Below are 230,686 nucleotides of genomic sequence, written 5' to 3'. Positions count from 1 at the left end.
GGCGTTTCCACGCGGCTCCGACAGAGCGCAACTGGTCATGCAGGGCGGAAAATCCGGTCCTGGCTTCCTGATGATGAAAAATTTCTTCACCATCAAGAAGTACAACGCTTCCAACAGCTACGCGCTTGCTATCGGTCTTCTGGCAGATGAAATTGCCGGTTATGGCGGCATGCAGCAGCGTTGGCCACGCCCCGATGGCACACTCGACATTCGTGAGAAATTCGAGCTGCAAAGCCGCATGAAGGAACTCGGCTATTATGATGGAGAAATCGACGGCAACTTCGGTTCCGGCTCAAAAGCAGCCATCAGCGCCATCCAGCAACGTCTGGGCATGACAAATGACGGCGAACCATCGCAGCGACTTCTGCGTGCACTGAGGAACTGACAACCCTGAAGCAGGCTTCCGGTTATAGGCAAGCCTGTGATATGGTATGTCATACGAGGATGCATCATGAATAAGCAGGCAAAGATCAAGAAGCCAGCCCGGCTTCGCGCAGGCGCGAGTGCTCTGTGTGTGCTTGTTGTCCTGCCTCTTTTTCCCTCACCTGTGTTCGCACAGGAACGTGAGCGACCACGTACTCTCATGGATATGCTGTTTGGCGGGCGCCAGCGCGAAATGCGTGACGGCCGCCAGTTGCGGGAGGAGGAACCGCGCGTAAGGCGTCCCCCTCCCCGCGAACGCTCCGTTTCGCGCCCGCAGACACCGCGCACAACACCATCCGTCACACAGATGCGCACCACAGCCCCGGCCGCACCGGTTACCAAACTTGAAAATGCCCGCCGCGTCCTGGTGGTCGGTGATTTTCTGGCCAGCGGCATGGGTGACGAGTTGACCAAAACCTTTGCTTCATCACCGGCAATTGCCGTTGATGTCAGAGCAAATGGTTCGTCCGGCCTTGTCCGTGCAGACTATTATGACTGGCTGTCCAACCTTCCGAATTTCATTCAAGAGGTCAAACCTGCCGCCGTCGTTATCATGCTCGGTTCCAATGACCGACAGCTGATGATGATTGGTGACCTCAGGGAAAAATACGGCACCGATCTGTGGTTCAAGGAGTATGAGCGGCGCATCGATGCGCTGGCAACGATTGTCTCGCGGCAGAAGATACCACTTTTGTGGGTCGGCCTGCCCGCCTTCCAGTCCCCATCGCTCACCACAGATTTTGTCGGCTTCAACCGCCTGTATCGCAACCATACCGAAAAACACGGTGGCGAATTCGTGGATGTCTGGGACGGGTTTGTCGATGAAGGTGGCAAGTTCATCATCACCGGTTACGACGTCAACGGACAGCAGGCCCGCCTGCGTGAGGCGGACGGCATTGGCATGACACAGGCCGGCAAACGCAAGCTCGCCTTCTATGTCGAGAAGTTCCTGCGCCGCCACGTCGATACCGCCGCCCCAGAACAGGATTTGAACGCAAGCAATCTGCCCGCTCTCACTTCCCTGCCTGCGCTTGGCATTGATGCCGGTCAAGTTAGAACGCAGCCGATCAGCTTGACCGACCCGGAATTGGACGGTGGCAATGCATTGCTGGGAGACAGACCGGCACCCGCCACCATTCGCGAAACGCCACGCGAACTGTTGATCAAGCGCGGTGAAATAGCCGATGCGCCGTTGGGCCGCGTCGACGATTATCGTATGCCAACGCCCGATACCGAGACTGAGGAATAATATCCGGCCGCAAAAAGAAGGCCTGCAATCCATCACATAATATTAAAACAGGAACGTTCCTGTAACGCCTTGGTTAAGCTTGGGGCAGAGCAATATTGCTTTGCCTCAATGATGGATATGAGGAGTAAACATCATGGCCCACCAAGGTGGCACGCAAGACCAGCACAGCAAAGCTGGCCAGAAATCCGGAAAAGGCGGCAGCGATAAAACCCGCAGCGCATCATCCGGGACAGCAACAGAAAACAAGACCGGAATGAAAGACAGCACCCGCGACCAGTCGATGAAGGGCGGTCAGCAGGATCATAAAAACAAACACTGATCCTGGATTTGTCATGATCCCCGTGTTGATTCGGGGATCATTTCCTCAAACAAAAGGCGACCGCATGGCCGCCTTTTTTAATGTTGTTTAGCGCGGCAGAACCGTCGATCCCATCAACGCTTCGTCAATCGCATGTGCTGCCTGACGACCTTCACGGATCGCCCATACAACCAGTGACTGGCCACGGCGTACGTCACCGGCCGCCCACAGCTTGTCGACCGAGGTCTTGTAGTCGGTTTCATTGGCAACAACGTTGGTCGAACCACGGCGGTCCGTGTTGAGCGTCAGCTTGCCGTCCATTTCCTTCAGAACGCTGTCGGTGAACGGACCGGAGAAACCGATGGCGATGAATGCCAGATCGGCCTTGATGATGAATTCGGTGCCCGCAATCGGCTTGCGCTTGTCATCAACCTGGCAGCATTTCACGCCCGTCAGAACACCGTCTTCGTCACCGACGAATTCCAGGGTCGCAACCTGGAATTCACGCACCGCACCTTCAGCCTGCGAAGACGATGTGCGCATCTTTGTTGCCCAGTATGGCCAAACAGCGAGCTTGTCTTCCTTTTCAGGCGGCATCGGACGAATGTCGAGCTGCGTTACCTTCACAGCACCCTGACGGAATGCAGTGCCAACGCAGTCAGACGCCGTATCACCACCACCAACAACAACGACATGCTTGCCGCCAGCCAGGATCGGGTCGGAAGGCCAGCCCACGCTGTCGATGTTTTCACGGCCGACACGACGGTTCTGCTGCACCAGATAAGGCATGGCATCATGAACGCCATGGAAATCCGTACCGCCAATACCGGCAGGGCGTGGGGTTTCGGAGCCACCGCAATACAGAACCGCGTCATGATCAGCGATCAGCTTTTCAACGGTCAGATCAACACCGATATTGACGCCGTAATGGAAGGTCACGCCCTCACCCTTGATCTGCTCAACGCGACGATCGATGAAGTTCTTCTCCATCTTAAAGTCAGGAATACCGTAGCGCAGCAGACCACCAGCCTTGGATTCACGCTCGTAAACGTGAACTTCGTGACCGGCGCGGCCGAGCTGCTGGGCAGCTGCCAGACCGGATGGGCCGGAACCGATAATCGCAACTTTCTTGCCGGTGTGAACGGTCGCAGGCTTTGGCACGATGAAGCCAAGCTCATAGGCCTTGTCGGCAATCGCCTGTTCAACGGTCTTGATCGCAACCGGTGTATCTTCAAGGTTCAGTGTGCACGCCTCCTCACAAGGCGCGGGACAGACGCGACCGGTAAATTCCGGGAAGTTGTTGGTGGAGTGCAGGTTGCGAATCGCCTGTTCCCAACCGCCATTATAGACCAAATCGTTCCAGTCTGGGATCTGGTTGTGTACGGGGCAGCCCGTCGGGCCATGACAGTAGGGAATACCACAGTCCATGCAGCGTGCCGCCTGCTTCTGCACTTCGGCATCCGACATTGGAATGGTGAATTCACGGAAATGGCGAATACGATCCGACGCAGGCTGATACTTGCCCACCTGACGGTCGATTTCCAGAAAGCCTGTAACCTTACCCACTTTATATCCTCACATCAAAGCAGGGCACCTGTCGGGCCCCAATACCAGTAAGCGAAACCAATGACCGCCCCCAGTATGATAAACTCAAATCTGACTTCGCCACTTGCAAGATAGGTTGCCGCGGGTGCGGCAACTGCAACGATTAGCGAAGCCAGTCGGTGTAATGTCTTCACGCGGCGGATTACTCCGCCGCCACGCCTAGCCGCATCCGTTCCATGTCCTCAAGCGCACGACGGTATTCAACCGGCATGACCTTGCGGAACTTCGGACGGAACTCGGTCCAGCGATCAAGAATGTCCTTGGCACGAGCCGAGTTGGTGTAGTGGAAGTGGTTCGAGATCAGCTGGTAAAGACGCTCCTCGTCGTGACGTGTCATGTCCTCGGAAACGTCTACACGTCCCTTGTGCATGAGGTCGCCGCCGTGGTGGTGCAGCTTTTCCAGCATGTCGTCTTCTTCCGGAACAGGCTCCAGCTCAACCATCGCCATGTTGCAGCGGGTTGCAAAGTCACCGGTCTCATCCAGCACGTAAGCGACACCGCCCGACATGCCAGCTGCAAAGTTGCGGCCGGTTTCACCGAGCACAACAACGATACCACCGGTCATGTATTCGCAGCCATGGTCACCCACGCCCTCGACAACGGCGACCGCACCGGAGTTTCGAACAGCGAAACGCTCACCGGCTACACCGCGGAAATAACACTCGCCGGTGATCGCACCATAGAGAACGGTGTTACCGACGATGATCGAGTTTTCCGCAACGATACGGGCATTTTCCGGCGGACGAACGATGATGCGTCCACCCGACAGGCCCTTGCCGACATAGTCGTTACCATCACCCACCAGATCAAAAGTGATGCCGCGTGCAAGGAAGGCACCGAAGGACTGGCCAGCCGTACCCTTGAGGGTGACGTGGATGGTATCGTCCTTGAGACCCTTGTGACCCCAACGCTTGGCAAGCGCACCCGACAGCATGGCGCCGGCAGAACGGTCAACGTTCTTGATCGGCACTTCGAAGACAACCGGCTCGCGGTTTTCCAGCGACGGGGCAGACTTCTCAATCAGCTTGCGGTCGAGAATGTCGTCAATCGGGTGGTGCTGGCGTGCCGTCCAGAATGTCTCAGCTTTCGGTGCATCGACCTTGTGGAAGATACGGCTGAAATCGAGACCCTTGGCCTTCCAGTGGGCCAGCATCTCATCCTTTTCGAGCATTTCGGAAGCACCGATGATCTCATCCAGCTTGGCAACGCCAAGCGAAGCGAGAATTTCGCGCACTTCTTCAGCTACGAAGAAGAAGTAGTTGATGACGTGTTCCGGCGAACCCTTGAAGCGCTTGCGCAGAACAGGATCCTGCGTTGCAACGCCGACCGGGCAGGTGTTGAGATGGCACTTGCGCATCATGATGCAGCCGGCCGCAATCAGCGGCGCCGTTGCAAAACCGAACTCGTCTGCACCCAGCAGCGCGCCGATGATGACGTCGCGGCCGGTCTTAAGACCACCATCCACCTGCAGGGCGATACGCGAACGAAGGCCGTTCAGCACCAGCGTCTGCTGGGTTTCGGCAAGACCGATTTCCCATGGCGAACCAGCATGCTTGAGCGAGGTCAGCGGCGATGCACCGGTACCACCGTCAAAGCCAGAAACAGTGATATGGTCGGCACGGGCCTTGGCGACACCGGCAGCAACCGTACCAACCCCCACTTCCGACACCAGCTTCACGGAAACATCGGCTTGCGGATTGACGTTCTTCAGGTCGTAGATCAGCTGTGCCAGATCTTCGATCGAATAGATGTCATGGTGCGGCGGCGGCGAAATCAGACCAACGCCCGGTGTGGAGTGACGGGTCTTGGCGACCGTTGCGTCTACCTTGTGACCTGGCAACTGACCGCCTTCGCCGGGCTTTGCGCCCTGTGCGACCTTGATCTGCAGCATGTCAGCATTGACGAGATATTCCGTCGTCACGCCAAAACGACCTGATGCGATCTGCTTGATGGCAGAACGTTCCGGGTTCGGCTGGCCGTTGAGCAGCGGCGTGTAACGATCCGCCTCTTCACCACCCTCACCGGTGTTCGACTTGCCGCCGATCTTGTTCATGGCAATGGCAAGCGTGGTATGTGCTTCACGGCTGATCGAACCGAAGGACATCGCACCTGTCGAAAAACGCTTGACGATTTCGACGGCAGGCTCAACCTCGTCAACCGAGATCGGCTTGCGGCCCAAAGCCTCGGCAGTCTTGACCTTGAACAGACCACGAATGGTGTTCATGCGCAGCGCCGTGTCATTTACCATCTCGGCAAATTCGCGGTAACGATCCTGGCTGTTGCCACGAACCGCATGCTGCAGGGTCGCAACCGCGTCCGGGCTCCAGGCATGGCTTTCACCACGCATACGGAAGGCATATTCGCCACCGATATCGAGCGTGTTGGCAAGGATCGGGTCCTTGCCGAACGCCGCTGCGTGGCGCGAAACGGTTTCCTGCGCAATTTCCGTCAGGCCAACACCTTCGATGGTCGTGGCCGTGCCGAAGAAATATTGCTCGATGAACTCGGACGACAGGCCGATGGCATCGAAAATCTGCGCGCCGCAATAGGACTGATAGGTGGAAATGCCCATCTTGGACATGACCTTGAGAATGCCCTTACCAACAGCCTTGATGTAGCGGTAAACCACTTCATCATCAGACACTTCCTTCGGGAACGCGCCGTGCTTGTGCATGTCCAGCAGCGTATCGAAGGCGAGGTACGGGTTGATGGCTTCCGCGCCGTAACCGGCCAGAAGGCAGAAGTGGTGGATTTCGCGCGGCTCGCCGGTTTCGACCACAAGGCCAACCGAGGTGCGCAGACCCTTGCGGATCAGGTGATGGTGAACGGCCGCGGTAGCCAGCAGCGCCGGAATGGCAACACGGTCCGGTCCAAGCTGACGGTCGGATAGAACGATAATGTTGTAACCGCCACGCACGGCAGATTCTGCACGTTCGCACAGACGGTCAAGCATGTCCGGCATGCCTTCGGCACCACGCTCCACATCATAGGTGAAGTCGAGTGTCTTGGTGTCGAAACGGTCTTCCGTGTGGCCAATCGAGCGAATCTTTTCCAGATCGCCATTGGTCAGGATCGGCTGGCGTACTTCCAGACGCTTGGCGCGTGCAGCCCCGGCATGGTCAAGAATGTTCGGGCGTGGACCAATGAAGGACACAAGGCTCATCACCAGCTCTTCGCGGATCGGGTCGATCGGCGGGTTGGTAACCTGCGCAAAGTTCTGCTTGAAATAGGTGTAAAGCAGCTTGGACTTTTCCGACATCGCAGAAATCGGTGTGTCCGTTCCCATCGAGCCGACAGCTTCCTGGCCTGTCGTTGCCATTGGCGACATCAACAGCTTGGTGTCTTCAATGGTGTAACCAAAGGCCTGCTGGCGATCGAGCAGCGACACGTCGCGACGCAGCGCACGTGGCTCCACCGGCTTCAAATCTTCAAGGATCAGCTGGGTACGATCCAACCATGTGCGGTAAGGATGTTTTGCAGCAAGCTCGTGCTTCACTTCCTCGTCGGAAATGATGCGGCCCTTCTCCATATCGATCAGCAGCATCTTGCCAGGCTGCAAACGCCACTTCTTAACGATACGCTCTTCCGGAACCGGCAGCGTTCCGGCTTCCGATGCCATGATAATACGGTCATCATCAGTAACCAGATAACGGGCTGGACGCAGACCATTGCGGTCAAGCGTTGCACCGATCTGCTTGCCATCGGTAAAGGCAACGGCAGCCGGGCCATCCCATGGCTCCATCAGGGCAGCGTGATATTCGTAAAATGCCTTACGCTCAGGTGACATCGACTGGTTACCAGCCCAAGCCTCCGGGATCAGCATCATCACGGCATGCGCCATGGAATAACCGCCGCGCACCAGGAATTCCAGCGCGTTGTCGAAGCACGCAGTATCCGACTGGCCTTCATAGGAAATAGGCCACAGCTTGGAAATGTGCTCGCCAAACAGTTCGGACGAAACCGAAGCCTGACGTGCAGCCATCCAGTTGACGTTGCCACGCAGCGTGTTGATTTCGCCGTTATGCGCCACCATTCGGTACGGGTGCGCCAGCTTCCAGGACGGGAAGGTGTTGGTCGAGAAACGCTGGTGAACAAGCGCCACGGCCGATTCAAAGCGCGGATCCGACAGGTCCTTGTAATAGGCACCAACCTGGTAGGCGAGGAACATGCCCTTGTAGACGATGGTCGAGGACGACAGCGATACAGGATAGAAGTCCTGCGCTTCCTTGCCGCCACGCTCGTCATAGATGCGGTTGGAAATGACCTTGCGGATCAGGAAAAGCTGGCGCTCGAACTCGGCATTGGTCGCGGCGTCGCGCCCTGCACCAATGAACACCTGCACGTGATGCGGTTCGGTCGCCGCAATATCCGCGGCCTTGGACAACGAAGCATTGTCGACCGGCACGTCACGGAAACCGAGGAACTGCTGGCCCTCTTCACCGATGACGTCGATGATGACCTTCTTGTAGTGTTCGATACGCTCGGCATCGGTCGGCATGAAGATGTGGCCAACCGCATATTCGCCAGCCTTCGGCAACGTAATGCCCTGCTTTGCCATTTCCTCACGGAAAAAGCGGTCCGGAATCTGCACCAGAATGCCAGCGCCATCGCCCATCAGCGGGTCTGCACCAACCGCACCGCGGTGGGTCAGGTTTTCAAGAATGAACAGGCCATCCTTGACGATCTGGTGAGACTTCTGGCCCTTCATATGCGCGACGAAACCGACGCCGCAGGCATCATGCTCATTGCGTGGATCGTAAAGACCCTGACGCTCGGGAATACCACGTGCAAAGCTCTTCTGAGCGACGACAGACGCGGCCTTGGCCGCGGTGGGACAGTCAGTCGTCATGCTTGCGGCAGCAAATTCGCTTTCCGGCTTGTTGGTCATTTTGGTCCCTCCTGCAAAACATTGCATAAAACGGCAGTAAAAGCCGGATTGACGAAGCCTTTTTTCAAGGAACCTCACAAACCGGCTTATTCAATTTAGGACAGCAAGACTGTCTCAATTCTCGGTAATTTTGACAGAAAGCCCCGCCTTTCGCAAGTGCGTGCTAACAAAATATAAACATGAGTTTCGCAGTGAAATTACGACAACATGCGAAAGCGAGAAATTTTGTTACGCCATACAGCGCTTGTGCGTTGCTTTCATTGCCCGATTTGCCAACATCGCCCCAACACCATAAAAGATTCACACAGATCATTTCTTCTGGCTGCAATCCGCATCATCTCATCTGAAAGCGTAGATACATGTTTTTTGCTTCCGATAACTGGGCTGGCGCTCACCCCGCCATTAACGAACGGCTCATGAAAGAATCGACCCGCTTTGCGGCCGCTTACGGCACCAGCGAGCTCGACAAATCCATTGAGCAAAAGTTCAACGAAATATTTGAGCGGGAAGTTGCCGTATTTTTTGTCGGCACCGGAACGGCCGCCAATTCCCTGGCACTGGCCAGCGTTGCCCGCCCCGGTGGCATCGCCTTCTGTCACTCTGAAGCTCACGTAATCGAAGACGAATGTGGTGCGCCGGTCTATTTCTCCAATGCATCGCGACTGATGCCGGTTGCCGGTCCGACTGGCAAAATGCTGCCAGACAATCTGAGCGCCGCCATTCGCCGCTTCCCACCCGGCTCCATCCATCAGGGCCAGCCAATGGCTGTGACCGTCACCCAAGCAACCGAGGTTGGAACGGTTTATTCGCTGGATGAAATCGATGCTATTTCAGCGATTGCCAAGCAGCATAACCTGCCGCTGCATATGGATGGCGCACGTTTTGCCAATGCACTGATGACGCTCGGCACCAACCCGGCAGAAATGACCTGGAAACGCGGCGTTGACATCCTGTCGTTCGGTGCCACCAAAAACGGCTGCTGGTGCGCGGAAGCCATCGTTTATATGGATCCGAAAATGGCAAAAGACCTGCCGTTCATGCGCAAGCGCTCGGCACAGCTGTTCTCGAAAACTCGCTTCATCGCCGCACAATTCGACGCATATTTTAAGGACGGCCTTTGGCTGGCACTGGCCGGTCACGCCAATGCCATGGCGAACCGCTTGCGCACAGGCATCGAAGCCTCCAACAGCGCCCGCCTTGCATGGTCTACACAGTCGAATGAGCTATTTGTGGTCCTGCAAAAGGAAACCGCTCTTGCCGCGAAACAACAAGGCGCGCATTTTTATGACTGGGTTGTCCCGCATGACATGGCCGAGCCAGTACAGGAAAATGAAACGCTGATCCGTCTCGTCACCAGCTTTGCAACCAGCGAAACCGATGTCGACAGCTTCCTGGCGATTTGCGGCGCTGCCTGATTATCCCAGGCCTCGATAAACATCACCCCATGCGCTTAGGGCGTATGGGGTGCAATCGCCACCTTGGCAACAACACGTACAGCCAGCGCCTCGACCAACTCCGGGTTGGCTCCCTTTCGCGGCACCAGCACAAACTCCACATCTTCCAGCGCGGGCAGACTACCTTGAGTGATTTCACGTAAGGCCGCAGGTGTCATGCTGCGTGGCTGCACCAGCACACCCATGCCTGCCTGGGCCGCCGCGACCAACCCACTCAAACTGCCGCAGGTACAGACAATCCGCCAGGCAATGCCTTTGCGATCCAGTGCTTCCTGCGCCACCTTGCGCGTTATGCTCGGCTGCGGAAAGGCAATAAGCGGCACAACACCGTCATGGGCTTTGAGAATTGCCGGATCACGTGCCAGCCACACCAGCGGTTCGCGATAGAGGAAACGTCCGAGTCGATCGCCCAGCCGGCGCTTGGCCAACACGACATCCAGATCACCATTATCCTGCATCTGGTAGAGCACACCACTCAAGGCAACCGTCAACTCAAGGTCGACCAGCGGGTAAAGTCGGATGAAGTCTTCCAGAATAACCGTCAGGCGGTTGGCAACAAAATCCTCGGAAACACCAAGTCGCAACCGCCCCCGCAGCCGATTTGCGGTAAAAAGCGACGACACCTTGCCATTGATATCCAGCATGGAGCGTGCATAACCGAGCAGCGCTTCCCCTTCTGCCGTTAACCTCACTTGATGGGTACTACGCTCAATGAGCCGTTGGCCAAGAAAGGTCTCAAGCCGTTGAATATGCTGACTAACAGTTGATTGACCGATACCAAGTTGTTCGCCGGCAAGCGTGAAACTTCCGGTCTGCTCCAGCGTTACAAAACTGGCGAGATGATGAAGATTGAGCATCGTTATCACAAATCACAATAACTGTTAGTCTTTGCATCCTGCTTCACGATAAGCAATATGTAAATTAAATTCCCTAAGAGACAAAGACCATGAGCCGATTTCTGCCCGACCGCTTCACCCTGATGCTGATCTGTACCGTCATTCTGGCCAGCCTTTTGCCGATCAGCGGTGAGCCCGCTGAATATTTCGGCCTGGCGACCAAGCTGGCAATTGCGCTGTTGTTTTTCCTGCACGGGGCGCGATTGGCACGCGATGTGGTGATTGCCGGTATTTTACATTGGCGCCTGCATCTCGCCATTCTTCTGGTGACCTTCGGTCTTTTCCCACTGATCGGCGTAGCGCTTGGCTATATCCCTGAAAGCATCCTGCCGGCGCCGCTTTATATGGGCGTACTGTTTCTCTGCGTTCTGCCGTCTACCGTGCAGTCTTCCATTGCGTTTACATCCATGGCAGGCGGCAATGTTCCCGCAGCAATCTGTTCGGCATCAGCATCCAACATTTTCGGTATGTTTCTGACACCACTCCTCGTTGGCCTACTGTTTACGGTCGGTGGTCATGGTGGCGGCTTTTCGCTTGATGCATTCGGGCAAATCTTCCTTCAGCTGCTTTTGCCTTTCATAGCAGGCCAAGCACTGCAGCCGTGGATCGGCGACTGGATCCGGTCGCGCAAAAAGCTGCTTGCGCCTGTTGATCGCGGCTCAATTCTGATGGTGGTTTATCTCGCCTTCAGTGAAGCGGTAATCGAAGGCATCTGGCAACAGTTCACATTGCGCGATATCGGCGTCGTCGTTGCCATCAACATTGTCCTGCTGGCGGTCATATTGTGCGTCACCATGTTTGGTAGCCGCCTGCTGGGCTTCAACAAACAGGACGAAATCACCATCACTTTCTGCGGATCGAAAAAGAGCCTGGCAAGCGGTGTGCCGATGGCAGGCGCGATCTTTGCTGGCCAAAGCATTGGCGCCATCGTTCTGCCAATCATGCTGTTTCACCAGATCCAGCTGATGGCCTGCGCAGTGATTGCGCAGCGTTATGCAAGAGCGGCAAAGGCTGCACAAGCTGAGCCAGCAAACGCAAAAACGGCCCTCACTTGAGGGCCGTCCTGAATATTATACCTGCATGATTAAGCTTAGTTGACCTGGGTTGGCGTAATCTGCGCCTCGATGGTCTTTGCACCTTCAGCAGCATCCGAAACGATCGCGATCCGACGCGGTTTCATTGTTTCTGGAAGGTTACGCAGAAGGTCAATGTGGAGCAGACCGTTCTTCAACGAAGCAGATTGCACTTCCACATAATCGGCCAACTGGAAGCGACGCTCAAAGGCGCGCTTGGCAATGCCACGATACAGGAACTCGCCTTCATTCGCCTTGTCCTGCTCCGACTTCTCAGCCTTGACGGTCAGCACATGGGCACGCGCCTCAATGCTCAGCTCGTTTTCATCAAAGCCGGCAACAGCCATCGTTATACGATAGGTGTTATCGCCAGTGCGTTCGATGTTGTAAGGCGGATAGCTCTGCGCCTGTTCCGGCTGCCCAACATTATCAAGCAGATTGAAGAGGCGGTCAAAACCGACGGTGGAGCGGTAGAGTGGCGAAAAATCCAAATGACGCATGGTGTCCTCCTTGAGAAGCGACTGTTTGCGGTTAAGGCTTTCATCCCGTATTGGCGATGAGGAAGCCGGGTTACGGCCCCGTTCTGGCGACCGTGACAAACAGATGGGAACAGTTTTGCCGCACTTCAAGAGGCAGTAAAAAAGCGGGAGTTGTCGCTTGATCCTCTATCGTGGAATCCTCCTTCACCACGCAGTACGCAAGCAGCGAAAATATCACGTTTTCGCGATTGTCGGCGCCACAGAACGATGCCCTGCAACCGGCTTTGAAACTGAACTTCAAATGAACAGCCAGTTCCAAATCGGTTCATCTTTCAGGCTTTAGAAAACAGCCATCGGGGGCAACTCCGCTGACTGAAGAGTACAACGTCCCTTCTTCTTCAGTCCTGTTGGCCGGGACCGTGACTGCGCACAACCGACGGTTCCGGCATTTTTTCTTTGACGAGATAAGCCACTCGACCTATCCCATTATTATCCACCAGGGAATCGGCCGGAAAAGGTAATGGACGACGTTATTTTACACGCCACACCCGGCAATCCACTGCCCGAGAATTACACGGCCGGATATTTCACCGGACACCGTAACAAAAAACTGCGCTACGCGGTTTTTCGCTGCCAACAATCGGTTGCCAAGGGTACCATCGTTCTGCTGCATGGCAGAAACGAGTGCATCGAAAAATATTACGAGACCATCATCAACCTGACGACGATGGGCTTCTGGGTTGCGACGTTTGACATGCGCGGTCAGGGCGGATCGGATCGACTGATCAAAAATCCCGACGCCGGTCACGTCCATCGGTTCCGGGATTATGAGCAGGATGTCTCGCTGTTCATGGAACAGATCGTACTGCCCGACACGCGCCTGCCATTTTATATGGTTGCACATTCCACCGGCGCGCTGATCGCCCTGTCCATGGCACCCAACCTGTCCAACCGCATCGAGCGCATGGCCTTGTGTTCGCCGTTCATTCAGCTGTCAGGGCAATCCATGCCAAGCCCTGCCGTTTTTACAATCGCAGCGACGTTGAGCCTGATTGGCCTGGGACGAATGAGACTAGGCAAGGACCAACGTGAGCGCAACTTCATTGGCAATCCGCTGACATCAGATGAACTGCGTTTTGCCCGCAATCTGACCCTGATGCAGAAAATGCCGGAATTGTTTGTTGGTTCGCCAACCGCTCGCTGGGTTTATGAGACCATGAAAGCGGCAAGTCGCGTCACAAAGCAGGAACACCTGACTCATATTCACGTGCCAACCTTGCTGCTGGCGCCGGTTCTGGACCCGATCACGCCCTATGGTGCGCAGGAAGAACTGTCACGCAATTTCCGTGCAGCGCAACTCATCCCTGTGACCGGCGCCCGGCACGAATTGCTGCACGAGCGCGATATCTTCAGAAGTCAGGCGCTTGCGGCCATAGAGGCATTCTTCTCACCGGAAGAGTAACCCTATCGGCACAATCGGCCCTTCAAAGGCCGGACAAGATCTCCAATGCCTGCGCATGAACAGCTTTGCTGCCTGCCGCGATGATCCGACCCGCCGCTTCTGGTCTGCCGCCATCCCAGGTCGTTATCACGCCACCAGCCTGCTCGATGATTGGAATAAGCGCGCCGACATCATAGGGCTTGAGCGAGCTTTCAATCACCAGATCGATATGGCCGGCTGCGAGCAACGCATAGGCGTAACAATCGACACCGTAGCGGAACAGACGCACCTTATCCTGCACCCTGTTGTAACGTGGTGCTTCCTCGGCATCGAAAATATGCGGTGATGTCGTGAACAATGTCGCGGCGGAAATGTCTTTGCAATCACGGGTCTTGATCTGACGGGTACCATCAGGGCCGCTGTACCAGGAGGCTTTGCCATCGGCGAAATAACGTTCGCCGGTAAAAGGCTGATCCATAACACCCATGACAGAGCGACCGTTGCTCTGCAGACCAATCAAGGTACCCCAGACCGGAACGCCGGAAATGAAGGCGCGCGTACCGTCAATCGGATCAATCACCCAGACATGCTCACGGTCCAGACCGACGCTGCCATGTTCTTCGCCGAGAATACCGTGGTCCGGATAGGTCTTGCCGATAAGCGCTCGGATCGCCTGTTCGGCTGCCTGATCACCCTCAGTGACCGGATCATAACCGCCGTCCTGCTTGTTGGTGACATCGATGCCAGTACGAAAGCGCGGCAAAGTCTCTGCTTTGGCAGCATCCGCGAGAGAAAAGAAAAAATCCCGATCCGGCAGCATGACATCTCCACTTGGCAAAACAATAGCTTCAGCCTTGTAAAGCACTGCCGGAAAAGAGGAACAGCTTTTGTAATTTTTTCGGAAAAATCATTTTGGTGAGCACTTAGCGACCCCTCCACCAAAAGAGCCCTGCAATGCAAAACCAGCACACCACAGGTACAAATTGCATCATTTTACATCTTAAAGCCGCATCTTCTGCCTAGGGTCAAGCAAATGGCACATTTATTAAGCAAAAATAAAAATGATTGACAATTGTGCATTATGACGTATCTTTTCCATACAGTCTTTGACTGTAAATACCCTCCTTGGGTGTTTCCTCCCTAGACTCAGCCGCGCCACGAGCGCGGTTTTTTTTGCCCGGAACAAAGCAAAAATTTACCAAGCAATAGAAAGTAAAGAGAATTATTCGGCAGCCAAGGCCGAGTCGCCGCAGAATTCGGTGACGAAATCACCCATCTGGCGCATAAACACTGCAAGCACCGCAGAAAGTGCCGCAAAATCACTTCGTTTGAGAAGCGTCTTTTCATCCACGTATAGTGCGCGGTTTATTTCAATCTGCAAGGCATGCAGAGAGCGCACGGGCCGCCCGTAATGTTCGGTGATAAAGCCGCCAGCATATGGCTTGTTGCATACGGCAACAAAACCGAGCTCTTCCAGGAAGTGCAGTGCGGCACGTGATATTTCGGGAGAAGCGCTGGTGCCATAGCGATCACCAATAATCACATCAGGTCGAACATTGGACCCTGCAACCCGGATGTTACCGGGCATCGAATGGCAATCGATCAGTACCGCCATGCCGAATTGGGAATGCGTGCGCGAAATCAGCCGGCGTAGGCAGGTGTGATAGGGCTTGTAAATGCCCTCCACCCGCAGCAAACCCTCTTCGACGGGTATACGGTGGTTATAGATTTCCATGTTTTCCGCAACGATGCGCGGCACAGTGCCCAGCCCACCGGAGACCCGCATGGAGCCGATATTCGCATAGGGCGGCAACGCCCCCTCGAACATGCGCGGATCCAGTTCATATGGCTCGCGGTTCACATCCAGATAGGCGCGCGGAAAATTTGCAATCAGGAACGGCGCACCCAGTTCAGGCGCCGCAGAAAACAGTTCATCAACGAAATGGTCTTCAGATCGCCTGATTTCTGACGAATCAAGGCGAGACGATTCGAGAAATGAAACAGGGTAGCAACGTCCACTATGAGGTGAATTATAGACGAACGGGATTCTGTGCGTATCCGGCTCGCGGACTTCGAACAGCTCATATTCACCCGTTATCCAGTCCATTCGATGATATTTACCATGTCACAAATATGCCAATAAACATATGTTGCCAGTTGCATGGCCACAAGTCCATACTGGCGCAACCATAACCGGATTCCTCAAACGCCATTCACGGGATATTTACCCAGAGCAGGCTACAATTGGGATACGGTATTCTCAATTTTACAGGCAGTTACGGTCACCTACATGAGTCAGAAAATTCTTCTCGCAGAAGACGACAACGATATGCGCCGCTTTCTGGTAAAAGCGCTTGAGAAAGCCGGTTACCAGGTATCTTCTTTTGACAACGGCGCAAGCGCATATGATCGGCTTCGTGAAGAGCCCTTCTCTCTGCTGCTGACCGACATTGTCATGCCGGAAATGGATGGCATCGAACTGGCGCGCCGCGCCACCGAGCTGGATCCAGACCTCAAGGTTATGTTCATCACCGGTTTTGCAGCGGTCGCGCTCAACGCCGATTCGAAGGCTCCGAAGGATGCAAAGGTGCTTTCCAAGCCTTTCCACCTGCGTGACCTTGTGGATGAAGTCAACAAACTCCTTGTGGCATAAGGCTTTCAAAAAACCTTTCACAAAACCGCAAAAAAGCAGTTGACGCGTCAATCGGTTTTGTGATCTATGCGCCACATCGGATGGGCGTGTAGCTCAGCGGGAGAGCACTACGTTGACATCGTAGGGGTCACAGGTTCAATCCCTGTCACGCCCACCATCCAAATTCCTTAAGTATCAAGGCCTTGCAGAACACTGCGAGGCCTTTTTACATTGTGCTCTTTAGGTTCGATGGACCTGTCGAGACACCACTTTCCGGCCCCCCCACACAGCGTCATTTCGAAGCCCATGCACCCGCCACAAAATGCAGCGGGCACCGGTTCGGTTTGCTGTCACAATTCGATCAGGCTAATGCTTCAGTCGGGCGCGATGGCACCGGACGCGGATTACCATCGTCATCGACAGATACCATCACAAAAACCGCTTCGGTGACCTTCTCACGTGAATCCTGGTAGTGCCTGCGTGTCCAGGCCTCGATCTTGAGTGTGATCGATGTACGGCCAACTTTCACGATGTCAGTATAGACACACAGCGTATCGCCAATTTTTACCGGCTTCTTGAAAACAATCTCGTGCACGGCAACTGTTACGGTACGCCCGCCTGCCACATCATTGGCACGAACAAAGGCCGCAAGGTCCATTTGCGACATGACCCAGCCACCGAAAATATCACCGGCCGGATTGGCATCCGCCGGCATGGCGAGTGTGCGCAGTGTCATTTCCATTTTGTCAGGAGGATTACCGTCCATCTTATGCATACCTTCATTCAAGAGCATCCCACCCCTTGCTTAACAAAAGCAAGGGACGGCCGCCAAGAGCAAGCTGCCCCACAGTGCTGCAACCCTGTTATGCAAGGGTGCTGCGTCAGACACATTTGGTGAATTTCCATAGGTTTCATAATGCGACATAGACGGATCATTAACCATGATCGGCCAGTATCACTTCATATATGAGGTGCTAAATGGCGTACGACTGGACTGGCAATAACGTCATGCAGAAGCGTGACGACAGGTTTCTTGCAGCATGCATCATTTCTGCTTTGTTTTTGACTGCGGTCACGATTGGCGCGCTTTTGCGAGAGCCAATCCCTGCACGACAGGACAATCCTTATCTTCTGACAACAGACAAATGGCAGCTGCGGCTGTAATCCGCTTTACCTCAGTGGCCATTTCCGTTGGTCGGCAGTGCCTCAAGATGCACGACCGTCGGAGCAAACTTGTTGAGGAATGTTTCAGAGCGCCCGAAATAGATCACCGCACTGTCTTTCAGCGTTAACAACGCGTCGGCAAGCAGGTTCTGTGTATTGGGCTCCAGCCCTTCCAAAATATCATCGAGAATGAGCCAGCGCGGCTGCAAGAGAATGGCATTCGCCACCCGCAGGCACAACTGGGCATCCGTATCTAGCTTCTTGTCCCAACGGGCATTTTCGTCAAGACGCGGCACCAGTTCATCGAGCCCACAGAGGGTCAAGACCTCGGAGCACTCCTCGTCGTTGAAGACTGCCGGAGAATGTGGGTAGGACAGAATTTCCCGCAGTGGGGCGACCGGAATGTAACCGCGTTGCGGCATCAGCAGCGCGTCTTCAAGCGGGGGCACTGAAATGCGTCCCTGCCCCCACAGCCACAGCCCGCCCATGGCAGCAAACAACAGACGCCGGTTCACGCCCTGATCGCCATTGACCAGCAAATGCTCGCCAGCTTGCAACTCGACAAACTCTTCCTTTAGACGAAAACCGCGCACCACCTGTTTCGCACCGGCTTCGCCGCAAATCATCACATTGGATAGAATAATCGACTTGGCGGCGGGATCGACTTCGAAATTGATCGTCGCGCCTTGCTTTTCCACGGCGTCCATTTGCAAAAGCGCATTACGGAATGCCGAGACACGCAGCAGTGTCGCCTTCCAGCTGGCAATGGCACCAAAATTATCGATGTACCAGCGCAGCGCATTGTTGACCTGATTGAAGGCACCAACCGCCATCATCAATCCGCCAAAGGTCAGATTGCCGGAGAAATACACCGGAGCGGCAATCAGGATTGGCGCGACAATCGCCAGCCAACCGTACCCCGAGGACACCCAGGTCAGATGCGTTAGTGCCATCGCTAGACCACGGATCACGGAAAGTACGGAATTGATGTCAACACCAAGCCTAGCCCGTTCGTTTCGCTCCCCACGCGCCAGTGTAATTGCGGTCATGTTTTCATTGGCGCGCATCAGCGAAAACCGCAGCTCCGCCTCTTTCGAGTAACGTTCCGCATTCAGCCCGACCAGACGATGACCGACAAGATTGCTCAGCAGCGAGGCAGAACCGGCATAGAACATCGCTGCCCAGACCATGTAACCCGGTATTGCCACCTGCGATCCACCGATGGTCAGATAGAAACCGCTGGATAGACCCCACAAAACACCGATGAAGCTAACCAACAATATGGTGGAATTGACCAGACCAATGGCAAGTGACGTACTGCTTTCCGCCAGGTTTCGTGAATCCTCATGCAGGCGCTGATCGGGATTAACAGCAATACTGCCAAAACCAGCCAGCTTGGCAGCCCGCCCCGGCTTGAGCCACTGGTGAACCATGTCCTTGCTCAGACCTTCGCGCATATAGAGCGCGGTCATCTGATTAAGCCAGGTTTGAAACACGTTCAGCAACAATAAAGTGCCGGCTATAATGGTGAAAATCTTTAACTGGTGGATGAACCCGTCCATATCTCGCCGCTCAAGCGAGTTATAAAACGGCGCGTACCACTCATTCAATCGAACCTGCCCGTAAGCAGTCACCAAGATGATGAACAGAAGCGCGAAGATAAGAGCGAGAAGCCTGTTTCGGACCGGCGAAATCCAGAACGCATTACCCATCATTCTCAACTGGTCCATAAAACCAAGTTCAAAATTCAATGGAGCTGCTGGATCAGGTTTCAAGTCAACCTGGCGGGTATTTTCCATGCGTATCGTCCAAACAATAAGGCACAGCAGACGGCCAAATCATCGAGACTCAGCAACGCAAGCCGCCAGACCTATTTACCGTAAGCCCAAAAGATAAGGAACTGCTTACTCTTCGCTGCCCCGTAAAAACCATGACAAAGCCTGTATAATCCGCCTTGCTTTATTTGCGTGCATTGCACAAAATCCTGATAACAACAGAGGGGGCGGCTAAGTCCGCAATAACCGGCTTGGCCGGAAAAAGGATAATATGTCTATTAAGGCAAGTATTTATCATCTCACCCATTACATCTATGACAAACCGGTCAGGCTCGGGCCTCAGATCATCAGGTTAAAACCGGCAGTTCATTCCCGCACCCGGGTTATCAGCCATGCACTGAAGGTCACACCTGCAAATCACTTCGTGAATTTGCAGCAGGACCCCTACGGCAATTACCTCGCACGTTTTGTGTTTCCCGAACCGGTTACGGAGTTTAAAATAGAGGTCGATCTGGTGGCAGATATGACTGTCTATAACCCGTTCGACTTCTTTGTTGAGGAAGAGGCCCAAAAATGGCCTTTCGATTATCCCGAGACACTGCGCGAAGACCTGTCGATCTACATGAAGCCGGAACCCACCGGCCCTTACCTCTCCGCCTACATGCAGACTATCGATCGGTCTCCTGGCCAGCCAACGGTGGATATGGTTGTCGGCCTCAATGCGCGCCTGCAGCAAGAAACCGGTTACGTCATTCGCATGGAGCCAGGCGTTCAAACGCCGGAAGAAACTCTGCAGACCAAAATGGGCTCATGCCGCGACAGCAGTTGGCTTCTGGTGCAGATATTACGGCACTTGGGTTTTGCGGCCCGATTCGTATCTGGCTACCTCATTCAGTTGGCGCCTGATTTGAAGGCACTCGACGGCCCCTCCGGCACCGAAGTTGATTTCACTGACCTGCACGCATGGGCAGAAGTCTATCTGCCTGGTGCTGGCTGGGTTGGACTGGACCCGACATCCGGCCTTTTGACGGGTGAAAGCCATATTCCGCTGGCAGCCACACCGCATTACCGAAACGCCGCACCAATTTCCGGCGGTTATTACGGACAGGCCAACACCGAATTTGCCTTTGATATGCAAGTACGTCGTGTGGCGGAACATCCCCGCATTACCAAGCCGTTTTCCGACGAAAGCTGGGACAGGCTGAATGCTGTTGGCGAGGAGGTCGATACCCTCTTAAAAGAGCAGGACGTTCGCCTGACGATGGGCGGCGAACCGACCTTCGTTTCAATCGATGACTTTGAAGCGGAAGAATGGAACACCGGCGCTGTTGGCCCGACCAAACGGGAAAAGGCCGATATCCTTATCCGCAAACTCCGCGAACGTTTCGCCCCCGGCGGGTTCCTGCATTACGGCCAGGGTAAATGGTATCCCGGTGAAAGCCTGCCGCGCTGGACATTTTCGCTTTATTGGCGAAAGGACGGCAAACCGATCTGGCAGAACCCGGCACTGGTGGCACAGGAAGGCGCAGAAACCGGCGTGACGGCGACCGACGCGGAAAATCTCCTGAACACGATTGCGACAAATCTCGGCATTGCCAATGACATGGTTTTGCCAGCCTACGAGGATCCGGCAGAGTGGATCGTCAAGGAAGGCAATCTGCCCGAAAACGTCGATCCGTCGAACTCAAAACTGAAGGATCCGGAAGAGCGAAGCCGCATTGCACGGGTTTTCGAGCGCGGACTGACCACCCCAACCGGCTACATCCTGCCGGTGCAGGCCTGGAATGCCAAGGCATCGACACAACGGTGGATCAGTGAAAAATGGAAAACAAGGCGCGGCCGGGTTTTCCTCGTTCCCGGCGACAGCCCGGTCGGATATCGTCTGCCGCTTGGCACACTGCCTTACGTCCCCCCTGCCGCCTATCCTTACATTCACGAGGCAGACCCATCCGTTCCAAGAGGGCCATTGCCTGAGGTTACGGAACCAACCGGCCGCGTCATGCCGGAAGCATCATTTCATGCGGATGAGACGGTATCGCAGGACCGCATCGAACAGTCGATCGGTGAGCTTGGCGGCGCAGTGCGCACCGCAATGTCTGTAGAGCCGCGCGACGGCCGTCTTTGTGTATTCATGCCGCCGGTCGAGCGTATTGAAGACTATCTGGAACTGATTGCCGCGGCAGAAAGTGCGGCCAGCACGCTTGGCCTGCCCGTCCATATCGAAGGCTATGCACCACCCCATGACGAGCGGATAAATGTTATTCGCGTGGCACCCGATCCAGGCGTCATCGAGGTTAACATTCACCCGGCATCAAGCTGGCAAGAATGCGTCGATATCACCTCAGCCATCTATTACGATGCCCGCCAGTCGCGTCTGGGTGCCGACAAGTTCATGATCGACGGTCGTCACACTGGCACCGGCGGTGGAAACCATGTGGTCGTTGGTGGTGCAAACCCCAATGACAGCCCGTTTCTGCGTCGCCCGGATCTGTTGAAAAGTCTGATCCTCCACTGGCAGCGCCACCCGTCGTTATCCTACCTGTTTTCGGGCCTTTTCATTGGCCCCACAAGTCAGGCCCCACGTATAGATGAAGCGCGGCACGACAGCCTTTACGAGCTGGAGATTGCTATGGCGCAAGTGCCAGCCCCCGGCGAAGGCGTACCTCCCCTGCCTTGGCTTGTCGACCGCCTGTTCCGCAACCTGCTGACCGACGTAACCGGTAATACGCACCGAGCCGAGATCTGCATCGATAAGCTGTTTTCGCCTGATGGTCCGACAGGCCGTCTGGGACTTGTCGAGTTTCGTGGTTTTGAAATGCCGCCAAATGCCCGCATGTCGCTGGCACAACAGCTTCTGGTGCGTGCACTGATTGCCCGCTTCTGGAAAAATCCAGCAAGTGGCAAGTTCGTCCGTTGGGGTACTGCGCTCGCGGATCGTTTCATGCTGCCACACTTCATCTGGCAAGACTTCATGGATGTGCTGGCCGATCTGAAGGCCAGCGGTTTTGATATCCAGCCTGAATGGTTCAAGGCACAGCTGGAATTCCGTTTCCCGTTCTTCGGTGAAGTGGAATATGAAGGCGCGAAATTGGAACTGCGTCAGGCGCTGGAACCCTGGCACGTGATGGGTGAGCAGGGGGCAATTGGCGGCACTGTGCGTTATGTCGATTCCTCCGTCGAACGTCTGCAAGTCCGTCTGGAAACAGCAAATCCGGAGCGTTACACAGTTGCCTGCAACGGTCGGGCTGTGCCGTTGAAGCAGACAGAGGAATCAGGTGTTGCCGTTGCCGGTGTCCGCTTCAAGGCCTGGCAGCCATCGTCAGGTCTTCACCCGGTATTGCCCGTCAACGCGCCATTGACCTTTGACATTTATGATACATGGTCAGGTAGATCGATTGGTGGCTGCATCTATCATGTTGCCCATCCCGGTGGCCGAAACTATGACACGTTCCCGGTTAATGGTAACGAGGCGGAGGCACGCAGACTTGCGCGTTTCGAACCTTGGGGCCATACCGCAGGAAATTATCCCTTGAGACCGGAAACGGTATCACCGGAATTTCCACTGACACTCGATTTACGTCGCCCTCTGGGAGTTTGAATTGGCAAGAACGCCGGCATCGCAGCGCAAAAAGCAGACAGACAAACATTCATTGTTTGCCTATAGCGCCTTGCCGGGCATTGCTGATGAAATGCTGGATACCAACGGCAATATTCGCCCGGTCTGGCAGCACATGGTGTCGGCACTGTCGCGCATGCCCGAAAGGGAACTGCACGACCGCTTTGCCAGAACCGACCGTTATCTGCGCGATGCTGGCGTCTTTTACCGTGACTACGGATCTGGCGCCAATATCGAACGCAGTTGGCCGATTTCACATATTCCGGTCCTCATCGATGGCAAGGAATGGGAAAGCGTTTCACGCGGTCTCATTCAGCGCGCCAACCTGCTGGAAGCGGTCGTTGCTGACATCTACGGTGAAAACCGCCTGGTTCAGGAAGGTTATATTCCACCTGCCCTGATTGCTTCCAATCCGGAATTCTTGCGCCCCCTCGTCGGCACAAAACCGGAAGGTGGCCATTATCTGCACTTCTGTTCCTTCGAAATCGGCCGGGGTCCGGATGGCAACTGGTGGGTGCTGGCGGATCGCACACAGGCTCCATCAGGAGCCGGTTTTGCATTGGAAAACCGCGTGGCAACAACCCGCGCCTTCTCCGATATCTACGCAGAAACCCATGTCCACCGGCTGGCCTCTTTCTTCGGTGCTTTCCGCGACACCTTGCAGGCACACCGCAAACACCCGGAAGAACGCATTGCGGTTTTGACCCCCGGCCCTGCCAACGAAACCTATTTCGAACACGCCTACATTGCCCGTTACCTCGGTTTTATGCTGCTGGAAGGTGAAGATCTGACGGTGGTCAACGGCCGGGTGATGGTGCGCACAGTTGCCGGCCTGAAGCCGATTGGCGTGTTGTGGCGGCGCCTCGACGCCTCTTATTCAGATCCACTAGAACTGGACCAGAATTCGCGCATCGGCACACCGGGTCTGGTGCAGGCACTGCGTGATGGCTCTGTGACCATCGTCAACGCACTGGGTTCGGGCATTCTCGAAACACGTGCCCTGCTGTCGTTCCTGCCGACCATCAGCCGCCATATGCTCGGTGAAGACCTGCTATTGCCCTCTATTGCTACGTGGTGGTGCGGCCAGAAACAGGAGCGTGAACACGTCGCCCGTAACATCGAAAAAATGGTGATCGGGCCAGCCTATTCCCGCATGCCGTTCTTTGATGACAACGGCCAGTCGGTGCTGGGTGCCACCCTGCGTGACACGGCAAAGGACTCCATCGGTGAATGGCTTGCCACCGACGGCAACAAGCTGGTCGGTCAGGAAGTTGTAACGCTGTCCACCACCCCGGCCTTTGTTGACGGCAAGCTGGTACCGCGGCCGATGAGCCTGCGTGTTTTTGCTGCCCGCACACAAAATGGCTGGCAGATCATGCCGGGTGGCTTTGCCCGTATCGGCAGCAGCCCTGACGTGACAGCCATTGCCATGCAAAATGGTGGCACGGCAGCGGACGTGTGGATCGTCAGCGACAAGCCTGTTGAGCGCACGACACTGCTGCCCGCCGAGGAAACATTCAGCCGCAACATGCCAGGCAGCCTGCCAAGCCGTGCGGCAGACAATTTGTTCTGGCTTGGTCGTTACATCGAACGGGCTGAAGGGGCTTTGCGTATCCTGCGCGCCTGGAATGCGCGCTACGCAGAATCTGCCGATCCGCGCCAACCGCTGCTGGCCCATGTCACGAAATATCTCGCCACCACCGATATCGAAATGAGCGAGGCGGTGCCCGCCAGCCTGATTGCCAATATCAACAGCGCCATCTATTCGGCCAGCAACATCCGTGACCGTTTTTCACCGGATGGCTGGCTGGCGCTGAACGATCTTGCCAAGACAGCGCGTCGCTTCCACGACAATATTGGCCATGGCGATGACGCCACCCATGCCATGACCATTTTGCTGCGTAAACTCGCAGGCTTTGCCGGTCTGGTGCATGAGAACATGTATCGTTTCACCGGCTGGCGTTTCCTGACCATCGGTCGTTATCTTGAACGTGGTCTGCACATGACCCGCCTGCTGGGCCACATGACAGGTCCGGATGCACCGGATGGTAGTTTCGACATGCTGCTGGAAATCGGCGACAGCGTCATGACCCACCGCCGCCGTTATAACGTCAATACCGCCGGCCTGACGGTGACCGACCTTCTGGCGCTTGATCCGCTCAATCCGCGTTCGATCCTGTTCCAACTGAACGAAATCCGCACCGAAGTAGAGCAGCTGCCCAACGCTCTGGTCAACAGCCAGATGTCGCCCTTCTACCGCGAAGCCATGCGCATTCATTCCGGTCTTGCCGTCATGACGGCGGAGAAACTCGACGTGGCGCTTTACCGTCAGTTGGAAAAAGACCTCGAACGCCTGTCCGATCTTCTTGCCCAAACCTACCTTGGTTGATGCGTCATGCTTTATGATCTTTCCATGCACATGGGCTATGTCTACGACGCCCCGGCAAGCGGCGCCCGCCACATCATTCGTGTCATGCCTTTGTCGCTGCCAAACCGCCAGCGGCTAATCGCCGGCTCACTGGCCGTAAGCCCGACACCCGATGAAAGAACGTCTTTCTCGGATTTTTTCCAGCAGACGGCAACATCTGTCTATCTGCGCGCCGCCCATGAAAAATTCGACATTCGCATGCAGGCCCGCGTGCAGGTGGAAACACAGCCGCAGCAAGCCGATCTGTCACCGCTACTGGAACGTCTGCCGGATGACATTTTCAACCATTGGTCACTGGATGCATCATCCCCGCATCATCTGATTGGCACCAGTCCGCGCATTCCGCAGGATGAGGCCATCCATGCCTATGCGCTCGAGACTGTCACACCTGGCATGACGGTGCAGGAAATTGCCAAGGTGCTGTGCAAGCGCATCCACACAGACTTTACCTATGACCCCAAGGCAACGACAGTCGACACTACACCGAGCGAGGCCTTCAAGCTGAAGCATGGTGTGTGTCAGGATTTTTCGCATGTGCTGATCATGGCGCTACGCAGCCTTGGCATTCCCGCAGGATATGTCAGCGGATTCCTCAGAACCATTCCTCCCCCCGGCAAGGAGCGGCTGGAAGGCGCAGACGCCATGCATGCCTGGGTGCGGATCTGGTGTGGCACGGTCACCGGCTACATCGAACTTGATCCTACCAACAATATTTATGCCGGCCATGACCACATCGTGGTTGGTTACGGACGCGATTACTCTGATGTATCGCCAGTTATTGGTGTTCTAAAAAGCTACGGCAATCAACAAACTGTACAGGCTGTTGACGTTATTCCGATCGCGGCCGTTTAAGTGTGTTTTTACAGGTCACGCCTGCATTATTTCATGCCAACAACAGATTGTTTTTGCACCAAAATGAGTATCGCTAAAATTTAACCTAACAACTTAAGCCTTCACGAAGACAGCTCGGATTATTTATGCCTCACTAATTAAGGGGCTGAACCATGACTGTGTTCTCGAAAACAATGCCAGTGCTCAATAAGCTGATTGCCAACAAAGATGGTAACTTCGGCATCCTGACTGCCATTCTCATTCCGGTGACGATTGCCACCGCGGGTGTCGCCCTCGAAATGACCAATGCCATGCAGACGAAGGCGGGCTTGCAGAGCGCTGTAGACGCCGCAACCCTGGCAGCAGCCACCGCTTTCATGCACGAAAACGAAAACCTCTCGCCAGAGCAGGCCTCCAAGAAGGCACAGGAATTCATTACCGACGAAGTATCAAAACTTCTCGCACCTGACGCCACTGACGAACAGAAAAAGAAGCAAAAAGAGGAGCTGATGAAGAGCTCCAGCGTCACCGCAAAGGTGGACGAAAGTGTTTCCGGCAAAAACTTCCAGATCACTGCAAACATGAGCTACGGCATGCAGCTCAACCCGCTGATCTCACTGATTTCATCCAAGACCGTCACCATCGGCGTTACCAGCACCGCAGTCAGCAGCATCAACAAGGGTTCGCCTTTGTCGATGTATCTGGTTCTCGACCGTTCGGGTTCAATGTCGTTCAAGACGGATACCATCGACAAATCCAAGTCGTCCTGCGCCAACTATACCGAAAGCAACTGGGGACAGAGCGAATCCAAGGTAACGTCCAGCCCTTGCTACATCAACAAGATCGCGTCGCTGAAAACCGCCGTCAGCTATCTCGTCGATACGCTCAACAAGGCTGACTACAGCTATGTCAAGAATGGCTCGCCTGAATCGAAGCTCGTTCGCACCGGCGCCATCGGCTACAGCGACACGACCTATTCAGCACAGGCCGTGAACTGGGGCACGACGAAAGCAAATGATTACGTCAAGGCCATCCCAGCCTATCCAACAGGCGGCACAAACGCATACACCGCACTGAATAATGCCTATACAGCGTTGAGAAAATCGACTGCGACTGAAGCAACAGCTCACAAGGGCAATGGCAGCACGTCGTTTGAACGTTACATTGTGTTTATGACCGACGGCGAGATGTCGAGCACAACCATCGACACCAACGTGCGCACCATGTGCCAGACGATCAAAAACGACGGCATCAAGATCTTCTCGGTTGCCTTCATGGCCCCCACCAAAGGTAAGTCTTTGCTGCAGACATGTGCTTCAAGCGCAGAAAATTACTACGCACCTGAAAACATGGAAGAAATTGTTGAGGCATTCGGCGAAATCGCTCGCAAGATGAACGACGAGACAAGCCGTCTCACCAACTAATACCACAAAAAGCACGAACCACCTTACGGCAGCGGCATCTCCGCTGCCGTTTTCGTTTTGATCATTTATCAAAACGCAAATTGCGGGCTCGTGCTGATGAGCAGTTATACTTTTGACATAATAAAATAATCATCGCGAACTGCATTCTTCGCAAAAACGATTATTGCAACGGTTCCGTATCGGTGCATAAATTGCTTCGACTAAGTGTAAGCCAGATCGACAGAATCAGACCCTCCCTCCCTCTCAAGGTGCTGACCAAATAATGATCAATAACCTCTCGCCGGCCGATCTTCCTCTCCCCACTCCGCGCAGTTCCGATCCGGAAATTCTTGCTTCGGAAATCATTGAACGCCTGACATACAGAATCGGCAAAGACGTCAAGGTTGCCAAGCCGCATGACTGGCTGACCGCAACCATTCTCGTTGTCCGTGACCGTGTAATCGACAGGTGGATGGAGTCCACCCGCAAGGTTTACAAAACTGGCAACAAGCGCGTTTATTACCTTTCGCTTGAGTTCTTGATTGGCCGCTTAATGCGCGATGCAATTTCGAACCTTGGTCTGATGCAGGAAATTCGTGATGCCCTGACATCTCTTGGTGTCGACATGGACGTCATCGCGGGGCTCGAGCCGGACGCAGCGCTTGGCAATGGCGGTCTTGGACGCCTTGCTGCCTGTTTCATGGAATCCATGGCAACAGTGGAAATCCCGGCCTATGGTTACGGCATCCGTTACGTTCATGGCCTGTTCCGCCAGCAGATGGCGGATGGCTGGCAGGTCGAACTGCCGGAAACATGGCTCGCCCACGGCAATCCGTGGGAGTTTGAACGGCGCGAAAGTTCCTATGAAATCGGCTTCGGTGGCGCTGTCGAAACCATTGGCGGTTATGACGACGCCCAACGTTTTGTCTGGAAACCGGCCGAGCGTGTTATCGCCATGGCCTACGATACCCCTGTCGTTGGCTGGCGCGGCAAGCGCGTCAACACGCTGCGCCTATGGTCGGCCCAGCCGATCGACCCTATTCTTCTCGATGCGTTCAACGCTGGTGATCACATTGGCGCCCTGCGTGAGAGCAACAAAGCTGAAAGCCTGACACGCGTTCTCTATCCGGCAGATGCCAATCCGGCCGGTCAGGAACTGCGTCTGCGGCAGGAATTTTTCTTCTCGTCTGCATCCCTGCAGGACATTCTGCGCCGTCATCTCCAGCAGTACCCGGATTTTACCAGCCTGCCGGATAAGGTTTCTATCCAGCTCAACGACACCCACCCGGCAATTTCGATTGCCGAAATGATGCGTCTGCTGACCGACATCCACGGCCTGGACTTCGATGATGCCTGGGAACTGACCCGCAACACATTCTCATACACCAACCACACCCTGCTGCCGGAAGCGCTGGAAAGCTGGCCTGTGCCGTTGCTGGAGCGCCTGTTGCCGCGCCATATGCAGATCATTTATGCAATCAACGCCAAGATCCTGTTCACCGCGCGCAAGGAAAAGAAGGTCGAAGATCAGCAAATCCGCTCGATCTCTTTGATCGATGAGAATGGCGAACGGCGCGTGCGCATGGGCAATCTTGCCTTCATCGGCTCACATTCCGTCAACGGTGTTTCGGCATTGCACACGGAGTTGATGAAGGAAACGGTATTTGCCGATCTGCATCGGCTCTACCCAGATCGTATCAACAACAAGACCAACGGCATCACCCCGCGGCGCTGGTTGATGCAGTGTAACCCGGGCCTGACTGGGTTGGTGCGTGAAGCTATTGGCGACGACTTCCTTGATGATGCCGAGAAACTGAAGCCACTGGAAGGGTTCGCTCAGGACAATGCATTCCGCGACAAATTTGCCGAGGTCAAGCGCCTGAACAAGGTGCGTCTCGCGAATCTGGTTGCACAGCGCATGGGCATTCGTGTCGACCCTTCTGCGATGTTCGACATCCAAATCAAGCGTATCCACGAATACAAACGCCAGCTTCTCAACCTCATCGAGGCGGTGGCACTGTATGACCAGATCCGCTCCCATCCTGAGTTGGATTGGGCGCCACGCGTCAAATTCTTCGCGGGCAAGGCAGCACCGAGCTACCACAATGCCAAGCTTATCATCAAACTCGCTAACGACATTGCCCGTGTCATCAACAATGATCCGTCCGTGCGCGGGCTGCTGAAAGTTGTTTTCATTCCCAATTACAACGTGTCGCTGGCAGAAATCATGGTCCCCGCTGCGGATCTGTCGGAGCAGATTTCGACTGCTGGCATGGAAGCATCCGGTACCGGCAACATGAAGTTTGCACTCAACGGCGCGCTCACCATCGGCACGCTTGACGGTGCAAATGTCGAAATGCTGGAACATGTAGGCGACGAAAACATTGTTATCTTCGGAAAGACAGCTGAAGAAGTCGCTCAGGCCCGCGCGGATGGTCACAACCCACGCGCCATCATCGAAAGTTCGCGTGAATTGTCACAAGCCCTCTCGGCAATCGCCTCCGGTGTGTTCTCTCCGGATGACCGTTCACGGTTCGCAGGTCTGATGGATGGCATTTACAACAATGACTGGTTCATGGTTGCTGCGGATTTCGATTCTTACGCCAAGGCCCAGCGTGATGTTGACGCCATCTGGAGCGACCCGGCTTCCTGGTACTCCAAAACCATCTACAATACCGCGCGTATGGGCTGGTTCTCTTCCGACAGAACAATACGGCAATATGCCTCAGAAATCTGGAGAGCTTGATGAAAAAACCGCTCGATACGCCTGATCCAAAACAGAAGAGTGAAATATCTCAAGCAGAAATCGAGGCGATAACGGGCGGTCTGCATTCCAACCCCTTTGCAATTCTCGGCGTGCATCAAGTTGCAGACGGCTTCGTTGCGCGCTGTTTTATTCCTGGCGCGGAAGCGGTAACGGCTCTGACGATTGACGGCAACGTTGTGGGTGAATTGACCTGCCGCGATCCGGCCGGTTTCTTCGAAGGTCCGGTCAGCCTGACGTCGAGGAAAGCCCTGAGATACCGTGCGCTGCGTGGCGATGCAGAGTGGGCAGTCACCGACCCCTACAGCTTCGGTCCTGTGCTTGGCCCGATGGATGATTATCTGGTCCGTGAAGGATCGCATCTGCGCTTGTTCGATAAGATGGGTGCACACCCGCTCAAGTTCGAAGGGGTCGAAGGATTTCATTTCGCCGTCTGGGCACCAAATGCCAAGCGGGTGTCGGTGGTCGGCGATTTCAACAATTGGGATGGCCGACGCCATGTCATGCGCAACCGCGCCGATACCGGCATTTGGGAAATTTTTGCACCGGACGTTTATGCCGGCTGCATCTACAAATTCGAGATTATTGGCGCCGATGGCACCCGCCTTCCATTGAAGGCAGACCCTTATGCCCGCCGGGCAGAACTGCGCCCTAAAAACGGCTCGATGACAACACCTGAACTGGTCCAGAAATGGGAAGATCAGGAGCATATGGAGCACTGGGCCAAGGTTGATCAGCGCCGTCAGCCGATCAGCATTTACGAAGTGCATGCCGGGTCGTGGCGCAGGCACAAAGACGGTGGCATGCTGAGCTGGGATGAAATGGCCGCAGAGCTCATCCCCTACTGTGTCGACATGGGTTTTACCCATATCGAGTTCATGCCCATTACCGAACACCCCTATGACCCGTCCTGGGGGTACCAGACCACCGGTCTTTTTGCGCCATCGGCGCGGTTTGGAGAACCGGAAGGATTTGCCCGTTTTGTGAATGGTGCGCACAAGGTTGGCCTTGGCGTTATCCTCGACTGGGTTCCGGCCCACTTCCCGACCGACGAACATGGTCTGCGCCAGTTTGACGGCACCGCACTTTACGAGCATGCCGACCCGCGTCAGGGTATGCACCCCGACTGGAACACCGCGATATATAACTTTGGACGCGTTGAGGTGATGTCATACCTCATCAACAACGCTCTTTACTGGGCGGAAAAGTTCCATCTGGATGGCCTTCGTGTCGATGCCGTGGCCTCGATGCTTTACCTCGACTACTCTCGCAAAGAAGGCGAGTGGATCCCCAATGAATATGGCGGGCGCGAAAACCTGGATTCGGTACGCTTCCTGCAAAAGATGAACGAGCTGGCCTATGGTGCCAATCCGGGCATCATGACCATTGCCGAAGAATCCACTTCTTGGCCCAAGGTCTCGCATCCGGTGCATGAGGGTGGCCTCGGCTTTGGCTTCAAGTGGAACATGGGTTTCATGCATGACACGCTGAGCTACTTTGCACGCGAGCCGGTGCACCGCAAATTCCACCATCAGGAACTGACATTCGGCCTTCTCTACGCTTTCACCGAAAATTTCGTGCTTCCTCTGTCTCACGACGAGGTGGTGCATGGCAAAGGGTCGCTGATTGCCAAGATGTCAGGCGATGACTGGCAGAAATTTGCCAATCTGCGCGCCTATTACGGCTTCATGTGGGGTTACCCCGGCAAGAAGCTGTTGTTCATGGGACAGGAATTCGCCCAGTGGAGCGAGTGGAGTGAAAGCAAGTCACTCGACTGGAATCTGCTGCAATATCACATGCATGAAGGCATCCGTCGTCTGGTCCGCGACCTTAACCTGACCTACCGGTCGAAAGCGGCACTACATGCCCGTGACTGTGAGCCGGAGGGCTTCAACTGGCTGGTGGTCGACGATCAGGAAAACTCTGTTTTTGCCTGGCTTCGTTCGGCACCGGGTGAAAAGCCGGTTGCGGTGATTTGCAATCTTACCCCGGTCTACCGTGAAAATTATTATGTGCCGCTGCCAACGGCTGGCCGCTGGCGCGAAATATTGAATACCGATGCCGAGATTTACGGCGGCAGCGGCAAAGGAAACGGCGGCAAGGTACAAGCCGTTGATGCGGGAGGGGCCATTGGTGCGGTGCTGACATTGCCGCCGTTGGCCACAATCATGCTGGAACCAGAAAACTGACAGCACACACATGAAGGCCCATGAGGGAGGACGAACATGAGCGAAAAAAGAATACAGCCTCTGGCACGCGATGCTATGGCCTATGTGCTTGCCGGTGGGCGTGGAAGCCGTTTGAAGGAACTCACCGACCGACGCGCCAAGCCTGCGGTTTATTTTGGCGGCAAAGCCCGCATTATTGATTTTGCACTGTCCAATGCCTTGAACTCAGGTATCCGCCGCATTGGCGTGGCCACGCAATACAAGGCCCATTCGCTTATTCGCCACCTGCAACGCGGCTGGGACTTTCTGCGTCCGGAACGAAACGAAAGTTTTGATATTCTGCCGGCCAGCCAGCGCGTGTCGGAAACGCAGTGGTACGAGGGTACCGCCGATGCCGTTTTCCAGAACATCGACATCATAGAGCCCTATGCGCCTGAATATATGGTCATTCTGGCTGGCGATCACATTTACAAGATGGATTATGAATTGATGCTGCAGCAGCACGTCGATTCAGGCGCGGATGTCACCATTGGCTGCATGGAAGTACCGCGCATGGAAGCAACCGGCTTCGGTGTCATGCATGTCAACGACAAGGACGAAATCAGCGCATTCATCGAAAAACCGGCCGATCCGCCTGGCATTCCCGGCAACGAGGATTTCGCGCTGGCCTCGATGGGCATTTACGTCTTCCATACGAAATTCCTGATGGAATGCCTGCGTCGCGATGCCGACGATCCCAATTCCAGCCGCGATTTCGGTAAGGATATGATTCCCTATATCGTGGAAAACGGTAAGGCCGTGGCGCATCGTTTTGCGCAATCCTGCGTCCGTTCCGATTTTGAACGTGCTCCTTACTGGCGCGATGTTGGCACAATCGATGCCTACTGGCAGGCCAATATCGACCTGACCGATATTCTGCCGGAACTGGATATCTACGACAAATCATGGCCGATCTGGACCTATGCGGAGATTAACCCGCCAGCCAAATTTGTGCATGACGACGAAGGTCGTCGTGGGTCGGCCATTTCCTCGCTGGTGTCAGGCGATTGTATCATCTCCGGTTCGTCGCTTTACCGCAGCTTGCTGTTCACAGGTGTTCGCGCCAACTCCTACTCGCGTCTTGAAGGTGCGATCATTCTTCCGAAGGTTACCATTGGCCGGCATGCGCGTTTGACCAATGTGGTCATTGACCATGGCGTGACCATTCCAGAAGGTCTGATCGTTGGCGAAGACCCGGAAATGGATGCAAAACGCTTCCGCCGTTCCGAGAACGGCATATGCCTCATCACCCAATCCATGATCGACAAGCTGGACGTGTAACACCTATGAAAGTTCTTTCGGTTTCATCCGAAGTCTACCCGCTCATCAAAACCGGCGGCCTTGCGGATGTTGCAGGCGCCCTGCCCCTTGCGATCAAGTCGCTGGGGGTGGAAACCAAGACCCTTATTCCGGGCTATCCGCCGGTCATGTCGGCGATCAAGGATGCTCGCAAGATTGCGACCTTCGATAATCTGCTGGGTGAAACCGGCGACATTCTCGAAGTTACGCATGAGGGTCTGGACCTGCTGGTGCTGGACGCACCCAGCCTGTTTGCGCGCTCGGGCGGGCCGTATCTTGATGCGACCGGCAAGGACTATAAGGATAACTGGAAACGTTTCGCCGCACTGTCGCTGGCGGCGGCACAAATCGCCACCGGAAAACTGCCCGGCTGGCAACCGGACATTCTGCACGCCCATGATTGGCAAGGTGCCATGGCACCGGTCTATATGCGATATGGTGAGGCACCGGAAATTCCAAGCCTGCTGACCATTCATAATATCGCCTTCCAGGGCCAGTTCGACGCCACTATTTTCAGTCAGTTGGGTCTGCCAGCCCATGCCTTCATGGAAGCTGTCGAATATTACGGTTCCGTCAGTTTCCTGAAAGGTGGTCTGCAAACCGCGACTGCGCTGAGCACTGTCAGCCCATCCTATGCCGAGGAAATCCTCACACCAGAATTTGGCATGGGCCTTGAAGGAGTTATTGCCAGCCGGGCGGATGCCCTGTTCGGTATCGTCAATGGCATCGACACGCAGGTCTGGAACCCGGCCACCGATACTTTGATCGCGGACAACTTCAGCCAGGCAAACATCAAGGCGCGCAAAGCCAACAAAGCCGCCGTCGCGTCGCACTTCCGCATCGATGAAGACGACACGCCACTATTATGCATCATTTCCCGCCTGACCTGGCAAAAAGGCATCGACCTGATGGCCGAAGTCGCCGATGAAATCGTCGATATGGGTGCACGGCTTGTGGTGCTGGGTGCTGGCGATATCGCTCTGGAAGGTGCTCTGCTTGCGGCATCTTCCCGCCACAATGGCCGCCTAGGCGTCGCTATAGGCTACAATGAACCACTTTCACATCTCATGCAGGCAGGTTGCGACAGTATTATCATCCCCTCCCGTTTTGAGCCTTGTGGCCTGACCCAGCTTTATGCCCTTCGTTACGGTTGCGTGCCCGTTGTCGCCCGTACCGGTGGTCTGAATGACACGGTTATCGATGCTAACCCGGCTGCCCTTGCCGCCAAGGCAGCGACCGGCATTCAGTTCTCGCCCGTGTCGGCCAACGGTCTTCGCCAGGCATTGCGCAAGACATTGCGCTTCTACAGTGAACCGAAACTATGGACGCAAATCCAGAAACAGGGCATGAAATCAGACGTATCGTGGGAAAAAAGTGCAGGCCTTTATGCCGACCTTTATTCCCGTCTTGCTTCGAAAGGCAATTGAACAATGATCAAGACCGTCGCAACGACGCCATTTCAGGATCAGAAACCCGGCACGTCCGGACTGCGCAAGAAGGTGAAAGTCTTCGCGCAACCAAATTACGCAGAAAACTTTATTCAATCCATTTTTGACTCACTTGAAAACTTCAATGGCAAGACACTGGTTATTGGCGGCGATGGCCGTTATTACAACCGCGAAGTCATCCAGAAGGCCATCAAAATGGCTGCAGCAGCTGGGTTCGGCAAGCTTCTGGTCGGCAAGGGTGGCATTCTCTCCACGCCGGCCGCCTCTAACATCATTCGCAAATATGGCGCCTTCGGTGGCATCGTACTATCCGCAAGCCACAATCCCGGCGGCCCCGATGAAGACTTTGGCATCAAGTACAATGTCGACAATGGCGGCCCTGCACCGGAAAAAATTACCGATGCGATCTTCGCTCGCACCAAGGTTATCGACAGCTACAAGATCGCCGATATTTCCGACATAGATCTGGATGTCATCGGCTCGGTCGATGCTGGCGGCATGACCGTCGAGGTCATTGACTCCGTTGCCGATTATGCCGAACTGATGGAAAGCCTGTTTGATTTTGGCGCCATCAAGACATTGATTGCTGGCGGCTTTGGCGTGATCATCGACAGCATGAGCGCCGTCACCGGCCCTTATGCGGTCGAAATCCTCGAAAAGCGCCTGGGTGCACCAAAGGGTTCGGTGCGCAACGCCGTTCCTCTGCCGGACTTTGGTGGTCACCATCCTGACCCGAACCTGGTGCACGCCAAAGAACTTTACGACGACGTAATGAGCGCAGAAGGTCCCGATTTCGGCGCTGCGTCGGACGGCGATGGCGACCGCAATATGGTGGTCGGCAAGGGCATGTTCGTGACACCATCCGACAGCCTCGCCATCATTGCCGCGAATGCCAAACTGGCACCCGGTTACGCTGGCGGCATTTCCGGTATTGCCCGCTCCATGCCAACCAGCGCCGCAGCAGACCGTGTTGCCGAAAAACTGGGCCTTGGCATGTACGAAACCCCGACCGGCTGGAAGTTCTTCGGCAACCTGCTGGATGCCGGCAAGGTGACGGTATGCGGTGAGGAAAGCTTCGGCACCGGCTCCAACCACGTACGTGAAAAAGATGGTCTCTGGGCCGTGCTGTTCTGGCTCAACATCGTCGCCGTCCGCAAGGAAAGCGTCAAAGACATCGTGACAAAACACTGGGCCGAATATGGTCGCAACTACTATTCGCGTCACGACTATGAAGAGGTTGATGCCACCGCCGCCAACACGCTTGTTGCAACGCTGCGCGAGAAACTAGCAACCCTTCCTGGCACCACTTACGGCAACCTCAAGGTCGCCTCGGCCGATGATTTTGCCTATCACGATCCGATCGATCACTCCGTCAGCAAAAATCAGGGTATCCGTATTCTGTTTGAAGGCGGTTCGCGCATCGTGCTGCGCTTGTCCGGCACCGGCACCGCCGGTGCAACGCTGCGCCTTTATGTCGAACGTTACGAGGCTGATCCGGCCCGTCACGCCATTGACACGCAGGAAGCTCTGGCCGACCTGATTTCCGTGGCAGATACCATTGCAGGCATCAAGTCCCATACCGGCCGTTCCGAGCCAACCGTTATCACCTGATAACAGCAGGCACTGCACAGTAAAATGTGCGGTGCCGCACCCATGCGCGCCGGTCGAAACCTTCCTGTCAAAACCATGCAGGAAAAGCTCGGGAAATATCTTCCAATGGCAGATGACACCGCTTTCACCAACACCGGCAGTGCTTTGCATGGGGGAACCCAGCTTTTCCAGGATAGCGTCGAATTCGCGGTCCGCTCTCAATATGCATCGAAACTTGAACTGTGCCTGTTTGACGAAACCGGCAACAAGGAAATTGCCCGCTTGGCGATGGAACGCGGCGATGACGATGTTCACCGCCTGTTTGTTGATGGCGTAAAACCCGGCGCACGGTATGGCTACAGGGCACACGGTGTTTACGCGCCCGATCACGGCCTGTGGTTCGACCCGACAAAACTGCTGGTCGATCCGTACGCGACCGTGCTCGATCGTCCCTTTTCCAATCATTCAAGCCTGTTCACCTTTGGCCTGGAAACAGCCTTCGTCACACCAAAATCGGTTGTGACACGGCACAAGCCCGTCACACTGGACAAACCGCGCTTCAATAAGGGCGGTTTCATTTATGAGATTGCCGTCAAACCTTTCACCATGCTGCATCCTGATGTGCCTGAACATCAGCGTGGTACGATTGCAGCTCTCGCCCATCCGTCGGTCATAGCCTACCTCAAACATATCGGTGTTGATGCCATCGAACTGATGCCGATCACCGCTTGGATTGACGAACGCCATCTGCCGCCTCTCGGCCTGACCAATGGCTGGGGTTACAACCCCGTTGCCTTCATGGCACTTGATCCGCGTCTGGCGCCCGGTGGCGTGAACGAGCTGCGCGACACCGTCGCCGCACTCCATGCACAGGATATCGGCGTCATCCTCGATTTGGTGTTCAACCACACCGGCGAAAGTGATCGTCACGGAACAACGCTGTCACTGCGCGGGCTCGACAATCTCAATTATTATCGCCACGCAGCAGACAATCCCGGTGTACTGGTCAATGATACCGGCACCGGCAACACAGTTGCCTGCGACAGCGAGCCGGTGCGTCGGCTTATTGTCGATAGTCTGCGCCATTTCGTTCAGCATGCGGGCATAGATGGTTTCCGCTTTGATCTGGCGCCGGTGCTGGGTCGCTCGGCAACCGGTTTCGAACGGCAATCACCGACACTGGCCGCCATTCACAACGACCCTCTGCTGAAAGATCGCATCCTGATTGCCGAACCCTGGGACATCGGACCGGATGGATATCAGCTTGGCAATTTTCCGGATTCCTATCTGGAATGGAATGACCGAGCCCGGGATGATCTGCGTCGTTACTGGCGTGGCGACCAGTGGACAACAGGTGCCTTGGCCGATGCGCTGGCCGGCTCGTCAGGCATTTTTTCACGCCACAGCGGAACGGAAACCCGCAGCGTCAATTTTCTCGCCGCCCATGATGGTTTCACCCTGATGGACATCGTCTCCTATGCCGGCAAACACAATGAGCGAAACGGCGAAGAAAACCGTGATGGACATAATGAAAACCATTCGTGGAACAATGGTGCAGAAGGTAACACCGACGATCTGGAAATACTTGCAAGACGTGTCGCTGACGTAAAAGCCATGTTGTCCACACTCTTTGTCACTCATGGGACAATCATGCTGACGGCAGGTGACGAAGGTGGACGCTCACAGCAGGGCAATAACAATGCCTATGCGCAGGACAATGAGCTTACCTGGCTCGACTGGAGAGGCCTGAACAGCGAACTGGTTGCCCACACCGCGTTCCTGTCGTCTTTGCGCAAACGCTTCGCTGTCTTTTCCTCGACGGAATTTTTCACCGGAAGCGAGCAGGATGTCGAATGGTTGAACCCTGAAGGCGTGGCTATGAGCGTCGCAGATTGGGAAAGAGCCGATGGCACACCCTTTGCCATGCTGTTAAAAACCAAAGACCTGAAAACCATCAAATCGACGCGTCTTGCCGTGCTGTTCAACCGCACATTCGAACCTCAGAACTTTATCCTTCCCAGCAGCGGCTGGAAGTCTGTTGGCGGTGATGCCGAGAAGGAGAGCGCTACCGTGCCTGCCCGCAGCGTCGGCTTCTATCATCACTCCTGACATATCTTGTTATTGCCACACCAAGTGAACATTTATGATGTAGCAGCGCGCCTCCCAAAACTGCACACCACTGTTGGGAGATGGGCAACAAACATAGACTGAGGCATTGCAGCGCTTCACCTCACCATTTCTGGTAAAATCTTATGACCCGCGAAATTTCATTAAAAGACGTAAAAGACCTGGTAGGCAGCGAGATCGGCGTATCGGACTGGATCCTCGTCGATCAGCCGATGATTGACGCCTTTGCCAAGGCCACTCTGGACGAACAGTTCATTCACACAGACCCGGAACGCGCCAAGGCTGAAAGCCCGTTTGGCGGCACCATTGCCCATGGTTTCCTGACACTGTCGCTGCTGTCTGCCATCAATTACAGCGCGCTGCCAAAGATCCGCGAACAGACCATGGGTATCAACTATGGATTTGAAAATATTCGCTTTGTCAGCCCGGTTAAAAGCGGTGCTCGTATCCGTGGGCATTTCACACTGGTTGAAGCACGCCTGCGCGGCGCGGCCATGATGATGACCAGCTACGATGTCTCGGTAGAAATCGAAAACGAAAAGAAACCTGCCTTGACCGCGCGATGGACAACCATCGTTCAGTTTGACCCGAAAGACAGACCGACCGAAGATTGAAAAAGTGAAATCGGTCACGCCGATTTTTCATCTTCCCTCGGCAGATGGCTGCTCGGAAGAATGGTTTGGCTGGCCCGGTCTTTGACCGGAACAGCCCGTCGCGCCTTACACGTCAACTCTCAGAATATGACTTCGGATGCCGCCTCACGCAGCAACCCGCCGACATATTCCGCAAATGAGCGCCAGCATTCCAGCCGGAACGTATCCTCGGTCACACGGAAGATAACCACTTCGGCCTTGCCAAACAGCGTGCGCGAAACCGCACCCACCGGGAAGGCCGCAAGCGACAGGTCCTGCGGGCAGCCTGCGTTCAGCACATCGGCCGCATCCTCACCTGACACAATAAAGGCCGTGTTGCGGTGAGAAATATCAGCAGACGAATGTATGGCATCGACAGTGGCACAAGCCGCCATCAGATCTCCGCCTGATTGGTCGATCACCAGCCACTCATCCGGCCCGAGCCACAATGCTGAACGCAGTCCTGACACGCTGGATGTTTTGGGTCTGGTTGGCAGCACAAGACCAAGTGCCGTGGACAGAGGACCAACCGCATCTTCCTTGGCACGCAGCGAGATGCGTGATGCGAATGCCGCCTGTTCGATGGAAACGCTGCCCTGAACACGCCGGAAGCTGGCATTCGGCTGTGTTCTTGTTGCTTCAATCGTATCAGCCATGGATGCGGCCTCCTTCCTTGTCAAAGAACACCATATCGGTGACTTCAACGGCAATCGTTCTGTCTACGAGTGGGATATAAAGCGTCTCGCCCACCCGCTTATGGCCATCCACCACCAGGCCGAACGCGATGGAACGACCGAGATTTTCCGACCAGTAGGCAGAGGTGACATGACCGAGCATGGTCATCGGTTTGGGCTGGTTGGGATCGGCAACAATCTGACCGCCCTCTTCCGGTACGATTGTGGGTTCCTTGCTCATAAGCCCGACCAATTGCTTGCGTCCGGACCGTACGAGATCAGGTCGTTTCAACCCGCGAATGCCAACAAAGTCCGTCTTCTTTTTGGAAACCGCCCAGGACAGACCCGCATCGTCAGGTGTCACTGTGCCGTCAGTATCCTGACCGACGATGATGTACCCCTTTTCGGCGCGCAGAACATGCATGGTTTCCGTACCGTACAGGCAACCACCCACCGCTTCTGCCCGTTTGCGAACGGCCTGCCAGACTGCCGGTCCGAAGTCCGCGGGAACGTTGATTTCGAAACCAAGTTCGCCGGTAAACGACACACGGAACAACCGGGTTGGCACACCGCAGAACTTGCCTTCCGCAACACTCATATGCGGGAAGGCTTCGTTGGAAATATCAATGCCCTCAACAAACGGCTCAATCACCTCCCTCGCCTTTGGTCCCTGCACGGCGATGACCGCCCATTGTTCGGTGGTCGATGTCAGCCAGACATTCAGATGCGGGAATTCAGTTTGCAGATAATCTTCCATATGGTGCAACACGCGTGGCGCTCCACCTGTTGTCGTCGTCACATGGAAACGGTCTTCCGCAATGCGCCCGACAACACCATCATCGTACACAAAGCCATCTTCGCGGGTCATAATGCCGTAACGGCATTTGCCCGGTTTCAGCGTGTCCCAGGCATTGGTATACATCAGATTGAGGAACTTTGCGGCATCCGGCCCAACAACCTCGATCTTGCCGAGCGTTGAAGCGTCAAACACGCCGACCGTGTCACGGGCGGTCTTGCATTCGCGGTTGACCGCTTCGTGCATGTTTTCACCGGCTCGCGGGAAAAACCACGCACGTTTCCAGTTGCCGACATCTTCAAACACCGCACCGGCAGCCTCTTCAAGCGCATGCATCGGTGTCTTGCGCGTCGGATCAAACAGATGGCCACGCGAGTGGTTGACCAGCGTGCCGAAGGTCACCGGCGTATAGGGCGCACGGAAGGTGGTCAGTCCCACTTTCGGCAGGTCGCGACCCAGCGCTTCCGCAGCAATGGCGAGACCATGCATGTTGGAGAGCTTGCCCTGATCAGAAGCCATGCCGTTCGTCGTGAAGCGCTTAATATGTTCGATGGAGTGCATGCCTTCACGCACCGCAAGGCGAATATCCTTGGCGCAGACATCGTGCTGGAAGTCGATAAAGGCTTTGACGCCGCTATCTTCCCCTGCACCTTCCGCCGCCCCGATCATGCCACCGGTCCAGTTGCGCGAGTTGCTACCGGTGAAGTAGACATCGGCATCCTCGGCGGCACCGGCCGCTTTTGCGGCATTTTCACCGGCCGTAAGCGCCTCGGCAATCAGTGCTTCCAAGTCATCCGTGCCATTGCAGGTACCAACGGAAATACAGTCCTGCACATGGACATCAGGTAGGAAACGATCATTCTGCGCATCGAACCGCAGCTTGCCGCGTGATTGCGAGAACAGATGTACTGAAGGCGTCCAGCCCGCCGAAACCAGCAGAGCATCAACGGAAATCTTGCGCTTGGACGCACCGCCGTTGCGACCGACGGTTATCGACGACACCCGCAAACGTCCCGATGTGTTGAAAACACTATGACCAGTCAGGACTGTGATGCCGAGCGAACGTGCCTCGGCCAACAGGCTTTCCGCCGGGTTATCGCGGCAGTCGACAATAGCGGCAATCTCGACGCCAGCCTTTTTCAGATCAAAGGCCGTTTCATAGGCAGAATCATGGGCGGTATAGACGCCCACCTTGTGACCGACCGCCACACCATAATGGTTGAGATAGGTGCGCCCTGCCGATGCCAGCATGATGCCGGGTCGGTCATTATTGGCAAACACCATATGACGCTCGATGGAGCCTGTCGCCAGAACAACCTGCTTGGCGCGAACCTGCCACAGACGCTCACGCGGCTGCGCCTTTTCCGGCAACACCAAATGATCGCTCAATCGTTCCGCAAGCCCAAGGAAGTTGTGATTGTAATATCCAAAGACGGTGGTGCGCGGCAAGATCCGCACATTTGGCATGGCTCTCAACTTGGCGATGGTCGCCTGCGCCCAGTCATAACCTTCCATGCCATCGATAATAGCACCCTTGTCGAAATGCAGGGCGCCACCGGCCTCCGGTTGCTCATCCGCAAGGATCACATTGGCACCGGTTCGGGCAGCGGCAAGTGCCGCCGTCAGACCCGCGGCACCACCGCCCGCCACCAGCACATCACAATGCGCGTAGCGGGTTGCGTAGTGATCGGCATCCGCCTCATCTGGTACCACGCCAAGCCCGGCAGCCCGGCGAATGACCGGCTCGTAAATCTTGTGCCAGAAGCTCTTCGGCCACATGAAGGTCTTGTAGTAAAAACCGGCGGCAAAAAACGGTGAAAACAGATCGTTGATCGCGCCTACGTCAAAAGACAGGGTTGGGAAGCGGTTTTGCGAACGGATGATGGCGCCGTCGAACACCTCCTGCACAGTGGCGCGCACATTTGGCTGGCGACGGCCAGCATCGCGCGACACATCAATCAAGGCATTGGGCTCTTCAGGACCTGCCGAAAGAAAACCGCGTGGCCGGTGATATTTGAACGAACGACCAATAAGGTGAACACCATTGGCCAGCAATGCTGCGGCCACCGTGTCACCTTCAAGCGCCGTGTAAATCTTCCCGTCAAAGGTAAAACGGGCAGTGCGTGCAGGCGTCAGACGCCCCACCCCGGCAATACGATATGCGCCGCTCATTTCGACGCTCCTTTATCACTGGCAATTTCAAGACCGGCAGCGGCATCAGGCTTCGGTTCACCTGCCTTGTAAGTCAGATAAATCCGGTCACTGACCGTGTGCCGGGCTGCATTGAAAAAACGCCCGCAGCCATGAATGTGGCGCCAGCGCTCAAAAATCAGCCCCTTGGTATTGTCACGCATGAAAAAGAACTCCGAAAAAGCCTCATCGGAAATCTCGGCAATGTTTTCAGGGCGCGCAATATGCGCCTCACCCGCCCAGCGAAACTCCAATTCGGAACGGTCATCTTCGCAATAAGGGCAACGAATAATCAGCATGGTTTAGTCCTCAAGCCTTAGTGCGCAACTGCCGCAGCGGCGGCTTCATCGATCAGTCGGCCGGTGCGGAAACGGTCGAGCGTCAACCCGGCGGCCAGCCGGTGCGGCTCACCCCGTGCAATCAGATGCGCAAACAGATGCGCTGAACCCGGCGTCGCCTTAAAGCCGCCGGTACCCCAGCCGCAATTGACAAAGAGGTTTGGCACCGGCGTCACGCTCTGGATGGCGGAGCGATCAGGTGTGTTGTCGGTAATGCCACCCCACTGGCGCATCATCTTGACGCGCCGCAGAACCGGGAAAAGCTCACAAATGGCATCCAGTGTGTGGGTGATGATCTGCAAACCACCGGTCTGCGAATAGGATGTGTACTGGTCCGTTCCAGCACCGATTACCAACTCTCCCTTATCGGATTGGGAAATATAGGCATGCACCGTATTGGACATGATCACGCATGGAATGATGGGCTTAAGCGGTTCGGACACCAGCGCCTGTAGCGGCTGGCTTTCCAGCGGCACCCGCACATCAGCCATCGACATGACGACAGACGAATGCCCGGCCGCCGATACGCCAATCTTTTTCGCACCTATAAATCCACGGTTCGTCTCAACTCCGATCACCGCACCGTCAGGCCCGCGCCGGATGGCGGTCACTTCGCAGTTCTGAATGATATGGACACCCCGATCGGAGGCGGCACGCGCATAACCCCAATTGACCGCATCATGACGGGCCGTGCCGCCACGGCGCTGCAAGGCAGCACCATTGATCGCGTAACGGGCTGTGCCGGAGATATCGAGCGGCGGGCAATAGGCCTTGGCCTGTTCCGGCGTCAGCCACTCATTATCAATGCCATAAAGACGATTGGCATTGATGTGGCGTTTGAACGACTGCATGTCATGGATGTTATGCGATAACATCATCACGCCGCGTGGCGAATACATGACGTTGTAGTTCAATTCCTGGCTCAAGCCTTCCCACAGTTTCAACGAATGCTCGAAAATGTCCATGCTCTCTTCGTAGAGATAGTTGGAGCGGATGATGGTGGTGTTACGTCCACTGTTGCCCCCACCCAGCCAGCCTTTTTCCAGAACGGCAACATTGGTAATGCCATGCTCCTTGGCCAGATAATAAGCTGCCCCAAGACCATGCCCGCCGCCGCCGATGATAATGACGTCGTATTCACTGCGAGGTTCGGGCGACACCCACTGGGCGTCCCAGCCCTTGTGACCGCGTAATGCCTCGCGGGCCACGGCAAAAACCGAATATTTCCGCATGTGATTTCAGACTCCCTTGGAAGGATCGGTAGAGTTTTTAGCGCACCATACATGACAAATCGCGACATGCTGTATCGTCCACTTTGCGACGCATGACACACGATGTTTTGACATGAAGCAACATATTCGTTGTATTAAGGCAGCGCTGTTGATTTGCCCGATGTCGGCGCAGCCGGGCTTTTTGACGCGCCGTCTAGGTTAACGGCTGGACTTTCTGCAGATCATCTGATATTGCACCACACCAATCGCGTGGCCGGCTGGCCAACGAACGATATTTTGTTTGCCTGAGGATGCCATTCGTCTTCGGCTCTAAGAACCAAACAAAGGAACGGGATACACGTGCAGGTACTAGTCCGCGACAATAATGTCGATCAGGCGCTACGCGTTCTGAAGAAGAAATTGCAGCGCGAAGGCGTCTTCCGCGAAATGAAGATGCGCGACCATTTCGAGAAGCCATCCGAGAAGCGTGTTCGCGAAAAGGCTGAAGCAATTAGCCGCGTTCGCAAGCTCGCACGCAAGCGTGCACAGCGCGAAGGCCTGGTTGCTGGCGCCCGTGCGGCTCGCTAAGCGGTCGTCTTTTCGACGTTTTTGAATGCTTGTTGGGCGGGGGCGAATTTTCGCCGCCGCTTTTTCAGTTTACGGCCTCAAGCATATTTGAGTGCCAGGCCTTTAAGGGAAAAGACACCAGATGATCGCCGACATGAATTGTGCAACCGCTCGTTCCAACACTCTGCGGCGCAACGTGGTTGATAAGCACAAGACATCGGCACTGTTCCCGATCATGGCCTGTTTGCTGGTTGCCGGCCTATCCGGTTGCGCCACAACCACTCAGCCATCCGACGCCATTCGTCTGGATCGTGCTCAGGGCTCCAGTGAAAACATCGCCTCCCTGTCGTCGGTTATCAGTTCGAACCCGCAGGATCCGGAAGGCTACAATGTACGTGGCTCCGCTTACGGCCGCGCTGGTGATTTCCGCCGTGCGCTGGCCGACTTCGACCGCGCCATCCAGTTGAACCCACGCTTTTACCAGGCTTACGCCAACCGCGCGCTGGTCAACCGCAACATGGGGCAGCAGGCGCAGGCACTTGCCGATTACAACGCCGCCCTGCAGATCAACGCATCCTATGACGTGGCCTATATCGGCAGAGGTAACCTCTACCGCCAGACAGGCCGCACCAATGAGGCCTTCAACGATTTCAGCCGGGCGATCCAGCTTGAAACCACGGATGGTCGCGCCTGGCATAACCGTGGTCTGATCTATCAGCTCCGCAACCAGCATGCGCAGGCAATCGAAGATTTCTCAAAGGCCATCTCGCTGTCGCCAAGCTCGCCAGAGCCATATAACGGCCGCGGCATCTCCTACATCGCCCTCAACGACGATGAAAATGCATTTGCCGACTTCAACACGGCCATTGCGCTGGACGACAAGATCGCTGAATCCTGGGCAAACCAGGCTTTGGTCTATGAGCGTCGCAATGAGACTGCAAAGGCGGCAAAGTCCTATTCGCACGCAGCGCGTCTTGATCCCAAATATAAACCAGCACTTGACGGCGTTGCCCGTACTCGCGGCGGCGCATAAAGCTTGAGCCGAACATAATCATGATCGAAAGCCGGAAGGGAAACCTTCCGGCTTTTTGTATTCCAAACCATCACGAACTCTGGACGACGCAAGACAAAACAAAGGGCGCGTGCACTGCTGCACGCACCCTTCAAAACAATCCCAAGCCGATGATTAGTGGTTCATGGCCTTGACGATTTCTTCCGTCACCTTCTTGGCGTCGCCAAGCAACATCATCGTACCGTCCTTGTAGAACAACGTGTTGTCGATACCGGCATAACCGGAACCAAGCGAACGCTTCACGAAAAGGCAGGTCTTGGCCTTGTCGACATCAAGGATCGGCATGCCGTAAATCGGCGAGGTTTTGTCGTCACGCGCAGCCGGGTTGGTCACATCATTCGCGCCAATCACATAGGCCACGTCGGCCTGTGCGAATTCAGAGTTGATGTCTTCCAGCTCGAACACTTCATCGTAAGGCACATTGGCCTCGGCCAGCAGCACGTTCATGTGGCCAGGCATACGACCGGCAACAGGGTGAATTGCGTATTTCACTTCAACGCCGTTCTTTTTCAGCGTATCGGCCATTTCACGCAGCGCATGCTGTGCCTGTGCAACCGCCATGCCGTAACCCGGCACGATGATAACCTTGGAGGCATTGGCCATCAGGTAAGCCGCATCGTCGGCAGAACCCTGCTTGACGGTGCGTTGAACGCCATCGTCAGCGGTGGCAGCAGCTGCTTCACCGCCGAAGCCACCCAGAATAACCGAGATGAACGAGCGGTTCATACCCTTACACATGATGTAGGACAGGATCGCACCCGAAGAACCAACCAGTGCACCGGTGATGATCAGCGCCAGATTGCCGAGTGTAAAGCCGATACCGGCTGCAGCCCAGCCCGAATAGGAGTTCAGCATCGACACAACCACAGGCATATCAGCGCCACCGATCGGGATGATCAGCAGAACACCGAAGACCAGCGACAGGGCAACGATCAGCCAGAAGACAAAGTGGCTTTCGGTAGCAACCAGAATGCCGATCAGCACGACAATGGCAGCGAAGATCGATGCGTTGATGACATGGCGCATCGGCAGCATGATCGGCTTGCCCGACATGCGACCATCAAGTTTCAAATAGGCAATGATCGAGCCGGTAAAGGTGATGGCACCAATTGCCACGCCGAGCGACATTTCAATCAGCGCCTGCGCATGAATCGAACCGAGCTCGCCAATGCCAAAGGATGACGGTGTGTAGATGGCAGCAGCTGCCACCAGCACAGCAGCAAGACCAACCAGCGAGTGAAAACCGGCAACCAGCTGCGGCATCGACGTCATCGGGATTGTGCGGGCAATATAGGCACCGGCACCACCACCAATAGCAAGACCGAGGATGATCAGCACCAAACCGCCGAAGGACGGCGTTGCCAGAAGCAGCGTCGTGCCGATGGCGATTGCCATACCGACCATGCCGTACAGGTTACCCTTGCGGCTGGTGGCAGGATGCGAAAGGCCGCGCAGCGCCATGATGAACAGCACGCCGGAAACGAGGTAGAGGAAGGCAGCAAAATTTTGGGACATTCAGGCAGCCCTCACTTGTCTTTTTTCTTGTACATGGCGAGCATGCGGCTGGTGACGAGGAAGCCACCAAAAATGTTGACCGATACGAGGACCAGCGCCACGAAACCAAAACCGGTCGCAAGACCGGAAGTGGAAATGCCAACGGCAAGCAATGCACCGACCACGATCACAGAAGAGATCGCGTTGGTAACGGCCATCAGCGGTGTGTGCAGTGCAGGCGTTACCGACCACACGACGTAATAACCGACGAAGATCGACAGCACGAAAATAGCCAGACGGAATACGAAGGGATCGATTGCGCCGCCGGATACACCGTGCGCCGCCAAACCGACAGCGTCAACAACATCAGGCGTTTGCGCCGCTGCAGCCTTGACCGCTTCGACAGCCTGATCCAGCCCATCAAGAGCCTTGTTCAAAACTTCATTCGCCATCATGCGGCTCCTTCATTCTTGACGCCACCGAAATTCGGATGAACGACGGCGCCACCATGCGTCAGCATGGTTGCCTTGACCAGTTCATCTTCCGTGTTCAGGGCAAGTTGCTTGGTTTCCTTTGAGATCATCGTCTCCAGGAATGTCAGCAGGTTCTTTGCGTAAAGCAGCGACGCCGATGCCGCCACTCGGCCCGCGACGTTGCTGTAACCAATGACCTTGACGCCCTCGACATAAACAACCTTTCCGGCCTCGACACCTTCCACGTTGCCACCACGCTCGACAGCTAGATCAACGGCAATCGAACCGGAACGCATGGAGGCCAGCATCGCGCGCGAAACAAGCTTCGGTGCCGGACGGCCCGGAATAAGTGCTGTCGTGATGACGATATCCTGCTTGGCAATATGTTCGGCAACCAGAGCGGCCTGCTTGGCCTGATATTCAGCCGACATCTGCTTGGCGTAACCGCCAGCGGTCTCGGCGGCCTTGAACTCGTCGTCTTCAACGGCGATGAACTTGGCACCGAGAGAAGCAACCTGTTCTTTGGCAGCCGGGCGGACGTCGGTGGCCGAAACCACAGCACCCAGACGGCGTGCCGTCGCGATGGCCTGAAGACCGGCAACACCGGCACCCATCACGAACACCTTGGCAGCTGGCACGGTACCGGCAGCGGTCATCATCATCGGCATTGCGCGGTCGTATTCGCCAGCCGCATCAATAACCGCCTGGTAACCGGCCAGGTTGGCCTGCGACGACAGAACGTCCATCGACTGGGCACGGGTGATACGCGGCATCAGTTCCATGGCGAATGTCGTGGCGCCAGCTTTTGCCAGAGTAGCCAGCGCTTCTTCGTTGCCGTAGGGGTCCATGATGGCAATGACGATAGCGCCCTGCTTGATGGACTTGATTTCCTTGTCCAACGGGCGACGAACTTTCAAAATGACATCGGCGGTTTTGGCGTCGGTTGCCTTGCCGATTTTCGCTCCGGCTTTTTCGTAGTCCGCATCGGGAATACGTGACAGCAGACCCGCCCCGGCTTCGACAACAACCTCAAGTCCGAGGCCGATCATCTTTTTGACGGTTTCCGCCGAAGCGGCAACACGCGGTTCGTCCGGCGAGGTTTCCTTCGCCACAAATACCACACTGCTCAACGCAGACTCTCCTTAGATCACTGGAAAATCCGGAGATGCGCCCGGCATGTTCCATCCATTAAATTTCACGGCAATACAGCCCGGTGGAGACGTTGATCTCCAGCAGGATGGCTCCGACCAATCAGATTGCTGACGAAATATCAGCGCAGGATAATTGTGCCCGCTACAAGCAGAACGACGAACACAATAAATCCGCCGAAAAAGCCGGCAGTGGTGAAGAACCCTGCGGCCATGGCGATCATCAATGCGCAAAGCGCAATGGTACCCAGTTTGGTCGCGCTTAGAAAAAGATTGTAGGTTTTTTCGTGCTCTGCATAGTTCATCGGCGCGCCGACTTCGACAGGTCCGGTATGATGTTCGCTCATGGTAATTTCCCTTCCAAAAATCCGTAAAGGAACAGACGCTTTTTGAAGCGCGATACGCAATAAAACGCCGGAATACGTGACCTTTACGGCTCTCTCTCCACGCCGAGACCTAACACAAAGCAACTAAACTGCGCAATGGACGTGATGCCGCATCAAATCGATATAAATGCGCACAGCACTACTATTGACGCATGTCAGGACCGTTGCATTTCAACAATACAACACATACAGAAATTTGAATGGCTTTTTCGCTGCCCGCTTAAGGGCAGGATACAATGCGTGGCAAAATCAATAAATATAGCCTTGGAGTCGGATCAGGGACGAAAAGACGACAAGAGGGGGAGAATAATGACAGCTCTATTGAAGCTGAGCACGGTGATCGATGCGATCAGTGAGTTTCTTGGCAAGGTTTCAGGTTACCTCGTTCTGATATGCTGCCTCGTCAGTGCCATCAACGCCCTTGTGCGTTACATCTTCAACTACAGCTCCAACGGCTGGCTTGAAATCCAGTGGTACATGTTCGGGTTCATCGTGTTGATCGGCGCGTCCTATACACTACGCATGAACGAGCACGTCCGTGTCGACATCATCTATGGTTCGATTTCATCGCGTGCCCGTATCTGGGTCGATATTATCGGCATTACACTTTTCCTCCTTCCCGCCTGCTTCTACCTGATGTGGCTCAGTTGGCCGATGTTTGCCCTGTCCTTCCATCAGGGTGAAATGTCCTCGAATGCCGGTGGTCTTATCCGCTGGCCGGTCAAACTCATTATCGTTGCAGGTTTTGCGCTGCTGTTCCTTCAGGGTCTGTCGGAACTGATCAAGCGTTTCGGCGCTCTTGCCGGTTTGGTGGCACTCGACACCAAATACGAAAAACCACTTCAATAACGGCGTCGGGAACGGGGACTTAAAACATGTTCGAATACGGTATTCTGCCGCCACTCATGTTCGTCAGCATGGTCATTTTCATGCTGTACGGTTTTCCTGTGGCCTTTTCGCTCGCAACCGTCGGTCTGATGTTTGGCGTCATCGGTATTTTTACCGAGCATTTTTCGCCAGCGTTTCTGCAGGCTCTGCCGCTGCGTATCTTCGGCATCGTCTCGAACGATCTACTGCTGGCTATTCCGTTCTTCACCTTCATGGGGGCAATTCTCGAACGATGCGGTCTGGCGGAGGATTTGCTGGAAGGCACCGGTAAACTGTTCGGCGCCGTTCCCGGCGGTCTAGCCTACGCGGTTATCGTCGTCGGTGCCATTCTCGGCGCCATCACCGGTACGGTTGCTGCGTCGGTTATCACCATGGGCGTTATTTCACTGCCGATCATGCTGAAATACGGTTACAGCCCACGCCTTGCGACGGGTGTTATTGCCGCCTCCGGCACCATCACCCAGGTTATCCCGCCATCGCTCGTGCTGATCGTTCTGGCTGATCAGCTCGGCAAGTCGGTTGGCGACATGTATCTGGGTGCTATCGGACCATCCTTCCTTCAGGTCGGTATCTTCCTGCTGTTCATCTTCATCCTGTCGCTCGTTCGCCCGAAGGATGTGCCAGCCCTGCCGCCGGAAGCGCGTGGCGAGTTGAACCGCGCCCTCGTCCTCAAGGTGCTCGGCGGTATGATCCCGTCCATCGTGCTGATCTTCCTGGTTCTGGGAACGCTGTTCCTCGGCCTTGCCACACCGACAGAAGCCGGTGCGCTGGGTGTTGTCGGTGCACTGGCACTGGCTGCAGGCCATCGCCGCCTGACCTGGGATCTCGTCAAGCAGGGCATGCACTCCACCATGCACATCACATCGATGGTGGTGTTCATTCTGGTGGGCGCGACCTGCTTCAGCCTGGTGTTTCAGGGCATGGATGGTTCGTTGTGGATAGAACACCTGTTGTCAGGCATTCCAGGCGGCCCGATCGGCTTCCTGATCTTCGTCAACATCTTCATCTTCTTCCTCGCCTTCTTTCTCGATTTCTTCGAGATCGCCTTCATCGTTATCCCGATGCTGGCACCGGTTGCACAGTCGCTCGGTATCGACCTGATCTGGTTCGGCGTCCTGATCTGCATCAACATGCAGACCAGCTTCATGCACCCGCCCTTCGGGTTTGCGTTGTTTTACCTTCGCAGTATCGCACCGAGATCGGTCAAGACGTCAGATATTTACATGGGGGCGATACCATGGCTCGGCATGCAGTTGATCCTCGTCGCCATCGTGATCTTCTGGCCCGAATCCGTGACCTATTGGCTGGACAAAGCACCTGAAGTCGACCTGAATTCGATCAAGATCGAGGTGCCCGCCTTCGGCAATCAGGGGGGCAACACCATGCCAAACTTCGGCTTGCCGCCAATGGATGGTGCGCCAGCTCAACCGGGTGGTGGCCAGGGTGGCGGACTGCCCGGCATGCCAAATCTTAGCGAACCACCAAAGATCCAATAACTATCAAAAACCCCGCCAGATCGCTCTGGCGGGGTTTTTACTTAGAACTGGCTACGCTCAAGAATAGTCTGCGACGATCCTACAGCTTGCCGCTGCGTTGCTGGATCATCATGAACGTATCGAAGGTATATTCGGACAGCTGCATCCAGAGATAACCTTCCCGCTTGAACGCCGCCTGATCTTCATAGATTTTCTTGAAGTCAGCATTGGTAGCGGAAATCTCGCTGTAAACTTCCATCGACGCCTTGTAGCAGGCCTCTAACACTTCTTGGCTGAACGGCCGCAGCACCGCGCCTTCAGCGACCAACTGCTTGATGGCTGTCGGGTTCTTGGTGTCGTATTTCGCCATCATATGGGTATTTGCATAAGCGCAGGCGTCTTGCAGTGCTGCTTGGTAATGCTTTGGCAAATTGTTCCACTGGTCAAGATTAACAAAGGCGTGAATGGCGAGTCCGCCTTCCCAGAAGGCCGGATAGTAATAATATTTCGCCACCTTCTGGAAACCGAGCTTGTGGTCATCATATGGTCCGATCCACTCCGCCGCATCGATGGTGCCTTTTTCAAGCGCCGGATAGATGTCGCCGCCAGCCACCTGCTGCGGCACGACACCAAGTTTCTCCACCACCTTGCCAGCGAGACCGGCAATACGCATCTTGACGCCCTTTAAGTCATCAACAGTGTTGATCTCCTTGCGGAACCAGCCACCCATCTGCGCACCGGTATTGCCGGCGACGATGCCGTAAATCTTATGCTTGGCATAAAACTCGTTCATCAGCGTGTTGCCATTGCCTTCATAGAACCACGCATTGGTCAGGCGGGCATTAAGACCGAACGGAATGGCCGAACCAATCGCAAAGGTCGGATCCTTGCCAACATAATAATAGGAGCAGGTATGCGCCATCTCCACTGTGCCTGACGACACGGCATCAGCAGCTTGCAGGCCGGGCACAATTTCACCGGCGGCAAATGTCTGGATCGTGAAGTTGCCATCGGTTGCCGCAGCAACATGTTTGGCGATGTCTTCTGCCCCACCAAAAATTGTATCCAGCGATTTGGGGAAGGATGACGTCAGACGCCACGTGATCTTGGTCTTTTCCTGCGCAATTGCCGGTGCGGCCAACGACACAGCTGCGGCACCTGCACCCGCACCTGTCACTGCACTGTTCTTCAAGAATGAGCGGCGATCCATATTATCCTCCCAGATAATCGCGACAAAGCTTGACCGTTCTCCCCACGGCTACGCCTGGTTGAAAGTAAACATGAGCACTTTGGCGCTGGCAAGATCAGCCACGATTTTCAGACACGCCAGAACCGGCCTGTTAGCCGCATTTACCGGCAAAAACGGGCGAAAATCCGCCTGCAGCACATAGCCTTAGACTAAAGAATGAGCTGCATTCAGCAATCACTTCGTGGGTTTAGCGGACGCTTGACTTCCATCACGAACAGGCATTTTTACAAGGCTTGAAAATTTCAAGTTCAGCCGGAGACATCATGCCAAGACCAGTCATTGCCATCCCAGCCGATATCAGGGAGTTCGACGGCACAACATGGCATGCGGCACAGACACAATATATCAATGCAGCGCTCAAGGCCGCTGACGTCATGGCCTTCATTATCCCGGCACTTGTCGAAGGTAATGACATCGATGAAATCCTCGACCGGGTCGATGGCGTCTTGGTGTCCGGCTCCGCCACCAATGTGCATCCCTCACTCTACGGTATGGAAGCCAAGGAGAGCGACGGACCTTTCGATCCCGCGCGTGATGCGACCACCCTGCCATTGATCCGTCGTGCACTGGAACGCGGCATTCCAATGTTTGCCATCTGCCGTGGCATTCAGGAACTGAACGTGGCACTGGGCGGCACGCTGGCCAGTGAAATTCAGGAGCAGCCGGGAGTGTGGGATCATCGCAAACCCACCGATGTTGATCGGCACGAGGCTTATGCCATTCGCCAGCCAGTGATCATCCGCGGAGGTTCCTGCATCGCCCAGCATCTGGGTCTCGCAGGCGAAATCCAGATCAACTCTCTGCATCGTCAGGCGATTGCCGAAACAGCGCCGCGTCTGCAGGTGGAGGCGACTGCACAGGATGGCACGATTGAAGCCGTGTCGGTTATCGATGCAAAGGGATTTGCCGTCGGTGTGCAATGGCACCCGGAATATTGGGCTGAGACGGATGCACCGTCTCGTGCCCTTTTTGAAGCTTTCGGTAAGTCTATCAGGGAATATCAGGCCAGCAAGGCCTGATACCGGCGCATTAATCTCTCCCGCAGAGGGAGAGATCAGATTTCAGCATGCTGTTGCGCCCATCAACCCTTGACAGGAGTTTCTGGCACCGGCGTCAGTACTGTCTTGTCCTTGAACCAGCCAAGAAGATTGTCGGCCACCAGATCTGCCATCGCATTTCGCGTCGGAACGGACGCCGAAGCGACATGCGGCAATATCGAAACGTTGTCGAGGCTCAGAAACGCATCCGGCACTTGCGGCTCATTGTAGAACACATCAAGTCCGGCAGCACCGATCACCTTGTCCTGGAGCGCTTTAATCAGAGCATCCTCGTCAACGCTTGAACCACGGCCGACATTGATGAACACGCCCTGCGGCCCCAATGCCTTGAAGATATTCGTATCGATAATCTTGTGGGTCGCCGCCGTTCCAGGCACGATGCTGATCAAGGTATCGACCTTTTCAGCCATTTCCTTCAACGAACCATAATAGGTGTAGGCCACGTCATCCCGCTTTGTGCGGGTGTGGTAGCCAAGATTGACCTTGAAAGGTTCAAGACGCTTGGCAATCTCTAGGCCGATACGACCGAGGCCCAAAATACCGATGGTACGACCCTTGAGCGAAAATGGCGAAAGGCCAAACGCGCCTTCCTTGGCCCAACGTCCTTCACGCAAATAGTTCTCCGCCTGCGGCAGACGGCGCAGCGTATTGATCAGCAGCGCAATGGTGGTGTCAGCCACCTCATCGTTCAGAACATCCGGTGTATTGGTCACGACAACGCCACGCGATGCCGCATGTTTGGCATCCACACCATCATAACCGACGCCAAAATTGGCAATGATTTCAAGCTTCGGCAGGGCATTCATCCAAGCCGCAGAAACAACGCCGGACACGGCAATACCACGTACGCGTTCAGCTACGCCCTCAGGCAGAACAAGCTCGCCACCGGCCGGAACGGTAATGATTTCAACATTGCCCTGCAGACGTTCGGTAACACGCGGATTGATCTTGCCAGGAACGAGAACGGTCGCTTTGGTATCAGACATGCACTTCCTCCATAGGGTCAGGACCCAGTAATTCATCCATTCTGCGAGGAAATTTGCGGTCTGAAGGGCAAAATGAGCCGTGCAAATGTAAAATTCATTTCAAGCTCAGCTTGTCTATCCATACGTCAAACAGCCCCGCGATGAAGGCTTTGAAGCCCTTGATCGCCTGTTGCAGGCAATGCATGACGGGATAAATATCTCCCCACATGCCCTTGTCTGCCGCCATACAATTCGAGACTTTAAAACAGAATAGTATGACTTTGAAAGGCCACGATGCCGATATCCGTTACTGTCTTGGGCGGACAGGGCCAGTTGATTGGCGAATACGCATTTCCGGCTTGATCAGATGGATACCATCCGGTTCGTGGCTGCCCTCAAGGCGGTCAAGCAGCGCACGCGCTGCCATCCGGCCAACCTCGGCCTGACCGTTGGACACGGTGGTCAAAGCCGGCGTTGCAATTGCCGCTTCCTCAAGGTCGTCATATCCGGTAACAGAAATATCGACACCAGGCACAAAACCGGCGCGTGAAATACCGTTCATCAGACCGATGGCGACCAGATCGTTCCAACACACCGCCGCTGTCGGTTTTTGTGGCAGAGACAAGAAGTGAACCGCCGCCTCAAAGCCGCCCTGTTTGGAGCGTGGGCCAGGAATACGCAGGTTCGGATCAACTTCTATATTCGCCTTGCGCAGCGCATTGACGTAACCCTGATAACGGTCACGACCGGTCGAGGTCTGGTCAGTACCGCCCACCATGGCGATGGTACGATGACCAAGACTGATCAGATGGTTGGTGGCCAGCGAGATGCCATAGCTGTCGTCACCGCGATAGGTCGGCATATCAACGCCGTCCATCGAGCGGGCAACCAGAATGGCCGGCATGCCGTTTTCTTCTGCCAGCTTCAGGTCTTCGGTCGGCGTGCCAATCGCAGGCGACATAATGATGCCATCACTGCCCAACTGCAGCAACGTCTCGATGAAATTGCGTTGTTTTTCAACGGAATCGTAGTGGTTCGACAGAATGAAAGTCTGGCGACTACGGTCGAGTTCACTCTCGATGGCCTTGAGGATTTCTCCGTAAAACGGGTTCATCACATCATGGAAAACCACGCCGACGATGCCGGATCTGGAGGTTCTGAGACTGGCGGCACGGCGGTTATAAATATAACCCAGCGTGCGGGCCTGTTCCTTGATTTTCTCGCGCGTATCGGCAGCAACCAGCGGGCTGTCGCGCAACGCCAAAGAAATGGTTGCCGTTGATAATCCGAGACTTTCCGCAATAGTCGAAAGTTTAATTTTTTGAGCCAAAGGCTCCCCTCCACATCGGGCTTGATCAGGCCCTGCTATTCCCCATTTAAAATTATCTAAAGAATTTAAATAGATTTCGCAATCTGTTTAATCACGAAAATCTGATAAACCGGGAAATCCGCAATGGAGAGAAATCAGGATGGCTTATTCTGCGCTGCCATTGGCCTGCAAATTGGCATCAATCACCCGCAGCAACTTGACCACCGTTTTGACTTCCTTGTTGGAAAGTCCGTCAATGGCGCGTGCCGCGCACACCGAAAGCGAAGCATTGATGTGATCGACGCTGCGCAGACCGGCATCGGTCAACTTGACCCGGGTCATGCGACCATCACCGTCATCTTCACTGCGCTCGACAAAGCCCTGCGCCTCCATGCGCCCGATTGTGCGGGTCATCGTCGGTGCCTTTACCCCCAGCTTCTGGGCAATCTGGCCGGGGGTCATGCTGCCCTCATTGGCAAGGGCCAGTACAACACCGTCTTGGCCAGCATAAAGGCCGCTGGTTGCAAGACTGTGGCTAAGCGCTGTGCGCATGGACCGGGCGGCCTGGGCAATGGACTGCGCCAGAACTTCAGGGTTCAGCACCTCGTCCTTTTTCTTGCCGTCCTTGACCTTCTTTTCGCTCTTGTCTTTTTTGCCCATCGCCTTTGAACCTTTTACCGGATAGCGGATCGGATATAAGCTGTACGATATCCAATACAGAAAGCCGGATCGCACTGCCAGATGCCGAACACATACACGCAGTTTTACGAAGATAATGTAACAGCATCAGGGGATAACCCGGCGAGGCGTATTATTGTGCTGCCTTTGGGCGCCCATGAGCAGCACGGCCCGCACCTGCCGTTTGAAACGGACACATTGATTGCGACTGGAATTGTCAGTCGCTTGCAACGGGCGCTTCCTCCATCCCTCCCCGTCAGCTTTCTGCCAGTAGAGCCGGTCGGGTATTCAATCGAACATATCGACGTGCCGGGAACAAGAACCCTGCGTTACGACGAAGCCGTGGAACGCTGGCTCGGCATTGCCGAAGAAGTAGCGTCTAGGGGCATCAAAAAGTTCGTGATGCTGAATGCGCATGGCGGCAATTCGCCGCTTATGACCATCGTTGCAACTGAAGCCCGTGTAAGGTTCGGAATGCTAGCGGTTGCCACAAGCTGGACTCGCTTTGGCGTACCAACCGGTCTGATTACGCCGGAAGAAAAGGCACTCGACATCCACGGTGGCGATATCGAAACCTCGGTAATGCTGGCGATGTATCCCGATCTGGTGGAGATGGACAAGGCAGGCAACTTCTCCTCAAAGCAGCAAGACTTCTCCAGGAATTACAAGCATTTGCGCGCCTATGGCCCGCATGCTTTCGGCTGGAAAATGAGTGACCTCAATCCGCTTGGTGTGGCGGGAAATGCCAGTGCTGCCACGGCTGAAAAAGGAGAGGCACTGATAGACCACTCCATCGCCGGACTGGTCGAACTGCTTGAAGACATCAATTCCTTTGATATGGCGCAGCTTGCCAACAGATAATGGCGGGCCAGCAGCATGGATCAAAAAAACTGAAGGCAGATTCTCTTTGAACTGCCCGCACACGCAGCCTATATGAACAGCAGATTTTATTTGGCGTTCCGACGCGTCTTTCTTATTCGAGGTTTCCCATGACCGAAACAGCCCCAATCAAGCCAATTCCCGTGACCGTTCTGACCGGCTATCTCGGTGCTGGTAAAACGACACTGCTCAACCGCATTCTCTCTGAGAACCACGGCAAGAAATATGCAGTTATCGTCAACGAGTTCGGTGAAATCGGCATCGACAACGATCTGATCGTTGAGTCTGATGAAGAAATCTACGAAATGAACAACGGCTGCGTTTGCTGCACCGTTCGTGGCGACCTTATTCGCGTTGTCGAAGGCCTGATGCGCCGTCCCGGCCGCTTTGATGGCATCATCGTCGAAACCACAGGTCTCGCAGACCCTGTTCCTGTTGCCCAGACCTTCTTCATGGACGACGATGTTCGCGCCAAGACCGAACTCGACGCCGTTGTTGCGCTGGTTGATGCCAAGCACCTGCCTCTGCGCCTGAAAGATAGCCGCGAAGCTGAAGACCAGATCGCCTTTGCCGACGTTGTCGTCATCAACAAGACTGACCTCGTCAGCCCGGAAGAACTGGCCCGCATCGAAGATGTCGTGCATGCCATCAACCCATCCGCGCGCGTTTACAAGACCACCCGCTCCGGCGTTGATCTTGCCCGCGTTCTTGATCAGGGTGCATTCAACCTTGAGCGTGCTCTGGAAAACGATCCGCATTTCCTTGAGCACGGCCATGAAGACCATGTCTGCGGCCCGGATTGCGGCCATGACCATCATGATCACGGACATCATCATCACGACCATGATGGCCACGATCATCACCACCACGATCACGGTCATGACCACCATCACCATCATGGCGATGTCTCGGCCATTCACGATGTCACGGTAAAGTCTGTCTCGCTGCGCGGCGGCGAAATGAACCCCGACCGCTTCTTCCCATGGATCCAGAAAGTTACCCAGACGGACGGCCCGAATATCCTGCGCCTCAAGGGCATCATCGCATTCAAGGGCGATGCCGAACGTTACGTCGTTCAGGGCGTTCACATGATCATCGAAGGTGATCACCAGCGTCCATGGAAAGACGGTGAAAAGCGTGAATCCCGCCTCGTTTTCATCGGCCGCGATCTTGATCGTGAAAAGCTGGAAAAGAGCTTCCACGCCTGCGAAGCAACGGCGTGATGCATGACATGTGCTTGAAGACCCGTTTTTCAGGCATGTCAGCATAACCTCCAGACGTCCTCGGGCTTGACCTGGGGCTCCAGTCTCGAAATGTTGTCGATGGTCGGGCCAAACCCGACCATTACCATGATGGGGTAGCGTGAAAACGTCCCTGCAGGACCCAGAATACCAAACACAGAAAGACCGTTATTCAATGCCCACCGTTGCTCCATTTGATCTGGAAGGCCATGTCGTTTCCACGCATTTCCTTGGCGATATTCCTTTTTTCGCAACAGCGGCCGGCACAATTCACCGGCTTGATGGCGGTGAAAAAGTAACCGAGGCCCATCAGGGGCTGCTGACTTGCATTCGCGATCCTTACAGCGCCACACTGTTGACCGGCGGTGAAGATGGCAAGGTTCTGCGCGTGCTGCATGACGGCTCGTTCAACGAACTGGCCAATGTGCCCCGAAAGTGGATTTCAGTCGTCGCTGGCGGTCCGCAGAACAGCATCGCCTACGGTGTTGGAAAATCCACCTTCGTGCGCCTCGGTGATGGCAGCGTGAAGGAATTTACCGAAACCCGCACCGTCGAAGGCGTGGCCTTTGCGCCCAAGGGCATGCGCATTGCCGTTGCCCGTTACAATGGCGTTTCCCTACATTGGGTTGGCATGGCTGGCGAGCCTGTCGATCTGGAATGGAAGGGTGCGCATACTGGCGTCACCTTCTCTCACGACGGCAAGTTTCTCGTCACCACCATGCAGGAAAACGCGCTGCATGGCTGGAAGATGGAAGCAACAAAGGGTGGTATGGAAGCGCGCCACATGCGCATGACCGGCTATCCGGCCAAGGTCAAATCGCTGTCCTGGTCCGCCAAGGGCAAGTGGCTAGCATCTTCAGGTGCGCCTGCTGCCATTGTCTGGCCCTTTGCTGGCAAGGATGGCCCAATGGGCAAAGCCCCGCAGGAACTGGGCACACGCGCCAATATCATGGCGACCTGCGTCAGCTTCCACCCGGCGGAAGATGTACTGGCCATTGGCTTTATCGACGGCATGGTGCTGGGTGTCAGACTTGCCGACGGCAAAGAAGCGCTGCTGCGCCGCCCCGGCAAAGGTGCCATCACCTCGATGTCATGGAGCAGCACCGGCAAGCTGCTGGCTTTTGCTTCGGAAGCCGGAGACTGCGGCGTTATCGATATTTCCGGCTGACAGTCAGCGACTTAAAAGACCAGACGAAAAAAGGGGGCTTTGCGGCCCCCTTTGAGTTTTCGGTGCATTTTGTTGCTCTTATAAAGGTACGGCATAAAGAGCATCACCGTTGATGCAGTTCCAATGGTAGCCGCGCGTGCCTATTATGCAAGCATATGCTAATGTTATAATAAAAAGTTAAGCTTAACGTTTACAATCTTAACGAATACCGGAAGCATAATAACGAAAATGCCCGGCCTCAACAAAGAGACCGGGCATCTTGCAAATCGATAATTAAAGCGCCTTAGAACTTGTAGCCAACGCCGACATTGACCTGATGCTCTCTGACTTTGAGGCTGTAGCTGTCAGCACCGTCGGTGTAGGTGTTCTTGCCGAAGTCATTGTAACGATATTCAGCGCGAGCGAAGATGTTATCTGTTACGGCGTAGTCAACACCAACGCCAACCGTCCAGCCATGGAACGTGTCGCTGTCGCTGTAGCCAGGAACAGAAATCTTACCCTTGGTTACGGCATAACCACCGGCAGCGTAGATCAGGGCCTTGTCGAAGGCATAACCAACACGTGCACGTGCAGAACCGTTCAGACCAGCTTCGATCTTAACGTCTTCAAACGTCTTGTCGCCCCAGTTATAAGCGAGTTCACCTTCAGCACCGAGAATGATCGAAGGTGCGATTTCGGCGTTGTAGCCAGCAAAACCACCGAAGCGTGCGCCATTGAAGGTGGTCGAACCGGAATCGATGCCGTCGTCCAGCTTTACCTTGTCCCAAGCGTAACCACCGGTCACACCGCCGTAGAAGCCGCCCCACGAAAATGCAGGTGCAGCGTAGTCGGCGACAGGTGCAGCAGGCACCTCGTTCACAGCGTCAGCAGCATGGGCAACGCCCGACAAAGCAGATGCAGCAACTGCGGCGAGGATAAGATTTTTCAACATTAGTACATTCCTTGATATGATTGGCTCTCGCTACAACCTCTTCCTATGGTTGTCTATAACAAATATGTCACACTCGAAAATCCCCAGATGACTTTCGCGTTTAGGTTTATAAACGGTTACAAGAAGGGGACTTTATTCACACTTGAGTAGCGTTTGTCGCGTCAGCGTTTATCAAAAGCAGGAACGCAGGTGCTCAGGAAGCCCTGCGACCTTGCCATAAATTGCACCCAAAGCGCCCGAATGCGAATCAGATTACAAAACAAAGTATTAGGGCAGGCGTTTACAGGCTTGCTAACCACCCCTGCCCCAAGTTTCCTGAGCTTTTAATCTGGCTACCAGACCAGTTCCACCTGCGGCCGGCCATTCGATGTCTTCTCGGTCGTCCGGCCAGTGCCGTCAACGTTGCAATGCACGCGTTGCCTGAAAGCAGAGAAGCTCTCAAACGTCACGACATCGACAGGTTGATCAAAATGCAACGTTAACCTGTACCGCTCCGGACTGCCGCCAAGCGACTGCACGCCCAAAACCTCGGCCTCGAAAGCCTGTCCGAGATAAAAGCCACGCACCCTCGACCCCAACAGATAGGGATTGAATGGCGGACGGTTGCCGACGCACGCATGTAAGGTATTCCAGTCCCGAAACCCCATTTGTGCGGCAATCAGTTCCAGTGATTTTGAATGAGACATCTCCTGCCCCTCGGCATGGAGCCGTGCGCGAAGACGTTTTGCCTGATCTTTCAAACTCTCAAGCGATGGCAGCGCCTGAGACACATGTGATTGTGAAGCCGTATGAGCCACGACAGTTCTCCAACAAAAGCATGCTATTCAGAAGGGGCCCGCGTTGCCATCGGGTTGCATGCAAAAATGCGGAAAACCGTGGTTTGACTAAGAGAGACTTCACCATGGCATATGCCTGCGGACGGCCGGGGCTCTCACCCGTGCCGCCCTTATACGAGATAAGGCCCGTCTTCGTCAAACGGGCCTCGCTGAAAGCGGCATTAAACGGAACTGCAGCGGATATGTTCATGGAACAAACCCACTCCGCTTGGCAGCTAGCGCCTTAGAAGCGGTAAGTGATACCGGCACCGATCAGCCAAGGGTCAATCTTTGCTTTGCCGCTGACAGGACCAAGCAGGTCATGTGTTGCAGTCCACTTGGTGTCGAGGAAGATCTTCTTCACGTCGAAGTTCACACCCCAGTTTTTGTTGATCATGTAGTCGGCGCCAACCTGCAGCGCGTAACCAAAATCATTCTTCACATCGAGATTGGAGAAACCGGGCTTTTCAGACTGGTTGTAGAACAGCGAGTAGTTCACACCGGCGCCAACGTAAGGCTTGAAGTTGCCAAAATTGGTGAAGTGGTACTGCAGTGTCAGTGTCGGTGGCAGCAGCCAGGATTTGCCAACCGGTACACCGTCAAGACCACCTGTGCCATCGATCTTGGCATAGGTTGTGCCGAGGATGAGTTCTGCAGCGATATTGTCGGTGAAGAAATAGCTGATGTCGAGTTCGGGAATAACCGTATCGGAATAAGAGAGACCTGCGCCGGACAGTTGATCAACAGAACCGCTGTCATGTGTGATAACGCCAACGCCACGAACACGGATCATCCACGGGCTTGCGGCCTCGATGGCTTCTTCAACGGTTGGCGCTGGCGCTGGTGGCGCGAGATCTGCTGCCATAGCGTTGGCACCCATCAATGCTACCCCAGCCATCAACATGACCCGCATTGCGTTCTTCGTGTTCATTTCATCTCTCCTTGTACCAATTGAGCACCGAAACCTGCTTTGCTCCATCAGCGGCAGGGTTGGCACGACAACATCGCCTGCGGTTTTGGAATAGGTTTTCCTGTCAGCAGGGTTGTTGGGAGAGACTATGAGACCCGAAACAGCAACGGTGGTTTGAGCCAGATCAAACACAAGGGTTTAACACCGCGTTTTAAAACGCGGAAAATCGATTCGCGACAAAAATGTCACACAAATAATAGTTGCCCGATATGACAATGGCCCCGAAAGGGGCCACCGCACGGAATGTCAGGGAATCAAATTCAGTAGGAGAGCTTGCGGCCGCTGGCCACCAGCATGCCGGCAGCGCCATCCAGCCAACCGTCTTTCAATTCCAGCGCCAGAAAACGGTGACGCTCAAATGGACCTGGCATCACCAGATGCTGTGTTTTGGCTGCAAAGAAACCGAAACGTTCGTAATAAGGCGCATCGCCAACCAACAGAACCGCACCATGGCCACGGTTGGCCGCTTCGGAAATCGCCGCACGCATTAAAGCTGCGCCAATACCCTTGCCCTCATGTAAGGAATCAACTGCAAGCGGTCCTAGCAGAAGTGCAGGCAGCGGACGGCCTTCCGGCGTAACACCAGCTTCAACATTCCACAGGCGCACCGTGCCGATCACGTGACCATCATTGTCACGGGCAACAAGTGCCAAACCATCGGCCGGAATTCGGCCCTTGCGCAGCTTCTCGGAAGACTTGCGGCGACGGCCCGGGCCCATGGCACGGTCAAGCAGGTTTTCGCGCGCAACAACATCGCCCGGATTTTCAGCTTCGATATGGAATGTCTGCGGCGTGAAAAACGCCCGGACTGAATTGAGAACAGCGGCCATCACGGCCTCCCGTTACATAACCGCGCACAAGCGGCCCCAAAACAATATTGTGAATAAGCCGTTCCGGCCCCTCGTCCGCTCATCCTCACTGGAGGAGGTGCAGCAAGCAGGGGTTGCGCAAAGCGTGGCGCGAGGCCGGAACGGAAAGATCCGGGTTAATTGGCCGGAGCACTGACAGCCCGGCCAAAGAACACTCAGATCACATAGGCTTTGAGCGGCTCGAAACCGTTGAACGCCACCGCCGAATACGTGGTGGTGTATGCACCGGTACCTTCGATCAGAACTTCATCGCCGATCGTCAGGGAGACGGGCAGCGGATACATGTTCTTTTCGTACAGCACGTCGGCGCTGTCGCAGGTCGGGCCAGCCAGAACGCAAGGCTGCATTTCGTCCTGGTCACGCTCGGTGCGGATCGGGTAACGAATTGCTTCGTCCATGGTTTCAGCCAGACCACCGAACTTGCCGATGTCGAGGTAAACCCAACGATGGTTGTCATTGTCGGACTTGCGCGAAACCAGCACGACTTCTGCCTTGATGACACCGGCGTTGCCGACCATGCCACGACCTGGCTCGATGATCGTCTGTGGGATCTGGTTGCCGAAGTGCGTACGAAGCGCAGCATCGATTGCCTGACCGTAAGCTTCTGCCGATGGAATATCGCGCAGATACTTGGTCGGGAAACCACCGCCCATGTTGACCATCTTCAGGTGGATGCCCTGCTTGGCAAGCGAGGAGAAAACCCGCTTTGCGTCGGAAAGAGCAGCGTCCCATGCGTCAAGGTTCAACATCTGCGAACCGACGTGGAAGGACACACCGTGGGATTCAAGGCCAAGCTGGTGTGCGTAAACCAGAACATCGACAGCCATCTGCGGTACGCAGCCAAACTTGCGCGAAAGCGGCCATTCGGCACCTTCACCGTCAGTCAGGACGCGGCAGAACACACGCGAGCCAGGGGCTGCACGGGCAATCTTTTCAACTTCTTCGTGGCTGTCGACCGCAAACAGGCCAACGCCCAGTTCGAAAGCGCGGGAAATGTCCCGCTCCTTCTTGATGGTGTTGCCGTAAGAAATACGGTCAGCTGTCGCACCGGCGTCAAGCGCCATCTGGATTTCGGCAACCGAAGCGCAGTCGAAGTTCGAGCCGAGGGAGGCGAGCAGCGACAGGATTTCAGGAGCCGGGTTTGCCTTCACGGCATAATAGATCGAGCTGTTCGGCAGCGCGTGCTCGAAAGCATGGTAGTTGTCGCGCACGACCTCGAGGTCAACCACGAGGCATGGGCCTTCAGGACGGCGGGTCTTGATGAAGTCAAGGATGCGTGCAGTCGTCATCGTTATAATCCCTGTATAATCCGGCTCCGGAAATTCCGGAGGACAAAGAACGCTCGAGATATGCTTACCGATCAGCCGGTGGAGGCGCAGATCAGTTGCATACGCTCAAGGCGCAAATATGGACAAAACCCTGCCACGGGAATTATCCGGCTTTGTCTGCCATAGATTGGAGGGATTGGACCCAACCGCACTTCCGGCAATGATGGTGTGCCTCTTTAGTACCCCGGCTGATGGAAAGCCGGCAGAGAACCAGAAAGGCCCGCACCGTCGTTGCTTCAGATGTCCTCGCATTTTCCGGTTGGCCGGAATAGCGACTGGAGGGGTTAGTTCCAGGTACCTTACCGAACTCCTCACCACATCGAGGGACGGCGGACACCCATGGGCACGTGCGACTTTGGGCAAAACGGGAAATAAGAATATTCGCCGTCATAATCAAGAGGATTTTTTCATCGAATTGAGGTTTTTTTCACCATGTATTTTTTCATTGAACAGCTGCGCCTGAACGTTCAATTATATGGAACAAACAGGAGAAAACGGCCATGGATACCCTCACCCGCATCCGCGCATTTATTGACGTTGTCGAAGCGGAAGGTTTCTCAGCTGCGGCCCGCAAAACCGGGCGTTCCAAAGCATTGCTTTCGAAATATGTGCGCGAGCTGGAAGACGATCTCGGCGCCCTGTTGCTGAACCGCACGACAAGGCAGTTTTCGCTGACCGAAGCGGGCCATACCTATTACCGCACCGCCTCTGATATTCTGAAGGAAATCGACAACCTCGCCGACCTGGTGCGTGAGAACAATGCGGACCTGAAAGGCAAGTTGCGCATCTCGGTACCACGCACGTTCATCGACGCCGAAATCGGCCAGAGCCTGATCGACTTCGCCAAGGAAAATCCGGAGCTTCAGCTGGAGATTTTGGCAGAAGACCGTTTCGTTGACCTGATCGAGGAGGGTTTTGACCTTGCGGTGCGCATTACCAAGCTGGAAGATTCCGGCCTCATTGCCCGCAAGCTCTCCGATTTTCGCGTCTACGCCGTCGCCACGGCGGACTTTGTCGCTCAGTACGGTCCACTGAATGAGCCGCAAGACATGTCCCGCGTGCCGTTCATTGTCGATACCAACTCACGCTTCCACAACAACATCCGTTATTTCGAACCGAATGGCGCCAATGCCTCGGTGGCTGTCAGCGGCCCGATTGAAGTCAATTCGCCGCAGGCGACCTTGCGCGCCGCTCGTGCCGGACTGGGTGTTGCCATGGTACCGGACTTCATTGCCAAGCCCTATATTCAGTCCGGTGAACTGGTAACACTGTTCGACGACTACATCGCCAGAGACCGCGGCATCTATGCCGTTTATCCCCATCGCCGTTATCTGCCCGCCAAAGTGCGCAGCTTTGTCGACTTCCTGTCGAACTGGTTTCGCAAGAACGGATAAGTCGCCGATAAATTGATCGTGAGCTGAGTCGAAATTCGGTCCCATTTTCCGCTAAAACTGGCTGACAGATTCGCGAAGGGCACATGGGTTGATGAAAAAGACAAGAACTGCAATCGCGGCTGGGCTGTTGCTCGCCCCTGCCCCAGCCTTTGCCCATCCGCATATCTTTGCAGAAGCACGTCTCGAGGTCATTGCCGGTTCAGACGGCAACATCAGCGAACTGCGCAACATCTGGCGTTTTGACGAAATGTTCTCTGCCAGTGTGATGCTGGATTTCGACAAGAACAGCGATTTGAAGCTCGACAAGGATGAGTTGGCCGAAGTGGGCAAGGTGGTACATGAATCGCTTGCCGACTTCGACTATTATACCTTCGTGACCGAAGACGGGAAAAAGACCGACCTTGCCAAACCGGACGCCATCCATGTCGATTACGACAACGGCCAGATCTTGATGTTCTTTTCGATCAAGCCCGCTAAGCCCATGCCAATGAAAGGCAAGATGAGCTTTGGTGTGTGGGATCCGACAATGTATACCGCGATCGATTTCGCAAATGATACAGATCTGGCCACCAAGGGAGACGGTTTTAACGCCTGTAAACGTGCGGTCATCCGCCCGGACGCCGATGAGGTTCTGGCGCAGAACCAGTCTACCTTAACGGACGCGTTTTTTAACGACCCGACCGGAACAGACATGTCGAAACTGTTTTCGACAAGGCTTGAGGTAACCTGCCCATGACAAGCAGACTGAACCGCATGGTGCCGCTTCTTGTGATCAGCGGCATCTTTCTGGCAACGGCTGCCCATGCGCAATCTCCGCTTGGCATTGGCTCTGCGGAGCCATCCTTCTCCGTATCAGGTCCATTCGGCTCATTTTTCGCCTGGATCAACATGCACCAGCAAAGCTTCTATCGCGCACTGACCGGTGCATTGAAGGCGATGCGCGAAGATCCTTGGGCCCTGACCTCGCTGATCGGCCTTTCCTTCGCATATGGTGTGTTCCATGCCGCCGGTCCCGGCCACGGCAAGGCAGTAATCTCATCCTACATGATTGCCAATGAGACGGAGCTGCGTCGCGGTGTGCTCATCTCGTTCATTTCAGCGGTGCTGCAGGGCATCGTCGCCATCCTGCTGGTCGGCGCGGCCTATCTGGTCCTGCGCGGCACGTCGATCACCATGACCAAGGCCACACAAGCCATGGAGATTGCCAGCTTTGCGATGATCGCCCTGTTTGGCGCATGGCTGCTGGTACGCAAATTACGCAGCATCATGGTGCGAGAACCGGCCGCTGCCCCTGTTGTTGTTGAAAATGCTGGCGCAAGCGCCCTTGGCACCAAGGGCATGGGAACAGGTCTCAAATTTAAGGGGCAGCAGGTTTTCCCCGATCATCAGCACAGTGGCGCCGGCAATGTCTGCTCGACATGCGGTCATGCCCACGCACCGGACCCATCCATGTTGCGTTCTCGTGATTTCAGCCTGCATGAAGCATGGTCTGCCATCATTGCCGTGGGCCTGCGCCCCTGTTCAGGCGCGATCATCGTCATGAGCTTTTCGCTGTTGAACAGCCTCTATCTCGGCGGTGTCCTGTCTGTATTGGCTATGTCGATCGGCACGGCGATCACCGTTTCCATCCTCGCCACCCTGGCTGTCATGGCCAAGGACGTGGCTGTTCGGTACGCAGGTTCCGGCACCACGAAAGCCATGCGCGTCGCCACCGTCATTGAGATTGCCGGTGCGCTGTTTGTGTTGTTGATGGGCCTCGCCTTGCTCGGTGCTTCCCTGCAGTCGTGATGCGCCACGCAGTCAGGTGTCAGACTGGTCCTTGCGACGCTGGTACCGCCCGCGCAACCAGAACAGAAGAAAGAATGACAGCACTGCGACTGCGCCAAATGCCGCGGCCAGCCAGGGTGAATAATCCGCCAGCCACAGCATGATGTTTGGCATCACAAAAAACAGCAGGGCAACGCCAACAAAAATCACGGCAGCAGCAAATATCGGCGAACGCTCTTTTGGATCAGCACTGGTCATGCGGACATCCCCGCACGAATATCTTCCAGTTTGCGTTTTTGTGAGCCATCGGAGTTAAAATTGTCGGGCTCAAGCCATGCCTCAAAAGCATCACGGATCACAGGCCATTCGCTGTCGATGATCGAAAACCATGCGGTATCACGGTTCGCACCCTTTGACACCATGTGCTGACGGAACACACCTTCAAAGGTAAAGCCGTAACGTCTCGCCGTGACCTTGCTTGGCTCGTTTTCATTATGGCATTTCCACTCGTAGCGGCGATAACCAAGATCCTCGAACACATGTCTGGCCATCAGGTAATGAACTTCGGTGGAAAGCGGTGAACGCTTCATCGCTGCGCCATGCGCCACGGAACCAACCTCGATCACCCCGTTGGCAGGATCTGGCCGCATATAGCTTGCCATACCAACAACGGTACCGCCGGCATTTTCGGTAAATACCAAAGTGACCCAGCCGAGTTTCTGCCGCGCGCCTTCGATCCAGTCACCAAACGCATCGGCATTCGGGAAGGCTTGCTGCGGGAAATATTTCAAAAGGGCATTGGTTTCCAAACCGCCGAGAGCATCCCACAGTTTCTGCAGATGTGCGGTGCGATCAAATGGCTGTGCGGTGACATACCGTCCGTTAAGCGTCACCGGTTTTGGAGCCGGACATCCCTTGAAATCAGCAAGATCGCGCATTCTTTTCCTCACCATTTTGTTGAGAAAAGATGTAGGCTAGTCATTGCTCAAAAACAACAGCATATCCGGCAGCAGGGTTGCCACCTAACGCGCAACCCCACCGAAATCTTGTCAGGCCTTTGCTGCAGAAACCGTGGCTTCGATGTGGTCGACCAGCGCATCCGGCAAGCCAAGTCGGCCGGCCAACAGGTCAAGATAACCGCGTTCTGCGCGTGTATCTGGATCAATAGTCAAGCGCGACGCCGTATAAAGCTCCACCTTCTGCTCTTCGGTCTTGGCAGCGGCCACCAGTGCATCGAGATCGAGCGGTTCAGCCAACTCTTTTTCAATGAACCGTTCAGCTTCGGTATCTAGGCCGGAAATCTGTACCTTTTCCATGATACGCACGCGTTCACCGGCATCAATGTGACCGTCAGCCTTGGCGGCAGCAATCATCGCCTGCACCAGCGTCAGGGCAAAGTCATTGGACAGTGTTGCCGCCTGAGGGTGGAAGGGCGAATCTGCCGGTGGCGGCAGAAGTTCGGTTGTCGGCTCAGGCTGCGGTGCGTTCTGCGGCGCCTGTCCGGATTTGTAATTCTGATATGCGAGATAACCAAGACCGGCAATGGCAGCGATACCACCCACGGTTGCAGCGTTGCCCGCCAGCTTGCGGCCGGTCTTTGTGCCAAGAATAGCTGCGGCAAGTGCGCCGGTTTTCAGCGGGTTGTTCTTGGCGATATCGGCAGCCTGACCTGCTCTGTCACGAACAGTCCCTGAAAGTCCCGGCACCTGGGAACCAAGGAATTGTTCAAGAAGCTTCTTGGCGTCGAACATCAAAATCTCCTGTATCGATCAAACTCGTTACTGGAGATAGGAACGGCAATAGCCAAATACAAATAACAAAAAAAGCAGCGTGACGGGTATCACACTGCTTTGCGAAAATTCTGGTCTTGCTATCTGATTAGACGGCGAGAGCCGCTGCTTCTGCTGCAAGCTTGGTAATGCCAGCCCAGTCGCCAGTTGCCACCAGTTCACGCGGTGCAACCCAGGAACCGCCAACGCAAACAACGTTTGGCAATGACAGATAGTCATTGGCGTTCTTCAGCGAAATGCTACCGGTCGGGCAGAAGAAGGTGCCCGCCAGCGGCGAAGACAGTGCCTTGAGGTAAGGTGCGCCACCAGCTTGCTCGGCCGGGAAGAACTTCAAGACCTTGTAACCTTCATCGCGCAGCGCCATGACTTCGCTGGCGGTTGCAGCACCTGGCAGCAACGGAACCTTGGAATTTTTGGCAGCATCCAGAACGCTTCTGTTAACGCCTGGGCTGACGATAAATGTCGAACCAGCTTCAACAGCCGCGTCGAAATCCCGAGCATTGAGAATGGTGCCGGCGCCGACATGCGCGCCTTCAACTTCTGCGGCAACGGCCCGCACGGCATCAAGCGCCGCAGGTGTGCGCATGGTGATTTCGATGGCCTTCAAACCACCGGCAACCAGTGCACGGGCCAGCGGGACGGCAGAGGCAACGCTGTCAACAATCAGAACAGGCACAACCGGCTGAAGTTTCAGGATGGAAAGAAGTTTTTCAGAGTCCTGCGCCATTATGGTGCCTCCCAGATATGAAACGATTGAATTACAGGTGATGAATTATCGCGTCGTGATTGTCCTGTCGAGACTAAAGCAAATATTTCAGGCAAATTGCTTTTTCCAAATGAAACCATGAGATAGTGTGCCACAAAATTGGACATGGGCTTGCATGGCAAAAGAAATAGAACGCAAATTTCTCGTTTCGGGCGATGGATGGAAAACCGACGTGTCCTCCAGCATGACCTTCCGTCAAGGATATGTCGTTTCAACAGAAAACCGCTCAGTCCGCGTACGCATCGTCAACGATGAAGACGCCACACTAACGATCAAGATTGGCGCCAGCAGTCTTGTACGCGACGAATATGAATATTCGATAGCGCTTGGCGATGCGCAGGAGATGATCGGAACCGCCATTGGCAATGTCATCCAGAAAACCCGCCACCTTGTCGAGCACAACAACTTCACCTGGGAAGTTGATGTCTTCGAAGGTGTATATGGCGGTCTGGTCGTTGCCGAAGTGGAACTGACATCGGTCGACGACAATCCCGACCTGCCAACATGGCTGGGCCGTGAAGTGACCGGCGACAAACGGTACTCGAACCAATATCTGGCCACGGAAAACCTGCTCGGGGAACTGCCGGATGTCGTATCGTCTTGATCCTGCAAAACCATTTGCGGAAGAGGTGCGCAAACTTGGCAGTGCGCTGCTGGCAGACGCCATTGCCATTTTGTCCGAGACGACTGGCGATCGCCACGAAGCCATTCATGAGGCACGCAAGAAGTTCAAGCGTCTGCGTGGCCTCTACCGGCTGATCAGGCCGCTGGCCCCTGGTTTCTTCAAAACGGAAAATGCCCGCTTGCGTGACGTTGCCCGCTCGCTTTCCGGTGCACGCGATGCCGCCGCTCTGGTTGAAAACATCAATTACCTTCACCAGCACGCTCGTTCCGCCGCAGAAGCCGAAGCACTTGATATGGCACGCGCCGCGCTGACGCAAAGACGTGATCGCATTTACAACGAAGAAGGTGATCTCTCTGGCGTCATAAACGCTGCCATAGCCGAGTGCGAAAAAGCGCTGATCGCCGTGCAGGGCCTGTCCTTGCCTGACAGCAGGCGCAGCATCGCCAAAGGCATTGCCAGGGCCTGGCTGACAAATGGCAAAAAAGCCGCCCTTGCCCAGCAAGAATGCCGCAAGGGAGAGAAAGCGGAAGCTTTCCACGACCTGCGCAAATGTTGCCAGACCTACCGCATGTATCTCGCCTTGCTGCGAAAAATCTGGCCCTCCGCAATGCTGGCCAAGGAAAAGAACGCCACCACTCTCGCCGAACTGCTGGGTCACCAGAATGACCTTTCGGTGCTGGCCGCCTGTGCAGATCGCGAACCCGATATTTTCGGCAATGGCGATACACTGGCCCGGTTGCTGGACGCCATCATCAACCAGCAGCAGAAGCTGGAACAGACATCTCTGGAGCTGTCCGAGCTCGTTTTCCGCGATCGCCCAGACGCCGAAAGCAAGACCATCAAGTCACTCTGGAACCGGGCATGCGCTGCGTGAGAATGCCTGTACACCAAGGGATTTGACAAAATTCAAAATCACCTGAACCCTGTAAAAATCGTCGAATCCGCATTGCGTAGCGTGCCGTCTGGCTGTATTTCAGCGCCATGACCGACACAACAATTCTTCCACGCCCGGAAGCCACTGGCGAATTTCTCGTGGCTGCCCTTTATCATTTCGCAAGCTTTCCGCAGTTTGAAAGCTTCCGCGAAACGCTGTTCCGCGCCTGCCAGGAAAATGGCATCAAGGGCACGCTGCTGCTGGCCCATGAAGGTATCAACGGCACGATTGCCGGGACGGACGAGGGCATTGCCAAAATTCTGGCTTTCATCCGTTCGCAGCCGGAATTTTCCGCGCTGGAACACAAGGAAAGCCGCGCTTCCAAAATGCCGTTCGTGCGCATGAAGGTGAAGCTGAAAAAAGAAATCGTCACCATGGGCGTTCCGGATATCGATCCGAAGAAGATTGTTGGCACCTATGTCGACCCGAAGGACTGGAACGCGCTGATCTCGGATCCTGAGACGATCCTGATCGATACGCGTAATGATTATGAAACGGCAATCGGCATCTTCAAGGATGCTGTCGATCCGAACACCAAGACATTTCGCGAGTTTCCAGACTGGGTGAAAAACAATCCCGGCCTGCACAACAAGCCGAAAATCGCCATGTATTGCACTGGCGGCATTCGCTGTGAGAAGGCCACTGCCTTCATGAAAGAGCAGGGTTTTGAAGAGGTTTACCACCTCAAGGGCGGCATCCTGAAATATCTGGAAGAAATTCCGCAGGAAGAAAGCCTCTGGGAAGGCTCATGTTTCGTGTTCGATGAGCGCGTTTCGGTGACCCACGGACTGGCCGAAGGCAACCACCAGCTTTGCCACGCCTGCCGCAATCCGATTACCCCGGACGTTCGCCTGTCTCCTATGTTCGAGGAAGGCGTATCTTGCCCGGGTTGTTATGAGGAACGCACGGAAGAAGACCGTCAGCGTTTTCGTGACCGTCAGCAGCAGATCATGCTGGCCAAGAAACGCGGTCAAAAACACATCGGCAGCTAAGCCGATCCAGTCTAAGCCAACACGGCTTATATCAAAATGCTGGGGCATACTGATTTGAACGTCAGTGTGCCCTTATCTTTTGGAATTTGATTGTCCCGGAAACAGGTAGGCTGAATACACGCAAAGCCGCTCAGCCAAATGCCCTTTGCTCATCACGGGGCAAGGTTGCCTTCTGGCGTTCCAACAGCAAAGTCACCTCTTCCGGCGAAACCGGCTTTGAGAACAGATATCCCTGCAATTCGTCGCAACCGCACAATTGCAGAATGGATGCCTGCTCGACGCTTTCCACGCCTTCGGCCGTGACAGGAATTTCCAGCGAGCGCGCCAACGCTACGGTCGCTTCGAGCATGTCAAGCGAACGGCCACCATTCTCCAGAGCCGCCACCAGAGAGCGATCAATCTTCATTCTATTAAAACCGAAACGACGCAGATATCCGACACTGGCAAAACCTGCGCCAAAATCATCCAGCGCAATCTGAACGCCAAGAGCCTTCAGCTTCTCGATGACAAAGCTGGCACGTTCAGGATGCTGGATGAAATAGCCTTCTGTCATCTCCAAGCGTAGCCGCTCCGGCTCCATCTGGGTTTGACGCAACACATCATGCACAGAGGTTGAGAAGGACGGATTTCTGAACTGAACCGGAGAGATATTCACCGACAGTTTGATCTCTGGCCAGCGTCGGGCGGTCATGCAGGCTTTGCGCAACACGATTAGACCCAACTGGTCGATAAGACCGCTGGTTTCCGCGACCGGAATAAACACCTCCGGAGACACAGGACCGTGCCCGTCACGGTTCCAGCGCACCAGGGCCTCAACCCCCGTGATGCGGCGGCTTTTTGCACTGACGACAGGCTGAAAAACGACCGTCAATTCGTCTTTTTCAATGGCACGACGCAAATCCGCTTCCAGCATGTTGCGGTCTTCACGTTCGGTATCCAACTGCTCATGATAGGAAACCCAGCGACCGCGGCCATTTTCTTTGGCTTCATACATCGCCATATCGGCGCGTCTCAGCAATTCCTCGCCGTCGACCTCGCCGCGCTCGGAGGTCGCAACGCCAATGCTACAGCCGATCGTTGCGACGCGCTCACCAATCACGAATGGTTCGGAAAACAGCAACAGACAGGCCTCACAGAGATCAAGGCACTGCTGCTTAGAATAGGGACCGTTGATGGCAACAGCAAATTCATCGCCGCCCAAACGCGCAAGAACCGCGTCTTGCGGCACAAGCATCTTCAGGCCAGCAGCAACGCCCTTGATCAGACGATCACCCGTTCCGTGTCCGTAGGAATCGTTGACTTCCTTGAAACCATCCAGATCGAGATAGAGAAGGTTGACGTCATCGGACCCCAGGCGGGCTTTGGCAACCATCTGCTCAAGACGCTGGAATAGTCCGGCGCGGTTGTAAAGGCCGCTGAGACGATCCCGCAGCGCCTCTTCCTTGGCATGCGCCTCATCAGTCTTGATACGGCCAATAATTTTTGAGCCGACAAAAAACAGCGTCAGGAAAAACAGGCCGGCAATAACCACAGCCAGGAGAACAGTCGGGCGCACCTCACGGAAGCTGACATCACCGGGTGCACGCGAACGCCAGGTCAATTTGCCAAGCACCTCACCTTGCGGACTGAAGATGTTCACGAAGTAGCGAGCGTCAAAGTTGGCTTTACGCAATTGCAGACCATCGACAACATAGGTTTTCGACAGACGCTTGATCTTGGCGGTGTCCAGATGACGGGCGAACACCAGATAACGACGTGTCTCACCAGCGGGAACGTCAAGTGCCATCTTGGGGCGGATGAGTGCTGCGCCGACAACGGTAATGCCGCGGTCCGATTGGACAAAGCCGGTCGTCTCTGGGTTCTGGCCGAAAGGTATCTGCCGCACAGTCTTGAGCAGCTCTGTCAGACCGGTCGGGAACAGTTCCTGCGGAGAACGCAGAACCGGCTGCCCGAACTGATAAAACATCTGAACACGGTTATTTTCGTCAATCACCAGCGCCGTATCAAACAACTCGCTGTTGACAGTCATATCGCCGTAGTTGCTGACAACCCAGTCGTGACCATTGGCGGCGTAAACGAACTGGGCAGCATCGTCCCAGGCGGCATAGTCGTTTAGCGTTGCACCCAACTGAGCCTGAAACGTCTCCAACGCACCGGTAATGGTTTCGCGTGAACGTTCCTCATCCAGCTTGTTGGTGTTCTGGGCAACGTCGTTCAGAGCGGACAAAACGAGCATCGTGACGACTGTTACAATAACGGCCAAAGCAGCAAGGAGAGCAGTGACGATGCGACGCCACTCTCTTTGCGATGTATTCACGACGTTTCGCGGTTTGGTCCGCATGCAATTCCCTTCGAGAAAACAACACTTTCCGGGGAAATTATTCAAAAGATATTAAATCTGTGACCGGCCATCCCCCTAAAAAAACACAGGTATGAAACTGTAGTCGGCTAAGGGGAGTTTTTCGGACAATAAAAAGCCTCCCTCGCTTTTGCGAGGAAGGCCCATAAACTCTAGGGTATTTCGCGGTAAAAAGCTTACCAGGAAGGGATAACCGTGCCCTTGAATTCTTCGGTGATGTAAGCCTTCACTTCCGGGCTCTGGTAGGATTCAACCAGAGTTTTTACCCATGGCTGGTCCTTGTCGGCAGTGCGCACAACGATGATGTTGGCATAAGGCGACTTTTCGCTTTCAATAGCGATAGCATCGGTCTTCGGATTAAGGCCACCCTGCGAAGCGTAGTTGGTGTTGATGACCGAAGCATCGGTATCATCAAGCGCGCGTGGAAGCTGGGCAGCATCCAATTCTGCAAACTGCAGGTTCTTCGGGTTTTCGATAACGTCAGCTGGCGTTACCTTGAGACCAGCTTCTTCCTTGACCTTGATCAGGCCCTTCGAGGCCAGAACCAGCAGAGCGCGGCCGCCATTGGTCGGGTCGTTCGGAATGCCAATTGTCGCGCCGTCCTTCAGTTCGTCCAGGCTCTTTACCTTCTTGGAGTAAACGCCCATTGGAGTGGTGATGGTTGTGCCAACGCTGACGAGGTCGAACTTGCGGTCGGCAACCTGGTTGTCGAGGTATGGCTGGTGCTGGAAGGAGTTGGCGTTCAGTTCGCCATCGTTCAGAGCCTGGTTCGGAACAACGTAATCAGAGAATTCAAGAATTTCGAGATCGAGATCCTTCTTGGCAGCCACTTCCTTGACCACTTCCATGATCTTGGCGTGTTCGCCCGGCGTTACACCGATCTTGATGGTTTCAGCCAGCGCGCTGCCGGTGGAAAACAGGGCAGCGAGGGAAGCTGCGATAATCAATTTTTTCATGTCAGTCTCCTTGGGGTAGATTGTTATTGCTTGTTAGTTTTTACGATTACGCTTGTCGAAATGGCGGGCAAGCCTGTCACCCGCACTTTGAACCAGCTGCACCAGAACGATCAGCACTGCGACAACGGCAAGCATCACTTCTGGCATAAAACGTTGATATCCATAGCGAATGCCAAGGTCACCAAGACCACCGCCACCGACAGCACCGACCATGGCCGAGTAACCGATCAGGCTGACTAGGGTCAGGGTAAGCGCCAGCGTAATGCCAGGCTTGGCTTCGGCCAGCAAAACCTTGGTAACGATCTGCACCGGTGTGGCACCCATGGCGCGCGCCGCTTCCACCAGACCTTTGTCGACTTCACGGATCGCTGCTTCCACCAGACGGGCGACAAATGGAATGGTCGCAACCGTGAGCGGAACGATGGCTGCCGAAGTGCCAATGGAGGTACCGGCAACAAGGCGGGTAAATGGAATGATGGCCACCACCAGAATGATGAACGGCGTCGAGCGGGCAGCATTGACGATCAAACCAACGATACGGTTGGTGATCGGCGCTTCAAAAAGCTCGCCTTTGCCGCTGGTGGCGAGGAAGATGCCGATCGGCAGGCCAACAAGCGACCCGACCAGGCCCGATATCGCCACCATGTGCAATGTCTGTAAAAGTCCCTTCCATAGAAGGACAAAGAGCATATCAGGCGACATAGCCGAGCACCTCCGTGGCAAGTCCGGTTTCCGCATAAAGGCGGTCAGCGCGGGAAATTGTTTCAGGTGTTGCGGGATAGGAAACCACCAGTGAACCAAATGGTTCGCCTGCAATTTCCTCGATCGTGCCGGCCAGAATATTCACATCCGCACCGATTTCGCTGACCAGTCTTGCCGTCAGCGGCTGGAAGGCTGTCGCACCAAAGAAAATCAATCGTACCAGAACGCGATCACCAATGTCCGGCTGCGGTTTCAGTACACCGCTGATCCATTCAGGCAGTTTTGCACCGATCGAAGATGACAGCAGGCTGCGGGTGGTTTCATGCTTTGCAGCCGTAAACACATCAAAGGTGCGACCGCTTTCGACAATCAGACCCTTGTCGATAACGGCAACCTGCGACGCAATTGTTTTCACCACTTCCATTTCATGGGTGATGAGAAGCACCGTAAGGTTCAGTTCCGAATTGATCTTCTGGAGAAGTTCAAGAATGGACTGGGTGGTCTCAGGATCCAGCGCCGAGGTTGCTTCATCGGATAGCAACAGCTTGGGTTCGGTTGCCAAAGCGCGGGCAATACCGACACGCTGCTTTTGACCGCCGGACAGTTCCGCCGGATAGCGGTTGGCTTTATCGCCAAGCCCGACAAGTTCAAGCAGAGGCTGAACTTTCTTTTTGATATCCTGGCGGCTGACACCGGCAATCTCCAGCGGCAGGGCCACGTTGTCGTAAGCGGTGCGCGAAGCCAACAGGTTGAAATGCTGGAAGATCATGCCGATCGAGCGTCGCAACTGGCGCAGACCCTGTTCATCCAACCCGCCAACATCAACGCCATCGACCAGAACGCGACCGGATGTCAGCGTCTCCAGGCCGTTGACGAGCCGGATCAGTGTGGATTTACCAGCGCCTGAGCGCCCGATGATGCCGGTAATGGAGCCGCGTGGAACAGAAAGGTCCACACCGCCAAGCGCCGTAAACGCCGATTCGCCGTTTTGGCCGCCAAAACGTTTGGTGACATTTTCAAACACAACCATGGCATCAGCATGTGCTGGTGGTTGCTGAGCGGTGCCGCCCGCTGTCAATTGGAAACTCATGGATAACTCTACGGATAATGTCTGTTGTGCGTATCTCTTTAAATCAATTCCGGCTGAAATAAAGGATTCTGCGTTTCTGGTGTCTATCGCGCCATTTTCACAGCATCAACGATGCTCGCAAGATAAGTCACCCGTGCATTCAGTGCGTGTCGTTACGCAATCACGAAGCACATTCGGTTACAGCACATAGTCCGTGTCATTTTATTCTGCTTTCACACCAAAGTCGTTATCGACTTTCTTAGGTGCCCCAAACATGCCTGTATGCGACACCTTTTGACAGGGAAAATTTTTCAACTAAAAGGCAGTTTCAGGAAAATTTTCCGCAGTTCTGGCCGTAAAGTGATTACTTTACCGAAGAAATGAACTGATCGTTCGGGCGACGAACCTTTTTGAGGTTCACCAGCCAATCACCATCTTCCTTGCGGTAGCCAAGCGGAAGGATGGTAACCGAGCGCAGACCCTTCTCACGCAGGCCCAAAATCTCATCCAGCTTGTCCGGATCGAAACCTTCCATTGGTGTCGAATCCACGCCTTCGAACGCAGCCTGAGCAAGCGCCATGCCGAACCCGATATAGGCCTGACGTGCAGCGTGTTCGAAGTTCACCTGAGCATCGCGCGGGGGATACATGTTCAGGAGCATCTGGCGATAGTTCTCCCAACCTTCGTTCTTGATGCCGCGCTCTGCATTGACGAGATCGAACATGCCGTTGATGCGCTCAGCGGTATAGTTGTCCCACGCTGCAAAAACCAGAAGGTGGGAACCATCGGTAATCTGAGCCTGGTTCCAGGCGATTTCCTGGATCTTCGCACGCACTTCCGGATTGGTAACGACGATAAGTTCAAACGGCTGCAAGCCGCTTGATGTTGGAGCAAGACGGGCCGCCTCCAAAATACGGGCAACCTTGTCTTCCGTTACCGGCTTGGACGGGTCCATCTTTTTGGTGGCATAACGCCAGTTCAGTTTTTCAATAAGCAAAGTAGTCTCCTTGGGAGGATCACTGACGCTGCCATCAGGCAAGCGTGCAGGTTTCATTTTGAAACCCGCTACACATAGGGCGCCAGTCCACAACTGCAAGCAGACATCGCAACGTAACCACCCAAAACTACGAGGCAGCCTTTTTGTGATTGCCCTTCGGAAATTCGGCCGCCAGCGACGAGTACCATTTGCCGCTTTTTTTGACGGTCCGGACCTGAGTGTCATAATCGACATGCACAAGGCCAAAACGCATGCGATAACCCTGCGCCCATTCAAAATTGTCCATTAGGCTCCAGGCAAAATAACCACGCATCGGGTAACCGTCCTTGATCAGATCGGCAACCACCGACAAGTGGTTAACGTAATAATCAAGGCGCGGCTGGTCATCGACCTCACCATTTTCAACACCCATATTGTAGCAGGCACCGTTCTCGGTGATGTAGCAATCGGGCAATTCATAACGGCGATAAAGCTCCTCTACCAACGAATGCAGGGCCGGAGCATAGACCTCCCACCCGATATCGGTCGTCACATCGTTGACGAAAGGTGCTTCAACCGTGGCTGGGAATTCAGCTGAAGGATTTGGATCAGCGGCAACCCGCATTGGTGTGTAATAATTCAATCCCCACCAATCGAGTTTCTGGTTGATGATGGTGAGATCGCCCTCTTCGACACTCGGCATGCGGTCACCCAACGCCTCAACGAAATCCGAGGGATATTCACCCTTGAACACAGGGCCAAAAAACACACCATTATGGAACTGGAATGCCCGCTCGGCTGCGGCCTTGTCCGCAGCACTGTCGGAAGCAGCAATGACCGAATGTGCGTTCAGCACCAGACCAACCGGCACGTTGGGTGCAACATCCCGGCAGGTCTGTACGCCAAGGCCGTGGGCAAGATTGGTGTAATGCATCGCCGCCAGTGCGGCGTCCATGTTGCGTTCACCAGGCGCGTGAATGCCATAGAGATGGCTAAGCCACACCGAGCACCATGGCTCGTTAAATGTGGCAACAGCGTCCAGCCGGTCGCCCAAGCGTTCCATCACAGTGCGGGTGTAGCGCTGGAAGGCATAGGCGGTGGAACGCGCCGTCCAGCCGCCATCACCCATCAGGGTCAACGGCAGATCCCAGTGGTAAAGTGTGGCATAGGTCTTAATGCCCCTCGCCTTGCAGCCGTCAACCAGACGGTCATAAAAATCCAGACCTCTTTCATTGATCGGACCGGTGCCATCAGGAATGATGCGTGGCCATGCAATAGAGAAGCGATATGCCTCGACACCCATATTTTTTATGAGATCGAGATCGGCATCCAGACGGTTGTAATGATCGCAGGCAACGTCACCATTGTGGCGACCATAAACACGTCCGGGCATGTTGCAAAAAGCATCCCAAATCGAAGGTTTGCGACCATCAGCCTTGGATGCTCCTTCAATCTGGAAGGATGCCGTTGCGACACCAAACAGAAAATCACCGGGAAAGCGTGTTGCAAGCACCTTGGGATCGATCATTCCGTCTCCTCCTGAATAATTTGGCCCGTTGAGTATCGGGTTTTTGTCCTGCCCTGGACAGGTGTTTGCTAGGTATAAAAGCAAATCATCGCCTACTGCAACGTTTCAGTTAAATCATACAAAACTTTTACGACAGGGATTTGGTGCAAATGCAGCGAGTTAGCAACAGAAAAGGCGGGGTTTGATCCCCGCCTTTCATCAGCTTTTTTACATAAAGCTTTTCGGCCGTTTTAAACGTAACGATTTACGACATTTTCGAGATATTCCTGACGACCCGACTTCGGCTGAGGATTGATATTGTCACGCTCAACCAGAGCTGCGATGTCATCCAACTTCAACTCGCCACGCAGCATCTTTTGCGCCGAAGGAGAATCCCACTTTGAATAACGGTCCGAAAGCGGCTTCGACAGCGCGCCATCTTCAATCATCTTGGCAGCAGCCTTCAGGCCACGGGCGCAGCAATCAATGCCGCCGATATGACCGATCAGAAGATCAGCCGGATCAAGCGACTGGCGACGCAGCTTGGAATCGAAGTTGGTGCCGCCGTTCTGGAAGCCACCACCGGCCAGAACATGATAATAGGCCAGCGCCATTTCCGGCACGTTGTTCGGGAACTGGTCGGTATCCCAGCCGGACTGGTAATCATTGCGGTTCATGTCGATGGAGCCGAAAATGCCGAAGGCGTTTGCCATGGCCAGTTCGTGCTCGAAGGAATGGCCCGCAAGGATCGCGTGACCCTGCTCAATGTTGACCTTGACTTCCTTTTCCAGGCCATGACGCTGCAGGAAGGCGTAAACCGTTGCGACATCATAATCATACTGATGTTTGGTTGGCTCCTGCGGCTTCGGCTCGATCAGGATCGTGCCTTCAAAACCAATCTTGTACTTGTATTCGACAACAAGGTTCAGGAAGCGGCCCATCTGGTCAAGTTCGCGCGACAGGTCGGTATTCAGCAGGGTTTCATACCCCTCGCGTCCGCCCCACAGAACATAGTTGGCACCGCCCAGTCGCTTGGTAGCATCGAGGCAGGTTTTGACGGTCGCAGCCGAGAATGCAAACACATCCGGATCCGGATTGGTCGAAGCGCCCGACATGTAACGGCGGTGAGAGAACAGGTTGGCAGTACCCCACAAAAGCTTGACGCCAGTTTCCGCCTGCTTCTTCTCGAAGTGGTCAACGATCTCGTTGAGGTTACGGGTGTTCTCCGCAAAGCTATTACCTTCCGGGCGAACGTCCGCATCGTGGAAGCAATAAAACGGTGTACCCAGCAGCGAGAAGAACTCAAAGGCAACATCAGCCTTCAGTTTTGCCGCATCCATTGTATCGGAAAACCATGGGCGCTCAAATGTCTGGCCACCGAACGGATCCCCACCTGGCCATGTGAATGTGTGCCAGTAGGCCACCGCAAAACGCAGGTGATCTTCCATGCGTTTGCCAGCCACGATCTCGTCCGCATTGTAATGACGAAACGCCAGCGGATTTGTGCTGTCCGGTCCTTCATATTTTATTTTGGTGATGTCACCAAAAAAGCCTGTCGACATGGGTATTCCTCCTGAAAATCTAACCTCTGTCAATGAAAGTGGACCCCCGGCTTGCGCCGGAAGAAAACGGGATGTTAGTGCGCGAGTTGGCGAATGGCTGGGTAGAGCTCGCGGTAACGCTGATAGGCAGCATCGTAGGCACCGCTAAGTGCCGAGACAGGCTCGATGGTTCTGGCAGTCTGCGGCGCCGTGCACACGGCAACCGGGTCGGCGCCCGTGGCCGCAATAAGGCCAAGACGTGCGGCACCGAAGGCAGCACCAAAATCACCATCGGCGGGAATATCAACCGGCACATCAAGGGCCGTTGCAATCGATGCCAGCCAGTATTCCGAACGTGAACCGCCGCCAATGGCCGTGACGCGCGAGATGCTTGTACCAGCCGATTTCAACGCTTCCAGATTGTCACGGATGGCAAAGCTGACACCTTCAAGCACCGCCTGCGTCAGAACTGAACGGTCACTTTCATGACCAAGACCGATAAAGGCACCGCGAATGACCGCGTCATTGTGTGGTGTGCGCTCACCAGACAGATAAGGTGCAAATGTCACGCCGCTTGGTGCCTTAAGGTTGTTGCCCAGCTCTGTGGTCAGTTCGGCTGCAGATTTGCCTGCAATGCCGGAATACCAGTTGAGGGCATCGGTTGCCGACAGGATAACGCCCATCTGGTGCCAGGTATTTGGCAAGGCGTGGCAAAATGCATGTACGGCACTTTCAGGCTTGGGCAGATAACTGCTGTTGGCCGCAAACAATACGCCGGATGTCCCCAGCGAAACGAAAGCAGCGCCTTCCGACACCGTACCCATGCCGCAAGCCGATGCAGCATTGTCACCCGCGCCACCGGCAATCACGACATCGCTCATGCCCCAAGCAGACGCCAGCTCGCCGCGCAGTTTACCGGCCTGCTCAGTACCTTCCACCAGCGAAGGCATGTGGCTTTCGTTAAGTCCAGTCGCATCCAGCAATTCTGCCGACCACTTGCGGGCACCGGTATCGAGCCAGGACGTTCCGGCAGAATCCGACATTTCGGAGATATATTCACCGGTCAGCCAGAGACGCAAATAATCCTTTGGCAGCAAAACCTTGGCGACTTTTGCAAAAATCTCCGGTTCATGTTTGGCAACCCATGCCAGCTTTGGCGCGGTAAAGCCCGGGAACACGATGTTACCGGTCAGTTTGCGAAACCTTGGGTCTGCATCCAGCTTCGCTGCCTCGGCATAAGAGCGCGTATCGTTCCATAGAATGCAGGGACGAAGCACCGCACCGGCCGCATCAACAAGGGTTGCACCATGCATTTGCCCGGACAGGCCAATGCCCTTCACGGCAGCAAGCTCCTTGGCATGGGAGGCCTTCAGTCCGGCAATTGCCGTTTCACTTGCCTTGATCCAGTCCGCAGGGTTCTGCTCCGACCAACCGGAATGAGGCCGGGACACCTCAAGTGCGCCATTGGCAGAACCGATAATGCGCTGGTTGCCATCAATCAGCAGCGCCTTGACGCCAGACGTCCCCAAATCGAGACCAAGATACATGTTATTCCTCCATGAAAATACGGTGAGAAGGATCTGCAATCACGGCAAATTATCTCGCATGAATATGTCGAGGCGAATGCGCTCTTGTGCCGCAATCACTCCTACCTTGTCAGCCTTGGCCTTGAGCACACGAATGCTGCTACGCACCTCATGCCCGGCATCCTGATTGAGTACGGCATCGATAAGCCCGGCCTTGAGCGCCGCAGTGGTGTGGGTGCTCAGCTCGTGGGCAATGACCGCCGGTCTGCCACGCGATTGCGGCAGGTTTTCCAACGCCCGGATAAGACCCCTGTTACCGGCACCGAGGCTGTAAATACCGCCAATATCCGCATGTTGGGCAAGTGTATCGCGCACCAGCGTTTCAACCGTCGCGACATCATCACGCCCTTCGAGAACCGGTAGAATTTCCAGCTGCGGAAACTCTGATCCCATCACCGACATGAAACCGTCGACGCGTTCACGGTGATCGCGCACCATCAGCGAACCGGCCAGCACAGCAATCTTGTTGGCCGACGGATTGGCAAAACGCCCAAGCAGACTGGCCGCCGTCTTGCCAGCAGCAATGTTGTCGACACCGGCATAGTGGTCGCGTTTTGAACCGGAGAGATCCGAAACAAGGGTCACCGTCGCTATGCCGTCATCCGACAGTGCCGCAACCGCCTGACGCACCGCATCACCCTCAACGGCAACAAACGCAACACCGGCCGGCATGTCGGCCCGCGCGGTTTCCAGCGCAGCCACAAGTGCGGCCGCATCAAATGGGGGAATTTCAAGCAGCGTAATTTCGGCGCGTTCCGAAGGGCCACGCGAAATCGCTGCACGCACCTCATCCCGCAATGCCTGCATGAAGGAGTTGTCATTGTTTGGCAAAATGAAAACCAGTGGATAAACGCGGCTGCGCGCCAGATTGGCAGCGGCAACATCACGCACATAACCCAGCTCGGCGATGGCTGCTTCCACACGCGCCTTGGTCACTTCCCGTACACCGGAACGGAGGTTGACCACACGGTCAACCGTGGCAAGGCTCACACCCGCCTTCGCAGCAATGTCGTGAACTGTTGGCTTCATTTCCGTCCTCCGACAGCCCTTCTATTCCCAAATTTGAGGTACGTAAATCAAAAAATAGCAGACGGGGGCAATCATCTTTAAACGCAAAATGAAAAAGGCCGCCATTTCTGGCGGCCTCGGCGGTGGATAGGGAAAATCGTTAGTGGCCGCTGCCCGCAGGCGGTGCAGCAGATGGCTTGCGGATCAGCAACGTCAGCGTCACCAGGAAGCAGAACAGCACCGTCAAGGCCATAAACACATCGGCGAATGACAGTAGCCATGCCTGTTGCGTTACCATGCCCGCCAGCTTCTTGAAAGCGACTGAAGCGCCATCCAGACCATAGCTGTCATAGTTCGCACCTACACTGCTCAACCAGTCCAGGGCTTCCGGATTTTTGAAGTTAACATGCTCCGACAGACGCGCATAATGTTCATCGGTGCGCTGTGTCAGCATGGTGTTGATTATGGCCAGACCAACCGCACCACCGAGGTTACGGGTGAGGTTGAACAGGCCTGACGCGTTTTTGATACGCTGCGGCGGCAACGTGCCAAGAGCAATGTTGTTGATCGGAACCATGCACATCATCAGCGAGCAACCGCGCAGGATCTGCGGAACAAGCAGCTCGTAGAAATCCCAGTCCGAGGTGATGCCGGTCATCATGTAGGTGCCAGTGGCAAATCCGAGGAAGCCAATACCCATCATCACACGCGGATCGAGCTTGTTGGACAGCATGCCGGCAACTGGCGCCGTGAAGAACATTGCAAGACCGGACACGAACATCGTCTCACCGATCATCAGCGAGTCGTAACCACGGATACGTCCGAGATAGAGCGGGTAAAGATAGGTCAGACCGTAAAGGCCAACCCCCATCACGAATGAGAACAGTGAACCAATCGAAAAGTTTCGGTCCATGAAGGCCCGCAAATCCACGATCGGGAATTCGACCTTGAAAGCTCTCCAGAAAAATACAACCGCACCGATGGTCATGGCAATCGAACCGACAACGATATGTTCATCGTTGAACCAGTCCTTGTTGTTGCCTTCCTCGAGCACGTATTCCAGCGAGCCGAGGAACACGCCCATAGCCAGCAGACCCCACCAGTCAAACTTCTTCCAAAGCGACTTTTCTGGCCTGTCGAAGTCGATCAGGCTCCAAGTCAGCAATGTGACGATGATACCCGGCACAACGTTGACGAGGAACAGCCAGTGCCAGGACATGGCGTGGCTGAGATAACCACCCACCGTCGGACCGATGGTGGGCGCAAGTGTTGCCACCAGACCAATGATCGGCGACACGATGCTACGCTTGGACGGCGGAAAAATGGTGAAAGCTGCCGCAAACACCGAAGGGATCATGCCACCGCCAATAAAGCCCTGAATGGCGCGGTACACGATCATCTGGTCGATATTGGTGGCCGTGGCGCACAATGCGCTCGACAGGGTGAAACCTGCCGCACACATGCTGAACAGCACACGCGTTGACAGGATACGCGCCAGCGTGCCCGACAGCGGGATCATGATAACTTCAGCGATCAGGTAGGACGTCTGCACCCAGGCGATTTCATCCGAGCCGGCGCCAAGGCCAGCTTGGATTTCCGCGAGGGAGGCAGACACAATCTGGATGTCCAGAATGGACATGAACATGCCCACGACCATGGCAAAGAAGGCGATGAGCCGCTTTTTATCCATGGGGGGATCGGACGCGGCAACTGCATTGCCGCCTCGGATGACCGCTTCCGTCATGATGCGAGCCTTTCGCGCTTACTTCTGCGCTACCGCATTGTTGTCAGGTGCAGTGCGTGTATCCACGTCCACGACGACACTCAAACCGGCACGAAGATTATGCTTGGCAAGATCTTCGGCCGAGAAAGCTATACGAACAGGCACGCGCTGGATAACCTTGGTGAAGTTACCGGTGGCATTTTCAGGTGGCAGCATGGAAAACACCGAGCCGGAAGCCGGCGAGATCGACTGGACCGTGCCGATAATATCCTGCTTGCCGAGTGCATCCACATGGATACGCACCTTGGAACCCGGCTCGACTTTGGCGATCTGCGTTTCCTTAAAGTTCGCATCAATGTAGAGGTCATTCATTGGCACCAGGGCTGCAAGCCGCTTGCCGGTTGAGACGAGATCGCCCACCTGAACAGCCACATTGCCGATGACACCATCATACGGCGCCTTCAACACTGTAAAGCTAAGGTCACGTTGAGCCTTGTCCTTCGCCAGAACCAGCGAACGGATGGTGCTTTCAGCTTCGTTTCTCTGCGCTGCGAGCAGTGAGATATTGGCTTTGGCTGATTCGATGCTTGCCGCACCGGCAACAGCATTTGCGGCAGCCTGATCAAGCGCAACCTGTGCATTATCTGCAGAGGCAACCGTGCCAACATCCTTGGCTTGCAACTCGTTGGCGCGCTTCTGGTTGATTTCCGCGCCGCGCAGTGCTGCGTCAAGCGCACCCTTCTGTGCTTCGGCCTGCTGCAGAGCAGCCTTGGCACCGGCAAGCTGTGCATCGATACGCGACAGCGACAGCTCCTGGGTACGAACCTGCGCCTCGGCTTGTTCAAGCGCGATCCGATAATCGCCATCATCCAGAGTGACCAGCGGATCACCAGCCTTGACTTCCTGATTGTCGACGACGTGGACCTTGTTCACGTAACCGGAAACCTTTGGCGAAATGATCGCAATGTCACCTTCGATATAAGCATCATCGGTTGAGACGAGGAAACGACCATCCGTCCACCACTGGTAACCATACCAGCCGGCACCAGCCAGCACGGCAATTGCCAACACAGGCAAAATAGGCGAGCGACGCTTTGCCTTCTTCTGCTGTGGCGCATCCTGTGGCGGCGCGGGTGTCTGCGATGTGATTTCTACCGCATCATCTTTACGCGCCGTTTCATCTGCGCCCTCATTTGTATTGACCGCGCGTACCGCGCCTGTGTTCTGGGCAGACATGTGCTCACCACCATGTAGGATATAATTTTATTGAACTGAACCGTTCGGTTCGATTGACATAAAGCTTTTCATAACACATATCAAGAGGGCATCGAACCAATCAGTTCGATTTGACGGGAATCAAAATTTCAAACAGGGATAAGAGTGTGAGCACGCAAGAAGACATGGAGACATCTGGCACGCCGGTCACCACCGGGCGTTTCGCGGCGGGAGAAGACCCTGCAAAGCGCGAACAGATACTCGATGGCGCCTGGATTGTTTTTCGCAAACTTGGCTTTGATGCTGCCAGCATGAACGATATTACCCGCGAAGCAGGCGTTTCCAAGGGTACGATCTATGTTTACTTCGCAAATAAGGAAGATCTTTTTGCGGCCCTGATCGACAGGCACCGTACCCGTTTTGCCGAAGCCATGCGTGATGTGCTGGCGGGGGAACAAGCGGTTGAAGAAGGTCTCAAGAAGTTCGGCTTCACCTTTTCCCGACAGATGACCTGCTCTGAGGTCATACCTGCTATGCGTTCTGTGATTGGCGTTATTGACCGCATGCCCAGTCTCGCGAAGCGTTTTTTCGCCAGTTCACCGGTCAACATCAAAAGCGTGCTGCAGGATTTCATTGAACATCATGTGAAGCTTGGAAACTTGCAGGTCGACGATATCGAACTGGCCGCCCGGCAATATATCGAACTGTCGTCAGGTCCGTTTTTCAAACTTCGCCTGTTTGGTGAAATTGATGGCGACGTGCCGCAGCAGGAACTGGACCGGGTGGTCAACAGCGCCGTGCGCGTATTCATGGCCGCTTACGGAACCAAAATCAGTTGAGCGCATTAGGCAAAATCTGCGCAGGCGTAACTTCGCGTTAAACGCGAAAATTACGAATAATCAGCCATATCGTTGAAATAAATGCGCTTGTTTCTCGCGTTTTATAACGTACATGATTGCGTCGTATATTTGCCAATGCTGCACAATTGAAAGGACAACACCCCCCGATGGAGACCATTCTCCCTCTCTTGAGCGACCCCACTGCCTGGGTGGCATTGATTACCCTAATCGTCATGGAGGTCGTGCTCGGCATTGACAACCTGATATTCATATCGATCCTGACCAACAAGCTGCCACCGGAACAGCGTGAAAAAGCCCGCAAGATCGGTATTGGCCTCGCACTTGTCATGCGCCTTGGCCTGCTTGGCACTGTCGCCTGGATCGTACAGCTTACCAACCCGGTGTTCGAAGTTTTCGGTCACCCCTTCTCCTGGAAAGACATTATCCTGATCGTCGGCGGTCTGTTCCTGCTGTGGAAGGCGACCAAGGAAATTCACCACAATGTTGACCCTATCGACCACAAGGAAGACATGGTTGGCGGAACGGTCACCAACACGTTCTCATCTGCAATCATTCAGATTCTGCTGCTTGACCTCGTATTTTCGGTCGACAGCATTATCACTGCCGTTGGCATGACGCCGCATCTGCCAATCATGATCGTTGCTGTTGTGTTTGCTGTGACTGTGATGCTGGTAGCCGCGACGCCTCTGGCTAACTTCGTTGAGCGCAACCCGACAATCGTCATGCTGGCTCTGGCCTTCCTTCTGATGATCGGCACCACGCTGATTGCAGAAGGTATGGGCATGCATGTACCGAAGGGCTACGTCTATGCAGCTATGGCTTTCTCTGCCCTAGTCGAACTTCTCAACATGATGGCGCGTAACGCCCGTGCCCGTAAACGACAGGCCGCCAAGCATTAACCGCTGAATCCAATATTGAAAGACCCGCCTGACAAGGGCGGGTCTTTTGCATTTTGACGACGGAACGCGCTATGGTTTCATACGTTTAATTCCGCATCGGATCGGCTGTTCTGGCCAATCACTCTCCTGCCGAAAGTGCCTTCCTGAATGACAACAGACCAGATTTTAGCCTTCGCCGTTATCGCAGCAATGATGGCAGCTTTCATCTGGGACAAGTTGCGTTATGACGTGGTTGCCTGCTCCGCCCTATTAGGCGCTGTTGCGGTGGGTATCGTGCCCTTCGACAAGGCGTTTTCCGGTTTCAGTGACGATATCGTCATCATCGTCGCCAGTGCACTGATCGTCAGCACGGCGGTGGCCCGTTCCGGCATCGTTGACACACTGATCAAGAAATATTTCCCCGAAATGCGCTCGAAAGGGTTGCAGCTCGCTTTCCTGATGATTGTTGTGGCCGTCATGTCGGCCTTCATCAAGAATATCGGCGCTTTAGCTATCATGATGCCGGTGGCTTTTCAGTTTGCCCGAAAGTCCGGCAGCCCCGTGTCCTTCTACCTCATGCCGATGGCTTTTGCCGCCTTGCTCGGTGGATTGATGACGCAGATCGGCACCTCACCCAACATCGTGGTCTCCAGACTGCGTGAGGAAATGACCGGTCAAAGTTTCTCAATGTTCGATTTCACACCTGTCGGTCTTGGCCTGACGGTCATCGGCATTTTATTTTTGACATTTGGCTACCGGCTGCTGCCAGTGCGCACTAAACCGGACGCCTCTGTCGAAGACATCATGGAAAAATCCGCCTACACAGCCGAGGCATCCATAACAGCGGATTCACCGATTAAAGACAAAAGCCTCAATGAACTGCTGAAACAGGGCGATGGTGCGGTCATTGCCACCACCATTCTCAGAGGCCACCGCAGGATCTCTCCCTTCCCCGATGTTGTGCTTAAGGTTGGCGACACACTTCTGCTGGAAGGCAATGCCACCGATCTGGACAGGGTGGTGTCCAGTGCAAAACTAACCCTTTCGGGCAAGCCACTGACCGGCAGTGGCCAGAAAGAAAGCGATGTCATTGCCATGGAAGCGGTGATTGACAATGCCTCGATCCTCAATGGCCTTTCGGCAAAGGAACTGGCTCTGTCCTACACGCGCGGTGTCAACCTGATTGCCGTTAGCCGTCGCGGACACCGCCTGAACCAGCGCCTGAGTGATCTGTCGTTGATGGCCGGTGACGTGATCGTTTTGCAAGGCAACAGCAAAAACATCTCACAGGTTTTGAAGGAATTCGACCTTCTGCCGCTGGCGCAACGTGAAATCCTGCTCGGCACCCGCAGACGCGCGATTTTGCCACTTTTGGTACTTGCAGCTGCCATGGCGGCTGCGGCCACCGGCATAGCACCGGTCGCCGTTGCCTTCTTTGCCGCCGCCTTCGCGATGATCGCCATTGGCGCTATCCCGTTGTCCGACATCTACAAATCAGTAGATGGCCCTATTCTTGTGATGCTGGCGGCGCTTATCCCGGTTAGCGATACACTGCGCACGACAGGTGCGAGCGACCTTATTGCGACCTGGTTGGGGGAAACGGCCAAAGGCATGCCACCCTTCATGGCTCTTGGTCTCATTCTGCTGGCTGCAATGGCTGTCACGCCATTCCTCAACAATGCCGCAACGGTACTTGTCATGGGCCCGATCGCGGCAGGATTTGCCACCACACTTGGCTTCAAGCCGGAGGCATTCCTGATGGCTGTCGCCATTGGCGCCGGCTGTGATTTCCTCACCCCTATCGGCCACCAGTGCAACACTCTGGTCATGGGGCCGGGTGGTTACAGGTTCAGCGACTATCCACGGCTTGGTCTACCGCTATCATTTCTGATCATCATCGCCAGCATACCGATGCTGCTTTACGTCTGGCCGGCGTCCTGATTTGACCTAATTTTCTTGACGCATGGGGCTGAATGTGGCCTAAGGCCATTCCAATGGAAAATTGCGGAATTGTGGGCATCCTAGATACCCAAGTCCCGTTTCCACAAAGCATGCTAAAACCAGTCGTCGCATACGGGAACTTCCCGTAACCCTTGCACGTCAATACGAGCGATCATCCAATGAGCACTTCCAACGTTCGCGTCCGTATCGCGCCCTCTCCTACCGGTGAGCCGCATGTCGGAACTGTCTACATCGCACTTTTCAACTATCTGTTCGCCAAGAAAACCGGCGGCGAGTTCATCCTGCGCATCGAAGATACCGATGCGACCCGCTCGACCCGCGAATATGAAGAGAAAGTGCTGGAAGCACTGAAATGGACCGGATTGAAATGGTCCGAAGGCCCTGATGTCGGCGGTCCTTACGGCCCGTACCGCCAGTCCGAGCGCAAGGACATGTATCAGCCCTATGCTCAGGAACTTCTGGATAAAGGCCATGCCTTCCGTTGTTTCTGTACGCCTGAGCGCCTGGAACAGATGCGTGAAGCACAGCGCGCCGCTGGCAAGCCGCCGAAATATGACGGCCTGTGTCTGCATCTGAAAGCTGAAGAAGTAACAGCCAAGCTGGCGGCCGGTGAGACATCGGTTGTTCGCATGAAGATCCCGACCGAGGGTTCCTGCGACTTCACCGACGGCGTGTACGGCGAAGTATCGATTCCGTGGGATTCCGTTGACATGCAGGTCCTGATGAAGGCCGACGGCATGCCGACCTACCATATGGCCAATGTCATCGACGACCATCTGATGAAGATCACCCACGTTGCGCGTGGCGAGGAATGGCTGGCTTCGGTGCCTAAGCACATTCTGCTTTACCGTTATTTTGGATGGGACCAGCCGGTATTCATGCATCTTTCGCTGATGCGCAATGCCGACAAGTCCAAGCTCTCCAAGCGCAAGAACCCGACGTCGATTTCCTATTACTCGGCACTCGGTTACCTGCCAGAAGCCTTGATGAACTTCCTGGGTCTGTTTTTCGTGCAGATCGGTGAAGGCGAAGAGCTCCTGAACATGGACGAGCTTGCAGACAAGTTCGACCCGGATGCATTGTCCAAGGCTGGCGCGATCTTCGACGTGCAGAAGCTGGACTGGCTGAATGGCCGCTGGCTTCGCGAAAAGCTGAGCCAGGAAGAATTCCTTGCCCGCATTTTCGAATGGTCATCGGAAAACGGCCGTCTGACCGAAGGCCTCAAGCTGGCACAGAGCCGCATCTCCCGATTGAGCGAACTGCCGCAGCTGGCAGGCTTCCTGTTGTCTGGTGATGTTGGCCTGACACCAGCCTCCTTCGCAGGGCTGAAAAGCAAGCCGGAAGAAATTCATGAAATCCTGACCACCGTTGCTGCCGATCTGGAAAAAATGCCAGACTGGAACATTGAAAGCATCGAGGCAGAATTGCGTGACCTTGCTGAACGAACCGGCAAGAAACTGCGCGTGGTGACACCGCCGCTATTCGTTGCCATGTCCGGCACATCGCGTTCGCTGCCGCTGTTTGACAGCATGGCGCTGCTTGGCCGCTCCGTGGTACGCCAGCGTCTGAAGGTTGCCATTGCTGTTGTCGCTACCATGGTTGGCAGCGGAAGCTAAGGTTTGCCGGGGCGGATTATCATTCGCCCCTCATTCCTGAGTTTGTCACAGGAAACCAGCCACGGCGTATTTGCGCCGTGAATGCATAAAAGAGAATCTCCCGCGCCCAAAGACCTGTGCGCACTGGTATCCTGTGATGAACACAGGGATGAGGGAGAACCGGAAACTAATTGCCGCCGCGGCACCGCCGCAACAGGAATTGAACAATGAACGACAAGACAACCGAAACCGCTCTCTCCTCCGACGTCACGGAAGTGCGCCGCCAGAAACTGGCGCTGCTGCGCGAAAAGATCGGTGACGTCTACCCTGCGCATTTCCACCGCACGATGACCAATGCCGAGTTGGCGGAAAAATACGCCGATATCGAGCCGGATGTCGAAACCGGTGATACGGTCACCGTTGCTGGTCGTGTTTATTCCAACCGCAACTCCGGCATGTTCATGGACATCCATGACGCGTCTGGCAAGGTGCAGATCTTCAGCCACAAGGATACCACACCGGAAGCGGCGCGTGAGCTGCTGCCGTTGATCGACATGGGTGACATTATCGGCGTCACTGGCAAGGTTCGCCGCACCAAGCGTGGCGAGTTGACCATCAACGCTGAAGAAATCACCATGCTGACGAAGTCGCTGCTGCCGATGCCTGAAAAGTGGCACGGCGTTTCCGACGTCGAAGTGCGTTACCGCAAGCGCCATCTGGACATTCTCTCCAATGAAGAATCAAAGTTGCGCTTCCAGCAGCGCTCCAGAATTATCTCTGGCATTCGCCGCTTCATGGAAGCGGAAGGTTTCCTCGAAGTGGAAACACCAATGCTGCAGACGGTTTATGGCGGCGCGACTGCCGATCCGTTCAAGACCTTCCACAACACGCTGAAACAAGACATGTATCTGCGTATTGCGCCGGAACTGTTCCTCAAGCGCACGCTGGTATCCGGCCTTGCCGACAAGGTATTCGAGATCAACCGCAACTTCCGTAACGAAGGCGTTTCCACGCGGCATAATCCTGAATTCACCATGATGGAGTGCTACTGGGCCTATTCCGACTACGAAGACATTATGGGTCTGGTCGAGCGCATGTTCGAAACCCTCGCCGTCGCCATCCATGGCACGACAGAGCTGGAGTTCCAGGGCCAGACGATCTCCTTCAAGGGTCCGTTCAAGCGCGTTCCTATGCCTGACGCCGTTAAGGAAGCAACCGGCATCGACTTCTTGAACATCAAGACCGATGAAGAAGCCCGCGCCGCCGCTAAAGCTGCCGGTTTCGAAGTCGAGAAGGACTGGACATGGGGCGAGTGCCTGGCATTCATCTTCGAAGAGAAGGTTGAAGGCACACTGATCCAACCAAGCCACGTCACGCACTTCCCGAAGGACATCTCGCCTTTCGCTAAGGAAGTTCCGGGTGAACCACGTCTGGTGGAACGCTTCGAAAGCTATTGCAACGCCTGGGAAGTGGGCAACGCTTTCTCAGAGCTCAACGATCCAGAGGAACAGCGCCGCCGTATGGTCGAGCAGCTGGAACAGGCTCACGCCCGCGGCGAAAAAGACAAGCAGCTTGACGATGAATTCCTTGATGCAATCGATCAGGGCATGCCTCCAGCAGGTGGTCTCGGCATCGGCGTTGACCGTCTTATTATGCTGCTGACAAATGCACCGTCGATCCGCGACGTCATTCTCTTCCCTGCCCGCCGCCAGAAGGCCGACTGACGCTGCGGCATGTTTCACAGGACCGTTCAGCGGTTTTTGGCAGAAACATCTGATCGTCAAAAAACAACAACACGCTGCGTGATAACCACCATCTGCAGCGTGTTACACAAGCAGAGCATCAAAAAGCCGGAGCGCAAAAACGCCTCCGGCTTTTTTGTTCTCCATCGAACTTTTGAAAAATGACTTAGATATCAGTGAGATGACTGCGAATGACCTTCAGACGCCTTGGCTTCGGCCGCAGGTGCGTCCGCAACGGGTGCGTGGTCCTGCTCTGCGGCTTCCGCAGTGGCGGAGCCTTTCCCAAAAATTAGAGATTTCAGGTAGCTGAGGCTGAAAATGCTACCGCTGTCATGCACGGGCGTCGACGTCAGCAACTGTTCATCATCTGGCACAGGGTGCGCCTCTGCCGACGGCTCACCATGGCCGGATTCACCCTCGCCGCTGTGCCCTGCCGGCTCCGCGGCTTTTTCTGCTGGCGCACCATGCCCATCGCTTTTTCCATGCGCACCCTCGACATTCTCCGACACGCCACCTTCACAGCCGGTATTATCGGACAACGAATGTACAACCTGCTCAATGTCTTCAAGCGGAAGGTCAATTCTCAAGCCGTAGAAAAAACCCTGTGCGTTCGGCACACCATCATAATAGAAGCCGGAATATTGCTTGCCATCCGTACCTTCGGGTATTTTGGCCATATCAGGGATATAAACCGCCTGCGCTGCAATCGCACGGCCACGCATCTCGGAGCGCAGCTGCGGGCCATTGGCGTCCAGAACCGACACCTGCACAAGATCAGGGTGCTGTTTTTCATGAATAGCCTTGGCTACACGCACGGCGGTTTTCAGCCTGTCCGTACCATCGCCACCGGTTGTGCGGATAAACTGCCTTATCCAGAACGTACCATTTTTCTTGATGGTCACAGTCTGGACGGCCTGACATTCCAGACCATTGACGGAACGATAGGAAGGGCCAAGCAAACGTTCGGTACCCACGTAAACACCAGCGAGACCAGCTGCTCCGCTGATAAGCAGAACACCGCAACTGATAAACACTACTTTACGGGAAAGCCGTATTCGGCTGAATACTGCTTTCACACTAGGCGCCCTGACATACCTACCCCGTCAATTACGCAATGCCCCAGCCCTAATGGGCCAACCAAAGACCATCCGGCATGGATCAAAAATCCACGTTCAGACTGGCTTTGATCCTGACGGTTTCTCCTTGACGAAGATTTAACCCGGAGTGTTATTCAGTGTTTTTAGTGAACCATTTTTGGACTCTGCCAAAAAATATTGCCGCGCTTCATGTATAAAGCGTTGACAGGCGCAAACTGACAATAGTCAAGCGCGTCGAGCAGCCGCACGCCCGTTATGCGGCAGTCTCAAAATGAAGCAACAAAGACCCGCCGAAGCGGGTCTTTGTTTCATAATCAGGCAGTCCAGCCGCCATCGATCACATGGATTTGGCCCGTGGTGAAACCGGCCTCTTCCGACGCCAGATAGGTCACCAGTGCAGCAATTTCTTCTGGCTTTGCAATGCGGCCCATTGGCTGGCGCGCAATGAAGTCGCTCAATGCCTGCTCGTAGTTACCGGTCTGCTTCAGACGTTCATGCAGGGATGGGCTGTCTACGGTGCCCGGGCAAATCGCATTGCAACGAACGCCCTTGGTCACGAAATCAGCAGCGATCGCCTTTGTCAGACCAACAACAGCTGCCTTCGACGCCGTGTAGGCAAACCGGTTTGGAACGCCCTTAACGCTTGATGCCACTGACGACATGTTGACGATAGCACCTTTGCCCTTTTCCAGCATGCCTGGGAGGAATGCGCGGCAGGTACGGTACATGGCCTTGGCGTTCAGATCGAACGAGAAGTCCCAATCCTTTTCCTCGCATTCGAGGATAGTGCCAGCATGCACGTAACCCGCACAATTGAACAGCACGTCGATTGGGCCAACTTCTTCCGCAAATGCCTTTACAGCGTCGCCATCCAGAACGTTCAGAACGCGCTTCTCAACACCTTCCAGTGTGGCCAGTGCCTGCTCATTGATATCCGTTGCGATAACGCGCGCACCAAGGCTTGCAAAACGTTCAGCCGTTGCGCGGCCAATACCCTGCGCGGCGGCCGTTACAACAACGGTCTGCCCTGCAAAATTCTGGGACATATGGTAATCCTCCCTGCCAATCCAGTTTACCGCGCCGATGACTGGCCTTCACAATGAGGACATTCAGATGCGGATTGATAATTCATATGTAAACAGTGTATTTATAAGCCGTCAAGCGCAACAGACAGACAACAAGATGTTTGGCATAGGCAAAATGAGGTTAGTGGAGGGGTACCATGACAACCGAAGACAATAGTGATCGCTATCGTGCGCCCGCGCTCGACAAAGGGCTGGATATCCTCGAACTACTGGCCCATACGGATGGCGGTCTGACCCAGGCTGAAATTGCCAAGTCGCTCGGCAAAAGCCCTAGCGAATTTTACCGTATGCTCGATCGTCTGGTACGGCGCGGATACGTCTACCGTCAGGATGGCGACCGCTTTTTCCTCAGCCTGAAAATGTTCGGCCTTGCCCATTTTCACGCCCCTATTCGCAGACTGGTATCGTTCGCCACGCCTGTCATGCGCGACTTCTCCAACAAGGCACAGCAGGCCTGCCATCTGACTGTGCACGACAGAGGCGCTGTCACTGTTATTGCCCAGCAGGATTCATCGACCTATTGGGCGCTGTCGGTGCGGGTTGGCGCGCATATGAGCCTGTTCAACACCGGGTCTGGCCATATCCTGCTGGCTTTCCAGACCGAAACACAACGCGAGATGATGGTTGCCGAGCAGTTGCGTTTCAACGAGGGCATGTCGACACCTGACAATCTCAGTGAAACATTAAGCCGCATCCGGCACGACGGTTATGACATCATGAAAAGCATGCAAACCGCCGTGGTCACGACACTGTCGGCACCGGTGCTGACACTGGATGGCACCGCCATTGCGGCTTTGACTTGCCCGTTCATTGAACCGCTCAGCGCCAATGCGCCGACCCAGAAAGTGTGTCTGGACTATATTGTAGAAGCAGCCGCCCGCATTTCGGAAATCGTTGCCGGCAGCCGCACTCAATAAGAAGATAGATTGCACCACAGCAAATAAAAAACGCGACCGGCAGGGAGACGGTCGCGTTTGGCACTGGAGTATTCTTGGAAATTAAACGGGTAAACGTTTCAAAAGTTCCAACAAACCTCAGGCTGCAAGTTCTTTTTTGACCATCGAGCGCAGTGCAACGAGGTCCTTGGCAAACAGACGGATGCCTTCCGACAGCTTTTCAGTTGCCATTGCATCTTCGTTCAGCATCCAGCGGAACGCCTTTTCGTCCAGCGACTGCAGCGGCTCTGCCGTGACATTGTCAGGTGACAGCTTGCGCTCAAGCGTACCCTGGTCCTTGTCGAGTTCTTCCAGCAACGCCGGGCTGATGGTCAGACGATCGCAACCAGCAAGCGCTTCGATTTCGCCTGCATTGCGGAAGGAAGCACCCATGACGATGGTCGAGATGCCGTTGGATTTGTAGTAGTTGTAGATGCCACGCACCGAGACAACGCCCGGATCGGTTTCAGACGTGTAATCCTGACCGGTGGACTTCTTGTGCCAATCGAGAATACGACCAACGAATGGCGAAATCAGGAATGCCTTGGCTTCTGCACAAGCAATCGCCTGGGCCTTGGAGAACAGCAGGGTCAGGTTGCAATCGATGCCTTCAGACTGCAGAACCTGCGCAGCACGGATACCTTCCCATGTGGAAGCCAGCTTGATGAGAATACGGTCACGCTCAATACCGCGTTCCTTGTAGGCAGCAATGATGCCGTGCGCCTTGGCAATGGAGGCTTCGGTATCGAAGGACAGGTCAGCATCCACTTCGGTGGAAACGCGGCCCGGAACGAGCTTGGCAAGTGCGGCACCAACCGAAATGGCAAGACGATCTGCGACGGCGGCAACAACGGCATCCTGATCGCCGCCCTGTTTTTTACCCCAGCTGACAGCTTCTTTGACCGCATCTGCAAACGCAGGCGTTCCCAATGCTTTAAGAACGATGGTCGGGTTTGTTGTGCAATCGACTGGCTTGAGGCGTGCAACCGCATCAATGTCGCCGGTATCAGCAACCACGGTTGTAATGGAACGGAGTTGATCGAGCTTGGACGTCATCCGGGTGATCCTTATGGATTGACTATAAAACTGCTTCAGCCGCCGTTTCGTTCCCCCATGAAAGCCATGGGAGTGCGGCCGAAATTACGGTCCTGACCTGATTAAAAGTATCGCTTGGCAGATCGACAAAAGTCAAGACATTTGCGCAACGCAATTGACATAAGTTTCACGAAAGTCATACTCGCTGCATAACAAACATTGGTGATAAGCGTGGCGAAACTCAGACGCGAAACCCACACATCCATTTCCGAAGCCTCGTCCCTACGCCTCAGAGCCGCCTGGCTCTATTATAATCAGGGAATGACGCAGAAAGATGTCGCCGAAAAACTGGGGATCAGCCGGTCCACCGTCATTCGCCTGCTCGACGAGGCCATGAAACGGTCCGAAGTCCAGATCTGGATCAACGAAGGTATCGAAGATTTCATTGAGCTGGCGGGACAGCTCGAAAAAGCCTACGGGCTGGACGAGGCCATCATTGTTCCTTCCCCGGCCAACACGTCGGCACCGGCCATCGCAAAGGCAGTGGGACTGGCGCTCGGGCAGTTTCTGTCTGAAGCCATCCCGGAAAATGCCACCATAGGCGTTGGTTGGGGGCGTACCATGACAGCTTCGCTTGCCAGCTTCCGCCCACCGCGTCGTGATAACTGCAAAGTGGTTTCTTTGCTGGGCGGTATCGTCGCCGTACACCAGACCAACCCTTTGGATTACACATGGCGACTGGCAAGCCAACTTGGCGCCGAATGCTACATGTTTCTTGCACCGCTGCTGGTCGATTCCGTCGAAACCCGCAAAACCCTCATTGAAAAGTGCGGACTGAACACGCTTTACGATCTGGCTGAAAAACTGGATATCGCCATTGTCAGCTGCGGCGACATAGGCCCGCAGTCCACGTCATTGTCCGAAGGTTTTATCAGCCGCCAGACGCTGGAAGAACTGATCGATGCAGGCTGCGTCTGCGATACAATGTTCAACTTCCTCGACAAGGACGGCAATTCCGTTGAGCATCCAATCAACCAGCGCGTCATGTCGATCGACCTCGAGACGCTGAAGAAAGCAAAGCACATTGTTCTGGCATCCGGTGGCGCGCAGCGTGCTGTCGCCATTCAGGCCACAATACGACGCATCGGCTGTAACACCCTTATAACAGATGAAACAGCCGCACGGGCATTGCTGGCCCTGTCAAACGACTGTTCCGCCGCCTGACATCTCAGGCGTGCGCGGATTCCCAGCCGAGCATGGCCCTTTTACGCGTCAGGCCCCAATGGTAACCGGTCAAGGCACCACTTTTGCCAAGCGCACGGTGGCAGGGCACCACGAATGACACCGGGTTTGCACCGACAGCGGCACCCACCGCGCGGGAGGCCGTGGGCTGGCCAATATCCTGCGCGATGTCGGAATAGGTAACCGCCTTACCAAACGGGATCTTCAACAGGCTTTTCCAGACACGGACCTGAAAATCCGTGCCCAGCAGCACCACGCGAAGCGGCTGGTCGCAACGCCATGCCTGCGGCTCGAAAATACGCGAGGCATAAGGCATGGTGGCGGCAACATCTTCGACGTAATTCGCCTTCGGCCAACGCTGCGCCATATCCTCGAAACAGGCGGCCTCTTCACCGGCATCGGCAAAGGCAACGCCCGCCAGACCACGGTCGGTGACCATGACGAGCGCCAGACCGAATGGAGAGACATGATAACCCCAGCGGATCGTCAGTCCTTCACCCTTGGCCTTCCATTCACCCGGCGACATGGCCTCATGTGTAACGAACAGATCATGCAACCTGCCCGGCCCGGACATGCCAACCTCGATGGAGGTTTCCAGTAACGGCAACTGTTCCTGACGCAATAGACGTTTCGCATGATCGAGCGTCACAGCCTGAAGAAACGCTTTCGGTGACAGACCGGCCCACCGCGTGAATGTCTTCTGCAACTGTGTTGGCGATCTGCCCATACGCGCCGCAATCATTTCCAGCGATGGCTGATCACGGTAGTCCACCGTCATGATCTCGATGACCTGCCGGACGGTCTCGTAATCGGAACCGTCCGGTGTGATGTCTTCCTGCAAAATAAGATCGGCTTTCATCGCATGTCTCCTTGGCAACAGAAGACCACGGACAGACGATCATCGCCACCCGTTTCTTGCGTCTGCAAACCATCACGTTAAATTCTGCGTCTTACTCTGGCCAAAGCACCCTTGAATGCTTTCGCAAAGCTTTCACGATCATCCGGATTGAGAAAGGAGCCGACATCCGTCATTTGCCCCTGACCTGAAACATGCATGGAGAGGATGCCGAATTCCTCGTGTCGACGCACCCGAAACCGTGTCCAGAACGGGTTGAAAACATGCTCTTCCATCCGTCCGGAAGGAGCGTATTTACGCACCGACAGGCGGGTGCGCCAGACGGTGACTTCCTCCCGTCTGCGCGCGGCCCGATAGTTGAGTTTGAAGGCTCCATAAAGAAGCAGAAAATCAAGACCGAAGAACACGCCAACCAGCCAGGCGCCGGTAACGACAAAAAACACCCCGTAGACGAAGCAGACCATGCCGGTCAGTAACAGCAGCACCCGAAACCCTTTTCGCCCCAGCGAACGGTGTGGCACCAACTGTGCAGCAAAAACCGGTTCATCGTTTATCGTATCCACGTTGCGTTCCCGCATTCCGGCTGGCTATAGATGAAGGCATGACAATAGCGAAGAAACGATCCAGCACCCAAACCTTGCAAAAGTCAAATCAGACTTCTGCGCGTAAAGGACGCACGCCCCGCTCCCTGTATTCGAAGGCAGATCTGGAGGAGATCTTCCGGCGTTTTTCTGTGCAACGACCTGAGCCCAAGGGTGAACTGGAACACACCAACCCTTTCACGCTGTTGGTGGCGGTTGCACTGTCAGCGCAGGCAACGGATATTGGTGTGAACCGGGCAACACGTGCCCTGTTCAAGATCGCCGATACCCCACAAAAAATGCTCGACCTTGGTGAGGAACGGCTGATCGATCACATCAAGACGATCGGACTTTATCGCAACAAGGCCAAGAACGTCATTTCGCTCTCGCGCATGCTGATCGACAATTTCGGCGGCGAGGTGCCAAAAACTCGCGACGAACTTGTCACGCTGCCAGGTGTGGGGCGCAAAACCGCCAATGTGGTGATGTCCATGGCGTTCGGCGTACCAACACTGGCCGTTGATACCCACGTCTTTCGTATTGCCAACCGGCTCTGTCTGGCACCGGGCAAGACCCCGGATGACGTTGAAGACAAGTTGATGAAAATCATACCGGAACAATACCTGTTCCACGCCCATCACTGGTTGATCCTGCATGGACGATACTGCTGCAAGGCCCGCAAACCGGAATGCGAGCGCTGCGTGATCGCTGATCTATGCAAGTCACCTGAAAAATCCTGCGATATTCCGGCTCCGCTGGTCGAGTTACCGGCCCAACTGTTGCGTGACTAACGGTGGTTCGCGCTTGCTGATGGATTTGTGCAAATGCACCATCAGCGAGGCAGCAAACAGTGGCGTCAGCAGGTTTACGAACGGGATGGCGAGGAACAGCGCGATAACGAGGCCGGCGGTAAACACCGTGGCCGCGTGTTTTGCGCGCAACTGGCGAGCTTCATCGGGCGTCCTGAACCGCATGGCAGCAAATTCGAAAAACTCTCGGCCCAGGAGGTAACCGTTGACCAGAAAGAAAGCGATCAGATTGACGCCGGGAACCAGTAGCAACAACAGCGCGATCAGGTTGCCAAGAATGATTACGCCAAAAAACTTGAGGGAAGCCCAAATGGCCTCGCCCATCGGCATGGCACGGCCCGGCGCATCTTGCGGATAATCGCGTTTCTCAAGCACTTCGGCCACATCGTCGAGAAACAGACCAGCAATGATGGCTGTTACCGGCGCAATCAGCAAGGCCAGTGCCAGTGCCAGCCCGATGCCTGCGAGAATTGCAAACACAAATCCAAGCCAGCCTGCCCAGTCCGGAATACCCGGCAACAGCGTATCGATCCACGGCAACGCTAAGTAAATGAACAGCTGTCGGATGGCCACCCAAAGGCCAGCCAGCACCAGCAGGGTAAGAGCCAGTACCTTCCAGAAAACCGAACGTGTCTCGGGCGAAAGGATGTTGGTCAAGGCCAAACGTGTCGCATCAAATATCATTTGGTCCCTCGCAAAGTCACAATTGTTTCCCACATAGGAAGGTAGTGCGGTTATCGCAATGGAGACCCGGGCAAGCATTAATAAAATGTAAATGCAACACCCAAGATTTGGCTTGAAAAAAAGCACTTTCTAATTTAATGTTTGTCCCATGACAGCTTATGGGGGAAATAGTTTGCCAACTCATGCGGCACGCTCCTATAGGGGTCGCGATCAACAGGCAAACGGCGTTGGAAAATCTACTCCTGAAACTGACCCGGCTTTTGAAATTCGGAACGCCTTCCGAGCGTAGAATTGCAAAATACCTTTTGGAACATCTCGCGGAATTGCCATTCGAAACGGCTGCGACCTTAGCCCAGCGCCTTAACCTCAGCCCGATGACTGTCGGTCGCTTTATCCGTTCGCTCGGTTATCAGCAGTTCAGCGACATTCGCCAGCATTTGCGCGATCCCGCTTCGTTGCAGCTGCCGCAGACAGACATCGTGGCACCGAAACAACCGGACACGCCGGAAAACGCTCTTTCGGCGCTTTTGCTGCAGCAGGTTCAGTCCATTCAAAACGTCTACGACCTCTGTCGCCAGCCTGTCTGGCAACAGACGCTTGATGCCATTGCTTCCAGCGAAGATGTGTTCATCGTCTCCTGCTGCGACGCGTTTTGCATTTCCGATTACCTGCATTCAAAATTGCTGGAACAGCGTGGCAATGTGCATCACCTGAGAGAAAAAGGCGCGGGTTATGTCGCACTTTTTGACGGCAGACCCGAAAACACCACACTGATTATCGTGGATTGCGGCGGCAACCCGGCGCATGTCCAACGTCTCGGACATGAGGCAGTCAAAGCCGGTTACACCGTCGTATTGATTACCGGCCGTTATTACGAATGGGGTCCGGGCAGTGCCAGTATCTGCCTGATGATCCCGCTGGTGCCGATGACCGATCATGGCAGTGCCATTCAGCTGCTGTCGATGATCGAGTTTTTGGCTTGTGCCGTCACAAAACAGCTGCAGAGCGAAAACGAGGATCGCAGCCAGCGGCTGATGGAATTGAACCGGGTCCTAGCGTTCTGAAACGGTAAAACCGCTGGCATCGCAGAACACAAAGTGTCAAAGGCTTTCGAGTTCCTCACGATGTCTCTGCATGGCCATAAACCGGCGATAATCACGGTCATAACCACCGGTGAGATCCGGATTGGGCCGTAACATCTCTCCGGCCGAATGCATTGCCTTACCGGCAGCAAAAAGATCGGCATGCACGCCAGCGGCTGAGGCCGCCGTCATTGCCGTGCCGAGCAGCACGGCATCAACCGTTTTTGACATCAAGATATTTCGACCGGTCACATCGGCATACAGCTCCATCAGCAACCTGCTGTGCACATGACCACCCGTCACATGCAGCGTATCGATGTGGTAGCCGGTGTCTTCCATAGCTTCGAGAATATGCCGCGTGCCAAGCGCGATGGACACGGCTGTGCGCCAATATAGACGGCAGAGCCCGTCAAAGGACATGTCCAGCGTCAGGCCGCTGACAACGCCCAACGCATGGGGATCAGCCAAGGGGGATCGATTACCATGGAAGTCAGGCAGCACATGCAGCCGACTACCAAACTCCGCCCCCTCCATCACCCGCAATTGCTGCACGCGTTGCTCTATACGCTGGTGCAAACTGGTCTCAGGTTTACCACCAGCTGCATGCATCTGCACGATGTAGTCGAGCAGGCCGCCACTGACCGATTGCCCACCCTCGACCAGCCAATGGCCGGGCAGCACACAATCCCAATACGGTCCCCACAGGCTGTGGCCCGGTTTGGGTTTTTCCGTTAAGGCAACGAGGCAACTGGATGTGCCGGCAATCAGCGCGGCATGCTGCTCGATATCATCTTTCAGGCAACCGCCCAAAGCGCCAAGCGCGCCCGCATAGGCATCAATCATGCCTGCAGCAACCTTGCAGCCGGTATCAAGCCCAAGCTGCTGTGCGGCTTCGGCGGAGACAAATCCGACGCTTGCCCCCGGCCCAATGGCCGATGACGGCAAACCGCCGCGCGACAGCAAATCCTCAAGACCGGCCATTGCCAGATAATCTTCGGACCAGCCACCATCATGCGCCAGAAAATTCCACTTGGCCGTGAGCGTGCACAGTGACCGGTTGGCCGAACCCGAGGCTTTCCAGGTCAGAAAGTCTGCCAGATCAAAAAAGTAACCCGAACGCTGCCAGGTTTCCGGCATTTGTTGCTTCAGCCACATCAGCTTGGGGATTTGCATTTCCGGTGAAATTGACTGGCCGGAAAATTCCAAAACCGGATGGCCGGAAGCGGACAAAAAGTCACTTTGGGCCAGAGCACGGTGATCAAGCCAGACAATCGTGTCAAAACGGTCTTCACCCGTGACCGACACAGTAACCGGCTCACCTTTTTTACCACGCACAACCAGCGAACAGGTCGCATCGAACCCGATGGCAGCAACTTGGCCCGCGGTTACCTTCGCAATATCAAGGGCTTCACGCACACAGCGGCAAACCACTTGCCAGATTTCTTCCGACTGGTGTTCCGCATGGTTTTCCTGTGGCCTGCTCATGGAAATTGGATGTGCGACACGCGAAAGCAAGGCGCCCTTCACTGTGAACACGCCGACACGCGCGCTGCCGGTGCCCACATCGACCGCCACGAGAAACTCACGCATACGGATAATTCCCACCCCTTGGCATCATTCAAAAACCGGACCCTGAATCAGGCTTCAAGAACGCATCGGTCTTTCGTTGGTTGCATGACCGTTTTTTGTAAATTGACTGACAAGGTGGACCAAATCGTCCATGTCGTCAAACATGCCGTGCGGTTGCAGGATTTCAATTTTTTGACGAAAGGCTGGAAAGCGGGCGTGGCTTGCCCCGGTAAATGCAAGAACAGTCATGCCAGCAGCCTTTGCAGCGATGATACCGGCAGGGCTGTCTTCCACAACAATGCAGTCCGATGGGCTGGTCTGCATGTTTTCAGCGGCAAACAGAAACAGGTCAGGTGCCGGCTTACCATTCTTGACCATGGTCGCGCTGAAAATATGCGGCTCCAGCTTGTCCAGCAGACCAGTCAGGCCAAGGGAAAAACGAATGCGCTCTGGCTGGCTGGATGACGCAACACAACGGCGGCACTCGAGATTATCCAGTGCCTGCGCAACACCGGTGACAGGTTTGAGATCCGTGCGAAAGCGTTCATAGAGAAGGCTGCGCATATGGTCGAGAAAGTCGATATCGGTTTCAACCCCGTAATCATTCCACAGGGTTGAAATCATGCTCGCGACGCTGCGCCCCAGGAAACGATCATACGCATCCTCTTCTGAAATATGCACGCCCAGATGGGACAGCATCTCGATCAGAACGGCAATCGACAGCGGCTCACTATCAACAAGAACACCATCGCAATCGAAAATCAGCAGAGGAGTGTTTTCGTTATGCATGGCGCATCTCTTTGTCAGCTGGTGAGCTTGTTTTGCAGATAAAGTTCAAGTGTCTTTGCCGTACCTTGGCTCCACAGCGTCCGCAAGGCATGCGCGAAGCGTTTGCGGAAAAGTTCTGACTTGGCGACCTCGCCAAAAATGTCGTCGAACACCAGGAATGCCGACGGATCGTCCTTGGCCTTGATGGCTGCAGCTTGCAGGCGCTCGGCGCTGGCATCGTTAAATACGATCTTCTGGCCGCTATCGGACGTGCCGTGGAAATACCGGCACCAGAGCGCCGAAACCAGCGACAGACCAACAATATCCTCACCGCGCGCCAGACGGTCAGCCGTCGATGGCAGAATGAATTTTGGCTGACGGTTGGAGCCATCCTGCGCCAGACGTGGAATGGTGTCGCCAATTTTCGGGTTGGCGAAACGTCGCTCGATCAGATCGAAATAGGCGTTGAGGTCAGTATCCGGCACCGGCGGGATAACCGGAATGATTTCGTCTTTTTCCAGCTTGGCAAGGAAAGCCCGGATCAGCGGATGTTCCATCGCCTCATGCACAAAGTGGATGTCCAGCAAAGCGGCAGGATAGGCAATGGCGGCATGACCGCCATTGAGAATGCGGATTTTCATATGCTCGTAAGGTGCGACTTCGGGCACGAACTGCACACCGGCCTTTTCAAGCTTCGGACGACCTGCCGGGAAATTGTCTTCCATCACCCACTGTTTGAACTCTTCGCAAAACACCGGCCAGTTATCTTCAATGGCAAAGTCATCGCGGGCAATGTTGATTTCGCGTTCACCGGTCGCCGGCGTGATGCGGTCCACCATCGAGTTGGGGAAGGAAACATTGGCCCTGATCCAGTCGGCAAAAGCCGGATCGGACAGCTTCGCAAGACCAACCACCGCATTCTGGGTCACTTTGCCATTATGCGGAATGTTATCGCAGGACATCACGGTAAACGGCTGAATGCCGCGCTCCTGGCGCGCCTTCAAACCGGCCACGATAAAACCGAACACCGTCTTGGGTGCAGCCGGATTACGACCATCTTCGACAATGGCAGGATGTGCCGGATTAAACGAACCGGACGCATCGATGAAATAGCCACCCTCGGTAATCGTCATCGAGACGATACGGATCTTGGGATCTGCCAATGTTTCAACGGTCGTATTGATATCGCCGACTTTCAAGATATCGATCATCGGCCCCGTCACCCGGGCAGCCGTACGGTTGTTATCCTGTTCAACAACCGTCGTCAGGAAATCCTGCGCCGCAAGTTTTTCGCGCATCGCGGTGTCAGATGGTAATACGCCTGCACCAATGATCGCCCAGTCATGATCATGACCTTCATTGAACAGGTCATCCAGATAGACGGCCTGATGAGCGCGGTGAAAATTGCCAACCCCGAAATGCACAATACCAGCAGAGAGTTGCGCACGGGAATAGGCAGGAACAGAGGCAGTCGCTTTTACCTGATCGAGTGTTGCCAGAGAGAGTTTGCAGGTCATGGTACTATCCTCGATAGGAAACATTATTCGTGATGCCAAGTGCCTGAGCCAAGCTCAGGCAATGGCGATACCCCGCTCGTCGAAACGATGCAGTTTGCCTTCATCCGGCGTCAGGAAAACCGTGTCGCCGTGTTTGCATTGGAATTCGCCGCCAGCACGTGCCGTGATGCTGCCAATGCCTTCAACATCAAGGTGCAGGAACGTGTCTGAGCCCAGATGTTCCGCCACCACGACCTTGCCCTTCCAGACGCCGCTTTCATGCGACAATGAAATGTGCTCAGGCCGCACGCCGACAGTCGCCGCATTCTTCGATTGGGCGTAAGCACCCTTGAAAAGGTTCATGCGTGGGGAACCGATAAAACCTGCCACGAACAGGTTGGCAGGAGAGCGGTAAAGCTCCATCGGAGAACCAACCTGCTCGATGTTACCGCGGTTAAGCACCACGATCTTGTCAGCCATGGTCATGGCTTCCACCTGATCGTGCGTGACGTAAATCATCGTTGTTTTCAGCGTGTTATGCAGCTGCGAAATTTCCAGACGCATGGTGCCGCGCAACGCCGCGTCCAGGTTGGAAAGAGGTTCGTCAAACAGGAACGCCGATGGCTCTCGCACAATCGCACGACCAATCGCCACACGCTGGCGCTGGCCGCCGGAAAGCTGTGAAGGCCGACGCTCCAGATAGTCGGTCAGATTGAGGATACCGGCCGCATCGGTGACCTTCTTGTCGATGGCCGCCTTGTCCATCTTGGCCATCTTCAACGGAAAGCCGATATTGTTGCGCACACTCATATGCGGATAAAGCGCATAGGACTGGAACACCATGGCAAGACCGCGCTCGGCCGGTGCCGTTTCCGTCACGTCTTTGCCATCAATAATGATCTGACCACCGGTCACATCTTCCAGTCCGGCAATCAGGCGCAACAGGGTGGACTTGCCACAGCCGGACGGTCCGACGAACACCACGAACTCACCATCGTTGACATCGAGATCGATGGAAGGAATAACCTTGGCCTCACCAAAGGCTTTCGAGACTTTTCTGAGAGAAATGCTGCCCATTGTTTTTATCCTTATTTGACCGCGCCGAAGGTGAGGCCGCGAACGAGTTGCTTCTGGGAAAACCAGCCAAGAACGAGGATTGGTGCAATCGCCATCATGGATGCTGCCGAAAGCTTTGCCCAGAATAGACCCTGAGGGCTGGAGAAAGACGCGATGAACGCCGTCAACGGAGCTGCATTCGTGGTCGTCAGACGGATGGTCCAGAAGGACTCGTTCCATGCCAGAATGACATTCAGGAGAAGCGTAGACGCGATACCCGGCACCGCCATCGGTGTCAGCACATGCACGATTTCATTCCAGAGTGACGCGCCATCCATTCTGGCCGCCTCGAGAATTTCACCCGGAATTTCACGGAAGTAGGTGTAAAGCATCCACACCACGATCGGCAGGTTGATGAGCATCAGCATGACGGTCAAACCGATGCGGGAATCCAGCAAACCGGCATCACGGAACATCAGATAGATCGGCACCAGCACAGCGACAGCAGGCATCATCTTCGTGGAAAGCATCCACATCAGAATATCCTTGGTGCGCTTGGTCGGCGAAAATGCCATCGCCCAAGCCGCCGGAATGGCAACGATCAGCGCCAGGATGGTTGAGCCAACCGACAGGATGACCGAGTTCATGAACGGCTTGAAATAGTCCCGCTGCGTGTTGACGGTGACATAGTTTTCAAACGTTCCCGATGGCCAGAGGCTGAACCCGGCAATCGCTTCCGGCTCGGTCTTTATGCTGGTGATGAATGCGTAGAGAATGGGGAAAAAGATAATCAGCGCAACAGCCCAGGCAGCAATTGTCAGACCGATTTTTCTTCCTTTGGTAATTTGGCGAGCCATGACAAAGCCTCCTATCGGTCCAGGTTCTTGCCAACGGCGCGCATCAGGAAGATGGCAACCACATTGGCCAGTACAACGGCGATGATACCGCCAGCGGAAGCTCCGCCTACATCGTAGCCCAGCAAAGCAGTGCGGTAGATGAGGAAGGCGAGATTGGTCGAAGCGTAGCCCGGACCGCCATTGGTCGTGACAAGGATTTCCGCATAGACGCCAAGCAGAAAGATCGTCTGGATAAGGATGACGACTGTAATTGCGCGCGCCAGATGCGGCAGCACCAGATAAATGAACCGGTTGATGAAGTTTGCGCCGTCCATTTCGGCCGCTTCCTTCTGTTCGCCGTCAAGCGATTGCATGGCCGTCAACAGAATGAGCGTTGCAAAAGGCAACCACTGCCACGCGACGATGATAACAATTGATAACAATGGAAACTGTGAAAACCAGTCGATCGGTTGAAACCCGAATAACCTGTTCAAGTCCGCCAGCACCCCGTATCCGGGATGCATGATCATGTTTTTCCAGATCAGCGCAGCAACCGGCGGCATGACGAAAAACGGCGAGATAATCATGATACGCACGATGCCCTGACCGAAAATCGGCTGGTCGAGCAACAGTGCAATGGCGATGCCACCAATGACGGTGATCAGCAGCACGCCGCCAACAATCACCAGCGTGTTCCAGATCGACTGGAAAAAGGCCGGATCGGTATAGAAAAACTTGTAATTGAACAGACCTGCGAAACTGACATTGGCCGGGTTCAGCAGATTATAGTTCTGGAAAGAGAACCAGAGCGTCATTGCCAGCGGCACGATCATCCAGACCAGCAGCAGCAAAACGGAGGGCGCCATCATCACGCGCGCCAGATTTTTTGTATTTTGCGTAGCCATCGATGCGGCTCCCTCCCAATGACGTTCCTTGTTTGATCAGCAAACAACGTCTGGCATTTTCTTGTTTTGAATGGGTGTCAACGCAGGCCCATGCCCGACCAACTCAAGCAGTCAGTGCATGCCCACTGCCCGGCACCAGGTGCCGGACAGTGGTCTTCAGGAGGATTACTTGATGTAACCGGAGCGGGTCATTTCACGCGTGGCGGTGGACTGCGCGCCAGCAAGGGCGTCATCAACGCTGGACTGACCGGCAACCACAGCAGAGAAAAGCTGGCCAACCGTTGTACCGAGTGCCTGGAACTCAGGAATAGCCACGAACTGGCCACCTGTGTACGGCACTGGCTTCACCGTTGGTTTGGTTATGTCAGCCGCATCCATCGCTGCAAGGGTCGGCTCGGCAAATGGAGCCGCCTTCTTGTATTCTTCGTTCTTATAGAGCGAGGTGCGTGTACCCGGAGGAACGTTTGACCAGCCTTCCTTGGAGGCTACAAGCGCGGTGTAATCCTTGCTTGTTGCCCACGAAATGAATTTTTCAGCAGCTTCCGACTTCTGCGAGCTGGCAGGAATGGCAAGGTTCCAGGACCACAACCAGTTGCCGTGGTTCTTCAATTCACCCTGTGTTGGGAACAGCGCATAGCCGACCTTGTCAGCAACGGTGGAATCCTTCGGGTTAGACACGAAGGATGCAGCAACCGTGGCATCAATCCACATGCCGCATTTGCCCTGCTGGAACAATGTCAGGTTTTCGTTGAAGCCGTTGGAGGAAGCACCGGACGGGCCGGCATCCTTCATCAGGTCCACGTAGAACTGAAGGGCATTTTTCCACTCAGGCTGATCGAACTGCGGCTTCCAGTTTTCATCGAACCAGCGACCGCCGTAGGAGTTGGCAAGAGCGGTGACGAACGCCATGTTCTCACCCCAACCGGCCTTGCCACGCAGGCACATGCCGTTGATGTCTGCAGAACGATCGGTAATCTTGCGTGCAGCATCGCCAATGAATTCCCATGTTGGGTTTTCCGGCATCTTCAGACCAGCTTTTTCGAACAGGTCCTTGCGGTACATGATCATCGCGGATTCGCCATAGAACGGCGCCGCGTAAAGTTTGCCCTCAACGGACAGACCACCGCGGATAGCAGGCAGAAGGTCATCAACGTCGTAGTTATCGCCGAGCTTCTCAAGAGGCAGCAGCCAGCCCTGCTTGGCCCAGATTGGAACTTCGTAGTTACCGATTGTCAGCACGTCATACTGACCGCCCTTGGTGGCAATATCCGTGGTGACGCGTTCACGCAGAACGTTCTCTTCCAGTGTAACCCATTCCAACTTGATGTCTGGGTTCTTGGAGGTGAAGTCTTCCGTCAGACCCTGCATACGGATCATGTCGCCATTGTTGACGGTTGCGATGGTGAGGGTTTCAGCCGAAGCCATGCCCGCAAAGGCGAGCGCTGAGCATGCGCCCAGCAAAATTGTTTTCAATGTCATATCTTCCTCCCAGAAGAAAATTGAGCATTCGCTTTGCTCCAGGGCAATTACTCACTTAAGGCAAGATAAAGTCAAGCCCCGACCTGTCACATTGATGCGACCGGCAATTAACGATATGAAAAGGAATGATTATTTTTTGCTCAGTGAGAGAGCAAATATTCGGCGGCACGTTCGTCGGTAATCAAACCATTGAGCAAACGTCCCCGCAAAGCAGCCAGCATGGGCAGTAATTTACGTTGCCCCTGCGCGATGCCAATGACGACAGAACTGTCGCGAGACGGAAGCGGCACACTCGCCACCCGCTGGTTGACGATGTTGTCGAGGATATGGCCATTCTCATCATACATCCAGCCGCAGATTTCCCCGGCTGCACCCTGAGCAACCAGCGCCTTCATCTCGTCGACACCAAGGAAACCATCGAGACACAGAGGCGCGTTCTCACCCATTTCACCAACACCGACAAACGTCACGTCAGCGGCCGTGCCCAAAGCCAGTGTTGAGCGCACAAGCGGTTGATCATGCAGCAGTTCCCGCTCTTCCGCAGATGAACACAACACAGGCAAAGGCATCGGGAAATGCCGCGCCTTGATGGCATCGGCCATGCTGAAGATGACGTTGTAATAGGCTGCAGAGCCATCTGGTCCGATATTGCCGGTCAAAGAAACGATCCGGTGCTGCGGGCACTCCATCGGCGGCAATTGGTCCACTGCCGCTTTCAGTGTGCGGCCGGTACCCACCGCAAGCACGATAGGGTCTGGCCGTTTTAACCATCGCTCGATCTCTGCCGCTGCGGCCTCGCCAATGCCGACCGTGGTCGAAATCCCCTCGGGGTCGCTCGGTACCACCTCGATATATCGAAGGTCGAATTTCTGACGCAGGGCTTCTGCCTTTTCAAGGCATGCAGCGATGGGATGATCCAGCCGTACTTTAATGAGACGCTCAGCCACCGCCAGCGACACGAGACGCTGCGCGGTCTGGCGGGAAATGCTCATGGCTGCAGCTATTTCATCCTGCGTACGTCCAGCAACATAATAGAGCCAGCCAGCACGTGCTGCATCATCCAGACGACTGCCAGTCTCGGACCGCTTTGCCATTCAACAGCGCCTTTCTCAAGAATCCCGCCTGTTTTGCTGCCATTATTTGCGGGCCGCTGTCAAACAGTGCCTGCTAGGATACGCCTGAAAATCACGTTGCACCACGCATTTGCAGGCAAATTAACAGTGGCAAAGATGACCACGCCGAACATCAGGCATCAATAGAAAATAACAGTAAAAACAAATAGATAAATGTTTCCATAATACCAGGGGTGCCGATTTCAGGTTGAGCGCGAGCGAGGATCCAACAAGTCTCGCAAACCATCTCCCAACATATTGAAACCAAGCACGGCAAGCGCAATGGCAATACCCGGCATGATGGCAAGCCATGGCGCCACACCCAGATAAGTTTGTGCTTCCGACAGCATACGCCCCCAGGTTGGGGTGGGTGGTGGCATGCCAAGACCAAGGAAACTCAGTCCCGTTTCGGTGAGAATGGCAAGACCAAGTTGGATTGTAATCTGCACAGTAATGATATGGGCAATATTCGGCAGAATATGCGCCCGCGTGATCTGCAAACGACTGCGCCCCATGGCAATGGCTGCGGTAACATAATCACGCGTCCAGATTTGAAGCGCGGAGCCCAGCGTCAATCGCGCAAACACCGGCACCATAAACACGGCAATCGCGACGATGGCCGTAAAACGCCCGGCACCGAGAAACGCGCCAAGCATCATCGCCGAAAGAATGGGCGGTAAAGCAAAGATGATATCACACAGGCGCATGACAATGTTTTCCGTCACCCCGCGTTTGGCGGCCACCACAACACCGATCAGGCTGCCAACACTGGCACCGAGCGTCACGGCAATCAGCGAGATTGAAATTGAGTTCCATGCACCCACCATCAGCATCGACAGAACGTCACGCCCGAAATGATCCGTGCCAAGTAACCCCTGCTCCAGCGGTGCCTTAAGCTTGTTGGCGATCTGCATTTTTGTGGGCGAATACGGCGTCCAATACAGCGACAACACGGCAATGGCCAGCAACAGCGTGGTTATGACAAAACCGGTCATGAAGATCGGGCGACGTATGGCGGATACCGTCATGACACTTGCGCTCTCAAGCGAGGGTCGATGAAGAGATAAGCCAGATCGACAAGGAAATTCATGATGATAACCAGAGCGCAGAAAAACATGATCACGCTTTGCATGACAATGATATCGCGCTGTGACAGGGCCTGATAGGCAAGCCTGCCCAACCCCGGCAGGTTGAAAACATTCTCGACCAGCACAGTTCCAGCAATCAGGAATGTGAACTGCAATCCGATCATCGTCACCACAGGAACCAGCGCGTTGGGCACGGCATGGCGCCAGACGGTGGCAGCTTCGCTTAAGCCCTTGGCGCGCGCGGTGCGGACATAATCCTCATTCAGCACTTCCAGCACGGCCGACCGGCTGACCCTTGTCAGCACACCGGCCTGTGAAAGCGCCAGTGCCACCGCTGGCATGACAAGTGCCTGCAAACTGGCAGCAATGCCAGCCTGCCAGCCGGGAAAACCACCAGCTGGCATCCAGCCCAGCAATGTCGAAAACAGAATGATCAGCAACAGCCCAACCCAGAAACCGGGCACTGCTATGCTGACATAAGAGAACATGCCAGCCACCACATCAAACGCCCTGTTGCGGTTTCTGGCCGCATGCACACCGAGTGGCAAGGCAATGGCAATGGACAGCACAATGGCCATCAACGCCAGTGGCACTGTAACCTTCAGCCGTTCCAGAACAAGACCCGTCACCGGCACGCCATAGGTGATGGACTGCCCGAGATCGCCCTGCAAAACACCGGCGAGCCAATGCAGGTAGCGCAGTGGCAAAGGCTGGTCCAAGCCCAGTTGTTGTTGAAGGGCCGCTAGTGTCTCCGGACTGGCCGAGGTGCCAAGCATGATGGCCGCCGGATCACCCGGCAGCAGCCCCATCACAAAAAAGATCAGCACTGAAACGACAGCTAGGGTCAGCATCAGATTGAGTAGGCGACGACCGACGAGTTTCAGCATAATACCTTCCACAACACGGCGGTCATACCACGTCTCTCAACCTGTAAACCCAAGGATTACTCTTCCCAATGAACGTCGCTCAGGACGTTCGACGGAATAGGTTCGTTTTCCCATAATCCCTTCAGCTTCCCGTCCCAGACGCCCAGTTTTGGCATCACGAACAGGAACAGCGCCGGCACATCCTTTGCCAGAATTTCCTGTGCGTCTTCGTAGAGCGCATCCTGCTGGGCAATATCAGGTGTCATCTCGACATTGCGGATGATCTCATTGAAGGCCGGATTGCGATAATTGAAGTAGTAGGGCTCCCGTGAGTAGATATCGATGTCCATCGGCTCGGCATGCGCGACAACGGTCATGTCGTAGTCTGCACCCTTCAGTACATCGGAAACCCACTTGGCCGGAAATTCCGTCGTTTCGATATTCATCGTTACGCCAATTTCCGCAAACATCGCCTGAAGGACTTGCGATGTGCGTTGGGAATACGCCATTTGAGGCGCCTTGATCGTAAAGGTCAGGCCATTGGCGTGCCCGGCCTCAGCCAGCAGTGCCTTCGCCTTTTCAGGGTCGTACGGGTATGTGCCGGTCATATCGACATAGGCGCGGTCATTGGGCGTGTAGTGGCTGCCAATCGCCGTACCATAACCAGACCATGCACCTTCTATTACGGCCGAACGATCCACGGCCATCATCAGGGCCTGACGAACCCGCTTGTCGTCAAACGGCTTGCGGGTATTGTTCATTCCCGCAACAACCTTCAATTCGGTATTGCCAATGACGGTCACCAGACGCTTGTCGCCATCAAAGGAATGCATCAGTTCCGGTGCACCAAATTCCGGAAATGCATCAACATCGCCGGCTTTCACAGCCGCAGCCTGCGCCTGCGGGTCGGTGATGAAACGGAACGTCGCCTTTTCAAGCTGGATCGATGCGGAGCTGTCCCAATAGGCATCGTAACGAGCCAATTCGACCTTGTCGCCCTTGGCCCAGTTCACAAATTTGAATGGTCCGGTACCAACAGGCGTGGTCTTGTTGTTCTCGGCAGATTTCGGAGCAACAATCACCGATGCAGGCCAACCCAGCCAGTACAGCAGACTGCCGGCAGGTTGCTTCAGTTTGATGACGAGAGTGGTGGCATCAGGCGTGTCGATCGTATCAATCGAGGTAAAGAACCGTTTTTGCGGGTTAACCGATGCATCGCCACGCGCCCGGTCCAGTGCAAACTTGGCAACGGACGAATCGAACGCTTCGCCATCATGAAAGCTGACACCACTGTGCAGCGTGAATGTGTAGGTCTTGCCATCGTCAGATATCGTCCAGCTTTCAGCCAGCTGTGGTTGAATCTTGCCGTCATGGTCGATGCGGACCAGACCTTCAAAAATATTCTGCCATGTCACCTGACCGATAGCGACAGGTGCGGCAATGGTCGGATCAAGCCCTGCTGGCTCTATGCCCATGCCAAGAACAAGCGTGGTCTTGGGTGCAGCCAATACGGATGCAGGAACAAAGGACAGTGCCAGAGCACCACTGAACGCAATGCCAAGCGCCACGCGCCGCGTCAGCTGTACCGGCTGCGAAAAATATCTGCGCATCATTATCCCCCGTTAAGCGGCAACAGCAAAGAAATACACTGCCGCATATTCGCAAAATCGCGCAAACATTTTGTGTTCATCGCGTTGCCGAAATCGCTACACGAAGTCAGGGGTAAAAATCAACCACCTACTCTGAAATAGATTGCTGCATGAAGTGCTCGATGAAATCGGCAAGCGTTGAAGCGGCAAAGGACAGCTCCCGGTCGGGCGCAACACAAAGCTCGACATGGGTGCGAACGCCCTTGGTGCCACACAGAGGGATCGCGACCATCAGTCCGGCATTGATTTCGCGTTTGACCGCCATGGCAGGCAACACCGTTACGGCGGTTTCGTCCAGGACGAGCTCTTTCAGAATTTCGAGTGAGCTTGCCGTAACCACCGGTTCACAAGAAATCCCCGCTTCGCCAAACAGGGCATCAAAGGCTTGTCGTGCCGCAAAATTCTTTTCCGGAAGCGCCAATGGCAGGGCCGCAAGGTCTGCGAGTGATATGCCATCTTTACCGGCAAGAGCATGGCGAGCCGGGAGAATGACATCATAGGCGATTTCGCGACGAGCGCGGATTTTGACCTCGGAGGTCTTTGGCGCAAACAGCGTGATGGCGATATCGGCCTGCGCGGAGACAAGCGCATCGATGGCTTGACGGGCACTGGTAATCCGCACTTCGAAACGCAGTTTGGGATAGGTCCGGCTAAACTGAGAAAGAACCGGTGCAAGCAGGCTCGAAACCGCCGCGCCATTGGCATAGATTGTTACCTGTCCACGCTCTAGCCCCTTCAGGTCATCTATCAGCTGATGGACCTGATCGAGTTCACGCAGGGTCTTGCCTGCCCGTGCGGCCAGAAATTCACCAGCAGCCGTTAGCGTCACGCCCCGGCTGGATCGTTCCACGAGTTGTGTTCCGAAATACTCCTCGAGATTTTCAATCTGGCGGCTGATGGCTGTTGGCGCAACGTTGAGGTTTTCCGCTGCCGCACGCATTGAGTTGGTGCGCACCAGTTCGTCGAAATACAGCAATGCACGCAGGTTCATCCGGCAGAAATCCTTCTAAAACAGGCGGAGCATAGGGGAGATAATGTCACACGAAAACATCTCATTCCTGACACGCACAGGAATGAGATGGGTCGCGAGACACACGTCTTGCTCAGTTGCGGCGGAAACCTTCGCTCGCCACCAGCAGCTTGTGTGTGTAATCGGCAGAAAACTCGCGGGTTTCCAGTGCCTTTGCAGCCAGCATCTCCACAACCTTGCCGCTTTTCATCACCGCCAGGCGTTCACACATATGGCTGATGACGCCAAGGTCGTGACTAACCATGACGAAGGTCAGTTTGCGCTTCTTGCGTGCCGTTTCCAGGAGATTGAGGATTTCAGCCTGAATGGAAGCATCGAGAGCAGACGTCGGCTCATCCAGCAGCAGGATTTTAGGCTCCACGATCAACGCGCGGGCAATGGCAATACGTTGACGCTGGCCACCTGAAAGCTGATGCGAATAACGGAAGCGGAAACCTGCACCGAGACCAACCTCATCCAGCGCACGCGATATACGGTGCTCGCGATTATCCATGCCGTGAATGACAAGCGGCTCCAACAGCAGGGCATCAACCGTCTGGCGCGGATGAAGGGAACCATAGGGATCCTGAAACACCATCTGCACGTCGCGGTAAAAGCTCTTGTCGCGCTTTTTGCCCTTGTAGGAGCGTCCGGCAACCGAAAGGCTGCCCTCTTCAAAGGAGGCAAGCCCGGCAATCGCACGCAACAGCGTGGATTTACCCGAACCGGATTCACCCACGATGCCAAAGGATTCACCTTGCGCCACATCAACACTGACCTGATCGAGCGCCACGAAATCATCATAGGCGACCACCATGTCACGAACAGAAAGTACAGCCGTCATAGCGCCCACTCCGGTTTGCGTTCCAGAACCGGCAGCGGATGACGATCATCACCGATCTGCGGAAGACATTTCAAAAGCCCCTGCGTGTAGGGATGTTTGGCCGAGGCAAGGTCTGCGGAAGGCAATTCTTCAACCACCCGCCCTGCATACATCACGATAACCCGGTCACAGAAGGACGACACCAGTCGCAAATCATGGGACACAAAAATCAGCCCCATGCCACGCTCGGTCACAAGCTTGTCGAGAATGCCAAGCACTTCCAGCTGCACCGTCACATCGAGTGCAGACGTCGGTTCATCGGCAATCAGAAGTTCTGGCCCGCAGACCAGCATCATGGCAATCATGACGCGCTGGCCCATGCCGCCTGAGACTTCATGCGGATAAAGATTGAACACACGTTCCGGGTCACGGATCTGTACCGCTTCCAGCATGTCCAAGGCCCGTTTGCGTGCCTCGGAAGAACCTATGCGCTCATGCGTTTTCAGCGTTTCGACAATCTGGCGACCAATCGTCATGACAGGATTGAGCGAATATTTCGGGTCCTGCAAGATCATGGCAACACGCTTGCCACGCAGCGCCCGCCGCCGGCTCGCGGACATACCAAGCAAATCCTCGCCCGCAAATTCGAGACGGTCTGCCTCGATTTTCGCGTGTCCCGGCGTCAGGCCCATAATGGCCCTGCCCGTCTGCGATTTGCCGGAGCCGGATTCGCCCACGATGCCTAGACGTTCCTTGCCAAGCGTAAACGATACGCCACGCACCGCTTGCACCTCACCCGTTCGTGTCGGAAAGGTCACGCGCAGGTTTTCTACCGTCAGAAGCGGCGTCATTGTCCAGCCTCCTTCGGGTCAAGCGCATCACGCAAACCATCACCCAGCAGGTTGAACCCAAGGCTGACGATGAGAATGGCGATACCCGGCATGGCGGCAACCCACCACTGGTCGAGAATGAAACGACGCCCGGACGCGATCATCGCACCCCATTCAGGCAGCGGCGGCTGTGCGCCAAGGCCCAGAAAACCGAGACCGGCAGCCGTTAGGATGATGCCGGCCATATCCAGCGTCACACGCACGATCAGCGACGACATGCACAGCGGCATGACGTGTTTCAGCACGATGCGAAGTGGTGAAGCACCCATCAACTGCACAGCGGCAATGAAGTCCGAATTGCGGAAGGTCATGGTCTCTGCACGGGCAATACGCGCGTAAGGAGGCCATGAGGTCAGCGCAATCGCCAGAACCGCATTTTCAATACCCGGTCCGAGAGCCGCGACCAGCGCAAGCGCCAGAACCAGCTTTGGAAATGCCAGAAAGATATCGGTAATGCGCATCAGAACCGCATCGACCCAGCCACCAGCATAACCGGAAACCGTACCGATGATCAGTCCGACAGGTGCTGCAATGATCGCCACCAGTCCAACGACAAACAGCGTCAGCCGCGAACCGTGGATAAGACGCGAAAGGATATCGCGTCCCTGATCATCAGTGCCAAGCCAGTACCCTGCCGTGCCCGGTGGCATAAGGCGCGCATTGCGCAAATCGCCCTGTACCGGTGAGTGCGGCGCCAGCACATCGGCAAAAATGGCCACCAGAATAAGAGCCAGAATAATACCGAGACCAGCAAGCGCCAGTCGGTTTTCAGAAAACCGCCGCCAGATAATATAGGCACGACCAAGCCGTGCCTGCTTGCGCGAGGTTGGACGGTCCGACAGCAGCCATTCACGACTATAGGGTTTAAGTGATGTAGTCAGTCTATTCATCGGCTGCGCGTCCTCGGATCGAGTGTGCGGTACAGCAGGTCGGACAAAAGGTTGATGCCGACGAAGACGGCACCCACAACGATGGTACCACCCAGCACGGCATTCATGTCCGCATTCTGAAGCGAATTGGTAATATACAGCCCAAGACCGGGCCATGCGAAGATTGTTTCCGTCAGGACCGAGCCTTCAAGCAATCCGGCATAGGACAGTGCAATCACCGTCATCAGCGGCACGGCAGCATTGCGCAATGCGTGGAACCAGATGATGCGGGCCTCGGAAAGACCTTTGGCGCGAGCTGCCACGACATATTCCTGTGCCAGTTCATTTAGCATGAAGCTGCGCGTCATGCGGCTGATATAGGCAAGAGAGAAATAGCCAAGCAGACCGGACGGCAGAATGATGTGACGGAACAAGTCCCACAAAACATCCCATTGCCCCTGCCATGCGGCATCGAACAGATAAAAGCCGGTAATGGGCGTGAACGTAAATTCGTAAACGATATCAATACGCCCGGGATAGGCCACCCAGTTCAGCTGCGCATAAAATACCAGAAGAGCTAGAAGTCCGAGCCAGAAGATCGGCACAGAATAACCAACAAGTCCAATGATGCGAACGATCTGGTCGATAAAGCTGCCGCGTTTGACAGCTGCCAATACACCAAGCGGAATACCAAACACCGCACCGATCAGCGTACCAATCGTAGCAAGCTCCATGGTGGCGGGGAAAACGCGCTTGATGTCCTGCATGACCGGATTGGTCGTGAGAACGGAAATGCCGAAATCACCCGACAGTGCCTGCCGGATGTAAATGATGAATTGATGCCACAAAGGCAGATTGAGACCGAGTTGCTCACGCACCCGTTCCACAACATGCGCCGGTGCACGGTCTCCCACGATGGCCAAAGCCGGATCGATAGGCACAACACGACCGATAAAGAAGGTTACGGCCAACAGACCCAAGAAGGTCGTGATGACGGTAAGGGCGAAGCCGAGAACGGCTTTAAGGCGTGCGTTGGCGCGGCTTTTGCCGCGCCTTGCCTTTGGTTTTGTATCCACGATGCTCAAAAGCGTGATCCCTTACGGATCAATCCTTGGAGATCGGGAAAACGAAGTTGGTGTCAAAGCTCGGACCAAGCTTGAAACCCTTCAGTTTGGCGGAGTAACCGGCAACTTCTGTCTGCTGGAAAATCACGACAAACGGGCCGGCTTCAAGAACCTTCTTCTGAAGGTCTTCGTAAATCGCCGCACGCTTGGCATTGTCTTTTTCCAGAAGCGCAGACTGTGTTTCCTTCGTCAGCTCAGGCACGTCCCAGGCGTTGCGCCAAGCAAGTGTCTTGTTTTTGCCTTCGTCGGAGTTGTCATAGTTAATGGTGAATGTTTCAGCATTGGAGTTCGGGTCGAAATAGTCCGAGCCCCACTGGCCGATGTAGATGTCGTGCGTACGTGCACGATACTTTGTCAGTGTCTGCTTGCCATCACCTGGAATGATTTCCAGCTTGATGCCAGCCTGCGCAAGTGTCTGCTGTACGCTTTCGGCAATGCCGGTTACCGGCTGCGTGTTGCGAACATCCATGGTGACAGTGAAGCCATCAGCGAGACCGGCCTTTGCCAGCAGTTCCTTGGCCTTGGCAACGTCCAGCTTGTATGGGTTCTCGTCGAGTGCACCCAACTGGCCCTTTGGTAGGAATGTCTGGTGGATTTCGCCGATGCCCTTGATCAGGGTTTCGCCAATCGCGTCGTAATCAACGAGGTATTTGAAGGCCTCGATGACTTCAGGCTTCTTCAGGTTCTCGTTTTTCTGGTTGAGGCTGAAGTAATAGACGGTGCCCTTTGGTGCTGAGGTAACCGAGAGGCCTTCCTTCTTGGAAACGGCTTCCATGTCGCCTGGCTCAAGGTTACGGGCAACGTCGATGTCACCGTTTTCCAGCGCCAGACGCTGACCGGAGCTTTCCTTCATGTGACGGTAAACGACACGCTTCAGCTTTGGTGCTTCACCGTAATAGTTGGTGTTGGCTTCCAGAATAACCGCTTCATTGGCCTTCCAGCCAAGGATCTTGTACGGGCCGGAACCGGCGTATCCGGTCTTCAGGAACTCGTTGCCGAAATCTGTTTCATATTTGTAGTCGTCGGTCGGAGTAACGGCCTTTGCCTTTTCCTCGATCAGCTTTTTGTCGATAACGGACGCAACAGTAGAGGTCAGCACGTTGAGAACGAAGCTCGGTGCATAGGCCTTGTCGACGGTCAGGACAAAGGTCGCATCGTCTGAAGCCTTCGCCTTTTCAGTGACGTTGTCGCCGGTCAGGCCGAACTGCGTCAGCAGGAATGCAGGGGATTTATCAAGCTTGACTGCACGCTCAAACGAGAACGCAACGTCAGCAGCCGTAATCGGGTTGCCGGAAGCAAACTTCAGGCCCGACTTCAGCTTGAACGTATAGGTCATGCCATCGTCAGAGATCGTCCAGCTGTCGGCCAGATCGCCAATCACCTTGGACGTATCGTCAATATTGATCGTGACCAGCTTGCTATAGGTGTTACCGGTCACTTCCGCCGCCGACAGCTCGAACGCCTCACCCGGATCGAGCGAAATAATGTCGTCGATTGCGAACCCTTCTACCAGCGTGTCCGCCGGTGTTGCAGCAAACACCTGTGGTGCAAATGCAACCGACAGGGCGAGCACAGCACTGGTGCTGAGGATACGCATGTTTTTATTGAACGACTTAATCATAGTTTCCCCTTTTTCTGTGAGTGCGACTGCACTCAACCTTTCACTGGCTCATGCCACGCTTGAGCCAGAACCCTCAGCCAGTTTTCCCGGCATATTTTAGCTATATCTTCTTCACCGTATCCCGCGTTTTGAAGCGCGGCAACCAGAATATGATTGCCACTCGCATCGGAAATTTCTGCCGGAATAGTTGCACCATCGAAATCGGAACCAAGCGCGACACAATCAATTCCCATGCGCTCCACCATGTAGTCGATATGGCGGATCATGTCCGAAATTGGCGTGTTGCCGTCATTGCGACCATCGGCACGCAGCATGGTCACGGCATAGTTCAGGCCTGCAAGTCCCTTGCTTTCCTTGATTGCATCCATCTGCTTGTCGGTCAGGTTGCGGGCGACCGGCGTCAATGCATGCGCATTGGAGTGGCTGGCAATCAATGGCTGGTCGCTGGTCTTTGCCACATCCCAGAAGCCTTTTTCGGTGATGTGCGAAAGATCGATCAGAATACCCAAGCGGTTGCACGCACGCACCAGTTCAAAACCGGCATCGGTCAAGCCAGGTCCGGTATCCGTCGTCATTGGATAGGCGAATGGAACACCATGGCCGAAAATGTTGTGACGGCTCCAAACCGGACCGAGAGAGCGCAGGCCTGCCGCATAAAACACCTCCAGCGCATCGAGATCAGCCCCGATCGCCTCGCAGCCTTCCATATGCATGACGGCAGCAAACACGCCATCCGCCATCGCTTTGCGAATGTCGGCGGTGCTGCGGCACAGTCTCCAGGCACCGGCCTGGTCGAGCTTCAGGGCAATCGCTGCTTTCTCAAGCGCAATATCGAGAGAGGGGGAACGCTCCAGCGGAGCCGCCAAAGGCGTCTCGTAGTGACCGTTTTCATCCGGCTCTTTCAGAACCAGATCACCCGATGGGATATAGATGGCACAAAGCCCGCCAGCCACACCACCGGCCTTGCAGCGAGGCGCATCCATGTGCCCCTCTTTGGTGCCTTTCATAAACTCGGCAACGGGATCCGCGCCGGTTTTGCTGTTGTGCCACAAGCGAAGCAAAACATCATTGTGACCATCAAAAATCAATTGCATGCAGGAATGTCCGATACGATTTGGGCGGGCGGCCATAATGGCCGTTTTGTCTGGCAGATGCCGGAATGTCACCGCGCGAGCAGCCTTTACAGGAGGCTACCTCCAAAGGCTCGAATATCTGTCGTATTAAAAGCTAAGAACATATCCTCAAAGAGTGCAAGCCGGATTTTTCATCACGACGCTTTTTTCACCAGTTCCTCTAAGCGGCCAGATTACGCCATCCAGCCGTCTTGCGTTTTGCCAAGAACAGGCGTGTGAAAGACGCCACAAACCTTTGCCTGCCAATCCGGATCCGAGGCGGAAACCCGGTCACGCCAACGGTCGGATTGCAGCATCGCCGCACCAATCACCACAGGAGCCAATCCACGCGCTGCAAGCAGCGACAAACCGGCAATAATCGATGTTCCGCTGGAGATCACGTCATCGATGAGCGCTATTCTTTTCCCCTCCATCAGGGGCAACATGCGCGGGTCTATATAGAGACGTTTCTGCTGGTCCGGTGTGGTGATGGAGGAAAGCGGCACCGACAATTCATCCAGGTACCAGAACTTGCGCGATGTCCCGAGCGGCACATACCGTGTGTGGCCGAGCTTGCGGGCAACTTCCGAGGCAAGGGTCAGTCCCAGTGTCGGTAAACCAACAATCACATCGGGATCATAGGCTCTAAGCTTCGCTGCAAGGTTTTCCGCAAGCGCATCCAGCACCGTAAAACTGGCCTGATTGACGATCAGCGACGCAAGCGCATGCTGGCCATCGGCAAGCGGACGAATTGGCAGGAGAATCTGCTGTCCATCGTCAAGACTTGCCGGATAAAATCCGTCATGGGGGCCGGAAACATCAAAACTGCCAGCTGCGTGGATTTCCTGCCAGAATTCGTGAGGGAGCATATCGGGTACCTTGCTCTGAGTACTGGAAAAGGTCAGTCAATTCAGAGGTTGCTGTTCATTTCACTGATTGCCGCGCTTATAAAGCATCAGATCAAAAAGTGTACGCAGTTTTCGGATAATTAGCGCCGCAGAGCCAATTCTGATTTGTGTCCAGCCGCTACGGACTATAAGCTTAGCGGACATCTCGAAAGACAGGAACCGCCGCTCGTTTCCGGTTCCATTTACCAGCAGGAATACCGTAATGCCCATGCAGGACAGAATATCAAAAGACGTGCCGTTTCTGACTGCACTGCGCCGGGACTTGCATGCCCATCCCGAGCTTGGTTTTGAAGAAGAGCGCACCAGCCATATCGTTGCAAAACTGCTGGAAGAAGCAGGCGTAAAAATCCATCGCGGCATGGGCAAGACCGGCGTTGTCGGCACGCTGCAGATTGGCAACGGCACCAGAACCATCGGCCTGCGTGCCGACATGGATGCGCTCGCCATGCCGGAAGTGGCAGAGCGGCCGTACAAGTCGACCGTCGCCGGAAAAATGCATGCCTGCGGCCATGACGGGCACACCGCCATGCTGTTGGGTGCTGCACGTTATCTCGCCGAAACCCGCAATTTTTCAGGCACAGTCCATTTCATTTTCCAGCCAGCCGAAGAAGGTCGTGGCGGTGCGCGCAAAATGCTGGAAGACGGTTTCTTTGATCTGTTTCCATGCGATGCAGTCTACGGCCTGCACAATATGCCCGGCCTCGCAACCGATGAGATGGCTGTGGTCGAAGGCCCGCAACTTGCCTCGTCCGACAGCTGGCGCATCATTTTCAAAGGCGTTGGTACCCATGGTGCAAAACCGCATCTGGGCCGCGATCCGGTTACAGCGGCTGGCAGTTTCCTCGCCTCGTTGCAAAGCATTGTTGGGCGGGTGGTTGATCCTTTGCAGCCAGCTGTCGTCAGCGCATGCTCCGTACAGGCTGGCAATCCAAAGGCCCTGAATGTCATTCCGGACATCGTTGAAATCGGCGGCACGGCCCGCGCCTACACACCGCATGTCCGAGACCAGCTTGAGGAAGAAATCGGCCGCCTGGCACATGGCACGGCCGCCATGTTCGGCATTGAGGTTTCCTATGAATTTGAACGCCGCATTCCACCTGTCGTGAACGATGCAGACGCAACAAAGCGGGCTTTGTCGGCAGCGCAAACTGTGTTTGGATCAAAAACACAAACCAGCTTCCCACCGTCAACGGCCGGCGATGATTTCTCGTTCTTCTCAGGCAAGGTGCCGGGCTGTTATGTCTGGCTGGGCAATGGTCCAGCCGTGGACGGCGCGCTGCACCACAACACATCCTATGACTTCAACGATGACGCCATCGCCTCGGGCGTGGCCTTCTGGTCGACATTGGTCGAGCAGGAATTGCTGGCCGAGTGAAAACCTGACGGTCAGCAGACGCCACCCCCGCCTTAAGCGACGGGGGTGACAAGTTAGATATCTTAGTCGACAACGGCCAGAACAGGGCTTGTCATGACCTTACCGGTGACGACATCAGCAATGCCCATATCGGTCTGATGTGGACCAACATTACAGGCAAGCGTTGCACCAAAGCAGGCCTTGAACACTAGATAAGGCGGTTGCCACTCAACGACATTGCCCACAGCTTCGCGAACCTGTTCAAAGGCAGAAGATACCTCGGCAAGTGGCGCCTCAGACACCAATCCTGACAATGGCAACGGCAGCAGCGCCGTCACGTTACCCTTCGACGCAACGGCCATGCCGCCGCCTGCCTTGATGACCGCATTGGCAGCCAGTGCCATGTCTTCGACATTGCCACCAAACACCGTGAGGTTGTGGCTGTCATGGGCAACTGTGGTGGCAAATGCACCGTCCCATTCTCCCCACCCGACAAGGAAACCGGTGCGGGGTTCGGCAGTCGCCTTGCCATGACGATGAACAACCGAAATCATGGTTGTTCCCTGCGGCGGCACGACAAAACCATCAACGACCTCGGCTTCCGTTTCACCCCACTGGGTAAAGCGCGGCCGGTCAATCGTCGCAAGACGAACTCTGTTGCCGGAAGATTTCACCCGGAAATCATCGGCCGACAGTTCTTCGACATGCACGGAGCCAAGCAGCGGTTTGCTATCGGCAGCCGACAGAGCCAAAGACATCACACCATTTTCGGCAACCGGTACACCACTTGCAAAGACGTGGCGTGCCCTAAAGTTTTGCAGGTCCTCAAACAGCACCAGATCAGCGCGTCTTCCCGCGGCAACCAGACCAAGGTCAGAGCGACCTAGCCGCATGGCTGCGTTCAATGTCGCGGCCTTCAGCGCCCAGACAGCCGGCAGACCGTAACGAACCAGCCGCCGCACAACATCATCCAGTCCACCGCCATTGAGCAGATCATCGGGAAAAACGTCGTCGGTGCACAGTGTCAGGGTTTGCGGCAGGTGGCGCAGCTTGTTCAACGCTTCGACAAATTCCGGCAGCAGGTGATCATGCGAACCGCGAAGCTCAATCGTCAGGCCGGCCCGCAGCTTCGACATCAGATCATCGGCAGAGGTCAGCTCGTGATCGGAGGTGACACCAGCCGTCATGAAGGCATTGAGGTCGGCACCGGCAAGACCGCGCGCATGGCCGCAGATCAGCTTTTCGCTGGCAAGACCTTCCTGCATGATGGCGCTCATACGCGGGTCGCCATCAATGACGCCGCGCATGTTCATCATTTCCGCAACGCCACCGATTTCCGGCCAGAACAACAGTTCCGACAGAACACTGGCGTCGAAATCCGCACCGGCCTGCTCCAGACCCGGAGCGGATGGCACGCAGGATGGTGCAAGCACGATGGTTCTGAGATTGAGGCCTTTGACCGCTTCAACAGCCCAACGCACGCCATCGACACCATGCACATTGCCGAATTCATGCGGGTCCCAGACGATGCTGGTCACGCCTCGACTAAGAACGGCACAGGCATAAACCGACGGCGTCACCATGGAGCTTTCGATATGCATATGCGTGTCGATCAGGCCCGGCGCGATGAAGGCACCGCTGGCATCGATTACCCGCTCGGCATCCGACCGACTGCCAGCCTCATGCACACTGGCAATCAGCGAACCAACGAGACCGATATCGGCAGGCCGAAGCTCTTCCGTCACCATATCAACGAGTGTGCCACCCTTGATAAGAATATCAAACGGCATGTCACCACGGGCTGCCGCCACGGCATGACTTCGCAGAGCCTCAACGTTCAGATCGTCAGGCTCATGCTGGGGATAATCCGACATCATCGCGCCCCCTCCACAACGAGGGTTTTCAAAATGATGTCACGGGCACGTTCAGCATTGACCTCTGCACCGTAGCGGGCGTTGAACACGGCACGACCGGGCCGCGCTTCGAGAACCGTGCGTCCCCGCGTGAACGTGCCCTGCAGCTCAACGTCAATACGTGCCTTTTGCCATGTCACAAGCTCAGGATAACAAAATGCCACGGCAGCAACCGGATCATAAAGCGCCATCGAGGAGCGACCACGGCTGGTTGCTATACGAATGAAACCACCCAGGAAATCAGCAATCATCTCGGCGTTACGGCCACCGGCGTTGCGCACCGGATCAACATCCTCAGGGCTTGCCGTCACTTGGCGGCAAAGGTCAAGATCCACCATGTGGAATGGCAAACGGCTGGAAATGACAATCGACAGGGCTTCAGGATCCGCAAAGGCATTGAACTCGGCAGAGGCAGTGTGATTGCCAGCGGTAACGCCGCCACCCATCCAGGTCAGGTCGGTAATTCGCTCGGCAAGATCGGGCCGTGCGAGACAGAGCGCTGCAATATTGGTGAGCGGGCCGAGCGCAAGAATACGCTTTTCCCCTTCGCCATTTTCCAGCCAGTCACACAATGCGGTAAAAGCCATGCCACGCGGAATGGTCAGCGGTCCAACATCTGGCAGGGTCCGGCCAAGCGTCGGAATGCCCGTTTCACCGAGAATACGCTCGGCGGTTTCCAGCTGGCCGAGCACCGGCAATTCGCGGCCACTATGGATCGGAAAATCCCAGCCAAACGCCGCAACCGCACCTGCTGCATTCTGGCAGGCCTGTTTGAGTGGCGCATTGCCAAAGACCAGCGACACACCGTCTATTTCAAGACCAGACTGCATCACCACCAGAACGGCGGCAATGTCGTCAAAGCCCATATCGGTATCGATCCAGACGCCCATTTCAGACCTCGTTCAGACGTGCCGCTTTTTCAATCGGCAGGTCAAAATCAAGTTCGTCGCCCAACGCATGCGGTGGCAGTGCGGCATCCGTTTCCGCCTTGATCGGGCCAAGCGGCGTATCGAGAAGATATTCACGTGTGTTGCCGGCAAAGGATGTGCCGCGCACGGTACCCCGGAAAGGACCGGAACCGAGATTTACCATGCGCGGTCTCCAGGCCAACCCGGCAATGACGTCGGGTGCACCCCCACCCGATCCTGCTGAAGGGATCGGGCCGGAAAGGGCCACATTGCCGTTCGGCGTTTTCAACTGGCCATTGTCAAGCGAGAAGACATTTTCAAAACCGACGAAATCCGCAACGAACGAAGAAACCGGCGCATTGTAGATCTCCTCCGGCGTGCCGATCTGCTCGATGGCACCGCCCTTCATCACGACGATGCGGTCAGCAAGCGCCAGCGCTTCGATCTGGTCGTGGGTAACGAAGATCATCGTTACACCGGTTTCCTTCTGAACACGCTGAAGTTCAGTGCGCATTTCAAGACGCAGACGCGCATCGAGGTTGGACAGCGGCTCATCCAGCAAAAGCACTTTCGGCTCCATCACCATCGAACGGGCCAATGCCACACGCTGCTGCTGACCACCGGAAAGTTCTGCCGGCTTGCGCGATGCGAAGTTGGAAAGGCCAACCGACTTCAGACCGGAATTGACCTTGTCTTCCAGCTTTCTGCCGGTCATGCCCTTGAGCTTGAGGCCGAAGGCAACATTCTCATACACCGTCAGGTGAGGGAAAAGCGCGTAGGACTGGAACACCAGACCGACCGCACGCTTGTTGGCGGATACGCGGGTAATGTCGACGCCATCAAGGTCAATCCTTCCACCGGCAATCGGCATGAGGCCGGCAACAGCGCGCATGGTCGTGGTCTTGCCACAGCCCGACGGGCCAAGCAGCGCCAGCAATTCGCCTTTGCGGATGTCCAGATTGAGATCCTTGACGGCAATCGAATTGCCGTAGGCCAGCGAGAGGTTCTGAAGGGAGAGATATTTTGCGTCAGACATAACGGGAGAACCCCAGGAAACGTTCGGCAAGGAAAACAATGCCGATGGAAAGGAAAGCCAAGAGCGAAGAAAGCGCGGCAACGGACGGATCGAAAACAATTTCCATGTAGCCCAGCATGTCAATGGGCAGGGTGCGCACGCCTGGACCGGACAGGAACAGCGACACAGGCACCTGATTGAAGCTCGTTACGAAACCAAGAATGAAGGCGGACAGGATGCCGCCACGGATGTTGGGCAACACCACCCGGAAGAAAGCGCCAAGCCGTGAGGAGCCAAGCAGAACAGCCGCTTCCTCAATGTCCGAACGCAGGTTGTTGAGGCTGGCAGACACCACCCGCACCGCATAGGGCAGAATGAGCGCCGTATGCGCCAGAAACAGAGCCAGCGTAATGCCAACGCCAAATGGCACAACGAAATAACGCAGCAATGCAAGACCAACGATGATGCCCGGCACGATAATCGGCGCGGAAACGATGGTTCTGACCGTCTCGGCAAACGGCAGCTTGTAGCGCGACATGGCGTAAGCAGCGGGGATGCCGAGCACCAGGGCCGTAAACGTGCCGCCAATCGCCAGGAACATCGACATGGCAAAACTTGCCCGGAAGCTCTCAACCGTAAAGACCTTGGCGATCCATTTCAGGGAGAAACCCTGTGGCGGAAAAGCCAGCGTATCACCGGCGGAGAAGGATGCCGCCACAATGATCAGGAACGGTCCGATAAGGAAGGCGAGCACCAACAGTAGCGTAATGGGAATGAAAAGGCGTTGGGTCATTTCTTGTTCCTCGCTGTCGCCAGTCGCTTGAGCAGGATGTTGGCAGCAAAGCTCATGATGATGAGAATGAAAGCGATGACGCTGGCGGATACGAAATTGTTTGAAACCGTAACCTGCTGGTACAGAAGCGTTTCAAGCATCAGCACCTTGGAACCGCCGAGGATTGCGGGCGTGATATAGGCGGTCAGCGAACCGGTGAAAACCAGCGTACCACCCACCACCAGACCTTCCTTGGTCAGCGGCAGAATGACCTTCCAGAACACCTGGAACCAATTGGCACCCAGCACGCGGGCAGCAGCAATCGTGTCCTTCGGCATGTTTTCAAGCGCGCTGATCAGCGAAATGATCATCAACGGCAGGAAAAGCTGCAACAGACCGATAAACACGGCCGTTTCACTGAACAGGATACGGATCGGCGCGTCGCTCAAACCGATCGACATCAGCGCCTGATTGACGATACCGGTGCGGCCCAGAATAACGATCCAAGCGTAGGTGCGCGCAACCGGTGAAATCATCAGCGGTAGAACAACCAGATTGACAGCGTGACCCTTGGAGCCGGGCGGCAAGCTGACAATGGCGAAAGCCGCCACATAACCGATAACCGCGGACACCAGCGTCACGATAGCGCCCAGCTTAAGGGTGCGCAGAAACACCGTTTGGTTCAGCGGCTCGGAGAAAAAGTCGACATAGGCGCTCAATGTCCACCCTTGCGGAGTGTGGAAACCCTCCGAAAGCAGCATGAACACCGGCACAAGAAAAACCGCTGCTGCAAAAATCGCTGCCGGCAGAGCAAGCGCCAGAGCTTCAGTCCGGTTCTGAAACATTAAAATCATCCTTCAAGCGGTGCACCGTGCACCGCAAAGCGTAGTCAAACCTCGTAAAGAGCGGAGTGCGGTCGGGTTACTCCGAGCCGCACTCCTCAAGCCTTGGGAGGCTATCTGTATTACTGGCCGACCTTGGCGTTCCACTCGGACAACCATGCGTCGCGGTTGTCGAGAGCAACAGCAGACGGAATGAGCTGCAGGCTCTTTGCGGTTTCTTCGCCATAGGTGATGTTGTTGGCAACATCGTCGGAAACCTTGACTTCCTTGTTGGTCGGGCTGTCGACCAGCTTTTCAGCCAGAGCCTTCTGAACGTCTGTGGACAGCCAGAAGTCCATGAACTGCAGTGCCAGGTCTTCGTTCTTGCCATCCTTTGGCAGGATCAGAACGTTCATGCCGCCTGTCTGACCTTCCTTTGGCGTTGCCCATGCCAATGGCAGGTCAAGCTTGGTGAAAGGTGCCCAGGAGAAGCGACCGATCGGTGCGGCCCAGATTTCTTCCTGCTGCATAAGCTGCACGAGTTGCGAAGACTTCACGTAGAAGGTCACGATCTCGTCCTTCTTTTCGCCGAGCGCTTCGATAGCGCCCTTCAGGTCAGGCGTGTCCTTGCCGATGGCCTTGCCGAGCATGTAGAGCGCTGGCGGGCCCTGGTTGGTTGTGACGTTCGGGAAAGCAACGTGATCAACAACGTCGTCCTTCAGAAGATCAGCCCAGGAATCGATCTTCATCTTGTCGGTGCGGTAAACGATGGATGTGGCGTAGAAGTTGGCGCCAACACTCATGCCGTCGCCATTTGGGTCCTTGGCAATGTCGTACAGCTTTTCGATGTTCGGAACCTTGGCCGCATCGATCTTCTGCGTCAGGTCCTTACGTGTGGCGGAAAGAGCGTCAGCCATCGAAACGATTGCGAGGTCAACGACAGGATTTGCCTTATTGGCTTCCATCTTGGCAAGACGCTCAACGCTGTTGCCGGTTTCAACGACCAGCTTGCAACCACACTTTTCTTCGAATGGTGTGTAGACCAGTTCCTTGAACTCATCCTGGGCAAATGCGTAGACGGAGATCGTCAGTGTCTTGTCCTGCGCCTGTGCGGCACCCATGGTCAGCATCAGGGCTGTGCCCGACGCGAAAAGAATCTTTTTCATGTTATTTGTTCTCCAGCTCTAGAGTTCTTGACGTTCATAAGACGATTGGTCACCGGGCCTGCCGAACCACGAATGACAAGTTCCATCGGCACCTTGGAAACCTCCGAGGTGACATTTCCCGATATGTGTTTTCCGGCCACATCCTCGTTTTCGATCACGCTGACGAGTGCTGCCACGGCAATTTCTGCAATACGGTCCATGTCCATACGCATTGTGGTCAATGGCGGCGTGACGACAGGACCCCAGATAAGATCATCAAATCCTGCAACGCTGGCCTGCTCGGGCACGTTGATGCCTTCGCGCTGCAACTCCGTCAAAATACGCAGGGCATGCAGATCGGACACAGCCGCAAATGCTGTAAATCCGTTCTGCACCTTTTCCGCCAGTCCGAGACCGCAATCGCCACCGGCCGTCTGTTCCAACCGTTCTATCCACAACGTCTCCGTCACGCAGCCATTTGGCAAGGCGGAGCGAATGCCACCCAATCGGTCATTCTGCACGTTGGAGTCAGGGTTTTTGCCGACAAGCAGGATTTTGCGATGACCGAGATCGGAAAGGTAATTGCCAAGAGTTGCGCCACCTTCCCAGTGGTCCGCAGATACCGTGTTCCCCGGTGTCGACGGGCTGTCGATAACAGCCACGGGAAAATCCACATCAGCAATGCGGGTGCCACGACGAGGAACAATCACCATGCCATCAACACCCCGCTCGATAAGCCGGTTGATCGCTTCGGTCTGTTTGGAAATTTCGCCGCGGGAGTCGGCAATCAGCACGCCGTAACCGGCATTGCCAGCGGCCTGTTCAATGGCCTGCGCAATTTGCGGGAAAAGGGGATTGGCAATGTCAGGCAGAACAAGTCCGAGAACGCCGCTGCGACCGGTGCGAAGTGCACGCCCGGCAGAACTTGGCACATAACCCAGTTCATCAGCGGTTTTGCGGATTTTTTCGCTCAGTTCGGCAGAAACACGACCCTTGCCCGACAGCGCATTGGACACCGTCGCAACCGACACACCCAATGCCGTTGCGATCGCGCTCAGATTTGTTCCGGGCCGCAGAGTTGCCATACCAATCAATCGTAGTGATTAAACGTTTAATCAGCATAATCGAGATGAATTTGCGAGTCGAGTCCCGTCGCCTCAAAAACAAGGGATAACGCGGTAACGCCCTCAAACGACGCCAAAAATTTATAAATTGGCCTGTTTTCGATATTGCTCGACCTGCCCCAGTAGCCACTCGCGGAACAGCTTTACCGGCACATGATTGCTGCGCGAAACCGGTGCGACGGCGTAATAGGAGCTGGGGCTTCTGACCTGATGCGGAAACGCCTGCACGATCTGCCCGACCTTCAACTCCACCTCAATCAGAAACAATGGCATCAATGCAATACCAAGCCCGGCAATACAGGCCTGCGCAACGCTTGAAAACTGTTCGAAACGCATGCCTTTGGAGGGAGACGTGACAATACCCAAGCTCTGAAACCAGTGATCCCAGGCGCCCGGCCGTGATGCCATATGCAGTAGCGGAAAATCTGCAATATCTTGCGCGGATTTGATGGGATGATCTGCCAGAAACGCAGGGCTGCAGACCGGCGCCACCATTTCCGGCATCAGAAACGTGCTTTCTGCCGCTGGCCAATCCGGCTGCCCGATGTGGATCGCCATGTCGATGCCCTCCCTCTCGAAATCGAACTGGCCGATACGGGTGGCAAAATTGATGGTGATCTCGGGGTGGCTGTCGACGAAATCGGGAATACGCGGCAACAGCCAACGTGTACCGAATGTCGGCAACATGGCCAGATTTAAAACACTGCCATGCGTTTTAGTCATAAGCTGCAGGGATGCAGCGCGTATTTCACCCAGCGCTGCACCGATCGCCTTGGCATAAGTCCGGCCTTCAGCTGTCAACGAAACACCACGTGCACCACGCTCAAACAATCGTACACCAAGTTGCTCTTCCAGCGACATAACTTGCCGGCTGATAGCACCCTGCGTGAGCGACAATTCATCGGCAGCCAATGAAAAACTGCCAAGCCGCGCCACGGAATCGAAGGCGGCAAGTGCACTGGAAGACGGCAGTAATTTGCGGCTGAGCGTTGTCATGGATCATTACTATATGGAATAGGAAAATGAGTAAACATTGCTTGCTTGCGACGGCGCAATGCCCAATTATCGATCCTACAAACAGGAGACGTGATTGTGAGCGAGCGTGTTGCATTCAACTGGCAGGACCCCTTCCTGCTCGAAGACCAACTGACCGAAGACGAGCGGATGATCCGCGATACGGCAGCGGCATTTGCCGAAGCCGAACTTCTGCCTCGCATACAGGAAGCCTATCTCACCGAGACATCCGAGCCGGAATTGTTCCGCCTGATGGGCCAGACCGGCCTGCTCGGCGTAACACTGCCTGAAAAATACGGCGCCGCAGAAGCAAGTTACGTGGCCTATGGTCTCGTTGCGCGCGAAGTTGAACGTATCGACAGCGGCTATCGTTCGATGATGAGCGTGCAGTCTTCGCTGGTCATCTACCCAATATTTGCCTACGGCTCGGAAGAGCAAAAAGACAAATACCTGCCAGGCCTCGTGTCCGGCGAACTGATCGGCTGCTTTGGTCTGACGGAACCGGATGCCGGCTCCGATCCCGGCGGCATGAAGACCCGCGCCGAAAAGGTCGAAGGCGGTTATCGTCTGCGTGGCGCCAAGACCTGGATTTCCAACGCACCGATCGCGGATGTTTTTGTGGTCTGGGCAAAGTCTGAAGCACACAACAATGAAATCCGCGGCTTCGTACTGGAAAAAGGCATGAAGGGTCTTTCAGCTCCGAAGATCGGCGGAAAACTGTCCCTGCGTGCATCCATAACAGGTGAAATCGTCATGGACGGCGTTGAAGTTGGCGAAGACGCGCTACTGCCAAACGTCTCCGGCCTCAAGGGTCCGTTCGGTTGCCTCAATCGCGCCCGCTATGGCATTTCTTGGGGCGTGCTGGGTGCTGCGGAAGATTGTTGGGTCCGTGCCCGCCAATATGGCCTTGACCGCAAACAGTTCGGCAAGCCGCTGGCTGGCATGCAGCTTTACCAGAAGAAACTGGCCGACATGCAGACGGAAATCACCCTTGGTCTGCAGGCCTCCTTGCGGGTTGGCCGCCTGATGGATGAACACAAGATGGCACCGGAAATGATTTCCATCGTCAAGCGCAACAATTGCGGCAAGGCTCTGGATGTGGCGCGTCAGGCCCGTGACATGCACGGCGGCAACGGCATCCAGATTGAGTACCACGTCATGCGCCATGCGCAGAACCTGGAAACGGTCAACACCTATGAGGGCACCCATGACGTGCATGCACTGATCCTTGGGCGTGCGCAGACCGGTATTCAAGCCTTCTTCTGATCTTGCAAGCCCTCAGCAGCAAAAAACCGGCATCCAAAAAGGTGCCGGTTTTTTTATGACTGAATATGGATTCAAACGTGCCAATTGCGCCCAGCTGCACCTAAAACGACGTTTCAGTTCAATAAATTTGAACGCAAATCATATTGCAATGCAGCAGACGAAACCCAATATGTCAGGTGTCCGGTCTCCCATCCTATAACGGCACAAGATTTTACAACGCGCTGTCAGCCAGTTTCACGTCTATGGTTTTGTAACCACCGGACAAGTCCTGGAATTGGTCTCCCCCCTGGCGCGCTGATACACACCAAATCACGAAGGTTTGACATGTACACTTATCCAGACATCCAGCTTTTCATAAACGGCGAATGGCGCAATGCCATCAACGGTGAGACGATTGCTGTCAGCGACCCAGCCACCGACGAAATCATTGGCAAGATCGCCCACGCCACCAAGCCTGATCTCGATCTGGCGCTGGCCGCGGCGGACGAAGGTTTCAAGGTCTGGCGTGATACCTCGCCTTATGATCGCTCCAAGATCATGCGTCGCGCTGCCGACATTCTGCGTGAACGCAAGGATTACATTGCCTGGATCATGACCCGCGAACAGGGCAAACCGCTGGCACAGTCTTCCATGGAAGTGGTGGGCGCGGCCGACACTATCGACTGGTTTGCCGAAGAAGCCCGCAGAACCTACGGTCAGGTCATTCCATCACGCGCCACTGGGGTTTCGCAGCTTGCCATCAAGCTGCCGGTTGGCCCGGTTGCGGCCTTCACACCGTGGAACTTCCCGATCAACCAGATCGTCCGCAAGCTGTCCGCTGCCCTGTCAACTGGATGTTCGATCATCGTCAAGGCACCAGAGGAAACCCCGGCATCACCGGCCGAACTGATCCGCGCCTTCGCTGATGCCGGTGTTCCGGCTGGCGTTATCAACCTCGTTTATGGTGTTCCTGCCGAAATTTCCGAATACCTCATTCCGCATCCGGTTATCCGCAAAATTTCGTTTACCGGCTCGACACCAATCGGCAAACACCTTGCCGCCCTGGCCGGCAAGCACATGAAGCGCGCCACCATGGAATTGGGCGGTCACGCACCGGTCATGATCTTTGATGACGCGGACATCGAAAAGGCAATTGCCGTTACCTCCCTGTCGAAGTACCGCAATGCCGGTCAGGTCTGTGTTTCCCCGACCCGCTTCCTGGTTCAGGAAAGTGTGGCCGATCGTTTCCTTGAAGGCTTCGTGGAAGCTGCCAAGGCCGTCAAGGTTGGCAATGGCCTTGAAAGCGATGTCACCATGGGCCCGCTGGCGAATGAACGCCGCATTCCGGCCATCGAAGCACTGATCAACGATGCTGTTTCGCATGGCGCCGAGTTGAAGACCGGTGGCAACCGTATCGGCAACCGTGGCAACTTCTTCGAGCCAACGGTTCTGGCCAATGTACCAACCCACGCCAAGATCATGAATGACGAGCCGTTTGGCCCGGTCGCTATCATCAACAAGTTCTCGAAGTTCGAGGACGCAGTGACGGAGGCAAACCGCTTGCCCTTCGGTCTTGCCTCTTACGCCTTCACCGGTTCCGCCAAGACGGCCCACGACCTCGGTCGCCAGGTGGAAGCAGGCATGCTGACCATCAACCACAATGGTCTGGCCCTGCCGGAAGTGCCGTTCGGTGGTATCAAGGACAGTGGTTACGGCACGGAAGGTGGCTCTGAAGCCACACAGGCCTATCTCGAAACCCGCTTCATCAGCCAGATGAGCTGATACAGCACTGCTTTTCGAGAAAACCCGGCGCCATAAACGCCGGGTTTTCTTTTATCGATTGCCTCGCTAACGTTTTACGATTAAGGAACAAAAAGAGAACAATCGGATCGCAGAAAATGGCGCAAGAACCCCAGCCCGCCCTGAAGGAAATATTCAATCGCGACCGCCTGCGGCACCTTGCGTCCATTACCAAGGCAGCATACGCGCCGTTTGATGAAGCGGCTTTCATGCACCATGCCATGTTGGGACTTGATGATCTTGGCATCATGCAACGCATGCGGCAAGTAGCCGTTGCCTGGCACGCCGTTTTGCCTGGCGACTACAACCGTAATATCGAAATTCTCTCGGCTCTAGCACCCCACATCAATCATGGCTTCACCTCGATCAGCCTTGCAGAATATGTGGCGCTTTATGGTCAGGACCATTTCGAACAGTCGATGCAGGCGCTGCACTTTTTCACCCGTTTCGGCTCATCGGAATTTGCAATCCGGCATTTCCTGGCAAAGGACATGTCGCGCACATTGGATGTTATGCAGACATGGGCATTTGATGAAAACGAGCATGTGCGTCGGCTGAGTTCGGAAGGTTGCCGTCCGCGCTTGCCATGGTCTTTCCAGTTAAAGGCATTGGTAGACGACCCGGCCCCGGTCATGCCTATTCTGGAGAAGCTGAAAAACGATCCATCGCTTTATGTCCGCAAATCCGTGGCCAACCATCTCAATGACATCACCAAGGATAATCCGGCCTTCGTTTTGCAGAAGGTGGCGACATGGCCAACGGATAATCAGCATACCACGTGGATCGTCCGCCAGGCGCTGCGTACACTGGTCAAGAAAGGCGACAACTCGGCTCTGGCCATTCTTGGCGTGAAGAGCAAGGCAGACGTTGTTATTGAGAGCTTTCAGCTATCACCCGACAACATCTCACTTGGCGAGAATGTGCGAATTACCGCTGCGATCAAGGCGGCCGGTACGGAGCGACAAAAGCTGGTGGTGGACTATGCCCTACACTACGTCAAAAAAGCCGGCAGCACGGCGCCCAAGGTTTTCAAGTGGAAGGAACTGCACCTGGAACCTGGCGAGCGTGTCGAACTTGGCATCAACCGCGCTATAAAAGACTTTACGACCCGAACACATTATCCGGGCCGCCATCAGGTCGATCTTCTGATCAATGGTGAAATCAAGGCGCAGGGCGAGTTCACCCTCAGCTCATAATACCCTGGGCTTTAGCTTGCTGGAAAAATCCGGGCCCGTCGCACGACCACATATCCGGTTTCACCAGCCTCTACACCGTTTTCCGGCGGCACATCGAATTCGAGGATATCCCCGGCTTCTGTGCTGGCAATCACCCGTCGTTCACCGGCCCGGTCGAGCACCCGGATAACCTTGGCAGGCAATCCGTCGTGGAGGTGTTCCCAATCCAGATCGACTGGACGAACGAAGATATCGACCTTGCCGTCACCGGAATGATAGGCAAAGGGCAATTCCATCTCGCCGACAAACACCTTGCCGTTTCTGGCAACGCCGGAGATACGATTGGCATCGCCCAGAAAGCGCATGACGAACGGCGACACCGGATTGCGGCAAACCTCTTTAGACGTGCCCTGCTGCTCGATCTTTCCGTCTTTCAGAATGACCACACGGTCGGCCAGATCGAGCGCTTCCTCCTGATCATGCGTCACGAAAATCGTGGTGATACCAAGCTCCTCATGAATTTCGCGCAACCAGCGACGCAGATCACGGCGCACATTGGCATCAAGCGCACCAAACGGCTCATCCAGCAGCAACACTTTCGGATCAACTGAAAGCGCGCGTGCCAGAGCAACACGCTGACGCTGGCCACCGGAAATCTGTGCCGGGAACCGATCACCTAGACCGTCCAGCTTCACCAGCCGCAACAGCTCGTCAACGCGTGCAGCAATCGCTGCCTTGTCACGTTTGACGCGCGACACCTTCATGCCAAAAGCAATGTTTTCATTGAGCGTCATGTGTGGGAACAGCGCATAATGCTGAAACACAAATCCAACCCCACGGTCTCTCACCGGAATATTGGTCGCGTCTTCATCTCCAAACATGATGCGGCCGCCATCGGCATATTCAAGCCCGGCCACCATGCGCAGGATCGTCGTTTTACCAGAGCCCGAAGGACCAAGCAGTGCAAGCAGTTCGCCGCTTTCGATATCCAGAGACACATCATGCACGGCACGAAATGTATCGAAGGTCTTCACCACATTTTCGAGGCGGATTTTCATGCATGTGTCTCCGTGGGTGCAGCACTGGCACCATTTTCAGCCTTGCGGCCACGCCCGGCGCCGCGTCGTTCCAGCATGACCTTTGCAATGATGGTCACCACCGCCAGGAAAGCCAGAATGGAGGCGGACGCGAAGGCACCCGCCGTCTGATAGTCATGATAAAGCAGCTCGATATGCAGCGGCAGCGTATTGGTCTGCCCGCGAATATTGCCCGACACCACTGAAACCGCGCCGAATTCGCCCATCACACGGGCGTTGCAGAGCACTACACCATACAGCAGCGCCCATTTGATATTCGGCAATGTGACCGAGAAGAACGTCCGCCAGCCGGAAGCACCCAGCGAGGTTGCCGCCTCTTCCAGATCACGGCCCTGCGCCTGCATCAGCGGAATAAGCTCACGTGCCACAAAGGGGGCCGTCACGAACATAGAGGCAATCACAATGCCCGGAAGAGCAAACAGGATCTTGATGTCGTAGGCATCCAGCAACGGCCCAAACAGCCCCTGCAGACCATAGACAAAAAGATATGCCACACCCGCAACAATCGGCGAGATTGAAAAGGGTATTTCGATCACCACCAACAGCAGCCTGCGACCGGGAAAATCAAACTTGGTGATCGCCCATGCCGCCGCAATACCAAACGCCGTATTGACCGGAACCGCAATCAGCGCCGTGATCACCGTCAGGAAAATCGCATGGCGTGTATCCGGATGAATGATCGTCGCGGAATAGGCTTTCAAGCCAGCCGAAAAAGCCTCAACACCAATGATAACAAGCGGCGCAACCACCAGCAGGAAACCGATGATCAGCACAAAAGCAATCAGGGAGCGGCGAACAAGCGGCGTATCACCAACGCGTGGCGGTTTGCGATGAGAAGAGATTGCACTCATGGCTTCAGTTCCTCACCGTATAACGCAGCGCCCGAGCCTGCAGCAGATTGGTCACCGCCAGCATCAGGAATGCCGTCAACAACAGTACAGACGCAATCGCTGCGGCGGCCTGATAGTCATATTCCTCAAGCCGGATGAAAACGAGCAGCGAGGTGATTTCAGTCTCAAATGGCTGGTTGCCAGCGATGAAAATAATCGCGCCAAATTCACCTAAACTGCGGGCGAAGGACAGCGACAGACCGGCCAGGATGGCGGGTGTGAGTAAAGGCAGAATGACCTTGCGAAAGATTTCCCAGTCAGAGCCACCAAGCGATTGTGCGGCCTCTTCGAGAGCAGGATCGAGGTCTTCCAGCACCGGCTGCACAGTGCGCACGATAAAGGGCAGGCTGGTAAAGGCCATCGCAATCATGATGCCGATCGGTGTGTAGGCAACCTTGATACCGACCATGGCCAGAACGGAGCCAAACCAGCCATTGCCGGCAAACAGGGCCGTCAGCGCGATACCGGCAACGGCAGTCGGCAAGGCAAAAGGCAGATCGACAATCGCATCTACGAAACGCCAACCAGGAAAACGGTAACGGGTCAGCACCCATGCCAGTGCCAGTCCGAACACGACGTTAAAACACGTGGCCGCCAAGGCGCAAAGAACCGTAACGCGGTAGCTGGCAACCGCGCGCGGCGATGATACGATGTTCCAGTATTCAACAGGCCCAAGGCTGGCAGCCTTGAACACCAGTGCCGCCAGCGGCAGCAACACGATAACGCCAACGTAAAAAAGGGTTACGCCGAGTGAGAGGCTTAACCCCGGCAAGACATTGCGTTTCAAACGGCATCCCCCAAACAAATTGACCCGGCAGGTTTGCCCTGCCGGGTTAAATCCGTATTCAGTTCGATTTTATCAACGGTTGCCGTAAAGCTTGTCAAGGACAGCGCCGGACGCAAAATGCTCCTTCTGCACCTTATCCCAACCACCGAAAACATCGTCCACGGTCACCAGGCGAATTGCTGGGAACTGATCCTTGAATTCCGCAGCGACCTTTTCGTTGTTGACGCGGTGGCCGAATTCAGCGGCGATCTTCTGACCTTCTTCCGTGTATAGGAAGTCGAGGTAGGATTTTGCCAGTTCACGCGAGCCACGCTTGTCAACGACCTTGTCGACGACAGCAACCGGGAATTCTGCAAGCAGGCTGACCGACGGCACGACGCTTTCAAACTTGTCGGTGCCATATTGCTTGGCAATGCCACGGGTTTCCGCTTCAAACGTGATGATCACGTCACCGATTTCGCGTTCAACGAAGGTGGTGGTGGCAGCGCGGCCTCCGGTGTCAAAAACCGGAACGTTCTCAAAGATTTTCTTGACGAAACCTTCAACCTTCGCCTCGTCGCCGTTGAACTTTTCCTTGGCGTAAGCGGTAGCAGCCAGATAGGTGTAGCGGGCATTTCCGGAGGTTTTCGGGTTCGGGAAAACAATCTTCACATCATCGCGGGCCAGATCATCCCAGTCCTTGATATTCTTCGGGTTACCGGCGCGAACGAGGAAAGACGGGAAGGAGTAGAATGGCGAAGCATTTTTCGGGAAATCTTTCTGCCAGTCAGCAGAGACAAAACCCTGCTTCACCAGAAAATCGATATCCGTCACCTGATTGAACGTCACAACGTCGGCTTCCAGACCTTCGACAATGGCGCGCGCCTGCTTGGAGGTACCGGCGTGTGACTGGTCAACCGTTACGCCTGGATGCGCCTTGATGAAGGCTTCATTTTCGGCAGCAAAGACTTCACGCGCAACGTCATAGGATGCGTTGAGCAGCGTTTTCGGCGGTTCGGCAAAAGCCTGACCGGAGAAGAGAACAGCAAGTGCTGAACCGAGAATGAGAAGGCGCTTCATTGAATTCCCCACAAATGAACTGCCGATGAAACTATAGATAGCAGACAGCTCATGCGAGGAATCCCCCTCCAACACCTCTCGGGAAAGGAGAATTTTACGCCAAATGAATTGGCGGAATGCGATTAATATTCCCTCGTAGGCAAATAGGAGGAAGTATTGCCTAAAGCTTTTGCCAGTTTACAGCCTGTGGCTGGCAAAAACCGGGTGGGGATTTTGGCCGAAATACCGTGCGACATCTTCATCTGCGACATCGCTCAGCATAGCCGGTTGCCACTGGGGATTGCGGTCCTTGTCGATGATCGCCGCCCTCACACCCTCGTAAAAATCATGGCCCTTCAAAACCTCTAATCCAGCCGCGAATTCACGCTCCAGACATTCGATCAGACCGGAACTTTCACGGGCCAGCCGCAACATACGCAAGGTGATTTTCAGGCTGGTTGGTGATCTCTTCTGCAGGGTCTGTAGTGTAGTTTGTGAAAAAGCATCAGCCTTGGCCTTCAACGTGGCAATGATCTCTTCAACCGTATCATGGCTAAACACGGCATCGACAAGCTCGCGACCGGTTTCAAACATCCCCGGTGCTGGCGGCGTTGAAAATTGCGCCAACAGCATCTCAATGCCCTTATGCACATGCGATGGGTCAAGTGCAGAAATTGCAGTGGTCAACTCCTCCAGTCGCTCTGCTGGAACGTGCACATCCGCAAGTCCTGCAAATATCGCATCCGCGGCATTGACCTCATTGCCGGTCAAACCCATCCATGTGCCAATTTCCCCGGGCGCCTTTGGCAAAAGCCAGCTGACCCCGACATCCGGAAAATAACCGATCCCGGTTTCGGGCATCGCAAGACGTGTCGTCTCCGTCACCACACGGAACGCGCCGTGGGCGGAAAGCCCCACGCCACCTCCCATGACGATGCCATCCAGTAGGGCGATATAGGGTTTGGGATAATGTGCGATAGTGTAATTGAGCGGAAATTCCTCCCGCCAAAAACGGCTGACATCAGGATCGTTTGCCTTGCCAAGATCATGGATAATGCGGATGTCTCCGCCGGCGCAAAAAGCCCGCCCGCCCTCACCGGCAACAATGACACTGGCAATCTCGGGGTCATCGGCGAAGGTGGCCAATGCCTCCCTCATATGATGCACCATGTTCACGTTCAGACTGTTAAGTGCACGCGGCCGGTTAAGCCGGATGATCCCAAGATAACCTTTACGCTCGAGCATGAGCTCATTGTCGGGACCGGTCATGTCGTTCATCTGATCACCTAAAATTGAATGCCTGGAATCGCTGTTCGATTTTCATTGTGAAAGTACATGTTGCAGGTGGCAATGCATTGATAAACACCAATGCCGGTCCGGGATCGATACAACTTTCGTCCCAAAAATCGCACGCATTTGACAAATGGCAACCATAGCGTTCTTGCAGCGCAGCAAGAACGCTTGACGCATGCCGAATCATGCCTTGTAATGACCTCTCCGATTGCCGGCGCAATCCCTGTCCAGCGTCCTGCCGGCCATGCGTATCGCGTTGCACAAGCAACGATCAGCAACAGGAGATTTGAAATGCAGTCTTCGGAATACGAATGGATCAGCAAGCGTGCCTACACCTTGTGGGAAGCAGAAGGACATCCAAATGGCAGGGATGCCGAACATTGGGGTCAGGCGACCCGGGAGTTTAAACTCTTGAACGAGTCCACCGCCACCCATCCGGCCGTCAAAAGAAAAACCACAGCAAAGGCTGCTGCGCCCGCCAAACCGAAAAAGATCAAGGTTCCGGCTGAATAGGCCATAAAAAAGCCCCGCAATTGCGGGGCTTTCTTTTTGTCTATCTTCAAGAGAAGTCCAGCGCGCGATCGCCGTTCTCATCCTTGATGCGCGTCGGCAGGCCGATGCGGTTCAGGATGTCGAGGAATGGCTGCGGCGGCAGTTCTTCCACGTTCGCCATCTGCTTCACATCCCATTCACCGGTCGCAATCAACATCGCTGCAGCAACTGGTGGTACGCCAGCAGTGTAGGAAATGCCCTGACTGCCGACTTCTTCATAGGCTTCCTTGTGGTCAGCCACGTTGTAAATGAAGACTTCGCGTTCCTTGCCGTCTTTGGTACCCTTGACGATATCGCCAATGCAGGTCTTGCCGACATAATCAGGTGCAAGCGATGACGGATCAGGCAATACGGCCTTGACCACCTTCAGCGGCACAACTTCAAGACCTTCAGCGGTCTTAACCGGCTTTTCGGACAGAAGACCAAGGTTGTTCAGCACGGTAAAGACGTTGATGTAGTGATCACCAAAGCCCATCCAGAAACGGACATCGGCACCGTCCATGTTCTTGGACAGCGAATGCACTTCGTCATGGCCGGTCATGTAGGCTTTTTGCTTGCCAACAACCGGCAGGTCAAATTCTTGGCCAACCTCGAACATCTTGTTGGTCTGCCACTGCTGGTTCTGCCAGGAGTAAACAACGCCCGTGAACTCGCGGAAGTTGATTTCCGGGTCAAAGTTGGTGGAGAACCAGCGACCATGGCTGCCAGCGTTGATATCAACGATATCAACCGAGGTGACCTTGTCGAAATATTCATCCTTGGCAAGACGTGCATAGGCGTTCACGACACCCGGGTCAAAACCGACGCCGAGAATGGCAGTAATACCCTTTTCCTTGCACTCTGCGGCGCGCTTCCACTCGTAGTTTCCGTACCACGGTGGTGCTTCGCAGATTTTGCCTGGATCTTCGTGGATAGCAGTATCCATATAGGCAACACCTGCATCCATACAGGCGCGAAGAACGGACATGTTCACGAAAGCCGAACCGACGTTGATAACAATCTCAACACCGGTTTTCTCTATCAAGGCTTTTGTTGCCTCAACATCCATAGCGTCAAGCGCATGGGCCTCAAGCTTCACCTCGGTTTTGAGGCTCTTCTTCTCGCGTACGGATTCGACAATCTTGCGGCACTTTTCAACGGTGCGTGACGCAATATGAATGTCTCCCAATACATCGCTGTTCTGGGCGCACTTATGCGCCACGACCTGTGCCACGCCACCGGCGCCGATGATGAGAACGTTCTTCTTCATTTCAGGTGATGCCTCCTTTTCCCCACGGGGATAAGATACTGTTGGATTAGGTTTTACAGGAGCTGCCCTTATGACAGCTCATGTTACGACAGACTTTGCTCGTAATCGGCAAAATCAAATTCACGGACCGAACGGAGCGAGCCATCCAGTTCCTTGATGACGATGGCCGGCATTTTCACGCCATTGAACCAGTTCTTTTTGACCATAGTATAGCCAGCAGCGTCCTGGAACGAAATCCGGTCGCCGATCTTGAGCTCGGAGCCAAAACGGAACTCCCCGAATATATCGCCGGCGAGGCAGGACTTACCGCAGACCATAAAGCTGTGATCGCCTTCATTTGGTGTTACCTTGGCATTTTCGCGGTAGATCAGCAGATCAAGCATATGGGCTTCGATCGAGCTGTCGACAATTGCCAGGTTCTTGCCGTTATAAAGCGTATCGAGAACCGTCACTTCCAAGGTCGTGCTCTTGGTGATCGAAGCCTCGCCTGGCTCCAGATAGACCTGCACGTCGTACTTTTGCGAAAACGCCTTGAGACGGTCACAGAACGCATCGATCGGATAACCTTCACCGGTGAAGTGAATGCCACCACCAAGGCTTACCCATTCGGCGCGAGACAGTAGCGTTCCAAACTTGTCCTCGATCTGCGTCAACATGCGGTCAAACAGCGCAAAATCATTGTTTTCGCAGTTGTTGTGGATCATGAAGCCGGAAATCCGATCCATGACCTTCTCGACCTCGGTGACGTCCCATTCACCGAGACGGCTGAACGGGCGGGCCGGGTCCGCCAGATCAAAACTGGACGAGCTAACTTGAGGATTGAGACGAAGTCCGCGCGTGATACCGGCGGCCTTGTCAGCAAAACGCTCAAGCTGGCTGATCGAGTTAAAAATAATTTTGTCGGCATGCGAGATGACTTCATCGATCTCGTAATCGGCATAGGCCACGCTGTAGGCATGAGTTTCTCCGCCGAACTTCTCATGGCCGAGACGAACCTCGTACAGCGATGAGGATGTCGTGCCATCCATATACTGGCTCATGAAATCGAACACCGACCATGTGGCAAAGCACTTCAACGCCAGCAAAGCCTTGGCGCCGGACTTCTCCCGCACATAGGCAATCTTCTCCATGTTCTGGAGCAGTCTGGACTTGTCGATCATGTAATAAGGTGTCTGAATCATTGCGGCGTCACATCTTCGTCTATAGGATTTTGATGGGCCTTATATGATGCTTGTGACAGGAAAACAAATAACCACGCAGAAATGTTGTGTCTGTGCAAAACCTGTTTGCCCAAAAAAGCCATCAACAGACTGCCATCGCCAGCAAATTCCTTTTGTCATGGAACAATATGCAGTCTCGAGCTGTTTAAGCCCGCAGTTGGTAAAGTTGGCGTGAAGCATACCTGCGAGCGCCCTAATGGAGATAAATATGAGAGGCATTCTTCTCTGGCTGGTCGGTATTCCGATCCCAGTCATTATCCTTCTCTACTTCTTCGGCTATATGTGAGACACGCAATAGACGTATTTTTTACAGGGCAACAACTGAAAGGGACAACACATGGCTGGACCACGCAACGTGAATGAAAAGATTGATCAGGCGCTCGAAAATGAGAATGTTGCGGAAATTGCCGAGCAGCTCGCACGCTTGCGAGAAGACCTTGCTGGCCTCGCCAAAAGTGTGAAAGCGCTAGGCGTTGATGCGACAGATGAGATCAAAGCGCAGGCAAGTCGTGTAACGGATGAGGCAATCAGCGTCTCCACCCAAGCAGCGCAAAATGTTCGGGACGAGTTTTCCGCCCTCAACCAGAGCTTGACAGAACAGGTGCAAAAGAAGCCCCTGCAGTCTATTGGCATTGCTGTTGCGGTCGGCTTTTTGCTTGCCGTTATCAACCGGCGCTAAATAATCGCCATGCTCCAAACCCTTCTAGTTTACCTCAGCGACAGCCAGCGTGAGGGCAGAGTTATAACCCGCCGCATGCGTTCCAAAGCCATGTTGTGGGGATTTTGTCTGTTCAGTTTTCTGGTCGCTCTGATCTTCGGCATCATTGCTGGCGCCATCTATCTGGCCCAGGAAATTGGCGCTGGCCCTGCGGCTTTGTTGATTGCAGGCATCGCCTTTCTGCTTGGTGTTATAGCACTGATATTCTTGGCTGTAATGAACCGGCCACGTGTCTACGGCCCTCCGCCTGGAGTGGCACAAGCTGCGATGGCGCCGCTTGTTGTGCAGTCATTGGTTGGCAACGCCATGCAGTCGCGGCCTTATGTCACTCTGGCGGCGGCCGGTGTGCTCGCATTTCTGGCTGCCCGGCCGATCGTGCGCAAGTAACAAATCTATCCGGCTGTTCTCGGACGGCCGGATACCATTCTCCTGTAATATTGCCGTAACAACTACCTGCGTCTCTGGCCTCAATCCGCAAACCATGTAATGAAACGCGTGGTGCAGTAATTGAGAGACAGTAGATGCCAGAAAAAATTCTCGTCGTCGGTGGGGCCGGATATATTGGCTCGCACACATGCCTCCTGCTTGCAGAAAGAGGCTACGAGCCCGTTGTTTACGATAACCTTTCCAATGGACATGAAGAATTTGTGCGCTGGGGCCCATTCGAGCAGGGCGACATCAGAGACCGTGCACGCCTTGACGAGGTCATTGCAAAACACAAGCCGAAAGCGGTGATGCACTTTGCGGCACTGATCGAAGTTGGTGAATCTGTCAAGGAACCGGTCGCCTTTTACGACAACAATGTCATTGGTGCACTGACCTTGCTCTCCTGCGCGCTAAATGCCGGGATCGATGCATTTGTGTTTTCGTCCACCTGCGCGACCTATGGTCTTCCGGAACGCGTACCTCTGGATGAACAGCACCCGCAAGCACCCATCAATCCCTATGGCCGCACCAAGCTGATCATTGAACAAGCGTTGAAGGATTTTGGCACCTACAAAAACCTGCGTTCGGTTATCCTGCGTTACTTCAATGCGGCAGGCGCGGATTTTGAAGGCCGTATAGGCGAATGGCATACGCCGGAAACCCACGCCATCCCGCTGGCGATCGACGCTGCACTTGGCCGCCGTGAAGGTTTCAAGGTCTTCGGAACAGACTATGACACACGCGACGGCACCTGTGTTCGTGATTACATCCATGTGCTCGATCTGGCCGACGCCCATGTTCGTGCTGTCGATTATCTGCTGGCGGGAGGCTCAACTGTTGAGTTGAACCTTGGCACCGGCACCGGCACCACGGTCAAGGAATTGCTGAATACAATTTCCGAAATATCCGGACGCCCATTTCCGGTGACCTATGCCGATCGTCGCGAGGGTGACTCCACCACACTGGTGGCCAACAATGACAAGGCCCGCGAAGTTCTGGGCTGGGATCCACAATATACGCTGAGAGACATTATCAGTTCGGCTTGGCAGTGGCATTCCACACATAACGGCTGAAATGTCTCTGATAGACAAACAACAAAAAAGGCGATGCCAACAGCATCGCCTTTTTATTTGAACTCAACCAACCATTACGGGGTGGTCGACGAGGTTGTCGAGGTATCAGGCATTGCTGGCGCCTGGGCATTCTGTGCATTACGCTTTTCTTCCAGCGTCATGAACTGTGGTGCCGCCTTCAGGGCATCAGCTGTTTCCATCGTTGTCAAACGAACGGTACCAGCTTCAGCGTCACGCGTTACAGTCACCTTGTCGATTGGCAGCGCTACGTTTTTAGCACCAATACCAAGGAAACCACCGACACCAACGACAACTGCGTCAATGCCACCGTTTTCCTGAATAATCAGGTCTGTTACGTTACCAATGCTTTCATCACCAGAGGTATAGATCGACTTGCCGATATAGTCATTGGCACTGACCTGCTGCTCAGACTGCTCAGTCAAATATTCACCCGAAGTGGTAGCAGCCGTGTCTGGCGCAACAGTTGCATCAGGTGTCGCAGGAGCAACGGGAGTTGCGGGTGTAGCCGCAGGACTTTCTACCGAAGGGCTTGCTGGAGCACCCGGGGCCGGTGTGGTTTGCGCCATCGCAAGTGGTGCGAACGCAGTTGAACCCAACAGGGCAGCGGATGCGATCATGGTGAGTGTCTTCTTCATATCGAACCTTCCTTTCGTAACATCAAGAACTTGCAATAACCGGTACGTTCGGTTGTGTTTGCTGTTCGGTATGGAAACGGCACAACGGCGGAGATGGTTCCTTATTTTATCGAGAAAGTTGCTCAACACACGGAAATGTCTTTGCTTTTTTATTCCAACGCCCTAAATTTCGGGGTGTAATCATGCTTTTAAAATGATCCGGCATGAAATAACGTATCGCCAGTTTGGCAATCGTTCTCATCGCCTGAAAATGAAATCAGTCGCATGACCGACAAGGAACGGGATGATCGAGAAACTCAAAGCATACCTTGGACGGTTGTTTCCAGTCGCGTCGCTAAGAGCTTATATTGTGGTGATGACCACTGTCGTCACCTTGCCGCTGATTATTTTTACCGGCTACCTTATGTTCAAACTCGAGGCTGACGAACGTTCCGACCTGCAACGTGAAACCGTAGACGATGCCAGAGCGATAAGCCGCAGCATTGAGCGCCGCCTGCAGGAAATGGCAACATCCCTCAACTTGCTGGCACAGTTTCCAGAACTTGAAAGCAACGATCTTCCCGCCTTTCAGCGCCGTATTCATTCAAGCCTCGCGCAAGAAGGTCTTTACGTTATTGTCGCCACCAAAGACGGGCAGCAGAAGCTGAACACGCGCCTGCCATCAGGCGAAACGCTGGGAAAAATTCCTGAGCAGGCAGACCTCTCGAAATCGCTGTCTCAAAACCGCATAACCGTATCGAATATCTTTTTTGGCAACACCAGCAAGCAATGGGTGTTTAACGTTACATTGCCGCTACCGTCGAGACTTGCAAGCACAGGCGATGCACTGATCATGACGCAAAATGCCGCTGATCTTCGCCCGCTTATCTCGACAGAGAACCTGCCTGCTGACTGGTCTGTTGCCGTGCTGGACGATGAAGACAGGGTGATTATCTCGAGCGAACCAGGCAAGGTCGTGCCTGGAGAAGCATTTACTGAGGAAAATCTGCTCGGCCGCATGAGCGGTTTCAGTGGCAACTTTCTCGACGATCACGGCAACGTCTTCGCGTATTCTCAGTTTCTCGGCTGGTCATGGAAAACCGTTATCTGGGGTCCGGCAGCCTCGAGCCAAGTCGCATTGGTCAGCACGTGGCGCAACATGATGATAGGCAGCGTGCTGATGGTGCTAGCCGCAGTCATCGGCGCCTATATCGTCGGTCGGCAACTGCGAAGCTCGATACTGGAAATAACCGATATGGCGGAGCGCATCGGCCAGGGGGAAATTGTTGCTCCGGTACAGACCAAGATCACCGAAGCGAACCAGGTGGCTATTGCTCTGTCAAATGCCTCCTTCGACCGAAGTCAGGCTGAAGACCACATGTTGCTGGTTCTGCACGAGCTTGTTCATCGATCAAAAAACATCCTCACACTTGTGCAAGCGATGATGCGGCAGCTTGCGCGTGAAAACACGTCGATTGCTGATTTCCAGAAAGAGGTCGATCACAGACTGCGTGGCCTTGGCATGTCTATTCGTGCCCTGACAGAAACCCAGTGGCAGGGATTGCCAATCAAGAAATTGATCGAAACCCATCTTGATGTGTTCGGCAGTGTAAGCCAGCAAGTCGTCAATAAGGGTGAAGACTTCATGCTCTCGCCAGAGGCAGCACAGAATCTCGGATTGATCTTGCACGAATTGACAACCAACTCCATCAAGTACGGTGCGCTGTCCGTCAAAAACGGTATTGTTGAAATTGAATGGCAGCACTCTGAAAGAGAAGATGGTCAGGAAATGATGACGATTTACTGGCGCGAGAAAAATGGGCCAGCGGCCGAACAACCAAGCCGTAAAGGATTTGGTTCAACCATTGTCAAACGTCATGCGGAAGGCGCGTTTTCGGGCGTTGTCTCCATGGATTACGCCACCTCTGGCTTTGCCTGGACGCTCACTGCCCCAACACGCTATTTCATCAAATCAAGCAAAACATCCGAGGCAGAATAAAAATCAAAATTTCTTGGGAACGAAATGAATGCTCACGCATTCTTTCTGCAAGCCAGGAATGTTACCCCGTCCCCCGTCATTCCCTTGGCTTATGCAGGTCCCGCCCTAAGACCTGTATAAAAAAGCCCGGTTCAGCCCCCGAACCGGGCTTTTTTTATGGCTGATTTCCTAAGTATCGATCACTTGCCCACATGAATAACCCTCCCGCAACAAAATTGGGGAGGGTCGCAAAACTGACAGAAGATACCAATGTTAAATAGGGAACGTCAGGCGATAGCGGATGTGGTGGGTATGAATTTCATATACCGCCTCGCCAGCCAAAGCCGCCGGGACGACCTTTTCAAGCACAACACTGCCAAAATGGGCATTGTGTTTATGCCCCTCAGACTTTGGTTCGATAGGCCGGTTTGACAGTGGCTCTTCCCATAGAATTTCCAGCCGATCCTCACCATCCGTCTGCGAGCGGGTACAGTGCAAGGTAACTGGAAGATGGCTTGCCAAATTGCCGCCATGAGAGATGGTGTTAACCACCAGCTCATGAAACGCCAACCCGACATAGACAGCACCATTCGGGTTCAGCAGCACATTATCGCCATGCATGCGAACCAGATGCGGATATTCCGGCAAATAGAGATTGGACTGCTGACGCAATAGGTCAAAAACCGAAGCGCCTCTCCAATCGGAGTCGGTAATCAGATCCTGCGCCTGCGACAGCGCATGCAGACGCCCCCTGAACTTGCGCAGGAACTCGTCTTTCGACAGTGTAAAACGTGCCGTTTGCGAAGCAAGGCTTTGAATGATCGCCATCAGGTTCTTCGACCTGTGGCTCACTTCACGCAATAAAGAGCGCAATAGTTGTTCACGCCTGCGTTCTGCAGTGACCTCGCGGATCGTCGTTTTGATCACAAGCTGCTCACCGCGCGTAACGGTTGTGTAGGCAGCAAACTGGAAAATCCGGTCTTCGCCCGCATTCACCTCCAGCATACCGCTGGCACCGGACACGTTGAGCCCTTGCTTCAAATCTGAAAGCCGAAGGGCCAACTCCGATCCAAAAAGATTTTCATCAGTCGGTTCGCACCCGGCGGGAACCTGCCAAAGATCCGGGAGGTTGGCAATGAAGATGTAGTTTGAGGAACAATCCTGAAGCATGACAGTCTCGCCGGAATCCAGCAGAGCGAGTATCAGCGATTCACGTAATTCCTGCTCATCCTGCCCAGGCGTGTACCAAGCCAGACGGTGCACTCATGATCTCCTTAAACAATGTCACGACAACCGCTTTGCGAAAGTTGTGACGAATACCATGTCCGGGGAAGAGCCTTGCCCTTCCTCCGTCATGACCGGGCAAATCACCTATGCAGCAGCACGTGAATTTTCATTAAAGAAGAGCGCCTGACTGATCAATGCCTTCACCATATCTGGATTGAATGGCTTGGTAACCAGGAAGGTCGGTTCTGGCCGTTCGCCAGTCAGCAATCTCTCCGGGAATGCCGTGATGAAGATGACTGGCAGTGATGTGGACTGCAGGATTTCATTCATCGCTTCAAGTCCGGAACTTCCGTCGGCCAGCTGGATATCTGCAAGAACCATCTTTGGACGGGTGGTCTTGAACAGCTCGATGGCTTCTTTGTGGGTACGAGCAATGCCGGTAACGTTGTGACCGAGGTCTGTCACCATTTGCTCGATATCCATGGCGATCAAAGGCTCATCTTCGATGATCATGATATCGGTTGCCACCTGGCGGGCGATTTCCGATGCGGCTGTGTCAATCAGTTCGCCAAGCTTCTTTTCCGAAACCTGAATTATCTCCGCCGCTTCACTGGCGCTGAACTCTTCCACTGTGGTTAGGAGAAATGCCAGGCGTGGAAGAGGCGGCAGTGCTGCCAAGTTGGCAGAGGCCTGTTTTTCCCAACCACTCAGCGGTTCTTCGGGGTTTATATTGATGCTAACGGAACCAAAAATAGAGACAAACAATTGATAGACTGAAACTCTGTCGCTGCTGGTCTTGGGATAAATACTGACATCGGCGATCAAGGCCTCAAGGCTCGCAGCAACATAGGCATCACCTGTGGTCTGGGAACCGCATACGGCTCTCGCAAACCTGCGTAAATAAGGCAGATGAGGCGCTATACGAGTGGAAACTGACATTAATAATTCTCCCCTTACATGCGATTTGCCGTGCAAATCCGTGTGTAAACACAACACTTAAAAAAAAGTTCCACACTGCCGGAACTCTTTTTTGCTTGCCGCATTTTCCGTACGGCGATGAAAGGACTACTTTAAGTTATGAGTGATTTTCAGACAGATGACGATATTGCAGGAAAGGCGGATGGACCAGTTGTTCCAGCCTCCGGACGTACTGTTATTTCCCGCAAGTTAAGAGAACTCTACGACACTGTTCAAGACGAAGGTATTCCGGACAAATTTCTCGATCTGCTGGAAAAGCTGGATGAAGCCGAGCGTAACGCCGGTACATCGGAGGCGCGATGACCGGTTCCTCGGATCAGAATGAGCGCGACTTCAAGCGGGAAATGCTTGCTGCGCTGCCAAACTTGCGTGCCTTCGCCATTTCCCTGATTAGATCGCGCGATCGCGCAGATGATCTAGTTCAGGACACCATCATGAAAGCGTGGGCAAAACAGGACAGCTATCAACCTGGCACCAATATGCGGGCTTGGCTTGTCACCATTTTGCGCAATGAATTTTACAGCCAGATCAGAAAATCAGGCCGCGAAGTCCAGGACACCGACGGTGCTTTCACGTCGAAGCTTTCGGTGCCACCAGAACAGAACGGTTCAGTAGACCTTCAGGATTTCAAGCAGGCACTCGCCCAATTGCCAGATGACCAGCGTGAAGCCATTCTGCTGGTTGGTGCATCAGGCTTTGCCTATGAAGAAGCGGCCGAAATTTGCGGCTGCCCTGTTGGCACTATCAAAAGCCGTGTAAGCCGCGCGCGTCTGCGCCTGCAGGAACTGCTCGGCATTGAGGATGAGCGGGAGTTTGGGCCGGATGCCCAGATGACTGCGGTCACCACCAGCGCTATCATTCGCTGATATCAAGGCTTGAGAGTTCAACGCTCTCAAGCCTTTTTCCTTTTGCGCGAAAACCACAGGCGCTTGCGCCTTAAATACCCGTGTCCTTCACGGACTGCATCACGACGTAGGTCGATGTATTGGAAACGGATGGAAGGCTGGAGATTTTTTCACCCAGCACCCGGCGATATTTACGAATATCCGTTGTTCTGACTTTGAGAAGATAATCGAACGAGCCCGCGATCATGTGGCATTCTTCGACTTCCTTGATTTTTCGCACAGCCGAGTTGAAATCCTCAAGCGCCTTTTCGCGAGTGTCGGACAATTTCACTTCGGTAAAGGCAATATGTTCAAGTCCCAGCTTGGCCGGATTGAGCGTGGCGCGAAAACCCAGAATATATCCGTCTTCGATCAGTCTTTTAAGTCGGGCCTGACACGGCGTTTTCGACAGGCCGACCTGTTTCGACAACTGCAATACCGACATGCGGCCATCATCGCTGAGTGCTTCAAGGATCTTCATGTCGAACTGATCCAAATCGCCTGATTTTACGCCTTGAACCATCAATATAGACCTTTATCATGATTTAATAAGACTGTTTTGCCTATTTTATTGCAAAAATAAGGACAATGCAATTTTCTGCGAAATGTTATGTTCTCTGCAGAGAAAAGGTGCGCAAAATATTTCTGAACACCTTTGCAAAAACGATTTCATGCATTGAGAATTGGAAGGACGAACCGATGGCGGATGTCACAGGCAGCATGGGTGTGAATGGAAATACGACTGCTCAAGGCGTCTTCGAGCGGTTTGCACCACCGGTACGCGAACAGAATGCTTACCGTCAGGCCATTACCCAGGCTTATCGCCGCTCCGAACAGGACTGCATTGCTCCTCTTCTGGAACGCGCCACTGTTACCGAACAGTCAGCACAGGAAATCCGCTCCATCGCCCGCAAGCTGATTGAAGCCCTGCGCTCGAAGGCAAAAGGCAACGGCGTGGAAGGTCTGGTGCAGGAGTACTCGCTATCCAGCCAGGAAGGCGTGGCGCTGATGTGTCTGGCAGAAGCGTTGCTGCGCATTCCCGACACCGCAACCCGTGACGCACTGATCCGTGACAAGATTGCCAATGGTGACTGGAAGTCGCACATCGGTGGCGGTCGCTCGCTGTTCGTCAATGCCGCCACATGGGGTCTGGTGATCACCGGCAAATTGACATCGACCGTCAACGATACTGGTCTTTCCTCCGCCCTCACCCGTCTGATCGCCCGCGCGGGCGAACCAGTCATTCGTCGTGGCGTCGATATGGCAATGCGTATGATGGGCGAGCAGTTCGTGACCGGCCAGACGATTGGCGAAGCCATCCAGCGTTCCAAGCCCTATGAAGCAAAGGGCTTCCAGTATTCCTACGACATGCTGGGTGAAGCAGCCACAACCGGCAAGGACGCAGAGCGCTATTACAAGGATTATGAGGCAGCCATCCATGCCATCGGCAAGGCATCTGCTGGCCGTGGCGTTTATGGTGGGCCCGGCATTTCCATCAAGCTCTCCGCACTACATCCACGTTATTCGCGCTCGCAGGCAGACCGCGTCATGGCGGAACTGCTGCCACGCGTCAAAGCGCTGATGGTGATGGCGAAAAACTACGACATCGGCCTCAATATCGACGCCGAAGAAGCAGACCGCCTGGAGCTTTCGCTTGACCTGCTGGAATCACTGGCGCTTGATCCTGATCTCGGCAACTGGGAAGGCCTGGGCTTCGTTGTGCAGGCCTATGGTCGCCGCTGCCCGTTTGTCCTCGATTACATCATCGATCTTGCCCGTCGCTCGAACCGCCGTATCATGGTGCGGCTCGTCAAGGGCGCTTATTGGGATGCGGAAATCAAGCGTGCGCAACTGGATGGTCTGGAAGACTTCCCCGTTTACACCCGCAAGATCCACACCGACGTGTCCTACATTGCTTGCTCGCGCAAGCTGCTCGCCGCACGCGACGTGATCTTCCCGCAATTCGCCACACACAACGCGCAGACAATGGCGACCGTCTACCACCTTGCTGGACCGGACTTCAAAATTGGCGATTATGAATTCCAGTGCCTGCACGGCATGGGTGAGCCGCTTTATAGTGAAGTTGTCGGCAAGGACAAACTGGATCGTCCGTGCCGTTTCTACGCACCTGTCGGAACGCATGAAACCCTGCTCGCCTATCTCGTTCGCCGTCTTCTAGAAAACGGCGCCAACTCGTCCTTTGTCAACCGTATTGCCGATCCCGCTGTACCGGTGGATGACCTGCTGACCGACCCGGTTGCCATTGTGAAGGCAATGCCGGTTCCGGGTGCTCAGCATGATAGGATTTCGAGCCCAGCCGGCCTGTACGGCACAGAGCGCCGCAACTCCGACGGCATTGACCTTGCTAACGAAAACTCTCTGTCGGCATTGAGTGCCGCCCTTACGGAAAGTGCCGCCATGCAGTGGACGGCGGCTTTCCCGGCATCGACGGGTGCAAGCCGTCCGGTTTTGAACCCTGGCGACCACACCGATATCGTCGGCTATGTGACCGAACCGTCGGAAACTGATGTCAAGCAGGCATTCGAGGCTGCTACTGCTTCCAATTGGCCCAATCTGCCGGTCGCAGAACGTGCAGCAATCATCGAGCGCGCTGCTGATCTGATGCAAGCAAAAATGCCAATATTGCTTGGCCTGATTGTGCGCGAAGCGGGCAAGTCCCTGCCCAACGCCATTGCAGAAGTGCGCGAGGCCATCGACTTCCTGCGTTATTACGCGGAAGAAGCCCGCAACAACTTTACAGGCGAACAGAAGGCGCTCGGTCCAATCGTCTGCATCAGCCCATGGAACTTCCCGCTGGCGATTTTCATCGGTCAGGTGACTGCGGCATTGGTCGCCGGCAATCCGGTTCTCGCAAAGCCAGCGGAAGAAACCCCGCTGATCGCTGCAGAAGGCATCCGTCTTTTGCATGAAGCAGGCGTTCCGGCCGATGCCGTCCAACTGATGCCTGGCGACGGCAAAACTGGTGCTGCTCTAGTTGGTGCGCCGCAGACAGCCGGTGTCATGTTCACCGGCTCCACCGAAGTTGCCCGCCTTATCCAGAGCCAGCTTGCAACGCGCGTATCGGCAGGCAACCGCCCAATTCCGTTGATTGCGGAAACCGGTGGTCAGAATGCGATGATCGTCGACTCCTCTGCCCTTGCAGAACAGGTTGTCTTCGACGTGATTGCTTCTGCCTTCGACAGCGCGGGCCAGCGTTGCTCGGCGCTGCGCGTCCTGTGCTTACAGGAAGATGTGGCAGACCGCACGCTGACCATGCTGAAGGGTGCGTTGCACGAACTCAGCATTGGCCTTACTGACCGCCTGTCGGTGGATGTTGGCCCGGTTATCACTGCTGAAGCCAAGGGCATCATCGAAAGCCACATTGAGGGCATGCGTTCGATTGGCAACCGCATCGAACAGATCGAACTGGCTGGCGAAACTGGCAAGGGTACATTCGTACCACCAACCATCATCGAACTGAAAAACCTGTCCGACCTCAAGCGCGAAGTGTTTGGCCCCGTTCTCCACGTCATCCGCTTCAAGCGCGACAACCTCGACAAGCTGATCGATGACATCAACGCAACCGGTTACGGCCTGACATTCGGCCTTCATACCCGCCTTGATGAAACCATCGCCCATGTCCTGTCTCGCGTGAAGGCGGGTAACCTCTACGTGAACCGTAACATCATCGGCGCGGTCGTCGGTGTGCAGCCATTCGGTGGTCGCGGTCTGTCTGGCACCGGTCCTAAGGCAGGTGGACCACTCTACCTTGGCCGTCTGTCGACCAAGGCACCGGTCTTTGCAGAAAAGCACAACGGCAAAGCCGATCCGGCAATTGCCGAATTTGCAAAGTGGTTGGATAGCAAGGGCAAGACATCGGCCTCCGCCAATGCCCGCAACACCGCAGACCTGTCCGCCGTCGGTTTTGAAACCGAACTGGAAGGTCCGGTTGGCGAACGCAACGTCTATGCTTTGCATCCGCGCGGTCGCATCCTGTTGGTTCCGGAAACTGAAAGCGGTCTCTACCAACAGCTGTCGGCAGCATTGGCGACAGGCAACAACGTGGTCATCGATACGGCAGCAAACCTGCAGCCATCGCTTTCCGGCGTGCCGCAGGCGATCGCAAATCGCATCACATGGTCTGCAGACTGGAAGAACGCAGGACCATTTGCTGGCGCGCTGGTTGAAGGCAATGTCGACAAGATCAAGCAGACCAACGGGCTTATTGCCGCCCTGCCTGGCCCGCTTGTTCTCGTACAGGCCGCATCGAGCGTTGAACTGGCCGGTGAAGAGCAGGCCTATTGCCTGAACTGGCTGGTTGAAGAAGTATCTGTCAGCGTCAACACCACAGCTGCCGGCGGCAACGCCAGCCTGATGTCAATCGGCTGACACCACAAAAATAAAGCACGTTGCTCAGATCGCCTGAAGCAACGTGCTTCCTTCCGTAACCCGGCAGATGCTTGAAGCGTCTGTCTGGTTGTTTATGTGAGCGAAACGAGATCGCGCAGATAGGTATTTTCCTGTCGGGATTGCGCGTAGGCCCCGGGCTCTATCTCAGCGTAAAGAATGGCGTCATTGTCCGCGGACGCCTGCGCGAGGAATTGGCCGTCCGGCGCTGCAATGCAGGATAGTCCGGCATAATCAAAGGCGCCGTCGCTCCCGGAGTGATTGACGTAAGCAACATAAACCTGGTTTTCATAGGCACGTGTGCGGATCATGGTCTGGGCAATAAAGCTGCCCGACGCCCCCTTGGGCAAGGCTGTCGGCACCAGCACCAGCTCAGCGCCGGCAAGTGCAAGACGGCGGACATTTTCTGGAAACTCGACATCGTAGCAAATGAGCATGCCGAAGGTGATGCCACCATGCTCAACGAGCACAGCCGATGGTTTTTCGGCACAAAACAGGCCGCGTTCGTATTCGCCATAAAGGTGGGATTTTCGATAGATGCGGCTATCGCCCTTTTCATCGACAAAGATCGCGCTGTTATAAACGTTATCCCCGGCACGTTCTGCAAACCCCGCCACAACGGCAATCGAATAGACGCGTGCAATCTCTGCCAAGCGTTGTTCAATCTCGCCACCGGCCGGAGATGCCAGTAACGCCATGGCTTCGCCAGCCCCGTAACCGGTGACAGCAAGTTCAGGCGCAATCAGCAATGAGGCACCCTGCGAGGCTGCCTCCTTTGCTGCCTGTTCAATACGCGCCAGATTGGCAGAAACATCTGCCAAAACCGACTGCATCTGCAAAGCTGCGATCTTCATGACTCTCACTTGTCGTTGGAGGACATGGCACCCAGAAGTTTCGGCAAGTCACCAAACCGCGCCACCAGACCAAAGACCACAGCTGCAATTGTCAGGAACAACACGGTCACCGAGGCCATGGTCGGTGTGTAGCCGTAACGCAATGCATTGAAGATCTTGATCGGCAGAGTTTCCATGGTGAAACCGACAGTCATATAGGCGACGATATATTCGTTGAGCGACAGCACGAATGCGAAGGCATAACCCGACACGAGATAGGGCAGGATCAATGGCAATACTACAGTCCTGAAGATGGTGCGGTCATTGGCGCCCATCGTTGACGCAGCCTCAACCAGCGAGCGGTCGATCGAGGAAAATCCCAGTGAAATCGTCACCAGCGGCAGTGTCACAAAAAAGATGGCGTGACTGATAACGGCCGTCCATGGTTGGCCATAAAAGCCTGTTGTTGCCCAGAAGGTCAAAAGGCCAAGCGCTGTGATAACTGGTGGCAGCGTAAATGGCGCAACACCCAGCACCTGAAAAATATTTGCCCATGGCGCGATACGACGCCACAGAAACCACGCCAGCGGCAAAGCGATCAACAACGCAAGTGCAGCCGAAAGAGCAGCCAGCGTTACCGATGCAAACAGCGCGTTACGCCATTCGACATTGGTAAAAATTTCGCCATACCACGACAGTGAAAAACCCTGCGGCGGAAATGCCAGCGTCTGTTTTTCATTGACGGACACGCCGGCAACCACAATCAGCGGCATTGCCAGAAACAGGCCGAACAGCGTGAAGAACAGGCGTTTCAGAAACGTAGTCATGCCGCCTCTCCTTTCCGTCCCAGAAACAGCGTCAAGCCGACAAGCCCAAGGGTTACGAGAACAAGGAATACCGCCATGGCCGCCGCAAACGGCATGTTGGACTGGTAGATCGCCTGATCTGTAATAAGCACCGACAAGGTCCAGTGCTGCGGACGGCCGAGCAACTGAGGCAGCAAATAACAACCGAGCGCAAAGATGAACACCATGATCGAGGTTGCCATGATCGTGCTTCTGAGCGCTGGCACCACGACTGTGAAGAACGCCTTGATCGGTGAAGCACCAAGCGTGCGCGCAGCCTCGGTCAATGTCGGATCAAGCCGCACAAGTGCGGGATAAAGCACCAGAACGGTGTAAGGCAGTGCCTGGTAGACAATACCTGTCAACACAGCGCCAAAACTTGGTGTCAGAGCCTTTTCCTGCTCCATCAACCCGATCGCCACAAACAGGTTGGTGATACCGGCGGTGCGCGAAAACAGCGTTGACCATGCAAAGCCGATCATGACTTCAGACAGCGACAACACCGACAACAGTGTCACCAGCCACAGTACCTGCACTTTTCGCGCCGAGCGCGACAGCAGGTAGGTGAAGGGCACGGCGATCACCACGCAGCAAATGGCGACAAGCACCGCAAGCATCAGTGAAAAGCCAAGCACACGCCCGAAAAACAGGCTCATGAACCGGGCATAATTGTCGAGAACGAAGGCCGGTTCGTAAAACGCCCCCTGCAAGCGTTGAAAAAACGAAACCGAAATCATCGTGCCAAAGGGAACGACGAAGAAAATGATCAGCATCAGGGCTGGAAACAGCAGCGGCCCGTAATCGGTCAGTTTTTGCGGCGCTTCCCGTCTCATGATTTCAATACCACGCAGACGTCAGCGCCGAGCTTCACGCCGACATTTTGCCCGACAGTAACCTGAGGACGGGCGCTCGGTGTCGACACGGCAACAATCTGCTTACCGCCCGCCTCGACGAATGTTTCGATCGTACCACCAAGATCACGCACAAAGGTAACGGTTCCGGATATCGTGCCATGACCAGGCGCCGTCAGTTCGACATCTTCCGGGCGCACCGAAATCACGCCCTTTGACAGGCCGGACGAAAGTGCCAATCCCTCGACAGCTTCGCCAAGCACAACAGCACGGCCAGCACTGTCTGCGGAAAAATCAATAAGGTTGGTCATGCCGATAAAGTCTGCAACGAAGGTATCGGCCGGTTTACGATAGACATCGACCGGAGCAGCAGCCTGGCGTATTTCGCCGCCATTCATCACCACAACCGTGTCGGCCATGGTCATCGCTTCGCGCTGATCATGGGTTACCACAATGGTGGTAATGCCCAGACGCTGCTGAAGCTGGCGCAGTTCAACCTGCATCGCCTCACGCAATTTCGCGTCCAGCGCCGACAGGGGTTCATCCAGTAGAAAAAGCTTTGGCGAAATTGTTAGGGCACGGGCAATGGCGACGCGCTGGCGCTGGCCGCCAGATAGTTTGGAAACGGGGCGATCGGCGTAACCGGGCAGATGGATCATCGCCAGCAGCTCGTCAACGCGCTTTTTCTGCTCTTCCCTGCCAGCACCACGGATGCGCAACGGGTAGGCGATATTTTCGCCCACCGTCAGATGCGGAAACAGGGCCAGCGACTGGAACACCATGCCAAGGTCGCGTTTGTGCGTCGGCACGGTTGTAATGTCATCACCATCAAGACGGATCGTGCCGCTGGTTGGCAAATCCAACCCGGCGATCATACGCATTAATGTCGTTTTTCCGCAGCCGGAAGGGCCAAGCAGACAGACGAATGTGCCGTGCGGAACATTCAGGCTGACGCCATTCACGGCCGTGAAGTTGCCGAATTGCTTGACGATATTATTCAGGGCCAGACCGGACATACATTCCCCGTTTATTTTTTTTGAAAGCCGATCCGGGTTTTCCCCGGACCGGATGTTGTTTTGTAAATGAGTGCCTTAACCGGCAATCATCTCAGTCCACTTCTGGTTCAACCAGTCAGACTTGGTCTGGTAGAGATCGTAACGTGGAATAACCGGATCGATATCCGTCGACACTGCCGCGAACTCTTCCGCCGTCAGATCGGTCAGTTCACGCTTTACGGTTGGCGCTGTGCCAACCTTGCGCGACAGCACGGCCTGCGTTGCCGGTTGGCTCATATATTCGATGAAGGCATGCGCTTCTTCGGTTTTTTTGGATGCACGCGACAGAACCCAGGAACCGGCGTCCTGAATGCCGCCTTCCTTCGGGAAGGTCGAGCGAACCGGCTGACCCTGCGAAGCAGCAAGACCGGTTACGTCGTGGTAATACTGACCCATCGGGATTTCGCCCGACTTCAACGCCTGTTCGAACTGTGCCTCATCACGGTACCAGAGGCTGACATTAGACTTCACTTCCGCCAGCTTTTCAAACGCCTTGAGAAGACCCTCTTCGGTGTCGAGTGCGTTGGTGCCGCCAAGGTATGTCTTGGCTGTCACCTCCAGAAGGAAGGAGTTGGACACCAGTGCCAGAAGACCGATCTTGTCGGCATTTTCCGGATCCCAAAGCGCTTCCCAGGAAGTTGGTGCTTCCTTGTAGACATCCGTATTGGTGACCAGCGTGATGTACCAGGACACCGCACCGATACCGGACACGCGGCCATCAGGATATTTGTTGATGAAACGATCGATGAGACCGGACGAGCTTGGGATCTTGGCAAGATCAAGCGGTGCCCACAGATCGGTCGCCTGGCCCTTCAGAACCGCCACCTGCGACATCATGGAAACGTCGGCCGGAGCCTGACCTGCCTTGGCGGCCTGCTCAAGCTGTACCAGCCATGCTTCACCTGTCGGCTCGGCAACGGATTCAACAGCAATGCCGGTGGCCTTGGTGAATTCAGGGAAAATGTTCTTGTCGAACGAATCCTTGAAGTAACCACCGTAGACGCCAACCTTCAGCGACTTGTCCTGCGCGCGCAGGATGGAAGGCATGGCCAGCATGGATGCGCCAGCAAGACCGGCTCCCAGAACCGTGCGGCGACTGACCGGCAATGTAATTTTTTCAGACATCGACTTCTCCTTTATTGTTCGGCCTGTCTTCTTTTATCAGACCGTCCCCAGTTTTTGTTACGGATAATAAGTCATCATCAGCTTTTGACGGAAGGACTAAACACCATCAGGCTCAAGATTTCGAACAACATTTGCGCACCAGCCTGTGCGGTATTGGTTGTGGCATCATATTGTGGTGCCACTTCAACCACATCACCACCCACGATATTCATGCCCTTCAGGCCGCGAACCAGCTCAAGAACTTCGCGCGTCGTCAGTCCGCCGATTTCCGGTGTGCCAGTACCGGGCGCAAAAGATGGATCAAGACTGTCGATGTCGAAAGACAGATATGTCGGGCCGTTACCGATAATTGCCTTGGCCCTTTCAATGATTGCGGGGATACCGAGGCCGGTTACTTCCTCGGCGTGGATAACGGTCATGCCGGATTCGTAGGAGAACTCCCACAGATATTCGGACGAGCCGCGAATACCGATCTGGATCGTGCGGGTCGGGTCGAGAACGCCATCAAGAACCGCATTGCGGAAGGGACCACCATGGTGGAACTTGGTCAGATCATAGGCACCACCAGTATCGCAATGCGCATCGATATGAATCATGCCGACCGGACGGTTTTTCCCAATCGCCTTGAGGATCGGATGGGTGATGGAATGATCGCCACCCACTGACAGCGGCAGAACACCGGCATCGACAATCTGGTTCAGACGCTTTTCGATGTCGTCATGGCTCATTTCCAGACGGTAACGACTGCGGAAGGCGACGTCGCCAATGTCAGCGACGCGCAAATCATGCACCGGCGCGCAATTGAGAACGTGATTGTAGGGACCAATACGTTCGATGGCGCGCAACGCACGCGGCCCGAAACGAGAGCCGGTGCGGTTGGTCACACCAAGGTCCATCGGCACGCCAAGCAGGGCAACCTGAAGATTGCCGAAATCCGGCTCGTCATTGTCGACAGGCATATGCGGCGCAGCCAGCAGCGTCGGCATTCCAGCATAGGGCGCAACACGTGTGCCGTTCTTGGAAAAGATCTTGCTCGCCACCTTGCTGAACTTGGGATCGAACAGTTCACCGCCATGGCTTTCGCCATACTTCGTCTTCAGTTCTTGCAGCTTTTTGTCGTCGAATGCCATCTTGTGGTTCCCATTCACATTGACCAGCAACGCATCCAGGTGCGCCGCACATTTTTTGGACGGTAAAAATACTGCCCATGTTTTCGTCATTTCAACGCAAGGCAATTGAAAAAGCAATTCACATTGTTGTAGCAATTAATGTGAATTTTTCTCACACAAGGACAACGCTCAATGTCCAGTCGTCTGCCCCCGCTCAACCCTCTCAGGGCCTTCGAAGCAACTGCCAGACGTGGCTCCTTGTCGGCCGCTGCGCGGGAGTTGAACGTGACGCATGGCGCCATCAGCCACCAGATCAAGTCGCTCGAGGAATCCCTTAACACAGTGCTGTTTGAACGGGGCGGCAGACGGTTGAAACTGACTTCACAGGGTGCACTCCTGTTACCTGTCGTCACACAGGCATTCGGCAGTATTGCTGCAGCCACTGCCCTGATGGCACGCCCTGCAACCGGCGGAAAACTGACGATCGGCAGCGTGGCTGGTCTTCTGTCCCTTTGGCTGATCCCACGGCTAAACAGGTTCTCGGAACAGTTTCCGGATATCAGTCTGACGCTAATGACCGGCAATGATCCGGCCATGCTCAACTCGTCCGATATTGATCTGTGCATTCTCTATGGAAACGGCCGGTGGCCCGGTATATGGAGCAGCCTGTGGAGCGAAATCCGGCTGTTTCCCGTGGCAAGCCCGACCCTGCTCAACAACAGGCCACTGCGTTCGATACGCGACCTGTCGGATCATGTGCTGCTGCATGGGGATACCGGCCGGGAATGGAACACCTGGCTGACGGCGGCAGACGCAACTGCCGTACCTCGCCCGCGCCAGCACTTCATGAGTGACGCCCATCTTTCCACACAGGCCGCCCTTTATGGACAGGGCATTGCCTTGGGCGATACCATCACCGCCGCGAACCTGATTGCCGAGGGTGAGCTTGTCCTGCCATTCGATTTGACTGTGCCGGCTGATGACGCGTTTCACGTCGCCTGTCGTCACGAAATGCGCAACGCTCCCATCGTCAGTGTGTTTATCGACTGGCTTTACGCCTCACTGGATGAAGACAAGCTGCCGGAGCCAAAACGGTCAGCGCATACATTGCTCCGCTCCCGCTCGGCACGACAAGACACGGACGACAAACAATGATGGTGTTTTGAAACAGCCTACAAAAAAAGGCGCCAGTGACTGGCGCCTTTTTTTCAGGATTGATCAGGCTGCTCTTTTAATTGCGTCGCCAATAATCGACACAAGCGTATCGATCTGTTCCTTCTCGATAATCAGCGGCGGCGAAAGCGCAATCACATCACCGGTCACGCGGATAAGCAGACCCTTGCTGAAGCAATCAACAAAGACGTCATAGGCTCTGGCTCCCGGCGCACCGTCGCGTGGTGCAAGTTCGATCGCGCCAACCAGACCGAGGTTGCGAACGTCAACGACATTTGCATGTCCATTGAAGGAGTGCAGCGCCTCCTGCCAGTATTCGGCAAGCTCTGCTGCGCGGGTCAACAGGCCATCTTCAGCATAGACTTCAAGCGTTGCAATGCCAGCCGCGCAGGCAACCGGATGCCCGGAATAGGTATAACCGTGGAACAGTTCGATCTGGTTTTCCGGTCCCTGCATCAGTGCATCGTAAACCGCACGCTTGGCAAACACCGCGCCCATCGGGATCGTGCCATTGGTAATGCCCTTGGCCGTCGTAACGAGGTCAGGAACAACGCCAAAATAATCCGTGGCGAAAGGTGTTCCAAGGCGACCAAAGCCGGTGATCACCTCATCGAAAATCAACAGGATGCCGTATTTGTCCGCCGTGGCACGCAGCTTCTCAAGGTAACCCTTTGCTGGCAGCACCACGCCAGCAGAACCGGACATCGGCTCAACGATCACAGCAGCAATGGTTTCGGCCCCATGCAGGCCGACAAGCCGCTCCAGATCATCTGCCAGTTCGACACCATGCTGCGGCAGGCCCTTGCTGAATGCATTGCGCTCTACATCCAGCGTATGGCGCATATGGTCAGCGGGGATCTGCGGGAAAACACGACGGTTGTTGACGAGGCCACCAACCGAGATGCCGCCAAAACCAACGCCGTGATAGCCCTTTTCACGACCGATAATGCGGGTACGCGTTCCCTGCCCAATGGCACGCTGATAGGCAATTGCAATCTTCAGCGCGGTGTCGACGGACTCAGAGCCGGAACCGGTAAAGAACACGCGGTCCAGTTGGGCAGCTTCACCGCCCGGCGCAATCGCGGCCAGCTTTTCGGCAAAATCAAAGGCAATCGGGTGCCCCATCTGGAAGGTTGGTGCGAAGTCCATGGTGCGAAGCTGACGCTCGACGGCTTCGGCAATCCGCTCACGGCCGTGACCGGCATTCACGCACCACAAACCGGCAGTGCCATCGAGAACCTTGTTGCCGTCAACGTCGGTGTAATACATGCCCGAGGCACTGGCCAACAGACGAGGCGCTGCCTTGAACTGCCGGTTGGCAGTAAATGGCATCCAGAAATTTTCAAGCACGGGTGTATTGGGTTTGCTATGCGCGTTCATGATGCTCTCCATGTTTGCCAATTTGTGAAATATTTCCCCTTCTTCAACAAGCCTTTTTCTTCGAGAAGCCAACCTATTGAAAAAACTGATGCCGAAGAGCTAATGTTTCGATATTTCGAACAACGACAACAGGGTTAAGGCATGTCAGTTGATATTGGCAACAGGTTGCGACATTTAAGAACGCTTCACAACCTCTCGCAGAGAGAATTGGCGAGACGTGCAGGCGTCACGAATTCCACCATTTCTTTGATTGAATCGAACGCCTCCAACCCGTCAGTTGGCGCTCTAAAACGTATTCTCGATGGTATCCCGATCGGCCTCGCCGAGTTCTTCGCGTTTCAGCCGGAGAAACCAAGGCAGTTCTTTTACGCAGCGGAAGAATTGACTGAAATCGGCAAGGGCTCGATTTCTTTTCGCCAAGTGGGCAACAATCTGTTTGGCCGCAGCCTGCAAATTCTGAAGGAATGTTATCAGCCCGGTGCTGACACCGGCAAAGTGCCACTTGTCCATGAAGGGGAAGAAGGCGGCATTGTTTTAAGCGGTCGGCTGGAAGTCATCGTGGAAGATGAACGCCGCATTCTCGGGCCGGGTGATGCCTATTATTTTGAAAGCCGTCGCCCGCACCGCTTTCGCTGCGTGGGTGTAGTTCCCTGCGAAGTGATCAGCGCCTGCACCCCGCCAACGTTTTGAAAAGGTTGAGTATTAGTCGCCGAGTTTGACAGGATTGTCGAACGCTTCCTTCAGATCGTCAGTCATCGGCGTGTTGAGGTTGACGCCATCAGGTCCGATGTCCGTCATGAACCATTTGTTGTAGATGTCGTTGATCTCGCCGCTTTTGTAGATCGTCAACAAAGCGTCATTGACCGCATCACGAAAGCCAACGTCGTCCTTGCGCAACATTAGCCCATAGGGCTGGGGTTCTGACAACGTATCCGCAGACAACGCATAGTTCTCGGGATTTTGCGCGTTCGCCACCAGAGACGCCAGTAGAATTCCATCCATCACGAAGGCAGATGCCTTGCCCTGCGTGACCATATCAAACGCATCATTGATGCTGACGCCCTGTACCAATGCCAGATAGAGGCTCTTTTCACGGTTGATGGTGTTCAGCTGGGCAATATTGGTCGAACCCTTGGTAACGACGACAGTACGTCCCGCCAGATCGTTGATGGAGTTGATTCCGCTGGATTTAAGCGTCACGAAACGCGTCGATGTAATGAAGTGACTATAGGAGAACCACACGCTTCTGCGACGTTCTTCGGTATTTGTGCTGGAAACACATTCCAGATCGATAGAACCGTCATTCAATAGCACCACGCGGTTACTGGCAGTCCGTTCAACGAACTCAATTTTGATATCAGGCCGGGAAAGGTTTTGCTTCACCAGATCGACAACCCGCCTGCATAGATCAATCGTATAACCAACCGGTTCACCCTTGTTATCGAGATAGGAGAACGGGATGTTTTTAGTCGCATATCCAAGTTTGATAGTGCCTGACTGTGTCATTCTCTCCAGTGTCGGCACCGGTTCACGCGCAAGAAGCTGACCGGACGACACCATCATCAAGCCGGTAAAAAGCAGAGCTTTAAGTCGCAACATGGTGATCCTCTGAAAGCATGAGCTTCATTTCATCATCAAACAACAGCATGGGGATTAATCGTTAAACTCCACTGGCGTTGCGTAGGCTTTTCTTAAAGCTGCAGACATCGGCAGGTTCATATTCATGTTGCTCGGCGGTATCGGCGAAGTGAACCATTTGCTGTAAAGTGCCTTGATTTCATCTCCCGCGAAAATCTCCCTCAGGCTATCATTAACCAGCGTCTTGAAGGCTGTGTCTCCATGGCGAAGCATCAGGCCATAAGGCTCCGGTTCACTCAGTGTTTCCTCAGACAGCCTGTATTTCGACGGGTCTGGTGACTGGGCAATCATCGCAGCTAGCAAAATACCATCCATCACAAAAGCTGATGCCCGTCCCGAGGCCACCAGTTCGAAGGACTCTTCGTTATTCTTGGTTGGAATGACCGCGATGTTGAGCTTTTGCTCACGGTTGATCTGGTTCAGCTGATCAATATTGACCGTGCCGGATGCCGAGGTCACCGAACGCCCTGTCAAATCCTTCATGCTGGAAATGCCGTCTTCGGTCCGTGACACGAACTGCGTTGCGGTCATGAAATTCGAATAGGAAAAATCCACCGTTTTGCGGCGTTCTGCCGTGTTGGTCGTTGCCGCACACTCAATATCGATATTGCCGGTTTTGACCAGAATGAACCGTGTGGCCGGCGTCGCCATGACATATTCGACATCCAGCTTGTCCAGCTTCAGATATTGGCGAATGTGGTCTGTCAAACTTTTGCAGAGATCGATCGAAAAACCGACCACCTCACCGGATGGCAAGCGGTAGGAAAACGGAGGTTCTGCCTCACGGTAACCAATGCGGATTTTTCCCGATTTGGATATGGCCTGTAATGTCACACTTGCCGTTTCCGCGCTGGCCGTCGACCAGGACACAAGGCTGCCAAGCATAATAAGAGACAACGCAAATTTACGCATTCCAAGTCTCCTGCTGATTTACCTAAACATCTGAAAAGGTATTGTTTCGCTCAACCGTGAGCCGTTGCTTTCCTCAAAAAATCTTCATTCTCTGTCAACAGATCATGGCACAGTTGCGACGCAGGCATCGGCCGCGCGAAGTAATAACCCTGCGCTTCCGTACAACCTGCAACCTTCAGCACTGCAACCTGTCCCGGCCCTTCAACACCTTCGGCTGTTATTTCCATATCCACCTGCCGCGCTAGTGTGGTGATGGCACTGATAATGGCGTTGCTGGTCGCATCATCCGGCAAGCCGGCCACGAATTCGCGGTCGATCTTCAATTTGGTGAAGGGCACGTTTCTCAGCGCCCCAAACGAGGCGTAACCCGTTCCAAAATCATCGAGAACGATGCGAACGCCACTTTCCTTGAGTTTAGCCAAAGCCGTAATGCTGGTCGCACCGGTCAGCATTACGGTTTCCGTCACCTCAAGCTCAAGGCGCTCAGGTGACAATCCGGTTTCCTGCAAGGTCTGCTCAACCGTTCCGACGATATTGCTCTGTCGCAACTGGACGGCAGAAAGGTTGACAGCCAGCCTGATGTTATCAGGCCAGCTCATCGCATCGGTGCAGGCTTGTTGCAGGATCCATTCGCCGAGCTGAATGATAAAGCCGGTTTCTTCCGCCAGTGGAATGAACTTGTCGGGCGGGATCATCCCCTGTTTGCGGTGACGCCAGCGCACAAGCGCTTCATAAGCGGCAATCCTGCCATCATGCAAATTGATGATCGGCTGGTAATGCAGCTCGAATTCATTGTTCTGCAACGCAAATTTCATGTCCATTTCCAGCGCATGCTGGTCTTGAACGGCCATGTCCATACCTTCTTCATAGAACACGGAAATGCCGCGTCCCATTGCCTTTGCACGGTACAAACCAAGATCGGCATTTTGCAGCAACTGGCCAGCAGACACACCATGCGCAGGCGCACAGGCAATGCCAATACTGGTGCCAACCATCACTTCATGGTCATCCAGCATGAAACTGGTGGAGATGGATTCCAGAATGCGCGAGGCCAGCTTCTGGCCCTCGCGCAATGGATTGCGGTTCACCCTCTGCACAATCGCAAACTCATCACCACCGAGGCGTGCCGCGATGTCATCGGGACCAAGTACGGAACGAACACGCGATGCCGTGGACACTAGAAGCGCATCGCCTGACGCATGGCCAAGCGTGTCATTGACCGTCTTGAAGCGGTCGAGATCAAGCAACATGACATTGAACATCTTGCCGGTCTGAGCGGTCTCTTCCAGGCAGGCATTCATGGTTTTCATCAGCAAGGCACGGTTGGGCAAACCGGTCAGTCCGTCATGGTGGGCCATATGCTCCATTTGCAGCGCCATATCGCGCACCTGTCGCAACCGGCCTCTTTCAACCACCGCCTCACGCAGGCTTTCAATGGCTGTGGCCATCGCACCGATTTCGTCCTTGCGGTTGCGAAACGGTGTTGCCACATCGGTTTCTTCGTTGGCGATACGCAACGTCGCCTGAATAAGCGCCGGAACAGGTTTGAGAAACCGCTTGGCAACAAAGCTGACGATGATGCCTGTGACGCTAAAAACCCCTAGCAGCACCAACAGGGAGTTCCGGAGCAACCGTTGCTGGACATTATAAAGCTCCGAGTCCGTGCCGATGCTGGTCGCCACAGCACCGATAACCTCGCCACCCTGGTTTTTCAGGATCGGCAGCAGCCCAATATAATGTTTTACGCCGTCGATTTGCGCAAAACCGGTGGCAAACTCACCTTTGCCACCATAATCCTGAAAAATCGGATCATGGATCGGCGCCAATACGTCTGAACCGGAACCACCATCATAGGCAACGGCAACGCTGACAAATGCAGCCTGCTCGGTATCATAACGGTAAAGCCACGTGGTCTTTTTGGTTTGCGCACTGACCAGCGCCAGCACATCGATGGGACTGAAACCGGTCACCAGGACGGATTCGTCATCGCCGATCGGCTGATCGGTAACAATGCGATCGACCTGCCCGCCATCATCCACACTGACAGCAATGTAGGTGTAGATGCTGCGCAAGGTAGCACTGGCGATTTGGGTATTGATCCGCGCCTGGTTACGCCATTGTTCACTGGCGGCAGTCACAAACATCGACCAGCCGACAAAAGCTCCGGCGCCATAGGCAAAAATTACTCCGCCCAGAAAAACAAGGGTGATCTTACCGACAAGCGAGCGCCTCCACGCGTTCACACGCGTGAAAAGTGTCGGCGGGCGGACATGAGCGCCTGCCTGTTGTGGCACCCCCGTTTCAATCGAACGGATAATTTTCTGAACCATGTGACAAAGTAATTCCCAGTCATACGAAGGCACTGTGTCCGGTTTGTATTTTTTTCACAGGCCTCACCCCATGGAAAACCATCATCAACCGGGGGTATTGAGAACCAATTAATGAAATAGAATGATTACGACGCATAAGTAAGAATCTTATCAAAAATGCATAAAAGCCGCCCCTTAAGGACGGCTTTCAGGATGATGCAGCAAATATACTGTCGCTCACGTATTCAGAGCGGGGAGTGTTCTCCACAAAAAGTTGCGGAGAACAGCCTGTATTTTAGTGGTTGTCGCGCGGCAGACCCTTGGTCTGGGCAATGCGCTGATATTTCACCGCAGGCTCGAGCACAGCACCGCTTTCCATCTGACCAACAATGGCACGCTGGATTTCCTGCCATGGGGTCTGGTGGGCCGGGTATTCGTAACCGCCGTCCTTCTCCAGAGCTTCGTAACGTGCAGCCAGTTCCTCACCGGAGATGAGAATATCAGCCTTACCGCGACCCACGTCAACGCGAACGCGGTCACCTGTTCTCAGGATCGCAAGGCCGCCGCCAGCAGCGGCTTCCGGCGAAGCATTGAGGATCGATGGGCTGCCGGATGTACCGGACTGACGGCCGTCACCAATGCAAGGCAGCGAGTTGACGCCCTGCTTCAACAGGTAATCAGGTGCACGCATGTTCACAACTTCAGCTGCGCCCGGATAACCGATCGGGCCTGCGCCGCGCATGAACAGGATGGTGTTGGCATCGATAGCCAGCGACGGATCGTCGATCCGGTGGTGGTAATCTTCCGGACCATCGAACACGACCGCACGGCCTTCGAAGGCTTCCGGATCGTTCGGGTTGGACAGGTAACGGTTGCGGAACTCTTCCGAGATAACGCTGGTCTTCATAATGGCAGACGAGAAGAGGTTGCCACGCAGTACGCGGAAACCGGCACGTTCCTTCAAAGGTTGCTCGTAAGGACGGATAACCTTTTCGTCTTCAATGATCGCACCGCGACAGTTGTCGCCAATGGTCTTGCCATTGACCGTCATCGCGTCTTCCTTGATCAGACCCTGCGTCATGAGCTGGTTGACCACGGCTGGAACGCCACCGGCATGGTAATAATCTTCGCCGAGATATTCACCGGCTGGCTGCAGGTTCACCAGCAGCGGAACGTCTTCACCGTAGGTCTGCCAGTCATCAACCGTCAGTTCAACGCCAACGTGACGTGCAAGACCGTTCAGGTGGATCGGTGCGTTGGTGGAACCACCGATTGCCGAATTGACGCGGATTGCGTTGATGAAAGCATCCTTGGTCATGATATCGGAAGGCTTCAGGTCTTCCTTGACCATTTCAACAATGCGCAGACCGGTGAGATAGGAAACTTCCTGACGGTCACGGTAAGGAGCCGGAATAGCGGCAGAACCTGGCAGCTGCATGCCGAGTGCTTCAGCCAGCGAGTTCATGGTCGTGGCCGTACCCATGGTGTTGCAGTAACCAGTCGAAGGTGCAGAGGAAGCAACCAGCTTCACGAAGCCCTGATAGTCGATTTCGCCCTTGGCGAGAAGTTCGCGTGCCTTCCAGACGATGGTACCAGAACCGGTACGCTCACCGCGGAACCAGCCGTTCAGCATCGGGCCAACGGATAGTGCAATTGCCGGAATGTTGACGGTGGCCGCCGCCATAAGACAGGCAGGCGTGGTCTTGTCACAACCGATGGTCAGAACAACGCCGTCAAGCGGGTAACCGTACAGCACTTCAACGAGGCCGAGGTAAGCAAGGTTACGGTCGAGACCAGCGGTCGGGCGCTTGCCGGTTTCCTGGATTGGGTGGACTGGAAATTCGATGGCGATACCACCAGCTTCACGGATACCTTCGCGCAGGCGATTGGCCAGCTCAAGGTGGTGACGGTTGCAAGGCGAAAGATCAGAACCGGTCTGGGCAATACCGATAATCGGACGGTCTGACTGCAATTCCGCCTGGCTCAAGCCGAAATTCATGTAACGCTCGAGATAAAGCGCCGTCATATCCGCGTTGGCCGGGTTATCGAACCAGGCGCGAGAACGCAGTTTTCCGGAAGTGGACGGAAGATTATCGGAATTTCCCATGGTGATTGCCTCAAAACAAAATTAAGACGACAGCCGCGTCAATGCTCTGTCTGGGAAGGTATCCGCACGCAGCTATGCCACTACGGTCCACGCTTCCGTTATTTGTATTACTATTTAGCGAGGGGAACGCTTGTCAAGAGTCGTTGGCACCAAACACGGCACTCTCGTATAAAAGAGCTAAACTGCATTATTTTTAATACGCTAATTTACTCCAAAGACACATATATTTTTTATTGCAAAGCAAACATGAGTACAATAATCATACTATATGCTGAATTTTTATCGCCCTGTTGTGTCAGGAGACGATCAAGCTATTTCTCGCAAATGACTGAAATTTGACGTACAGTTTTAACGAAATGTAGAAATGGGCCAATGCCAAGGAGATTTCGTGGGGCTGCTTGAAACGACGATCACAGGACGTAAAAGACGCAGTAGCCACGCACATGTTGTTGCGGAACTGGGCAGCGGAATAGTCTCGGGCAGCATTGCCGAAGGCTCGATCCTGCCGGGAGATGCCGATCTGACGCTGAGGTTTGGTGTTTCGCGCACGGTTCTCCGGGAAGCAATGAAGACATTGGCCGCAAAACGGCTGGTCGAACCCAAGGCGAAAGTTGGCACCCGCGTTCTGGGCAGTGAAAGCTGGAACTTTTTTGACGCTGATGTTCTTGGCTGGCGCTGCGACGCTGGACTAGATCAGGAGTTTGTAGAACATCTGGCAACAATCCGCATGACGCTGGAACCGGCAGCCGCAGCGGCTGCCGCCACTCAGGCATCAAGCGACGATATTGCAGCGCTTTATGCAATTGCTGCCCGGTTTGATGACCTTAGTCACACACCGGAAACCATCGCCAAGGTGGACCTTGATTTCCATCTCGCAATTGCCCGCATGTCCGGCAATCCCTTCATGCGTTCGGCAAGCGGTCTGATCGAAGCAGCGCTGGCAATCTCCTTCAAGCTGTCGTCACCAGCCGCTTCGCCAGAAACCATCGAGGAAATCGCAACCAACCATTTGCGTATCGCCCACGCCATTGCCCTGCGTGATCCAGAAAAGGCAACGGTTGCGATGCGCCATGTCATTGAAGCCGGTAAAGACCGTATTGCCGTTCACCTGACAAAATAGACAGCAATTTTAAAAACTGGCTTCAGGACAGAATGAAGCCTTTGCCATCCTCAAGTTTGAGAACAGTCAAACGGTTGCTGTTGACAGCACCGGTGTCAATTCCGATGCGGTTAGGGCCGGTTTCCGGCCGCTCATAAACCGTATGACCGTGCACCACCAGAAACGGCAGTTCCGGCCCGCGTGACAGAAACGGTTCGCGGATCCACAACAGGTCGCGGTCATCCTGCTCCTCCAGCGCCACGCCCGGCCGCAAGCCGGCATGCACAAACACGTATGATCCGATCCGGACATAACCCACCATATCTTTCAACAGCTCCACGTGCTGTACAGGAATGGTGTCAGCCAGCGCCCGCTTCAGATCATCAATACCCTTTTTGCCACGCGTCAGCATGTAATCGGCATCGATGCCGTAGGACAGCAATGTCTGGCGGCCGCCAAAGTCCAGCCAGTTCATATGGCGTGCCGGGTCATCCAGAAATTGCAGAAACGCATCATCATGATTGCCGCAGACGATATAGCGCTGCAGGCCGTAAGAAGATGGTGCACAGAGATAGTTCATGACATCAGCTGAGTTTTTGCCACGATCGATGTAGTCACCCAAAAGAATGACGAGACCTGCCTGTCCATTTGCAATCAGATCCCCTGCCACAAGGCTTTCGGCATGCTGCAGCAGATCTATACGACCGTGAACATCCCCGATGGCGTAGATAGGATAATGCGGGATTTGCGGACCAAGATCGATTCTCTGCCTTCTGGGCTCGGTCGCAGCCTGTGGTGCAGCCTTGTTCCCGAACAGTCTTTGCAATGACGGTATCATTCTATCGAAAAACTTTCCTGCACAGCATTCCAATTCATTTGGGGCTGCCAGCCGCGGCCCGCTCCAAAGGCGTTACAGCATTCTTTTCCAACAACATATCAGAAACGCTGCGCCCATTTATACGGCAATCGACGAGCCATGTCCTGAGTGCGATGGAAGTTCTACGACATTCCACAAACTTTCTGGCCAGAATGTTCCGCAAAACAACCGATGCCTTTGCGCCACATGCATTTCTTTGGCCATTTTTATCAATGCAAATCTTGCGTGAGGGTATTCCGACGACATTTTCCAGCAGGAAGATACCTTCGTCCGTCGAGAAGGACGCACTGTCGTGGATTTTCATGTTGAATTGTGCACGGAACTTGTAGGGAAATTCATCGATCAGAGGAATATCCGGCTCGCGACGCTGTACTTTTACAGGTTCCGTCGTCCAAACGGCCCGCTGATCCGGTGGATACAGCCCCTTTTCAAGCAAATGTGATGATGCATCACTTTCTGGTGGCGCGACAATTTGTGCAACCACCATCATAGCCAGCATGAAAAAACCAACAGCGCAAAACAGACGGAAAACAAGTCTTGTGACTTCTTGCATTAATCATACCGAAAATTATTGTTTCATAGAACTGTTCAATAGTTTATGGGCGTCAATTCTATAACACCCACGTTATGACCTTAAAAAATTTCAGAAAATGCATTTGCCGTGCATGAGGTGCTGTCTTGAGTACGCTTTCCCTGCCAGTGAGCCTCGTCGCAAGTAAAGCACGGAGCATTTGTTCAGTAATTTACTGGTTGATTATTTTGCTGTCGGTCGTTGATTACGGTGGCTCGGGTACAAAAACTGTTCCAATCCTCTGTCTTGGCATTTTTGCACTGCTGCCGATGATGCTGGCAACGACAGGTCTGCCGAAATATTCCCGTTCAGTTATAATCGGAACGGCCATTGTTTTGATAGCTATTTTGGGTTTTATCACGTTCCAGACCAGCCCGCTGCCCGGCCATATGCTGGCGCACCCCGCCTGGCAGGAAGTGGTCAAACTCAACCCTGATACCGTACCGGTGATATCCTTGACCCCGGCGGACGACATGGGCGGTTTTCTGAAAATCGCGCTGTGTGCAGGCATCTTCATGCTTGGCCTGATGCTGTATGATACGGATGAACGCGCACTGTCCGCGCTCAAGATCATCGGCATCGGTGGCGGGATCATTGCCATGTGGTCCATCCTGCAATTCCTGCTTCTGCCCGGCACTCTCGGCTTTGGGCAGAAGAAATTTTATCTCGACAGCCTCACCAGCTTCTTCATTAACAGAAACACCGCAGGAACGTTCCTCGGCCTGTTGCTGCTGGCATTGTTTACGCTGGCATGGCGCACACTTGAGCCCTTGGAAATTCGCCATATCTGGGGACGCATCACCTATGGCACAGGCCTGACCGACAACCAGAAAAAACAACTTCTGCATACCGGCTTTTATACTCTGCTGCTGTTCGGGGCTTTTGTTGCGTTGATGCTGACGCGCTCGCGTGGCGCAACCGCTGCAACGTTCATTTCCCTGATGATGCTTGCCGTCATGCTGGTGTCTGGTGCGAAAAAATCATCCGCCACGAGTTTCGCCCGACCAACGTTATGGACGCGCATCCGCCCCTTTGCCCTCACGGGCGCTGCAATGTTTACGGTAATGATCATGTTCTCGGCCTTTGCCGGACGTGCGTCCCTGCGCATCGAAGCCGCTGGCGGTGAAGACGGTCGTTTCTGCGTCATGCCGTTTATCAAATCCGCGGTTGCAGATCATTTGCCTTGGGGCAGCGGCCTGTCCAGCTTCCAATCCGTCTACGCCGGATATCATGAAGCCACCTGCGGTATAGCCCGCGTATGGACCCGTGCCCATAATGTTTACATGGAAGGCCTACTGACGCTCGGCGTCGTGTTTGCCATTCTGGTTGCGATTTTTGTCGTCATCTTCGCAACCATCTTCATACGAGGCATTTTTAAGAGAAAGAACTACGGTTTCGCACCCAAGCTTGGCTTGGCGGCTATCGTTCTGGTCGCCATTCACTCGGCAATCGATTTTTCCGTGCAGATACCGGGCATGGCGACAAGTTTCGCAGCACTACTTGTGCCGCTTGTTACCATAAGCCTGCGCCCCTCCGCCGGACGACGGAAAAGGCAGAGCCGTTCATAACAATTTGCGGAGCGGGCTGATGTGGCGGGTGTAATACCAGCCGGGAGATTGTGCCGTAATCAGGTTCTCATACATGGCACGAGGCACAGCGATTGTCCTCTGGCGACCATCGTGAAATGTCACGGACAGCATGCGATTATCCTCGTCATATGACGCAGATGCAATAAGTTTCGATTTCAAAGTCGAACTGTCCGTTATGTGCTCAGCCATTGCCTGTTTCCATTCGCGACGGTGTAACTTTTCGTTAATCTTGTGCGGCGCACAACAGAATGTCAACTCACCAAATCTCTTCGGTCAATTGTGCGACATCCAGCCGGAATGGCCTTGCTCGAATTGTTACGTGATAAGGTTAAGCCATCAATTTGACGGGCGTTTAAAATAAGCCTGAACCTTATTTACAAAATAAAAATATCCATACGGGTTGTCTGTGTTGATATAATGATCAATGCGGCCAAAGTACGAAGGGTAGTAATCATTTCGCGCACGAAAAGTTCCGCACATCCTTTCGCAGAAAAAGCCAAAAGCTAAAAAATCTTTTTGTTACATATAGATAAATTGGGAAATATTGCTCCCGTGCTAGCCTGCGGCGACGTAACCCGAATTGGTATCTATCAAAACATCCCCTTATCAGACACAGTTTGACCGTTGCCACAGGGCAGCACGGAAGCGTCGCAGAAATGCATTTGTGTTTGGCACGTAAGCAGCCCTTCCTTCTTAAACGACAATCATATGAACGCATGACTTGCAGCTGGCAACGGCTGTCAGAACGGATTTGTACGACTTTGTATTTTGTGACGTGCAATCCCAAAAAACCGGCGAGACCGGACAATAAGGCCTGATCAACAGGTCGGGATGAACCGCAGATGAATTGTATTGATCACATCTGCCCAACTGTAACCGCTACGGAGCATGCACAGACGAAAAATCCCGTTTAGATGAAAGGGATGTCGAAAGCTGCTCCAATTTCTTTTGGAGGAAATGAAATGGGTGCTTACGATCACAAATCGCCAAGCGGCAGCGACGACGACATCACGAAAATCGGCGCGCTTTCAGACGGCTTTGCCAACACAGCGACCAATGACACCAGCGTAGAAGACAGCAATGTCGGCGCAGCCAATGGTAACAACCGCAACAACGACAATAGCGACAACAGCACCAACACGGACATTGATGCGAAAGTCGACGTTGCAGTAGGCAATGGCGACAATCGCGACAATGAGTACGACTGGAGCTATGACAGCAAAACTGTAAGCCTGTCGGACAATGACACAAACACCAAGACGACGACCATCACCGACACAGACACCAAGGTAGACTATGACTGGAGCTATGACAGCAAAACAGTCAGCATGTCGGACAACGACACCAACATCAAGACAACCACAGTTACCGATACCGACACGGACATCAAGAACATATCGGATGACGACACAACAAACACGTCAGGAAGCTTCAATTCTTCCGAAAGCTTCTACAAGTCGGACACCGACTTTGCCGTTCTTGATGATGTGAAGGACTTTGGCAATCTGGGTATTGCCGGTGGCGACCTCACATTCAACCTCGGTGACGACTTCTCGTTCACACTGGATGTCGACAACGTACTGAACAGCTCCCTCAACGGTGGCAGCCATAACACAGGCTTCAGCCTTGTGCAGGCCAACCACCTTGCTGATCAAGACGTCGCTTATGACGTCAAGATGAACAACGGCGGCGCTGAAAACCACCTCAAGGCCGATGCAGGCACAGCCTACGGCGCTGAAGGTGTGGATATGGACGGCAAGGGTTGGGACCTCAAGGCAGGCGACGACGTCGCAGGCACGAGCACAGCCGATGCATCTGCGATCCTGGCAAATTCCGGCTTCCACATGGAACTGGTACAGGGCGCCAACATGCTCAGCAATGCCGTTGATGTCAGCATCATCGGTGGCAACTCTCACATCACCGATGTGGGCGAAGATACCTCAAGTCACTGATGCTCCCTCGACAATGAAAAGGCTGCACCGGCACCCGCCGGTGCAGTTTGGCGGTTGTGAAAACCGGCAAAGGGCATCCGGTGGCAGCAGAAATCGCACGCTCCCAGTCTCCCCTGAAGTGACCAGCCTGCGATTTCTGTTCGTGATGCCGCTCTAAAAGGAGGGGTTCACCATGTATGTGTATGACGACAAAATTTCGGAAATGATCGCGCACTTCATCGGCCTCTTCGAGACCGAAACCGACGAAGCACGCATGCGCCAGAAATTTCTCGACGGCAGAAGCACCCCGGACAAAGATCCTGCCCTGCAGACAGAGGAAACACAGGATCGGGATTTCGATTCCCGGCTTGCCTTGCAGGACTATGCACCCGGCGTCAATTATCACGCTCCCTATTATGACTGGAATTACCTCGGCTACAGGCCAGCCGGAGATTTCAACGACGCTCTCGACCGTCTGCACGCCGGTCATGCTCTCGGGTTGAGCGCACCGCGCATGCACCATCCAGGGGTCGGGCCGTTTCCGCAAGAACAGGAACTCGTCATCCACGGCGGCCCTGGCTCCATCATCGCGCACACCGCGCAGGTCAATCTGCTGCAGGACGATGACTATCTGAATATGACTGACGGTGTGAACATTCCACGCGACACGACCTTTGTCACTGCACGCATGATGGAGTTTTACGACAAGGCCGAGGGTTATGTCCCGTTCTCGGGCTTCACCCGCACGGATGAATACGCAAAACTGCAAGACATTGCCAAGGATGTCCATGACTACGTCGACAACGCCCGCGAAAATGACATTGCCTCCCTAAACACCGGCGCAGAAGTCGATTTCGTTTTGGCTGCCCAGCAAATTAATGGTGTCTACATCAATGGCACGCTGTCCGCAGAGGCACCCGATGTCAATGATTTCATGCCTGAGCGCGGAATCGCCAAACCTGCTGAAGAACCAGAAAAAAGTGACGTTTCACTGGAAAGCGACTCAGCACATATCAATAGTGTGGATATTGCAGCGAGCGCCAATATCGTCGCCAATATTACAACTCTAACCAATACCGGCGTGATGGCTCCAGTCATGGCCGTAATGGGCGATTACCATCAGATCGATGCGATAACCCAAGCCTTTGTCTATAGCGACCGCGACGAAATAGACAGCGCACTCACAACTTCAGAAAACCATTCTGCAACTGCGGCATACAATATCGCGACATTCGAAAGAGGCGCGTACGAATACTCGACGAACCCTTCTGCCGTTGATGAGCATGGAGACTTGGTATTCCCAACCGCCTGGCGCGTCAGCGTTGTTGATGGCGATGTCTGCTTTGTGAACTGGCTGGAACAATATCAGTTCATTTCCGACAACGACACGATGACCATCACGACCACCGGCTCCGAGGTCAGTGTTCTGACAGGCGGTAATGCCGCCATCAATCTGTTTTCGTTCCTGGGCATGAGCACGCAGTTCGATCTCATCATTGTTGGCGGCAATTTGCTTGACATGAGCATCATCAGCCAGATCGCCGTACTCTACGATAATGACTGGGTGCGCGCCGCGGCCGATTTGGGCGGCACCAATGGTGCCGTTGTTCAATCCGGCAACAACCTTATCTGGAACCAGGCATCCATCCACAATATTGGCAGCAACGATCGTTTCGAGGCAATGCCGGACCACATTGGCAAAGCGGTTGACGCCATCAATGAGCGCGATCCAAACCTTCCTGATGGCTTTGCGACCGACCCGACCTTTGCGGGCTACGCGGGACTGAATGTCCTCTACATCACGGGCAACCTCTTCGACGTCAACATCATCAAACAGGTTAGCATTCTAGGAGATTCCGACGATGTGACCCAGGCCATATCCAAGGTTCTTGAGAACAATCACGATGCGACCGTGACTATCGACACCGGAAGCAATGCCATCGTCAACATCGCCCAGATTGTTGACTACGACAGTTTCGGTTCCACAACCTACCTGGCAGGTAACCTCTATTCAGATGCGATCCTGATTCAAGGCGGCATCATCGAACATGATACCTCTCAGCCAACGCCCGTTGGAAGCGGCCTCGCAAACGAGGTCATAGCATTTCTCCATGATGACAACCCTGCGGTGGACGATACCGACGGCGTTATCAACGCCGGTCACGACCTGTCCTGGTCGTCGGCACATCCAGTCGACGTCATGCAATCCGTCGTCGCGTAAATAGCATTCCGAAGGAGAAGCAGATGAACCAGTTTTCGCGTAATCTAACTGCCGACGGAAAGGCAAAAACCGAAGACGAGGTAACCGAGGCATGCATTTCAGCCATCAATGATGCCGTTGAAAAATTTCGCACCCTGTCCCAACCCGTTGAAGAGGTAAGAAGCAATGAAAGGGTGGAGCTTACCGCTCCACCACCGGTCGAACCGACCCGGCCAACAACAACAATTTCCGCTCCAGAAGTGCCAGTCGCACCAACGCCTCACCCCATGCCGCAGGAAACTGCACGTATAGCCCCTGAAGAACAGGTTCCTCCGCAACGGCCCATCGACCGTGAAACAAGCGAGCCAGAACCACAGTTGAAATCAGCACCAGAGGTTCCAGCCTTCACCAAAACAATCGATAGCAATGTCGGCCCTGTACGTGACAATGAACGCCGCGTGGCGACCGGCGGTGGCGGCAATGGCAAGGACCCGGAATTTCGTGGCGGTGGCGGCGGTGGTGGCGGCGGCGACAATACCGGCTTCCACAAACGCAGCGAACCGGTGAATTTTGCGGTCAGCCTGGCGAAGGGCATTGCGGCAATCCGGCGCAACATGATCATCGTGATGTTGTTCACAATCGCCATAAATGTACTGCTGCTTGCCATTCCTCTTTATCTTTTTCAAATTTCCGACCGCGTTTTGACCAGCCGCTCAATGGATACGCTGATCATGCTGTCCGTCGCAGTCCTTGGCGCGGTTCTGTTGCAGGCGTTCCTCGATTCCATTCGCCGCTTCATCCTGATGCGCACGGCGGTTGAACTTGAGGTACGTCTGGGCGCCCCAATTCTTAGCGCCGCCGCGCGCGCATCGATGCATGGTAATGGCAAGGACTACCAGATTTTGCAGGACCTGCAGCAACTGCGGTCCTTTATCACCTCGGGCACGCTGATTGCGTTTCTCGACGCGCCATTGATGCCGTTTTTTGTTGTGGTCGTATATCTGGTGCATCCGCATCTGGGCATCATCATCATGGTCTGTTGTGCGGTGCTTTTTCTGATCGCATGGCTGAACCAGAAGTTCACAGCCCGCCAGTTTGCCGAAGCAAATGTCTATCTTAGCCGCGCCAACTTCCATCTCGACTCCATGTCGCGCAATTCGCAGATCATCAACGCCTTGGCGATGATCCCGGAAGCTGTGAAAATGTGGGGGCGTGAGACAGCCGGTTCGCTGCAGTCACATGTTGCAGCACAGGATCGTAACATCATCTTTTCCGGCATATCCAAAGCCTGCCGAATGATCACACAGATCACCTTGCTCGGCTGGGGGGCCCATCTGTCCCTGACCGATCAGTTGACAGGCGGCATGGTCATTGCTGCGTCGATCATTTCCGGCCGCGCGCTGGCACCAATTGAAGGTGCTATCGAAGGTTGGCACCAGTTCAACAAGTCGGCCACGGCCTACGGACGCATCAAGGCGCTGCTGTTGAATTCACCGCTTAATTTCCCACGCCTGCGCTTGCCCAATCCTGAAGGGCGACTGGATGTAGAACGCCTGCTGTTTGTGCCACCACCACAGAAGAAGGTTATTCTCAACGGCATTTCCTTTTCTCTGCAAAAGGGTGAATCGCTTGCCATCATCGGCAATTCCGGTTCCGGCAAAACAACCCTTGGCAAGATGCTGGTCGGCTCGATCATGCCAACCTCAGGCAATGTGCGCCTCGACCTCATGGATCTGCGCAATTGGGACCAGCGGCAGTTCGGAGAAAGCATTGGCTATCTGCCACAGGACGTGCAGCTCTTCCCCGGCACCATAAAGGCTAACATCTGCCGCATGCGTGACGATGTCGAGGATCGCCAGATTTTCGAGGCCGCGGTGCTGGCGGATGTGCACGAATTGATCGCCGGTTTCCCGCAAGGATACGAAACCGTCGTGGCGGCCGATGGCGCACCACTCTCCGGCGGCCAGAAACAACGTATCGCCCTTGCCCGCGCTTTCTTCGGAGATCCGAAATTCGTGGTGCTGGATGAGCCAAATTCAAACCTTGATACGCAAGGCGAGGCTGCACTGGCAAAAGCCATTATCCACGCAAAGAAACAGGGCATCACAACGGTCACGATTACCCAGCGCCCTGCTCTTCTGCAATGCGTTGACAAGATCATGGTCCTGAAAGACGGCACCGTGGCGATGTTTGGCGAACGGATGGACGTCCTGAAAGCGCTGTCGCGCGGCAACAAAAGCGAACAAAATGGCCCTGCTCCACGCATTGAGGGAGAACGCAAATGACTTTCCGGAAAAAAGGCAAAAAGCAGGATATAAAAGAACAAGGCCAGCTTGAATGGTATAGCGAGGTGCCACGCTCGATACGTTTGCACAGCGTTGTTGGTCTGGCCGTGCTTTTCACCGCATTTGGCGGCTTTGGCTACTGGGCGGGAACCGCACCGCTGGCATCTGCCATCATCGCGCAAGGCAGTTTTGTTGCCACCGGCAACAATAAGATCATCCAACACCTGGAAGGCGGCATTATCAAGGATGTCGGCGTCAGTGAAGGTGATGTGGTGCATGAGGGAGATGTACTCCTCACCCTCGACAAAACCGCTGCTCTTTCGAACGAACGCATGCTGAAGCTACGCCAACTGCGACTTGAAACGATCGTCACCAGACTGCGTGCCGAGGCGCAAGGCGAGAAAACTTTCAAAGTGCCGGATATCGTTTTGAAAGAAGCTGCCGACCCGGATATCAATGCGATCATTCAAAGCCAGAACGTTGTATTTCACAGCAAACAGATCAAGCTAGAAGAACAACTGAACCTTATTGAAAAGAATATCAAATCTCTTGAATTCCGTTACGAGGGGTACAAGGGCCAAAAGGATTCATTTGATCGTCAGCTATCTTTGCTGACGCAGGAACGAGATTCAAAGGTGCGCCTCGCCAAGGAGGGCGTCATCCGCAAAACCGATATGCTGGCGCTGGAACGGGCCATAGCAGATGCTATGGGCGATATCGCCCGGCTGAGTGGCGAGATGAACCAGAGCGAGGCAGAGATTGCCAAGTTCCGGCAAGAAGCAATCATCGCGATCAACTCCAACAAACAGGCAGCACTGGACGCATTGGAAACGGCCGAATCCGACCTCGACAGTATTCGCCAACAGCTGCACGAAGCGGCCGAAGTGCTTGACCGTACCATTATCCGCTCACCGGTGACCGGCACAGTCATACGTTCCTATTACCACACCGCAGGTGGCGTTATTACCACCGGCAAACCGATCATGGAAATCCTGCCAGCGGGTGTTCCGCTGATCCTTGAGGCACAGGTGCTACGCACCTCCATTGACCAGTTGCATGAAGGTCAGACAGCGGCGATCCGCTTGTCTTCCCTCAATCGCAGAACCACACCCGTGCTGCATGGCAAAGTGTTTTACGTATCAGCCGACAGTATCGAAGAAAGCAGCGGTCTTTCGACCAAGGATGTCTACATTGTGCGTGTCCGCATTCCCGATGAGGAAATTGCCCGCGTCAATGGCTTTCATCCGGTTCCCGGCATGCCGGCGGATGTGTTGATCCAGACATCTGAGCGTACCTTCTTCGAGTATCTGACGAAACCGATTTCAGACAGCATGTCACGCGCCTTCAAGGAACGTTGATGATCGTCAGACGGAAGCATATGATCGTGCTGTCATGCCAGATGGGAGGACCACAATGGCAGCAATGTCAGATGTTCTGTTACGTGTCGGACGTTTGAATTACGTCTGGACCAATACGGAAAGCCTGCTGATCTACATCATCGCTCATCTGCTTCGCGTTGAAAAAGAAGCAGCCATTGTGGTGTTTCTGACACTTAATACAACGCGCGCCCGCATCGATCTCATCGAGCGACTTGCCAAGCTTTCCGCAACGCCTGCGGCCGAGCGGAAGGCCATTCTCGGCATGATGTCACGGTTGAAGTCTGAATCCAAAATGCGCAACAAATACAATCACTGCATTTATTCGTTTGACGAAAACGGCGAGATTTCCAGCACTCAACTGATGCGTCTGTTCGACGATGACAAGGAAGTCCGCTACGGCAAGGTTGAGCAGATGGACCAGAAGGAGTTGGACTCCCTTGAAAAATCGATCGGCGCGATAGTCGAACTCAGCAAGACCATCTGGAATTTCATTCACGCCAGCCCTCATGTGTCAGGCGAGTTGTAAAGCCATCTCAAGCCTCCCACTCATATTGACAAGCGAAAAGCAGGCGCTCTTATACGGGGAAAATTCAAAGGATAATTTCCCCATGAGCCTGCCCATCATCGACATCGTTACCGAAAACCCGACCGAGCAGGATTGTGCAGCAATCATCGCACCGTTGCGCCAGTTTAACCGGGCAAACCGCGGTATGATTGAGGATAAGCCGGACTTTGCCGTGCTGGTACGTGACCCTGGCACTCGTGAGGTACTGGGCGGCCTTTACGGCACTGACAGCTACGGTTGGGCTTTTGTGAAATACCTCGTCGTTCCCGAACAGTTCCGTGGCCAGAAACTCGGCTCACACCTGATTGAAGAAGCCGAAAAAATTGCTCGAGACCGTGGTTATATCGGCATATGGCTGGATACTTTCGAGTTTCAGGCCAAACCGTTTTACGAAAAGATGGGCTACACCGTATTTGGTGAACTGGAAGGCGCACCAAATGCCATCGGCCGTTACTTCCTCAAGAAAAAATTCTGATCATTTGGCCACGTCTTTTCGGTGACATGGGCGTGAGCCTAATCCCTATTGATGGCCGATTTTCACCCATAGGGAATATTTGAAGCCGAATAATTCCCAATACAATGAACACTCCCGACAGAGGTAAATCGTAACGGGAGGGGACCATGCGCATCGATGTAATCGATACGGATCAGGCGTTTGACGATGTGCGTGAGAATTGGGATCGCGTTTTCATGAGCGACCCATACGCACAGCATTTCCTGTCTTGGGTGTGGTTGAAACGCTATCTTTTCCGCCGCAAGCGCTGGTTTATTCTGGCCCTGCGCGAAAAGGCAGAAGGTTCACCCTACGTCGCCTTTTTCCCCCTGCGAATCGTCACGATCCTCAACGAAAAGACCGGTCGTTTTTATGATGAAATGATCATGGCCGGGAATTTTGCCGCTGACTATACCGGGTTCCTCACCGTGGCAGAATATGAGCAACATGCCGTTGAGGGTTTCTGTTCCTATATTCGCCAGCAGAACTGGACGAACCTGAAAATAGAATATTTTTATGGCCCTCCGGGACGCCGTGAAGCGATGATACGGGCACTACAAGGGCCGGAAGTCATGTTCCGGGACAGCACGCCCAAGAGCCTGAATGACATCGACAATTGCGTGTGCCCAGGCGTACCGTTGCCGGACACTTTTGACGCCTATCTCGATAGTCGTATGAGCAGCCAGTCACGACAGAAATTACGGCGCTTCCTGCGCAAAGTGGAGAGCGACGCGGACTGGCAAATCACCTTTGCAACCCCGCAAACCATCAAACGCGACATTACAATCCTATTCGACCTGTGGCGCATAAAGTGGGCGCCTTTCAAGGGCAAGGAGCGCACCGAAAGGTTGATCGCGGGATCACGCGAAATGCTGATGGATTGTTTTGTCGACGGCAATCTGGATGTGCCGGTCCTGTGGTATCAGGGCAAACCATTAGGAGCACTTGCCAATATTGTCGACCGGCAAAAAATGGCCGTCCTGTTTTACGTCACGGGACGAGATGAAAACTGGAAAACTCCCTCCCCGGGTTTTGTCCTGCACGGCTACTGCATCCGCCGGGCAATTGATAATGGCTTCCGCTATTATGACTTCCTGCGTGGCAACGAGCCCTACAAATATATGTTCGGACCGGATGAACGCCAGATAAGCTGCACGTTGTTTCGCTCCCGCACCGGGGAAAATCTCGGCGGCACCTTACATCCTCGTAGCATTCGCTTCGTCTATGAAAAGGCGCTGCAATTGTACAAGGAGGGCAAGAAGGGCAATGCCGAGGTTGCCTTCAAACAGGTTGTCGACGCCGCACCGCAACATTATGGCGCGCGTTTCGGGCTGGCCAATCTGCTGTTTGAAAAAGGAAAACTCCCGCAGGCGGAAGATGCCTTTTCCGCTCTCGCCAGGCAGGTCGATAGTCCGGTTCCTGTGCTGATGCGGCTGGGTGAAACACAGCTTGCGCTGCATCACTACGAAGAAGCATCGGCAACGTTCCAGAAAGTCACCAAACTGTCGCCATTTAACCGCGAGGCGCTCTACAAACGTGGCGTTGCACTGACCGCATCTGGAAAGACAGTCGAAGCACTGGAGGTATTCTCGACGCTTAGGGGATATTATTCGGATAATCCTGTCCATCGGGAATACACCGAAAAAGCCAAGTTGGCCTTTGACCGATTGATGGGAAGTCTGGGAATTGGCCTGTCGAAATTGCCACCCGTTCCGGCGACGCCAAGACTGCTTCATTCCTGATCCAAGCCAGCGCAGAAAGCGCCCTGAAAAGCCGTTATTTTCCAGGGGGTGTGGAACAAAAAGCGCGTGCGCAGATTATCGTTCCAACAACCTTAAGCGAGAAGACATTTTTGAGCTACTTTCAACCTGAAATAAGGCAATTTTAGCAATGGATTTCCAAAAATTTGATTTTTTGGTAGACAATTCAAGTTAATTGAATTATATGATGAGCACACTTCATCGCGGAAGCACCGTAATTATCAATATTACTGCGTGCAACATGGCCGCTAAATTCGCGTGCGTGACTTTGTTATTGAACAAGTTGCACGATAAAAAATCCATAATGTTCGGGTGAAACCGGACAACCAATAATAACGCAAGAAAGACTACGTATAAGGATATTTATTCTTTGGCGTTACAGTCTTCAACTCAAGGAGAATGCCTGCGCTATTGAGCGCGGCTCATATTGTATGGCTTTGACAACTGAAAATGAGACGTCTGTGCAGCAGCACTCGACCAAGATCAGTCTGAAAAACATCTACAAGGTTTTTGGTGACCATCCCGAGAAAGCCTTGAAAATGCTCCGGTCAGGGCAGAAAAAATCCGAAATTCACAAGGCGACGGGCTGTTCGATCGGTGTCAATGACGCCAGTTTCGACATCCGCTCTGGCGAAATCTTCGTCATCATGGGCCTGTCGGGCTCTGGAAAATCCACTCTCCTGCGCCTTCTCAACCGGTTGATCGAACCGACATCCGGTTCGATCGAAATCGATGGACGCGATATTACCGGCATGTCGCAGCGTGACCTGATTGACGTGCGCAGACGCGACATCAGTATGGTATTCCAGTCCTTTGCCCTGCTTCCCAATCGCACAGTGCTGAACAATGCCGCCTTCGGTCTTGAAGTGGCAGGCGTTGGTGAAACAGAGCGCAATGAAAAAGCCATGGCCGCCCTCGCTGCCGTTGGTCTTGCCGGTTATGAAAACAGCCGTCCCGATCAGCTTTCCGGTGGTATGAAGCAGCGTGTTGGTCTGGCCCGCGCTCTTGCCAGTGAACCCACAATTCTATTGATGGACGAGGCGTTTTCGGCACTCGACCCGCTGATCCGCACAGAAATGCAGGACGAACTTGTCAGGCTTCAGTCTGAACACAGCCGCACGATTGTGTTCGTCAGCCACGACCTCGACGAAGCCATGCGCATCGGCGACCGTATCTGCATCATGGAAAACGGCAATGTGGTGCAGGTTGGTACGCCGGACGAAATCGTTCTCAACCCAGCCAATGATTATGTGCGTTCGTTCTTCCGCAACGTGGATGTCTCGCACGTCTTCAAGGCTGGCGATATTGCCCGCAAGACGCAGGTCACCATCATCGAACGGCAGGGCGTTTCAGCCGCCGCGGCGCTGGAGCGCATGAAGAGCTTTGACCGCGAATACGCGATCATTCTCGGCCGCGACAAAACCTACCATGGCATGGTCAGCCAGACCTCCGTTGTGGAAAAGGTCAAGGCTGGCGCGAGCGATCCCTACCGCAACGCCTTCCTTCCAGAAGCCGAGGCGATTGCCGCATCCGAACCCCTGTCCAATGTGATGAGCAAGGTTGCAGGCAGCCCATGGCCTGTGCCTGTCGTCGATGACAGCAACCGCTACCTGGGCTCAATCAGCAAGTCCACACTGCTGGAAACGCTTGACCGCACCAACTGATGACCATCGCAACCCCATGTCCTGACAAGCTGCGCTTTAAGGACATGCCGCCTTTTACTCCGGCGATTGCGGATGGAACAGCTCACCCCGTTCTTCGTCGTCGCCACAACAATTGGACCCTCTCATGAATTTCGATATCGGAGACGGTATAGACATTGCCGTCAATTACATTCTGGATAACTTTTCCCCTGCACTGGATTTCATCGCCGCAGCAATCGGTTTTGTAACCAGCGGCATTCAGGACAGTTTGCTGGCCATTCCCATGCCACTTGGCATCGCCATTTTTGTCGCGCTGGCTCTCTGGCGCGTCGGTGCAGGTTTTGCGGTTTTCACGGCCCTGTCGCTTTATCTCGTCAACCATATGCAACTGTGGTCGGCAATGATGGAGACCCTGTCGCTGGTGCTGGCATCGACCATCATCGCCATGGTGCTTGGCCTGCCGATGGGCATTGCCATGGCACGCAATGACAAGGTTGCCGCGGTTGCCCGTCCAACGCTGGACCTCATGCAGACGATGCCTGCCTTCGTTTATCTTATTCCCGCTGCCATGTTCTTCGGTCTCGGCGCGGTACCGGGCACCATAGCCACCGTCATTTTCTCTATGCCACCGGTCGTTCGCCTGACCAATCTGGGTATTCGCCAAGTGCATGCAGAATTTATCGAAGCAGGTCTCGCCTTTGGCTGCACACCCTCGCAGCTGTTGCTCAAGGTACAGTTGCCGAACGCCATGCCTTCCATCATGGCCGGCATCAACCAGACGATCATGCTGTCGCTTTCCATGGTGGTCATTGCTTCGATGATTGGCGCAGGCGGCATCGGCAATACCGTGTTGACAGGCATTCAGCGCCTAGATGTTGGCACCGGTTTTGAAGGTGGCATCGCCGTCGTCATTCTTGCTGTCATCCTGGACCGCATCACCCAAAGCCTTGGCAAGGAACGCCCTGCCTTCTGGCGTGTGCTGTTTCACAAGAACGCCCGCGAACCACAACTGGTCACTGCCACCAACTAACTTTTCCCCCATAAGCGGGCTCAAACCCGCCCCATGCGAACCTTCAAAAAAGGAGCACATATGTTCAAGACAATCGCAACCCTTGGCCTTGCAGCCATGATGTTTGGCAGCACGGCGACACTTTCCGTCGCGCAGGATGCCAAGCCAGTCAAAATCGGCTGGGCAGCATGGTCGGATGCCGAGTTTGTTACCAAACTTGCCGCCAAGGTCATCACAGATAAGTTGGGCACCAAGGTTGAACTGGTGCAGACAGATGTTGCACCGCTCTATCAGGGTGTCAGCCGTGGTGACATTGACGCCATGATGATGGCGTGGCTGCCGCAGACCCATGCGGATTATTATGACAAGGTCAAAGACAAGGTTGAGACCCTTGGCACCGTTTACGAAGGTGCAAAGCTCGGATGGGTCGTTCCCGACTACATTCCGGAAGATGCCATCGCCTCGATCGAAGATCTGGCCAAGGATGACGTGAAAAAACAGCTGGCCAACACCGTTCAGGGCATTGATCCTGGCGCGGGCCTGACACGTCTGTCCGAACAGGCACTGAAAGACTACGCCTTGAGCGACTACAAGCTGCAGATTTCCAGTGAAGCCGGCATGCTGACCACTGTCGACCGCGCCATGCGGTCTGAAAAATGGTTTGTCGCCACCTCGTGGAGCCCACACTGGATGTTTGGCAAATACAAGCTGCGCTACATCGCCGATCCTAAAAACTCGCTTGGCGAAGCAGAACATGTCGACATTCTGGCGCGTAAAGGCCTAAAGGAAGAAAACCCTAAGGTCGCTGAGTTCCTGTCACGCATGAAGCTGCCGATTGCCGATCTGGAAGCCGCGATGTTCAACGCTCAGGAAACATCCTACGACGAGGCCGTTGCCAAATACATTGAAGATCATCCCGATCAGATCGCCGCATGGGTCGGTGAAGAAAAAGGCTGATAATTTTACAGCCGGGCGGTCCAAATCGCCCGGCTGTTACCGTCATGACCGGCAGGTGATATCTTGTGACAATCCCTTTTTTCCCGACCTTCTCCGCCCATGACGACACGATCGGTGGCCGTCTCTCGCTGGCCCGTGATGCAGCACAGCTTTCAACCGAAATCGTCACTGCAAAGCTCGGAATTTCCGCACTTGTCTGGTCTTACTGGGAAAATGACCGCGATGAACCGCCGGAAAATTATCTCGATCCCATTGCCAGCATTCTTGGCGTCACCCGCAACTGGCTAACCACCGGGCGCGGCGATGGCCCGACGGATATTTATTTGCAATAAATGCGCGTGCTTTCAGTCGCTAAGTGACGCGAGCCCAAGCACCGCCGCACCCACCAGTCCCGGCTCAATGGCGCACTGCGCCTTGACCACAAGCGGTCGGGAAATTTTTCTCAGGACACGACTGCGCACAGCTTCATCAAGCGCCGACAGCAATTCCTGCGAATTCGAAAGACCGCCACCAACTGGCACGATACTAGCGCCCGTAACGTTGACCACCAGTGCAAGCGGCGACGCAAGCAGATCGACCTCGACATCGATGGTACGAGTGGCTTTTTCATCGCCCGCACACCAGAGATCAATGATCTGCTGGCTGGACTTCTCCTCCTGATGCAGAAGCTCGTGCAATTTCTCCAGACCGCGCGCGCTACAGGTTGCGTCGATGCAGCCGTGAAGACCGCAACCGCAGCGGAACGGCGGAATATGAGCCGGTGGATTGCCCGCTTGTGTCGCAGCGACCGGAGCATGCCCCCATTCGCCGGCAAACCCGCCATTGGCATTGATCAGCTTGCCATCAATCACCAGTCCGCCGCCAACACCTGTCCCGAGGATAACACCGAAAACCACCCGGTGGCCTTTGCCGGCACCAATGCCGGCTTCCGCCATCACAAAACAGTCGGCATCATTGGCAACGATAACCGGCAGACCAAGTTCGACCTCGAGATCAGCTTTCAGATCACGCCCGTGAATACAGGGAATATTGGCAACAGTTGCCCATCCATTGTCTTCATCGACAACACCGGCAATCGAAATCGACACACATTCAGGCTTCGTTTCGCAGTCTTCAACCGCCTGACGGAGCACGCCGACGAACGCTGTGAAATCATCTTTCGGCGTTGTAACGCGCGGCAAAAGGCGAATGTCTTCAGTCGAATACGCCAAGGCACCCTTTATCGTGGTGCCGCCGATATCAAAACAGAGGATCATGGACATGCTCTCATTGCGCGTAGGGGTCAGCGGACCAGAATGGCGCGAAAATCATTGACGTTGGTACCGGTTGGACCGGTGTGAAATATATCGCCAATAGCAGAAAAGCCGCTGAAGCTGTCATTGCCATCCAGCAAGACCCGTGGATCAAGTCCGGCAGCCCGCAGCCGTTGTACGGTTCTACCATCAACAAAGGCACCGGCATTATCTTCGGAACCATCGATCCCATCGGTATCTGCGGCAAGTGCGCTGATATCATGGCCGTTGATGCCAATGGCAAAGGCAAGCGCAAACTCACCATTGCGACCGCCTCGCCCGCCTTTTTGCCGCAAGGTCACGGTGGTTTCTCCACCGGACAGCAGAACCACAGGTTTGCGAAACGGCCGGTTGCGGACAGCCACTTCGCGCGCCAATGCGGCATGCACCGACGCCACCTCGCGCGCTTCGCCCTCAATCGAGTCAGACAGGATATGAGCCTCCAGCCCGTGCGACCGGGCAACATCTGCGGCGGCCTCAAGTGAGACGCTGGCAGAGGCAATGATGTGTTGGCTGTTGCGTGCAAAAACGACATCACCTGGATGTGGCGCATCCGCTGCTGGCGAATTCAGATGGCGCAATGCGGCCTCCGGCAAGGCAAGTTTGTACTGCCTGACGATCTCAAGCGCATCCTGCCGTGTCGTTTCATCCGGAATGGTCGGGCCCGATGCCACAAATGCAGGATTGTCGCCGGGGATATCCGATACGATCAGGCTGACGACCCGGGCTTTTGTCGCTGCAGCAAGACGACCGCCCTTGATGGTGGAAAGATGTTTGCGCACGATATTCATCGCAGAGATTGGCGCGCCCGACGCCAGCAGCATCTCATTGAGGACGATCTCGTCCTGAAGCGTCAAACCTTCTGGCGGCGCAGGTAACAAAGCCGAACCGCCACCGCAGATCAGTGCGATCACCAGATCGTTTTCTGAAAGCCCAGAAATGGTCTCGAAAAGCCGCTTGGCCCCAGCAAGTCCATTTTCATCAGGCATCGGGTGGGCGGCCTCAATAACCTCGATTGATTGCGTCTTACAGCCATATCCGTAGCGGGTCACCACCACACCGCTCAACGGTTCAGGCCACAGGCTTTCAAGAGCAGCAGCCATTTGTGCAGCGCCTTTTCCAGCACCGATAACCACCGTGCGGCCATTCTTCGGCGGTGACGGCAGATGTTTTTTAATGCCGATTAACGGGTCAGCGGCTTCAACCGCCGCTTTGAACAGAGCCTCCAGCAAGGCGCGATCCCTGGCTGTATCAAAAGTATTATCCAGTCCCAAAGCTTGCCGTCCACTTCGTGATTTCGATACGGCAGGATTGGTGATGCCGCAGAAGCGATTCTTAGGAACAATCGCGCGGCTTGCCAACATTCTTTTGATAGACCGCTGCGCTTGTCAATTTCGGACATGAACAAACACGCTACAGCAGCCTGCTCAGTAGACATCCCTGAGGTAACGTTTTTCGGATGAAAGCCGCTTTACATATGCCTCGGCGGCATCACAATCCATGTTGCCATGCCTGGCAACAATATCCCTAAGAGCGGTATCCACATCCCGCGCCATATGGCTTGCGTCACCACAAATGTAGAAATGCGCTCCCTCCTCCAACCAGGAAAACAGCGCGGCACCCTGCTCTTGCATGCGGTGCTGGACGTAGATTTTTGCGTCCTGATCTCGGGAAAATGCCAGATCAAGACGGTTGAGATGGCCGGTTTTCTGCCACTGCTCCAATTCCTCACGATAATAAAAATCAGTTGCCTGCCGCTGCTCACCGAAGAACAGCCAGTTTTTTCCTTTCGCGCCCGTGGCTTGCCGCTCCTGAAGAAATCCCCGGAACGGCGCAATGCCGGTCCCCGGCCCCACCATGATCACTGGCGCATCTGAATTGCGCGGCGGTCGAAAATGCGAGGAAGGCTGCACAAAAATCGGCACTGGGCAGTCTGTGGCACGATCTGCCAGAAATGCCGAGGCTGTGCCTGAACGGCTCATCCTTTCATTGAGATAGCGAACGACAGAGACGGTCAGATGAACTTCGCGAGGATGTGATTTCGGGCTGGACGCAATCGAATAAAGCCGCGGCTGAAGCCGTTTGAGATTGCAAACCAGATCCTGTGCACTAAGGGAACAAGGCGCAAAAGCCACCACATCGGCAATCTGCCGGCCCCACAGCCAGTTCGCCACCTGCTCCTTCCCACCAGCCAGAATGTCGGTCAGGGCTTTGTTACCGGACAGTGCTGCCCACGACTTTGCAAAATCGACATTTGCCTTGCCGATCTCGAGATGGCGTTGAAGCGCCTCGAAAACCGGCATTTCGCCCAGACTATCAAGCGTAACAGGGCTATTGGCTTCCAGGTGAAGTGAGGCCAGAATTTCTTCCACCAGAATCGGACAGTTGCTGGGGCACACGCCCAACGTATCCCCGGCCTCGTAAACCATGCCGCTTTCGCCAAGATCAAACACAAACTGGCGAACATCCTTTGCCCCGCCCTCTTTCGTCAGGCATCGATTGACCAGAAGCCGAGACGCATAGGGAGCTTTACGCGTAAAAGCCGGTTTGGCATCCGGCTTTTCGGTATCAACGACAACAACCGATGATGAGTTTGAGGCAACTGCCGCCTCCTTTTTTGGCTGCAGTTGTTCGTGGACACGCGTTTCCCACTCGGCAATGACGTTCTGATAATCCGGCTCGCAATCCATCCGCTCAGTCAGGCGCTGCGCGCCAAGTGTCGCCAACCGCTGGTCCAGTTTACGGCCAAAACCGCAGAACTGATCATAATTGCTGTCGCCAAATGCGCAGACAGAATAGTGAAGCCTCTCAAGTCGCGGGGCGTTCTCCGCATTCAACATCTTCCAGAACGCCTCCCCACTGTCGGGCGGATCACCATCACCAAAGGTGCTGACGAAAAACAGGCAGATGCCGGTACTTGCCAAATCCTCAGCCGACAGGTCTTCCAAGGCAACGAGCCGGTGATGTTTTCCCTGTGCAGCCAATTGTTTGACAAAGGCACTCGCTGCGGTTTCCGCATTGCCGGTCTGCGATGCCCAAGCAATAACAATGCTTTGACCTGCGCTTTCCACACTGTCCGTCGGCACAAGAAACGGCGCCAGCGGCACTATGTCACTCTGTCTAAGGCGACTGCGTGAAAAAAGCCCCGCAAGCATGCCATCGATCAACAGCCGACGTTCCTGCACAAAGGGTGCATTGGCAGGCAAAACCGGTGTTTCAATAATACCCAAAGTCGCTGCCGCATTTAGGCCTGTTATAAAGCCTTGCAGATAGGTCTGTTCCGGTGTGGTCAATACCGGCGCGGGGGCCAGACTGACACCGGTCATCATGCTGAAAGCGGCAATTTCCGACACGGGAGAAAGAGAAAAGGCGGTGGCTTGATCTGCAATGGCGTTCACGGGGAAGGTCTCCTTTGCGGATTCGGGCTTGTTGGCTTTTTCGCTGAGGCGAATTGAAACGGCCGTAAATTTGAATTCGGGTTGAAGGGAGATCGGATCAACCGCATCACTGGTCACAGCATTGATGGCGAGATCATCCCCAAACACATCGTTCCAGTGAAATGGTGCGAAACAATTACCGGGCAAAACGCGGTCGGTGACCACGGCCGGTAAAATAGCCCGTCCGCGTGCGCTTCTGATTTCCACCCTGTCCTTGTCTTCAATGCCAAATTCGGCAGCATCCTCAGGATGGATCTCGACAAACGGACCGGGGTTGAGCTTGTTCAGCGTAGCGATCTTGCCGGTCTTGGTCATCGTGTGCCACTGGTGTTGCAAGCGGCCGGTATTCAGGACAAAGGGTCTTTCCGCCCCCGGCATTTCAGCAGGATCCATATGCGGCCGTGAGAAAAAAGCAGCCTTGCCGCTGGCCGTGGCAAACACCAGCCGTGGTGCTCTAGCCTCGTCCATATTGAGGGGTTGGCTCTGGCCGTCATTAAGGTAGCGGATCGGGTTGCGGGACGCGCTTTCTGTCGATGCCACCGGCCACTGCAATGGACCACGGCTTAACCGTTCGTGGCTTGCCCCACGAATATCGTATCCGGTTTTCGGGTTCCAGGCCTGTTTGATCTCGTCAAACACCTCCGCTGAAGAGGTGTAGCTGAATGCCTCGGCATATCCCATTTCCTGCGCAACACGGGTAATCAGCAACCAGTCGGGCATCGCATCGCCGGGTGGCTGAACCGCCTTTGGTGTCAGCGTGATGTTGCGCTCCGAATTGATCAGGACGCTGTCGCCTTCGGCCCATAACGCGCCGGGCAGGAGAATATCGGCGTAGATATTGGTTTCCGTGTCGAGAAACGCGTCTTGCACCACCACAAGCTCGGCTGCCTTCAAACCCTTCAGGACATTGTCGCGGTTGGAAACGCTGGCAACCGGGTTGGTGCAGATGACCCAGCAGGCCTTGATCAGCCCGTCCGCCATCTCCTGAAACATCGAAACCGTCCCACCACCCGCTTCCGCTCGCAGGCTTCCACGCGGAACATTCCAGAGATCTTCGATGTAGGTTCGGTCTGATTCAACAAGTGCGGAACGCTGGCCCGGCAAACCCGGACCCATGTAGCCCATTTCGCGCCCACCCATGGCATTGGGCTGGCCGGTCAGCGAGAAAGGTCCGCTCCCGGGCCGACAGATCTTGCCCATGGCGAGGTGCAGATTGCAGATAGCATTGGTGTTCCAGGTGCCATGCGTGCTTTGATTCAGCCCCATGGTCCAGCAGCTCATCAACTCCCGCGCCGCACCCATCATGTCAGCAGCCTGCAGAATATCTGTGACTGCAAGCCCGGTAATGTCAGAGACTTTTTCCGGCGTGTAATCGGCCAGAAAAGCAGGCATTTGCTGCCAGCCTTCAGTGAACTCGGCGATAAAGCCGCTGTCTGTATGGCCGTTTTTGACAATCAGATGCAGAAGACCGTTGAGCAGCGCCAGATCGGTTCCCGGCCGAATTTGTAAAAACAGGTTTGCCTTGTCCGCAGTACCATTGCGGCGCGGATCAACCACGATAAGACGGGCACCCTGTTTGACGCGGTCCATCATCCGCAAGAACAGGATCGGATGGCAATCCGCCATATTGGCGCCGATCACAAAAAACAGGTCGGCCTTGTCGAAATCCTCGTAGGAACCAGGCGGTCCATCAGAGCCAAGTGACAGCTTGTAACCACTGCCAGCACTTGCCATGCAAAGGCGCGAGTTGGATTCGATATGTTTGGTGCGGATAAATCCCTTGGCCAGCTTGTTGGACAGATATTGCGCCTCCAGCGACATCTGCCCGGACACGTAGAGTGAAACCGCATCCGGCCCGTGCCGTTCAATAATCGCCTTCAGCCTCTGTGCAGTTTCCTTGATCGCCTTTTCAACGGCAACCGGAACCTGGTCCTGGTCGCGTCCATGGCGCATATGAGCCTTATCCATCCGGCCTGGATCCGCGATAACCTGCGCACAGCTATTGCCCTTCGTGCAAAGCCGGCCAAAATTTGCCGGGTGGGTCTTATCGCCGGAAACTTTGACCACGCGGTTGTCCCTGACCTCCATCACGATACCGCAGCCGACACCACAATAAGGACAGGAGCCTTTGACCGTTCTGGTATCTGTCATGGCAAAACCTGCATACACATCACCCGGTTCGAGCAAGACCTTCCGGTCTTTTGATAATCCCAAAAACAAAAAAGCTGCAGATCGAAAATTGCCGTCCCTTGAGGAACGTCAGTTTCAGATCAGCAGCTTTGCTATAAGCGCCCGCCGTTGGACGCCTTCAAAACGAAGCAACAAGCGTGCCAGATAAAAACGGGATTGTAATTGCAGCGAAAAATGATCGAGTGCGGGGGCCCGCTCGGAGTTGATTGCAGACTTAAGTCACAAAAATCGGCAGCATCAATTTGCCATGCCTACACAACGGGCAATGAATTCTGGGGCGAGCAATGAGATGGGATGCCCTCAGATCAGCCGCAAGAGCCTTGTTCATCGACGCCCGGTCGCAGCATGAATGGCATGAAGCCATGCAACCACACGCCAAAACTCAGCGCCCACAAGGCAGCACTCAGACCATGATGATAGGGCGCTATGGCGGATAGTGCATCAAACTCGGGAAGCGCCCGAACCAGTGCGGCGACGATCATCAGACCAGCAGAAACATGCGCCTGCCATGGCAAACGGTCGAGGTTGCGCCCCGTATGACGAAGACCGGCGATGATAAACACCGCCATGACAGCGCAGCCGAGAGCGCCCAGCGACAACATGTGCAGACCGGCAGCGGGCGATAGGTTAAAACCAAGACGGGTTGCCCCAAGCGCCAGAAAACCGATGCCCGCAGACGCATTGCCAAAAGCCAGCAGTAGAACCTCTGTTTTGAACGCAGCGCGGCCGACAAACCATTCAGCCAGCCGGTCGAAAAATGCAGCGCCGGCAGCAAGAGCAAGCCATGCGGACACGTCACTGTCTGGGAAGGCGAGTTTTGCCACAAGATAGAGCGTGACCATGGCGCCCGCCATGTGTCTGCGTCCGGGATGCGGCCGGTAAGGCGAGGTTTCGCCCGTGGGATCAAGCGCCAGATTGATGACGACGACATTGATGCGCGAAGCCGACAGCGAAAACAACACGATGAAAATGCAAAGAGCGGCTTCCAGCATCCGGGAAGCCAGTTCAACATCGCCAACCTGCCAAGCATAACGAACACCGGCCTCAGCCCCGGCAAACAGTAGCAGCCAAGCCAGAAACGCCAGATGTTTTGTGGTCCGCCTCTCCAGCATCGCCCTGCCTATGATAGCGGCGACAGCAAGCAGAAATGCAAGATCAAACAGCCCTGCCAGCAGGCTCAGGGCATCAGCTCCCAAAGCACCGATAATCCGGGCGGGCAACCAAAGTGCTGCAAGACAGAGCAACGTTTTGCCACTGCTGGTTTTGGTGTCGGTCCATTCCGGCACGGCGGCAACCAAAAACCCGGCGAGGGCCATGCCATAGGTGCCAAAAATCATCTCATGCGCATGCCATTGCGACGGGGCAATGTCGTAAGCAAATGGCAGGTCGTAACTGCCCACCAGCACCCATAGGAAAGGCCAGAGGGCGCCATGCAGAGCTGCAAGTGGAAAGAACAACCGCAGCGCTTCGGACAGGATCGGATGCCGTTTCATCTGCGCCGCTCCCGTGCCGAAAACAACTCACCGAATGCCGGATCACGCGACAGACGCTCTGCCTCTTCAAAAATCATCCGTTCCTGACGCTGCCCTGGCTGCCCGTCAGGCAGATAATTGGCAAGCACCCGACCAGCAAACCCGGAAAGTACAATCAGCCGGTTCGCGACCCGCAGCGCCTCATAAAGATCATGCGTCACCAGCAGGGTAGAGAAACCGCGTCTGGTCGCTGCCGCAATCAACAAATCCTGCAAATGGCGTCGCAAGCCGACATCCACGGCACTGAACGGCTCATCGAGAAACAGCATATCCGGATTTACGGAAAGCGCCCGCGCCACACCGGCGCGTTGACGCATGCCGCCGGAAAGCTCAACCGGGTATTTTGTAAAATCGGTTTCTTCCAACCCGACTTCCAGCGCAAAGGCACTGGCAATCTGGCGGCGTTCGCGTTTCGACATGCCCTCGGCCGCGAGACCATAGGCAATATTGTCGATCAATGTCATCCATGGCAAAAGCCGCGGCTCCTGAAACACCAGCCCCTGCCGGCGATAGCCTCTTTGCAAACGGCCCTTCACCGGTTCGATAATGCCGGCGGCAATTTGCAGGATGGTCGTCTTACCGCTACCGGAAGGACCAAGCAGAGCAACGGTTTCACCCTTTGCGACATCCAGATCGAAATCCTCAAACAGGGTCCGTCCAAGAAAGGCGTGACCGACACGCTCAAAATGCAGAGCAATAGCGTCATTCATCGTTTCACACCCCATGGCAGCCCGGCGGCCCGCCAGCGCTCCAGCGCTTCGCGCAGCAGATGCAGCAATCCGTAATCGGTCAGCAGTGCCAGCGTTACGGTGATCGCCAGCCAGGCAGTTACCTGCGGAATGTCGAACAAGGCGCGCGCGGTTGCCAGCTCACCGCCAATGCCTCCGGAATTGGAAAGAAGCTCTGCCATGACGGTGACCTTCCATGCGCTGCCGGCCGTCGTCGTCCAGGCGGGAAACAGGTAGGACAACACATGGGGAAGCGTGACAGTGCGCAGGCGATAAAACCACGACGCCCCAAAAGCCTGCGCCATGACCTCAAGCTGCCGGTCACGTTTGGCTACCCCTTCCAGTGCACCGGCAAAGGACACCGGAGCGGAAGCAATAACCACGGTCATGATAGCCGTGCCGCCGGACGAACCGAACCAGATCAGCGCCAGCACGATCCAGCCGATCGGCGGCACGCCCAGCATCACCGTCACCACCGGCTTCATCAAGCGCATGGCCGCAAAAGAGTAACCTGCCAGCAGTCCAGCTGTCGTGCCGATGCCAGCCGCGATCACAAAACCGGCAAGCGCACGCACCGCGCTTTGCGACAGAATGCCGAAGAAATCTGGCCGAGCTGCCAGTTGCGCAATTGCGGAAAAAGTCTCTCCCGGCGACGGCAGAATGAACGAGCCGTAGATTTCATGCCCAGCCTGCCAGGCAGCGAGAAAACAGAATATTCCCGAAAGTCCGGCCCACCCCGCCCAGAGATAGCGCCCAGTCCAGCCGAAACCTTCGAGAATACGGTTCATGTCATTCACACCAGATAGAAGCTGTCATCCGGCTTTTTACCGTCGATAATGGCAGGGTTGGCCTTCGCAAGCTCATCATAGAAGGCTTCGAGATCAGCCCGTGCCGCACTGGCTTTCAAAGCCGACAGATGGCTGGTCGGGAAGGAAGCCGCGATAATGTCAGCCGGGAAGCCCAGCGTATCGGCAGCGGCATCTGCGGCGGTCTGCGGATTGGCAATGGCACTTGCCAGCGCCGTCTCGATACCCGTCTGCAATGCCGCGATGCCGGCCTTGCCAAGTTTCTGCTGAAACTCCGATGTCAGCGCCAAACCCGCCTGTGGAATTTCAGCCTTGCCCGAGACCTTGGCCCATTCTTTCTGAACATCAATGGTGCGGTGCACGGTCATGAAGAAGGATTTGGCCTTGATCAGTACGGCGGTTGCCGCTGGTTCGCTGAGCAGCGCGGCATCCACCCTGCCCGTCAACAGCAGCTGCACGGCTTGCGGCAGAGAAGCGGCATATTCAAGTGCGATTTCCCCTGGCTTGATGCCCTGTTCTGCGATCAGTCGGGCCAGCACGATGTCGGGCATGTCGTTCTTGAACGGTAAGGCAACTGTCTTACCTTTCAGGCTTTCCAGTGTCGTCAGCGTTTCGTCTTTCGACACGATGTAGAGGAGGCCGGTGGTCAGCACGTTCAGGAAACCGATGCCCAGCCCGCGATTGTGAAGATTGGCCGCGCCGTAACTTGGCATGACGACCGCCCCCATCGAACCGGAAGCAACGGCTGCTCGCATTTCATCCGGCGTTTTCCACGCCTTGAAGATCGCCCCCGGCGCAACCTCGTTCAGGAAGCCACCCTTAACCGCATGGGCAAGCACGGCCGATGGTGCCGCCGGTGGGCCATAAAAGGTCAGCGGTGCCTCAGCCCTCAACAGCGAGGGTGCGGCAAGACCGGTGACCGTAAAAGCTGACAGTGCCGAAAGGGTTTGGCGGCGTGTAAGCAAAGTCATGATCCCGTCCTTTCGTTAGAAACGTGCCTTGATGCCGGCATAAAACGCACGTCCATCACCCGGCAGGTAAACCGCCTGACCGGCGCTTGCCTGATCAAGAATAAGCGTGGAGGAGGCATAGGTCTTGTCGAAGACATTGGTGACTGCGCCATAGACCGACAGCGTTTCGTTGATGCGATATTCGCTCTTCACATCGACAACGACGTAAGGATCGGCAAACACCGTATTCATGTTATCGACCGGCGTTTTGGAGGGCACCCACTGCAAGGCTGCACCGATGTCCCACTGCTCAGTCAGCGCATATTGCAGGGCCAGATTGACGACATGGCGCGGTGCGCCGGCCAGTCGGTTGTTGCCACGCACCGGATCATCATGGAACCGAAAGTCCTGCAGCACATAGGCCATGCGTGCCGTCAACCCGTCGATGATTTCGCTGGACACACCAAGTTCAAGGCCGGCATGGGTCGTGTTGTCGGCATTGAAAGCCGCCAGCAAAGAACCACTGCTATCGCGCAGGCTCAACAGCTCATTGTCGACCCAGGAATAATAGGCCGTCGCATCGAAGGTCCACAGGCCACGTTTGCCGCGCCAACCCATCTCCACCGTTGTTGCGGTTTGCGCGTCGAGATCAGGTGTCGAAAAGCCTGTTGGCGAGGCGTTCGGTGTGCCGCCGGTGGTGCCGAGCAGATCATCATGGGTCGGTGGTTCAAAGCTGCGGCTCAACGCGGCAAACAGCATGTTGTTTTCATCTGGCCGCCAGCTTGCAGCAAGGGCCGGTGACCAGCCGCTGTAGCTGCGCTCATAGCTGGTATCGAGAGCGGCCACATTCGACAGGACACCACCACCGGCACCATAGGTCAGACGTGGCCGCGTTGCTGCCGCCCAGAGATCCTTACTGTCACGCGTTGCATAGGTGTAGGACAAGGAAGGCGACAGCGTCACCGTATCCGACAGCGGGATGTTCAATCCGGCATTCAACGATAACGTCGAAGCATCGAGATCATTGCTGAAGAAAGCCGGTCCATCACCACCGGCGCGATTGATATTGTAGGTGCGGTCCGACGAGCCGACCGTGTACTGCACGGATGTTTCAAACAGCGGCAACAGGGCAGAAGCATCCGGCTGATAGGCGTAACGCAACAGGCCGGTCACATCGCCACCTTCGGTGCGTCTTACGCCACTCGAAACCGGAAAGCGGAACATGTCCTTGGTGTAGGTGTAGCCGAGACCAATATCGAAAAGATGTTCTTCCAATTCGATTGATGTACGAGAGCCGATCAGGAACTGGCTGGCTTCACGACGCGGTTTGTCGCGGATGACATTGGGTCCCTGACTGGTGGGTGGACCCGGTGAAACCTGTTGTGGATTGGCCTCCATCGCGGTCTTGTTCAGCGGTCCAGCCACATCAAAACCAAGATCGGTATAGCTGGCAAAGAGACGGGTTTTCACGATGTCGGAAAGCTCGGCTTCCACCACGCCGCCGACATTAACCCGACGAGAGTCGTTGTAATCGCGGAAACCGTCGCGGCGGCTGACATCGGCATAAAATCCGGCTGCAAAACGTTCGCCGTCAAAACCGGTTCTTGCGGAAACATCGGCCTGCCCAAAGCTGCCACCGCCTGCGGAAATCGTTGTGCCCTTTTCGACCGGCGAAGCGAAATTGATCGCCCCACCCAGCACACTCGCACCCAGACGGTTTGCTGTGTAACCACGGTAGACTTCAATGAGACTGGCCTGCCCCGGATTGGCCAGGCCGACAATATAAGAGCCATCGGCGCGGTTGATTGGCAGGCCATCTTTCAGCACCAGAATACCGCGTTCAACCGGGTTTTGTTGGAGACCGGAACCACGGATCTGGACACGCGGTTGGTCATTGCCACCGAAGAACCGTTGAACAACAACGCCGGGAGCGGAAGACAGGGCTTGGGCCAATGTCGGCACGGCTGGACCGGCATCCGCCTGCGGCCGAATAGAAGACACCCCGCCCGGAATGGCCTTTAGGCGTCTGCGCGCCTGCTCCACGCCCGACAATGTTTTGCCTTCAACCGTGATCGTGTCCAGAACTGTCGTAGAGCCGGGCGCTGCCGATTGTGCCAACGCAACACTCGAAACCCCGGCGGCAAGCAATGCCGTTACCGTAAATAACCCCGTCCCCGACAAGCGCATATGCCATTCATCCCTTGATAGACTTTACTGTCCCGGAGATGACATTTTGCAAGTACCCGCTCTTTGCTCTGGATCAAACAGCGGAGAAAACATGACAATTAGACGCATGTTTCTGGCGAGGTGATTTCCTTGAGAATTCGGGAGCCCTCCTGCGCGGCAGCTGCAATGTCTGCAAACAGCAGGCTGGCCGCTTCGATAATGCCGCTGTCCGTCTCGTCATCCTCGGCAAAATCCCCCAGCATATCCAGGAGGATACCGATCTTGCGGCGCTCCTCACGCGCCATCACCAGCAGTCTTGCCTGATTGCGCTGCTGCTCGAACGACTCAAGCTGCTGCAGGGCAGCGTCCACCGTGTCGCGGCACTCACAATCCAGCGCACTTTTCATGACGATACTGCGCACCAGATGAATGGCGTCGGGAATGTCGCTCACGCTTAGGGTTCTCGGCTGCATTTTTTCAACCGGGTCTTTTGTGTTGATCATCAGAGGTTTGCTCCATGGGCCGTGTTGCGGGCGCGGGCAACCCATGCGGCACCCTCGCGTCCGTGATGGAAGCCGTTGGAAAGCGGCACGCCGGCATAGATGCGCTGCATCTGCTCGATGCCATCATCGGCGTCGCACCGACCAGCCAGCACATCATCATAGATCCTGGCAACCGCCACCATGTCACAGTCCTGCGGCGATAGACGGAAACGGGAAACACCCGCCTGCGCCAAATCATGCAATTCTCCAAGCAACGACTGGCAGGTATGCGATACGGTCTGCACACCGTTCAGCGCCAGAAACGACTGCTGATCAAGTGTCTTGACCGCTAGACCATCCGGATCATCCTTGCAGACAAACTGGCAATTATCCTTGATATTGCCCTTAGAACGGGCATGGGCACAGCGCGCCGAAATGGCCAGCGGCATGCGGCCGAATGCAAATACCTCAAACTCAACATCAGGCGTGTCAGCAACAATGCGATTGACCGATTCCACCGGCAACTCGGGCGGCAGACAGATCGCGGTGGCGCCACGCGAGGCCAGCAGCCGCGCCGTCGCAGCATTATACACATTGACCATTGGACCAATAACATGCGGCGTGCCGCGCAACATGCCCAAGGCCGAAAGGTCGTTTGCTTCCACAGGGTAAGGACTATCGGCAATCAGGCCACGAACATGGCGGCTTTCGCGCTCCAGCGTCACCAAGGCAAGAGTCGACAGAACAATCTGTTTGCCGGCATTTTCCAGCCGTTCGATAACCTCGGCCAGATGCGGTTCGGTAAAGTGGAAGCGCTTGGAACAGACGGTTTCACCCAGAAAAACCTGGGTAACCGGTGCCTCATCAGCGATGCGGAAATAAAAATCACGCCACTTTTCCCCTTCCCACAAATAGAGAACGGGCCCAAGCGTCAGCGTTGGTATTTGTGACATGCCATTATCTCCAGCGTTTTTCGTATGCGCCCGACGTGGTGCGCTGGCCTTCACTCAAAAGCCTGAGCCGCGACAGAAGTTTGCCGCGTTCATCGGCGCTGGCATCCAGTGCCTTGCGAAGGGTGGACACAACCTCGGCCACATAGGCCTTGCCACGTTGTCTGCCTTCGATTTTCAGCGCGCTGACGCCGGCATCGCGCAGGGCGTCAATCTGATCCATTACATCAAGTGAGACCGGGTCTTCAAAGGCATACCCCTTGTCATCGGCCACATCGAAACGGCCCTTGCACAGGGTCGGGTAACCCGCCGCCTCACCATCCGGGAAACGGTTGATGGTGTAGTCGCCAAGCTCGGACACCAGGTCCTTGCCGTCCTGCCGGTAACGCACGTGGCTGGCCGGAGAGCAGACACCATTCATGTTCGGCGACTTTCCCGTGGCATAGGACGAGAGCGAACAGCGCCCTTCCGCCATGACGCACAGACCGCCAAATACAAAGATTTCGATTTCGCAGCGGATCTGCCGTGCCAAACGGGCAATATCCGGAATGGTCAAGGTTCGTGGCAGCACAACCCGTTTCGCCCCGAATGCATCGACAAGAAAGTTGACGGCATCCGCATTGGAAGCGGAGGCCTGTACCGACACATGGATACGCTGCTCCGGGAATGTTTCCGCGACGTGGGCCATCAAACCGAAATCGGCAAGAATAAGCGCATCGGCGCCGGCCTTGACCGCATCGGCCGCAGCCCGATACCAGATCTCCTCGCTGCCTGCCCGCATAAAGGTGTTGAGTGCCACGAAGGTCTGTGTGCCATGTTTGCGGGCATAGACAATCGCGTCCGCCAGTTCTTCACGCGAAAAATTCAGGCCCGGAAAATTGCGGGCATTGGTCTCGTCACGGAAACCGCAATACACGGCATCAGCCCCCGCATCGACGGCCTCACGAAAGGCGGCGGGTGTTCCTGCAGGACAGATCAGTTCCATGCCGCACCCCCGCCTTCTGACAGGATGCGCCCACGCAGGTTGCTTGCAGCCTTGGTCACCCACGGACCAAGCGGCCCGGCAATGCTGCCCAGATCGTGTGGCAGATCGACACCGCTGTCATCCAGCGCATTTCTGAGCGCCAGCATGGCCTCCATGTCTCCGGTGACCGTCAAATCACGCGAGAAGAAAAGTGCATCCGCATCTTGCCGTCCCTCCATCAGCGCAAGCAGCATGAACAGCGGTCCCGTGACCGACGCGTCCGCTTTCAAGTAACGGCTTTTACGGCTGACGGTGATCGAGGGTCGGGCCGGATGAACCAAAAAAGCAAACGGCAGGTCGCTTGGCAGAAACGCATAATGTTTGTTGCGATGCTCTGCGAGGCGGCCAAACAGATCAGGATGTTGCTTCATGATTTGCGTCAGCATCAGCGCGGTCACGCGCTGCACAATCGGCAGCGGCAGATAGCGCATCGGTTTCGCAAGAGCGGTTGGAAAAGTCATCATGGGCGTCTCTAACTCTATGGACCAGTGTGCGGCAAACTAACCGCACCGGACGCAAATCCGTTTGACCGAGCGCAAAGACAGAATGATTTGCAGCCGCCAGACAGAACACATGATGGATAAAAAACCCACGCCGACCCGCGCCGGTGATCTGCGCGGCTTCCTTGCCATGCTAGAACAACGTGGTGAGTTGAAGCGCATTGAACAGCCCGTGTCGCTGGTGCATGAGGTCACGGAAATTCACCGCCGGGTGTTGCAAAATGGCGGGCCTGCCCTGCTGTTTGAAAAGCCGGTGGCCGCAGACGGCAAGGTGCATGACATACCGCTTCTGGCCAATCTGTTCGGCACGCAGCAACGGATAGAATGGGGCATGGGAGTTGAGACCGGCGGCCTGAAAGCCCTGGCGGAACGGTTTGCCGACCTGCGCGAGCCACGCCCTCCACACTCCATCAAGGATGCATGGAACAAATTGCCGATGTTGCAGGCGGCATTTTCCATGCGCCTGAAACAGGTAGCGCGCGCACCGGTGCAGGACATTGTTCTGCAGGGTGATGAGGTCGACCTCGGAAAATTACCCGTGCAATGGTGCTGGCCGGGAGAACCTGCGCCGCTGATAACCTGGCCGCTTGTGATCACCCGGTCACCGGATGATCCAAGCGACATCAATGTCGGGATTTACCGTATGCAGGTGCTGGGACGGAACCAGCTGATCATGCGCTGGCTCGCTCACCGTGGTGGCGCACGACATCACCGCATGTGGCAAAATCGTGGAGAGGACATGCCGGTTACCATTGCGGTCGGCGCCGATCCAGCCCTCATTCTGGCGGCCGTCATGCCCCTGCCGGAACATATCAGTGAGCTTGGTTTTTCAGGCCTGCTGCGCGGCATGCGAAGCCGTATCGCACAGGCAGTGACGGTTCCGATGCCGGTCCCCGCCAATGCGGAAATCATTCTGGAGGGAACCGTCTCGGCGAATGAGACGGCAGCAGAAGGTCCCTATGGCGACCACACCGGTTATTACAACTCGGTTGAACCGTTTCACGTCATGACCCTGTCTGCCATCACCATGCGGCAGAAACCAGTCTATCTCTCGACCTATACCGGTCGGCCTCCGGACGAACCCTCGGTTCTGGGTGAGGCGATGCTGGAAATCTTCCTGCCACTGGTCAAACGACAGTTTGCCGAGATCGTTGATCTGTGGATGCCCCCGGAAGCCTGTTCCTACCGCGCCATCGTCGTTTCCATCGACAAACGATATCCCGGTCAGGCCAAGCGCATCATGATGGGCCTGTGGTCCATGCTGCCGCAGTTCAATTACGTCAAACTGATCATCGCTGTGGACCCGGATATCAATGTTCGCCAATGGGAGGATGTCATCTGGGCACTTTCCACGCGTTTTGACGCCTCACGCGATGTGACGATCATCGACAACACACCCATTGATTATCTCGATTTCGCCTCTCCCAAGGCCGGTCTTGGCGGCAAGATGGGACTGGATGCCACCCGCAAATTGCCAGGTGAAACAGAACGGGAATGGGGCCGCGTGCTGTCGATGACGCCAGATGTGATTGCCAAAGTCGACGCCATGTGGAGTGAGCTCGGATTGGGAGAAAAACCATGACCATGTCACGGGCCGTTGTTGGCATTACCGGTGCATCCGGCGCCGCTATTGCCGTGCGCATCATTGAGCGTCTTGCAGACATGCGGGGAGTAGAAACCCATCTGGTCATCTCGCCCTCTGCCCGTCAAACATTGCTGCATGAAGTCGGCGCGGCCGCCATTGAGCGAATTTCGGCGCTGGCGCATTTCAACCATCCGGTCACCAATATTGGCGCTGCTGTCGCCAGCGGTTCTTTCCACACGGCGGGCATGATTGTTGCCCCCTGCTCCATGCGAACACTGGCGGCAATCGCCCATGGCTTTTCCGACAATTTGATTGTCAGGGCAGCAGATGTGCATTTGAAAGAGCGCCGCAAACTGATTTTGATGGCACGGGAAACACCGCTGCACCTTGGCCATTTGCGCAACATGTGCGCGGCCACAGAAATGGGCGCAATGATCATGCCGCCCGTGCCGGCATTTTACCATCTTCCGGAAAGTGTGGCTGATATTGTCGATCAACTTGCCGCCCGCGCAATCGACCAGCTTGGTTTGTCGGCGTCGCCACAGGCAAAAGCATGGGAGCCGCATGTGATTGCGGCCTCCTGAAGTCCTGCGATTACATGTAAAGCATCGGGTCGGCACCGAAAAGCGCGGCGTGACCGCCAGCCAGCAACCACCATGTGATAAGTCCCGTCAAAGCGGCAGCAACCAGCATTGGTGCATCAAAGGCTGGTCTCACCTTGCCGGACAACAAAGCCGCAAAAGGAATGGATGAGGTACGGGCTGTCGCCTCAGCCCAGCCAGATCCCAATCTCTTGCGGACGCGTTTTTCAATCATCGGAATTCCGCCGAGCGAAAACAGGGCAAAACCGCCAAACAGGATCAGCGACCGCAGGTCACCATTGGGAACGAGATGCCCTGCTGACCAGAACAGAAAACCCCATAAAACCGGATGCCGGGTAATAGTGACGATCGCCCCGGCTTTCTCTCCCTGCCGCACCGAGATGGACAGCGGGTTAACGCTGCACAGGCCAGCAAGAACAAAAAACACCCCAAGTGGCGCAGCAAGAAATGTCATATGCGCTTGCCAGGGCGCGGTGTCCCACAGGGGAATATAGTCCACCATCAGGGCCGCGTGGAAAACCCAGCCAAGGGCCGCCAGCGACACCAGAGAATAGACACCGAAATATGAAGGCCTGCCCATGGCTGCAACCAGCTTGCTGCGCACCGATGGCACGGCAGGGATAGAATGTAGGGCAACGAACAATGCCAGTGCGGCTAAAAGTTCTATCACGGCAGGATCCTCGCTTGTTTTGTCACTGCCCCAGAAACAGCACGGTTGCTATGGCAGCAGAGGCCAGCACGGCCGAAATGGTGCCCGGTCCCTGTAACACCCCCATTCGGTAAAGAAGGATAGAAAAGCCGATAATAATAGGCGTTGCGACAATGAGTCCGACCTGAGCGTCGTTCATGCTTATGCTCCATCAAATGGTAATTGCGCTTTGTCATGACCATAAGCTTTTACTGACGGCGTTCTTTGATCAGCAGCAAAGAAGCACATTGTGCACCCGCCTATGCCTGATTTGCTATTCGGCAAATATGGATGAGGTCATGGCGGCAAAAGACGAGGACAACGGCAATCTGCTGATGTGGATTCTGGTATGGAGTGAGTTGATTGTATTCGGGGCATTGCTGGCGGCATTTCTGATTGCCTTTGCCCTGAACGAAGACGGATTTATCGCAGCAAGAGGCCATTTGCGGCCGCAAATTGCGGGCTTCAATACACTGGTACTGCTGGGTAGCGGTTGGCAGGCAGCCATCGCCGCCCGTCGCAATAGCTCGCTGCAGGTGAGAAGGCGGGCGCTGATTTTGGCGGCCCTGCTGGGTTTCGTCTTCACCGCATTGAAGCTCTACGAATACAGCACCGAAATCGCCTTCGCATCAGATGCGGCCTACGGCACTTTTTACGAGCTGTATTTCATGCTCACCGGCTTTCATCTTTTCCACGTCATCTTTGTTGCAGGACTGCTGCTGATCGTTGCCGTGAAACCGAAAGACGAAAACGTCACGCTGGTCACGACCATCTGGCACATCATCGATCTTGTCTGGATCGTCATTTTCCCCATTATCTATCTGGTATAGACCCATGCTCGATCGTACATCTTCACAACTGCGCAAAACCTTTGTCATTCTTTGCATTCTGGTGCTGGCGGGCATGGCCGTGGTGACGGCAAGACAGGCTGGTTACATGCCAGCACTTGCTGCTGCGTGCCTGGTGCTGCTGTTTTCGCTGTTAAAATCCCGACGCATTATCGATGAGTTTCTGGGCCTTGGCGGCGAGCCGGGTCTTTTGCGCAATGCTCTGCTGGCATGGCCTGTGCTTTTTGCTTCAGCAGCGCTGCTGCGCGCTGTTCTGCAGGGCGTCTACCATCTTTGAACGCAACTTGGGGCCGATAGCGTGCCTGTTGTTTGCCAAATGGCAAAGACGGCTCTGCCCCAGCCTCTAGAAAGGTCCCAGCCCTACCGCAGTGCGCCGCCCAACAGCCAAACACCCCGGAAAAGGGTTCGATCAAGCCGGTCCGCGCTGGCGGTTCCCCGGAATGGAAAGGACCATGGCATGGCAGAACGCCTGACCAAGACAGGAGCGCGCAACGTCTTTTATGGCGGCTCCATATTCTTCTTTGCGATATTCGTCGGGCTTACCGCCCACAGCCATTATTACATGCGCACCGTTTCTACGGATGAAAGCACGCTGACGGCAAGTGTCGCCCGCGGCAAACATGTCTGGGAGAAAAACTCCTGCATCAACTGTCACACTCTGCTCGGCGAAGGTGCCTATTTCGCACCAGAACTCGGCAATGTCTGGAAGCGTTACGGCGGCGTTGAGGACAAGGAGTCCGCACGCGATTCCATCAAGGGATGGATGGCGGCACAGCCGACCGGCATCGAAGGCAGACGTCAGATGCCCCAGTTCAACCTGACCGATCAGGAACTTGATGATCTTGTCGACTTCCTTGAGTGGGCAAGCCGCATCAAGACCCAGAACTGGCCACCGAATGATGCCGGGTGAGATGTGAGGCAAGGAGAGAAGACATGAAATACCAGACGCAAAAAGTCGCCATGCTTTACTTCTATGGCGCCATTGGCCTGTTCATAGCGCAGGTCATATTCGGTGTGTTTGCAGCGACAATCTACGTGGTGCCCAACACGCTGTCCGAGCTTTTACCCTTTAACATCGTCCGCATGATCCACACCAACGCCCTTGTTGTCTGGCTGTTGATGGGTTTCATGGGCTCGACTTACTACCTGCTGCCGGAAGAGACAGAAACCGAGCTTTACAGCCCGAAACTGGCGATCATCCAGTTCTGGCTGTTCCTCGTCGCCGCCGCTGTTGCCGTGGTCGGTTACCTGTTCCGCATCCATGAAGGACGCGAGTTCCTGGAACAGCCCTTTGCCATCAAGGTCGGCATTGTCATCGTCGTGCTGATGTTCCTGTTCAACATCACCATGACAGCTTTGAAAGGCCGCAAGACCACCGTCATCAACATCCTGCTATTTGGCCTTTGGGGTTTGGCGATCTTCTTCCTGTTTGCCTTTTACAACCCGGTCAATCTGGCACTCGACAAGATGTACTGGTGGTACGTCATCCATCTCTGGGTTGAAGGTGTGTGGGAACTGATCATGGCCTCGATCCTTGCCTTCCTGATGATCAAGCTCAATGGCATTGACCGCGAAGTGGTTGAGAAGTGGCTCTACGTCATTGTCGGCCTGGCACTGTTCTCAGGTATTCTCGGCACCGGCCACCACTTCTACTGGATCGGCGCTCCCGGATACTGGCAGTGGATCGGTTCACTGTTCTCGACGCTGGAAGTCGCACCGTTCTTCACCATGGTCATCTTTACTTTCATGATGACCTGGAAGGCCGGACGCAAGCACGACAACCGCGCCGCCCTGTTGTGGTCGATCGGTTGCTCGGTCATGGCATTTTTCGGGGCTGGCGTCTGGGGCTTCCTCAACACGCTGTCATGGGTCAACTATTACACCCACGGCACGCAGATCACCGCCGCGCACGGCCACCTCGCCTTCTTTGGCGCCTATGTGATGCTGAACCTCGCCATGATGGCCTATGCCATGCCGGAAATGCGCAAGCGCGCGCCGTATAACCAGATGCTGTCAATGGCCAGTTGCTGGATCATGTGCACAGCCATGTTCCTGATGACCTTTGCCCTGACCTTTGCCGGTGTTGTGCAGGTGCACCTGCAGCGCGTGCTCGGCGACAATTACATGGACGTGCAGGAACAGCTGTCGCTGTTTTACTGGATACGCCTGGCGACGGGCGCTGGAGTTCTCATTTCGGCTCTCATGTTCACCTGGGCAGTCCTGGTGCCCGGCAAGGAACGACGGAGTGACGTCACCCGTGCAGTGCAGCCTGCCGAATGAGAAACGCGCCGGCCCTTATACCCCAGGGGCCGGCGCTTCCCTTTTCAAAATCTCATGGAGAGAAAAACATGAACACGATCTTCAGGGACGGACCAAAGACCACCACGGAAATTCCTTTCTACAGCCCTTCCGGCAATGAGTGCCAGCTGTTTGAAAGAGCATGGACCCGGCAACTGCCGCTGCTTCTGAAAGGTCCAACCGGTTGCGGCAAAACCCGCTTTGTCAGCCATATGGCCGCCAAGCTCGGACTGCCGCTCTCCACCGTCTCATGCCATGACGATCTGGCTGCTGCCGATCTGACGGGCCGTTACCTGCTAAAAGGTGGCGATACGGTCTGGACGGATGGCCCGCTAACCAGAGCGGTTCGTCAAGGCGGCGTTTGCTACCTCGACGAAATTGTTGAAGCCCGCAAGGATGTCGCCGTCGTGCTTCACCCGCTGACCGATGACCGGCGTATTCTGCCGCTGGAACGCACCGGCGAAGTGCTGGACGCACCTCCCGGCTTCATGCTGGTAGTGTCCTACAACCCCGGTTACCAGAACCTGCTGAAAAGCCTGAAACCCAGCACCCGGCAGCGTTTTGTCGCCATTGAATTCGACTTTTTGCCGAAGGACCAGGAAATAGCAGTTGTTTCGAAGGAAAGTGGCCTTGAGGAATCTGACATCGAACCGCTGGTCAATCTGGCGCAGCGTCTGCGCACCCTGAAAGGCCATGACCTTGAAGAAGGTGTCTCGACCCGCCTCGTCGTTTATTGCGCCAGCCTGATCGATGCCGGCATGAGCAATCGTGACGCCGTCCGCGCAGCCATGATCGAACCGCTGACCGATGAGCAGGATGTCAAGGCAGCCCTCTTCGAGATCGCGGACGCAATGATCCGCTAAGGCACTTTGCGCCTTACACGGTGCAAAAGGCCCCCCGACACACTGAAGCTACGTATCGTCATTGCGAAATTCGAAACCGGATTTCGCGCCGATGCGGCAAGGATAGTTCGATGCTGGATTTTCTGGAACTGGAAGAAACCGTTGGCCGTGCATGGCATCGCCTGATTGGCGGAACGGCAACATGGCTGCGTTTTCCTGAACATGCCGTCAAACTGGACGATGTGCAAACGGTGCTGGCTGTGTGCTTTCGCGGTTTTGGCGGTGAGCGGGCGGTGCAGATCGCGCCGACCCGTGCCCGCACGTCCACCCACCGCTTGCGTTTGCGCCAACGCATGGGACTCGGTGAGGAAAAGTTGGCCCAGCCGGGCCGTGACCACGCCACGTTGATGTTGCCTCCAGTCATCGACCTGTTCCCGGACGAAGGACTTAACCGTGACCTCTATGTCTGGCTTGCAGCGGCGATGGCTTGCCTACCGCTCGACCAGTTACCATCAGACGATTTGCTGCTGAACGATCTCACCCGGCTTGATCGGGCATCAAAGTTGGCTGACCATGTCATGGAAGCCTTTCCCGGCATGAAAAGCCGTTATCGTCGCCTGTGTGCTGCCATCCTTGCCGTGCGTCAGAAAAGACCACTTCCCAAGGTCGAGCAGCAGGTTGAAAACCGTATTCTGGCGATGCTGGCAAATGGTGCCGAACACCATGCGCCGGTCGAGCCGTTCAAGTTCCCATACAAGGCACCGCCTGGTTATCTGCCGATGCTGCCGGTACCTTTGTGGCCAGATACGCTGCTGCGGGAAGCCTCCGAACCGCGCGACAATGAAGACCAGCCGGCCAGTGGTGCCCGGCCAAACGGTGCACCAACCGCCCGGCACATTGCGGTCCGAGAAAAGGCCGAAAATCGCCAGACCGAACGCAGCCCGTTCATTCTCAACCGGTTCGAAAAGATCCTGGCCATGGCAGAAATGGTCAATGTCGATCGCCCCGGCGACGATAGTGACGATAATGACACCAGCGCCGCCGATGAACTCGACGAGATGACGCTTGGCGAACGCAAGGGCAGACCATCCGCCCGCTTCCGTTTCGATCTTGACCTTCCACCGGAAGCACTGGATCGCACCCCGTTGGCGGCAGATCTGACCTATCCGGAATGGGATTATCGAAGCGGCACCTATCTGCCCAACCATTGCCGCGTGCTTACCTCGGCGGCCGCTGGTTCGGAAATACCGCCAGAAGCTGATGAACAAACCAAGAGCTTGATCCGCCGCGTCAAACGACAATTCGAGGTTCTGCGTCCCCGCCATGAAATGCTCAAAGCCCAGATCGACGGAAACGATCTTGATCTGGATGCCGTAGTCCGTGTGCGAAGCGACATGGCTGCCGGCGGTCAAGGCAGTGATCGCATTCACATGATGAGCAGACCGCAGGCTCATGATCTTGCCGTCACCATTCTTGTCGATGTGTCGCTGTCCACTGATGCGTGGTTTGACAACCGCCGCGTTCTGGATGTCGAGAAAGAAGCCCTGCTGGTGTTGGCAAACGGACTGTCGGCCTGCGGCGACAGCCACTCCATTCTGACATTCACCTCCCGTCGTCGCTCATGGGTGCGGGTGGAAACGGTAAAAGATTTTGACGAGCCAATGGGCGACAAGGTGGAGCGACGCATTTCCGCACTGAAACCTGGCTATTACACCCGTATTGGCCCTGCGGTTCGCCATGCGGCTGCGGAGTTGCGCAAGCGCCCTGACAGACGCAAGTTGCTGTTGCTGCTGACCGACGGCAAACCCAACGACGTTGACCACTATGAAGGCCGGTTTGCCATCGAAGATAGCCGCCGGGCCATCACCGAGGCAAGGCGCTCCGGCGTCAACGTGTTTGGTGTGACGGTGGACAGGCAAGCCCAGTCCTACATTCCGGCGATCTTTGCCAAGAATGGCTATGCCATCGTCAACAGGATTTCCAAACTGCCCTCGGCCTTGCCTGCCATCTATCGCAGCTTGGCCGGTTAACCGCAGCAAATACCACCAAAATAACAGCCCCGCCAAATAGCGGGGCTGTTTTGTTTCAGTCTTCATTACCTTGTAGAATGTCCTCCCGACGATCTTACACGCCTTCGCGAAGTAAGGATCAGGCCGCTTTGCTATGTGTGCGGCCCGATGAATGCAGATAGGCATCAAAACAGGCCGCAACGGCACGAATAATGAAGCGTTGATCCGGTTTGACGCTGACGATGCCATCTCTGATGTCAACGACGCCATCATCTTCCAGCATGGAGAGTTGGCGATTGTCCTCCAACAACATGGCAGCATCAAAACCATGACCCGCAGCAATCCCCGCCACATCGGCGCGAAAATCGCACATCAACCGTTCAATCAGATCGGCGCGCATCCGGTCTTCGGTGGTCAAACGATATCCCTTGACGGTCGCCAGCTGCCCGCTGGAAATCTGCCGCGCATAAATGCCGGGTGGCACTTCGTTCTGCACATACCCACCAGGCATGCGTCCGATGGCGGAAGCGCCCAGACCGATCAAAGTCTGGCAGGCATCCGTCGTGTAGCCCTGGAAATTGCGATGCAAACGTCCTGACTTTTGTGCAATCACCATATCGTCACCGGGCAAAGCGTAGTGATCGAGACCGATGCGGATATAACCTGCCCGCTCGAGAGTGGCGGCAATGGCATCTGCCTGCTCTGCCCGCGCCATGGCATCTGGCAAAACTTTTTCATCAATCAGTTTCTGATGTTGTTTGAAGCTGGGAATATGCGCATAGCCAAACACCGAAAACCGGTCCGGCCGCATTTTGATTGCAGCTTTGGCAGTGGCAATACAGGACGCCACGGTTTGATGTGGCAAGCCGTAGATCAGGTCAAAATTGATACGCGGAACGCGGGCAGCTCTTAACCTCGTGACGGCGGTCTGCGTTTGTTCTTCGCTTTGGATGCGGTTGATGGCCTTTTGCACGATAGGGTCAAAGCTTTGCACTCCAAGGCTTGCACGCCTGACACCGCCCTCACCCAGCGCAATCGCCATGTCCGGTGTCAATGTTCTGGGATCGATCTCGACAGCCATCTCGGTTGTTCTGTCAAAAGCGAAATTTTTGCCCAGCAATGCAATCAACCGCAGGAACTCCTCCGGCTGCATGATGGTGGGTGTACCACCGCCAAAATGCACATGGCCAACCTTCAGGCGACCAGATGTACGCGCCCGCACCAGATCAATCTCCGCATGAAGGACGTCGAGGTAATCAAGGATTGGGTGGTCGCGGCTGGTGATCGTGGTGTGACAGCCGCAATACCAGCACATCGATCGGCAGAACGGAATATGCAGATAAAGCGAGACTTTGTCCTGCAGTGGAATTTCCGTAATCCAGTCCGAATATGTTCCGGCACCTATCGTGGCCGAAAAGGCTGGCGCGGTCGGATAACTGGTGTAACGCGGCAGTCGCGCTTCACCGTATTTCTCGATAAGCGGCTGATGCATGGGGGCACTCCTTTACGGTTACAAATGTGCCCGCATCCTGCCCGTGAAGAATGCGCCCTTCTTTGCGTAAAAGCGCATACATGACAATTTTCAGATTTATTTGAGCCGCGTCAACGTTGCCCGCTGTGACAATAGGTAGCTTCCGGGCTGCTCAAGCGGCAGCCGCACGCATGAGCAGTCCTTGTTTTGCGGCGATGGAAACACATTATGTCCGAAGCTCAGCCCGTTACCAACATTGATGTCAGGGTCATTCCGCCCCATGAACGTCATCCGCAGATTTTTGGTGCTCTAGGCGCATTGACCGCCGGCCAGTCGCTGCAGATCACCAGCGATCATGACCCGCGCCCACTATTGTACCAGCTGGCCACCAATTTCCCCGGCGAGTTTGGCTGGGAATATCTCGAGCAGGGTCCAGAAGTCTGGCGCCTTGACATCAATCGTATGGCAGGTGAGAGCGAAAGCAGTGACGAAGAACATTCCGGCTGCGATTGTTGCTGTGGATCAAACCATTAAGAGCAATCCGCCTGCATGTTAGACGTCTGCAAAAATCGGCAAAAGCTGTTTCAAAGATAAAAGGTGAACCATGAATGGCATCATGAAAGAACTGGATTTGCGTCCACTTTTGCGCAGTGGCATCGAACCATTCCCCGCCATCATGGAGACTGTGGCATCGCTGGCTCCGGGTGAAGGTTTGACGATCATGACAACCTTTCGCCCGGTGCCATTGTTCAATGTCATGGCGCGCCGCGGGTTCGATCATCTGGAAAAAGAGCTTGGCAATGGTGAGTGGGAGGTCCAGTTCATTCCGCATAAAAAAAGCGAAGAACTCTCCGTGTCACCAACGCTGGTCCATGATGCAGCGGAACCGGAAGCATGGCCGGATCCCAGCGAATATCTTGATCTCGTCGAACTGGCTCCACCACTGCAAATCAAGCGGCTGACGGAAGCCACAAAGAGCCACCCTCCGGGGTCTGTCATTTTTGCCGTTATGCAGCAGGAACCGGTTTTTCTATATGCTGATCTGATGTCGAATGGCCATCAATGGGCAGGAAACTTCGACGAAGGCCGCACAGCATTCCGTATGTTCATCAGGGTTGGCATGCCGCCGAACTGACAGCGTAATCTCGGAAACAAAGCATACCTCCATCAAAATGCCCCGCCTGTGACAACAAGCGGGGCATTTTCTTTGGTTCATTCTGAAAGATAAAACCGCTGCGAACCGTCAAGTCCGCAGCGGTTTGCGCTCCTGTGTCAGGATCGGCCCGAATTCTATGCAGAACAACAGAAAGCCGATGATCCACAGGGCGCCCGAGCAGGCGTGAAGGTGCATCATGGCATTCGGGAAGGCCTCTGCGGCAGGTCTCAGTACTGCGCTGCCAATCAGCGCCAAATAGGCGGCAACCGTCATCTTCGTTGCATGGAGTTTGCGACCGGTATGACCAAGGCTGGCGCGCGTCATCACGGCCAGCATCATGCAGGCAACAACGCCGACGGTGAAGATATGCAGCACCGAGCGGGCATCCATCACCTCATAGGCACCCAGCGCAATGGCCATAAAGCCGAGCGGTATGAAGGCGTAAGCCACATGCAGAACCACCAGCAATTGCTCTGGCCACGTGGCCCAACCGCGCCAGCGCACAAGCCTGACCGCATGCATGAACCCGGCGATTACAGCGACAATGACCGTTAATGGGCTCTCCGGTGCAAAGGTCCAACCACCAAGGGCGGCAACCCCCGTTAAAATCGCCGCCGTATCGAAGTTATTATAAGGAACAGGAAAATCGGTACGGCCAGACTTGTTGATCCAGTTGCGGGTAAAACTTGGAACGATACGTCCACCGACGATCATCACCAGAACCGTATAGGCCGAAACCGCAAGCCGTGTGGCAACGTGGCTGTGATCACCGCTGATCGCCGCATAATGAAAGACGATATTGGCGGCTGAAAGCGCCAGCAGCCCCGCCAGTACCTTCAGGTCTTTCCATTTGCGCCCGGCAATGACTTCTCTTGCGCATATCGCAAGCAGGGCCGGAAGAAACAGACCATCGATCACCGCAGCTGATGTCATGCCAAACACGCTAGGCACCAGGAACATCAACCGTCCCAAACACCATAACCCGAACAGCAGCACCAGTGGCAACCCGGACACCGGTAAACGGCCTGTCCAGTTCGGCACGGCTGTCAGCAAAAACCCGGCAAGCACAGCCGAGGCAAAACCAAATAGCATTTCATGCGCGTGCCAGTTATGCGCGCCATAATCGCCGCCGATCTGGATGAACCCGCTCAATGCGGAAATCCACAAGACCATGGTGACGATTGCCCAAATGGCCGCCGCCAGAAAGAACGGGCGGAAACCATAAGAAAAAATGACCGGTCCGGTGCGTGACAAACCTCTTGGAACTCCGTCCTTTGGACGGGCATGTCCGTCTTGCCGGATTGTTTCTGTACCGCTCATGATATTGCTCCTGGGATTAGCCTTCGTGGTGAATTCTTGACATCTGTCTAACCACCCCTGGCCACCCCGTCTTTGCGAACAGGCAAAGACCGCGACACCCCCAGCCAAAATGTCGCAGCCGTCAAAACGGGCTCTTTGTTCCATCTCAAATTGTAATTCGCGAGTTGAGCTAAAAACGATCACGACAGGGCCAAGCAAGGCTTGTCCTATCGGAGAAGGAGAAACCCGATGACTGACAACTTCAACATCACACGCCGGAACATACTGGCTAGTGCGGCTTTTGCTGGTGCGATGGCACCTGTCATCGGCGCAGCGACCGCGCATGCAGCAGGCGAAACAAAGACCGCTGAAAAGGCTTTGACACCCGCCGAGATTGCGGCGCTGACGCGCGTTAAAGTGGAATTGGCGAAACCACCGTTCGTGCATGAACACACCCAGAAAGCTGTCGGCGGACCAAAAATTGTCGAGTTCACACTGACCATCGAAGAAAAGAAGATGGTGCTGGATGACAAGGGTACTGAAGTTCACGCCATGACGTTCAATGGCTCGGTTCCCGGCCCACTGATGGTCGTTCACCAGAATGACTATGTTGAATTGACGCTCATTAACCCTGACACCAACGAGCTTCAGCACAACATCGACTTCCACTCGGCAACAGGCGCCCTTGGTGGCGGCGGCCTGACAATCGTCAACCCCGGTGAGAAGGCAATCCTGCGCTTCAAGGCCACCAAGGCTGGCGTATTTGTCTATCATTGCGCACCTCCCGGCATGGTGCCTTGGCACGTTACCTCGGGCATGAATGGCGCCATCATGGTTCTGCCACGCGACGGCCTGACAGATGGTCACGGTAAGGAACTGGCCTATGACCGCGTCTATTATGTCGGTGAGCAAGACTTCTACGTGCCCCGTGACGAGAAGGGTGCCTTCAAGAAGTATGACAGTGCTGGCGATGCCATGGTCGACACGCTGGAAGTCATGCGCACGCTGACCCCAAGCCATATCGTCTTCAACGGCGCAGTCGGTGCTCTGACAGGTGATAACGCGCTGAAGGCAGCCGTTGGCGAAAAGGTGCTGATTGTCCACTCGCAGGCCAACCGTGATACCCGTCCACACTTGATCGGTGGCCACGGCGATTATGTCTGGGCAACCGGCAAATTCCGCAACATTCCAGACGTCGATCAGGAAACCTGGTTCATTCCGGGCGGCACGGCAGGTGCAGCATTCTACACCTTCGAGCAGCCAGGCATTTACGCCTATGTGAACCACAACCTCATCGAAGCCTTCGAACTGGGCGCGGCTGCTCATTTCAAGGTCACTGGTGACTGGAACGACGACCTGATGACTGCGGTTCTCGCACCATCGAGCATCTAACATGACAAGGAGCCAAGGGACCGGAAACAGCCCGGCCCCCTGGCCCACCCCGTGGGTGTACGGAATATAAGCTGCACATATTCACGACTGATGGCGCAAGGAGACTGCTATGACCGCGCTTCGTCTAAAACCTGCATCGAAAGCTCTCTCGATTGCGCTTCCGCTGTCAATTATCGCGGTGCTGACCGCAACAGCAGCTCTCCAAGCGGGCATCATCGGTTCAGACAGTACACCTGTTGCGAGCGTTGACGCACCACAAACCATTGTCATTCCGACGGGCACTTTTAGTTATCGTGAAGACGGCGAATATTTCAAAAACGGTTACGCCGTTGACGCACCAATGCGCACCATGACAATGAACCGTGCACTGACAATCATGAAATATCAGGTCTCGGGCAGCGATTATAACCGTTGCGTAACGGATGGTGCCTGTGCTGCACCAGAGCCTGGCTTTACCGTTGCACTTGATGTGAGAACGCCGGCAACTGGCATCAGCCACGACGATGCAAAAGCCTATGCTGCGTGGCTGAGTGCTCGCACCGGCGAGGTCTGGACCTTGCCAAGTGACGCGCAACTGGCTTTCGCTGCCGGCTCGATCTTTCCTGATGAAAAACTGGATGTCGATACGGATTCGACCAACCCTGCCGCACGCTGGCTGGCAGACTACGAACGCCAGACCAGCCGTAAAGCCTCGAGCAATCCGGTTCCGCAATCATACGGCACGTTCGGCGAGAATGAGCATGGCCTGTCGGATTTTGGTGGCAACATATGGGAATGGACAGCGACCTGCAGTCGCCGTGTCAATCTGGATGCCAACGGCAATGTGACGAGCGCCGTCTCTTCATGTGGTATTCCGGTTGCTTCGGGTAAACACCGTGCAGCGCTTAGCGGTTTTGTGCGCAATCCGAAGGGCGGCGGCTGTGCGGTGGGCGCACCTCCGGATAATCTCGGCTTTCGGCTGGTCAAAGACACACGTTGGTATGCACCACTTGCAGCACGGCTGCGCCACCATGGTTGGTCGGTTTAACAACCCCGACAACCTTTCCACAACCCTCGACACGTGCTAAAGACAGCGACGAAACAATACGGAAATATTTAACGAGACTAATCCTGCCGTCACCGCTCGATCAGAAGCGTCGACTACCGCAGACAAGCGGAAACAGGGTGTCTGGAGAGGACATCTGGTGAAGATTGACCGCAGCGTCATCCGGGCTTTGCCTTTGTTCAGTAAAATGTTGGACGAAGATCTCGACAAGCTTCTGTCCCATGCCAATTCCCGGCTTGTGCCGCCCGGCGAAGCGATCTTTGAGCAGGGACAGGCCGCATCCCATTTTTTCCTGCTGATTCATGGCCGGTTGAAAGTCACCCAAGTCACGCAGGATGGCCAGCAGATCATTGTACGCGTAGTGCATCCAGGCGATCTCTTCGGTTTTGCCAAGGCTCTTCAAAGAACCGACTATCCCGGCACGGCGACCACCGCTGCTGAAAGCGTTATTCTGTCCTGGCAGACAGACCTTTGGCCACAATTTGTCGAGCAAAACCCTTATCTGGCAGTGTCTGCCATGCAGACCATCGGCCAGCGGCTGGAAGAAGCCCATACGCGTATTCGCGAAATGTCCACGCAGGAAGTGGAGCGCCGTGTCGCCCACGCCGTGCTTCGTCTGTCACAACAGGCCGGGCGCAAGGAAAGCGAAGGTATTCGGATCGATTTCCCGATATCCCGACAGGATATTGCCGAGATGACCGGAACGACACTGCATACGGTGTCGCGCATTCTTAGCAGCTGGGAATCCAAGGGTCTTGTGCAGGGTGGCCGCCAGAAACTTCTGGTCTGCAACATGCCGGGGCTGATGCAGCTTGCCGATGGCGCGCGCGAGTAACGCCATCGACAAATGTAAAAAGGCATTTGGGGAGGAGCACAGGCTCCTCCTGTTGTTTTTCAGACAGCAGCATCCCAAACCGGCGCGAGGCCATCCGGGGACACGATACGGCCGTCTGCTTTGGAAAGCGCGTGAATGGCCGCCATTTCCTCTGAAGACAGGGCAAAGTCAAAAATCGCTGCATTCTCGGCGAGACGAGCTTCAGTCACCGTCTTGGAAAGCGCAATAACGCCGTCCTGCTGGACGAGCCAATGCAATACGACCTGAGCAACCGACTTGCCGTGTTTGGCAGCAATATCTTTCAGAACCGGGTCGGCAAGCACCTTGCCATCCGCCATGGCAAAATAGCTGGTAATCGACATGCCGGACTTTTTGGCTTCGGCGATCACGACATCCTGATTGAGATACGGATGATACTCAATCTGGTTGGTCACGATCGGCGCCTTTGAAAGTGAAACGGACTGCGCCATCAAAGCCGTGTTGAAGTTGGATACACCGATATGACGCACCTTGCCGGCTTCCTTGACCTCATTCAACGCACCGATCTGCTCAGCCAATGGAACCGCGTCGTTTGGCCAATGGAGAAGTAACAGGTCAACATAGTCGGTTTTCAGCTTCTGCAGGCTTTCGTCAACGGAAGTTACAAATGCGTCGCGTTTGTATTTGTCGACCCAGACTTTTGTGGTCAGGAAGATATCGCCACGCGTGATGCCTGAACCGGCGATGGCCTCGCCAACTTCCGCTTCATTGCCATAAATCTGCGCAGTGTCGATATGGCGGAATCCGGTCTTAAGCGCCTTCGGCACAATCCTGAGGACATCACTGCCGGGAACACGAAACGTACCAAAGCCGAGCGCGGGAATGGTCGCCCCATTTGCGGTAACAGTGTGCATTGGTTTACTCCTTGATTAATCCGCAGCGATTTTCGCCGGGAATGATTGGACTTGAGAACCGGCTGGACATCAAGTGCCGGTTTAGCAAGCTCGACCGCAAATCGGCCGGGCTGATAACGATCAGGCAATGTTCAACGCCGGTGACGCGGCACGACGGTCGAGCGCACCACTCCAAATTGTCAGAAGCAGGGCGACGGCGACAAGAATGGCACCAACCCAAGGCGTAGCGACAAGACCGAGCGGCGATTCCACCACCAGACCGCCCAGCCACGCGCCGATGGCAATGCCGAGGTTAAAGGCAGCAATATTGAGTGCAGAGGCGACATCAACGGCTCCCGGCCGATGCTCTTTGGCCAACTGCACGACATAAAGCTGCAAGCCTGGTACGTTTGCAAAGGACAGGAAACCGAGTGCAGCCAACGTCACCAATGTGAGAACAGGCGACACAGCGGTAAAGGAAAACACCAGAAGCACGATTGCCTGCGCCAGGAACAGACCGACAAGCGCTCTGACCGGATTGTGATTGGCAATCCTGCCGCCGCCAATATTACCAGCAGCAATAGCGATACCGTAGAGCACGAGAATAAGACTGACGCTGTATGCGGAGAAGCCGGTCACTTGCTGCAGGATTGGCGCGAGGAAGGTGAAGGCGACAAACGTGCCGCCATATCCGAAAGTGGTCATGGCGAAGACGATCAGCAGGCGTCCTGAACCGAGAACGCGGACCTGATCAACCAAACGTGCAGGCGCTGCCTTTTTGAGCGTATTTGGCAGAAGTGTCGCAATTGCCAGAAAAGCAATGACACCGAGCATCGACACCGCCCAGAAGGTAGCGCGCCAGCCGAAAACCTGACCAATATATGTACCAAGTGGAACACCGGTGACGATAGCAACCGTCAGGCCCATGAACATCATGGCAATTGCCGAAGCACGACGGTTCTCCGGCACGAGATCTGCAGCGATGGTCGCACCAACAGAGAAGAAAACGCCATGCGCAAAAGCGGCCAGTACGCGTGCCACAAGAAGGAACTCATAACCGGATGACAATGCCGCCAGCCCGTTACCAACAACAAACAGCGCCATAAGGCCAAGCAGCAGCGGCTTTCTTTCTATCCTGCCAGTCAACGCCGTCAGGACCGGCGCACCAAAGGTCACGCCAAGCGCATAAACGCTGACGATAAGACCAGCCAGCGGCAATGAGATGTTGAGATCCGTCGCAACTGTCGGCAACAATCCGACAATCACGAACTCGGTGGTGCCGATCGCATAGGCTGCGATCGTCAAAGCAAATATAGCCAAGGGCATGATGACTTCCTCTTTCCCCTCGAAATCTATCGGGGGCGCTGACGACAGCACTGCTGTCCGTCTGACTGATTGATGCACCCTATATGGAGGAAGACGACTTGCCTGATAATCGGCAATAATGGATAAATACCTTTGAATTGAATTCATGAGGTAGTGCGCATGGACAACCGTACCGGCGAAATGGAGGTCTTCGTGGCGGCCGCCGAACTGGGAAGTTTTTCTGCCGCCGGACGTAAACTAAAACTCTCTCCTTCTGCCGTCAGCAAACTCGTAACCCGTGTTGAGGACCGTCTGGGGACACGTCTGCTGTTGCGCTCAACTCGCCTCGTCACCCTGACCCCAGAAGGCGAAATTTATCTGACCAGAGCAAAACGCATTTTGGCAGACATACAGGAGACGGAACAGATCATCACCAGCGGCGGCAAAGCGGTTCCCCGCGGACTTCTGCGTGTGAATGCGACACTCGCTTTCGGTGAACGTTATCTGCTGCCACTCGCACCAAAATTCCTTGAACTATACCCAGAAGTTCAACTCGATATTTCACTGACAGACGGCGTTATCAGCCTTATCGAGGAACGAACGGATATCGCCATCCGCTCGGGCGCCCTACAGGATTCCTCCCTGAAGGCCCGCAAACTGCTTGAAGTGCCACGGGTCATCGTCGCGTCGCCGGCCTATATCGACAAACATGGTATGCCCAAGACGCCGCAAGACCTCGCACACCACAACTGCTTCAGTTTCAACTTCAGTCGAAGTCTGAATGAGTGGCCGTTCAGAAATCCTGGATCTGACGATGTCTACCGTATTCCAATTTCAGGCAATGCGGCTGTCAACAGCGGATTGGCGATGCGCCGATTGTGCCTTGAGGGTTTAGGCTTGGGGCGTGTTGGCGGTTTTCATGTGGAGGAAGATATTGAAGCGGGCAGACTTGTGTCTGTTCTGGACGATTATAACCCAGGCGATGTCGAGGTTATCTGGTGTGTCTATGGTGGTTCGGGACCATTGTCTGGCCGGGTACGCGCCTATTTGGATTTTCTGAGCGAGCATGTTTTGCGGGCGTCGCCTTGATTTTCTTGCGGCGTGTCTACCATTGGTTATTGATCGTTTTGTCGCCGGCGGTTTTTCCAGGCTTTGACTTCCGCATTGGGGAGCTGTTGGCGTGCCTTGGTTGTTGTGTCTTGAGAAGGGTTATTTTCGCGGGCGCGTAGGCGCCGCCAATGGTCTGCGGTTTCTTTTAGTTTTGAGATTTTGTTTTTTGGGGGAATGTTTTGGTGATTTGGTTGCGGGGGCAGGATTTGAACCTGCGGCCTTCAGGTTATGAGCCTGACGAGCTACCGGGCTGCTCCACCCCGCGTTACCTCGGTAAACTGCATGGCAGTTTATCCGTACCAGCGCAAATCCTTGGGATTTGTCGCAAGCCATAAACCGTTATAGCGATCTATGGCGTTTTTCGATTAAATTGCTGTGCAATTTTCTCGTTTATTGAATGCCTTAAACGCAA

Annotated in this window: 201 protein-coding genes and 2 tRNA genes (1 of these 203 cut by a window edge); 84 read left to right on the top strand and 119 right to left on the bottom strand. The window is 55.0% G+C overall.

Annotated elements, in window-relative coordinates:
• The 3 genes from IB237_RS07830 to IB237_RS07820 form a co-directional block, all read left to right on the top strand.
• Positions 1-385: the 3' end of a lytic murein transglycosylase gene (locus IB237_RS07830; protein WP_192488095.1), read on the top strand. The gene continues 839 nt to the left of window position 1, outside the view; the window shows 385 of its 1,224 coding nt (coding positions 840-1,224); its start codon lies beyond the left edge, outside the window; it ends in the stop codon at positions 383-385.
• A gap of 66 nt (positions 386-451) precedes the next feature.
• On the top strand, positions 452-1,672 hold the full coding sequence (locus tag IB237_RS07825; RefSeq protein WP_192488094.1) for an SGNH family hydrolase: 1,221 nt from the start codon (positions 452-454) through the stop codon (positions 1,670-1,672).
• A 133-nt stretch (positions 1,673-1,805) separates the two neighbouring features.
• Positions 1,806-1,991 (top strand): hypothetical protein, encoded by a 186-nt coding sequence (locus tag IB237_RS07820; protein ID WP_192488093.1) that lies wholly within the window; start codon positions 1,806-1,808, stop codon positions 1,989-1,991.
• Positions 1,992-2,078: 87 nt separating this feature from the next.
• Here the strand turns inward: IB237_RS07820 and IB237_RS07815 are convergent, their stop codons facing one another.
• From IB237_RS07815 to gltB, 3 genes are read right to left on the bottom strand one after another with little or no spacing between them, the layout of a single operon-like run.
• Positions 2,079-3,536 (bottom strand): glutamate synthase subunit beta, encoded by a 1,458-nt coding sequence (locus IB237_RS07815; RefSeq protein WP_192488092.1) that lies wholly within the window; start codon positions 3,534-3,536, stop codon positions 2,079-2,081.
• A 14-nt stretch (positions 3,537-3,550) separates the two neighbouring features.
• Positions 3,551-3,709: a hypothetical protein gene (locus IB237_RS07810; protein WP_192488903.1), complete on the bottom strand. Its 159-nt coding sequence runs from the start codon at positions 3,707-3,709 to the stop codon at positions 3,551-3,553.
• A gap of 8 nt (positions 3,710-3,717) precedes the next feature.
• Complete coding sequence (gltB, locus tag IB237_RS07805; protein ID WP_192488091.1) at positions 3,718-8,463, bottom strand: glutamate synthase large subunit; 4,746 nt, start codon at positions 8,461-8,463, stop codon at positions 3,718-3,720.
• A 359-nt stretch (positions 8,464-8,822) separates the two neighbouring features.
• Here gltB and IB237_RS07800 point away from each other — a divergent pair, with 359 nt between their 5' ends.
• Entirely contained in the window at positions 8,823-9,878 is a 1,056-nt protein-coding gene (locus IB237_RS07800) for a low specificity L-threonine aldolase (RefSeq protein ID WP_192488090.1), read from the top strand.
• A 35-nt stretch (positions 9,879-9,913) separates the two neighbouring features.
• On the opposite strand, the gene IB237_RS07795 is transcribed toward IB237_RS07800, so the two are convergent.
• Entirely contained in the window at positions 9,914-10,774 is an 861-nt protein-coding gene (locus tag IB237_RS07795; protein WP_192488089.1) for a LysR family transcriptional regulator, read from the bottom strand.
• A gap of 89 nt (positions 10,775-10,863) precedes the next feature.
• On the opposite strand from IB237_RS07795, the gene IB237_RS07790 reads away from it, so the two are divergent.
• Positions 10,864-11,868, top strand: coding sequence for a bile acid:sodium symporter family protein (locus tag IB237_RS07790; protein WP_192488088.1), 1,005 nt, complete (start codon positions 10,864-10,866; stop codon positions 11,866-11,868).
• Between the two features lie 35 nt (positions 11,869-11,903).
• Here the strand turns inward: IB237_RS07790 and IB237_RS07785 are convergent, their stop codons facing one another.
• Positions 11,904-12,386 (bottom strand): Hsp20 family protein, encoded by a 483-nt coding sequence (locus IB237_RS07785; protein WP_192488087.1) that lies wholly within the window; start codon positions 12,384-12,386, stop codon positions 11,904-11,906.
• Positions 12,387-12,885: 499 nt separating this feature from the next.
• Here IB237_RS07785 and IB237_RS07780 point away from each other — a divergent pair, with 499 nt between their 5' ends.
• The gene (locus tag IB237_RS07780; protein WP_192488086.1) at positions 12,886-13,827 is read left to right on the top strand and encodes an alpha/beta fold hydrolase; all 942 of its coding nucleotides are present in this window, start codon (positions 12,886-12,888) and stop codon (positions 13,825-13,827) included.
• Positions 13,828-13,849: 22 nt separating this feature from the next.
• Here the strand turns inward: IB237_RS07780 and hisN are convergent, their stop codons facing one another.
• Positions 13,850-14,626, bottom strand: coding sequence for a histidinol-phosphatase (gene hisN, locus IB237_RS07775; RefSeq protein ID WP_192488085.1), 777 nt, complete (start codon positions 14,624-14,626; stop codon positions 13,850-13,852).
• 402 nt (positions 14,627-15,028) lie between these two features.
• On the bottom strand, positions 15,029-15,913 hold the full coding sequence (locus tag IB237_RS07770) for an N-formylglutamate amidohydrolase (RefSeq protein ID WP_192488084.1): 885 nt from the start codon (positions 15,911-15,913) through the stop codon (positions 15,029-15,031).
• Positions 15,914-16,096: 183 nt separating this feature from the next.
• Between IB237_RS07770 and cpdR the strand changes: the two genes are divergently transcribed.
• Both cpdR and IB237_RS07760 read left to right on the top strand, forming a co-directional pair.
• Positions 16,097-16,459: a cell cycle two-component system response regulator CpdR gene (gene cpdR / locus IB237_RS07765; protein ID WP_192488083.1), complete on the top strand. Its 363-nt coding sequence runs from the start codon at positions 16,097-16,099 to the stop codon at positions 16,457-16,459.
• An 82-nt stretch (positions 16,460-16,541) separates the two neighbouring features.
• Positions 16,542-16,616: transfer RNA gene (locus IB237_RS07760), tRNA-Val, on the top strand.
• Between the two features lie 183 nt (positions 16,617-16,799).
• On the opposite strand, the gene IB237_RS07755 is transcribed toward IB237_RS07760, so the two are convergent.
• On the bottom strand, positions 16,800-17,204 hold the full coding sequence (locus tag IB237_RS07755; RefSeq protein ID WP_192488082.1) for an acyl-CoA thioesterase: 405 nt from the start codon (positions 17,202-17,204) through the stop codon (positions 16,800-16,802).
• A 212-nt stretch (positions 17,205-17,416) separates the two neighbouring features.
• Between IB237_RS07755 and IB237_RS07750 the strand changes: the two genes are divergently transcribed.
• Complete coding sequence (locus IB237_RS07750) at positions 17,417-17,602, top strand: hypothetical protein (RefSeq protein ID WP_192488081.1); 186 nt, start codon at positions 17,417-17,419, stop codon at positions 17,600-17,602.
• Between the two features lie 11 nt (positions 17,603-17,613).
• Here IB237_RS07750 and IB237_RS07745 read toward each other — a convergent pair whose 3' ends face one another.
• Positions 17,614-19,401: an ABC transporter ATP-binding protein/permease gene (locus IB237_RS07745; protein WP_192488080.1), complete on the bottom strand. Its 1,788-nt coding sequence runs from the start codon at positions 19,399-19,401 to the stop codon at positions 17,614-17,616.
• Between the two features lie 247 nt (positions 19,402-19,648).
• Between IB237_RS07745 and IB237_RS07740 the strand changes: the two genes are divergently transcribed.
• From IB237_RS07740 to IB237_RS07690, 11 genes are all read left to right on the top strand, one after another.
• The gene (locus IB237_RS07740) at positions 19,649-22,975 is read left to right on the top strand and encodes a DUF2126 domain-containing protein (RefSeq protein WP_192488079.1); all 3,327 of its coding nucleotides are present in this window, start codon (positions 19,649-19,651) and stop codon (positions 22,973-22,975) included.
• Between the two features lies 1 nt (position 22,976).
• Complete coding sequence (locus IB237_RS07735) at positions 22,977-25,382, top strand: circularly permuted type 2 ATP-grasp protein (protein WP_192488078.1); 2,406 nt, start codon at positions 22,977-22,979, stop codon at positions 25,380-25,382.
• Positions 25,383-25,388: 6 nt separating this feature from the next.
• Positions 25,389-26,273 (top strand): transglutaminase family protein, encoded by an 885-nt coding sequence (locus tag IB237_RS07730; protein WP_192488077.1) that lies wholly within the window; start codon positions 25,389-25,391, stop codon positions 26,271-26,273.
• Between the two features lie 152 nt (positions 26,274-26,425).
• Positions 26,426-27,676 (top strand): TadE/TadG family type IV pilus assembly protein, encoded by a 1,251-nt coding sequence (locus IB237_RS07725; protein ID WP_246787746.1) that lies wholly within the window; start codon positions 26,426-26,428, stop codon positions 27,674-27,676.
• Between the two features lie 262 nt (positions 27,677-27,938).
• Positions 27,939-30,401: a glycogen/starch/alpha-glucan phosphorylase gene (locus IB237_RS07720; RefSeq protein WP_192488076.1), complete on the top strand. Its 2,463-nt coding sequence runs from the start codon at positions 27,939-27,941 to the stop codon at positions 30,399-30,401.
• On the top strand, positions 30,401-32,608 hold the full coding sequence (gene glgB / locus IB237_RS07715; protein ID WP_192488075.1) for a 1,4-alpha-glucan branching protein GlgB: 2,208 nt from the start codon (positions 30,401-30,403) through the stop codon (positions 32,606-32,608). The genes IB237_RS07720 and glgB overlap by 1 nt, the downstream gene beginning before the upstream one ends.
• A gap of 36 nt (positions 32,609-32,644) precedes the next feature.
• Positions 32,645-33,907: a glucose-1-phosphate adenylyltransferase gene (glgC, locus tag IB237_RS07710; RefSeq protein ID WP_192488074.1), complete on the top strand. Its 1,263-nt coding sequence runs from the start codon at positions 32,645-32,647 to the stop codon at positions 33,905-33,907.
• A gap of 5 nt (positions 33,908-33,912) precedes the next feature.
• Positions 33,913-35,352: a glycogen synthase GlgA gene (gene glgA, locus IB237_RS07705; RefSeq protein ID WP_192488073.1), complete on the top strand. Its 1,440-nt coding sequence runs from the start codon at positions 33,913-33,915 to the stop codon at positions 35,350-35,352.
• Positions 35,353-35,355: 3 nt separating this feature from the next.
• The gene (locus tag IB237_RS07700) at positions 35,356-36,984 is read left to right on the top strand and encodes an alpha-D-glucose phosphate-specific phosphoglucomutase (RefSeq protein WP_192488072.1); all 1,629 of its coding nucleotides are present in this window, start codon (positions 35,356-35,358) and stop codon (positions 36,982-36,984) included.
• A gap of 105 nt (positions 36,985-37,089) precedes the next feature.
• On the top strand, positions 37,090-39,072 hold the full coding sequence (gene glgX, locus IB237_RS07695) for a glycogen debranching protein GlgX (RefSeq protein WP_192488071.1): 1,983 nt from the start codon (positions 37,090-37,092) through the stop codon (positions 39,070-39,072).
• Positions 39,073-39,215: 143 nt separating this feature from the next.
• On the top strand, positions 39,216-39,704 hold the full coding sequence (locus IB237_RS07690; protein WP_192488070.1) for a MaoC family dehydratase: 489 nt from the start codon (positions 39,216-39,218) through the stop codon (positions 39,702-39,704).
• Positions 39,705-39,823: 119 nt separating this feature from the next.
• On the opposite strand, the gene IB237_RS07685 is transcribed toward IB237_RS07690, so the two are convergent.
• The 4 genes from IB237_RS07685 to IB237_RS07670 are packed head-to-tail and all read right to left on the bottom strand — an operon-like array spanning position 39,824 to position 44,952.
• A complete protein-coding gene (locus IB237_RS07685; protein ID WP_192488069.1) occupies positions 39,824-40,378 on the bottom strand; it encodes a sarcosine oxidase subunit gamma in 555 nt (184 codons plus the stop codon).
• The gene (locus IB237_RS07680; protein ID WP_192488068.1) at positions 40,371-43,364 is read right to left on the bottom strand and encodes a sarcosine oxidase subunit alpha; all 2,994 of its coding nucleotides are present in this window, start codon (positions 43,362-43,364) and stop codon (positions 40,371-40,373) included. The genes IB237_RS07685 and IB237_RS07680 overlap by 8 nt, the downstream gene beginning before the upstream one ends.
• Complete coding sequence (locus tag IB237_RS07675; protein WP_192488067.1) at positions 43,361-43,681, bottom strand: sarcosine oxidase subunit delta; 321 nt, start codon at positions 43,679-43,681, stop codon at positions 43,361-43,363. The genes IB237_RS07680 and IB237_RS07675 overlap by 4 nt, the downstream gene beginning before the upstream one ends.
• A 17-nt stretch (positions 43,682-43,698) precedes the next feature.
• Positions 43,699-44,952 (bottom strand): sarcosine oxidase subunit beta family protein, encoded by a 1,254-nt coding sequence (locus tag IB237_RS07670; RefSeq protein ID WP_192488066.1) that lies wholly within the window; start codon positions 44,950-44,952, stop codon positions 43,699-43,701.
• 339 nt (positions 44,953-45,291) lie between these two features.
• On the opposite strand from IB237_RS07670, the gene rpsU reads away from it, so the two are divergent.
• Positions 45,292-45,519: a 30S ribosomal protein S21 gene (gene rpsU, locus IB237_RS07665; RefSeq protein ID WP_192488065.1), complete on the top strand. Its 228-nt coding sequence runs from the start codon at positions 45,292-45,294 to the stop codon at positions 45,517-45,519.
• Positions 45,520-45,652: 133 nt separating this feature from the next.
• On the top strand, positions 45,653-46,531 hold the full coding sequence (locus tag IB237_RS07660; RefSeq protein ID WP_371815298.1) for a tetratricopeptide repeat protein: 879 nt from the start codon (positions 45,653-45,655) through the stop codon (positions 46,529-46,531).
• A 153-nt stretch (positions 46,532-46,684) separates the two neighbouring features.
• Here the strand turns inward: IB237_RS07660 and IB237_RS07655 are convergent, their stop codons facing one another.
• The 4 genes from IB237_RS07655 to IB237_RS07640 form a co-directional block, all read right to left on the bottom strand.
• Entirely contained in the window at positions 46,685-48,085 is a 1,401-nt protein-coding gene (locus tag IB237_RS07655) for an NAD(P)(+) transhydrogenase (Re/Si-specific) subunit beta (RefSeq protein WP_192488063.1), read from the bottom strand.
• Positions 48,086-48,096: 11 nt separating this feature from the next.
• Positions 48,097-48,516, bottom strand: a complete 420-nt coding sequence (locus tag IB237_RS07650) for a proton-translocating transhydrogenase family protein (RefSeq protein ID WP_192488062.1) — start codon at positions 48,514-48,516, stop codon at positions 48,097-48,099.
• Entirely contained in the window at positions 48,516-49,667 is a 1,152-nt protein-coding gene (locus IB237_RS07645; protein WP_192488061.1) for a Re/Si-specific NAD(P)(+) transhydrogenase subunit alpha, read from the bottom strand. Before IB237_RS07645 ends, IB237_RS07650 begins: the two co-directional genes overlap by 1 nt.
• Positions 49,668-49,807: 140 nt before the next feature.
• Entirely contained in the window at positions 49,808-50,032 is a 225-nt protein-coding gene (locus tag IB237_RS07640; protein ID WP_192488060.1) for an aa3-type cytochrome c oxidase subunit IV, read from the bottom strand.
• Positions 50,033-50,380: 348 nt separating this feature from the next.
• On the opposite strand from IB237_RS07640, the gene IB237_RS07635 reads away from it, so the two are divergent.
• Complete coding sequence (locus tag IB237_RS07635; protein WP_192488059.1) at positions 50,381-50,920, top strand: TRAP transporter small permease subunit; 540 nt, start codon at positions 50,381-50,383, stop codon at positions 50,918-50,920.
• A gap of 26 nt (positions 50,921-50,946) precedes the next feature.
• Positions 50,947-52,455, top strand: a complete 1,509-nt coding sequence (locus IB237_RS07630; RefSeq protein ID WP_192488058.1) for a TRAP transporter large permease subunit — start codon at positions 50,947-50,949, stop codon at positions 52,453-52,455.
• 79 nt (positions 52,456-52,534) lie between these two features.
• Here IB237_RS07630 and IB237_RS07625 read toward each other — a convergent pair whose 3' ends face one another.
• Positions 52,535-53,644, bottom strand: coding sequence for a TRAP transporter substrate-binding protein (locus tag IB237_RS07625; protein WP_192488057.1), 1,110 nt, complete (start codon positions 53,642-53,644; stop codon positions 52,535-52,537).
• A gap of 302 nt (positions 53,645-53,946) precedes the next feature.
• Between IB237_RS07625 and IB237_RS07620 the strand changes: the two genes are divergently transcribed.
• Complete coding sequence (locus tag IB237_RS07620) at positions 53,947-54,702, top strand: gamma-glutamyl-gamma-aminobutyrate hydrolase family protein (RefSeq protein ID WP_192488056.1); 756 nt, start codon at positions 53,947-53,949, stop codon at positions 54,700-54,702.
• Positions 54,703-54,764: 62 nt separating this feature from the next.
• On the opposite strand, the gene IB237_RS07615 is transcribed toward IB237_RS07620, so the two are convergent.
• The 4 genes from IB237_RS07615 to IB237_RS07605 all read right to left on the bottom strand — a co-directional run bounded on the left by IB237_RS07615 (position 54,765) and on the right by IB237_RS07605 (position 57,675).
• A complete protein-coding gene (locus IB237_RS07615; protein ID WP_192488055.1) occupies positions 54,765-55,727 on the bottom strand; it encodes a 2-hydroxyacid dehydrogenase in 963 nt (320 codons plus the stop codon).
• 94 nt (positions 55,728-55,821) lie between these two features.
• Positions 55,822-55,953: a hypothetical protein gene (locus tag IB237_RS26415; RefSeq protein WP_256435702.1), complete on the bottom strand. Its 132-nt coding sequence runs from the start codon at positions 55,951-55,953 to the stop codon at positions 55,822-55,824.
• Positions 55,954-56,013: 60 nt separating this feature from the next.
• Positions 56,014-57,036: a LacI family DNA-binding transcriptional regulator gene (locus IB237_RS07610; RefSeq protein ID WP_192488054.1), complete on the bottom strand. Its 1,023-nt coding sequence runs from the start codon at positions 57,034-57,036 to the stop codon at positions 56,014-56,016.
• A 144-nt stretch (positions 57,037-57,180) separates the two neighbouring features.
• A complete protein-coding gene (locus IB237_RS07605) occupies positions 57,181-57,675 on the bottom strand; it encodes a MarR family winged helix-turn-helix transcriptional regulator (RefSeq protein WP_192488053.1) in 495 nt (164 codons plus the stop codon).
• 81 nt (positions 57,676-57,756) lie between these two features.
• On the opposite strand from IB237_RS07605, the gene IB237_RS07600 reads away from it, so the two are divergent.
• From IB237_RS07600 to IB237_RS07590, 3 genes are all read left to right on the top strand, one after another.
• Positions 57,757-58,554, top strand: coding sequence for a creatininase family protein (locus tag IB237_RS07600; RefSeq protein ID WP_192488052.1), 798 nt, complete (start codon positions 57,757-57,759; stop codon positions 58,552-58,554).
• A gap of 128 nt (positions 58,555-58,682) precedes the next feature.
• A complete protein-coding gene (locus tag IB237_RS07595) occupies positions 58,683-59,795 on the top strand; it encodes a GTP-binding protein (protein ID WP_192488051.1) in 1,113 nt (370 codons plus the stop codon).
• A gap of 193 nt (positions 59,796-59,988) precedes the next feature.
• Positions 59,989-60,981 (top strand): WD40 repeat domain-containing protein, encoded by a 993-nt coding sequence (locus IB237_RS07590; protein ID WP_192488050.1) that lies wholly within the window; start codon positions 59,989-59,991, stop codon positions 60,979-60,981.
• A gap of 283 nt (positions 60,982-61,264) precedes the next feature.
• Here the strand turns inward: IB237_RS07590 and IB237_RS07585 are convergent, their stop codons facing one another.
• The 5 genes from IB237_RS07585 to odc2 all read right to left on the bottom strand — a co-directional run bounded on the left by IB237_RS07585 (position 61,265) and on the right by odc2 (position 65,855).
• Positions 61,265-61,912 (bottom strand): outer membrane protein, encoded by a 648-nt coding sequence (locus IB237_RS07585; protein WP_192488049.1) that lies wholly within the window; start codon positions 61,910-61,912, stop codon positions 61,265-61,267.
• A gap of 332 nt (positions 61,913-62,244) precedes the next feature.
• Positions 62,245-62,709, bottom strand: coding sequence for a glyoxalase superfamily protein (locus IB237_RS07580; RefSeq protein WP_192488048.1), 465 nt, complete (start codon positions 62,707-62,709; stop codon positions 62,245-62,247).
• A 262-nt stretch (positions 62,710-62,971) separates the two neighbouring features.
• Positions 62,972-63,658: an OmpW family protein gene (locus IB237_RS07575; RefSeq protein WP_192488047.1), complete on the bottom strand. Its 687-nt coding sequence runs from the start codon at positions 63,656-63,658 to the stop codon at positions 62,972-62,974.
• A 299-nt stretch (positions 63,659-63,957) separates the two neighbouring features.
• Complete coding sequence (locus tag IB237_RS07570; RefSeq protein ID WP_192488046.1) at positions 63,958-64,527, bottom strand: GNAT family N-acetyltransferase; 570 nt, start codon at positions 64,525-64,527, stop codon at positions 63,958-63,960.
• Between the two features lie 194 nt (positions 64,528-64,721).
• Positions 64,722-65,855, bottom strand: coding sequence for an ornithine/lysine decarboxylase (gene odc2 / locus IB237_RS07565; RefSeq protein ID WP_192488045.1), 1,134 nt, complete (start codon positions 65,853-65,855; stop codon positions 64,722-64,724).
• A 539-nt stretch (positions 65,856-66,394) separates the two neighbouring features.
• Here odc2 and IB237_RS07560 point away from each other — a divergent pair.
• From IB237_RS07560 to IB237_RS07550, 3 genes are all read left to right on the top strand, one after another.
• The gene (locus tag IB237_RS07560; RefSeq protein WP_192488044.1) at positions 66,395-67,288 is read left to right on the top strand and encodes a LysR family transcriptional regulator; all 894 of its coding nucleotides are present in this window, start codon (positions 66,395-66,397) and stop codon (positions 67,286-67,288) included.
• Positions 67,289-67,379: 91 nt separating this feature from the next.
• Positions 67,380-68,024, top strand: coding sequence for a DUF1007 family protein (locus IB237_RS07555; protein WP_192488043.1), 645 nt, complete (start codon positions 67,380-67,382; stop codon positions 68,022-68,024).
• Complete coding sequence (locus tag IB237_RS07550; RefSeq protein ID WP_192488042.1) at positions 68,021-69,076, top strand: nickel/cobalt transporter; 1,056 nt, start codon at positions 68,021-68,023, stop codon at positions 69,074-69,076. Before IB237_RS07555 ends, IB237_RS07550 begins: the two co-directional genes overlap by 4 nt.
• Positions 69,077-69,088: 12 nt before the next feature.
• Here the strand turns inward: IB237_RS07550 and IB237_RS07545 are convergent, their stop codons facing one another.
• The 4 genes from IB237_RS07545 to IB237_RS07530 all read right to left on the bottom strand — a co-directional run bounded on the left by IB237_RS07545 (position 69,089) and on the right by IB237_RS07530 (position 71,572).
• Positions 69,089-69,313 (bottom strand): hypothetical protein, encoded by a 225-nt coding sequence (locus IB237_RS07545; RefSeq protein WP_192488041.1) that lies wholly within the window; start codon positions 69,311-69,313, stop codon positions 69,089-69,091.
• Entirely contained in the window at positions 69,310-69,993 is a 684-nt protein-coding gene (locus tag IB237_RS07540; RefSeq protein ID WP_192488040.1) for a GNAT family N-acetyltransferase, read from the bottom strand. The genes IB237_RS07545 and IB237_RS07540 overlap by 4 nt, the downstream gene beginning before the upstream one ends.
• Positions 69,994-70,104: 111 nt before the next feature.
• Complete coding sequence (locus IB237_RS07535; protein ID WP_192488039.1) at positions 70,105-70,806, bottom strand: tellurite resistance TerB family protein; 702 nt, start codon at positions 70,804-70,806, stop codon at positions 70,105-70,107.
• Positions 70,807-70,933: 127 nt separating this feature from the next.
• Positions 70,934-71,572, bottom strand: coding sequence for a 2-dehydro-3-deoxy-phosphogluconate aldolase (locus tag IB237_RS07530; protein WP_192488038.1), 639 nt, complete (start codon positions 71,570-71,572; stop codon positions 70,934-70,936).
• 154 nt (positions 71,573-71,726) lie between these two features.
• Between IB237_RS07530 and IB237_RS07525 the strand changes: the two genes are divergently transcribed.
• The 3 genes from IB237_RS07525 to IB237_RS07515 all read left to right on the top strand — a co-directional run bounded on the left by IB237_RS07525 (position 71,727) and on the right by IB237_RS07515 (position 74,162).
• Positions 71,727-72,215, top strand: coding sequence for a CYTH domain-containing protein (locus tag IB237_RS07525; protein ID WP_192488037.1), 489 nt, complete (start codon positions 71,727-71,729; stop codon positions 72,213-72,215).
• Positions 72,199-73,110, top strand: a complete 912-nt coding sequence (locus IB237_RS07520; protein WP_192488036.1) for a CHAD domain-containing protein — start codon at positions 72,199-72,201, stop codon at positions 73,108-73,110. Before IB237_RS07525 ends, IB237_RS07520 begins: the two co-directional genes overlap by 17 nt.
• A gap of 107 nt (positions 73,111-73,217) precedes the next feature.
• On the top strand, positions 73,218-74,162 hold the full coding sequence (locus IB237_RS07515; protein WP_192488035.1) for a rhodanese-related sulfurtransferase: 945 nt from the start codon (positions 73,218-73,220) through the stop codon (positions 74,160-74,162).
• Positions 74,163-74,292: 130 nt separating this feature from the next.
• On the opposite strand, the gene IB237_RS07510 is transcribed toward IB237_RS07515, so the two are convergent.
• The 11 genes from IB237_RS07510 to IB237_RS07460 form a co-directional block, all read right to left on the bottom strand.
• Positions 74,293-76,503, bottom strand: a complete 2,211-nt coding sequence (locus IB237_RS07510) for a bifunctional diguanylate cyclase/phosphodiesterase (RefSeq protein WP_192488034.1) — start codon at positions 76,501-76,503, stop codon at positions 74,293-74,295.
• Positions 76,504-76,697: 194 nt separating this feature from the next.
• Complete coding sequence (locus IB237_RS07505) at positions 76,698-77,477, bottom strand: MetQ/NlpA family ABC transporter substrate-binding protein (protein ID WP_192488033.1); 780 nt, start codon at positions 77,475-77,477, stop codon at positions 76,698-76,700.
• A 33-nt stretch (positions 77,478-77,510) separates the two neighbouring features.
• On the bottom strand, positions 77,511-78,179 hold the full coding sequence (locus IB237_RS07500) for a methionine ABC transporter permease (protein WP_192488032.1): 669 nt from the start codon (positions 78,177-78,179) through the stop codon (positions 77,511-77,513).
• Positions 78,169-79,269, bottom strand: a complete 1,101-nt coding sequence (locus IB237_RS07495) for a methionine ABC transporter ATP-binding protein (protein WP_371815266.1) — start codon at positions 79,267-79,269, stop codon at positions 78,169-78,171. Before IB237_RS07495 ends, IB237_RS07500 begins: the two co-directional genes overlap by 11 nt.
• Before the next feature lie 343 nt (positions 79,270-79,612).
• On the bottom strand, positions 79,613-80,245 hold the full coding sequence (locus IB237_RS07490) for an NAD(P)H-dependent oxidoreductase (protein ID WP_192488031.1): 633 nt from the start codon (positions 80,243-80,245) through the stop codon (positions 79,613-79,615).
• Positions 80,246-80,372: 127 nt separating this feature from the next.
• On the bottom strand, positions 80,373-81,752 hold the full coding sequence (locus IB237_RS07485; protein ID WP_192488030.1) for a GH1 family beta-glucosidase: 1,380 nt from the start codon (positions 81,750-81,752) through the stop codon (positions 80,373-80,375).
• Positions 81,753-81,982: 230 nt separating this feature from the next.
• A complete protein-coding gene (gene xylA, locus IB237_RS07480; RefSeq protein WP_192488029.1) occupies positions 81,983-83,293 on the bottom strand; it encodes a xylose isomerase in 1,311 nt (436 codons plus the stop codon).
• Between the two features lie 74 nt (positions 83,294-83,367).
• Positions 83,368-84,819, bottom strand: a complete 1,452-nt coding sequence (xylB, locus tag IB237_RS07475) for a xylulokinase (RefSeq protein ID WP_192488028.1) — start codon at positions 84,817-84,819, stop codon at positions 83,368-83,370.
• 39 nt (positions 84,820-84,858) lie between these two features.
• The gene (locus IB237_RS07470) at positions 84,859-85,887 is read right to left on the bottom strand and encodes a LacI family DNA-binding transcriptional regulator (protein ID WP_192488027.1); all 1,029 of its coding nucleotides are present in this window, start codon (positions 85,885-85,887) and stop codon (positions 84,859-84,861) included.
• Between the two features lie 139 nt (positions 85,888-86,026).
• Positions 86,027-87,610 carry a DHA2 family efflux MFS transporter permease subunit gene (locus IB237_RS07465; RefSeq protein WP_210323862.1) on the bottom strand — a complete coding sequence of 528 codons (1,584 nt, stop codon included), beginning with the start codon at positions 87,608-87,610 and terminating at the stop codon, positions 86,027-86,029.
• 18 nt (positions 87,611-87,628) lie between these two features.
• Positions 87,629-88,825, bottom strand: a complete 1,197-nt coding sequence (locus tag IB237_RS07460; RefSeq protein ID WP_192488026.1) for an HlyD family secretion protein — start codon at positions 88,823-88,825, stop codon at positions 87,629-87,631.
• 164 nt (positions 88,826-88,989) lie between these two features.
• Between IB237_RS07460 and IB237_RS07455 the strand changes: the two genes are divergently transcribed.
• The 5 genes from IB237_RS07455 to lysS all read left to right on the top strand — a co-directional run bounded on the left by IB237_RS07455 (position 88,990) and on the right by lysS (position 95,823).
• Positions 88,990-89,643 (top strand): TetR/AcrR family transcriptional regulator, encoded by a 654-nt coding sequence (locus IB237_RS07455; RefSeq protein WP_192488826.1) that lies wholly within the window; start codon positions 88,990-88,992, stop codon positions 89,641-89,643.
• A 167-nt stretch (positions 89,644-89,810) separates the two neighbouring features.
• Complete coding sequence (locus IB237_RS07450; protein WP_192488025.1) at positions 89,811-90,563, top strand: TerC family protein; 753 nt, start codon at positions 89,811-89,813, stop codon at positions 90,561-90,563.
• 147 nt (positions 90,564-90,710) lie between these two features.
• Positions 90,711-92,483: an SLC13 family permease gene (locus IB237_RS07445; RefSeq protein ID WP_192488024.1), complete on the top strand. Its 1,773-nt coding sequence runs from the start codon at positions 90,711-90,713 to the stop codon at positions 92,481-92,483.
• A gap of 179 nt (positions 92,484-92,662) precedes the next feature.
• Positions 92,663-94,120: a glutamate--tRNA ligase gene (gene gltX / locus IB237_RS07440; protein ID WP_192488023.1), complete on the top strand. Its 1,458-nt coding sequence runs from the start codon at positions 92,663-92,665 to the stop codon at positions 94,118-94,120.
• 206 nt (positions 94,121-94,326) lie between these two features.
• Entirely contained in the window at positions 94,327-95,823 is a 1,497-nt protein-coding gene (gene lysS / locus IB237_RS07435; protein ID WP_192488022.1) for a lysine--tRNA ligase, read from the top strand.
• 191 nt (positions 95,824-96,014) lie between these two features.
• On the opposite strand, the gene IB237_RS07430 is transcribed toward lysS, so the two are convergent.
• Both IB237_RS07430 and IB237_RS07425 read right to left on the bottom strand, forming a co-directional pair.
• The gene (locus IB237_RS07430; RefSeq protein WP_371815265.1) at positions 96,015-96,917 is read right to left on the bottom strand and encodes a hypothetical protein; all 903 of its coding nucleotides are present in this window, start codon (positions 96,915-96,917) and stop codon (positions 96,015-96,017) included.
• Positions 96,918-97,252: 335 nt separating this feature from the next.
• Entirely contained in the window at positions 97,253-97,984 is a 732-nt protein-coding gene (locus tag IB237_RS07425) for an SDR family oxidoreductase (RefSeq protein WP_192488021.1), read from the bottom strand.
• A 176-nt stretch (positions 97,985-98,160) separates the two neighbouring features.
• Between IB237_RS07425 and IB237_RS07420 the strand changes: the two genes are divergently transcribed.
• A complete protein-coding gene (locus IB237_RS07420) occupies positions 98,161-98,940 on the top strand; it encodes an IclR family transcriptional regulator (RefSeq protein ID WP_192488020.1) in 780 nt (259 codons plus the stop codon).
• 117 nt (positions 98,941-99,057) lie between these two features.
• Here IB237_RS07420 and tal read toward each other — a convergent pair whose 3' ends face one another.
• The gene (gene tal / locus IB237_RS07415; protein ID WP_192488019.1) at positions 99,058-100,014 is read right to left on the bottom strand and encodes a transaldolase; all 957 of its coding nucleotides are present in this window, start codon (positions 100,012-100,014) and stop codon (positions 99,058-99,060) included.
• A 210-nt stretch (positions 100,015-100,224) separates the two neighbouring features.
• On the opposite strand from tal, the gene IB237_RS07410 reads away from it, so the two are divergent.
• Positions 100,225-101,217, top strand: coding sequence for a sugar-binding transcriptional regulator (locus IB237_RS07410; protein ID WP_192488018.1), 993 nt, complete (start codon positions 100,225-100,227; stop codon positions 101,215-101,217).
• A gap of 4 nt (positions 101,218-101,221) precedes the next feature.
• Here IB237_RS07410 and IB237_RS07405 read toward each other — a convergent pair whose 3' ends face one another.
• Complete coding sequence (locus tag IB237_RS07405) at positions 101,222-102,094, bottom strand: bifunctional helix-turn-helix domain-containing protein/methylated-DNA--[protein]-cysteine S-methyltransferase (RefSeq protein WP_192488017.1); 873 nt, start codon at positions 102,092-102,094, stop codon at positions 101,222-101,224.
• Between the two features lie 77 nt (positions 102,095-102,171).
• Entirely contained in the window at positions 102,172-102,669 is a 498-nt protein-coding gene (locus IB237_RS07400) for a DUF2244 domain-containing protein (RefSeq protein WP_192488016.1), read from the bottom strand.
• Positions 102,670-102,692: 23 nt separating this feature from the next.
• Between IB237_RS07400 and nth the strand changes: the two genes are divergently transcribed.
• Complete coding sequence (gene nth / locus IB237_RS07395; RefSeq protein ID WP_192488015.1) at positions 102,693-103,463, top strand: endonuclease III; 771 nt, start codon at positions 102,693-102,695, stop codon at positions 103,461-103,463.
• Here the strand turns inward: nth and IB237_RS07390 are convergent.
• Positions 103,437-104,165, bottom strand: coding sequence for a sulfate transporter family protein (locus IB237_RS07390; protein ID WP_192488014.1), 729 nt, complete (start codon positions 104,163-104,165; stop codon positions 103,437-103,439). The two genes, nth and IB237_RS07390, sit on opposite strands and share 27 nt — an antisense overlap.
• 227 nt (positions 104,166-104,392) lie before the next feature.
• Between IB237_RS07390 and IB237_RS07385 the strand changes: the two genes are divergently transcribed.
• Positions 104,393-105,229 carry a MurR/RpiR family transcriptional regulator gene (locus IB237_RS07385; protein WP_192488013.1) on the top strand — a complete coding sequence of 279 codons (837 nt, stop codon included), beginning with the start codon at positions 104,393-104,395 and terminating at the stop codon, positions 105,227-105,229.
• 36 nt (positions 105,230-105,265) lie between these two features.
• Here IB237_RS07385 and IB237_RS07380 read toward each other — a convergent pair whose 3' ends face one another.
• From IB237_RS07380 to IB237_RS07290, 19 genes are all read right to left on the bottom strand, one after another.
• Positions 105,266-106,837 carry an FGGY-family carbohydrate kinase gene (locus tag IB237_RS07380; RefSeq protein ID WP_192488012.1) on the bottom strand — a complete coding sequence of 524 codons (1,572 nt, stop codon included), beginning with the start codon at positions 106,835-106,837 and terminating at the stop codon, positions 105,266-105,268.
• Between the two features lie 54 nt (positions 106,838-106,891).
• Positions 106,892-107,605, bottom strand: a complete 714-nt coding sequence (locus tag IB237_RS07375) for an HAD family hydrolase (RefSeq protein ID WP_192488011.1) — start codon at positions 107,603-107,605, stop codon at positions 106,892-106,894.
• 14 nt (positions 107,606-107,619) lie between these two features.
• Positions 107,620-109,101: a mannitol dehydrogenase family protein gene (locus tag IB237_RS07370; protein WP_192488010.1), complete on the bottom strand. Its 1,482-nt coding sequence runs from the start codon at positions 109,099-109,101 to the stop codon at positions 107,620-107,622.
• Positions 109,102-109,155: 54 nt separating this feature from the next.
• Positions 109,156-110,157, bottom strand: a complete 1,002-nt coding sequence (locus IB237_RS07365) for an ABC transporter ATP-binding protein (protein ID WP_192488009.1) — start codon at positions 110,155-110,157, stop codon at positions 109,156-109,158.
• A gap of 11 nt (positions 110,158-110,168) precedes the next feature.
• Positions 110,169-110,993, bottom strand: a complete 825-nt coding sequence (locus IB237_RS07360; RefSeq protein ID WP_192488008.1) for a carbohydrate ABC transporter permease — start codon at positions 110,991-110,993, stop codon at positions 110,169-110,171.
• Between the two features lie 11 nt (positions 110,994-111,004).
• Positions 111,005-111,877, bottom strand: a complete 873-nt coding sequence (locus tag IB237_RS07355; protein ID WP_192488007.1) for a carbohydrate ABC transporter permease — start codon at positions 111,875-111,877, stop codon at positions 111,005-111,007.
• 165 nt (positions 111,878-112,042) lie between these two features.
• A complete protein-coding gene (locus IB237_RS07350) occupies positions 112,043-113,356 on the bottom strand; it encodes a sugar ABC transporter substrate-binding protein (protein WP_192488006.1) in 1,314 nt (437 codons plus the stop codon).
• Between the two features lie 140 nt (positions 113,357-113,496).
• Entirely contained in the window at positions 113,497-114,450 is a 954-nt protein-coding gene (locus tag IB237_RS07345; RefSeq protein ID WP_192488005.1) for a sugar-binding transcriptional regulator, read from the bottom strand.
• Positions 114,451-114,671: 221 nt separating this feature from the next.
• A complete protein-coding gene (locus tag IB237_RS07340) occupies positions 114,672-115,496 on the bottom strand; it encodes an ABC transporter permease (RefSeq protein WP_192488004.1) in 825 nt (274 codons plus the stop codon).
• Complete coding sequence (locus tag IB237_RS07335) at positions 115,493-116,443, bottom strand: ABC transporter permease (RefSeq protein WP_192488003.1); 951 nt, start codon at positions 116,441-116,443, stop codon at positions 115,493-115,495. Before IB237_RS07335 ends, IB237_RS07340 begins: the two co-directional genes overlap by 4 nt.
• A gap of 56 nt (positions 116,444-116,499) precedes the next feature.
• Positions 116,500-118,035 carry an ABC transporter substrate-binding protein gene (locus tag IB237_RS07330; RefSeq protein ID WP_192488002.1) on the bottom strand — a complete coding sequence of 512 codons (1,536 nt, stop codon included), beginning with the start codon at positions 118,033-118,035 and terminating at the stop codon, positions 116,500-116,502.
• Positions 118,036-118,159: 124 nt separating this feature from the next.
• The gene (locus IB237_RS07325) at positions 118,160-119,062 is read right to left on the bottom strand and encodes a LysR family transcriptional regulator (protein WP_192488001.1); all 903 of its coding nucleotides are present in this window, start codon (positions 119,060-119,062) and stop codon (positions 118,160-118,162) included.
• A gap of 112 nt (positions 119,063-119,174) precedes the next feature.
• Entirely contained in the window at positions 119,175-119,924 is a 750-nt protein-coding gene (locus IB237_RS07320; RefSeq protein ID WP_192488000.1) for an ABC transporter ATP-binding protein, read from the bottom strand.
• Positions 119,921-120,754: an ABC transporter ATP-binding protein gene (locus IB237_RS07315; RefSeq protein WP_192487999.1), complete on the bottom strand. Its 834-nt coding sequence runs from the start codon at positions 120,752-120,754 to the stop codon at positions 119,921-119,923. Before IB237_RS07315 ends, IB237_RS07320 begins: the two co-directional genes overlap by 4 nt.
• Complete coding sequence (locus tag IB237_RS07310) at positions 120,751-121,683, bottom strand: ABC transporter permease (protein ID WP_192487998.1); 933 nt, start codon at positions 121,681-121,683, stop codon at positions 120,751-120,753. Before IB237_RS07310 ends, IB237_RS07315 begins: the two co-directional genes overlap by 4 nt.
• On the bottom strand, positions 121,680-122,747 hold the full coding sequence (locus IB237_RS07305) for an ABC transporter permease (RefSeq protein ID WP_192487997.1): 1,068 nt from the start codon (positions 122,745-122,747) through the stop codon (positions 121,680-121,682). Before IB237_RS07305 ends, IB237_RS07310 begins: the two co-directional genes overlap by 4 nt.
• A gap of 19 nt (positions 122,748-122,766) precedes the next feature.
• Positions 122,767-124,407: an ABC transporter substrate-binding protein gene (locus IB237_RS07300; protein WP_192487996.1), complete on the bottom strand. Its 1,641-nt coding sequence runs from the start codon at positions 124,405-124,407 to the stop codon at positions 122,767-122,769.
• Positions 124,408-124,439: 32 nt separating this feature from the next.
• On the bottom strand, positions 124,440-125,501 hold the full coding sequence (locus tag IB237_RS07295; RefSeq protein ID WP_192487995.1) for a dipeptidase: 1,062 nt from the start codon (positions 125,499-125,501) through the stop codon (positions 124,440-124,442).
• Between the two features lie 212 nt (positions 125,502-125,713).
• Complete coding sequence (locus tag IB237_RS07290) at positions 125,714-126,388, bottom strand: phosphoribosyltransferase (protein WP_192487994.1); 675 nt, start codon at positions 126,386-126,388, stop codon at positions 125,714-125,716.
• Positions 126,389-126,629: 241 nt separating this feature from the next.
• Between IB237_RS07290 and IB237_RS07285 the strand changes: the two genes are divergently transcribed.
• Positions 126,630-127,802 (top strand): M20 aminoacylase family protein, encoded by a 1,173-nt coding sequence (locus IB237_RS07285; protein WP_192487993.1) that lies wholly within the window; start codon positions 126,630-126,632, stop codon positions 127,800-127,802.
• 62 nt (positions 127,803-127,864) lie between these two features.
• On the opposite strand, the gene IB237_RS07280 is transcribed toward IB237_RS07285, so the two are convergent.
• The 8 genes from IB237_RS07280 to IB237_RS07245 form a co-directional block, all read right to left on the bottom strand.
• Positions 127,865-129,658 carry an adenine deaminase gene (locus tag IB237_RS07280; RefSeq protein WP_371815262.1) on the bottom strand — a complete coding sequence of 598 codons (1,794 nt, stop codon included), beginning with the start codon at positions 129,656-129,658 and terminating at the stop codon, positions 127,865-127,867.
• Positions 129,655-130,584, bottom strand: a complete 930-nt coding sequence (locus tag IB237_RS07275; RefSeq protein WP_192487992.1) for a nucleoside hydrolase — start codon at positions 130,582-130,584, stop codon at positions 129,655-129,657. The genes IB237_RS07280 and IB237_RS07275 overlap by 4 nt, the downstream gene beginning before the upstream one ends.
• 1 nt (position 130,585) lies before the next feature.
• A complete protein-coding gene (locus tag IB237_RS07270; protein WP_192487991.1) occupies positions 130,586-131,638 on the bottom strand; it encodes an ABC transporter ATP-binding protein in 1,053 nt (350 codons plus the stop codon).
• A complete protein-coding gene (locus IB237_RS07265; protein ID WP_192487990.1) occupies positions 131,631-132,410 on the bottom strand; it encodes an ABC transporter permease in 780 nt (259 codons plus the stop codon). The genes IB237_RS07270 and IB237_RS07265 overlap by 8 nt, the downstream gene beginning before the upstream one ends.
• Positions 132,407-133,234: an ABC transporter permease gene (locus IB237_RS07260; RefSeq protein WP_192487989.1), complete on the bottom strand. Its 828-nt coding sequence runs from the start codon at positions 133,232-133,234 to the stop codon at positions 132,407-132,409. Before IB237_RS07260 ends, IB237_RS07265 begins: the two co-directional genes overlap by 4 nt.
• Positions 133,235-133,353: 119 nt before the next feature.
• Positions 133,354-134,376, bottom strand: a complete 1,023-nt coding sequence (locus IB237_RS07255) for an ABC transporter substrate-binding protein (RefSeq protein ID WP_192487988.1) — start codon at positions 134,374-134,376, stop codon at positions 133,354-133,356.
• Positions 134,373-135,440 carry a LacI family DNA-binding transcriptional regulator gene (locus IB237_RS07250; RefSeq protein ID WP_192487987.1) on the bottom strand — a complete coding sequence of 356 codons (1,068 nt, stop codon included), beginning with the start codon at positions 135,438-135,440 and terminating at the stop codon, positions 134,373-134,375. Before IB237_RS07250 ends, IB237_RS07255 begins: the two co-directional genes overlap by 4 nt.
• Before the next feature lie 120 nt (positions 135,441-135,560).
• The gene (locus IB237_RS07245) at positions 135,561-136,475 is read right to left on the bottom strand and encodes a LysR family transcriptional regulator (RefSeq protein WP_192487986.1); all 915 of its coding nucleotides are present in this window, start codon (positions 136,473-136,475) and stop codon (positions 135,561-135,563) included.
• A 96-nt stretch (positions 136,476-136,571) separates the two neighbouring features.
• Between IB237_RS07245 and IB237_RS07240 the strand changes: the two genes are divergently transcribed.
• The 3 genes from IB237_RS07240 (at position 136,572) to IB237_RS07230 (ending at position 140,734) form a co-directional block, all read left to right on the top strand.
• Positions 136,572-137,759: an acyl-CoA dehydrogenase gene (locus IB237_RS07240; RefSeq protein ID WP_192487985.1), complete on the top strand. Its 1,188-nt coding sequence runs from the start codon at positions 136,572-136,574 to the stop codon at positions 137,757-137,759.
• 324 nt (positions 137,760-138,083) lie between these two features.
• On the top strand, positions 138,084-139,520 hold the full coding sequence (locus IB237_RS07235) for an NAD-dependent succinate-semialdehyde dehydrogenase (protein WP_192487984.1): 1,437 nt from the start codon (positions 138,084-138,086) through the stop codon (positions 139,518-139,520).
• A gap of 116 nt (positions 139,521-139,636) precedes the next feature.
• Positions 139,637-140,734 carry a DNA alkylation repair protein gene (locus tag IB237_RS07230; protein WP_192487983.1) on the top strand — a complete coding sequence of 366 codons (1,098 nt, stop codon included), beginning with the start codon at positions 139,637-139,639 and terminating at the stop codon, positions 140,732-140,734.
• Between the two features lie 11 nt (positions 140,735-140,745).
• On the opposite strand, the gene IB237_RS07225 is transcribed toward IB237_RS07230, so the two are convergent.
• The 5 genes from IB237_RS07225 to IB237_RS07205 all read right to left on the bottom strand — a co-directional run bounded on the left by IB237_RS07225 (position 140,746) and on the right by IB237_RS07205 (position 145,803).
• Complete coding sequence (locus tag IB237_RS07225) at positions 140,746-141,771, bottom strand: sulfate/molybdate ABC transporter ATP-binding protein (RefSeq protein WP_192487982.1); 1,026 nt, start codon at positions 141,769-141,771, stop codon at positions 140,746-140,748.
• A complete protein-coding gene (cysW, locus tag IB237_RS07220; protein ID WP_192487981.1) occupies positions 141,768-142,661 on the bottom strand; it encodes a sulfate ABC transporter permease subunit CysW in 894 nt (297 codons plus the stop codon). Before cysW ends, IB237_RS07225 begins: the two co-directional genes overlap by 4 nt.
• Before the next feature lie 4 nt (positions 142,662-142,665).
• The gene (gene cysT / locus IB237_RS07215) at positions 142,666-143,487 is read right to left on the bottom strand and encodes a sulfate ABC transporter permease subunit CysT (protein ID WP_192487980.1); all 822 of its coding nucleotides are present in this window, start codon (positions 143,485-143,487) and stop codon (positions 142,666-142,668) included.
• 72 nt (positions 143,488-143,559) lie between these two features.
• Positions 143,560-144,546, bottom strand: coding sequence for a thiosulfate ABC transporter substrate-binding protein CysP (gene cysP, locus IB237_RS07210; RefSeq protein ID WP_192487979.1), 987 nt, complete (start codon positions 144,544-144,546; stop codon positions 143,560-143,562).
• Between the two features lie 177 nt (positions 144,547-144,723).
• Complete coding sequence (locus IB237_RS07205) at positions 144,724-145,803, bottom strand: enoyl-CoA hydratase/isomerase family protein (protein ID WP_371815261.1); 1,080 nt, start codon at positions 145,801-145,803, stop codon at positions 144,724-144,726.
• Positions 145,804-146,109: 306 nt separating this feature from the next.
• On the opposite strand from IB237_RS07205, the gene IB237_RS07200 reads away from it, so the two are divergent.
• A complete protein-coding gene (locus tag IB237_RS07200) occupies positions 146,110-146,331 on the top strand; it encodes a DUF2934 domain-containing protein (protein WP_192487978.1) in 222 nt (73 codons plus the stop codon).
• 46 nt (positions 146,332-146,377) lie between these two features.
• On the opposite strand, the gene IB237_RS07195 is transcribed toward IB237_RS07200, so the two are convergent.
• Complete coding sequence (locus IB237_RS07195; RefSeq protein ID WP_192487977.1) at positions 146,378-147,619, bottom strand: saccharopine dehydrogenase family protein; 1,242 nt, start codon at positions 147,617-147,619, stop codon at positions 146,378-146,380.
• Between the two features lie 83 nt (positions 147,620-147,702).
• Positions 147,703-148,800, bottom strand: coding sequence for a carboxynorspermidine decarboxylase (gene nspC, locus IB237_RS07190; protein ID WP_192487976.1), 1,098 nt, complete (start codon positions 148,798-148,800; stop codon positions 147,703-147,705).
• Between the two features lie 376 nt (positions 148,801-149,176).
• Here nspC and IB237_RS07185 point away from each other — a divergent pair, with 376 nt between their 5' ends.
• From IB237_RS07185 to galE, 3 genes are all read left to right on the top strand, one after another.
• Positions 149,177-149,518 (top strand): YqjD family protein, encoded by a 342-nt coding sequence (locus IB237_RS07185; RefSeq protein WP_192487975.1) that lies wholly within the window; start codon positions 149,177-149,179, stop codon positions 149,516-149,518.
• Between the two features lie 9 nt (positions 149,519-149,527).
• Positions 149,528-149,944: a hypothetical protein gene (locus IB237_RS07180; RefSeq protein WP_192487974.1), complete on the top strand. Its 417-nt coding sequence runs from the start codon at positions 149,528-149,530 to the stop codon at positions 149,942-149,944.
• Positions 149,945-150,078: 134 nt separating this feature from the next.
• On the top strand, positions 150,079-151,056 hold the full coding sequence (gene galE / locus IB237_RS07175; protein WP_192487973.1) for a UDP-glucose 4-epimerase GalE: 978 nt from the start codon (positions 150,079-150,081) through the stop codon (positions 151,054-151,056).
• Between the two features lie 74 nt (positions 151,057-151,130).
• Here galE and IB237_RS07170 read toward each other — a convergent pair whose 3' ends face one another.
• Positions 151,131-151,712 (bottom strand): PRC-barrel domain-containing protein, encoded by a 582-nt coding sequence (locus IB237_RS07170; protein WP_192487972.1) that lies wholly within the window; start codon positions 151,710-151,712, stop codon positions 151,131-151,133.
• A gap of 283 nt (positions 151,713-151,995) precedes the next feature.
• Between IB237_RS07170 and IB237_RS07165 the strand changes: the two genes are divergently transcribed.
• Positions 151,996-153,690 carry a sensor histidine kinase gene (locus tag IB237_RS07165; RefSeq protein WP_192487971.1) on the top strand — a complete coding sequence of 565 codons (1,695 nt, stop codon included), beginning with the start codon at positions 151,996-151,998 and terminating at the stop codon, positions 153,688-153,690.
• Between the two features lie 252 nt (positions 153,691-153,942).
• Here the strand turns inward: IB237_RS07165 and IB237_RS07160 are convergent, their stop codons facing one another.
• Both IB237_RS07160 and IB237_RS07155 read right to left on the bottom strand, forming a co-directional pair.
• The gene (locus tag IB237_RS07160; RefSeq protein ID WP_192487970.1) at positions 153,943-154,932 is read right to left on the bottom strand and encodes a sensor histidine kinase; all 990 of its coding nucleotides are present in this window, start codon (positions 154,930-154,932) and stop codon (positions 153,943-153,945) included.
• 108 nt (positions 154,933-155,040) lie between these two features.
• Entirely contained in the window at positions 155,041-155,835 is a 795-nt protein-coding gene (locus IB237_RS07155; RefSeq protein ID WP_192487969.1) for a response regulator, read from the bottom strand.
• A gap of 138 nt (positions 155,836-155,973) precedes the next feature.
• Between IB237_RS07155 and IB237_RS07150 the strand changes: the two genes are divergently transcribed.
• Both IB237_RS07150 and IB237_RS07145 read left to right on the top strand, forming a co-directional pair.
• Positions 155,974-156,177 (top strand): NepR family anti-sigma factor, encoded by a 204-nt coding sequence (locus IB237_RS07150; RefSeq protein ID WP_192487968.1) that lies wholly within the window; start codon positions 155,974-155,976, stop codon positions 156,175-156,177.
• Positions 156,174-156,740, top strand: a complete 567-nt coding sequence (locus IB237_RS07145) for an RNA polymerase sigma factor (RefSeq protein ID WP_192487967.1) — start codon at positions 156,174-156,176, stop codon at positions 156,738-156,740. The genes IB237_RS07150 and IB237_RS07145 overlap by 4 nt, the downstream gene beginning before the upstream one ends.
• Positions 156,741-156,810: 70 nt before the next feature.
• Here IB237_RS07145 and IB237_RS07140 read toward each other — a convergent pair whose 3' ends face one another.
• The gene (locus IB237_RS07140; protein WP_192487966.1) at positions 156,811-157,281 is read right to left on the bottom strand and encodes an Lrp/AsnC family transcriptional regulator; all 471 of its coding nucleotides are present in this window, start codon (positions 157,279-157,281) and stop codon (positions 156,811-156,813) included.
• A 176-nt stretch (positions 157,282-157,457) separates the two neighbouring features.
• Here IB237_RS07140 and putA point away from each other — a divergent pair, with 176 nt between their 5' ends.
• On the top strand, positions 157,458-161,147 hold the full coding sequence (gene putA, locus IB237_RS07135; RefSeq protein WP_192487965.1) for a trifunctional transcriptional regulator/proline dehydrogenase/L-glutamate gamma-semialdehyde dehydrogenase: 3,690 nt from the start codon (positions 157,458-157,460) through the stop codon (positions 161,145-161,147).
• A 92-nt stretch (positions 161,148-161,239) separates the two neighbouring features.
• Here the strand turns inward: putA and IB237_RS07130 are convergent, their stop codons facing one another.
• The 6 genes from IB237_RS07130 to speB all read right to left on the bottom strand — a co-directional run bounded on the left by IB237_RS07130 (position 161,240) and on the right by speB (position 167,004).
• Positions 161,240-162,019, bottom strand: coding sequence for a carbon-nitrogen hydrolase family protein (locus IB237_RS07130; protein ID WP_192487964.1), 780 nt, complete (start codon positions 162,017-162,019; stop codon positions 161,240-161,242).
• A 5-nt stretch (positions 162,020-162,024) separates the two neighbouring features.
• Positions 162,025-162,825, bottom strand: a complete 801-nt coding sequence (locus IB237_RS07125) for an ABC transporter permease (protein ID WP_192487963.1) — start codon at positions 162,823-162,825, stop codon at positions 162,025-162,027.
• Positions 162,822-163,676, bottom strand: a complete 855-nt coding sequence (locus IB237_RS07120; protein WP_192487962.1) for an ABC transporter permease — start codon at positions 163,674-163,676, stop codon at positions 162,822-162,824. Before IB237_RS07120 ends, IB237_RS07125 begins: the two co-directional genes overlap by 4 nt.
• Positions 163,673-164,710: an ABC transporter ATP-binding protein gene (locus IB237_RS07115; protein ID WP_192487961.1), complete on the bottom strand. Its 1,038-nt coding sequence runs from the start codon at positions 164,708-164,710 to the stop codon at positions 163,673-163,675. Before IB237_RS07115 ends, IB237_RS07120 begins: the two co-directional genes overlap by 4 nt.
• A 75-nt stretch (positions 164,711-164,785) precedes the next feature.
• A complete protein-coding gene (locus IB237_RS07110; RefSeq protein ID WP_192487960.1) occupies positions 164,786-165,874 on the bottom strand; it encodes a PotD/PotF family extracellular solute-binding protein in 1,089 nt (362 codons plus the stop codon).
• 77 nt (positions 165,875-165,951) lie between these two features.
• The gene (gene speB, locus IB237_RS07105; protein WP_192487959.1) at positions 165,952-167,004 is read right to left on the bottom strand and encodes an agmatinase; all 1,053 of its coding nucleotides are present in this window, start codon (positions 167,002-167,004) and stop codon (positions 165,952-165,954) included.
• A gap of 171 nt (positions 167,005-167,175) precedes the next feature.
• On the opposite strand from speB, the gene IB237_RS07100 reads away from it, so the two are divergent.
• Positions 167,176-168,138 carry a LysR substrate-binding domain-containing protein gene (locus IB237_RS07100; protein WP_192487958.1) on the top strand — a complete coding sequence of 321 codons (963 nt, stop codon included), beginning with the start codon at positions 167,176-167,178 and terminating at the stop codon, positions 168,136-168,138.
• 63 nt (positions 168,139-168,201) lie between these two features.
• Here IB237_RS07100 and IB237_RS07095 read toward each other — a convergent pair whose 3' ends face one another.
• Positions 168,202-169,536, bottom strand: a complete 1,335-nt coding sequence (locus IB237_RS07095; protein ID WP_192487957.1) for an aspartate aminotransferase family protein — start codon at positions 169,534-169,536, stop codon at positions 168,202-168,204.
• 141 nt (positions 169,537-169,677) lie between these two features.
• On the opposite strand from IB237_RS07095, the gene IB237_RS07090 reads away from it, so the two are divergent.
• Positions 169,678-170,226, top strand: a complete 549-nt coding sequence (locus IB237_RS07090) for a cupin domain-containing protein (RefSeq protein WP_192487956.1) — start codon at positions 169,678-169,680, stop codon at positions 170,224-170,226.
• Positions 170,227-170,238: 12 nt separating this feature from the next.
• Here the strand turns inward: IB237_RS07090 and IB237_RS07085 are convergent, their stop codons facing one another.
• The 4 genes from IB237_RS07085 to IB237_RS07070 form a co-directional block, all read right to left on the bottom strand.
• Positions 170,239-171,099, bottom strand: a complete 861-nt coding sequence (locus tag IB237_RS07085; protein WP_371815296.1) for an amino acid ABC transporter substrate-binding protein — start codon at positions 171,097-171,099, stop codon at positions 170,239-170,241.
• A 90-nt stretch (positions 171,100-171,189) separates the two neighbouring features.
• Complete coding sequence (locus IB237_RS07080) at positions 171,190-172,059, bottom strand: amino acid ABC transporter substrate-binding protein (RefSeq protein ID WP_246787810.1); 870 nt, start codon at positions 172,057-172,059, stop codon at positions 171,190-171,192.
• 77 nt (positions 172,060-172,136) lie between these two features.
• Positions 172,137-174,416 carry a bifunctional diguanylate cyclase/phosphodiesterase gene (locus tag IB237_RS07075; protein WP_192487953.1) on the bottom strand — a complete coding sequence of 760 codons (2,280 nt, stop codon included), beginning with the start codon at positions 174,414-174,416 and terminating at the stop codon, positions 172,137-172,139.
• A 274-nt stretch (positions 174,417-174,690) separates the two neighbouring features.
• The gene (locus IB237_RS07070) at positions 174,691-176,502 is read right to left on the bottom strand and encodes an IlvD/Edd family dehydratase (protein ID WP_192487952.1); all 1,812 of its coding nucleotides are present in this window, start codon (positions 176,500-176,502) and stop codon (positions 174,691-174,693) included.
• Positions 176,503-176,890: 388 nt separating this feature from the next.
• On the opposite strand from IB237_RS07070, the gene IB237_RS07065 reads away from it, so the two are divergent.
• Positions 176,891-177,622 carry a FadR/GntR family transcriptional regulator gene (locus IB237_RS07065; RefSeq protein ID WP_192487951.1) on the top strand — a complete coding sequence of 244 codons (732 nt, stop codon included), beginning with the start codon at positions 176,891-176,893 and terminating at the stop codon, positions 177,620-177,622.
• 22 nt (positions 177,623-177,644) lie between these two features.
• Here IB237_RS07065 and IB237_RS07060 read toward each other — a convergent pair whose 3' ends face one another.
• Both IB237_RS07060 and IB237_RS07055 read right to left on the bottom strand, forming a co-directional pair.
• Positions 177,645-178,427 carry a metallophosphoesterase gene (locus IB237_RS07060; RefSeq protein ID WP_246787743.1) on the bottom strand — a complete coding sequence of 261 codons (783 nt, stop codon included), beginning with the start codon at positions 178,425-178,427 and terminating at the stop codon, positions 177,645-177,647.
• Between the two features lie 46 nt (positions 178,428-178,473).
• Positions 178,474-179,031, bottom strand: a complete 558-nt coding sequence (locus IB237_RS07055; RefSeq protein ID WP_192487949.1) for a hypothetical protein — start codon at positions 179,029-179,031, stop codon at positions 178,474-178,476.
• Between the two features lie 206 nt (positions 179,032-179,237).
• On the opposite strand from IB237_RS07055, the gene IB237_RS07050 reads away from it, so the two are divergent.
• A complete protein-coding gene (locus IB237_RS07050; RefSeq protein WP_192487948.1) occupies positions 179,238-180,617 on the top strand; it encodes an O-antigen ligase in 1,380 nt (459 codons plus the stop codon).
• On the opposite strand, the gene IB237_RS26410 is transcribed toward IB237_RS07050, so the two are convergent.
• Entirely contained in the window at positions 180,612-180,827 is a 216-nt protein-coding gene (locus IB237_RS26410) for a KTSC domain-containing protein (RefSeq protein WP_192487947.1), read from the bottom strand. The genes IB237_RS07050 and IB237_RS26410 overlap by 6 nt on opposite strands.
• Before the next feature lie 773 nt (positions 180,828-181,600).
• Between IB237_RS26410 and IB237_RS07040 the strand changes: the two genes are divergently transcribed.
• The 11 genes from IB237_RS07040 to IB237_RS06990 all read left to right on the top strand — a co-directional run bounded on the left by IB237_RS07040 (position 181,601) and on the right by IB237_RS06990 (position 195,192).
• A complete protein-coding gene (locus tag IB237_RS07040) occupies positions 181,601-182,590 on the top strand; it encodes a fibrinogen-binding protein (protein ID WP_192487946.1) in 990 nt (329 codons plus the stop codon).
• Positions 182,591-182,768: 178 nt separating this feature from the next.
• Positions 182,769-184,790, top strand: coding sequence for a hypothetical protein (locus IB237_RS07035; RefSeq protein ID WP_192488822.1), 2,022 nt, complete (start codon positions 182,769-182,771; stop codon positions 184,788-184,790).
• Between the two features lie 23 nt (positions 184,791-184,813).
• A complete protein-coding gene (locus IB237_RS07030; RefSeq protein ID WP_192487945.1) occupies positions 184,814-187,054 on the top strand; it encodes a type I secretion system permease/ATPase in 2,241 nt (746 codons plus the stop codon).
• On the top strand, positions 187,051-188,412 hold the full coding sequence (locus IB237_RS07025; RefSeq protein ID WP_192487944.1) for an HlyD family type I secretion periplasmic adaptor subunit: 1,362 nt from the start codon (positions 187,051-187,053) through the stop codon (positions 188,410-188,412). The genes IB237_RS07030 and IB237_RS07025 overlap by 4 nt, the downstream gene beginning before the upstream one ends.
• 55 nt (positions 188,413-188,467) lie before the next feature.
• Positions 188,468-188,959 (top strand): hypothetical protein, encoded by a 492-nt coding sequence (locus tag IB237_RS07020; RefSeq protein WP_192487943.1) that lies wholly within the window; start codon positions 188,468-188,470, stop codon positions 188,957-188,959.
• An 82-nt stretch (positions 188,960-189,041) separates the two neighbouring features.
• Positions 189,042-189,473 carry an N-acetyltransferase gene (locus IB237_RS07015; RefSeq protein ID WP_192487942.1) on the top strand — a complete coding sequence of 144 codons (432 nt, stop codon included), beginning with the start codon at positions 189,042-189,044 and terminating at the stop codon, positions 189,471-189,473.
• Positions 189,474-189,619: 146 nt separating this feature from the next.
• Positions 189,620-191,233 carry a GNAT family N-acetyltransferase gene (locus IB237_RS07010; RefSeq protein WP_192487941.1) on the top strand — a complete coding sequence of 538 codons (1,614 nt, stop codon included), beginning with the start codon at positions 189,620-189,622 and terminating at the stop codon, positions 191,231-191,233.
• A gap of 449 nt (positions 191,234-191,682) precedes the next feature.
• Positions 191,683-192,915, top strand: coding sequence for a glycine betaine/L-proline ABC transporter ATP-binding protein ProV (proV, locus tag IB237_RS07005; RefSeq protein WP_192487940.1), 1,233 nt, complete (start codon positions 191,683-191,685; stop codon positions 192,913-192,915).
• Between the two features lie 124 nt (positions 192,916-193,039).
• On the top strand, positions 193,040-193,924 hold the full coding sequence (locus IB237_RS07000; RefSeq protein WP_371815259.1) for an ABC transporter permease: 885 nt from the start codon (positions 193,040-193,042) through the stop codon (positions 193,922-193,924).
• A 60-nt stretch (positions 193,925-193,984) separates the two neighbouring features.
• Positions 193,985-194,860, top strand: coding sequence for a glycine betaine ABC transporter substrate-binding protein (locus IB237_RS06995; protein WP_192487938.1), 876 nt, complete (start codon positions 193,985-193,987; stop codon positions 194,858-194,860).
• A 65-nt stretch (positions 194,861-194,925) separates the two neighbouring features.
• Entirely contained in the window at positions 194,926-195,192 is a 267-nt protein-coding gene (locus IB237_RS06990) for a helix-turn-helix domain-containing protein (protein ID WP_192487937.1), read from the top strand.
• A 12-nt stretch (positions 195,193-195,204) separates the two neighbouring features.
• On the opposite strand, the gene IB237_RS06985 is transcribed toward IB237_RS06990, so the two are convergent.
• From IB237_RS06985 to IB237_RS06930, 12 genes are all read right to left on the bottom strand, one after another.
• The gene (locus tag IB237_RS06985) at positions 195,205-196,116 is read right to left on the bottom strand and encodes an ROK family protein (RefSeq protein ID WP_192487936.1); all 912 of its coding nucleotides are present in this window, start codon (positions 196,114-196,116) and stop codon (positions 195,205-195,207) included.
• Positions 196,117-196,142: 26 nt separating this feature from the next.
• Positions 196,143-197,516, bottom strand: coding sequence for a glycerate kinase (locus tag IB237_RS06980; protein WP_192487935.1), 1,374 nt, complete (start codon positions 197,514-197,516; stop codon positions 196,143-196,145).
• A gap of 63 nt (positions 197,517-197,579) precedes the next feature.
• Positions 197,580-201,740, bottom strand: a complete 4,161-nt coding sequence (locus IB237_RS06975) for a bifunctional nitrate reductase/sulfite reductase flavoprotein subunit alpha (protein ID WP_192487934.1) — start codon at positions 201,738-201,740, stop codon at positions 197,580-197,582.
• Positions 201,741-202,084: 344 nt separating this feature from the next.
• On the bottom strand, positions 202,085-203,272 hold the full coding sequence (locus IB237_RS06970) for an NnrS family protein (RefSeq protein ID WP_192487933.1): 1,188 nt from the start codon (positions 203,270-203,272) through the stop codon (positions 202,085-202,087).
• Entirely contained in the window at positions 203,269-204,021 is a 753-nt protein-coding gene (locus tag IB237_RS06965) for an ABC transporter ATP-binding protein (protein ID WP_192487932.1), read from the bottom strand. The genes IB237_RS06970 and IB237_RS06965 overlap by 4 nt, the downstream gene beginning before the upstream one ends.
• Positions 204,018-204,827, bottom strand: coding sequence for an ABC transporter permease (locus IB237_RS06960; protein ID WP_192487931.1), 810 nt, complete (start codon positions 204,825-204,827; stop codon positions 204,018-204,020). The genes IB237_RS06965 and IB237_RS06960 overlap by 4 nt, the downstream gene beginning before the upstream one ends.
• Before the next feature lie 5 nt (positions 204,828-204,832).
• On the bottom strand, positions 204,833-205,816 hold the full coding sequence (locus IB237_RS06955; protein WP_192487930.1) for an ABC transporter substrate-binding protein: 984 nt from the start codon (positions 205,814-205,816) through the stop codon (positions 204,833-204,835).
• 15 nt (positions 205,817-205,831) lie between these two features.
• Complete coding sequence (locus IB237_RS06950; RefSeq protein ID WP_192487929.1) at positions 205,832-207,982, bottom strand: TonB-dependent receptor; 2,151 nt, start codon at positions 207,980-207,982, stop codon at positions 205,832-205,834.
• Positions 207,983-208,080: 98 nt separating this feature from the next.
• Complete coding sequence (locus IB237_RS06945) at positions 208,081-208,464, bottom strand: hypothetical protein (RefSeq protein ID WP_246787737.1); 384 nt, start codon at positions 208,462-208,464, stop codon at positions 208,081-208,083.
• The gene (locus IB237_RS06940; RefSeq protein WP_192487928.1) at positions 208,464-209,396 is read right to left on the bottom strand and encodes a U32 family peptidase; all 933 of its coding nucleotides are present in this window, start codon (positions 209,394-209,396) and stop codon (positions 208,464-208,466) included. Before IB237_RS06940 ends, IB237_RS06945 begins: the two co-directional genes overlap by 1 nt.
• A gap of 4 nt (positions 209,397-209,400) precedes the next feature.
• Positions 209,401-210,378, bottom strand: a complete 978-nt coding sequence (locus IB237_RS06935; RefSeq protein WP_192487927.1) for a peptidase U32 family protein — start codon at positions 210,376-210,378, stop codon at positions 209,401-209,403.
• A complete protein-coding gene (locus IB237_RS06930) occupies positions 210,369-210,881 on the bottom strand; it encodes an SCP2 domain-containing protein (protein ID WP_192487926.1) in 513 nt (170 codons plus the stop codon). The genes IB237_RS06935 and IB237_RS06930 overlap by 10 nt, the downstream gene beginning before the upstream one ends.
• A 109-nt stretch (positions 210,882-210,990) precedes the next feature.
• Here IB237_RS06930 and IB237_RS06925 point away from each other — a divergent pair, with 109 nt between their 5' ends.
• Complete coding sequence (locus tag IB237_RS06925; protein ID WP_371815258.1) at positions 210,991-212,499, top strand: UbiD family decarboxylase; 1,509 nt, start codon at positions 210,991-210,993, stop codon at positions 212,497-212,499.
• 2 nt (positions 212,500-212,501) lie between these two features.
• A complete protein-coding gene (locus tag IB237_RS06920; protein ID WP_192488819.1) occupies positions 212,502-213,086 on the top strand; it encodes a UbiX family flavin prenyltransferase in 585 nt (194 codons plus the stop codon).
• A 10-nt stretch (positions 213,087-213,096) separates the two neighbouring features.
• Here IB237_RS06920 and IB237_RS06915 read toward each other — a convergent pair whose 3' ends face one another.
• Together IB237_RS06915 and IB237_RS06910 are read right to left on the bottom strand one after the other, a co-directional pair.
• Positions 213,097-213,774, bottom strand: a complete 678-nt coding sequence (locus IB237_RS06915) for an NnrU family protein (protein ID WP_192487925.1) — start codon at positions 213,772-213,774, stop codon at positions 213,097-213,099.
• A 22-nt stretch (positions 213,775-213,796) separates the two neighbouring features.
• Positions 213,797-213,952, bottom strand: a complete 156-nt coding sequence (locus tag IB237_RS06910; protein ID WP_192487924.1) for a hypothetical protein — start codon at positions 213,950-213,952, stop codon at positions 213,797-213,799.
• Between the two features lie 139 nt (positions 213,953-214,091).
• Here IB237_RS06910 and IB237_RS06905 point away from each other — a divergent pair, with 139 nt between their 5' ends.
• The 6 genes from IB237_RS06905 to IB237_RS06880 all read left to right on the top strand — a co-directional run bounded on the left by IB237_RS06905 (position 214,092) and on the right by IB237_RS06880 (position 219,810).
• Entirely contained in the window at positions 214,092-214,622 is a 531-nt protein-coding gene (locus tag IB237_RS06905) for a cytochrome c oxidase subunit 3 (RefSeq protein WP_246787735.1), read from the top strand.
• 4 nt (positions 214,623-214,626) lie between these two features.
• Positions 214,627-214,917: a cytochrome C oxidase subunit IV family protein gene (locus tag IB237_RS06900; RefSeq protein WP_192487922.1), complete on the top strand. Its 291-nt coding sequence runs from the start codon at positions 214,627-214,629 to the stop codon at positions 214,915-214,917.
• A 180-nt stretch (positions 214,918-215,097) separates the two neighbouring features.
• Complete coding sequence (locus IB237_RS06895; protein WP_192487921.1) at positions 215,098-215,550, top strand: cytochrome c; 453 nt, start codon at positions 215,098-215,100, stop codon at positions 215,548-215,550.
• A 23-nt stretch (positions 215,551-215,573) separates the two neighbouring features.
• Positions 215,574-216,920: a cbb3-type cytochrome c oxidase subunit I gene (locus IB237_RS06890; protein WP_192487920.1), complete on the top strand. Its 1,347-nt coding sequence runs from the start codon at positions 215,574-215,576 to the stop codon at positions 216,918-216,920.
• A gap of 68 nt (positions 216,921-216,988) precedes the next feature.
• Entirely contained in the window at positions 216,989-217,801 is an 813-nt protein-coding gene (locus IB237_RS06885) for a CbbQ/NirQ/NorQ/GpvN family protein (protein WP_192487919.1), read from the top strand.
• 110 nt (positions 217,802-217,911) lie between these two features.
• Positions 217,912-219,810: a nitric oxide reductase activation protein NorD gene (locus IB237_RS06880; protein WP_192487918.1), complete on the top strand. Its 1,899-nt coding sequence runs from the start codon at positions 217,912-217,914 to the stop codon at positions 219,808-219,810.
• Between the two features lie 118 nt (positions 219,811-219,928).
• On the opposite strand, the gene hemN is transcribed toward IB237_RS06880, so the two are convergent.
• Complete coding sequence (gene hemN / locus IB237_RS06875) at positions 219,929-221,281, bottom strand: oxygen-independent coproporphyrinogen III oxidase (protein ID WP_192487917.1); 1,353 nt, start codon at positions 221,279-221,281, stop codon at positions 219,929-219,931.
• Between the two features lie 207 nt (positions 221,282-221,488).
• Between hemN and IB237_RS06870 the strand changes: the two genes are divergently transcribed.
• Together IB237_RS06870 and IB237_RS06865 are read left to right on the top strand one after the other, a co-directional pair.
• On the top strand, positions 221,489-221,794 hold the full coding sequence (locus tag IB237_RS06870; RefSeq protein WP_192487916.1) for a DUF2249 domain-containing protein: 306 nt from the start codon (positions 221,489-221,491) through the stop codon (positions 221,792-221,794).
• A 70-nt stretch (positions 221,795-221,864) separates the two neighbouring features.
• Positions 221,865-222,395 carry a DUF2249 domain-containing protein gene (locus IB237_RS06865; RefSeq protein ID WP_192487915.1) on the top strand — a complete coding sequence of 177 codons (531 nt, stop codon included), beginning with the start codon at positions 221,865-221,867 and terminating at the stop codon, positions 222,393-222,395.
• 108 nt (positions 222,396-222,503) lie between these two features.
• On the opposite strand, the gene IB237_RS06860 is transcribed toward IB237_RS06865, so the two are convergent.
• On the bottom strand, positions 222,504-223,736 hold the full coding sequence (locus IB237_RS06860) for an NnrS family protein (protein ID WP_192487914.1): 1,233 nt from the start codon (positions 223,734-223,736) through the stop codon (positions 222,504-222,506).
• A gap of 228 nt (positions 223,737-223,964) precedes the next feature.
• On the opposite strand from IB237_RS06860, the gene nirK reads away from it, so the two are divergent.
• The 3 genes from nirK to IB237_RS06845 all read left to right on the top strand — a co-directional run bounded on the left by nirK (position 223,965) and on the right by IB237_RS06845 (position 226,987).
• On the top strand, positions 223,965-225,107 hold the full coding sequence (gene nirK, locus IB237_RS06855; RefSeq protein WP_192487913.1) for a copper-containing nitrite reductase: 1,143 nt from the start codon (positions 223,965-223,967) through the stop codon (positions 225,105-225,107).
• Positions 225,108-225,216: 109 nt separating this feature from the next.
• A complete protein-coding gene (locus tag IB237_RS06850; RefSeq protein WP_192487912.1) occupies positions 225,217-226,134 on the top strand; it encodes an SUMF1/EgtB/PvdO family nonheme iron enzyme in 918 nt (305 codons plus the stop codon).
• A gap of 157 nt (positions 226,135-226,291) precedes the next feature.
• Entirely contained in the window at positions 226,292-226,987 is a 696-nt protein-coding gene (locus IB237_RS06845) for a Crp/Fnr family transcriptional regulator (RefSeq protein WP_192487911.1), read from the top strand.
• Between the two features lie 59 nt (positions 226,988-227,046).
• Here the strand turns inward: IB237_RS06845 and IB237_RS06840 are convergent, their stop codons facing one another.
• On the bottom strand, positions 227,047-227,880 hold the full coding sequence (locus IB237_RS06840) for an aldo/keto reductase (RefSeq protein ID WP_192487910.1): 834 nt from the start codon (positions 227,878-227,880) through the stop codon (positions 227,047-227,049).
• Between the two features lie 120 nt (positions 227,881-228,000).
• Positions 228,001-229,185, bottom strand: coding sequence for an MFS transporter (locus tag IB237_RS06835; RefSeq protein WP_192487909.1), 1,185 nt, complete (start codon positions 229,183-229,185; stop codon positions 228,001-228,003).
• Positions 229,186-229,344: 159 nt separating this feature from the next.
• Between IB237_RS06835 and IB237_RS06830 the strand changes: the two genes are divergently transcribed.
• The gene (locus tag IB237_RS06830) at positions 229,345-230,253 is read left to right on the top strand and encodes a LysR family transcriptional regulator (protein WP_192487908.1); all 909 of its coding nucleotides are present in this window, start codon (positions 229,345-229,347) and stop codon (positions 230,251-230,253) included.
• A gap of 209 nt (positions 230,254-230,462) precedes the next feature.
• Here the strand turns inward: IB237_RS06830 and IB237_RS06825 are convergent.
• Positions 230,463-230,539 (bottom strand) — tRNA-Met (locus IB237_RS06825).
• Positions 230,540-230,686 lie beyond the last annotated feature (147 nt).

The organism is Agrobacterium sp. AGB01 (assembly GCF_014851585.1).
Classification (GTDB): Bacteria; Pseudomonadota; Alphaproteobacteria; order Rhizobiales; family Rhizobiaceae; genus Agrobacterium.
The sequence above is the reverse complement of the archived record's forward strand: the minus strand, read 5'-3'. Positions and strand labels throughout refer to the sequence as shown.

Bases quoted from the DNA above. Each gene is read 5' to 3' on its own strand.
- IB237_RS07825 (WP_192488094.1), top strand. From the start codon at position 452: ATGAATAAGCAGGCAAAGATCAAGAAGCCAGCCCGGCTTCGCGCAGGC.
- IB237_RS07820 (WP_192488093.1), top strand. From the start codon at position 1,806: ATGGCCCACCAAGGTGGCACGCAAGACCAGCACAGCAAAGCTGGCCAG.
- gltB (WP_192488091.1), bottom strand. From the start codon at position 8,463: ATGACCAACAAGCCGGAAAGCGAATTTGCTGCCGCAAGCATGACGACT.
- IB237_RS07800 (WP_192488090.1), top strand. From the start codon at position 8,823: ATGTTTTTTGCTTCCGATAACTGGGCTGGCGCTCACCCCGCCATTAAC.
- IB237_RS07795 (WP_192488089.1), bottom strand. From the start codon at position 10,774: ATGCTCAATCTTCATCATCTCGCCAGTTTTGTAACGCTGGAGCAGACC.
- IB237_RS07790 (WP_192488088.1), top strand. From the start codon at position 10,864: ATGAGCCGATTTCTGCCCGACCGCTTCACCCTGATGCTGATCTGTACC.
- IB237_RS07785 (WP_192488087.1), bottom strand. From the start codon at position 12,386: ATGCGTCATTTGGATTTTTCGCCACTCTACCGCTCCACCGTCGGTTTT.
- IB237_RS07780 (WP_192488086.1), top strand. From the start codon at position 12,886: ATGGACGACGTTATTTTACACGCCACACCCGGCAATCCACTGCCCGAG.
- hisN (WP_192488085.1), bottom strand. From the start codon at position 14,626: ATGCTGCCGGATCGGGATTTTTTCTTTTCTCTCGCGGATGCTGCCAAA.
- IB237_RS07770 (WP_192488084.1), bottom strand. From the start codon at position 15,913: ATGGACTGGATAACGGGTGAATATGAGCTGTTCGAAGTCCGCGAGCCG.
- cpdR (WP_192488083.1), top strand. From the start codon at position 16,097: ATGAGTCAGAAAATTCTTCTCGCAGAAGACGACAACGATATGCGCCGC.
- IB237_RS07755 (WP_192488082.1), bottom strand. From the start codon at position 17,204: ATGGACGGTAATCCTCCTGACAAAATGGAAATGACACTGCGCACACTC.
- IB237_RS07750 (WP_192488081.1), top strand. From the start codon at position 17,417: ATGGCGTACGACTGGACTGGCAATAACGTCATGCAGAAGCGTGACGAC.
- IB237_RS07745 (WP_192488080.1), bottom strand. From the start codon at position 19,401: ATGGAAAATACCCGCCAGGTTGACTTGAAACCTGATCCAGCAGCTCCA.
- IB237_RS07740 (WP_192488079.1), top strand. From the start codon at position 19,649: ATGTCTATTAAGGCAAGTATTTATCATCTCACCCATTACATCTATGAC.
- IB237_RS07730 (WP_192488077.1), top strand. From the start codon at position 25,389: ATGCTTTATGATCTTTCCATGCACATGGGCTATGTCTACGACGCCCCG.
- IB237_RS07725 (WP_246787746.1), top strand. From the start codon at position 26,426: ATGACTGTGTTCTCGAAAACAATGCCAGTGCTCAATAAGCTGATTGCC.
- IB237_RS07720 (WP_192488076.1), top strand. From the start codon at position 27,939: ATGATCAATAACCTCTCGCCGGCCGATCTTCCTCTCCCCACTCCGCGC.
- glgB (WP_192488075.1), top strand. From the start codon at position 30,401: ATGAAAAAACCGCTCGATACGCCTGATCCAAAACAGAAGAGTGAAATA.
- glgC (WP_192488074.1), top strand. From the start codon at position 32,645: ATGAGCGAAAAAAGAATACAGCCTCTGGCACGCGATGCTATGGCCTAT.
- glgA (WP_192488073.1), top strand. From the start codon at position 33,913: ATGAAAGTTCTTTCGGTTTCATCCGAAGTCTACCCGCTCATCAAAACC.
- IB237_RS07700 (WP_192488072.1), top strand. From the start codon at position 35,356: ATGATCAAGACCGTCGCAACGACGCCATTTCAGGATCAGAAACCCGGC.
- glgX (WP_192488071.1), top strand. From the start codon at position 37,090: ATGGCAGATGACACCGCTTTCACCAACACCGGCAGTGCTTTGCATGGG.
- IB237_RS07690 (WP_192488070.1), top strand. From the start codon at position 39,216: ATGACCCGCGAAATTTCATTAAAAGACGTAAAAGACCTGGTAGGCAGC.
- IB237_RS07685 (WP_192488069.1), bottom strand. From the start codon at position 40,378: ATGGCTGATACGATTGAAGCAACAAGAACACAGCCGAATGCCAGCTTC.
- IB237_RS07680 (WP_192488068.1), bottom strand. From the start codon at position 43,364: ATGAGCGGCGCATATCGTATTGCCGGGGTGGGGCGTCTGACGCCTGCA.
- IB237_RS07675 (WP_192488067.1), bottom strand. From the start codon at position 43,681: ATGCTGATTATTCGTTGCCCTTATTGCGAAGATGACCGTTCCGAATTG.
- IB237_RS07670 (WP_192488066.1), bottom strand. From the start codon at position 44,952: ATGCGGAAATATTCGGTTTTTGCCGTGGCCCGCGAGGCATTACGCGGT.
- IB237_RS07660 (WP_371815298.1), top strand. From the start codon at position 45,653: ATGAATTGTGCAACCGCTCGTTCCAACACTCTGCGGCGCAACGTGGTT.
- IB237_RS07655 (WP_192488063.1), bottom strand. From the start codon at position 48,085: ATGTCCCAAAATTTTGCTGCCTTCCTCTACCTCGTTTCCGGCGTGCTG.
- IB237_RS07650 (WP_192488062.1), bottom strand. From the start codon at position 48,516: ATGGCGAATGAAGTTTTGAACAAGGCTCTTGATGGGCTGGATCAGGCT.
- IB237_RS07640 (WP_192488060.1), bottom strand. From the start codon at position 50,032: ATGAGCGAACATCATACCGGACCTGTCGAAGTCGGCGCGCCGATGAAC.
- IB237_RS07635 (WP_192488059.1), top strand. From the start codon at position 50,381: ATGACAGCTCTATTGAAGCTGAGCACGGTGATCGATGCGATCAGTGAG.
- IB237_RS07630 (WP_192488058.1), top strand. From the start codon at position 50,947: ATGTTCGAATACGGTATTCTGCCGCCACTCATGTTCGTCAGCATGGTC.
- IB237_RS07625 (WP_192488057.1), bottom strand. From the start codon at position 53,644: ATGGATCGCCGCTCATTCTTGAAGAACAGTGCAGTGACAGGTGCGGGT.
- IB237_RS07620 (WP_192488056.1), top strand. From the start codon at position 53,947: ATGCCAAGACCAGTCATTGCCATCCCAGCCGATATCAGGGAGTTCGAC.
- IB237_RS07615 (WP_192488055.1), bottom strand. From the start codon at position 55,727: ATGTCTGATACCAAAGCGACCGTTCTCGTTCCTGGCAAGATCAATCCG.
- IB237_RS26415 (WP_256435702.1), bottom strand. From the start codon at position 55,953: ATGGCGGCAGACAAGGGCATGTGGGGAGATATTTATCCCGTCATGCAT.
- IB237_RS07605 (WP_192488053.1), bottom strand. From the start codon at position 57,675: ATGGGCAAAAAAGACAAGAGCGAAAAGAAGGTCAAGGACGGCAAGAAA.
- IB237_RS07600 (WP_192488052.1), top strand. From the start codon at position 57,757: ATGCCGAACACATACACGCAGTTTTACGAAGATAATGTAACAGCATCA.
- IB237_RS07595 (WP_192488051.1), top strand. From the start codon at position 58,683: ATGACCGAAACAGCCCCAATCAAGCCAATTCCCGTGACCGTTCTGACC.
- IB237_RS07590 (WP_192488050.1), top strand. From the start codon at position 59,989: ATGCCCACCGTTGCTCCATTTGATCTGGAAGGCCATGTCGTTTCCACG.
- IB237_RS07585 (WP_192488049.1), bottom strand. From the start codon at position 61,912: ATGTTGAAAAATCTTATCCTCGCCGCAGTTGCTGCATCTGCTTTGTCG.
- IB237_RS07575 (WP_192488047.1), bottom strand. From the start codon at position 63,658: ATGAACACGAAGAACGCAATGCGGGTCATGTTGATGGCTGGGGTAGCA.
- IB237_RS07570 (WP_192488046.1), bottom strand. From the start codon at position 64,527: ATGGCCGCTGTTCTCAATTCAGTCCGGGCGTTTTTCACGCCGCAGACA.
- odc2 (WP_192488045.1), bottom strand. From the start codon at position 65,855: ATGACGACTGCACGCATCCTTGACTTCATCAAGACCCGCCGTCCTGAA.
- IB237_RS07560 (WP_192488044.1), top strand. From the start codon at position 66,395: ATGGATACCCTCACCCGCATCCGCGCATTTATTGACGTTGTCGAAGCG.
- IB237_RS07555 (WP_192488043.1), top strand. From the start codon at position 67,380: ATGAAAAAGACAAGAACTGCAATCGCGGCTGGGCTGTTGCTCGCCCCT.
- IB237_RS07550 (WP_192488042.1), top strand. From the start codon at position 68,021: ATGACAAGCAGACTGAACCGCATGGTGCCGCTTCTTGTGATCAGCGGC.
- IB237_RS07545 (WP_192488041.1), bottom strand. From the start codon at position 69,313: ATGACCAGTGCTGATCCAAAAGAGCGTTCGCCGATATTTGCTGCTGCC.
- IB237_RS07540 (WP_192488040.1), bottom strand. From the start codon at position 69,993: ATGCGCGATCTTGCTGATTTCAAGGGATGTCCGGCTCCAAAACCGGTG.
- IB237_RS07535 (WP_192488039.1), bottom strand. From the start codon at position 70,806: ATGTTCGACGCCAAGAAGCTTCTTGAACAATTCCTTGGTTCCCAGGTG.
- IB237_RS07530 (WP_192488038.1), bottom strand. From the start codon at position 71,572: ATGGCGCAGGACTCTGAAAAACTTCTTTCCATCCTGAAACTTCAGCCG.
- IB237_RS07525 (WP_192488037.1), top strand. From the start codon at position 71,727: ATGGCAAAAGAAATAGAACGCAAATTTCTCGTTTCGGGCGATGGATGG.
- IB237_RS07520 (WP_192488036.1), top strand. From the start codon at position 72,199: ATGTCGTATCGTCTTGATCCTGCAAAACCATTTGCGGAAGAGGTGCGC.
- IB237_RS07515 (WP_192488035.1), top strand. From the start codon at position 73,218: ATGACCGACACAACAATTCTTCCACGCCCGGAAGCCACTGGCGAATTT.
- IB237_RS07510 (WP_192488034.1), bottom strand. From the start codon at position 76,503: ATGCGGACCAAACCGCGAAACGTCGTGAATACATCGCAAAGAGAGTGG.
- IB237_RS07505 (WP_192488033.1), bottom strand. From the start codon at position 77,477: ATGAAAAAATTGATTATCGCAGCTTCCCTCGCTGCCCTGTTTTCCACC.
- IB237_RS07500 (WP_192488032.1), bottom strand. From the start codon at position 78,179: ATGTCGCCTGATATGCTCTTTGTCCTTCTATGGAAGGGACTTTTACAG.
- IB237_RS07495 (WP_371815266.1), bottom strand. From the start codon at position 79,269: ATGAGTTTCCAATTGACAGCGGGCGGCACCGCTCAGCAACCACCAGCA.
- IB237_RS07485 (WP_192488030.1), bottom strand. From the start codon at position 81,752: ATGATCGATCCCAAGGTGCTTGCAACACGCTTTCCCGGTGATTTTCTG.
- xylA (WP_192488029.1), bottom strand. From the start codon at position 83,293: ATGTCGACAGGCTTTTTTGGTGACATCACCAAAATAAAATATGAAGGA.
- xylB (WP_192488028.1), bottom strand. From the start codon at position 84,819: ATGTATCTTGGTCTCGATTTGGGGACGTCTGGCGTCAAGGCGCTGCTG.
- IB237_RS07470 (WP_192488027.1), bottom strand. From the start codon at position 85,887: ATGAAGCCAACAGTTCACGACATTGCTGCGAAGGCGGGTGTGAGCCTT.
- IB237_RS07465 (WP_210323862.1), bottom strand. From the start codon at position 87,610: ATGACGGAAGCGGTCATCCGAGGCGGCAATGCAGTTGCCGCGTCCGAT.
- IB237_RS07460 (WP_192488026.1), bottom strand. From the start codon at position 88,825: ATGTCTGCCCAGAACACAGGCGCGGTACGCGCGGTCAATACAAATGAG.
- IB237_RS07455 (WP_192488826.1), top strand. From the start codon at position 88,990: ATGGAGACATCTGGCACGCCGGTCACCACCGGGCGTTTCGCGGCGGGA.
- IB237_RS07450 (WP_192488025.1), top strand. From the start codon at position 89,811: ATGGAGACCATTCTCCCTCTCTTGAGCGACCCCACTGCCTGGGTGGCA.
- IB237_RS07445 (WP_192488024.1), top strand. From the start codon at position 90,711: ATGACAACAGACCAGATTTTAGCCTTCGCCGTTATCGCAGCAATGATG.
- gltX (WP_192488023.1), top strand. From the start codon at position 92,663: ATGAGCACTTCCAACGTTCGCGTCCGTATCGCGCCCTCTCCTACCGGT.
- lysS (WP_192488022.1), top strand. From the start codon at position 94,327: ATGAACGACAAGACAACCGAAACCGCTCTCTCCTCCGACGTCACGGAA.
- IB237_RS07425 (WP_192488021.1), bottom strand. From the start codon at position 97,984: ATGTCCCAGAATTTTGCAGGGCAGACCGTTGTTGTAACGGCCGCCGCG.
- IB237_RS07420 (WP_192488020.1), top strand. From the start codon at position 98,161: ATGACAACCGAAGACAATAGTGATCGCTATCGTGCGCCCGCGCTCGAC.
- tal (WP_192488019.1), bottom strand. From the start codon at position 100,014: ATGACGTCCAAGCTCGATCAACTCCGTTCCATTACAACCGTGGTTGCT.
- IB237_RS07405 (WP_192488017.1), bottom strand. From the start codon at position 102,094: ATGAAAGCCGATCTTATTTTGCAGGAAGACATCACACCGGACGGTTCC.
- IB237_RS07400 (WP_192488016.1), bottom strand. From the start codon at position 102,669: ATGCGGGAACGCAACGTGGATACGATAAACGATGAACCGGTTTTTGCT.
- nth (WP_192488015.1), top strand. From the start codon at position 102,693: ATGACAATAGCGAAGAAACGATCCAGCACCCAAACCTTGCAAAAGTCA.
- IB237_RS07390 (WP_192488014.1), bottom strand. From the start codon at position 104,165: ATGATATTTGATGCGACACGTTTGGCCTTGACCAACATCCTTTCGCCC.
- IB237_RS07380 (WP_192488012.1), bottom strand. From the start codon at position 106,837: ATGCGTGAGTTTCTCGTGGCGGTCGATGTGGGCACCGGCAGCGCGCGT.
- IB237_RS07375 (WP_192488011.1), bottom strand. From the start codon at position 107,605: ATGCATAACGAAAACACTCCTCTGCTGATTTTCGATTGCGATGGTGTT.
- IB237_RS07370 (WP_192488010.1), bottom strand. From the start codon at position 109,101: ATGACCTGCAAACTCTCTCTGGCAACACTCGATCAGGTAAAAGCGACT.
- IB237_RS07365 (WP_192488009.1), bottom strand. From the start codon at position 110,157: ATGGGCAGCATTTCTCTCAGAAAAGTCTCGAAAGCCTTTGGTGAGGCC.
- IB237_RS07360 (WP_192488008.1), bottom strand. From the start codon at position 110,993: ATGGCTCGCCAAATTACCAAAGGAAGAAAAATCGGTCTGACAATTGCT.
- IB237_RS07355 (WP_192488007.1), bottom strand. From the start codon at position 111,877: ATGGCTACGCAAAATACAAAAAATCTGGCGCGCGTGATGATGGCGCCC.
- IB237_RS07350 (WP_192488006.1), bottom strand. From the start codon at position 113,356: ATGACATTGAAAACAATTTTGCTGGGCGCATGCTCAGCGCTCGCCTTT.
- IB237_RS07345 (WP_192488005.1), bottom strand. From the start codon at position 114,450: ATGGCAAAGCGGTCCGAGACTGGCAGTCGTCTGGATGATGCAGCACGT.
- IB237_RS07340 (WP_192488004.1), bottom strand. From the start codon at position 115,496: ATGACGGTATCCGCCATACGTCGCCCGATCTTCATGACCGGTTTTGTC.
- IB237_RS07335 (WP_192488003.1), bottom strand. From the start codon at position 116,443: ATGCTGAAACTCGTCGGTCGTCGCCTACTCAATCTGATGCTGACCCTA.
- IB237_RS07330 (WP_192488002.1), bottom strand. From the start codon at position 118,035: ATGATGCGCAGATATTTTTCGCAGCCGGTACAGCTGACGCGGCGCGTG.
- IB237_RS07325 (WP_192488001.1), bottom strand. From the start codon at position 119,062: ATGAACCTGCGTGCATTGCTGTATTTCGACGAACTGGTGCGCACCAAC.
- IB237_RS07320 (WP_192488000.1), bottom strand. From the start codon at position 119,924: ATGACGGCTGTACTTTCTGTTCGTGACATGGTGGTCGCCTATGATGAT.
- IB237_RS07315 (WP_192487999.1), bottom strand. From the start codon at position 120,754: ATGACGCCGCTTCTGACGGTAGAAAACCTGCGCGTGACCTTTCCGACA.
- IB237_RS07310 (WP_192487998.1), bottom strand. From the start codon at position 121,683: ATGAATAGACTGACTACATCACTTAAACCCTATAGTCGTGAATGGCTG.
- IB237_RS07300 (WP_192487996.1), bottom strand. From the start codon at position 124,407: ATGATTAAGTCGTTCAATAAAAACATGCGTATCCTCAGCACCAGTGCT.
- IB237_RS07295 (WP_192487995.1), bottom strand. From the start codon at position 125,501: ATGCAATTGATTTTTGATGGTCACAATGATGTTTTGCTTCGCTTGTGG.
- IB237_RS07290 (WP_192487994.1), bottom strand. From the start codon at position 126,388: ATGCTCCCTCACGAATTCTGGCAGGAAATCCACGCAGCTGGCAGTTTT.
- IB237_RS07285 (WP_192487993.1), top strand. From the start codon at position 126,630: ATGCCCATGCAGGACAGAATATCAAAAGACGTGCCGTTTCTGACTGCA.
- IB237_RS07280 (WP_371815262.1), bottom strand. From the start codon at position 129,658: ATGATGTCGGATTATCCCCAGCATGAGCCTGACGATCTGAACGTTGAG.
- IB237_RS07275 (WP_192487992.1), bottom strand. From the start codon at position 130,584: ATGGGCGTCTGGATCGATACCGATATGGGCTTTGACGACATTGCCGCC.
- IB237_RS07270 (WP_192487991.1), bottom strand. From the start codon at position 131,638: ATGTCTGACGCAAAATATCTCTCCCTTCAGAACCTCTCGCTGGCCTAC.
- IB237_RS07265 (WP_192487990.1), bottom strand. From the start codon at position 132,410: ATGACCCAACGCCTTTTCATTCCCATTACGCTACTGTTGGTGCTCGCC.
- IB237_RS07260 (WP_192487989.1), bottom strand. From the start codon at position 133,234: ATGTTTCAGAACCGGACTGAAGCTCTGGCGCTTGCTCTGCCGGCAGCG.
- IB237_RS07255 (WP_192487988.1), bottom strand. From the start codon at position 134,376: ATGAAAAAGATTCTTTTCGCGTCGGGCACAGCCCTGATGCTGACCATG.
- IB237_RS07250 (WP_192487987.1), bottom strand. From the start codon at position 135,440: ATGGCAACTCTGCGGCCCGGAACAAATCTGAGCGCGATCGCAACGGCA.
- IB237_RS07245 (WP_192487986.1), bottom strand. From the start codon at position 136,475: ATGACAACGCTCAGCCGCAAATTACTGCCGTCTTCCAGTGCACTTGCC.
- IB237_RS07235 (WP_192487984.1), top strand. From the start codon at position 138,084: ATGTACACTTATCCAGACATCCAGCTTTTCATAAACGGCGAATGGCGC.
- IB237_RS07230 (WP_192487983.1), top strand. From the start codon at position 139,637: ATGGCGCAAGAACCCCAGCCCGCCCTGAAGGAAATATTCAATCGCGAC.
- IB237_RS07225 (WP_192487982.1), bottom strand. From the start codon at position 141,771: ATGAAAATCCGCCTCGAAAATGTGGTGAAGACCTTCGATACATTTCGT.
- cysW (WP_192487981.1), bottom strand. From the start codon at position 142,661: ATGAGTGCAATCTCTTCTCATCGCAAACCGCCACGCGTTGGTGATACG.
- cysP (WP_192487979.1), bottom strand. From the start codon at position 144,546: ATGAAGCGCCTTCTCATTCTCGGTTCAGCACTTGCTGTTCTCTTCTCC.
- IB237_RS07205 (WP_371815261.1), bottom strand. From the start codon at position 145,803: ATGAACGACATGACCGGTCCCGACAATGAGCTCATGCTCGAGCGTAAA.
- IB237_RS07200 (WP_192487978.1), top strand. From the start codon at position 146,110: ATGCAGTCTTCGGAATACGAATGGATCAGCAAGCGTGCCTACACCTTG.
- IB237_RS07195 (WP_192487977.1), bottom strand. From the start codon at position 147,619: ATGAAGAAGAACGTTCTCATCATCGGCGCCGGTGGCGTGGCACAGGTC.
- nspC (WP_192487976.1), bottom strand. From the start codon at position 148,800: ATGATTCAGACACCTTATTACATGATCGACAAGTCCAGACTGCTCCAG.
- IB237_RS07185 (WP_192487975.1), top strand. From the start codon at position 149,177: ATGGCTGGACCACGCAACGTGAATGAAAAGATTGATCAGGCGCTCGAA.
- IB237_RS07180 (WP_192487974.1), top strand. From the start codon at position 149,528: ATGCTCCAAACCCTTCTAGTTTACCTCAGCGACAGCCAGCGTGAGGGC.
- galE (WP_192487973.1), top strand. From the start codon at position 150,079: ATGCCAGAAAAAATTCTCGTCGTCGGTGGGGCCGGATATATTGGCTCG.
- IB237_RS07170 (WP_192487972.1), bottom strand. From the start codon at position 151,712: ATGAAGAAGACACTCACCATGATCGCATCCGCTGCCCTGTTGGGTTCA.
- IB237_RS07165 (WP_192487971.1), top strand. From the start codon at position 151,996: ATGATCGAGAAACTCAAAGCATACCTTGGACGGTTGTTTCCAGTCGCG.
- IB237_RS07155 (WP_192487969.1), bottom strand. From the start codon at position 155,835: ATGTCAGTTTCCACTCGTATAGCGCCTCATCTGCCTTATTTACGCAGG.
- IB237_RS07150 (WP_192487968.1), top strand. From the start codon at position 155,974: ATGAGTGATTTTCAGACAGATGACGATATTGCAGGAAAGGCGGATGGA.
- IB237_RS07145 (WP_192487967.1), top strand. From the start codon at position 156,174: ATGACCGGTTCCTCGGATCAGAATGAGCGCGACTTCAAGCGGGAAATG.
- IB237_RS07140 (WP_192487966.1), bottom strand. From the start codon at position 157,281: ATGGTTCAAGGCGTAAAATCAGGCGATTTGGATCAGTTCGACATGAAG.
- putA (WP_192487965.1), top strand. From the start codon at position 157,458: ATGGCGGATGTCACAGGCAGCATGGGTGTGAATGGAAATACGACTGCT.
- IB237_RS07130 (WP_192487964.1), bottom strand. From the start codon at position 162,019: ATGAAGATCGCAGCTTTGCAGATGCAGTCGGTTTTGGCAGATGTTTCT.
- IB237_RS07125 (WP_192487963.1), bottom strand. From the start codon at position 162,825: ATGACTACGTTTCTGAAACGCCTGTTCTTCACGCTGTTCGGCCTGTTT.
- IB237_RS07120 (WP_192487962.1), bottom strand. From the start codon at position 163,676: ATGAGACGGGAAGCGCCGCAAAAACTGACCGATTACGGGCCGCTGCTG.
- IB237_RS07115 (WP_192487961.1), bottom strand. From the start codon at position 164,710: ATGTCCGGTCTGGCCCTGAATAATATCGTCAAGCAATTCGGCAACTTC.
- IB237_RS07110 (WP_192487960.1), bottom strand. From the start codon at position 165,874: ATGTCTGAAAAAATTACATTGCCGGTCAGTCGCCGCACGGTTCTGGGA.
- speB (WP_192487959.1), bottom strand. From the start codon at position 167,004: ATGGCATTCGACGACAAAAAGCTGCAAGAACTGAAGACGAAGTATGGC.
- IB237_RS07100 (WP_192487958.1), top strand. From the start codon at position 167,176: ATGTCCAGTCGTCTGCCCCCGCTCAACCCTCTCAGGGCCTTCGAAGCA.
- IB237_RS07095 (WP_192487957.1), bottom strand. From the start codon at position 169,536: ATGAACGCGCATAGCAAACCCAATACACCCGTGCTTGAAAATTTCTGG.
- IB237_RS07090 (WP_192487956.1), top strand. From the start codon at position 169,678: ATGTCAGTTGATATTGGCAACAGGTTGCGACATTTAAGAACGCTTCAC.
- IB237_RS07085 (WP_371815296.1), bottom strand. From the start codon at position 171,099: ATGATGGTGTCGTCCGGTCAGCTTCTTGCGCGTGAACCGGTGCCGACA.
- IB237_RS07080 (WP_246787810.1), bottom strand. From the start codon at position 172,059: ATGCTTGGCAGCCTTGTGTCCTGGTCGACGGCCAGCGCGGAAACGGCA.
- IB237_RS07075 (WP_192487953.1), bottom strand. From the start codon at position 174,416: ATGGTTCAGAAAATTATCCGTTCGATTGAAACGGGGGTGCCACAACAG.
- IB237_RS07070 (WP_192487952.1), bottom strand. From the start codon at position 176,502: ATGGGAAATTCCGATAATCTTCCGTCCACTTCCGGAAAACTGCGTTCT.
- IB237_RS07055 (WP_192487949.1), bottom strand. From the start codon at position 179,031: ATGCAAGAAGTCACAAGACTTGTTTTCCGTCTGTTTTGCGCTGTTGGT.
- IB237_RS26410 (WP_192487947.1), bottom strand. From the start codon at position 180,827: ATGGCTGAGCACATAACGGACAGTTCGACTTTGAAATCGAAACTTATT.
- IB237_RS07040 (WP_192487946.1), top strand. From the start codon at position 181,601: ATGGGTGCTTACGATCACAAATCGCCAAGCGGCAGCGACGACGACATC.
- IB237_RS07030 (WP_192487945.1), top strand. From the start codon at position 184,814: ATGAACCAGTTTTCGCGTAATCTAACTGCCGACGGAAAGGCAAAAACC.
- IB237_RS07025 (WP_192487944.1), top strand. From the start codon at position 187,051: ATGACTTTCCGGAAAAAAGGCAAAAAGCAGGATATAAAAGAACAAGGC.
- IB237_RS07020 (WP_192487943.1), top strand. From the start codon at position 188,468: ATGGCAGCAATGTCAGATGTTCTGTTACGTGTCGGACGTTTGAATTAC.
- IB237_RS07015 (WP_192487942.1), top strand. From the start codon at position 189,042: ATGAGCCTGCCCATCATCGACATCGTTACCGAAAACCCGACCGAGCAG.
- IB237_RS07010 (WP_192487941.1), top strand. From the start codon at position 189,620: ATGCGCATCGATGTAATCGATACGGATCAGGCGTTTGACGATGTGCGT.
- proV (WP_192487940.1), top strand. From the start codon at position 191,683: ATGGCTTTGACAACTGAAAATGAGACGTCTGTGCAGCAGCACTCGACC.
- IB237_RS07000 (WP_371815259.1), top strand. From the start codon at position 193,040: ATGAATTTCGATATCGGAGACGGTATAGACATTGCCGTCAATTACATT.
- IB237_RS06995 (WP_192487938.1), top strand. From the start codon at position 193,985: ATGTTCAAGACAATCGCAACCCTTGGCCTTGCAGCCATGATGTTTGGC.
- IB237_RS06985 (WP_192487936.1), bottom strand. From the start codon at position 196,116: ATGATCCTCTGTTTTGATATCGGCGGCACCACGATAAAGGGTGCCTTG.
- IB237_RS06980 (WP_192487935.1), bottom strand. From the start codon at position 197,516: ATGTTGGCAAGCCGCGCGATTGTTCCTAAGAATCGCTTCTGCGGCATC.
- IB237_RS06975 (WP_192487934.1), bottom strand. From the start codon at position 201,740: ATGACAGATACCAGAACGGTCAAAGGCTCCTGTCCTTATTGTGGTGTC.
- IB237_RS06970 (WP_192487933.1), bottom strand. From the start codon at position 203,272: ATGAAACGGCATCCGATCCTGTCCGAAGCGCTGCGGTTGTTCTTTCCA.
- IB237_RS06965 (WP_192487932.1), bottom strand. From the start codon at position 204,021: ATGAATGACGCTATTGCTCTGCATTTTGAGCGTGTCGGTCACGCCTTT.
- IB237_RS06960 (WP_192487931.1), bottom strand. From the start codon at position 204,827: ATGAACCGTATTCTCGAAGGTTTCGGCTGGACTGGGCGCTATCTCTGG.
- IB237_RS06955 (WP_192487930.1), bottom strand. From the start codon at position 205,816: ATGACTTTGCTTACACGCCGCCAAACCCTTTCGGCACTGTCAGCTTTT.
- IB237_RS06950 (WP_192487929.1), bottom strand. From the start codon at position 207,982: ATGCGCTTGTCGGGGACGGGGTTATTTACGGTAACGGCATTGCTTGCC.
- IB237_RS06945 (WP_246787737.1), bottom strand. From the start codon at position 208,464: ATGATCAACACAAAAGACCCGGTTGAAAAAATGCAGCCGAGAACCCTA.
- IB237_RS06940 (WP_192487928.1), bottom strand. From the start codon at position 209,396: ATGTCACAAATACCAACGCTGACGCTTGGGCCCGTTCTCTATTTGTGG.
- IB237_RS06935 (WP_192487927.1), bottom strand. From the start codon at position 210,378: ATGGAACTGATCTGTCCTGCAGGAACACCCGCCGCCTTTCGTGAGGCC.
- IB237_RS06930 (WP_192487926.1), bottom strand. From the start codon at position 210,881: ATGATGACTTTTCCAACCGCTCTTGCGAAACCGATGCGCTATCTGCCG.
- IB237_RS06925 (WP_371815258.1), top strand. From the start codon at position 210,991: ATGATGGATAAAAAACCCACGCCGACCCGCGCCGGTGATCTGCGCGGC.
- IB237_RS06920 (WP_192488819.1), top strand. From the start codon at position 212,502: ATGTCACGGGCCGTTGTTGGCATTACCGGTGCATCCGGCGCCGCTATT.
- IB237_RS06910 (WP_192487924.1), bottom strand. From the start codon at position 213,952: ATGAACGACGCTCAGGTCGGACTCATTGTCGCAACGCCTATTATTATC.
- IB237_RS06905 (WP_246787735.1), top strand. From the start codon at position 214,092: ATGGCGGCAAAAGACGAGGACAACGGCAATCTGCTGATGTGGATTCTG.
- IB237_RS06900 (WP_192487922.1), top strand. From the start codon at position 214,627: ATGCTCGATCGTACATCTTCACAACTGCGCAAAACCTTTGTCATTCTT.
- IB237_RS06895 (WP_192487921.1), top strand. From the start codon at position 215,098: ATGGCAGAACGCCTGACCAAGACAGGAGCGCGCAACGTCTTTTATGGC.
- IB237_RS06890 (WP_192487920.1), top strand. From the start codon at position 215,574: ATGAAATACCAGACGCAAAAAGTCGCCATGCTTTACTTCTATGGCGCC.
- IB237_RS06885 (WP_192487919.1), top strand. From the start codon at position 216,989: ATGAACACGATCTTCAGGGACGGACCAAAGACCACCACGGAAATTCCT.
- IB237_RS06880 (WP_192487918.1), top strand. From the start codon at position 217,912: ATGCTGGATTTTCTGGAACTGGAAGAAACCGTTGGCCGTGCATGGCAT.
- hemN (WP_192487917.1), bottom strand. From the start codon at position 221,281: ATGCATCAGCCGCTTATCGAGAAATACGGTGAAGCGCGACTGCCGCGT.
- IB237_RS06870 (WP_192487916.1), top strand. From the start codon at position 221,489: ATGTCCGAAGCTCAGCCCGTTACCAACATTGATGTCAGGGTCATTCCG.
- IB237_RS06865 (WP_192487915.1), top strand. From the start codon at position 221,865: ATGAATGGCATCATGAAAGAACTGGATTTGCGTCCACTTTTGCGCAGT.
- IB237_RS06860 (WP_192487914.1), bottom strand. From the start codon at position 223,736: ATGAGCGGTACAGAAACAATCCGGCAAGACGGACATGCCCGTCCAAAG.
- nirK (WP_192487913.1), top strand. From the start codon at position 223,965: ATGACTGACAACTTCAACATCACACGCCGGAACATACTGGCTAGTGCG.
- IB237_RS06850 (WP_192487912.1), top strand. From the start codon at position 225,217: ATGACCGCGCTTCGTCTAAAACCTGCATCGAAAGCTCTCTCGATTGCG.
- IB237_RS06840 (WP_192487910.1), bottom strand. From the start codon at position 227,880: ATGCACACTGTTACCGCAAATGGGGCGACCATTCCCGCGCTCGGCTTT.
- IB237_RS06835 (WP_192487909.1), bottom strand. From the start codon at position 229,185: ATGCCCTTGGCTATATTTGCTTTGACGATCGCAGCCTATGCGATCGGC.
- IB237_RS06830 (WP_192487908.1), top strand. From the start codon at position 229,345: ATGGACAACCGTACCGGCGAAATGGAGGTCTTCGTGGCGGCCGCCGAA.